This window comes from Hyphobacterium sp. (assembly GCF_965229905.1).
Lineage (GTDB): Bacteria > Pseudomonadota > Alphaproteobacteria > Caulobacterales > Maricaulaceae > Hyphobacterium.
Map to the genome: position 1 here is coordinate 1788815 of NZ_OZ245930.1, position 229318 is coordinate 2018132.

The window sequence follows — 229318 nt, forward strand, 5'->3', positions numbered from 1 at the left end:
GACGCCTTCAGTGAAGAGCTCACCTCGCCACTACAATCGCTTGATCTCAGCGCCTTTGCGGACGCAAACCCGGTTGAATGGATTTCGAACAACCCCGGACTCATTCAACTTCGAGCCATAACACGAGCTCGTGGCCTAGAAATTCGACGCGAACGCGCAGAAGCCATTCCTGATGTGACTGTGGGTGCAGGGGTGCGCCGGTTTGGCGCCACCGACGAGACGGCTTTCGTCGCAACGCTTGAAATTCCAATTCCTATCATAAACAGAAACCAGGGCGGTGTCGCTGCGGCAGCCTCGCGAGAGACTGCAGCCCGATTAAACGAAGAAGTCATGCGCCGGTCATTGATCGCGCAATATGCTGCATCAGCTGGTCGCTTTGCACGCGCTCAGTCGACCTACACACAACTCAATCAAAATATCCTCCCGGCGTCTGAAAACGCATTATCAGCAGCTCAAGAGGCCTACCGCGAAGGCGCCATGGATATCCTCAATTTCCTGGATATCCAGCGTTCCTATTTCAATGTTCGAGTTGATCTGATCGCCGCCCGTGCCGAGTTGGCGCGTGCGGCTATCGAACTCGATGCAATAGCTGGTGCGCCTCAACTTACTCGACTGGTCCAAACGACCTCAGAGGAGGCAGCACAATGACCAAACATAAAATCAATCTATTGCTGATTACGGCCAGCGCACTGGCGCTCGCAGCGTGTTCTGCCGAAAGTCCGGGTGAACAAGACCAAAATAGCGAACCATCTGCCGTTGCAAGCAACATCGAAACTGAAACTAGCCACGACGACAATAGCGACGATGATGGGCATACTGATTCAGAAGATGGCGACCATGATGAGGCGGTCGAAGTTCACCTCGACGCAAGCCAGATATCTGAACTTGGTATCGTCGTCTCGGCTGTAACAAGTGGGCCAGTCGATGGGATTTTGGAATTGCCTGCAGAAGTGGGTTTTGATCAAAACCATCTGGCTCATGTTTCGCCACGCGTGTCCGGCATCGTTAGCAGTGTGAACGTAACCGAAGGTGATCGCGTCAATGCTGGCGATATTCTCGCGGTTTTGAATAGTCGGTCACTTGCAGATGCCAAGGCGGCCTATCTTTCGGCGCGGGCAAGATTGGATCTTGCAGAAAGCTCCTTTGAACGCGAAGAGCGCCTTTGGGAACGTCAGATTTCAGCCGAGCAAGATTATCTCAACGCGAGACGGGCGCTCGAGGAAGCACGAATTGAGGTTCGCAGTGCCGGTCAGCAGCTGGACGCTCTTGGTGTTGATGTTGCCACTCTGCCTCGGATGGTTGCGTCGTCAGATATTTCGCTAACCCGATATGAGCTGACTGCACCGATCGCCGGAACAATTATTGAGCGCCATGCTGTTCTTGGTGAGGTTCTTACCGAAGGCGCACAGCCGCCAGCCTTTATTGTCGCTGACACTGATTCTGTTTGGGTCGATGCTGCGATTTACGGCGCCGACCTGGGTCGACTTCGTGCTGGAGCTGCAGTTTCTATTGATCCGGGCGACGGAGGCCGACCAATCGAGTCGACGATTGATTTCGTGAGTCCTCAAATCGGCGAACGAACACGAACGGGTAGAGCTCGAATTGTCATCGACAATCCCGGCGACCGTCTGCGTCCAGGCATGTTTGTAACCGTGATTGCGGCTGCGTCTGACGCGCAGCCTACGTTACGCGTACCGGTGTCGGCGCTTCAAACCGTTGAAGGTGAATCCGTTGTGTTCGTTCGAACCAGTGATGGATTTGAGGTTCGCCATGTTCAGATCGGACGGCGTTCGGATCGGTATGCAGAAATCCTGTCTGGCGTTGCGATTGGCGAAATGATCGCCACGACCGGAACATTTTCTTTGAAAGCCGAATTGCAGAAAGAGGAGTTTGATGATGGACACGCACACTAACTCTTCACAGCAAGTTTCTGGTTTAACCGGCCTGCTACATCGAATAGCGGGGGGAAGACTGCTCGCTGCACTCGCATTTGCATTCGTACTCATTGGAGGGATCGTCACATTCAGGTCGATGCCTGTCGATGCGTTCCCGGATGTCACACCAACACTTGTGCAGGTGTTTACAGAGACGGAAGGCCTCGCCCCGGAAGAAGTCGAACGATACGTCACGTTTCCGGTTGAAACCTCCATGAATGGATTGCCTCGGCTTCGAGAAGTGAGATCGACATCGAACTTTGGTTTGTCCGTCGTCAACATCTATTTTGAAGATGGCGTCGACATATATTGGGCGCGCCAACTTGTCGGAGAACGCCTTCAGCAAGCCCGAGAAGAAATACCCGAAGGGTTTGGCGATCCAGGTATGGGGCCGATCACGACCGGCCTAGGCCAAATTCTCTTCTACTTCCTCGAAACGTCGGATGAAAATCTTGATGGCGTTCAGTTGCGGACGTTGCAGGATTGGCAGGTCAAATTTGACCTTCAAACCGTCCGAGGTGTCACCGAAGTTCTATCGCTTGGAGGTTTCGAACAGCAGTATCAGATCAATGTTCGACCCGAGGCATTGTTGAGATACGAGCTGTCCATCGAAGATATCGTAACGGCTGTTGAGTCCAACAATGCCAATGCCGGAGCTCAGTTTTTGATCGAAAACAGCGAGCAATATACGGTTCGTGCGGTCGGTCTGGCTCGGGGCATTCATGACCTTTCAGATATTATCGTGAAAGTCGAAGATGGTGTGCCGGTGCGTGTTCGCGATATCGCGAGCATTGAGATCGGCGGCGCGCCTCGGCAAGGCATGGCGACCATGGATGGTCAAGGCGAAGTGGTGGCCGGCCTGGTTCTCAAACTCCTTGGTGCAAATACCAACGAAGTGATCGCCCGCGTTCATGACCGCCTTGATCGGATCAACGAAACATTGCCGCCAGGCGTGAGGGCTGTTCCCTACTATGATCAGTCAGAACTGGTCGGGGCTGCCGTGGGCACCATGACCACGGCCTTGTGGCAGGGCGCGCTACTCGTTGCCATCATATTGTTCCTCTTCCTGCGAGGATGGCGACCTAGCCTTATTGTCGTGGCTTCAATCCCGTTTTCAGTGGGTTTTGCCTTGCTCGCAATGCAGCTCTTTGGCGTATCCGCCAACCTGATGTCACTAGGTGGAATCGCTATCGCTATCGGGATGATGGTCGATGGTGCGGTTGTGATCGTTGAAAACGCAAACCGTATCCTGACCGCTTCGAAAGAGGGCGAAGACAAACGCGCTCTTATCGCTGGCGCATGTGCGGAAGTCTTACAGCCGCTCATCTTTGCAATCCTGATTGTGGTGATTGTGTTCGTCCCAATTTTGACGTTGGAAGGCGTCGAAGGAAAAACGTTCCGACCACTGGCGTTCGCTGTTGTTTTTGCGATGGCAGGATCATTGGTGTTCGCCGTGCTTCTAGCACCGGCTGCATCTATGCTCGGCTTGAAAATTGGCAAAAAGTCATCGGGTGAGGATGAACCTGATTTCTACGAACGCCGGTTTGCACCTTTGGTACGCCTCTTCGTTCACAAGAGATGGGCAGCACTCACGCTAGCAGCAGCAATGCTGCTTGTTGGCGGTGCGATATTCCCGCGATTGGGCTCTGAGTTTACGCCTCGCATGAACGAGGGTGATTTTCTGGTCCGGTTGACCATGGCGCCATCTATCTCGTTGCCGGAAGCCCGAGAAACGGTAACGCGCTTTGAGCAACAGCTACAATCCAACTTCCCTGAGGTTGAGCGCATCGTCACGCGTATTGGCCGCGGCGAGGTTGGTGCCCACGCAGACCCGGTAAACAGTGCGGAGGCCTTCGTGGCGCTTGCGCCGCGCGGTGAGTGGGAATCTGCCCGGACACAAGATGCGTTGCTTGCGATGATGAGCGAAAGCTTTGAATCTTTTCCGGGGGCTCGCTTTAACTTCACGCAACCGATTGCAGCAGCAACCGACGAACTGCTGACAGGTACTAAAGCGGACTTGGCGATCAAGTTGTTCGGAGAGGACATGTCGGTCCTTGAGGAATACGCGGCGCAAATCGCAAATGTCATCCGCGATATTGCCGGTTCGGCTGATGTCCAGACAGATCAGGTGACCGGTGCTCCGCAGCTTAGGATTACCGTCAACAGGGAAGCGATCAGCCGTTATGGCCTGAACGTAGAAGATGTTTTGTCAGTGGTTCGAACAGCGATTGGTGGCTCGCAAGCTGGGCAGGTATTCGAAGGTGTCCGACGCTTTGACATCATCGTCCGTTACCGCGAACAAGATCGGGTGAATGCCGAACGCATCAGTCGTATCGTATTGAATGGCCCAGAAGGAGAAATCATACCCCTCGGCCAGGTCGCAGCCATTGAACGTATCGAGGGGCCTCGGCAGATCACGCGTGAGAATGGCCAACGGTACATTGCCATTCAAACCAATGTCCGCGAACGCGACATAGGCTCGTTCGTCCGAGAAGGGCAAAATGCCGTTGCCGAAAATGTCGCGTTACCGCTAGGGTATTTTATCGAATGGGGCGGTCAGTTCGAACTTCAGCAACAAGCAAATGCGCGTTTCGCTGTCGTCATCCCAGTCACACTGGGTGTCGTGTTCCTCTTGCTACTTTTCAGCTTTGGACGGCTCAAAAGCGCACTCTTGATCATCGCCAACATCCCGTTGGCGCTGGTCGGTGGTATCGCGGCGCTGTGGCTAACGGGTCAGAACCTATCGGTTCCAGCTTCCGTTGGCTTTATTGCTCTCTTCGGCATTGCCCTAGGTAATGGCATGGTTTTGGTCTCATTCCTCGACCGCTTCGCAAAGGAACGCTCGGACGTTGACGTGTTCAGCGTTGAGGCCGCGGTTCGTCGTGCTCAGCCCGTCTTGATGACCGCGACGACTACGGGCCTAGGCTTGATGCCGTTGCTTTTTGCGTCCGGCATCGGCTCGGAGGTTCAACGACCTCTCGCAGCCGTTGTTATTGGCGGGTTGGTAACGTCGACCATTTTGACGTTGCTGGTTCTGCCAGCCGTCTACAAATGGTTTGCGCCACACCCACAAGGTCTTGGTCCCGACAACGTGAAAGCTAGCTGAAGGCATTTCTGGAAATGGCAGGATTGTCCGCCTGCCATTTCCACTGCCGAAGACGATACCCAATAACTGACGGCGTGTTTCACACCAAGTAGGCTGTTTCCATGTCAATTCTTAAGCAAAAATATTCCGATCTCACCGCGACCAGCCTGGGGAGAATTCGCGGCGGCCAGCTGCTAATGTTGCCAACTCTAATCGCTCTCGACCTTTTTCTGAAATATAAGATTGAGCGTACTCTCGCCGAAATCGGCGCGTCGATCCCGATATTCCCTGGTTTCAACATCACTTTGGGCCACAACCGAGGCGTTAGTTTTGGTATTCTGGATAGTGCGCATTGGGTTGCGCCCTATCTGCTTTCAAGTTTTGCCATCGTCTTGGTTGTTTTTGCTTTGAGCTGGACTGCCAGGCAAAACTCCAAACTTGTTCAGGCTGCCGGCGGTCTTTTTGCGGCTGGTGGTCTTGCCAACGCGATTGATAGGCTCGGCGATGGGGCCGTCACGGACTATCTGGACTTTGGATGGCAAGCAACGCGTTGGCCAACGTTTAATCTGGCTGACGTTTTCATATTCGCCGGCGTCGCGCTTTTATTTCTTGCTTGGAGATGGAGCACAAAAACATCAGAGCGTGACCGCTAGCTATTTACAGCACAGTATATGGCTTTGATCTGTGATCGGACTGGCATTTGGAATGGTCGAACAGGCTTGTGACGATCTCGCATGTTCCGACTTCACCGCCGGAGCAGCTATCGATCATGCGTTTTAATTCACGTTCTAGCACCCGTAGCTGCTCGATGCGCGATTGCGTATCAACGAGGTGACGCCGGGCAAGTTCGTCTGCTTTCGCGCAATCGGTTCCCGGGTTTTCTTGCAAATCAATCAGGTCGCGGATGGCCTTCACCGAGAATCCAAGATCGCGTGCGTGTCGTATGAAGCCCAGCAGATCCACCGCAACTTGCCCGTAAATGCGCCGGCCGCTCTCAACGCGGCGCGGTTCGGGCATCAATCCAACGCTCTCATAATACCGAATGGTCGTCACTTTGACGCCAGATAGTTTGGCTGCCTGGCCGATTGAGAATTCTTCTGTCATTTCTCTCTTGCTTCTACAGTCGCTGTAGAAATTAGACTCCATATCAAATATGGGAGTCAAGGAATTGAGTTGTTGCGAAAACGATAAAAAATTTGACGGCACCTCAAGCGCTTATCGCCGCGCGCTGTGGGCCGTGATCTTCATCAATCTTGTCATGTTCGTGGTCGAGATAACCGCCGGCTTTGCCTCGGGTTCCCAAGCCCTGAAAGCCGATGCGCTGGATTTCGCTGGCGACACGATGACGTACTCAATCAGCCTTCTGGTCATCGGCTCTGCCATTGCTGTTCGCGCGAGAGCCGCATTGTTCAAAGGCGGCCTTTTGTTCGCTATCGCAATTTCCGTTCTGGTGATGACGCTCATGCGTGCCTTGTCAGGAGAACCACCTGCTGCAGAAACCATGGGTGTTGTCGGCTTAATCGCACTTCTCGCGAACGCCGCCAGTGTACTCATCCTTCTTAAATGGAGAGACGGTGATGCGAATGTTCGCTCCGTCTGGCTGTGCTCGCGAAATGACGCCATTGGCAATGTTGGTGTGATGATTGCCGGCGGTCTTGTTGCTGTCACCGGGTCAGCATGGCCGGACCTGATATTGGCATTTGCGCTGGCCGGCATCTTCAGTCGGTCGGCATGGTCCATCTGCAAGCAGGCTCTTGAAGAGCTTCGTGAACACTCAGCCATTGCCCACACAGGAGACGCGTAATGTCACCCCTGCTCATCGGCGTTGTCGCGTATGTGATCTTAACAGCGGCGGCCTCGCTTCCGTTCATGCTTAAGGCCAAGGCCGAGTTTGAACACCAGGGCAAGTGGTCACCTCCAACCGCCGTCATGTCCGGCGTCATAATGCATGGTCATTTCATCGCGACGCTCGCGCTATCTTGGTTGGATCGCGGCAGCCTGTTTGCGCCATCCCCCATCATGGTCGCCATCGGAACAGTTTTGTTCTTCGGCGGCGCCGCTGTCATCCATCTGGGACGATACGCCTACGGATCGCAACAACGCGTCTATGGCTTACTTGAAGACGAGCTGATCCAGCACGGGATATACCGTCACACACGCAATCCACAGTATGTCGGCTATGCAGGCATGTTCCTCGGTGCGGCCATCGTTGCGGGCTCCGGACTGGCTTTGGTTTCCACACTCTTCTTTATGGCGATCATCCATGTGTTCATCATATGGGTTGAAGAGCCGCATATGCGCAGAACCTTCGGTGAGACCTTTGATGGGTATGCGCAAAAGGTGAGGCGCTATATCTGATCTCATGAAGTAGCTACACGATCTTGCAAGAAGAAGCTCCGCAATATCAGGCGCAGTTAGATTAACCAAACTGTTCGCTAGGCCCCGGTCCGGCAATGTTTCCGGTTGATCCAAGGGCTCTTATTGTCAGGACAAGTGCGTATTGATTGGGTGCAGCAATAGCGGCCGTAGCGGATCAAAGAAGTGCGATTTCGAACTAAGTTTCCTTTCCACCGCCACTATTTTCCCGAAAACAGAGAATATCAGAACAGCGTTTTGAAAAGCCCCGCAATTGCGGGAGTTAGCGCATGCGCGTGTCCACAGAGACGCTGATCAGGGCCGCCATTTCGCCGAAAATCGCCCTTTGTCTCAAACCGCCGGTTTTGGCGAAGCGGTTGTGGCGGTTTACAGGGAAAATACAGGGAAATTTCCCGACTACGGGGCCAGGCAATCCGACGATCCATGCCGCCCAGCCGGTGTTGTCAGAGGGGACGCGCTGTTAGCCGGTTCGCTGCCAGAGTGGTGGCATGAACAAGAACCCCTTTCGGTATTTCAAGACGTCCCCTGAGGTCATCCGCCTTGCGGTCATGATGTATGTCTGGTTTCCGCTTTCGTTGCGGAATGTTGAAGACCTGCGTCATGAGCGCGGCATCGATATTTGTATGAGACGGTGCGGTTTTGGTGGAACCGGTTTGGGCCAATGTTCGCTGCCGAGATCAGACGGAAGCGAGCTGACCGCCTTCGTGCATGGGCCCAATTGCGATGGCACCTGGACGAGATGTTCGTGAAGATAAACGGCGAGACGCCCTACCTATGGCGTGACGTCGATCACGAAGGTGAGGTGCTTGGAGCCTTTGTCACTAAACGCCGGAATCGCCAAGCAGCGTTGAAGTTTCTGCGCAACGCGATGAAGCGTTACGGGCGGCCGAAGGCCGTCGTCACGGACCGGTTGAAATCCTATCGCGCAGCGATGTAACAGCTCGGCAATGAAAGCGACAAGGAAGCCGGGAGGTGGTTCAACATCCGGGCCGAGGACAGCCACTGGCCCCTTCGAAGACGGGAACGAACCATGCGCCGGTTTCGGCGAATGCGAAGTCTCCAAGAATTCGCCGCCGTCCATTCCCCAATCCGCGATTACGTGAATTTCGACCAGCATTTGAACTACCGCGAGCGGTTCAAGGAGAGCCGCGCCGCCGCGCTGCGCGAGTGTAAGCAACTCGCCGCCCCGTCTCAAAGCACCCCGAAAAACTGAGACCGCTTCGCCTTAGTCTGACGGCATAATCCGACATGTGGTTGACAGACGATACTCAACGAAGGCGCGCAAACACATCCTGCAAGCGCGCCTCGACCTCCTCATGATGACCCAGCAGAAGATGCCCGCCGGTCTCGAATCCGATGAATTCACTGTTGCCAATCCCTGATGACAGCCGCTCGGAAACCGCGATCGGATTGAGCCGGTCATCGCGAGTATGGATGATCAGGACACGCGATTGAATGGCGCCAAGATCGTAAGTCATTTCGGGATCAACAGCCGCGCTTTCATTGTTCACGCCGCTTAGCCGCCGGGATGCGGGAAGAAAGCCGTCAATCAGCCGCTCGACGAAATCCCTCTCTGCAGGCGACGCGTGCGCTATGAGGTCAGATCTCGCGTCAAATGCTTCGCGCAACCAGCCCCGCGCGATTTTTGCCAGGATCCAGTAAGCCACATCGTTTCCCATAAGCGCGGAATACGCCCATGTCGGGAGCGGCCTGTTTTCCACATCAGGACTGAAGGGTGTGAAGGGAGCCGACGATAGCAGAACCATGCCGCCGGCACGCTCGGGATAAAGCTCCGCAAACTTGAGCGATGGAGGCACGCCACCCGACATGGCGAGCACGTGAACCTGATCGAGTTCGAGCCGGTCTAGCAGGTCGACGAAAGCTTCCGCCTGGGAGCGCGTTGACGCGTCTTCCGGCAAGTCGCTTCCGAGATAACCGAATCTCGAAACGGAAATGAAAGTGAACCCGTCGCCCGCGATGGCTTCGGCCAGGAGGCGGCCCTGATCAAATCCCCCGCCAGCGCCATGCACGACCAAGACCGGCGGACCGTCACCCCATACGGAATATTCGAGCATGCCGTGGCGGGTTTCGACCAGCGAGCGTTCGGCACGCAGCTGCGCGATCCGCTCTTCTGTCATACGTGAGGCGAGCGCCCACAGTCCCAAAATGCCAACCGCCAGCGTCGCGGCGGTCATCAGGGCGATTCGACTCAATGTCATGATCCGGGATCCAAATTCCAGCCATGGAGAATGAAATCCAGGATCGCGGGGTTGTCGCCGTGATTGGAATGGGCGCCGACCGGGTTGGCGAGCAGGCCAGGAATCCAGAACGAAGGATTGCGGACTTGAACGTTCACAACGTGCTCAATCATCGGACTATCGGTCAAATAATCCGGCACGCGATAGCCCATAATGTCGTTCGGGTCATTGAACGCGACAATCTGAAGCTGCGTCGTCTCACGGCAGGCGTTGCGCAGATCGCTTATTTGTCCGCGATCACGGGGGTCGGTCAGAAGAATCTGACGCCCTCCAAATTCGCCATAGAGATCGCAAGAGCCGTCTGGATCACACCCGAAGTGCGGGTGCGCCGACAAAAGCAGCGAAACCTGATTGGAGAACATGTAGACGGGCGTGTCATCAAGCAGCGGCGGCATCAGACGACAGGTCAGCTCAAACGGGCCGAGATCGCCCGGCCATAACCGGAATTCATCCAGCGCGTCGAGCAGCACGAAGCTGCCGAGCGAATAGGTCAGGAACGCAAATGTGTGCCGGTCGAGATGGGCGGCGACGCCATCGGCTCCACCGAAACGGTTCAAGGTTTCTTGAGTCAGTTGGCATCTCGGCAAGTCTTCTCGACGCGGCGGAACCTCAAGTGCCTCGGAAGCCATGATGCAGATGCTCTGTCGGACGGCATCCCGGGCCGCCGCGCCGAGGGGACCGACCGACAGGACGGCATCTGTCAGCCCGGCCACCATGACATCATCTTTCATGAGAGCATTGAGAAGCGCGCGCGGCGGCCGGTCGCGTCCTTCAACCCGGCGCTCACTGGCTGGTGGACGCCTCGGCTCTCCTCCGCAGGTGGTCCATTCCGGATTCGCCCGAAAGCCCAGATCGGTCTCGAAGGGCGCCAAGAACTCGTCAGTAAAGGCGTCTGCATAAGGCGTCCAGAGAACCTCATAAAAAACCAGTCTCGGAGATGCGCCGTCAGGATCTGCCCATTGCGTCACCCGCAATGTCGAAGGTGGAAAGTCGTGCCTGCGCCCTTCAGACGAGCCGGTCACGAACGCCGGCGCGTCGAGCCTGACGAGCCGGTCATCGCTGCATCGGCTTTGGCCAAGGCGCAATGCAATCTGTTGTTGGACCTCGAAGGAATAGCCGTGCGCATCGGTGCCCATGCCGTTCACCACGAGGATTCGCATGACCGCATCGGGACCCTCCATCCGGTCGAACCGAGGTTTCAGACCTTCGATCCGGACCCGGTCTTCAGTGCTCGTACTGGTCGCCCAAGAGACCGCATCGCGGCTGATTGAAGTCTGCGCGCACGCCGCCAGCAGGGCCGCGAACAATACGGGGCTTATCAGGCGCAAGAGCGCTGCGCCCTTCGACTGGAGATCGCGGCTAATTGGACGCATCGGAATTTGCACGCAATCGAAGCGTCGCCTCCAGATCGTCAAGCGCAGCCCGGTCAAACACGCGGCCATTGGCGATGACCGCTTCGAGCTCGCGAACGGCTGAAATGTTCTCCAATGGATTGGCGCGCAGGAGGACGAGGTCCGCCCGCTGGCCTTGCCGCACCCGGCCCGTTTCGCTCTCCTCGCCGAACAGCCGCGCCGGATTGAGCGTCGCGGTGGCCAAGGCTTCCCGGGGGGTCAGGCCGACAAGGACGTAGCGTTCCAGTTCGTCGATCAATGTCGCGCCATGGAAGAGGAATGGGTTAAGAAACGCGGCGTCCGAGGAGGCGAGCATGATTACGCCGGCGTCATGGGCGCGCTTGAACGTATCGCGATCCTGCTGGACGGCGTCCGGCGCAATGGCCAACAGATCCTCGGTCATTGCTGTGCGGCGGAAGTCAGGCTCGCCCCAAGCCGCTCTTACAGATTGTGGTACCGTCTGCAGGCGTGGGTCATCGGGCTCCGGGTCGTCGCCGAGATAGAAGTCGGCGACCATTAAAGTCGGGGCGATCGCCACCCCTGATTCTACCAGAGCGGCGATGGCGCCGTCGCAGATTTCCGCATCCCAGGTCTCCAATGTGGTGAAGGCATGGGTCGCCATCTCCGCCATAAGCGCCGGAAATGGATCGTCTGACGCAAGCGCGGCGCGCGCGCCTTCGATCATGGCCTGTTCTTCGGTGGAACATGCCTTGGTAACGCGGCCGAAATGCTCAATCACATCGTGTCCCGCCGCAATGGCGCCGGTGAGGAGCACACTTTCCGGCACGTGGCCATACAGCGGCAACTCAAGCGCGTCGGCCTCCTCGGCAATTGCGCGATAGGTTTCAGGATCGAGCAGCGAGTAGGCCTTGATCGACGTCCAGCCGAGTGCCGCAGCTTCGCGCACCCGGGCGCGGCCTTCTTCGGGTGTTGAAGCCACCATCTGTCCTGGCCAGGATCCCGGCGGTCCATCGATCATCGCGCCCGCGTTTATGATCCGAGGTCCGATCCGCGCACCCGTCTCGATTTGCTCGTTTACCTCGCGCTGATCATCTAACGAAATGAGCGCGCCCATGTCCCGAATGCTGGTGACACCATGAAGTATGTAAAGCGGCAGCGCAAAGTCCGGCTCGCCTTCCGTGGAAAAGACGTGGACATGGGAATCCCAAAGGCCGGGAATAATGAACAAGTCATCGCCTGCGAAGCTGCGGCCCGGCTCCGGCAATTCCGAGGTGCCCGCGCGGCCCACCCATGCGATCCGTCCGTCGCGGAGAAACACATCCTGACCCGGCGCAACGGCCCCCGCCTCAACATCCACGACCGACACATTGCTGACCAGAAGCAATGAAGGATCGACGGCAGGCTGAGGCTGGCAAGCGGTGATCAGCGTGAGGGATATCAGTGCGAGGCATGCGCAAAGCGGTTTGACCATTTCACCCTCATGCAATGATGACATCGTCGATCGGGCGGCGTATCGACATGGGCAAAAGTGGCGCCTTGCCAAAACGGATGACCAGGTCTGGACGCCTCCCGGGAATACCAAGCCAGCTGGCGAATTCCGGCCGGAGGTCAACGACTTCGATCGGCATGTTCACATGGCCGTGACGGATACCCATCGTTGTTGCCTGCAGCGCAAAACGATTAAAGCAGCGGCCGACATCGACCCAACCGCGCGGACTTTCCTCCTCGGCGATAAAGACCGCGATTCCCGAGGACGACCGGATTTGCCTGGCGTATTTGTCGTTTTCGGTATTCTTCTTGAACACGCGGTCGAACATGAAACCGCTGATCCAATCCGGCATCGTCGGATTGCCGGAACACTTCGAGAATAAACCGTCTCTTGTCTGCAAGGCGGCCCGAGCATTGAACCGGAGCCAGTCTTTGAGCTCTTGTACCCAAGCCGGATCATCCATCTGTGCGCTATTTCCAGCGATTACGAATTCGATCGCATCTTCCATTCGGGGACGCTCGGTGATGAACAAGACCTCTACACCAGGCTGGGTGGCTGCGGTTTCGAGCAATCGCAATTCGTCAGAGGACAACGCTTGCCCGTCATACTCCGACCGGGTCGATTGGCGCGTCAAAATGGCGTTGGCGAGTTCGACCTCACTTACCGCTCCATCCCCGAGAAACACCCTGACCACAGTCTCGTCTGGGCTTTGACCTTCAATGGCGACCTCGCCGGAGCGACCGGCAGACCGTGCCGCGAGCAGCAGGCTTTCGGCTGCGCAACCGAGCGTGACGACCACATGATGATCATCTGGATCGGCGGCTGGCGTGCGGCGGCTGAGGTCCGGCCGAATTTCGACATGATTGTTGCCCAACCCGAACGTCCAAGGCTGCGTATTGTGGGAGTTCGGCGCCAGGGTCGCAAACCGAACGAAATCCCGAAGCGAGGGTTCGGTTGGCAAAGGTGCGCGCAAGGTTTGTACGGCTTCATCATAGGTGTTCATTTCACCGCCTCCGCAGCTGCTGAGCATCAAAGTCGCGGTCGCGCCGCCGCCCGTCATAAGCATTTCTCTTCTTGTCCATTTCATGAGTCATCACCTCTCCCCGCGAGCAGCACCCGTGCCAGTCTCCGCTCAATCTCCAGTATTACCGGCCGCTCAACATCGGCAATGCCGATATCGGTATTAATCTGGAATGCGATCGCGACATCATAGACCGGATAGTATTGGAGGCTCGACACGTAGCCTGGGATCCATCCGCGATGGCCATAGACCGGTCCGAACTCGCTGTCGGCGCGGATCGCTATTCCCAGTCCATACAACGAAAGCGGATCGGTTTCCGATGCAGGAAGGCCGCTGGTCGCCGCTGAATAAAGCGTACCCGAAACGAGATCGCCCGAAAGAAACGCCCGCCCCCAGATTGCAAGGTCACGAGAGGTCGAGAAGAGGCCGCCGCCGGTCCATTCGATGGCCGGGTTCCAGACCATCGCGCCGTCTTCATCGGTTGTAACCTCAGGCAGTCCGAGCGCGGATTCGCTCGAGACATAGCCGCGCGCGAGGCGGGGCAGGCGCCGCCTGTCCGACGGCCCCGTGTCGATGAGGCCCAACGGCGCGATGAAGCGCTCGTCCACGCTTTCCTCGTAGGGTCTCCCGCTTGCCTTTTCGATGATGAGGCCGAGCAGCAGATATCCGGTATCGGTGTAGGCCCAGCTTTCGCCCGGCGCGAACAGCGCCTCGGTGTCGAAGGCTAACGCAATCAGGACCTCCGGCGATATCGTATCCGCCTGATTCAGCCAGAGCGCGGCAAATGACTCCAGATGGATATGGTCCGGCAGCCCGGATCGATGTTGCAGCAAATGGCGGATGGTCGTCCGCTCGCCGTTCGGCAAGCGCTGGAACCAGTCGCGATCGCCAAGCCAGGCTTGGATCGGGTCATCGAGCCCAACCCGCCCCTCATCGGCCAGCTGGAGCAGGGTTGCGGCGACGAAGGTCTTGCCGATGCTCGCGGCGAGCATCGTGGTGTTCGGCGACATCGGCTCATTTGTCTCGCGATTGGCAAGGCCCGAGGCTACCGTCGCGACGCCGTCGGGACTTGCGATGGCGACCGTCATGCCCGGCAGGGCGTAGTCCTCCAAGATCGCTGCCGCTTCGTGAGACAAACGGGCATCAGGCGTCTCGATGGACGTGGAACTTTGACACGCGCCAATGCTGGCGGCCAACAAAGACGCCTGCAGCGTCAGCATCGCGTGTCGGCTGAACGTCATGACGCCGCCTGAACACGTTCAGGCGCGGACGGAATCACCTCGGTGACGGCCGATGCCCTGTTGAACAGCGCGCGCTTATTGATCCAGACGATGAATGCGGCGGCCGCCACGTAGAGATACATGTCAAAAGGCTGGGCGTCGGGCCAAAGCGGGTTGTTCATCTGGAAATGGAACAGCATGGCCAGAAGAATGCTGCCGCGCGCATTGTTGAAGAATGCGGTCAGGATGACGCTGCAAGCGACCGAACCTGCAAAAAAGGGCAGAAATCCCCAGGCGGCCTGCGGCGTGCCGCTGAGCACGAAGGCCGGCAAATGCCAGACCGCCCAAATCACTCCAAGCACAAGCCCCGCCCAGAACGGCGCCAAACGCCTCTGTAAGACCGGCAAGGCGAAGCCGCGCCAACCGATCTCCTCCATTGGGCCCAGAATCAGCATGAAGCCCATCGCCGGAAGCAAAGCGCCTATTGGCTCGGTTAGCAGCGGCGCTGACGCGGCGTTTCCCTTGATCAAAGCGCCGGCAAAGGAAATGGCCGGAAACCCGAGCAGCAGAAACGCGTACCACCAAGCCGACGCCCGCCACAATAACAGGCGCGAGAGATAGCGTCGTATTCCCGACAGCCCTGCCCTGAGTCCAACCAGCAAGAGCGCCGCGATCGCCGGCGCATACACTGCCAATATGAAAAACGGATGCGAGCCGCTCAGCTGCCCAAAAGCCTCCCCGGCCCAACCAGGCGCAAAAATGAAGATTGCGAAGATGCCCCAGGCCAGGCTGAACGCGATTGCGATGAAGGGTATGAGTTGACCGGAGCCGATCTCAGCTGTGCCCCAATGAACCGCCCGTTGAGCCATTTCCACCACCTTCCGACCAACATCCTCCAACAGCCTACTGCTTTTCTAGGAAGCGGCCATTCAAATCGAAACCTAACGGTCGATTGAGTTTGATGGAGCCGGTTTTGCTGGATACGCGCGCATGTTAAGACCAATGCCAGCCCAAAACGCGGGAGTGCAGGCAACATGGTGTGGGTTTGGCCGCTTCTAATCCTTGCGGGACTCGCGCTCATGTCCCTCCTTTTATGGCGGGGGAGCGATGCCAAGGCGGACACGCGGGCTAGAAAAAGGCTCGTCGCATTGGGCGCTCCCGATGCGGCATCCTATGACCCAAAGCTGGTCGCGGCGCTGCCCGAACCCGCGCAGCGCTTCTTCAACTTCACCATTGAAGAAGGGACAAGGCTGCGCCGCGTTGTCGAAATCGAAATGGAGGGCGAGCTCAGTCTCGGGTCCAAGGCAAAGCCGAACTATCGGCCGATGCGCGCACGCCAGCTTATCGCCGCGCCCTATGGATTTGTTTGGTCGCTGAAGTGGAACGGGGTGAGCGGTTCGGACGGCGCACTGCCCGACACCTCATGGACCCGCTTCTGGCTCTTCAACCTCGTTCCACTCGTTCACGCCGGAGGCGACGATCACCGCCGGTCGTCTTTTGGCCGTTTGATTGCGGATGGCCTTTTCTGGTCACCGGCCAGCATGCTTCCAAGCGGGCATGTCTCATGGGAGAAGCTTGGACGCGACAGCGCCCGCGTGGTCGCAGCTTATGGCGACTTCCGGCAGGCCGTTGACCTTCACCTGGACCGCGACGGCAGACCTTTACGCGTTATCTTCCAGCGATGGAGCAATGAGAACCCGGAACGCATCCATCGCTTGCAACCCTTCGGCGGCGACCTGTCTGATTTCAAATCGTTTGAAGGATACCACCTGCCAACCACCGTTATTGCGGGGAACCAATTTGGCACTGAAGACTACTTCCCCTTTTTCAAAGCCAAGGTGATCGGGGTCCGATTTCCCGAGCCATGAGACCGATGGCCATGCTGGATGCCACCGCAATCGCCGTGGACCAGCCAGATTTGTATCGTCTGGCAGTACCGGCGACGACATTACGTTCAGCTACACCTGGAATCCGGCCGGACAGATCGTGACGCGTCAGCTGGATAACAGCCTTTATCGCTATTCACAGCGTTCCGCCGGAACCATCAATTACGACATTAACGGGCTCAATCAGATCGATTACATCCTCAGCGGCGACAATTTCACCTACGATACGGACGGCAATCTGACCGATATCGGCACGACGGATGACTATGCCTATGACGACCGGCACCGTCTGACGGAAACGCCCGCAGGAACGGACCTCACCTATGGCGCCGACGGCAATCTCGACACCCTGACTACGGCGCGGCAGTTCACCTATGACGGCACCAACATCACGATCGAACGCAATGCCAGCGATGCGATCGCCTATCGCTACGTGCATGCCGGCGGCCTGGGCGCACCCGCGCTGCGTTTGTCGGGCACTGGCAATACCACGCAAGAATTCTATCTCACGGACGAACGCGGCTCGGTGATTGCGGCGACCAACACGTCCGGGGCGCGGGCCTATATCAACACTTATGACGAATACGGCGTCGAAGGCACAGGCAATTCGGGTCTCTATGGCTATACGGGGCAGGTCCGTCTGGGCGATAACAGCCTGACGCACAATCGCAACCGGGCTTATGGCGCCGCGCTCGGGCGATTCTTGCAGACCGATCCGATTGGTCAGGCGGGCGGAATAAACCTCTACGCCTATGTCGGCGGGGATCCGATCAATTTCGTGGATCCTTGGGGGCTGAGAAGAACACGCCGTTGCGATGAAGTTCCAGACCAATCGCATTGTCGGGAACCCGGCACAGTTACAACAGGTAATCGTGTTGTATGTTTCATTTGCGGGTACTTCGGCGGTCAGGGAATATTTGGTTCGGGCTGGCTCGGCAGTCGGGAGCGGCCAAATGACCCTAATGAAGATGTGCCGGGAGACGGAGAGGGAAGTCCCCATAGATATGAAATCAACGTCGTGACCGAATGTAGCGCGTCAACGACGTTTAGTATTATCAGAGCACCGGGCAACTCGGCACCGGGAGCACCTCGCGCTGAAGCGGGGACGCATTATCTCGTGCTGACAGGGGGTAATCCGGTTGAACAAACAGTGGATGTTAGCAATCGAACAATTACGAACGTTACCCTGCCCGGTCACACGTTTCACCCCGGAGATGTTAACATATCGGTACAAGACCTCGGGGGAAGGTATTCTAACATTAATATCACCGGTACCGGCACAGGTAGGATGCCCCTAGTCAATAGTTTGGTTGGAACGGCCTATTTTGGTGGAATGGCGTTTTCCGTAGCCGAATACTGTAGAGTGAGAAATGGTGGCACACCGTAATGGTTGATCGATCAGTGCTTAGTAGAATTAGGCTAGATTTTCGCAAACGCTCGGGCACTTCGGCGATATTTTTTTTCTTCGCTTTTTTAACAGGCTGTGGCGTGGCACCGCAGCCTGATCAAGAAACTTATTTTGTATGCGCCGACAGTGCAGATAAAGTTCAAGGTGTTGCATTGATTGTCTCAGAGGCCGCCGCGCGATTTGGTTACAGTTACGAGGATCGGGGCGATGAGGCGAGGTCAAATCTGCTAAATATAGACGCAAATCCGGCGCTGATTCCTGATGAAGCGCCAATTCATGCAATAGTGAGAGATCATAGTCAAAGGGTTGTTTTATCCATGACTAACTTCACATTGTTCCCAGACGAGGTAAAGATCAGTTTTCTGTCTTATGAAGCGCATGACAATCAATTTCAATTTTCGCAAGAAATTCTGGTTTCATTAGCTGAATTTTCGACTGTTCGCGCTAATTCTGAATCGAGAGAGGGGCCAGATCAATGCGGAAGCTGATCTGAGACTCTTGGCTCCCTCGTTTATTGTGAGGATGCCGTCAGAGGAAACCCGGCGGTAGCGATAGCACGCCCTGGACCCCTGCAAATGACAACGGTGTGTTAACGCGAAGATCGCGGGCATACGACTGCATATCTAATGGCCCCGGCGGCGTGCCGCAGGAAGCCCATCGACAGTGGTGTCAGGATAGCGAATCCGCCTGTACTTCTTTACAGCCGCAAGCAAATGCAGATCCAAACCTTATCGGTTTAATTAGATGGCCCGATGACGGCGTCACAGAGATACAAAATGGCGTAATATACCTTCTCCTGCCGGGCCGCCAACAGGTGCCGAACGGGCCATTTGGTCCCGCGTCTAGAAATCCCTTTCGAACAGGGCAATAGAGAATTGGAGTATTTAGTTCGACGCTTTGCCCCCTGCCTATCCTGAGGCCGCTGAAATTGTGATTGTAGATGAGCGATTTCGTTCTCAATGCCGCACGCTAGCTGCGCAATCGATCGAACTCGATGAATACGTTGTCGGTGAAGAGCGAATGACGCTCAGTTCCAGTTGGGGGAAGCTATGGCGCCAAGAATTGTCGTCGAGCTCGATCGATCGATATATGGTTGTTATCTGCTGGAAGGCCGGTGAGCAGTTGATGGTTTACGTCGACATGAATCCCGGTAGCGGCGCTTTGGCCCAACCCTGAAATCGATGGCCATCGGCCCCAATCTGCTTTTAAGTTTCAGTGGCTGGGAGTGCGAAAGCAATGGCATTGTCGCTGGTGCACAAGCGGCAGAGAGGGCATGCCTGAGACGAAATGAGAGTTAAGCGGCCAGTCAGCTTTTTGTACAAGCAGAGAAAATGAAAACCTGGATAAAAGTCACATGTATAGTGATTGGATTAGTGGCCGCTGTGCTTCGCTTTGCGGACGTGATCAGCTACGAGGTTGGGTTCGGATTAATCATTGGATCAGCATGGGCGTTTGCAATCGCCATGTTTTTTAATTGGGCGCAATAAGCCCGTACCCTGAATTATGAGCCTGCTACATACTGGCGGCCTGGGCGCGCCGGCGCGGCGTTCATCATTTCATGGGATTCATACGCTTGCCGAGTGTCGGGCGCCGGTCGAATTGTGGAGATGCGCGTCAAACCGGGCCGCGACGATCCGCGCCAGCATGCGACAATCCTCGGGGATGGTGATTCTCGTCGCGTCCTTCTGGACCAGGCCTTCGGCTTCCAGGTCGGCGAGGTCCGGCACGTCAAAATGAACCCCGTAATGCTCCGAGACGGCCGCTGTATCGACGGTCAAATGGCACATCAGGCGCTCGATAATGGCGCCGCGGATGCGGTCATCGCGGGACAATTCAATACCGCGGCAGATAGCGGGATTTCCCGCCCGGATCTCGCGAGTCCAGGCTCGCACATCGGCTGAATTCTGAGCATAGCCTTGCGGCAGCCGGCTGATCGCTGAAGCGCCCAGCCCGATGAGAAAGTCGGATCTGTCGGTTGTATAGCCCTGGAAATTCCGGCGCATTCCGCCTTCGCTTGCCAGCCGCGCCAGGCTGTCTTCGGCTTTCGCATAATGGTCGATCCCGATGGCGACATAGCCGGCATGGATCAGTGCGTCGGCGATGACCATTGCCTGCCCGAGCCGGGCGCGAGCATCCGGCAGCCGGCCATCATCAATCAGCTTCTGATGGCGCCGGATATGAGGGACGTGCGCATATCCGAACACCGAGAGACGGTCGGGCCCGAGGCGCAGGGCCTGTTGCACGGTATCGGTGCAGATCTCGCGTGTTTGGCCGGGCAGGCCATAGAGCAGGTCAAAGCTGATCCGATTGAGTCCGTGGGTCCGCAGAGTCTCGACGCAGGCCGCAACCGTGTCGTATGGCTGCCGGCGGTTGATGTTGGCCTGAACGCCGGGATCGAAAGTCTGAACGCCGAGGCTGGCGCGATTGATGCCGATAGCCGCCAGCTGCCGGGCCAGCGCCTCGTCAAAGACACGCGGATCTATCTCGATGGCGATTTCGGCATCGGTCGCGATGTCGAAATGCTGTCGCAACCTGGCCATCAATTCCGACATCTGGCGGCCCGACAGGATGGTCGGCGTTCCGCCGCCGAAATGCACGTGTTGAATGCGCAGCCGGTGCGCGGCCGTGGCGGCGACCAGGTCGATTTCGCGAAGCAGGCTTTCAAGATAGGCCGCTACAGGCTCGGCGCGCCGCGTGGCGCGGGTCGAGCAACCGCAATACCAGCACATCTCCCGGCAGTAGGGGATATGGATGTAGAGTGAGCCCGCCGCGTGGCGATCCAGAAGGCCGAGCCATTGACCGAATTGGGCGGCCGAAATGCCGGCATGGAAATGCGGCGCGGTGGGATAGCTGGTGTATCGCGGCGTGTTCTGGACCGCGTATTTCAATCGGGTTTCCGGGCTCGGCATTCGGTTCCTCGGGTGCGCGCTTGTGTCGCTTGACAATTATCAAAGTAATTCGGCGTATGAAGGTGTCACAGTGCCGCAGCGTTTCCTGTGCCGAAAGGAATGGATCCATGGATTTTGATGTTCTCATTGCTGGCGCCGGTCCCGCCGGATGCACCTTCGCCAGCGGGCTTCGCGGTTCCGGGCTGAAGGTCGGCATAATCGACCTCAAAAGCCACGAGCAACTCATCTCGCCGGGCTTCGATGGGCGCGAGATCGCTTTGTCGCAGCGAACCGTGGATATCCTTTCCGAGTTTGGAATCTGGCCGCATGTGCCGGAGTGCGAGAGGTTCGCTATCAATGCCTCGAAGGTCATCGACGGCGGCACGATCGCGGAGCTCAACTTCAAGCGGCCGCCCTTCATCAACCGTCCATTGGGACGATTGGTCTCCAATCACCTGATTCAAAAAGCGGCCTATGAGACCGCCTCGGAGATCAAGGACGTCACACTGATTGAGGGGCATAAAGCGGTCTCGGTAATGCCGGGCTGCCAACATTCCATCGTAACGCTTGATAGCGGCGCGCAGCTTGCCGCTCCGCTTGTGGTCGCTGCCGACACCCGTTTTTCCGAGCTTCGCCGTCAGGCCGGCATCACCGCGTCGATGCATGATTTCGGGCAAACGATGCTGGTCTGCAGGATGACGCATGAGAAGCCGCATCACGGAACGGCCTGGGAGTGCTTCTTGTATGGCGCGACGATCGCGGTGCTACCGCTTTCACCAGGCCTGTCCTCGTTCATCCTGACATTGCCGCAGCATAAGATGTCGGAATGGCAGGAGAAATCATGCGGCGACTTCGCGGCGGACCTCGAGCGTCTGCTGGCAAGTCGCTTCGGCGCCATGGAGCTTGCAAGCGAGCGCATCACTTATCCGCTCGTGGGCGTGTATTCCCACCGCTTTGTTGCCGATGGGTTTGCGCTGGTAGGCGATGCCGCCGTCGGCATGCACCCTGTCACAGCGCACGGATACAATTTCTGTGTGACCGGGGCGCACGCCCTGTCGCGCCGCATCCGTCAGGCTGCCAGAAACGGCCGCGATTTCCGCTCGCCGGCCCTGCTCAACGCCTATCAGCTGGAGCACAGGGCCAGAACCCGGCCGCTCTACGAAGCCACGCGGCAGCTTGTTCAACTCTATACGGACGAGTCGCGGATCGCCCGTTTCGCCCGAAAGGCAATGCTGCGGGCCGGCATAGCTGCCGGGCCTGCGCGCACAGCGATTGCGGGAATGCTGACCCGTCACGCAGCATAACCATTGTCGCGGGAGGCTGAGGTGCCGCAATCCGAATACCGCCAAGAGTTCGCCTATTTTCTCGGACCGAAATCCGAAAACGCGTCCTGGGTGCGGGCCGAATTCCAGGCCATCCTGGAACAATGGTTCAACTGGCGGCGAAGCCTGTTCGCCGAAGATCCGTCGCCCTTGCCGGACGAATTGCGGATGGGGCCCTCCTTTCTGGCTGAGCGCGAGCGCCTTGCGCAGGAAGTGGCGATGCTCTGTGAGCGTTTGACGGGCGAGATCCCGAAATACACGCCGCGCTATATCGGCCACATGGTGTCGGAGCTTTCAATCCCGGCCATGCTCGGCCATTTCGCAACGCTGCTGCACAATCCCAACAACACGTCGCGGGATGTCGCGCGGGTCAGCGGCGCCATCGAGGATGAGGCGATCGCCATGCTGGCCGGGATGATCGGCTTCGACCCGGACGCGGCGCAGGGACATTTCACGTGCGGCGGCACGTTGGCGAATTTCGAAGGCGTGTGGCGCGCGCGCTATCGGCTGGATCATTTCCTGGCGCTGGGACTGGCGATCGCAGAGACGACGGGCGAGGCGATGGACGCCTTTGCCTGCGGGCACATGGGCTGGGCGCGATATCGCAGGCTGATCGACGATCATGGGCTGAGCGATGACATTTTGCGCAAGGCCAGTGCCGTTGTCGCAAACCCGTTCGACGCCGCCGCGCGCATTGCCAAGGCGACCGGCCGGCCGTGGCGCGGACCGGTCTTGCTGGTTCCCGGCAACAAGCATTTTTCCTGGCTGAAAGCGGCCAATGTGTTCGGCCTCGGGGAAGAAGCCTTCTGGCCGGTGGCGCTGGATGGGCAGGGGCGCTTGAGTGTCTCCGCTCTGAAAACGGCGATCATGCGCGCGCGCAGCGAAGGGCGTCCGGTACTGCTGGTGGTGACCGTGGCCGGCACGACAGAAGCCGGGGAAATCGATCCGGTCGACAAGGTCTGCGATCTGCTTGACGAGATGCGCGATGAGGGTGTCGATATCTGGCACCATGTTGATGCTGCGTGGGGCGGATTCCTGTGCTCCATGCTGGGCGGAAGCGCGGCCGATGTACTCGACGATCATTGCCGGCGGGCTCTGGCCGGCATTCGCCGCGCCCATTCGGTGACGCTTGACCCGCACAAGCTCGGTTATGTGCCTTATGCCTGCGGCGCATTCCTGACCCGGGATGCCGAATGTTATGCCAATTCGCTGTTTGCCGCGCCCTATATCGACCGGGCTGCCACAAATGATCGATGGATGATGACGCTCGAAGGGTCGCGCAGTGGTGCCGGAGCCGCCGCGGTTTGGTTGACCGGCAAAACGCTGGGATTCAATCCCGACCGGTTCGGCGACATGCTGGCCGGCACGATTGAGAGCTGCCGGTATTTCGCCGCGGCGCTTGCCGACGGGGTTCCGCTGGCACGCATGCTGTCGCCAACCGACAGCAACATCCTCTGCTTTTCGCTGGCGCAGGACGGGGAAAATCTCAGCGAGTCCAACGCGCGGACACTCAAAGCGTTCGAGGGATTCGCCGGTGATCCCGAATTCTCAGTATCGAAAACCGTTCTGAAGGTTGAAAACTACAGCGAACTCATTAACGCGCATCTCGCTGACTATGGCGGTAGGCCGGACACGGATTCGCTGGTTCTGCTTCGCTGCGTCTTCATGAACCCCTTCTGGCGCAACGAAACCGTCCGATCCTTCCTGATGCCGCGTTTTGTCGCCCGGCTGACAGCGCACATAAATTGATAAATGTCAAGTCATAGAGCGTGCGTCTTGGCGCCGCGCGGCAAGCTGCCGCAATGACGCGACCCGTCGGCAGTTACAACATATTGGTGTCTGAACAAACATAGACACAACATGTCGTAATGCTGGAGGGCGCAATGGACTTGGTGACGGAAGACCGGGCCGGACGAGTCCGGACGGCGGATGCCGGGCGGATCAATGTCAAATCGACGATTGAGGAATATGTCGGGCGCGAGGACTGGCGCATCAAGGCGAATGCCAATCAGGGCTATTCGCTGGGCGGGCTGATCCTCAACACGTCGGGAAAGGTGACGGCCAATTACTGGCTGGATCACGTCTATCCGGCCGAACTGGGCGAAGCCCATCGACAGGCGGACCTTCATATCCATGACCTCGACATGCTGGCCGGCTATTGCGCGGGCTGGTCGCTGCGCACTCTGCTGGTCGAAGGATTCAACGGCGTGCCGGGCAAGATCGAAGCCGCGCCGCCGCGGCACTTCACCAGCGCGCTGGGTCAGATCGTCAACTTCCTCGGCGCGCTGCAGAATGAATGGGCGGGCGCCCAGGCGCTGTCGTCGTTCGACACGTATATGGCGCCCTTCCTGCGCATCGACCGGCTCGATTACGAGACGGTTTTCCAGGCGATGCAGGAATTCGTTTTCAATCTGAATGTGCCGTCGCGCTGGGGCACGCAGACACCGTTTACCAACCTGACCTTCGACTGGGTCTGTCCCGAGGATCTGCGCGAGCAAGTGCCGGTCATTGGCGGTGAAGAGGCCGACTTCACCTATGGTGAGCTTCAGGCCGAAATGGACGTCATCAACCGCGCCTTCATCGAGGTGATGACGCGTGGCGATGCCCGCGGGCGGGTCTTCACCTTCCCGATCCCGACCTACAACATCACGGACGATTTCCCGTGGGAGTCGGAGAATGCGCGCTTGTTGTTCGACATGACCGCCAAGTACGGGCTGCCCTATTTCCAGAATTTCATCAATTCCGAGCTGAAGCCGAACCAGATCCGGTCGATGTGCTGCCGCCTGCAGCTCGACCTGCGTGAGCTGCTGAAACGCGGCAATGGCCTGTTCGGGTCAGCCGAGCAAACCGGGTCGATCGGCGTCGTGACCGTGAACTGCGCGCGCCTCGGCTACCGGTTTGCGGGTGATGAGGCCGGACTGATGGCGGAACTCGACCGGCTGCTCGAACTCGGACGCGACAGTCTCGAGATCAAGCGGTCGCTGATCCAGTCGCTGATGGATCAGGGATTGTTCCCGTATTCGAAGCGTTATCTTGGCAGTTTGCGCAATCATTTCTCGACCCTGGGGGTCAACGGCATCAACGAAATGATCCGCAATTTTACATCTGGCCGCGAGGACATCACGACGGCTTCCGGCGAAGCATTCGCGCTCCGTCTGCTGGATCATGTCCGGTCCCGGATGCTGGAATTCCAGGAAGCCACCGGGCACATGTACAATCTGGAAGCCACGCCGGCGGAGGGCACGACCTACCGGTTCGCCAAGGAGGACGCCAAGCGCTTTCCGGGCATCCTGCAGGCTGGAACGGAACAATCACCCTATTACACCAATTCCAGCCAATTGCCGGTCGGTTTTACCGATGACCCGTTCGAGGCGCTCGAACGCCAGGACGTGCTGCAGACACGCTATACCGGCGGCACCGTGCTGCATCTCTATATGAGCGAGAAGCTGTCCAGTGCAGAAGCATGTGCGGCCCTTGTCCGGCGTTCGCTCGAAAGCTTCCATCTGCCTTACATCACGATCACGCCCACTTTTTCGATCTGCCCGCACCATGGCTATCTCGCCGGCGAGCAGGCGTTCTGTCCGGTCTGCGACGAGGAAGCGAAGGCGGCCGGGCAATACGACGCAAATAATCGGCAAGCCTGCGAGGTGTGGACGCGGGTGATGGGCTATCACCGCCCGGTCGAGGCCTTCAATCCCGGCAAGAAGTCTGAGCATGAAGAGCGGCAGCACTTCCATGAACACCCTCGCCGCCGCCGCGCCGCCTGATCCGCTCACCGGCTTCCGGGTCGGGGGATTCCAGCCCTTCACCACGCTGGATTTCCCCGGCCGGATGGCGGCGGTCGTGTTTCTGCAGGGCTGCCCGCTGCGCTGTGTCTACTGCCACAATCGCGACCTGATCCCGGCCAGGGGCCAGAACCCGATGGCCTGGTCCGACATTGCAAAGCGTCTCGCTTGCCGCCAAAGCCTGCTGCAGGGCGTCGTGTTTTCTGGGGGCGAACCGCTGGTTCAGTCGCGGCTCGCCGAGGCGCTGCAGCAGGTTGGCGCCATGGGGTTTGACACCGGGCTGCACACGTCCGGAGTCCTGCCGGACCGTCTTGCCCGCCTTGAAGGCCTGGTCGACTGGGTGGGGTTTGACGTGAAAGCGCCGTTTGACCGCTATCGCGCCGTGACGGGGGTGAACGGCAGCGGCGACCGGGCGCGGGCGAGCCTGGATCTGCTCGCCGGATGGGGCATCCCGTTCGAGGTGCGGGTCACGGTGTGGCCGCAACTCATCGATCCATGTGCCGTGCGCGATATTGCGGAGGCGGCGGCCATCCGTGGCTGCCGCGATTTCGTGCTGCAGGAATGCCGCGATCCGCAATCAGGGCAGGGATTGGGTGGCGCCGTCTTCGTGGATGACCGGCTTCTCGAAGATTTGAGGGATATGTTCGATCGCTTTGAAACCCGGACCGTGCATTAGCCAAGACGAGGGCGATCAGTCCTGCGCTCCGGTTATCAATCTGGGCCGCCCTCCGGCGACGGGTCCGGAACCGGCGGATGAAAGGCAAAGCCGATCTGCGCCATGAAGGTGGCAACATCATAGTAATCGACCGCCCGGCTGATCCGGTCGTCCTCGAATGAGAACACCGTCACGCCTTCGAATTGCCATGGCCGGTTCGACGCCCACGGCATGCGGTCGCCGATCGCCCGGGCCTGGATCCCGGAAACCGTCCATTCGACAATTGCGCCACAGGGTGTTGCGGATGCGGCCTGGATGGTGATCCGCGTGTCATCGGACCAGCCATGGACGTGATTGAAATAGCTGGCAATGTCTGCGCCGACATAGTCGTGCAGATTGGGCGTGTCGCGATACACGGCGCCGCTTGTCGTGATGGTGTCGAGGAGGTCGGTCTGACGGCTTTCCCAGATCGATATGAATTCGACGGCCCGTGCGACGCGTGTTTCAGGTGCCGAATCGCAGGCCGAGGCCATGCCGCCGAAAGCGGCTGGTGACAGGGCCAGAAAAAGCAGGCTGCTGCGCATCAAGGCTGGCATGCCTCGCCTCCCGCCGGTCGGCGGCATCCGTCATCTCGGGTCGACCATTTCGCCCTGGGTGGGCCGAGAGGCCGCGCGCTCGCAAAAAGCGCGCCCGTGACAATAAATCGCAATTGCATCTAAGCGCCCGGCTATGATAATTGATAATTATCAATAATAGAGGCTGGCCGTGAGCTTGGCAATTGATCGCGGAGCGCGTCGCCGCGCCGCCCCGCCCTTCCTCCAGAATGCGTTCCGCCCCTTCTTTCTGGGCGGGGCGATCTGGGTAGCCCTGCAAGTGCCGCTCTGGATTGCTGAGTACATGGGCTGGATCGGTCCAGGGGCCGGCGAGCTCGGCCATGCACACGAGATGCTGTTCGGCTTTCTGGCGGCGATCATCTGCGGGTTTGCCCTGACGGCCATCCCCAACTGGACCGGCCGGGCGCCGGTCGCAGGTGGTGGGCTCTCGTGGCTGTTTGCGCTTTGGCTGGCCGGAAGGCTGGCCATGTTGGCCGCCGCAGACAGTTGGGGGCTGTGGATCGATGTGGCCTTCCTGCCCGTGCTCACACTCGTTGTGGTCCGGGAGATTGTTGCAGGCCGGAACTGGTGGAACCTGCCCGTGGCCGGGTTGATCGGACTGTTCACCCTGTCCCATATCGCCTTCCATCAGCCGGCATTTACACAACACGGCATCCGCGGGAGTTTTGCCGTTACCGTGCTCCTGATCGCGCTGATCGGCGGGCGCATCGTCCCCAGCTTCACGCGCAATTGGCTGGCGGCCCGGGGCGATGCGGCGGCAAAGGCGGTGGCGCCGCCGATGCAATCCCTCGACAAGCTGGTCATTGCTATGACAGCGATCGCTTTGGCGGCATGGGTGGTCTTGCCGGAGTACCCCCTGCCTGGCGGACTGATGCTGCTGGTGGCCGCCGCCCATGCGGTCCGTTTCCACCGCTGGCAGTGGTCGCGGACGTTTGCGGAACCGCTGATGTGGTCGCTGCACGCCGGCTATGTCTGGATCGTGCCCGCCCTGGCAATCACCGGTGCCGGAATCCTGTGGCCGGAAACCGTCTCCTACGAGGCCGGTTTCCACGCCCTGGGAACCGGATTGATCGGCGCCATGACCCTCGCCGTCATGACGCGGGCCAGTCTCGGCCATACGGGCCGCGAACGCGTGGCCGACGGTGCGACAACGGCCATTTTTCTTCTCGTCCATCTCGGCGCGCTCCTGCGTGTTGCGGCTGCTCTGATGTTCGACCCGCCTGCCTTGCTCGGCCTGTCAGCCATTGTGTGGAGCAGCGCCTTTGGGCTGTTCGCCATGGCCTATGCGCCGATTCTGTTCGGCGGAAGGAAAGCTGAACCGGCCTAGTTTCCGGCGGCGACCGCAAGAGGCGAGGGGACGCCAAGAAACCGTGAGACAATGTCGACTGAAAGCGGCCGGCGGTCGACCGCTTGCCGCTTCCGCTCACTTAGCAATCGTCTGACAGCGCCCGGGCACGGGTGGATTTCAATCTCCGGAATTTGGCTCCGGGTCGCGCATTTCGGAAATCAAGAGACCGATCATCAACCGCCGGAGAAGGGCGAGAGAATCGCGACGCGGTCACCATCCTTGAGCTGAACCGGCGCCCCGCGGTCCACCAGCCGATCATTGATCGCCAGCCGCAAATGCGGATCGCGCAAGGCTTCGCCGCCGGAAAGTTTGCCCGCCAGCCTGTCCAACAAATCGCCGGCAGTGGCCGGGTCACTTGCGAGCTCGATCGACCCGCCCGCTTCGCAAAGGCGATCGCCGATGGGCCCAAAGAATTCGAGTTCGATCTGCACGCGCTAACCTCCCGTTCGCGCCATGTCGCGGTCTACCGCCGCGGCGGCGCCCGGCGAAACATCAAAATCGTGTCCCCAGGGCTTCTCCGCCACAGCCTCGTCAAGTGCACGGTCGAGCGCCTCAGGGCCCCCGGCGCGCAATGCATGGCGCAGGTCAATGCGACCGTTTTTGCCGAGACAGGCATAAAGCTGGCCTGTGCAGGTCACCCGAACCCGATTGCAGCTGTCACAGAAATTGCCGGTCAGTGGCGAGATAAAGCCAAGACGGCCGCCGGTTTCCTCCACTTTGACGTAACGGGCAGGGCCGCCAGTATTATCTGGCAGGTCCGTCAGGGTCCAGCGATCGGAAAGCGATGACCTTACGTCTTTCAGCGAGAGAAATTGGGTGGAGCGGTCGGCACCGATTTCACCGACGGGCATGACCTCGATGAGCGACACGTCGTGGCCTTCGCCATGGGCCCAGCCAATCAAGTCCGGCAGATGCGTTTCATTGACCCCGGCCATGGCGACGGCGTTGATCTTGACCTGCAAACCGGCTGCTTTCGCGGCGGCGATGCCGGCCAGAGCCTTGTCGATGCCGCCGCCGCGGGTCAGCTGCCGGTACACGTCCGCTTCGAGCGTATCGAGCGAGATATTCAGGCGACGGATGCCAGCAGCGGCCATGCGTTCTGCAAAACGCGGCAGCTGCGTCGCATTGGTTGTCAGGCAGAGCTCTTTCAACCCTGCCGGGCCGATCCGGGCTCCGAGGGATTCGATCAGGGTCAGCACATCCTTGCGGACCAGCGGTTCGCCCCCAGTCAACCGGATCTTGGTGACGCCGCGTGCGATGAAGGCGTCGCACAGCATGGTCAGCTCTTCCAGAGAAAGGAGGTCGGCTTTCGGAAGGAATTCCGGACGCGCCTTCATGCAGTATACGCAGCGCATGTCGCAGCGATCCGTAACCGACAGGCGCAAATAGGTGATCTGGCGCCCGTAACGGTCGATCAGCGGCGTCGCGGGGCTGATAATCGGGCGGCGGTCCATCGCGGACTCCTCGAACGCTTCGTTCCTTGACAAACATCAATTTCCAACGCTTGCCAAGCGACGCGAGGTCGCAGGTTAACGCAGATTCCGGGCAGCCGTGACATCTGCCTGGGTGTTGAGATTGGCAAACCGTCCGGATTGCGTCGACTCCAATGGCAACCAGCGGATGGGCAGGGCGGCCAAAAGCGACTTCACGGAGTGAATGTGCTCACGCCCCGGTACTGGCAGCCCGCGCGGGATGAAAACCGGAAGCGGATGGCCGGCCCACGCACAGCCGGTCCCGGGCTCCGCGTTTAGCAGAGACGACAGGTCTGCAGCCCGCAGCAAAGGCATGTCGACCGGCAGAAAAAGCACGCCCTCGAAACGGTCTTCGAGCGCATTGAGGCAATCCAGTATGGCATGAGCCGGGCCGCGGCGGTTCTTGCTGTCGGGAATGGCGTTGGGCAGGCCGTCGCGCCCGCTGATGAATACGGCGCCACACCCGGCGTCGTGCAGCAAATCCGTCGCGATATCCAAGAGGCGGCGTCCGTCAAAAGTGAGCTGCGCCTTGTCGGATCCCATCCGGCGGGACTGCCCTCCTGCGAGCACGACGCCGGCCACGGGCCGCGTATCAGCTACGCGGGTCATCGATCAGGCGGTTGGGTTTGCTGATGGCGTTGAGGGCGGCGCGGTCGGTGATCTCGATCCGAGCACCGTCCATCAAAATGCCGTGCGATTGCAACGCACCAAACGCTCGAGACAGATTTTCGGGCGTCATGCCAAGGATCGAAGCGAGGTTCTTCTTGCCATAGGGCAATTCGACGATCTCGGCGCCGCCGGACTTTTCCTGCAAGCGAATGATGTAATTCCCGACCCGCTCGATCGACGTCCGCAGCTTCAAATTCTTCATCGATTTCACGACGCCCCGATAACAGTGCGCCAATTCGGTGACGATGGCCCGCGCGAAATGCGCATCACGCGCGAATGCGTCGCGGACATTCTGGGATGGGATGAGAATCAGTTTCGAGGATTCAATGGTGCGCGCCGACATAAGGAAAGGCGCGTCGTTGACGGTTGCGGCCAGAATGAAGGTCGAAACGGGTGAAACAATGGCCATCGACGATTCGCGGCCATGTCCGCTTGAGAACAGCTCGACGCAACCATCGAGGACGATGTGGAGAAAGTCAGCGGGATCGCCTTCGCGGATGAGTTCAACGTGGGGCGGAATTCGTTGCGCGTAAGATGCCGTCATCAACGCATCGAACACGTCGGCGTCGACATCCTTGAAGAGTTTGAGCTCCCGAACGATCTCGCGATCTGTTGGTCTCATTGAAGGGCTCCGGCCGTTCTCCCTGAAAAGTGCCTTACAGGTTGGCTTGACATCGATCAAGTGCATGAATGACGAAATTCTTCTTTGTTCTTGCGGCATGTAAAGAGAGAAATTGAGATAGATGGATTCGATAATTTAGGCCGCGCTGTATTGACGCGCGACAAGTATAGACATCCCCAACTGTCATCTCTGCCCTTATGAAGGGTCTGTCTGCCCGGCCTCGCCGGGTGCTCGCAGACAGACAGGGGACAGACATGCACACACTCGATGGTGTTACCAAAGGCCAGCAGCGCCAGGCGCTCGGGATGAGCCTTCTTGCCTTCACGGTCTGCTTTGCCGTGTGGACGATCTTTTCGATCATCGGCGTCCGCATCAAGCAGGAGCTCGGCCTGTCCGAGACGCAATTCGGCCTGCTGGTCGCGACACCGGTGCTGACCGGATCCATCAGCCGGATCTTCCTCGGCATTCTGACCGAACAGTATGGCGGCCGGATCATGTTTCCGATCCAGATGGCGACCACTGCGGTTGCCGCTTTCCTGTTGTCGATGGCCGACAGCTATCCGCTGTTTTTGCTGGCGGCGCTGGGCGTCGGCTTGGCGGGCGGCTCTTTCATCATCGGCATCGCCTATGTGTCCCGCTGGTATGAAGCCAAAGCGCAAGGCACGGCGCTTGGCATTTTCGGCGTCGGCAATATGGGCGCAGCAGTTACCAATTTCGGCGCGCCTTTTTTGGTCGTCGCGTTTGGTTGGCAGCAGACAGCACAGATCTATGCCGGCGTTTTGCTGTTGATGGCCGTGATCTTCTGGGTGTTCACTAAGGACGACCCGGTGCTCGCCGAGCAACGCCGGACGGGCCGCAAGCGGCCGTCCGCGCTGATGCAGCTGGAACCGCTGAAGAATCCGCAAGTCTGGCGTTTCGCCACCTATTACTTCTTTGTGTTCGGCGCCTTCGTGGCGCTCGCCTCCTGGCTGCCGCGCTATTATGTCGGGGCCTACGATCTCGATCTCCAAACCGCCGGCATGCTGGCCGCAGCCTATTCGCTGCCGGCGTCGATCTTCCGCGCGCTGGGCGGCTGGATGTCGGACAAGTGGGGCGCACGCTTCGTGATGTACCTCACCTTCATCGTTTCGCTGATCTGCCTGTTCATCCTGAGCTATCCGGAAACCCGCTATATCGTCAGCGGCATTGACGGGCCGATCGCATTCAGCTTCGGCATCGGCGTGACCGCCTTCGCGGTGCTGACCATCGGGCTCGGCTTCGTGATGTCGCTCGGCAAGGCCGCTGTCTACAAGCACATCCCGGTCTACTACCCGCACCATGTCGGCTCAGTGGGTGGCCTAGTCGGCATGATCGGCGGTCTCGGCGGGTTCGTGCTGCCGATCAGCTTCGGGATCATGAACGACCTGACCGGCGTCTGGACCAGCTGTTTCATGCTGATGTTCGTGATCGTCCTGGTTTCGACGATCTGGATGCACGTTGCCATCCGCCGCATGGAGCACCGCAAATATCCGGCTTTGGCCGACGAGAAACACCTCAGCGACGTGCCCGACGAGCCACTCCCCGCTCCGCAGGCAAGCTGAGGCCGTGCCGTGGTGACGGGTGCCACACCGCGCGTCATCACGGCCACACCACAACAAGGACACTGACATGGCCAAGGACCTCTATAACTGGAACCCCGAAGATCCCGAGCAGTGGGAAAAGACCGGCAGGGGTATTGCCAACCGCAATCTGTGGATCTCGATCCCGGCCCTTCTGTGCGGCTTCGCGGTCTGGCTCTACTGGGGGATCATCACCGTCCAGATGATCAATCTGAACTTCGGTTTCAGCCAGGCGGAGTTGTTCACGCTCACGGCGATCGCCGGGCTGTCCGGCGCCACGCTGCGCATTCCCTCGACCTTCTTCATCCGGCTCGCAGGCGGGCGCAACACGATCTTCTTCACCACGGCGCTCTTGCTGCTGCCCTCGGCCGGCACGGCGATCATTCTGCAAAACCCCGATACGCCGCTCTGGCAATTCCAGCTGATGGCTCTCTTGTCCGGCTTTGGCGGTGGCAATTTCGCCAGCTCGATGTCGAATATCAGCTTCTTCTTTCCCAAGAAGGTGCAGGGCTATTCGCTGGGCATGAATGCCGGGCTTGGGAATTTCGGCGTCACCACGATGCAGATATTGATCCCGCTGGTCATGACGGTCGGCGTCTTCGGCGGCACATCGATGGTGCTGCAGAACACGTCGGGCACGCTGATCGGGCGCATCCCGGCCGGAACCGAGACCTATTTGCACAATGCCGGCTTCATCTGGGTGGCAATCCTGATCCCCATCGTTTTCGCGACCTGGTTCGGCATGAACAATATCCGCGACGAGCATGTCTCACCGGACATCGGGTCGCCGCCGGCGGCCTTCGCCAAGATTGCGGGCATGCTGGCGATCGGTCTGACCACAGCAGCGGCCGGTCTGTGGCTGATGCTGCCCGCCGATTTCAACGGGTCGGGCTGGGGGATCTCGAAATGGCTGGTGCTGCCGGCCGTCATCGCGGCGACGGTGTTTGCGCTGAAGGCGATCCCGGGCGCGATCCGCAAGAGCCTTGACCGCCAGTACAAGATTTTCCGCAACAAGCACACCTGGGCGATGACCGTCATCTATACGATGACGTTCGGCTCCTTCATCGGCTACGCCGCCGCGTTCGGGCTCGCCATCAAAGTCATCTTCGGCTTCCAGCACATCGAGATCGACGGCGTGATGACGCATGACACCGTCAATGCAAACGGGCCGAGCGCCCTGATGTTCGCCTGGACCGGACCTTTCATCGGCGCGCTGATCCGGCCGATCGGCGGCAAGCTGGCGGACCGGTTCGGCGGTGCGCTGGTGACCCAGGTGATCTCGGTGATCATGGTGATCTGCGCACTCGGCGTCGCCTGGTTCATGCGCGAGGCCTACGGGTCGGCGACGCCGGAAACGTATTTCACGCCCTTCCTCGTCCTGTTCCTGATCCTGTTTGCGGCGACCGGCATCGGCAACGGTTCGACCTTCCGGACCATCGCCATGGTGTTCGACCGCGAGCAGGCCGGTCCTGTCCTGGGCTGGACGTCGGCCGTAGCGGCCTATGGCGCTTTCATCATTCCGCAGGTCTTCGGCGAGCAGATCCGCGCCACCACGCCGGAATACGCGCTGATCGGATTTGCCGTCTTCTACGCCGTCTGCATCGCCATCAACTGGTGGTTCTACCTTCGCCCCGGCGCTTACGTGAAGAACCCGTAAAGGATTGAAACCATGAGCCATCTACTCGATCGACTGACCTTCTTCACGCGCAAGACCGAGACCTTTTCCGACGGGCACGGCATCACCACGACCGAGGACCGCAAGTGGGAGGAGGCTTACCGGAAGCGCTGGCAGCACGACAAGGTCGTGCGTTCGACCCATGGCGTGAACTGCACCGGATCGTGCAGCTGGAAAATCTATGTGAAGGGCGGACTGGTGACCTGGGAGACCCAGCAGACCGACTATCCGCGGACCCGGCCCGACCTGCCCAATCACGAGCCGCGCGGCTGTTCGCGGGGTGCCAGCTATTCCTGGTACATGTATTCAGGCAACCGGCTGAAATATCCGCTGATCCGCTCGCGCCTGCTGAAGGCCTGGCGGTCGGTGCGGCAGTCCTTGGCCCCGATGGCCGCCTGGCGTGCGATCCAGGCCGATCCCGAAATGCGGGCCTCCTATGTCAGCAAGCGCGGGTCGGGCGGTTTCGTGCGCGCCGACTGGGACGAGGTCAACGAGATCATCGCTGCGGCGAACGCTTACACAGCCAAGGAATACGGGCCCGACCGGGTGTTCGGCTTTTCGCCGATCCCGGCCATGTCGATGGTGTCCTATGCGGCGGGATCGCGCTATCTGTCGCTGCTCGGCGGCGTCTGCATGTCTTTCTATGACTGGTATTGCGATCTGCCGCCGGCGAGCCCGCAGACCTGGGGCGAGCAGACGGATGTGCCGGAATCGGCGGACTGGTACAATGCCGGCTTCCTGCTGATCTGGGGCTCCAACGTGCCGCAGACGCGCACTCCGGACGCCCACTTCTATACCGAGGCGCGCTATCGCGGCACCAAGAGTGCCGTGATCTGCCCGGATTATTCAGAGGCGGCGAAGTTCGGCGATATCTGGCTCAATCCCAAGCAGGGCACGGATGCTGCGCTGGCGATGGCGATGGGTCATGTCATCCTGCGCGAATACCATCTCGATCGGCAGGCTCCGTATTTCGAGCGTTATGCACGCGAAAACACCGACATGCCGAACCTTGTCCGGCTGGAAGAAAAGGACGGGCGGCTGGTACCGGGCCGTTTGCTGCGCGCGTCGGATTTCGACGACAGTCTGGGCGAGGACAACAATCCGGAATGGAAGACGATTGCCTATGACCGCAAAAGCGGTCGCTATGTGGCGCCGCGCGGTTCGGTCGGCTTCCGCTGGGGCGAGAAGGGCAAGTGGAATCTCGAAGCCAAGGACGGCAAGGGCGAGGAGACCGAGCTCGAACTGTCCTTCATCCTTGATGACCGGCATGACGAGGCGGTCGATGTTGGTTTCCCGTATTTCGGCAACAAGCACCATGATCATTTCGCCGGCACCGATCACCCCGATGTGCTGATGCGCAAACTGCCGGCGCGCCGCGTGAAACTGGCTGGCGGGGAAGCGCTGGTGGTCACCGTGTTCGACCTGCTTTGCGCGAATTACGGGCTGGATCGCGGCCTTGGCGGCGAGCATTTGGCGGACAGCTATGACGATGTCGCGCCCTACACGCCGGCCTGGGCCGAGCAGATCACCGGGGTCGACCGGCAGAAGATCATCGCCACGGCGCGGGCTTTTGCCACCAATGCCGAGAAGACCGAGGGCAAGTCCATGGTCATTCTCGGGGCCGGTCTGAACCACTGGTACCACATGGACATGAATTATCGCGGCATCATCAATTTGCTGGTGATGTGCGGCTGTGTTGGCCAGTCGGGTGGCGGCTGGGCGCACTATGTGGGGCAGGAGAAGCTGCGGCCGCAAACCGGCTGGCAACCCTTGGCCTTCGCGCTCGACTGGAATCGTCCGCCGCGGCAGCAAAACTCCACCTCCTGCTGGTATGCGCATACCGACCAGTGGCGTTATGAGACGCTGGACGTCGCGGAGATCGTGTCGCCGACCGCGCCGGAGGGTGATTGGTCAGGGGCGATGATCGATTGGAATGTGCGGGCCGAGCGGATGGGCTGGCTGCCGTCCGCGCCACAGTTGCAGACCAATCCGTTCGAGGTTTCCAAGGCCGCCGAAGCGGCCGGCCAGGACCCGAAGGCGTTCGTGGTCAACAGCCTGACCTCGGGCGATCTGCGGATGTCCTGCGAAGATCCGGACAATCCGGCGAACTGGCCGCGGAACCTGTTCGTCTGGCGCTCCAATCTGCTCGGCTCGTCGGGCAAGGGGCACGAGTACTTCCTGAAGCATCTCGTCGGCGCCGAGCACGGCGTGATGAGCGAGGAAGCCGGGCCGGATCATCGCCCGTCGGAAGTCGAATGGCATGACGAGGCACCGCAAGGAAAGCTCGATCTCCTGGTAACGATCGATTTCCGGATGTCGACGACCTGCGTCTACTCGGACATCGTGCTGCCGACCGCGACCTGGTACGAGAAGAACGACCTCAACACTTCGGACATGCATCCCTTCATCCACCCGCTGACGGCGGCCGTGGACCCGGCCTGGGAAGCCCGCAGCGACTGGGACATCTTCAAGGGCCTCGCCCGTAAGCTATCGGATATCGCGCCGGAAGAACTGGGCGAGGAAACCGATATCGTCCTGATCCCGATCCTGCACGACACGCCAGGCGAGATCGCCCAGCCCTTCGATGTGAAGGATTGGCGCAAGGGCGAGATCGATCCGCTTCCGGGCAAGACGATGCCGCAGATCGCGGTGGTGAAGCGCAATTATGCCGACCTTTATCGCAAGTTCACCTCGCTCGGTCCGCTCATGGACACGCTGGGCAATGGCGGCAAAGGCATTGGCTGGAATACAGAGCACGAGGTGGAAAATCTCGCCGCGCTGAACGGTGTGGTTCTGGAGGACGGCGTCTCGAAGGGGCGGCCGAAAATCGAGACAGCGATACATGCGGCCGAGACCATTCTGATGCTGGCGCCGGAAACCAATGGCGAGGTGGCGGTCAAGGCCTGGGCCGCATTGTCGGAGAATACGGGCCGCGATCACACGCATCTGGCCCTGTCCAAGGAAGACGAGAAGATCCGCTTCCACGATGTCGTGGCGCAGCCGCGCAAGATCATCTCCTCGCCGACATGGTCCGGGCTGGAGAGCGAGAAGGTCTGCTACAATGCCGGTTACACGAATGTGCACGAGCGCATTCCCTGGCGGACGCTGACGGGGCGGCAACAGCTCTACCAGGATCACAAATGGATGCTGGCCTTCGGCGAGGCGCTTTGCGTCTACCGGCCGCCGATCGATACGGCGACGATTGCGCCGGTGATCGACTCCAAGCCGAACGGCAACAAGCAGGTGGTGCTGAACTTCATCACGCCGCACCAGAAATGGGGCATCCACTCCACCTATACCGACAATCTCCTGATGCTGACCCTGTCACGCGGCGGGCCGATCGTTTGGTTGTCGGAGGACGACGCCCAGGCTGCCGGTATCGTCGATAATGACTGGGTCGAAGCCTACAATTCGAACGGGGCGCTGGTCGCCCGGGCCGTGGTCTCGCAACGGATCAAGCCGGGCACGCTGTTCATGTACCACGCCCAGGAGAAGATTGTGAACGTGCCGGGCTCGGAACTGACCGGGCAGCGCGGCGGGATCCACAATTCGGTAACAAGGGCGACGCTCAAGCCGACGCACATGATCGGCGGCTACGCGCAGCAATCCTACGGGTTCAACTATTACGGCACGGTCGGCTCGAACCGCGACGAGTTCGTCATCGTCCGCAAGATGGACAAGGTCGACTGGCTCGAAGGGCCGGCCGCCGATGCAATGGAGGCGGCAGAATGAAGATCCGCGCGCAAATCGGAAAAGTCCTGAATCTCGACAAGTGCATCGGCTGTCACACCTGTTCGGTGACCTGCAAGAATGTCTGGACCAGCCGCGAAGGCGTTGAATACGCCTGGTTCAACAATGTCGAGACCAAGCCCGGTGTCGGCTATCCCAAGGACTGGGAAAACCAGGGCCGCTGGAATGGCGGCTGGCAGCGGGCGAAGAATGGCAGCCTGCATCCGAAGATGGGTTCCAAATGGCGGATCCTGGCGAAGATCTTTGCCAATCCGGACCTGCCGCAGATCGACGATTACTACGAGCCCTTCACCTTCGATTACGGTCATCTGCAGACCGCCGGCGAATCCAAGGCCTTCCCGACGGCCCGGCCGCGCTCGCTGATCTCCGGCGAACGCATGGAGAAAATCGAATGGGGGCCGAACTGGGAGGAAATTCTCGGCGGCGAGTTCGCGAAGCGAGCCGAGGACTACAATTTCGAAGGGGTCCAGAAGGAGATTTACGGCCAGTTCGAAAACACCTTCATGATGTATCTGCCGCGGCTGTGCGAGCACTGCCTCAACCCGACCTGCGCGGCGGCGTGTCCCTCCGGCGCGATCTACAAGCGGGACGAGGACGGTATCGTCCTAATCGACCAGGAGAAGTGCCGCGGCTGGCGGATGTGCGTGTCCGGCTGCCCGTACAAGAAGATCTATTTCAACTGGGCGAGCGGGAAGTCTGAAAAGTGCACCTTCTGCTATCCGCGGATCGAGGCCGGCCAGCCGACGGTGTGCTCGGAAACCTGTGTCGGGCGGATCCGCTATCTCGGCGTGCTGCTCTACGATGCCGACCGCATCGAGGAAGCCGCCTCTGCCGAGAACGAGCAGGATCTCTACCAGGCGCAGCTCGACATCTTCCTCGATCCGAACGATCCGGAGGTCCAGGAACAGGCCCGCAAGGACGGCGTTCCTGACGCCTGGATTGAGGCGGCCAAGCAATCGCCGGTCTACAAGATGGCAATCGACTGGAAGGTCGCCTTCCCGCTGCACCCGGAGTACCGGACACTGCCCATGGTCTGGTATGTGCCGCCGCTCTCGCCGATCAAGAACGCGGCCGAGACCGGCGCGATCGAAAGCGACAATGGCATGCCGGACGTCCGCTCGCTGCGCATCCCGCTGCGTTATCTCGCCAATCTCCTGACGGCGGGTGACGAGGCACCGGTCGCGCTGGCGCTGGAGCGCATGCTGGCGATGCGCGCCTATATGCGCGCCAAGACGGTGGACGGTGTGATCGATCCCTCGATTGCCGAGGCCGTCGGTCTCGATCAGGCGCTGATCGAGGACATGTACCAGATCATGGCGATCGCGAATTACGAAGATCGTTTCGTCATCCCGACCACGCATCGCGAGGAGGCCGAAGACGCTTTCGATATCCGCGGTGAATGCGGCTTCAGCTTCGGCAATGGCTGCTCCGATGGCTCGAGCAAGGCATCCCTGTTCGGCGGTCCGCGCCGCCGCGCGCAGGTCACCCCGATGGAGAAAAGCTGATGACCCGGACCTTCAAAGTGTTGGCGGCGATGCTGAGCTATCCGGCGCCGGAGATAAAAGCCGCTGCTTCTGATTTCCGGCCGGTGCTGGAAGCGGACGGCTTGATCGGCAAGCGGGAGCTGGACGGTCTCGCCAAGCTGGCGGATCAGCTCGCCGACCGCGATCTCTACGATTTGCAGGAACGCTATGTGCAGCTGTTCGACCGTTCACGCTCGCTCTCGCTGCACCTGTTCGAGCACGTCCATGGCGAGAGCCGGGACCGCGGCCAGGCGATGGTTGATCTCAAGGCGCTCTATGAAAGCCACGGGCTGGAACCGGCGGCCAATGAGCTTCCGGACTTTCTGCCGCTCTTCCTTGAATTCCTGTCGACCCAGCCGCTCGGCGAGGCGCGCGCCCTGCTTGGCGAGACGGCGCATGTCATCGACGCGCTGACCGAACGCTTGCGCAAGCGCGACAGTATCTATGCCGGCGTTTTCCGGGCGCTCGGACAGATCGCCGACCGTGGCGCTGCACTCAATGGTGCCGAGGTGGAAACACCTGCGGCGGAAGACGAGTCGCTGGAGGCGATCGACAGAGCCTGGGAAGAGGAACAAGTCACTTTCGGCCCCGATCCGAATGCCGGCTGCCCGGTGGCGAAGGACATGCTGGCCAACATGGCACCGCCCCCGAAAACCCCTGATCATGGAGACCGGAGATGAGCGATTTTCTTCACACCGCGCTGTTTGGAATCTATCCCTATATCTGCCTGTCCGTACTCGCGGTCGGCTCGATCATTCGCTATGACCGCGAGCCCTACGGCTGGCGCGCCGGTTCGAGCCAATTGCTGCGCCGGCGCCAACTGGTCCTGGGTTCCGTCCTGTTCCATGTCGGCGTTCTGGTGATCTTCTTCGGCCATCTGGTCGGCTTGCTGACACCGATCGCCGTGTTTGACGCGCTGGGCATCAGCCATGGCGCCAAGCAGATGCTGGCGATCGTCGCCGGCGGCGTTGCGGGTGTGCTCGCCCTAATCGGGGCCAGCCTTCTGCTGCACCGGCGTCTATTCGATGCGCGGATCCGCGCGACCACCAGCTTCCCCGACATGGCTATCCTGCTGTTGCTTTATGCGCAGCTGGTGCTCGGCCTGGGGACGATCGCGGTCTCCCTGCAGCATCTGGACGGGCATGAAATGGTGACCTTCATGAGCTGGGCTCAGGGCATCTTCACCTTCCAGGCCGATGCCGCGCAGCACATCGTTGATGCGCACTGGGTGTTCAAGCTGCACATCTTTCTCGGACTGACGATTTTCCTCGTCTTTCCGTTTACGCGGCTGGTGCACATGTTCAGCGCCCCGGTGCGCTATGTGTTCCGAAGCGGCTATCAGGTGGTGCGCCGCCGCGCGCGGAAGGAGGCGGCGAAATGAGCACCGCTACGCTGATCTCCGACATGCCGCTGCCGCCCGAACCGGTCACCGTGAACGGTGTTGCCATTGCACCCGAGGACATTGCCGCGGAAGCCCAGAACCATGCGTCGGACCGGCCGGAAAAGGCATGGGCTGCGGCCGCCGAGGCGCTGGTGATCCGCGAAGCGCTGTTGCAGAAGGCGCGCGCGCTGGGCCTGGTGGTTCGGCCGGTCGCTGATGGCACCGGGCGAACCGAGGCGGCGGACGATGCCTTGATCCGGCAATTACTGGAGATGGAAGTCTCGGTTCCGGAGCCGGACACTGAATCGAGCCGCCGGTATTTCGAGAACAATCGGGCCCGTTTCCGGTCGCCCGACCTGCACGAGGTCTCGCACATCCTGATCCAGGCCGACCGGCGCGATGCGCTCACCTATTCGCGCGCCAAGAAAGAGGCCGAGGCGCTGATCGACGCAGTGCAGGACCGGCCCGGCCAGTTCGAGCGGGTGGCCACGGACCGGTCCGATTGTCCATCGGCCAGCGAGGGCGGCCGGCTCGGCCAGATATCTGCCGGCCAGACCACGCCAGCGTTCGAAGCCGCCTTGCAGGAGATGCAGCCAGGCGAGATCAGCTCTCGGCCGGTTGAGACGCCCTATGGCTTCCACATCATCCGGCTCGACGAGAAAGCCGCCGGATCGATACCGGACTTTGAAATCGCCCGGCCGCTGGTCGAGGAATTCCTCCGCGATGCCAGTTGGCGGCGCGCGGTCTCGCAATTCATTTCAGTGGTGATCGGCGAGGCCCGTATCACCGGCGTCGCCCTGACCGGGGCGTCAACGCCTTTCGTCCAGTAGGGGCCAGGAGACAGACCATGACCCAGCCGACCAAAATTCGCTTTCGGACCAGCGCGGCGCTGGCCCTGGTGACGGGTATCAGTGCGCCGGCGTTCGCCGACCCGGAATTCCTGATCGATGCGCGACTGCGCTATGAGAGCGTCGATCAGGACGGATTTGCGGACACAGCCCAAGCGCTGACCTTGCGCACCCGACTTGGAATCGATAGCGGGGATATGAACGGGTTCCGCTTTCTGATCGAGGGCGAGAACATCCTCCACCTTGTCGACGATTTCAATTCGACGACCAATGGCCAAACGGGCTTTCCGGTTGTGGCCGATCCCGAGGAGACCGAACTCAACCGCCTGCAGATCAGCTATTCGGGATGGGATGACACGACATTTACGCTGGGCCGCCAGCGCGTGATCCTGGGCGATGCGCGTTATGTCGGCAATGTCGGCTTCCGGCAGAACGAACAGACTTTCGACGCTGTGCGGTTCAGCTTCAGCGGGATCGAGGAGCTGGCGCTCGACTATCTCTATCTCGATCGCGTGAACCGGATTTTCGGGGACGATCATCCGGCCGGAGAATGGGATCTCGACGGTCATGTCCTAACGGCCGCCTTTGATACGCCCCTCGGCCAGTTGTCCGGTTTTGCCTATCTGATCGACAATCAGGACGTCGCCGCGCTGTCGTCGGCGACCTACGGCGTACGTTGGCAAGGCGAGATCACCGGCGGCGGCGCGCCGGTTTTTGCCTATTTCGCCGAATATGCTCACCAGACCGATCACGCCGACAATCCTGGCAGATTCGATCTCGGCCTGTTCCGCGCGCAGGCGAGCCTGTCGCAAAACGGTGTCTCCGGCGCGCTCGGTATCGAGGTATTGGAAGGCGACGGAAATCGTGGTTTCGCGACGCCGCTGGCCACACTGCACGCTTTCCAGGGCTGGGCGGACGTGTTCCTGGTCACACCGGCCAATGGTGTACGTGACATCTATGTCCGCGGCAGCTGGACCGTCGCCCCGCCGCCTTTCGGACAGGGCTTGTCCTTGGCCGCCATCTATCACGATTTCGAAGCCGAAAATGGCGGCGGATCGCTGGGATCGGAACTCGATCTCGTCGCGACATCCAGGATCAGTGAACACGTGTCGCTGCAGCTCAAGGCGGCGTTCTATGACGGCCCGAATGGCGGGCCGGCGGACCGCAACAAGCTCTGGATTGCGCTGACATTCAGCCGCTAGCGAACAGGGAGGCCGGACAACCGGACAGGCTCATGATCGACGATCTGCTGGAAAACAATCTGGCGTGGGCCAAAACGAAAACCCGGAACGATCCGGACTTTTTTCACCGGCTCGCCCGGCAGCAACATCCGGACTATCTCTGGATCGGCTGTTCCGACAGCCGCGTGCCGGCAAATGATATTGTCGGGCTAGACCCCGGCGAGTTGTTCGTGCACCGCAATGTCGCCAATCTGGCGCCGTCGCAGGACGCCAATTTTCTCTCCGTGCTTCAGTTCGCAGTCGAAGCTCTGAATGTGAAGCACATCATTGTCTGCGGTCATTACGGTTGCGGAGGCGTTGCCGCCGCGATGTCGGGCGATCGCCATGGGTTGATCGATCACTGGCTGCAGCCGATTCGCGATGTGTCCGACGAGATGGCCCCGCACCTGTTACGGATCCACGATCCTGCGAAACGCCTGGATGCGCTTTGCGAGGCCAACGTGGCTGTCCAAGTCCGGTCGATTGCCTGTAATCCGATTGTACACGATGCTTGGACTCGTGGACATGAATTGGCGATCCATGGGTGGATATACAGCATCGGCAACGGGCTGATCCGCGATCTCGGAATCACGGTGCGTAACCGGCGTCAGGTTTCCCGGCAATTTCCGGACCGATTGTCCGTATGGCTCGGTGCGGCTTCACATGAATGCGGCGGGGTATGTCATCTTCCGCCGCCGAATTGATCCGACTTCCCGGATACCGGTCTGCCGGAGTTTGCATGCGAATCTGTCCTTTTGGTTCCGGAGGACCCTGATCGCGCAGCGACGCGCCAGTTCAAGCACCGGTGTCACCGGCGAAAACTGCAGTCCACTCGACAGGTCCGGCCTTCTGTCAAAGAGTTCCGCGACGCTGAATTTGATGCCGGGTTATCGCGTTCCAAGGTGATGGGTACGGCGTTTCCCTGGAAGCGAGGTCAATTTGGGACAGGGTTCGGCACAGGACATATTTGCCCGTTTTGCAGCCCTGGATATCAAGGCACAATCGGTGCTCATCGCAATGCTGCCGGGCGTGGGGCTCGGCCTGTCTAACGATGTCCAGACGCTTGTCGCCGACCCGCCCAATATCCGGCTGATGCTGGTTTCCGGGCCTTTCCTTTTCGTTGGCTGTTTCTTGGCGTCCGCAATCGTCGTTCTGGCAGGATTCGACATTTTGCGGCGCCTGTTGGCCGCCGGTCTGTCATTGGGCCCGATCGTGGGCCTGCAGGGGCTCTCTTTTTTTGCGCTCACCAGCTTCATCGTCATGGCTGCTCTGACGCTTGCGGCGACGGTCTTCCGGTCGCCCGGACAATTCGGTACCGCCTTTCCGATGTGGTACCGGGAGATCCTTGCCTCCTGCCTGCCAATCTGGGCGGTTGTCTATGCGGCCTGCCTGCTGTTGATTCACCGGCTTCACCGGCGCCGTGTTCGGCATAGCGAAGTCGCGCGGGGCGACCCGCTGACAGTGGTTGCGGACCGCAAGGTGTACTGCCTGAATACGGATGAGATCCGGTTTCTCCAGGCGCAGGGAAACTATGTCGAGATCTCCTGCACGACGCGACGCATCACCGTGCGTCAATCCATGGGGGCGTTCCTGTCGGGAATCCGCGGTGGCCGGTTTCTGCGGAATCACCGGAGCGTCGCGGCCAATCGCCCTTCGATATCGTGGCAGATCGTGCCGGTGTGTCTGTCCGCGAACGGCTCACCGGGGTGACGCGGCGGGTATATGCCGCACAGCTTGACCAATCTGGCGGAGATGGCAATTCGCTTGTTTTCATTGGGAATGACATATCTGTCCTGACATTTACTGACATGCCATCTCGGGTTGGCGATTTCCGCCGGTTTCTCGATGACAGTTTCCGCGAATTATCGGCGCGAGGCGCCGGGACGCTTATCATTGACATCCGCGACAATGAGGGCGGTGACTGGCGCGCGGGTAGTCTGTTGCATCGTTACATAACCGACCGGGACTACCCGGCCATCGGGCGCGTCGATGTCAGGGTGACGGAGCGCATCCAGGCCTATTACCGCACCCTGCTGCCGGCCGGTTTCAGGTGGCTGCCCCTGCATCGGCTTGTGCCGATCCTGCGGCGGATCCAGACGGGGGAGCCGGGCTCGGTGTTCTCCATTCACCCCGATGGCGAAGCGCCGCGCGACTGGCGCTCCGAGACGGACAATGCGTTTCGTGGCCGGCTCATTGTGGTCACGGGGCCGGCCACTTATTCCAGCGCCGTAATCTTTGCGGCGCCGCTGCACCATTATGGGCGGGCGATACTCATTAGCGAGGAAACCGGTGAGCGGACGGTTTTCTTCGGCGAGAATTACGTCTTCGACCTGCCAAACTCCCGCTTGCAAGTCGCGGTTTCGCACAAGAGATCCGATCTCGTCGGGGACGGCGATCATCAAACCGGCTTGCGGCCGGACATCAGCGTTGATGCAAGCGAAGCCCTGGAAGCGGCAATCGAATATGCCGCAAGTCGGCATCGTGGTGTGACCGTGGAATAGAGGCGGCGCGTTTTCGCCGCATCGCGCGCCGGATGCGGCCGATATAGTCTCGCATCGTCGACTGGAGGAGACGGGCATGAACCACAAGCACCGCAAGACCCTGCATGCGCTGTTCGCGCACCCGGAACCGGCGAATCTCGCCCCGGCCGATGTCGAGCACGTGTTGGCCGATCTGGGCGCAGAGCTAAACGAGCGGAGTGGCGCGAAATACTCGGTGACGCTGAACGGCCACACCGCAATTTTCCGACATGCCCAGCACAGCCTGCCGAAGGAAGAGGTGCGCGCCGTGCGCAAATTTCTCGCAAGCGCCGGGGTTGATCCCGAGCGCGATTTCCCGCTGTAGGTTTCCAACCGCTCGAAGCGATTAATCTGATCGCCTCCATAATAGTCGCGTCGCAAATTCGCCGCAGGGCGTTTATTGTTGCGCTCATTGACCTCCGGATTGCACACTCGCCCGATAGAACAAGCGGCGGGCAGCCGCCGATTGAATGTCAGACGGTGCGCTCGCCGTCATGGGGGTCAAACATGTTCAGTCCGTCCTTGCGTTTTTCGATTATTGCCGGAGTTCTTCTGGCCGTGATGCCACCTTCTGTCGCTGTCGCTGGCGATACTGCGATAGCCGTGGCGATTGCGGCAACCGGTGCCGGGTCGACACACGGAAGAGAGCGAAGAGGCAGCGGGCGCGTTGGTGTCCCAGGTGACACCGCCGCCCTGCCAGCGGTCTTTGATGAGCTTGACGCCTTGCGGACAGAGCTTGCCGCGACGCGGAGTGAACTGGCCGATCTGCGCGCGAACGTCCGCGTGTCGCCCGCATCGCGCCGCCCGGAAAACACGCTCGAGCAATATGGCGAACCGGCGCTGCTCGCCGCACTGGCGAGCGCCGTCGTGGCCCTTGCGGCCGCAGAAGACGAGGTCAGGGATCCCGAAGCGCGCCTCGCCCTCGACGCTGCGGTGGCGCGTATCGAAACGCTGCAGGCGGAAATCGCTGCGTTGCGTCAGGCTGATCTTGTCATTGCGTTCGCGCCGAACGGCTCGGACGCTTGTGCCGATGGTTCCGGCACCGATTCGCTGCAATGCGGCGACAGTGCCGATGCCAGCGGAAATAATTCCGTCGCGCTCGGCGATTCTGCCGTTGCCAGCGGCGCGGACTCCACGGCGATTGGCGATTCCGCCAGCGCTGACTTCGACGATGCCACAGCTGTTGGTCAGGCCGCTTTGGTGACTGAAGAGGATGGCACCGCCATTGGGGCTTCCGCCTGGGCGACTCAAGACGATGCAACGGCGGTTGGCGAGAGCGCGCGGGCGACCGGTGAAAACGCGACAGCGGTCGGACAGGCGGCCGAAGCGTCCGCTTTGAATGCCAGTGCGTTCGGCGAAAGCGCAACGGCAAACGCCACCATTTCGACAGCGCTCGGCAATGACTCGGAAGCCAGCGGTATCGGATCTGTCGCCGTTGGCGCCTATGCGACGGCGTCGGCCGATGGCGCGATTGCGATCGGTGCCGATTATGATGTTGACGGGGTTGGGGCGAATGCCTCCGGAACGGACTCCCTGGCCATTGGTGGCGACGCCCTTGCCAGCGGATCCGAAGCCCAGGCCATTGGCTGGCTGGCCTCGTCCACCGGTAACCAGGCCATTGCGCAGGGCTGTGAAGCCTCGGCGACAGGCGATGGTGCGATTGCCATTGGCATGAGCGAGGACTGCGATGATACCGATGCGCTGTCCGGCGCGCAGGCGACAGCGGACGGCGCGATCGCCATTGGTGAATCCGCGGTCGCCAGCGCCAGCGGGGCGGTCGCGATCGGTGCCGGATCGGTCGCCAGCGAAGCCAATACGATCTCCGTCGGCGCGGCGGGTTCCGACCGCCGTATCGTCAATGTTGCCGACGGCATACTCGCCGCCGGGTCGAACGATGCCGTCACCGGCGGCCAGCTCTTCACGACGAACCAGAATGTGGCCCAGAACGCGGCGGACATTGCGAGCCTGACGGCGTCCTCCGGCAGCCTGCCTTACATCCAGGTCAACTCGTCCGGCGGGCTGGCATCGGCCAGCGGCACGGATGCGATCGCCATTGGTGAAGATACCGACGCATCGGCTGAGGGTTCTGTCGCCATCGGCAATGGCGCAATTGCCAGCGATGTAAACGCCGTGGCGCTGGGCGCCGGCGCGACCACAACCCGGGACAACCAGATTGTCTTGGGCACCGCGAGCGAAACGCTTACAATTGCCGGCGTCAATAGTGCGGCGTCTGTGAGCGCTCAGGGTGCGGTCACAGGTCTGCTGACCACCGATGCCGACGGCAATATCGCGTCAGATGGCGGGGCGCTGCAGTCGAGTGTCGACGACAATACCGCAGAAATTGCGGGCCTGGGCGATCGGGTCGACGCCAATGCAGCGGACATCACCGGATTGGGCGATCGGATTGACGATAATGCAGCGGACATTGTCACGCTCGAAAGCCGGATCGGCGATGGCGTTGCTTCCGGCGTGAACGCGGTCGCGCTCGCCAATAATAGTGAGGCGAGCGCCGCCGCAGCGATTGCCATCGGCGACGGTGCACGGGCGGACGCCAACTTTGCGGCCGCAATAGGTGCTGGATCAGAAGCCGGTGTCGGCGCAACGGCGGTCGGCCGGTCGAGCTCGGCGGAGGGCGTCTTCGCGGTCGCGCTTGGCGCCAATTCGCAAGCCGATGGCGCCAACGGCATTGCGATTGGCAATTTGGCAGAGGCCAATTCCGATTATGCCACGGCGATCGGCAGCGAGGCTTCGGCGGCAGCCGCCGCCCTGGCGGTCGGCCGGTTAAGCAGCGCTTCGGGGACGTTCGCCTCGGCGGTCGGGCCGTATGCCTTGGCAGCTGGCGACAACGCCACGGCGATCGGCTTTCAGTCGTCATCGGCAGGCGACAATTCAGTGGCCATCGGCCGCGACGCCAATGCTGCGTTCCGCAATTCGGTGGCCATCGGCAATGGTGCAGCGACCTCGTTCGCCAACCAGATCCTGCTGGGGCTGTCGACCAGCTTCTATACGCTGCCGGGACTCACCTCGTCGGCAAACATCGTGAATGCCGGCGATATCGACTATCTGGTCAGCGCCGATGGCAGCGGCAATCTGAAATCGGTGCCGATCGGCCAGTTCCAGACGCTGTCCGGCGATCCGGCGAGTACCGGTGCCAGCGCGGCCGAGCGCGCGCGCGTCGCCTTGCTGGAAAGCCAGATCCAGCAACAAAATGCGCAGATCGCAGTTCAGAACCAGCAATTGGCGGCGCTGGAAGCCCAGATGCAGGGCATATTGGCGGAGGTCCGGGGCGAACGCGGCACCGCTGAAATCGGGTCCGCGCGGTCGTCAGAATACCGCGATGGGCCCGACGACGGCATTCCGGGCGGCCGTCAGGACGGCAGCGGTGACGTCGGCGGGCGTGAATATGGCGGTCCGTCCGGGAACAATGCCGGACTGCCGGGCGGCGATCCGGGTGGCGGCGAGCGCTATGAGGACGGCGCCGAGCCGTTGACTGGCGTCTATGCGATCAATCCGAACTATCGCAACGCCATGCCCATTGCGCGCAATGCCGCCGCGATTGCCGAGAACACGACCGACATCGCCGCACTGCGGCTCGATTTCGCCGAGTTCCAGACGGACTTCAGCGCGCTTTCGGACGTCGTCGTTGCCAATTCCGGTGACATCAAGACCAATACGGATGGGGTCGCCCTGGCGCTCGCCATGGCAGGGGTGACGAGCCTGTCGTCGAACGAGACTTATTCGCTGTCGGCGAACTGGGGTTTCTTCGACGACAGCCATGCGATGGCGTTCTCCGGAGCCGCGCGCGTCAGCGAGCGCTTCTCGATCAATGCCGGCGTCGGATTCGGTGCCGATACGGGCGAGGTCGGGGGGCGGGCGGGCGTACGCTGGGGCTGGTAGGCTACAAAGAAAGCGGAGCCTGTCGGCAAATGCCGGCTTCATTGCGGGTCTCGCATGGCGCCCGGCCGGTTGCGCGGCGGAAAGCCATCGAGAAGCTGGCATAGCCGGGATAGCCGGAGCGCTCGGCGACCTCGCGGCGGTAGCGCACCTGTCCGGATCCAGGCGCCCGCGCCCGCGCCAGTTCGTGAAACGGCCGTTCAGGGGCGTTGCGGAGTGCTGCGGACGTTGATCCTGCCACCCGGACCGCATCCAGACGTATCCGATGGGGTTGCGGGCCGATTATTCTGACGCGATCAGAGTCAGTTCGGTCTGGCGCCCATCCAGGAAGCGGATCGACTCGCCGTCGAAAAAAGCGTTCTCCTCGGACCTGAAATCGACGACCTGACCACCCCATTCGGGCACACTGCTGTAGCTCGTGAGTTCGATCGACCAAGCCGTATCCGGATAGATCGGGTACTCGCCTCGCGGATCGCCATTCTGATTGTCCCAGAATCCGATGGGTGCGCCCGCGCCATGCCCGTGCAGACCGATCGGATGGGTATAGATGGACGGGTTGAGCCCTTCGGCGATGGCCTCTTCCCGCGCCAGACGGAGCACTTCATTGCCGCTGCGGCCGGTTTCGAAATGTGAAATCAGAATGTCCTGGACGCGGTTGGTCGCGGCCAGCCCGCGGCGCAAACCTTCCGGCGCCTCGCTTTCGCCGGGCCCGAGGACATAGGCGAGGTGCTGGGTGTCGGTATTGAGCCGCAGATAGGTAATGCCGAAATCGGTCCACAGGAGGTCGCCCGCTTGTATCACCGTATCGCCTCGCAGCATGCCGTCATGACCGGCCCGCTGGATCGCGACAGAGGGGTGGAACCAGGGCTGAAGTCCGAGGCGCGACAATTCCTGCCGATACCACCAGACCACGTCGTCAGATGTCGTTTCGCCAGGTGTGATCACTTCGTTGGAGAGGGCGCGCGCAATCAGGGCGTGGGCTGTGCGTACCACGGCAGGATAGATCGCTGTTTCGGCCTGAATCCGGGTTTCGAGCCAGCGGACCGCAAGCGTTTCGCCGGATACGATCCTCGCTTCATAAACGTCGGGAAGCGCGTCGGTCAGCGACTGGTACTGGCTCAATGTCATTCCATCGCCAAATGCCGTTCTGTCAGATGTGTTGATGGCGATGCTCGCTGGTTCGCGTTGAGCGATTATATCGGCGACCGCCTGCCATTGATCGGATTCCTCGTCCGGGTTCCAGGCCGGCTCGAAGAGCCCGGCCAAGCCGTAACGGCTGACTGTGAGCCGCTCGACCGGCTGGCCCTCTCCCGGGTCAAAGAAAATCAGGATTGTGCGTCTTCGCGCCGCCATGCTGCGGGCGTCGAGCATGGACGCAACAACCGGCTCCTCAAAGTATTCCCGCGCCATCAGCAGCCATAGGTCGATGTCCTGCTCGCGCATGATGCGGGGGATAACCGTGTCGAGGCGTTCAGCTAGAATCCGGTCGATGAGCAGGGCCTGGTCGCGCAAAGGCAGCACGGGCGGCATCTCGGGCGCGGCGAGTTCTGTGTCGCGCATTTCGAGGATGGGCGGCGACGGGATCTGCGCAACGGCGAGCGGGCTTACCGGCAGACAACAAAAGAGCCCTGCAGTCATGGCCAGTAATTGCCCGCCGCGCACTGATCGCCTCACCATGACATCCCCCGCTCTGCATCCGAGCGCTCCCCGGATCCCATCAGATTCCTAACAAGGCGGTGGATCGAGACAAGTCCGGCTCGACGTCCTTCCGCATTTAGGCCCATTTACCGCTCTTGGTGGGCGGCTTACCGCAAATACCTGTTTCCACTTTGCTTTCCTGCCCAAGGTGATGGGCTCGTACGTCTTTTCGGCGTTCGGAGGGGAAATTATGGAGACTCAGATGAAAGTTCTTGAACGGCGCTCACGCGTCTCGTTGAAGACGCTGGCCCTGTCGTCCTGCGCGGCGGTGGCTTTCGCTTCGACCTTCGGGGGGGCAGCCATCGCCCAGGAAGATGGTGCAGCCGATGATCGTATCATCGTCACCGGCTCGCGCATCGGCCGGAGCGAGTTGACTTCGGTCAGTCCGATCACCGTGATTGGACAAGACGATCTCAACGTCCAGGCGGTCCGCACTCTGGAAGACTTTGCCGACCAGATCACCTTCGCGCCGGGTGGTGAAACCAATTCGCGCGTCAATAATGGTTCAGGCGGTCAGGCGACAATCTCGCTGCGTGGCCTTGGACCGCAACGCACGCTTCTGTTGATCAATGGCCGCCGCGCTACGCCAACCACGGTGAGCGGATTCACCGATCTCAATATGATCCCGGTTTCGCTGATCGGCCGCGTTGAGGTGCTGCGTGACGGCGCGTCGACGATTTATGGCTCGGATGCGATCGCTGGTGTGGTCAACATCATCACCCGTGACGATGTCGAAGGGATCGAGCTGTTCGCCCAATACGACGTGACGTCGGAAGGCGACGGTCAGATCTACCGTTACGGCGCGACTTTCGGCCGGTCCTTCGATGGTGGCCGGTTTACCGCCAATGTCGAGTATTTCGACCGTGGCACGATCCGCCAGGGCGACCGTCCGTTCTCGGCCTGTCCGTGGGCGGAAGTTGGCGGCCAGCTGATTTGCGGCGGCTCGGGCGCGTCCTATCCGGGTCAAATCTTCCCGGCAGGGCCCGGCGCTGTCTTCAATATCAACAATGGCGGTGGCGTCATCCTGGATTCAGGAACCAACACGCTGCGTCCGTTCACGCCGGCTGACGGATTCAACTTCGCCGAACGTTCCTACATGGTGACCCCGCAAGAGGTCTATTCCGGCTTCTTCGATGCCGAGTATGACGTCCTGTCGTCAGACCGCTTCGGTGATGTGACGGCCTTTGCCGAATTCATGTCGGCGCAGCGCGTTTCGCAGCAGCAACTGGCACCGGTTGCAACTTTCTGGTTCCCGCTGGTCCCGGCCTTCCACCCGGACAATCCGACGGGCGAAGACGTGTTTATCGCGCGGCGTCTCGCCGAGTTGTCATCAGGCCGCTTCTTTACTCAAGATGCCTGGTCCTGGCGCGGCATTTTCGGCTTTGAAGGCATGCTGCCCGCCGGTATTTTCTGGGATGCATCGCTGGCTTATGGCCGTTATACGGATGCGCAAGTCGTCGATGGACAGGTCAATCCGATCCGTGCAGCTGAAGTCGTCTGTAATGACCCGGCCTCTCTGGCTGCCGGTGCGTGCCAGACCGATCCGTCGCTGATTTGGGACCCGTTCCGGGTCAATACGCTGACCGACACGATCGCGAACTACATGCTGGTCCGTCACTCGCCGGTCGCGCAATCGAGCCGGTTGTCCTTCCAAGCCAATATGTCCGGCGATCTCGGCGGTCTGCAATTGCCAGGTGGTCCGATCGGTTGGGCTGCCGGTTATGAACGGCGGCGAGACACTGGCTCCTTCATCCCTGATGGGGCGGCCCAGATCGGCCAGATCTATTTCGTTTCGGGCAACACCACGGCAGGCGAAACGACGTCTTCGGAATTCTACGGCGAGGTTCGTCTTCCGATCTTGTCCGGTGTCGAATTTGCGGAAATTCTGGCCTTCGAACTGTCGGCGCGGTCCTCGTCATTCGACGTTACCGGCACCGGTGTGAGTTCGTCGTTTGATGCCAATACTTACTCGATCAAGGGTGAATGGGCGCCGAGCGACCAGGTGCGTGTCCGGGCAACTTTCTCGACCGGCTTCCGGGCTCCGTCCATCGGCGAGCTGTTCGGACCGCAAGCTCAGACCGCCGTCCAGTACACCGATCCGTGCGTCAACTACGGCACGTCTGGTGCAAACTCGACGGTTGTCGCCAATTGTCAGGCTGATGGACTGCCGCCGAACTTCACGCTGACCTCGACGCAAGCGTCCGGGGTCTCAGGCGGCAATCCGAATCTGGATCCGGAGGAGTCGGAAGGCCTGACGGTCGGCATTGTGTTCACACCGTCGGGCACGCCGATCCTTGAGGATTTCACCTTTTCGGCCGACTACTTCTCGTTTGAAGTGACGGACGCGGTCGGTTCTGCGGACGTGAACACGATCGTAAGCTCGTGCTACAATTCGCCGAACTTCTCCGATCCGCTGTGCTCGCTGATCGCGGGTCCCGGCTATTCGGGTGTCGGCGGTCGTCCGCTGGCTGCGCCTTTCCCTGGGCCGGGCGGTGCTCGCCGTTCGGCGGTCGGCGTGGTCGCCGGCGTGCTCCTGACGAATGCGAATTTGTCGACATACGAGACGTCGGGTGTCGATTTCACGGTGGATTATGCCGGTCCGACATTCGACATCTTCAACTCGACGGCACAGTTCGTGGCCGGTCTGGATGTGACCTATCTGGAGAGCTTCGCCTACCAGGTGTTGCCGGGTGGAGCGACCTTCGAGTATGCGGGCTCGTTCGCCCAGGATCCGTTCACCACGGTTCCGGCGGCCTTCCCGGAAATCTCCGCCCTGCTCCGTCTGGGCGTGGTTTCCGACACCTGGCAGTTCAACTATGTCGGCCGGTTCATCGACGAAGTTGATGACTTCTCGTCCAACCCGGCGAACATCTCGAACACGGCCGAGCGAGTGTTCTATCATGACGTCCAAGCCGCCTACGACTTTGTCGACAGCGGCGTCGGCTTGACATTCGGGGTGCGCAATCTCGCGAATGAGACGCCGCCTTACGTGTCGAACAATGACGACATGAACACGCTGAACCAGACCTACGATACGGCGGGCCGTTACTTCTACGGCCGGATCACCGTGCGCCGGTAAGGCCATGAAGAGGTAATACGCAGCGCTTAGAAACCGGTCCCGGGGCTTTACTGAGTTCTCGGTTTCGCGGGCCGGTTTCGCCCTCCGAGTCAAGGTTAGGCGATTTGCGTATGCTGGGCGGGCCTTCGGGCCCGCCTTTTTTTGCGGAAGGATGTTGCCGAATGAGACAACACAGCGGGATATTGGCCCAGATCTGCAGGCAAGCGGAATTGAACTAGACCATGCTCGACGGACCGATCATCTATCTCCTCCAGTCAATTGCGGCCGCCTCGCTGACGGTTCAAGGGATGATCTTCATCGCCTTCATTGCGCTCACGCGTTTAAGGACATCGCCGCAATTCATCGCGGCTGCGGTTTTCTTCACCGCGGTCGTTCTGGCGGCGGGTGATACGCTTTTTGCCCATCTGGGAGGGTTTCTTCGGTGGCCTGAAACGGCTTTCGTGCTTTCGCCTGTCGGCATTCTCTGTGCGCCGGCGCTTTTTCTGTTCGTACAGGCGCGTATAGATGCTGCCTTCCGCTTGCGCCCCATTCACCTGCTTCACCTTTCGGTCGTGGCGCCGATCTATGCCGGCTTTGCGTCGGAATACTACTTCCTCTCAGCCGAAGACAAGCTGGCATATTTGCGGGGCGGGATCGCCGGCAGCTTTTTCTATCAGTACTTCTTTTCCCTGTTCGGCCAGGCTGTCATGGTCGGTTATCTGGCGGCCTCATTGGTTCAGCTTCACCGTTACGGGATGCGCCTCAAGAACTGGTTTTCCAGCCTCGATGACCGGTCGCTGAACTGGCTGCGCTATCTTGTCCTGATCAAGGCGCTCGTGATCGCGCTCGACTTTGTCTGGCATATTTCCGGGCAGACCCTGACAGATTCGAGCATTACGCAGTGGTCATTCGCGGCCGTGCTGGCCACGCAGCTCGGGCTGATCAACCTGATCATGTTGCGGGGCGTCGCGGATCATGCCGTGCATCGCGACTTCTTTGTGCCGGCACTCGATGATGCGATCCCGCCAGAGACCTCCAAGCAATTGGAGGCGGTTTACCGCCAAGCCGAACAGGCGATGATGTCGCACCGGCTCTACCTGCAGCCGGGCCTCACGCTTCAGGATCTGGCCGATGCCCTGAAGCAGAAGCCGCGTCTCGTTTCAGAAGCGATCAAGCAATCGGGCGAATGCAATTTCCTGGAGTTCGTCAATCGCCATCGCGTTGAAGCCGCTAAAGCGGCGTTATCCGTGAAACCCGGCAACCGGATTATCGATGTCGCCTATGATGCTGGCTTCAATTCGAAGTCGGCCTTCAATCAAGCCTTCCGGAAGTTTGTCGGCCAGACTCCGTCGAGTTTCCGGCAGGCCATTCGTTGAAGATATCAGGCCGACTTACCGATATTTAATTGCAGTTAAGCTGCTGAATTCATACCGATAAAAAGTGCTGATTTTTTCTGATCATCTTTTGAGACGACAGCTTCGGTGAAGCTTGAACTCTGGGCGGGCGCTCGCTGACTCGGAGCTTGTCCAAATGAGATTCCTGTTTGCAATTACCAACTTGATCTTGGTGGCCATTGGCGCTCCTAGTGAGTCACTCGCGCGGCAAACCGATGCAGATTCTGCTACCGAGAGACGCGACAGGGGAGCAAGCTGGGCACCCGATAGCCGCCGCGTCGTTGTTTACTCGTTTCGCGGCGGATTGCCGGACCTCTTTATCCTGTCGCTAGATGGTGGCGAACGCAGGCTGACGGACACAGCCGAGCGTTGGGAATTGGAGCCCGATTGGGCGCCCGATGGCTTACGAATTGTGTTTGCGGCCGGTTCGGACATGCGTTCTCTCGGAATCTTCGACATGGCGGCGGACGGCGAAGATGAACGCGTGCTGTTTATGGAGCCCGGTACCGTCAATGCTCCTCGTTATTCACGAGACGGCGAGCGGATCATTTTCAGCTATGCAGCGCCGGGGCGGCACTTCGCCATTTTTTCAATGGATCGCAATGGCGGGGACCTGAGAGAGATCACCCAGGAGCCGCAAGTCAGCATCTTGCGCCCGCGTTATTCGCCTGACGGGAGCGCCATTCTCGTTGCCGCCCGGATTCCCGTTCCCGCAAATAATCCTGCTTCCGACACTGAGCCATCACGGCAGTCTTGGGGCGATCTGTTTTTGTTGACGCCCGACGGTGAAATGTTCGCGCGGCTGACGGACACGCCGCATGCGCGGGAAACATTCATGAGCTGGTCTGCCGACGGCGGCCTGATTTTCTTCTCGCGTGGCCAAGAAGGGGAAGCCAACGATCTATATGCAATGAACGCGGACGGCTCGGACCTGCGTCGGATTACGCACACACCACAACAGTCCGAGTATTTCAGCCGCGTCTCGCCCGACGGTCTTCGTCTCGCATTCGATACTGGCGATCGCGTCTACTGGATCCCGGTGAACGATCTGAACGCGACTCCGGTTCGGTTTCCTGATTAGGCGGGCCGATGACCTTTGATCTCATTCACCTGCCATCCAATCCGTCGACAGACAGGGTTGTTTCGGTCTGATATGTCGCTTCAAACCGCCATAAGTCCAGACACGGAAGCGCTCGCTGGGCGATCCATCCTGTTGGCAGCGAGTGGCGATATACAATTACGCCCGGCGGAAATGTTCGGCGCTGGCCTGCGCCCTGTATCGTTGGCCCCGAAAGACGCGCTTCATCTGGTTCTGTCCTCAAGAAGCCGAGATGAAAACCTTGCGTTCATTCTTGTAGGGCGCGCCAGCGATGATCGAATGCTTCAATTGGCGGAAGTGCTGAACTCACGGGACATCCCGTTCATGATGGTGTTTGCGCAGATGCCGCCAACGGCCGAGGCCGTGTTCCGGTTTTCGGCGCGAGAGTACGCAATTCTCCAAGTGCCGGGCGAAGAGATCCGTGAAAGTGTCGCGCGTTTCATACGATCGCTTGGGCGGACGCCGACGGTTGCAGCCCAACGCCAAAAGCGACGTCAGCTTCGTGTCAAATACCGGAATATCGAACGCATCATCGGCTATGATGATATCGTCGCAATCTCGGTGAGTGGGGATTATGTCGAGATCCTTCAGAGATCTTCGGTGTTTGTGCTTCGCGACACGATATCGCGGATAGAAGCGCGGCTCGATCCGCTGGAATTCATTCGGATACACCGATCTTATCTCGTGCCTTGCGACCGAATTGTGCAAATTGAGGTCGCGGGTCCGAAAATGCGAAACGTTCGGCTGAATTCAGGTAATTGCTTGCCGATCGGCCGGACATATTGGCCGCGCGTAAAGGCCCGGTTTCTCGGGTCCCACCACGGTGCGATCGTGATTTAGAACGCGCGCTGGGCCATCGGCATGGTTGCCGGATGGCGCTCGGTCAGGCGGGCTGCTTCTCGAGTTCCGCGAGCTTGGCCGCCAGTGCGGCCGGGCTTGCGTCACATTGGCGGGCGTTTGCTTTCCGTTCCAATACTGCCGAAAGCGTCGCTGGTGATTCAATGGCTTTACCGACAATCGGTTCAATGATCTCGGCGAACTTGAACGGGTGGGCTGTCGCCGCGATCAGCCAGTCATGTTCAGCCCGTTTCGCCGGGGACAGGCGCGCGTAGGCCTCGGCGGCACAGGCGGAGTGGGGGCACCAGATGTAGCCGAGCCGGCCATAGTCGGTCTTGATGCGGGCGCGGATGGCATCATCCGGCACCCGTTCGACCTTCAGATCGCCGACACTTAGCGATGGCGCATCGAGCCGCTCAAAATTACTTGGAGCACCGACGTCCATCGCATTGGCGATCGTACTGATCGACGGTCGAGGCTGAAACGTGCCAGTCTTCGCCCAATCGTGGAGTGCGGCATTGGCGTTCGTGGCGAGGATTACCGGCCCCAATGGCGCACCGCATGCACGCGCGATGAGGGCGCCAACGCCGTGACCGAGATTACCCGTGGGAATGATGATCCCCGGTTTGCGGCCGGCGTTTGCTACATGCCGCGCGGCCGCGAAGGCGATGTAGGCCGCCTGTGGCAGAAGGCGGCCGATGTTGATCGAGTTGGCGCTGGTCAGCGGGTAGCGCCGTGTCAAATCCGGGTCGGCGAAGGCCGCCTTGACCAATGCCTGGCAGGCATCGAAATCGCCGGCGATTTTCAGGGTCGTCACCGGCGCGTTCCAGCACGACAGTTGGTGCGCCTGGAAAGGCGAAACCCTGCCATCCGGATAGAGGATCACGGCGCGGGCGGCCAATCGGCCCTCGGCCGCACATCCGACCGCGCCGCCGGTATCGCCAGACGTCGCCGCCAGAACGGTGAACGGGTGAGCTGCATCTCCCAGCCGGTCCAAACATGCCATGAGGAAACGCGCGCCGAAATCCTTGAAGGCGCCGGTTGGGCCGTGGAACAGCTCCAAGACCGACATGTCCTCCGCTAACGCGATCTCGGGAACGGCGATGTCGAAGGCTTCGGCGCAGATTTCCGGCAGGGAATCCGCCAATGGGTCGCTGTCGAAGAATGGTGTCAGAAAGTGTGTGGCAAAGGCTGCGAGGCCGCCGCTTGTATCGGCTTTTCCGTAATCTGAAACTGGCAGTTGTTCGGGCATGAAGAGACCGCCATCGGCCGCCTGACCGGCGCGGATAGCCTCGCTCAAGGACACAGAACCGGTTTTTCCGCGCGTGGATTTGAATTTCATCGGACCGGCTCCGCGACCGTTTCGAGGCGGGCGCCGGGGCTCGCCAGCGGGGCGGTGTAGGCGCGGGCCTTGCGGCCGGCCTCTGCAAAAGCCGCTGCCATGGCAGTCTCGACCGCAGCAGCGCAATGATCGTCCGCCCAAGCGAAAACCGATGGGCCGGAGCCCGAGAACGAGCAGCCGAGCGCGCCGGCCTCATGTGCGGCAGCTTTGATTTCGGGCAATTCCGGCAACAGAAAAGCGCGCTGCGGTTCGACGAGAACGTCCTCGAGGCCTGCCCGGATAAGTTCGTGGTTCCCGGTCGCGCAACCGAGCGTGAAGGCGCTGATACGCCGTGCATGTTCCACCGCTGTTTGCATTGGTACCTGGTTGGAGAGGACTTCGCGCGCTGCCGCCGTGTTCGTTCTGGCTTCCGGATGAAACAGGATAGCCGTGATGCCGTCCGGTACGGGCAGAGGCGCGATCAGAACCGGGTCGAGGCGCGCGGCAATTACCAGGCCGCCGTGAAGCGAGGCCATGACATTGTCCCAGGGCGGGGGATCCGCGGAGACGGTTTCGCCAGCGAGCGCGAACGGCAGGAGTTCCGCGGTTTGCAGCGGCGTTTCCAGAAGCGCATTGACCGCCACCGCAGCGGCCACTGCGGATGCGGCCGATCCGCCTATGCCCGCGCTGACCGGTATTTGCTTGTCGATGTCGAGCCGGACCGAAAAGTCTGCTCCGGCTGAATCAAGCAATGCAGCGGCGGCGGCAAGTGCGGTGTTGGACCGGGCCGAGGCTGGAAGGCTGTCGACGATGCCGGTCACACGTCCGAGGCGCGCGCCAGTCCCAGCTTCACGCCATGCATGGACCGTGTCGCGAGCCACATCAAAAGCCTGGCCAAGCACGTCGAAGCCGACGCCGATATTGCCGATGCTGGCCGGCGCGCTGGCTCTCGCGGACTGATTCACGGCGAAATATTCCCCTTGTCGTCAGGCGCTTTGCAGACGGATGGCCTTCGAGGCAATAACTTTGCGGCCAAGGCCGTCGGCTACGGGACTAACACAGGCCGTCGCCCGCTGTATGTCCATTATGTCGGCGAAGACCGCGGCGGCTGTCGGCCATCGTCCCGCGCCCTTTCCATAGATTGCGTGAATTTGGCCGCGGCTGTCGGTTAGAAGTGCACGGTTTTCCTCATTCCGGGCACCGGCGAAAGGATGTGACATGGCGACCGGCTCGATGACGATTTCGGCGTCCACCGCTCCGGCCGCCACCCGCCTCGCGCGCGCCATCTGTTTGTAGACTTTACCTTCCTGAGCGGCCTGCGCGCACATTTCTGGCGTGATTTCAGCCAGCGATTGTTTGGGAATGAGATCGGGCGCCAGCGCAATGCCGAACGCTTCCCGGATCAGGATGGACAGCTTGTCGGCCGCGTCGTGACCTTCGACATCGGCGCTAGGGTCAGCTTCGGCAAAACCCAGCCGCTGAGCATCGGCCAAGGCGTCTTCAAACGCTTCCCCTGCCCCCAGCTTTGACAGAATGAAATTCGCGGTACCGTTCATAACGCCGCTCACCGCCGACACCCCAATCGGTTTCAATCTCCGCACCGATTCGATCATCGGTGCGCCGCCGCCTACGGCGGCGGAATAGGCGAGGTGTGCACCGCCACGGCGGGCGGCGTCATGAAGCGCGTCATAGTGCCGGGCGACCGCGGCCTTGTTGGCGGTCACGACGTTCACCCCGGCATCCAGCGCTTGGATCATGAGTTCGGCAGGACCATCGGCGCCGCCCATCATCTCAACAAGAATGTCAGGGTTCGCTGACAGAGAATCGGCTTGCTCGCCGGTAAACTCGGCCCGCCGGTCCGCCGCGCGGATCTCGGGATGGCGCACCAGAACCGGGTTCAACGCAAACAAGTCACGGCGGCGCTCGACATGGTCGAGCACGCCGGATCCGACGGCCCCGCAGCCCAACAGTGCGATCCTTTGCCGGCGCGCTTTTCCCGCGGCCCCGACGACAGCAGGGCCGGGCAGGACGCGGCTGGCTGCCCCCGCACCCATGGCCGCGATTTCGAGCTCGACGCCCGCCTTTTCGGCGGCATGGATCGCCTTGTCCTGAATCAATCCCTGGCTGGCTTTGCGGGCGGCGCAGTAGTCCAGCCGGTCAAAACGCGCCGCGGCCGGATCGTGCGCCGGATTTCCGCTGTAAACACCGTCCACATTCTTGATCAGCCGGGCCCGTCCCGCCCCGATCTTGGCGGCAAAGAGCACGGCGCTCAGATCGGTACCGCCACGGCCGAGAACCGCGGCCCCCGCGGTGTCGTGACATGCCGTGAAACCCGGCACGACCAGCGCGTCCGCCTCGGCGATCCTGTCGCGGACACGTTCGACATCCAGCCCGCAAAGGTCGGCATCCAGCGGATCGCCCTCGGCCAGCAATCCGATTTCGTGCGGATCAACAACAGCCGCGCGAAGCCCGATTCGCTCAAGGGCCAAGCCCATCAGGGCCGCTGAGCGGAATTCACCCAGCCGAACCAACCGGGCTGTCGCCGCCGACGAAGCACCGCCGCCGACCAGTTCGTTCTCGGCGTAGAGTGAATCGGTTTCACCCTGTAGCGCACTGACAATCACGATGGCTTTCTCGCCTGCTCTGACATGCCGGTAGGTCTCTGCGGCCGCATCGGCATAAGCCTTCAAGTCTGTCAGAACAGATCCCCCAAACTTAATGACGCAAAGCGGTTCATCATTGCAATGCGGGACGGCGTGATCTGGATCGGATTTCATCAGTTGGGTCCTTGGTTCGTGTCCGGCGGTGATTTCGCGCAAGAAAAAACCCGCTTCCGGGGCCGGGAGCGGGTCGGTTCGGGTTGTTTTTCGAGATTTGCCTCAGCCCGCGCCTGCCCGTCCCCCTGTATCGGAGGTCGTGGTGGTCGTGGTGGTGGTGGTACCGAGCGCGCGCGCTATCAGGCCATCGGGAGTGGCCGGATCAATCACTGCGATAAAGGCCGGGACCTTGCCCATGACCTGCGCTCCATTCGCGGCTCGGCACACGCCTGATGACGCGTGCGCAATAAAGGGTGGTCGGACTTTGTGCGCTGCGTCAACCTGACCCCTGTGACCGGAATGCACCATTCTGACGTCCGTTCTTCCCAGGGCGAAATTTAATTATCTGAAAAATATAGGGAAATTATTCTGCCGTGTTTTGGCATTTTTTGCGCGTCAGGCCTGCGCTGCGGCATAAGCACTGGCCCAAGCCCACTGGAAATTATAGCCGCCGAGCCACCCCGTTACGTCCACGCATTCACCGATGAAGTAGAGCCCCGGCACCATCCGGCTTTCCATCGTCTTCGACGACAGGTCTTTCGTGTCGATACCGCCAGCGGTGACTTCCGCGGTGCGCCAACCTTCAGTTCCTGCCGGCTTGATGGACCAGTGAGACAAAGCCGTTACGGCCTCTTGGATCTTTGCGTGAGACATGTCCGCCAGCCGCGGCACATCGGCGACATCGCCTCGTGCGGTTAACAGATTCACGAGCCTGTTAGGCAGGATGGTTTCGAGCGCGCTGGCGAACGACTTCTTCGGATGTTCTGCCTTGAAGGCGGTCAATTTGTCGAGCGCATCCGTGCCTGCCAGCAGGTCAATCCTGATCGGTTCGCCAGCGAGCCAGTAGGACGAGATCTGCAGGATGGCCGGGCCCGACAGGCCCCGGTGTGTGAACAACAGCGCATCTTCGAACGCAGCGCGATCATTGCTTGCGCTGACCGGGCAAGCGATTCCGGAAATCGATGCAAAATCCGTCTTGTCACGACCCTCGAAAACGAAGGGAACCAGTGCGGGGCGCGGATTGATCACGGTATGGCCGAATTGCCGTGCGACATCATAGGCAAAGCCGGTGGCACCCATTTTCGGGATCGACAGCCCACCCGTGGCAATGACCAGCCGCCGGCACCCGATCGTCCCCTTCGACGTGATGACCTCGAAACCATCGGCGGTGCGAGTAATGTCGCCGATTGCCGTGTCTAGCCGCAACTCGCCCCCAGCAGCTTGCAACTCGCGAACCAGCATGTCGATGATGGCGCCGGACCTGCCGTCGCAGAAAAGCTGGCCCAGCGATTTTTCGTGCCAGGTGATATTATGGCGGGCCAGCCGGCCGATGAAGTCCTCAGGCGTATAGCGCGCCAGTGCCGATCGGGCGAAATGCGGATTGTCCGACAGGAAATTTTCCGGCGCCGTGTGGATGTTGGTGAAATTGCAGCGGCCGCCACCGGAAATGCGGACTTTCTCGGCCGGCTTGGTTGCGTGATCGAGGACAAGAACACGAAGACCTGCCTCGCCAGCGCGGGCCCCATAAAACAGCCCTGCCGCGCCCGCCCCGATGACCAGCGCGTCGACGGGCTCGTGCTGCGTTCCGGCGACTGACATGGGCCTGCTCTCCGGCGCAACAGGCCGCGCGTCAAGGGAGTTGGGCGGTGGAGACCGCTCGCCGTTTTTTGCGATACCCGGATCTGCCGCTAGTTTGCCCGCTTCAGGCAGACGAGCGTCTGCCTGGGCGAGGGGAACATCATGAAGAAAATGGTTTGGAGTGCGTTGGCCGCTGTATTGCTGGCGGGCTCCGCATTGGCGCAAGACAGTCAGCCAGACGCGGGCAGCACCGACATCGAGTCAGCCGCGGCTGACGATGAAAATGCGGCCGACCGCATCGCTTCTGTCGACTGGCCTGTTCCCGAAATCATTGATGTCGTTTGCCCGTTCGAATTCGGCTACGAGCCGGGCGATATGAGCTGAGACTTTTTCTCGGTGCCTGAGAACCGGGGCGATCCCGATACACGTTTCAGCCGTCAATTGTAGGTGAAGATCGCTTCGACAGCACAAAACGCAGACGATATTCGTCCCGATCCGGCGATTTCGCTCATGGCGTTCGCCTTCATTTGGGGCCTGGCACCCTTCTAAGGCCAAGCAAACACGGTATGGCTTGAGCCCAACAGGTTCATGCCTGCCGGCTGTGCCAGGCGATAAGCCATCCGAACTGCAAAACGCTGGTTTGCCACGCGCAAGCCGGGCGCTATCTCTACCCGCATCGATGTTCTGGGGAGATCAGGAATATGGCAACGAATATCCGGACTGTTTTGTTGAGCGGTGCAGCGGCCTGTTTAACGGGTGCTGCCGCATTCGCCCAAGACGTGCCGATCATCCAGCCGGGCGCGCCCGGCCAGGACGGCCGTTCGCTAAGCCGCGACGAGGCCGTCGAGCTCGCCGAAAACCGGTACTCCGAAGCCGATGTAACCTTCATGCAGGGGATGATCCTGCATCACCAGCAAGCCGTTGATATGGCCGCTTTGGTTGAGGACCGCACTAACCGCGAGGACATTGTGGAGCTGGCCGGCCGGATCGATGCAACGCAGGAAGATGAAATTGCCTTCATGCGCTCTTGGCTGGAAGATCGTGGCGAGGTCGCACCGGACCCGTCCGATCCGCATGCCATGCATGCGGCGGGTCTCGACCACTCTGCGATGTCCGGCATGGCGACGCCCGAACAGATGGACGCGCTGGCGGAGGCAGCAGGTGTCGCGTTCGACCAATTATTCCTCGAATTAATGATCGCGCATCACGAAGGCGCCATTGAGATGGTCGACGAACTGCTCGGCCAGCCGGGATCGGCTTTCGATCCGGCGCTTTACGATTTCGCCAATGATGTCGAGAGCGAGCAGGAGGCCGAAATCCGCCGGATGAGCCGGATCCTGCGCGAGCTGGATGCCGATCCACGGTCCAATCTGGCCGCCGGATTCCGCGATGCTGGCGAGGCGATCGAAAACCTGGTGCTGGTCGCGTCGCTGCCAAAGCCCGAAGGCTTCTACGATCCGGCCAACCCGGCGGGTTTGCGCCCAGAAATCGAGGACGAGGACGGCGAGGATGAAGCCGAGGCGGAAGCATCTGAAGACGATGAGATGGAGGAAGAGGCCGAGCCTGAGTTCGGCTCGCGATCGCCCTTCCTGAGCTTTTCGAATACCGACATGGCCTTTGCTGGCGATCTGATGGCGGTCGGCAATTATCACGGTTTCAACATGTATCAGCTGGGCGCCGGCGAGCCGGAGCTGGTGAGCTCGGTCGTCTGCCCGGGCGGTCAGGGTGATGTCTCGATCGTCGGCAATTTGCTGATCATGTCGGTTGAGCAGACCCGCGCGCGCGTCGATTGCGGCCGGCAAGGCGTAAGCGAGGACGTCAGCGCGGAACGATTCCGTGGCCTGCGGATTTTCGATATCTCAAACCCGCTGATGCCGCGCCAGGTCGGCCAAGTACAGACCTGTCGCGGCTCGCACACCCATTCGGTGGTGTCCGGGCCCGACGCGGACGGGATGATACTACTTTACAACTCCGGGATCGGCTCGATCCGCGATGATGAAGAGCTGGCGGGTTGTGTCGGCGATGTGCCGGGCGACAGCCGTACAGCCCTGTTCCGTATTGATGTGATCGAGATCCCGGCCGACGATCCGGCGCAAGCCCGCATTGTCGATAGCCCCACCGTGTTTGCCGATGAGGAAACCGGGGAGATCGCCGGGCTGTGGCAGGGCGGCGACCATGGTGATGATACGCAGACCACCAGCCGCACCGATGAATGTCACGACATCACAGTGTTTCCTTCGCTGAATCTGGCGGCAGGCGCGTGTTCCGGTAATGGCATTCTGTTCGACATTTCCGACCCGCGCGCGCCGCGGCGTCTGGATGCTGTAACCGATACCGGCTTTGCCTATTGGCATTCCGCAACGTTCAACAATGATGGAACCTCCGTCCTGTTTACCGACGAATGGGGCGGTGGCGGCCGGCCGCGCTGTCAGGCGCAAGACCCGGTGAATTGGGGCGCCAACGCCATTTACGACATTGTCGATGGCGCGCTGGTATTCCGCAGCCACTTTAAAATCCCGACCGCCCAGTCGGAATGGGAGAATTGCGTGGCGCATAACGGGTCGATCGTGCCGGTGCCGGGCCGCGATATCTTCGTGCAGTCCTGGTATCAGGGCGGGCTGACGCTGATGGATTTCACCGACAGCGCCAGCCCGATCGAGATCGGTTATTTCGATCGCGGTCCGATCGATGGCGCGCAGATGGTCGTCGGCGGCTTCTGGTCATCCTATTGGTATAATGGCCTGATCTACGCCACCGAGATCGTGCGTGGCCTGGACATTCTGGCGCTGTCGCCGAGCGAGCATCTCTCGGAGAATGAAGTGGCCGCCGCTGCCCTCGGCCAGCAAGGGTCGGTATTCAATCCGCAGACCCAGACCGAAGTGACCTGGCCGGATCATCCGGTCGTGGCGTTGGCCTATGTCGACCAGCTGCAGCGCGGAGATATTCTCGGCGAGGAGCTGGCGGCCGATCTCTACACGGCGCTGGGCAGTGCCCGGGCTGTCATGGACGCCGAGGGCACCGATGCCGACCTCGCAGAAACGCTCGCCGGATTCGGTGATCGCCTGCCAGATGCCGACGGGCGCGATGGCGACCGTGTGTCTGCATTGCGGTCGACGCTCACCGGTATTGCGGAAATGCTGGGCGGCTAATCTGGCAAACGGCGCGCCTGACCGGCGCGCCGGTTCAGGGTGTGTGCGATGGCGAACGTGGCCGGCCTCATGACGGCTGGCCCGTCTCCGGTTCGCTGCGCCTTGCCGATCTCTCCGCTCCGTTGAGCTGCGGCCGAAGTCTTATCGAAACAAGGCCGACATCGGGTGCGCCAGCCTCGAGCCGCGCGAGTGACCCGGCCTGCGCACGCAGGACGTGTTCGGATAAAACGAGCTGATCCTCGGTACCCGCCTCGACGAATACAAACTGAACCGTGAAGGCGAGATTGTTGGAGTGCGGCTCCTCATTGACGAACGCACGCAGCCAAATCGTTCCCTCCGCCGTGGCCTGCCAATTCTGCTGACCATAGTATGGTTGCAGAACCTGAAGAACGGTCGCGCGTGTGCGATCATTGCGCGTAAACTGGATCGTGAACGGCTCTCCAATCGGTTGGCTCATCCGTGTATCCATCATCACTCGCGACATGAGATCATCTGCCGGAGCGATCATGACCGTTATATCGGTCTCGAGTTGATCGGCTCCGGCCTGTTGTGCCGGGTTGAACGCCAAGGCTGCAAACATCACCGCGAGACCGATGATGAGCCCCAGCCCATAGAGCGGGGCGCGGGATATGCGAGCGGTCGCCTCGTTCGCGGGATCTAGATAGCCATCGATGAGTTCGCGGATCACGGCGCTGGCTGTTTTGCCGTCGCGCGTGGCGGCGCGCATGAGCTGGGATTTGCGGTCAGGCGAAATCCGGATCTCGACACCGTCTGTTTTCTTCTCCCGTTGCGACATGACCGTCCTCACGACTCAGACCTGAAGAGGCCGCAATTTTGGGTGGGTGGACGGAAAAACCGCAAGGAAAAGCGTGTCCAGACAAATCAGGGCGGACCCTCATTTGCCCACGATTCCTGATCGGTTTCGCTTTGGCCTATCGGGACGAGCGCTTCGCCGGAAACCGCAGAATAAACGCCGAGTTCAATATCGGGGTCATCAAGCGTCTGGATAGACAGGTGGTAATCGCCCTCCGGCAACATCAGGGTTACGGGCAAGCCGGTATCAGATTCCACGAGCAGCTGATCCATGGCAATTGCGCCGTCCGGTTCGCCCGCGATGTGGGCCATCACAACGATCGGCCGTGTTTCGGGCAGCCAGGAAGGATCGATGTTGAAAGGGTGGCGCTCGAAATACCCGGAATTGGCAATCCAGCCTGGCCGCCCGTCATTATCAGGCAGAACCGGGTGAATGACCGTGAGGTCGGCGTAGTCGATTATACGATACGGCTCGTTTTCAGCATCAAAGTAAATTGTCGGCGCGTTGATCGGGTAGTTTTCGTAGAGAAAAGTCAGAGCCGACTCGTGCGGCGGCCAGACGCCGGGCGTTGCCCGGAACTGATCAATGGTCAGCGGATCAAGGCCGGTGAGCCGCGTGAAATGCGCCCCCATCTTCATGTGCGCGAGATCTTCGAACACCAATTCAGACAAGTGGGCATAGCCGACGTGAACCAGGATGCGTGCGTCGGGATTCGCTTCGACGAAAGCGGCCAGATTTTGTGCCTGGTTGATTTCGCGGTTTGCCGAATTCTCAGCGGTTGTGCAATCGGGGCGGCAGGATTGTTCGGCGCGCTCCTCGTAGCCGACAATTGTCATGCCCAAAGCGTGGGCTGCACGCAGCATTTCGGCGTAGAACGGATCCTGAATATAGGCGCTCTGATCGTGCCTCGGATGACCGACCTCTGCCATGCGCGAACCGGTTTGCTCGTGGAAACCTTCCGCAGCAAAGGCGGTAAAACCATCTGCGTGGAGAGCGGTCAGGAGTTCAGCCGTGAACGCGCGGTGGCGCGATACATTATGCGCCTCGTTGATCATAACCACGCGATAATCACGAGCCATGTGCCGGAGTGTGTCTAAGGCGTCGGCGGCCGCTAGCGGTTCGTTCAACGAGGCGCGGTCGAATGGCTCCACGTCAACATCAAGATGCCGCGTGAAGGCTTCGATCGCGCCGGCTTCATCACCGACGAATGCCCTTATCGTACCTTCTGCCTGATCGAGACTGTATTGCATGCTTTCGGGAACGGGATCGACGACATCCAGGACCTCCAAACTGTCCAGATAGCGTCCGTCGGTCCAAAGGCTGAGAGATTCTTGCCATGCGTTTATTGCCGCGGACATCTGGCTGTCCGCCGTCCGTTCATCGGCTTCCTGAGCGTTCGCCACGATAGCCCAAAAGACGCTCGCCGTGAGCGCCGCGACGAAATTCTTGGTCATTGAACGTGACCTCCCCAAAAACTAACGAACAGCCGCGGAGCGTCACGGGCCGCCTTCGCAGCTCGCACTTGTGGCCGGAAAGGCCTCCCGTAATGCCCACGCAAAAGTCTGCGCATAGCCGATTTCGGAATGGCCCGTGATGAAGAGGTTGAAATCCACCTGTGCACCGCCGGCTTCGATCCGTTCGCGCGCGTGACGGCTAATATCGGCGGCGTCAGGCTCGTAATATCCGGCCCCCAGGAAGAAATGCTGGCCCGGATTGGCCTCACCGGCGTTTGCGGCTTCGCGCCAGAGCAGGGAGGCGCCGGCCGCATAGCGGAAATCGGCAGAATTGCGCAGGGCGGTGGTGACCGCCCATGCCGCACCGCTTGAAAAGCCAAAGAGCATCCGGTTTTCAGCCGATCCGGGTCCGCCAAGACTTTCCTCAGCCATCGGCATGACATCGTGGATCAAAAACGCTTCATGCCGCCGGAACTGCGCTTCATCCGCCCCCCACAGATAGTCGCGGGACCGGCCGTCGGGATAGGACATGACAGGTTGCCCGTCCTCGTCCAGCTCCGGCGGTTGGTTCCATAAGCCAACCAGAAGGACGGGCCGTGCTTCACATGCGGACGCCAAGGCTTCCGCAATTTGAGCGAAAAACTCCAGCGATTGACCGTCGGCAAGATAGACGACCGGCAAAATCTGGCGATCGCCGTTTGGCGGAGTGTAGATGGTGATCGTGCGTGGCTCACCGAATGCTGGGCTCGGCACATCATAATTGTCCAACGCGCCGGTCAGGGGATCGGACCTCGGGACCGGCGGTCTCGCATTTTCGCCGCGATGAATTAAGCCGGTTCGCGTTGCCTCAGAGGATCGTGGCACCGATACAATGCCAAGATCCAACATCGCCTCATCGAGACGCGAAATATTAAAAGCCGCGGCCCAGATATCGCCGTCGCCCAACCGATCAAGCGATTCCTGCAAGGCGCAACATATTTGCACGGATTGCGCTTCTCTGCGTGCAGCAATGATCAGCGTATCACCGTCCGTCCAGTAGACTTCATTGCCGTTGCCGAGGCGGTCGCGCACGCCAGCCGGACCGACTGGCAGTGCGGTCCGGCAATAAGTTTGATCATGTGGGCATACCGCAGCGTCGGGGCGTTCGTCCGTCTTGCCTTTCGCGATTGCGGGAGCGCTCACCGCCATCAGCATGACCAGAAAGGCGCCAGACTGGGTCAGAACGGGCAAATCCATTCACGAACTCTCCCTTAAGACTTAAAATTGAAGCCGTATTCTGGGTGCTGTATCCGGATTTGTCACCCGATAGTTGAAAATATCGCGCGATAAAGCATACCGACGGTGCCGGCCGGATGACGGCGTATGGAATTGGGGAAGAGTTGATGCGAAACGCTGATTGGGGCCGCATTGGCCGGACGGGAACCTCTCAACGCTGCCGACGTTCGAATTTTATGGCATTTCCTGTGATGTTCCGCGCCGGCACGATAGTGGCGGCGGCCCTCTTGTGGTCGCTGTTGCACACCGATGTTTTCGCGCAGGAGGTAAGGCGCGACGCGCCCATCCCGATAGATTCGGTGGCAGTCGATAACGCCGCCATCGCGGAACGCCTCACGGGAATCTATGGCGAGATTGCATCACTCGATTTGATTTCGGTGACGGTGCGTCAGGGCGTCGTCATCCTCGAAGGCGAAGTCGCCAGCGAAGCCGCCGCCGCACGCGCGGAGGAGATAGCCTCACGTGTCGAGGGCGTGGTGACGGTAGAAGACCGGCTGCAGCGCCGGATTGATATCGAGAGCAATGTTTCGCCCTTCGTCACCGAGACGGCCTCTGTGCTCAACCAGCTGGCCCGTTCCTGGCCCGTGTACCTGATTGCGCTGATGACCTTCCTTCTGGTCGTTCTGATGGGACATTTACTGGCATCCTGGACCCGCTTGTGGTCGCGGATAGCGCCCAATCCCTTCCTTGCCAGCATGATGGCTCAGGCCGTGCGCTTCGCGTCAATCGCGCTCGCCGCGCTGATCGCGTTCGGGCTTCTCGGCGCGACGGCGGTGCTCGGAGCGCTCGCCGGTGCCGTCGGGATTATCGGACTGGCGGTCGGTTTCGCAGTGCGTGACACGATCGAGAATTACATCGCCAGCATCCTGTTGAGCATCCGGCAACCCTTCCGGGCCGGCGAACACGTGGTGATCAACACTCATGAAGGTATCGTCGTGCGTCTCACTTCGCGGGCGACCGTGCTGATGACGCTCGATGGCAATCATTTGCGGATACCCAATGCCGAAGTGTTCAAAGGCACCATCCTCAACTATACGCGAAATCCTGAGCGCCGCTTCGAATTCGATCTTGGCGTCGATGCCAATGACGATCCCATGGCGGCCATTGGCGCGGGCCTTCGCGCGATTACGCCGCTGGAGTTCGTGCTCAAACAGCCAGCGCCCGATGCGTCGATCGTCAAGGTCGGTGATTCCTCTATTGTCCTTCGGTTCACCGCCTGGGTCGACCAAACGGATACCGATTTCCTGAAAGCCCGCAGTCTCGCAATCCGGGCGGCGAAAATGGTGATCGAAGATGAAGGCTTTACCTTGCCCGAACCGATCTACCGATTGCGATTCGATCAGCCGCTACCGGCGGATGGCATCCGGCCACCGGCGCCTGCAGCATCGCCGCCGCCACGCCAGGATGACCCGCCAGCATCGCCGACAGAGGACACAAGCGAAACCGTTGCCGACGATATCGCGCCTGACCGGCACCTTGAACGCAAGGCCGCAGAGGAGCGGGCGGAGCCGGGAAGCGAAGACCTCCTTGATTCAAAGAGCCCGGTCGAGTGACCAACTCCCACTTCGGCTTCCTCCGGTCCAACTGTCCGGGGCCGTGGCCAACATATCGCTTTGCCCGCTCCGTCATGGCATGAATGTCCCGGACTGGCGCTCAGACCGGCGCGTTGATCCGGAATTAGGCATGCGCAGATCCATCATCATTGATTGCGACCCCGGTGTAGACGATTGTATCGCTCTCATGGCGGCACTGGGTTCGCCTAAGGAACTGGACATTCGGGCGATCTGCGTGGTCGCGGGCAATGTTCCCGTCGAGACCTGCTACCGGAATGCGCGTGGCGTCCTCGCATTGGCCGGGCGGGAAGATGTACCGGTCTATGCGGGTTGCGAGCGACCGTTGTCGGTCGAGCCGGCGTTTGCTGACCACGTTCACGGCGAATCCGGACTGGGCGGGGCGGTGCTGCCGGATTCTGCGGCGCCGCTGTCAGGCCTCCATGCCGTGGACTATCTCTGCGAAACGTTCGGAAACGCCGCGCCCGGCTCGATCACGATGGTCATCACCGGCCCAATGACCAATCTCGCCACGGCGCTCGCTCGTGATCCCAAGATCGCCGCCGCAGTGGATGAATTGGTGATCATGGGGGGCGCCGGGACCGAAGGCGGCAATGTCACACCGCATGCCGAGTTCAACGTATTTGCAGATCCGCATGCGGCAGAGATTGTATTGAATTGCGGTCGGCCCATCACGCTCATCGGCCTCGATGCGACACTGCAATTCCGATGCACCGCGAATCGAATGCAAAGGATGCTGGCGTCGCCACACAGCGCGGTTGCAGCGGCCAGCGACATGATTGCGCACGTAAATGCGGTCTATGGCGAAATCTACGGTGCCGAAGGCGCGGCCCTGCATGACCCGTGCACGATCGGTTATCTCCTGGCGCCCGAGCTGTTCAAGGTCGAAATGGTGAGGGTCAGCGTAGTCTGCGACAATGCGGAACGGCGCGGACATACCGCTGTTCAAGCTCCGTCTTCAATCTCCGATGGCGCCGTTATCGGGTGGGTGACAGGCCTCGACGCCCAACCCTTGTTCAACCTGCTGATCGATCGAATGGAGCGCCTGTGATGGCGGCAAAAATACACGTCGTCGGATCGGTCAATTTGGACCTGGTCGTGCACTGCGCCCGATTGCCCGTGGCCGGCGAGACGGTGTTGGGCGATGCTTTCGCAAAGCACCCGGGCGGCAAGGGCGCGAACCAGGCGCTGGCCGCGCGGCGCCTTGGGGCGGATGTCGATCTCGTGGCCTGTGTCGGGGCGAATGCCGACGCCGAAGCCGCCCTGTCGCTGTTGCGCGCCGACGGGGTGGGCCTGGCGCACTGCCGCGCAGTGCCGGACGTTGCCACAGGGGTGGCTCTGATCGCTGTAGCGGCCAATGGAGAGAACCAGATTGTCGTGGCGCCGGGCGCCAATGGAGCGCTTTCCATAGCGGATCTGCCCGAGAGGTTTGACGGGGCGCTCATCGGACAGCTGGAAACACCGGTTTCGGTAACCGCCGCGGCGATGACGCGCTGCTCCGGATTGACATGCATCAATCTGGCGCCCGCAGCCGACGTGCCTGACGCGTTACTGTCACAGGCCGACTTGATCGTGGTCAATGAAACTGAAGGCGCATTTTACGGGCTGGACCGGTTGTTCGCGGCGGGCGGACTAACGGCTTTGACGCTGGGCGCACGCGGGGCGGTGCTCTTCAGGGACGGTGTTGAGTGCGCCCGCGCCACGCCACCGCCTGTTACGCCATACGACACCACGGGTGCCGGGGACTGTTTCGTTGCCGCGCTAACCCTTGCGCTGGTCGAGGGACAAGCGACGAATGACGCATTGGCCTTTGCCTGCGAAGCCGCCGCGGCGGCCACCCTAAAAGCCGGCGCTCAGCCTTCCTTTCCGACGCGCAGTGATCTTAGCCGGCTTTCTTCCGGAGCTTGCGAATGACCTATTCGATTCCGCATCTCGACTTGTCAGACTTCCGCAGTGACGAGGTTCAAAAACGCCACGCGTTCGGGCTGCGCCTGGTTGAGGCTTTGCGCGAATGTGGCTTCATCACGCTCGAAGGGCATTCGCTTGATGCGGACCTAATTGCGCGCAGCTATGACAGCGCCGAGGCGTTTTTCGCTTTGCCCGAGATCGAAAAGCGGCGCTATGCGGGCGCGCTGCGCGGCTATACGCCCTTCGGGCAGGAGCACGCCAAGGATCGCGCCGTTCCGGATCTGAAAGAGTTCTGGCAAATCGGCTATGAAACCGACGCTCCCGATGCGCGCAATGTCTGGCCGGAAAGGCCCGACGATTTCAGGCCGGTATTCCAGAACCTGTTCGACACGCTGGAGTCGATCGGCCGCGCCGTATTGTCGGCTATTGCATTGGGTCTGTCGCTGGACGAGGACTTTTTCGCCGGCAAGATCAAGGGGGGCACGTCGTTACTTCGACTGATACATTATCCACCGATTCCGGAAGATGCCGATCCCCAGTGTGTCAGGGCAGCCGCACATGAGGACATCAATCTGCTGACGCTGCTGGTGGCCGCGCAGGGCGCCGGGCTTGAGGTGAAAATGCGCGACGGCCGCTGGCTGCCGGTCAACAATGCCCCTGAACACTTGGTGATCGACACCGGGGACATGATGGCGCGGATCACGAATGGCGTGCTGCCGGCGACGACGCATCGCGTCGTGAACCCGGTCGGTCCAAATGTGAGCCGCTATTCCATGCCGTTCTTCGTGCAGCCTCGCGCCGACGTGATGCTCGAGAGCCTCGAAAGCTGTTTGCAGCCCGGTCAGACGGCGGCACCGCCGATATCTACTGGGGCGTTTTTGCACCAGCGGCTCGTCGAAATCGGCCTCGTGCAGGAAGACTGACATTCTGAGCGGTTTGGCAAGCCCGGAACCGGGCATTGCAGGAACTTTGCTATGAGTCTTGATTGTGGCAGCGAGCCGCCGCCGGTCAGCGGGCTGCCTAAATATCCCTAGCATTCAAAGGGTTGTTTTGGCGACCGCCGTCGGCTTGATGGTTCTGGACAATCCGAAGATTTAGGAGTTGCCGCATGGCCGACGCGCCGATTCAATCGACCCAGCCGAAACGCAATGCCTTCACCCGCTTTCTCGACGGGGTGGAATGGCTCGGCAATCTGTTGCCACATCCGGTGACACTGTTTGCCATCCTCGCCGTCGGCATTGTGCTGCTGTCCGGTTTTCTTGGCGCCATCGGTCTGGCCGTTGAGGACCCGCGACCCGTCGGTACGCCAGGGCGCGCCGATGACGGCATGATTCGCGCGATCAGCTTGCTGAGTGGCGACGGTGTGCGCCGGATTTTCACCGGTCTGACCACCAACTTCACCAGTTTCGCGCCGCTCGGCGTTGTTCTTGTGGCGATGCTGGGTGTCGGCGTAGCCGAGCGGTCTGGCTTGTTGTCGTCTGCGGTACGGGCGCTGGTGCTCGGCGTGCCAAAGCATGTCGTGACTGTGGCTATCGTGTTTGCCGGTATCGTTTCGAATACCGCTTCGGAGGTCGGATATGTCGTCCTGATCCCGCTGGCTGGCGCGATTTTCTATGCGCTGGGGCGTCACCCGCTGGCCGGCATGGCGGCAGCCTTTGCCGGCGTGTCCGGCGGTTATAGTGCGAATCTGCTGATCGGGACGATCGACCCGCTGCTTGCGGGCATCACTCAGGAAGCTGCGCGGCTGATCGACCAGGACTATGTCGTTGTCGCGACGGCGAACTGGTATTTCATGGTCGCCTCGACGTTTCTGATTACCATCGTCGGGTCACTCGTAACCATCTTCATCGTTGAGCCCAAGCTCGGCGTTTACGATTCCAGCAAGGCCGATCCGGACATTCTCGACGACAAGATGATGGAACCGCTCGCCGACAAGGAACGAAAGGGCCTTGTATGGGCGGGGATCGCGCTTCTGGGCGTGCTCGGCCTGATGGCGATCACGTTGATCCCAGAGTGGGGTATTCTCCGTAATCCGGAGACGGGAGACCGCATCAACGCTCCCTTCTTCCGCGGATTCGTCGTGTGGATCCTGATCTTCTTTGTGGCGACCGGTTTTGCTTATGGACGCGCTGCGGGGACCATGAAGAACGATCGCGACATCATCAATGCGATGGCCGCCGCGTTGTCCTCGCTCGGCCTTTACATCGTGCTCGTCTTCTTCGCAGCGCAGTTCGTGGCGTTTTTCGGCTGGACCAATCTGGGCGCCATCACGGCCGTAACGGGCGCCAATTTCCTGCAGGATACGGGCATGACGGGGCCGGCCCTTTTCATCGTGTTCATTCTGATGTGCTGTTTCGTGAACCTGATGCTGGGATCGGCCTCCGCGCAGTGGGCGGTGACGGCACCGATCTTCGTGCCGATGCTGATGCTGATCGGCTATTCGCCGGAAGTCATCCAGGCGGCGTACCGGATTGGCGATTCCACGACCAACATCATCACGCCGATGATGAGCTATTTCGGTCTGATTCTGGCCTGGGCGACGCGGTACAAGTCCGACCTTGGCGTGGGCACGCTGATTGCGATGATGTTGCCCTACACGATCTTCTTCATCCTGACCTGGGTCAGCTTCTTCTTCCTGTGGACGTTCGGACTGGACCTGCCGGTCGGGCCTGGCTCGCCAACCTATTATACGCCGTAAATGTTGGCCTATAGCTCGACGTCAGGAAGCGATGCTATGGCGATGCGGATTGCCTCGCCCCATTTCACCGATAGATCTCTGAAATAGGGATCGTCGGCGGTGATGCGCTTTTGCCGGTCGTCGGAAAAGCTGCCGTCTTCGTAGACGAGAAAATCGAGCGGCATCCCAACCGAAAGATTCGCCTTGAGTGTCGATTCGAACGACAGGAAGAGCAGCTTGACGGCATCAGGGAACGCCAGGTCAGGGGCATAACCGCGCAACAGGATCGGCCGGCCATACTTGGCCTCGCCGATCTGGAAATAAGGGTTTTCGTCCGAGGCTTCGATGAAATTGCCTTCGGGATAGATCAGGAAAAGGCGCGGCTCGGAACCGGCGATCTGACCGCCGACAATGATGGTCGCGCTAAAGGTCGAGTCTGCGGTCGGGCCTTTCGCGGTTTGCGACCGGACCACTTCGCGCAACGTGTCTCCCACGAGTTTGGCGACCTGAAACATGGTCGGGACTTCGAGAATGCTGGGATTGCGGTCCTCCGGCGCCTTCATGCGCTCGTTCAAAAGGCTGACCACGGCTTGGGTGGTCGCAAGATTGCCGGCGGTCTGAAGAACGATGAGCCTTTCGCCGGGGGTCGACCAGGTAAACAGTTTGCGGAAAGTGAAGACATTGTCGACGCCGGCATTGGTGCGCGTGTCCGACATGAAGACGAGGCCATCGTCGAGGCGCATGCCCACACAATATGTCATTGAAATTCAGGTCCTTGCGATAGGGGCTGTCGGTCTGAATTTTACTGCTGGATCTGCAGCGTGACCATCATTGATTCTTCACCACCGCCAAACACAAATCCGGAGATCGGCGCCGCCTCGGCATAATCGAGCCCGGTCGCGATCCGGACGTAGCGTGTATCGGGTGAGATGCGATTGGAGACGTCGAAGCCAACCCAGCCCAGGCCTTCGATGTGGACGTCCGACCAGGCGTGGCTGGCATCCTGGTGGCGTTGGCCGTCCATCTTCAGATAGCCGCTGACATAGCGCGCGGGGTGGCCGAGGGCGCGGGCGAGGCCGATGAATATGTGCGCGTGATCCTGGCAGACACCGCTGCCGGCCTTGGCCGCGATTTCCGCCGTGGTCTCGGCATGTGTGGTGTCGGTATCGTAGTCGACGGCTTCCGCGACATGAGTCATCAGCGCATGAAGGCTCTCGATGGCGTCTTTGTGATCGCCGGGGAAAGTCTTGAGGAGCTTGTTGAGAACCGGCCCCGGCCGGGTCCGGCCGGTCTGCCGCCGATAGTACCATAGGGGCGCGGCGCCCGTATGCGGCCCGGAGACACCGGCGGTATCGGTGGTTTCAACCTCGCCTGTGCTGACGATCTCGATCGATCGCGTGTCGGGCGGCAGGCTGACAAGGCGGACCTCGTTGCCATGCTGATCGCGGAAGGCGGATTCCTGCCGCGCGGTGCCGAGGTTGAGCGACCAGTCGATCACACGCTGGGTCGCGCCGCTCGCTGGTGTCAGTCTCAATTGCTGCAGACCGTATGGAACCGGCTGATCGTATTCATAGCGGGTGGTATGAGAAATCTTCAGCCGCATCGGATCACGCATTGAACCTGTAATCGGTTTCGATCTGACTGCCTAACGCATTGTTGGCGCGCAGGAATTCGCTCAGAAATTCGTGCAAGCCCGATTTGAAAATGGCATCGATATCCTGGCCGTCGAGATCGTCGAGAATCGCTTTGGCCCGGTCAGCACTCTCCGGCCGATGGCCATACATCGCCGCAAGGTCTTCCAGGGCTTGCAAATCATCGCGTGCGCAAAACACGAGTGAACGTGGCATCTGCGGATTGAAGATCAGGAAGTCGGCGATCTTGTAAGGTGTCGTTTCACCTCCATGCAGCCAGTTGAAAGCCCGCGCGGCAGACGCCGAGCGAAGGATGGATTCCCATTGCACATTGTCGAGCGAGGAGCCGATCGAAGCAGCAGACGGAAGCAGAACGTAGTATTTCACGTCGAGAATGCGGGCGGTGTTGTCGGCGCGTTCGATTCGCGTTCCAAGCCGTGCGAAACTGTAGATGTCGTTCCGCAGAGCGGTGCCGTGCCATGCGCCCCGCACCATGGCACTGCGTTGACGGATGGTGGCGAGTACATTTGGCAATTCGCTTTGACTGACCGGTTTGGCGAGCAGGTCCTTTAGAAGCAGCCAGCTCTCATTGGTGCTTTCCCAGACCTCCCGGGTGAGGGCGGGGCGCACCATGCGGGCGTTGTTACGCGCCTGCTGAAATACGGACAGCACGCTGACGGGATTGCCGGCGTCACGGAGCAGGAAATCGATGACCCGGCCGGCCTCATAGGTGTCATGACGTTCGCGAAAGCCGTCATCACAACTGGCGGTGCGTACAACAGAGGCCCATTCAGCCTGCCCGGAGGCTTGACGGGTGAGCGCCATGCGAAAGCCGGCCTCAAGCAGACGCGCAGTATTCTCGCTGCGTTCGAGCTGGCGGAACATCCAGTAGAGGCCACTGGCGGTTTTTCCCAACATCGCCCTAATCCTCCAAGACCCAAGTGTCCTTGGTGCCGCCACCCTGGCTGGAATTGACGACCAGCGATCCTTCCTTCATCGCCACCCGGGTCAGGCCTCCCGGCGTGATGTTGACGCCGTCCGGCGAAACCAGGACGAATGGCCGGAGATCGACATGCCGGGGGGCAAGCCCTGAACGGGCAAGTACCGGCACGGTCGACAAGGCCAGTGTCGGTTGGGCGATATAGCCAGCCGGCTTGGCCTTGAGCTTGTCGCGGAAGGCCGCGATCTCGCGCTTGTTGGCCGCTGGCCCAACCAGCATGCCATAACCGCCCGAACCATGGACTTCCTTGACAACGAGTTCCTCAAGATGGTCGAGCACATAGGCCAGCGAAACCGGCTCTGAACAGCGCCAGGTCGGCACGTTTTCGAGGATCGCGCTGGTGCCGGTGTAAAACTCGACGATGTCGGGCATGTAGGAGTAGAGCGCCTTGTCGTCGGAAATCCCGGTACCCGGGGCGTTGGCAATCGTGACATTCCCCGCCCGGTAAACATCAAAAATTCCGGGCACGCCGAGCACTGAATCCGGGTTGAAATTGAGCGGATCGAGATAGGCATCATCGACACGCCGATAAAGCACGTCGATCCGGCGATAACCCTGCGTTGTGCGCATGGCGATGCGGCCGTCGACGACGCGCAGATCGCTGCCCTCAACGAGCTCCGCGCCCATCTGCTCAGCAAGGAAGGCGTGCTCGTAATAGGCAGAATTGTGAATGCCCGGTGTGAGTACGGCGATCACCGGCCGGCCTTCGCAGCCCGGAGGCGCACATTGCAACAGCGACCGGCGAAGATTGAGCGGATAGTCGCTGACCGGGCTGACCGGAATTTTTGAGAATAATTCCGGGTACATGTGGAGCATGGTTTCCCGGTTTTCGAGCATGTAAGAGACGCCGGAGGGCGTGCGCGCATTGTCTTCCAGCACATAAAATTCGTCCTGTCCGGTGCGGACGAGATCGACGCCAACAATATGGGTGTAGACGCCGCCGGGAGGCTCGAAACCAAACATCTCCGGAAGCAGGGCTTCATTGTTGGCGATCAGGCTTTCCGGCACACGGCCGGCCTTCAGAATTTCCTGGTCATGATAGATGTCGTGGAGAAAGGCGTTGATGGCGCGTACGCGCTGTTCGATCCCCTTGGACAAGCGCGCCCATTCGCGCGCGGAAATGATCCGCGGCACTTGGTCGAACGGGATTAGCCGCTCATCGGCTTCGGCTTCACTGTAGACATTGAAGGTGATGCCGGTGCGCCGAAAGAAAGCATCTGCCTCTTTGGCCTTGCGCCTCAAGGACGAAAGATCGTGATCCTGTAACCAGTCGCAATAGGCGGTGTAGGGTTCACGCGGAACCCCGTTCTCGTCCTGCATCTCGTTGAAGAACACTATCCAACCCTGTTTTGCGGCTCCAGTCCGGTGTTGGTGCGCCCAACGGCCACCATGTGGGGTTCAAAACTATAGAGCGCTGCCGGTGATTGGCTAGGGTCGGGGTAGCGCCGCGAGGCTCCGATTGAGTCAACGCTTGGTGCGAAGCATCCGAACGAAAAACAGGCGGACTCTCCGATAAACCGCCCGGCCGGCACGGCGACTACGGGAGCCGCCGTCTTCAATCAGTTCGAGTCGACAAGGGCATTGGCGCGAAGGGCAACCCGGCAGAGGGAAGAGCGGCAAGTCCCGCAAGCTATAGACCTCGCCATCGCTGCCCAAGCTGTCGATACAAGACCTGTCCGCAGCTTGAAGCCGGACCGATAAGCGTCGCGTCTCCGCATCATTTCGGGCACCGAGCACGCGTAACAGCGTGCAGCGATAGCGAGTCTGCAGCTGCGCGAAGGATTGGCGAACAAAGTCGATCGCCGCTGAGCCGCGCAGATCGCGAACAGCGCGGGCGAAGTCGATACCGATCGAGGCTCCGTCGCCAAGACCGAGCCGCCTGTTCTCCTCCGGTCCTGCCAAGCCGCCTTCCATCACAACGCCGTCGACGGTCGGCTGAAACACGATCGATTCCGTGATCCGGCGAACGGCGCCCGGGTCGAAGATGCCGGAATGCCGGATTCGGTCTTCGACGATTTTGCGGATCTGATTGTTGGCGATTTCAAGCTCGTCTGGCGTTAGCCGGTGACGAACGTCGGACACGGCGGCTGGCTCAGTACCATCCGCCGGCGCGCTTTGTGACTTCCGCGACACCTTTCCGTCCATGGCCTCCCCCAAAAAACGGCTTGTTCCCAGTATGGGCGGTCAATTGATAAATAATTAAAATCAAAGAAATAATCGTCCAGTTTGTCGCCGTGTTCTACAATGCTTCGGGAGGTGTTGGCCGCGTTACTATGAAGAGACCGGACAAGCTAAGGACAACCCCCTGGATGGCCAGAACATAGGCCGGCGCACCGAACAACACCGACAGCAGGAATACCGCCAGAATAGATAGAACGCCGGCGAGCTTGGCTTTCCGCCCGATGGCTCCATGTCGCCGCCAGTTTTCGATTAGCGGACCAAAGACAGCGTGCTGCAGAAGCCAGTTGTGCAGACGCGGTGAGGAACGCGCAAAGGCGAATGCGGCGAGCAGCACGAATGGGGTGGTCGGGAGAAGCGGCAGAAAAACACCGACTACACCGAGGCCGAGTGACACGGTGCCGACGAGGAGCCAGATCAGGCGCTTGGTTTTCCCGATCATATCAAAACCCCGCTGCGCGTGCGAGCAGGCGCAGGGCGACAAACAAAACGAGCAGGGCCGTTAGTCGTATCAGCCAGTCATCGGATGCCTTGTCGCGTCCGATCCAGACGCCGATTTGACCGCCAACAAACACCGCCGGCAACAAGGGCCAGTAGGCGAGCAAGGCGGATAGTTCGCCATGGCTCGTCAATCGCTGGGCATGACCCGCAATGCCGGCGAGCGAATTGACGAGAATGAAGAAAGCCGCGGCCGCCGCGATCTCGCGGGCGGTTCCCCATCGCGTTAAATGGAGGATCGGTGCGAGGAAAATACCACCACCAATGCCGACCAGCCCGGCCAGAAATCCGGTAGCGCCGCCAAGCAGCGGTTCTGAGCCGCGCCGCCAGCGGATGGGGGGTCCGGCGGACACCGCCGGGCGCACCACCAATGCAATGGCGGAGGCCAGCAAGGCAAGACCTAGGAGCGTTACAAACATGCGTTCCGGTACATCGACAAGTCCCCCAAACCACGCAAGGGGTATCGAAAAGGCGCACAAGCCGGCTAGCCGCCGCCATCGGATCAGCCCGGCCCGGGCAAAGCGCACGGTCGATCCCGCTACGACCGTGATGTTACAGGCCAGCGATATCGCTGGCAGGATGCCGAAGTCCGTACCCGCGAGTACCAACAATGCCGTGTAGGTTGAGCCGCCGCCAAAACCGACCATCGAATAGGCCAAAGCCGTTGCGAAGAAGAGCCCGGCAAGCCCGACCAGCGGCATCACATCTCGTCCATGAAAAGACACGCAACCGTATCGCCCGCCTTCGCGCTTGCGGCGTTGGCCGGGCGGCGTATCAGAGCATTGGCGGTGCTCAACGCCGACAAGGCGGAGGAATCCTGATTGGAAACCGGCATGATGGAGCCGCGATTCCGGTCGCACACTGCGCGCAGCAAGGCTTCACGCGATCCGTTGGCGTCCAGTGCTTCCGTCAGCACCGCCGACTGGAATACGACGCTTTCCGTGCGGCCCAGCAAGGCGTCGAGCAGCGATCTTAGGCACAGCCGCGCCATGACCATGGCCGAGACCGGATTGCCAGGCAGGCCCAGAACCCACGTCTTTCCCAGCCGACCGAACCAGGTCGGTTTTCCAGGTTTGATCGCAATTTTCTCGAAAAATGATTGCCCGCCCATAGCCCGGAATGTTTCGCGCAGATGATCGTGATCGCCCACAGAGGCTCCCCCGATTGTCAGCAGCATGTCGAAATCGGCGGCTTTCATAAGCTGCTCGCGGACTTGCGCCGGATCGTCCCGGGCGATTCCCAGATAAGCGGGTTCTCCACCCCATTGCCGAACAAGGGCGACCAATCCGGGCGCGAGTGAGTTGATAATCTGGTCGCTGTGGGGGGCCTGTCCGGGCTCGACCAGCTCGTCACCGGTAGACAAGATGGCGGTTCGCGGCTGGCGAACGACATTGAGTTCCGTCAGGCCGGCGCTGACGACAAGCGACAGTCGGCGGGGCGTGAGCTGCACACCGCGATCCAGCAGGTGGTCACCTTCGACGAAATCAATTCCCGCTTTTCGGATATGGCGCCCGGGATCGGGGGTGGCGGATGTCGTGATCCGATCGCCGGTGCGCACGGCGTTTTCCTGGATAACGATTTGATCCGCCCCATCAGGTACGGGTGCGCCAGTTGAAATCCTTTGGCATTCTCCGGCGGCGATCGCCCGGCCGCTGGCCCGACCCGCTGCGGCTTCGCCTCTGACGGTGAGCTGAACCGGAGAAGCGGCGAGGTCTGCCGACCGCACGGCATAGCCGTCCATGGCCGAGGCCGCGAAAGGCGGCTGTGTCCGGGCGGCCATTACCGGTTCAGCGAGCACCCGGCCGATCGATGCGTCAAACGCAATGCGTTCCATGGCGAGCGGGGTGACCGTCTGTTCGATGAGCGCCAATGCGTCGTCGAGCGGGATCATGGCGACTCCGTTCCCTTATCGCTCAGTCAGCCGCGGGATGAGCTCAACCAGATTGCACGGCGAATGCGTGCGGTCGAACTCATGCCGGAGGACATGATTCCAAGCGTCGCGGCAGCCACCCGAAGACCCGGGGATCGCAAACAGATAGGTGCCGCCAGCAATTCCAGCGACCGCTCTGGACTGAATGGTAGAGACACCGACCGAATGATAGCTGATCTGATGAAACACCGCGGAAAACCCGTCCATCTCCTTGTCGAATAGCGGACGCAGGGCTTCAGGCGTGACATCGCGGCCGGTTAGTCCAGTTCCGCCGGTGGCGATAACGGCATGTATCGCCGGTTCTGCAATCCAGGCCCGGCACTGGGCCTGGATGGCCTTGATGTCGTCGGCCACAATGGCGTGATCGATGATGGCATGGCCTTCCGCGGTGATTTGTTCGCGAAGCCACGGCCCCGTCTTGTCGGTTTTGGCGTCTCGTGTGTCTGAGACCGTCATTACTGCAAATCCGACGGTATCGGGAATTGCGCTCATTTACTTTCCCCCAGCCATTTCTCCGCGTTTGAATGATCGTCCGCCGTCGGCTCGATCCAGACGGACGAGTCACCGCGCCATTCCCTTTTCCAGAAGGGCGCCTGCGTTTTCAACACATCGATGGCAAAGGCGACTCCATCGAGCGCTGCGCGCCGATGTTCGGCGCCGGCCACGATATGGACGACCGGTTCGCCGGGCGGCATGCGTCCGTAACGGTGCGCGACCAAGAGATCGCTGAGGCCGAAACGGGACATTGTCGTTTCCGCGATACGCTTCAAGGCAGGGGCGGTCAGGGTTGGATGATGGACCAATTCAAGTGCATTCAGGGCGCCGCCTCCTCGGACGTGACCGGTAAAGCTAGCGACGGCACCAAGATCGGTTCCGACATTCAGCTGTGCGTTGAGTCCGGCGAGGTCCAGAGCATCACCCGAGAGGTGAATGACGGGTCGGGGCATCGTCTGTCCGAAGCGCCCAATCGTCGGCGTCACAGGATTATTTGTCGCCCGGCGGCCCATTTGAATTCCTCGATCGCATCTGCTTCTTGACAATCATCAAATTCGATAACTTGCCAAGTGACGGGAGGTCGCAGGCCATCGCGTTTTCCTTACGCGGTCAAACGATTGATATCCTGGACCATCGCCGTCGGGCGTTACAGGAGCGGAGCGATTGCAGAATTGTATCGGCGCGTCCGATCACGGCAGGCGGATCAGCATTTCACAACGATATTCGGGCCGCTCGCGAATCTCGATCCTGCCGCTATATTTGAGTTCGACCAACTGCGAAATGAGCTGCGTTCCGAAACCGCTTCCGTTGGCGCTCTTGTCGCCGGCGGGTGAGGTATCCAACCAGACAATGGAAAGACAGCGCCCCTTGTCGTCGCGGCTTAGTTTCCAGCTCAGCTGGACTTCGCCCCTGAGCGAATTCAGCGCGCCGTACTTGGCTGAATTGGTCGCCAGCTCATGCCACATCAGACCCAGGTCGAAAGCGAGATCGCCTGGCACTTCAAAATCGCGCCCGGTTACCGATATCGGACCCCCGAACGCGCAAAGCGTATCGTTGGCTAGGGCGCGGATGCTGGTCGTTTCGAACCCGCCACGGGCAATGGATGCGCAAGATCGCGCCATCGCATCAAGACGATCGGAGAAGTCCCGCTTGGCAGTCTCGACGTCATCATTGACATTGAACGACTGGCGAAAAAGCGAGCCCGCAATCTGGAACATGTTTCCGGCCCGGTGGGCCATTTCGCGTACCAGCGTTTTCTGTTCCCGGGATGCGCATTCCTGGCGCCACCGCGCCGATATCGTGTTGGCGACAGCTTGAATGAAATCGATGTCGTATTCGTTGAACTGGCGGAGCGCATTGGTATGGACGCCCAATACGCCATAGGGCGCACTATTCTCGCCGGCGATTATGACGCTCATCCCGCTGCGCACTTTGTGCTGGCGAAGCAATTGCGGGCCGGAGAAGCGGGATTCGGTTGTCAGATCGTCGACAATAACCGGACCGTCGGACATCAGCGTATAGCCGGCCTGAGAGTCTCGTTCGGTACCGACGATGGCTTCACCGACGAGACCGTCTTGCCAACCGACACCGGCGCGCAGCAGGAGCAAGCTTCGATCTTCGGTGATTTCGAGGACTTTCGTCATCGGCAGCCCGAGCGTTTCAGCGAGCGTTTCCGTCAGGTGCTGCAGGAAAACACCGAAGTCCGCGGTTGAGAGCGCTGCAGTGCCGATCTGGGCGAGCGCGCGTTGCTGGCAAAGCAGCTGGTGGTTCTCGGTCACGTCCCGCGAAATGATAAGATAACCGGTTTGTTGGCCGTCTTCATTATATGTCGCAGTGAGCACTTCGTCCCAATAGGAGGCATGGCCGGATGGGCTCGTATAGAGTCCGGTAAAGCGCCCGGAGCCGGACCTGTCGGCTTCGGCAGCTGCAGCTCGCGCCTTCTGGCTGTCCTTTCCAGACCAGAGTCCGAAGTAAGACTGGCCCAGGACTTGTTCGGGGGCTTTGACTTCGAGACTGTCGCATCCGCATTGGTTGATGCGGCGCAGGGCCCCATCCTTGTCCACGAGCTTTACGGAATCGAGACTATGCAGAAACAGGCTATCGTAGGCAGCTTCGCGCCGCTCGACAGCGAATGCCGCTAACTCGTCGTCAAGCGACGCTTCAGCCTTGGTCTCGATTGCCATTAACGGATCTCCCGTCCGCGCCAATCTGGTGTCGATCGGCGGCTTCAATCCCGTCAAAAACCAGCGGGTTCTTGTCCAGCTGAGAATTGAAACGCCAAGTTCCGAGCGTTGCTATTCCTGCAACACCTAAATCATAGCGTGTTTTCCAATGGTTGCCATAGGAAAACAGCATGGAACCGCTGGCAGGAAAGGGCGTTTCACTCGCGACTGACGTAACAGGAGCGAATTCCATGACCGACATATTTGACCGTATCAAGCAGGACCACGACGCGGCACGCGAACTGGTCAAGCAGATCGAGAGCACGACCGATCGCGCGGCCAAGAAACGCGAAGCGCTGTTCGAGAAATTCAAACTCGAGCTATGGACGCACAATAAAATCGAAGAAGCGACCTTTTATTCGAAGCTGGAGCAAAAGGGCGACCGCAAGGAATCGCTCGAAGCGAAGAATGAGCACCATGTGCTGAATTCGATGATCGAAGAGCTGGACACCATGCCGAAGGACAATCCGGAATGGGGCCAGAAATTCCACACCATGGCCGAGATCCTCGAACATCACATGGATGAAGAGGAGGACGAGTTCTTCGAGCTTGGCCGCAAGGAGTTCAGCGAGGACGAGGCGGAGAAACTCGGTGAGCAGTTTGACTCGCGCAAGAAGGTCGTGAAGCCGGCGCTGTCTGACGTCGACTGAACATGACGAGAGCGGGGCCGTCCAATCCGGACGGCCTCCCATTTCCAGGAACCGGGCTCATGTCGAGCAAAACCGAATTCAAGGGCCGGGTTGTTCTGACCTATGGCCGGAGCCTGATGGCGCTGAGCGCAGCTCAGGTTCTGCATGACCACGACATCGAGGTGATAGGTAGCGATTCCCTCGACCTGACGGTCCTCCAATGCTCGCGGCACTGCGCCGACTACTTCATCTATCGAAACCCCAACGACGATCCGGAAGGCTTTATCGACGACCTACTGGAGGCCATTGAGGAGCATCGACCGGAAGATGATCGGCCTTATGTGTTGATGCCCCTGTTCACCGAAACAGCGGTAATCGCCCGTCACGCGGAACGCTTCGAGGGGAAGATACGACTTGCTTTGCCAAGTCTTTCCAGCATCGAGATGGTGGAGCCGAAATCAGCGCTGGCTGAGTCCGCCAAGGCGGCGGGCGTTACTGCGCCGGAAACGTATCACCCAAAATCGATTTCGGCGGTCCACGATTTGACGAGGCAGCTGTCATATCCGGTGCTGACAAAGCCGATCGTCGGCGTTGGCGGGCGCGGTATCAAGAAGCATGGCTCGGCAAACGAGCTTGAGGCCTTTTATGCCGAGCACACGCCAGAGGACGACAAGTGGCCGATCATTCAAAAGGCTGTCGACGGGAAGGATTATTGTTTCTGCGCGCTTTGCCGCGATGGCGAGATCGTCGCCCACATGGCTTACCGCAATCTGCAATCCTATCCCCGGGATACGGGTGCCGGTGTCCTGCGCGAGACCGTTGATGATGCACCGTTCCTGGAAGAGGCCAAAACCCTCCTGAAGCATCTCAACTGGAATGGGGTCTGTGAGATCGATTACCGCTGGAGCGGAGATGAGACCGACACGCCCTATCTTATTGAGGTAAATGCCCGCTATTGGGCCGGGCTGTTCCACTCGATCGCCAGCGGGGTTGAATTTCCCTGGTTACACTACCAGTCGACGGTTGGTGATGAGGTGGATCAAGTCCGCGAACCCAAGATCGGCCAAAAGAGCAAGATTCCGCTGCTCTGGCTGGTCGCGCTGGCGCAGGACATCGCTGAAAAGGATGATTATACGACTCGCCTGTCGCAAGCCCTGCACGAGAATGTGGAAGAAACCGGTCTGGCGAAGAAAATGTTCGACATTACGCGCTCGGCGCTCGACATTCCGCGTTTGGCCCGCTTCATCGGCGAAATTCTCGAAGCCCGGGAAGGGCTTGGCGAGGCATCGGCCGATGATTTCATACTCCCCGAGGATCCCAAGGCGGCGCTCGGCGTGTTATTCATTGCCACCAGTCTGATCCGGACCGGAAAACTGCCGCCCGAGCTGAAACAGGATTAGGTCGCAATGGGTCGACCCCGTATTGGCATCACCAAGCCGGCCAGAGGCGAATGGTTTGTGCATACTGCCATATCGATTGGCATCAGGATGGCGGGCGGAAACCCTATGACGCTGTCCGAGAAACATCGACGGAGCCCGTCAGACGTCGATGGGCTGGTATTCAGTGGTGGGCTCGACCTTAATCCCAGCCTCTACGATACCGATCCGGATCCGCACACGGCTTACGATGACGGCCGGGATGAATTCGAAATGGCCTGGGCGAAGAGAGGCTGGGAATCCGGTTTGCCCATGTTGGGTATTTGCCGCGGTGCGCAGCTGATGAACGTCTCGCGGGGCGGCGATCTGATCCAGGTCGTCGATGAAGAAAACGCATCGCATTATCCCAACGGACCCATTGGTTACACGCTATTCCGCAAGGACATCGAGGTGAAGCCGAAAACCCGGCTATTGTCGATCTTCCGGCGCCACCAGGTGAAGGTAAATTCCCTGCACCGGCAGGCCGTCAACCGGGCCGGCGATGGCTTGAAAGTGTCGGCTTGTGAGATTGGTGGCGGTGGAGTTCAGGCGATTGAAGCCGAAGACAATCGCTTCGTTGTTGGTGTCCAGTTTCACCCTGAATTGCTGATCTACCGGCGCGACATGATGCGCTTGTTCTCTGCCTTGGTTGATGCGAGCCGGCTGCTGCCGACCCCGGCATGAAAAGGGCGGATCGCAATGGATCCGCCCTTGTCGCCAGCATATCGCGGCCGGTCAGCAGCTGCGATACTGACCATTGCGCCAGTACGTGCAGCCGTCACCACGATTGATGTAGTAATAGCGGTCGGCGCGTTGATCGTAATACAGTTCCGAGTGCCGGTTGTTGGATTGGCTCCAGGGGCAGGTGCCGTCCTGTTCACAGCCAACGGCGGCGCCTCCGGCGGCACCGATGGCGGCACCGATCAGGGCGCCCTGCTGCGCGTCCCCGCTACCAGTGTTATTCCCGATGACGGCGCCCGCGGCCGCGCCCAGTGCGGCGCCCGCAGCGGCATTGCGTGCCGTGTTCGGGGAGTTGGCGCATGCAGTCAGCGCCAGACCGGCACCGAACACAACAGCGAGTTTAAAGACCTTCATCACGATCTCCCTAGTTAATTCGTGTATGATGACAACGTTCCGCCAATCCGCTTTGTTCCAGCCATGATGTGAAAATTCCACGGGCTTCGCGTCCACATTCGACAACCGCCGCAGCAACCGATAGGTCTAGTCCCGCGGCAATGTGAAGGACCGGTCTTGGCCAACTATTTCGACTTCGCCAATCTCACGCTGACCGAAATTCTTCTGCGGCTGCTCGCTGCCACGATTCTCGGCGGGGCGCTCGGCATTGAGCGCCAGAGGCAGGGGAAGCCGCTGGGCATCCGGCCTTTCGTCTTGGTCGCTGTCGGGAGTTGCCTCGCGGTGCTCGCGTCGATCGAGTTCGGATTTGTGGCCGATGCCGACGAAACGCTGAACATGGATCCGGCCAAGGTGATCGGCGGCATCCTGGGCGGAATCGGTTTTCTCGGTGCCGGGGCGATGTTCCGGAGCGAGGGGCATGTCCGCGGTGCGGCCACGGCCGCCATGGTTTGGATGACAGGCGCTGTTGGTATCGCTTGCGCGATCGGGTACTTGGTGCCCGCTGCCTTCGCGGTCAGTATCGCGCTCTTGACGCTGCTGTTTACCCGGCCAGCGCGTATGGACGACCCGAATAACAAAGAGGGCGGCTGAACGCCGCCCCCCCTGCAGAACTAATGCTTTACCGCCGGTTAGCGATCGGTCCCGGGATCGGCGTCTTCCAGATCATCGGTGTAGTGGTCACCTTCGATCGGGTCCTCGTCACTGAGAGGATAAGCCGACGCTTCGTCTTCATCAAAATCGGCAATAAGTTCAAATTCCGCTGCGGAGACATCGATCATCACAACCGGGCCGTCCTCGGTAAGCTCTGGCGAAAAGTTCTCACGTGTGATCAGGGTCTCGTGACCGCCAATGTCGAGAAAGCCGCCATGCTCGACCACGATAGCGTCGACATTGCCGTTCGCGTCGAGACGCACCCGTTCAACCTCACCGATGTCGATATTGTCATTGGTGCGCACGCGCGCTTCGATCCAATCGTGATCATCGGTGTATGGCGCCCGATCCAGATCGGCATTGTCCCAGATCTCGGCGAGAAATTCGCCGGTGGCTTCGATGCCTTCTTCGACCTGGTTGGCGGCGTTATCCGGTTCCGGCGTAACGTGGTCGTCCGCCATCGTGGCCGACGCCATCGCGAACGCGGTGGTCGAAATCAGAAAGACTTTCATGGGGAGGTTCCTTCCGGGTTGGAGAATTGGATGCCTGTTTAGCCCGCGAGCGCCAGATCGAGGCCGCGGGATTCCCGGGCCTGATCCATTACGTCGAACATATCAGCGAGAATTCCGCTGCGCGGCGATACGGTGTCACGGGTCGCCACGAGATCGATACGGAAGCGGTGATTCTCGTAGCGGATTTCTCGCGGCAACTGCCATTCCTGGATATCGCCAATCCCAATGGCCGAAAGCTTTTCGCGTTCACTCTGCGGCAGGCTCTCGAGGTCGGCCGCGGCCATCAGCCTTTGCAAGTGCCATTGATGGTCGGGCGTCATTTCACGCTTAATGCCGTCCTTGAGCTTAGTGAAACCGAGCGAAGCCGGCAGATTCAGCTTGCCCGGATGGCTGTCCGCCCAGTCGGCAAGCGCCGCAGCGGATTCGAATGCCAGCGGGACCACTTCCTTAACGGCAAAAGCGGCCAGCGGTTTGATTGACTCCGGCATGTGCGGCCGGCCTCCCGTGGCGACCTGCTCCCCGGGAAGGATATCGGCAATGCGCCGCAGCCATTTTTGCACCCCCGGCCAGGAATCGGCTTTGCCCGCGATATGCCGGCTATGCCGCCACAAGACTGAAGCGGGACCTTGCATCGCGATGTCGGCGCGCGTGACGCTGGAACCGAGCAGGAAAGGTCCTTTCGAGAGCCGGGCTTCCAGCAAGTCAAGCACCGTCTTTAAATGCGCCTGGACGTCAGCCTTCTGCTCCGGATCGAATCCGGACCGTGCGAGCCGACGGCAGGTTTGGCGGAAAATCCGATTGGCCAGCGTCGATCCAGCGTCTTCCACATCGTCGGAGCCAGCCATCTCGGCAATTCGTGCCGTAAAGTCCGCCGGCGATTCCGCCGCGAGATTGGCTTGTACGAGGGGGCCGAACGACTTGGCAGCGAACATCTCCAGTAAGACGCCGACGATCTGCGCCGACGGTGTGGTCAGCGGCACGATGCCGCCTCTCCGCCGTTCCAACTGGTCGACGATAGCGGTCTCATTAGACAGAGTATGGTTGTCGGGCGTGACGAGAAGCGGCAAGGCGATACGGCCCAGTCGCGCTTTGACTTCGCTGCGCAGTACGGATCTGTCCGCGAAGGTCAGGGTGTGCGGAATGTTTTTCCACTGCAGATAGCGGCGTAAATGGGCGAACGCCGTCGAATGCGGCGTTCCGATCAAGCGGTAGGCATTCATGGCCGTGCTCCAGAGCTAGCTGCCGGAATTTCCGTCTCAGCGAAGGCCAGTCCTTCGTGCTGCGACTGGAAAAAGAAAACCGATGCAGCAAAAGCCGCGAATGCGAGCGCGAGCGCCGTCATGCGATTCGTTGGGTTCGATTTCCTCGGCATAAAAATTCTCCGTTGATGACACCCAAACGCGCGGTCGATGACGTGGTTCCATTCCCGCGATCAGATTCGGGTGGCTGCTGTGGTGTTCGGGCCACGGCGTCAGTACGGCCAGGCAGGCTTGAAACGAAAATGGCGCGCCGAGGCGCGCCAGTGGGTTTCGTAACTGAGGGATGTACCCGGCTACCGGACAAGCGCAGGGGGACAGTGGGGAGGGAAATGCGCTCCGGCAGCCGGGTCGTGGAGTAGAACGCCGAGACTCTGATCCGGTTCCCGGCGTCCCGCATCTTTTTCCGCTAGACCGGAGGCCGGCCTCTCGCCGCTTCTTGTACGCCTCTGAAAATGATCAGCACGATTGCGATGAAGAAAAGGACTTTCGCGATCAGGGCAGCGGTACCCGCCAAGGCGAAGAACCCGAAATAAGCCGCGATAATCGCTGCGATGGCAAAGACGAGCATATAACCGAACATGTCGCACTCCTTTCGTTTGACATGGCAAAGAAACGGTCCGTGCCCGCGAACGTTCCATATTTGACGGTACCGTTTTGCGGAACCGAATCGGGAATGCCGCGTTGCTTTCTCCGAATTCGGAGGAATGACGATGCGCAAGACATTGATGATCGGGGTGGCAGCCATCTTTACCGGCGCGTTTGCGACAACCGGCGCTGATGCTCCCGAACACTTCCACGTTAATCCCGACTACCTCGTCGGCCTAGACGAAGTTGCGGTGGATGACTTGTTCACAGCCCGCGCTGCCAGCGCGCTTGGCGATGCCACTGGGTCGATCGAACGCTTCTATTTGGATGATAATGGTCAAATCGAAGCCCTGCGGATCCGCTGGAACACCGGCATGTTCGACGAAAGCTTCACGCTGACCCAGCCGGCCGAGCGCTTCGCTTTCGATTCCGATACCGGCCTGATCTTAGCTGATGCCGAAGTTGCCCGGCTTGCCGAATGGGCCGCGGAGGATGAGCGTCTGGAGCGCACGTCCAATGGTATCGACATTGAGCGCGTTTCGCCGGCCCGCCTTCATGGCAGCAGCGTCCAAGCCGCCAATGGCCGTACGATGGGCCGCGTCGTTGATTTCGAGTACGCGCCAAATGGCGAGCTTGACCAGATTATTCTCGTACAACGCCAAGGATTATTCCGCCGCGTTGTCCGCACCGAAATTCCAGCGGAGCAGGTTCGCTGGTCTGTACGGGAACAGGCTGTGCGCCTTGTGACCCCCACTTCCGCCTAACCCCTGGAGCTAATTAAAGGAGCCAATCATGCTTGGATGGGCACTTCTCTTTTTCCTTCTGGCCGTCGCCGCTGCCGTCTTCGGTTTCGGCGGACTGTCAGCCACGTTCGCAGGCGTCGCTCAGATCCTGTTCGTCGTCTTCATTCTCCTGTTTTTGGCGTCGCTTGTCGTACGCCTGTTCTCCGGCGGCCGACGGGTTTAGTGGCGCCCGCCAGATCAAGACAATCAGAAAGGAAAACCAAATGAAACGCTTGCTTGTTTTCGGTGTCGCACCGATTGCCGCGCTTGTCTTGGCCGCCTGTGAAGAGGACGGCCCGCTGGAAGAAGCCGGCGAAGATCTCGACGATGCAGTCGAGGAGTTGGAAGATACGGCCGAAGAAGCCGAAGGCTAAAACCGGCTCACAGCTAGTACAAAAAAACCCGCCTCAATCGAGGCGGGGTTTTCTTTATCAGGTGATCGTGACGGCCTAGTCGGCGGCGTCCTGAATGGTCTCGCCAGCTTCTTCGACGTCCTGGCCAGCGCCACGGATGGTGTTGCAGGCGGTCAGTGACATCGCAAACAGCATAGTTGCGGCGATTGTGAGAAACTTCTTCATAGGGGTCTCCAATTTGACTGCGACAGGAGCTAAACGCCGTTGGCAACGCGCCGGTTCCCGCACACCGTCTAATCGTCTTCCACTGGTTCGACCGGGAATGTGATTGACGCAAACGCGCCGCCGGATTTGTCATTGCCGCGCTCAACCTTTCCATCGAGTTGGATGGCAAAAGCATCAAATAAAGAGGTGCCGACGCCGCGATAGGTATTCGTCTCGTCGAGGCCGGGGCCATTGTCTGCGACGGTCACGCAAATGGCCGGGCTGCCGTCCTCCATTTTGTCTTTCAGCAATACCACGCTGATAACCTGACCGTCCGTGTCATCGGTAAACGCGTGTTTGTAAGCGTTGGTCATGGCTTCGGTGATGAACATTGAGAGCGGTACGGCCTGGTCGGTGGTGAGCTGTTCATCATCCAGTTCCGTATGGAATGCGAGATCCACGCGGAAGATTTCACCGGTCGATGCCTCATGTGTGAGATCTGCGAGTTCTTTAATAAAGGGCGATATCTCGATCCGGGTCAGGTTTTCGGCCTCGTAGAGATTGCGGTGGATCATCGCGAGCGCATTGATCCGTGATTGCGCTTCGCGCAATGCGCGGCCGGACTCCCCGTCGCGCAATCGACCCAGCTGCAAATTGATGAGGCTGGTGATGATCTGAAGATTGTTTTTCACGCGATGGTGGACTTCGCGGATCAGCATCTGTTTCTGATCGATCGATTCCTGTAATTCCTCGTCACGTTCCCTGATGCGCGTCGCCATCCATTTAAGCGAGTCGGCGAGCTCGCGGATTTCCGCCGGCGCTTTAGAAGCGCGTTCCGGAAAGAGATCATAGCGCCCCATTCCGTAAAGCCGTGCAAATCGCCGGATATATCGGAGCCATCTCAGGACGAGGAAATCCGAAGCAATCCAGATCACGACAAGCGATAGGAGCCACATCAGGATGGGCAGCACGATCGAGGCGGTGATGTTTATGTTTTGCCACGCGAAAAACGGGATGGCGGGTTGAGCAATCAATACGAATACGTCGTCGTCGATGACCTGGCCCAAGGCGAGTGTTTGAGTGGCTCCGGTCAAACTCTCAGTTTCAAATATGATGTGGCCTGATTCCGCCGCCTGCCTGAGATACTCGAGATCGACATTATTGACTTCTAGGTGCTGACGCTGGGTCAGTACCCGCCCGGATCGATCGACGATCCCAGCCAGATGACCCGTGTCTTCGCGCGCTTGCAACCCCAGCTGCTCAAGCAAGGAAATGCTGACGCCGGTGACGATGATGCCGTCCGGGTCCGGGCTGTCATCAACGGGGATCGCCAAAACAAGAACGCCTTGATTGCTGACAGGACCAATACGCGCCCGGCCGATGCTGAAAACGTCGCCCCGCATCACCGCACGGAACCAGTCGGTGTTTGCCACATTGAGACCGTCCGGCACCGGCATTCCCGAACACCGCGTCGTGCCGTCAGAATTCACAATTGCGATATTTGTGTAGGCGTTGTCGGTCGCATTGAGACGCGACAGAAACGCATCGCACTCGGCTGGGTTGTCCACAATAACCGGTACTTCACGCACGGCTTCCATCAGATCACGGACGCCGCCGATCAGCATCGCCTGATCGTGGGCGAACAGTCTAAGCGTGGAAATAAGTTCCGTACGGCGGGCCTGACTCTGCTCCCGCGCTTCAATGAATGTCTGCACGGCCGCAAGGGCAAATACCGGCGCCAGCGCCAATCCGATAATCGCCATGAGGCGAACCCGAAGGCCCAGAAGGCGCTTCGTCTCGCCTTCGGTCTCAGCCATGCTCGGCGGCCAGTGACTGGGCCTCGGCGATGATGTCGTCGGCTGCCGACATGGCGTCCTTGCCGGATTTCCTGTTTCCGCTTGCTGCGCCGCTTTCGATCAATTCCGCGAGGGCAATTCGAGCGCGATTTACGCGGCTTTTGATCGTGCCCAAAGCGCAACCGCATATCTCAGCGGCTTCATCGTAAGAAAATCCGCCTGCGCCGACGAGGATAAGGGCTTCGCGTTGTTCGTCCGGCAGCGATTTGAGGGCGGAGCGCAGATCCGCCAAATCCAGCGCCGCGGATTGACCTTCATTCATGGGCATCATGTTGTCGGCGATTTCTGCAGACGTCTCGGATTTACGCCAGAGTTTGCGCCGTTCCGAATAAAAGTGGTTGCGCAGGATCTGAAAGACCCAGGCTTTGAGGTTTGAGCCTTCTTGGAAGCTGTCGCGGGCTTTCCATGCTTTGACGAGGCTTTCCTGCGCCAAATCGTCGGCCTCAACCGGGTCTTTGCACAGGCTGTGCGCAAAGGCGCGCAGATGCGGGGTCAGCTCCGTGAGCTGCTTGATGAATTCCGGCGATTTCGGGGACGCCTCAGCTTTACTGTTGCTCGGCATTTTTCTCACCTTCCCCGTCGTCATCGAGCTTGCTCAACAAATCGATGAACTCATCCGGTAAAGGCTCATTCGCCACATCGTCGTAAATCTGACGCAGCCGGTTCCCGATGATCTTGGCAGAATCGGTGCCCCGGACGACGCCTTTGCCGTCCGCCGATTCCTTCAATTTCTTCTTGCTACGCGTCATGGGTTAGTTACCGGCTGTTTGCGGGCGAGTGCCATGGATTAAATCACGAATTCAATCGTAATAACAATCGCCGCGGAAATTGGTTCCAATGTGACCCCAGAAAAAGTACATAAAACGCCGCTGTTGTGGAACCGTTACGGTACTTCAACGTTTTCTTAGGAACCATTAACGGGATCGGACGGGCAATTTCCAATGAGCCAAGCTGAAAAGATTGCACCGCATCTGCCATATTTGCGGCGCTTCGGTCGCGCCCTGACCGGATCGCAAGAGTCCGGCGATGCCTGCGTCCGCAGCACCTTGCAGGCGCTTATCGAAGATCGCTCGGTGCTCGACAGTGTGCTGGAGCCCCGAACTGCGCTTTACCGAGTTTTTTGCGCCGTTTGGTCCACCAGTGTTGCGTTGGTCGAAGACCGGGGAACGGACAGTGCGGACGACGCCATGTCCGACAACATTACGCCACGTCTGACGCGTATCCCGCCCAAATCGCGTGCGGCGCTGTTGCTGACCACAATGGAAGGCTTCAGCGAACGCGATGCGGCCCAGGTGCTTTCGACGGAACCCGAAGAAATCAAAAAATCGGTCAAGGAAGCCCTCAACGACATTCAGAAAATGACGAAGACAGATGTCTTCATCATTGAAGATGAGCCGATTATCGCGGCGGATCTGAAAGCGACGGCCGAAAGCTTGGGGCACAATGTGATCGGCATGGCGCGGACCCGCGATGAAGCGGTCAAAGGCGCGCTGGATACCAATCCTGGACTGATCCTTGCCGATATTCAGCTTGCCGATGACAGCTCGGGCATCGACGCGGTCCAGGACATCATGCAGTCCCACGCTTGTCCGGTGATCTTCATCACCGCCTTCCCGGAGCGGCTGCTGACAGGCGAGCGGCCTGAGCCGACCTACCTGATTACCAAGCCTTTCCGGCCTGAAACCGTGAAGGCCGCGATCGGTCAGGCACTGTTTTTCGCCTGACCGACCCGCCACGTCTGCGATTTTAGATCAGAAGTGTCGCCAGGTGTTTGGCCGCTCGTGCAGCGAGCGCGGGCTGTCTGGCGACGATGAAGCTCAGCCCGGCGAGCGCGCTCAGGGTTCCAACCGGGTTGTTCTCGACCGCCATGCGCAGCGCTGAGACCGGGCTGTCGGGTTGGCGTTTCTGCTCGCGGCGGGCGATGATCCGCTCGGCAATGAGAGCCGCGCCCATCAATGTGAGCAGGAAAAGTGAGACAGCCGCCGCGGCGGCGATGGCACCGTATTCGGCTGCAAGCGCCATGAACAGCGCGGTCAGGCCGAAGCCAGCGGCAACAAGGCCGCTGGCCACTGCCAGTATGACCAGAAGGGTTCGCATGGCTTAGCGCCGGGCGATCGTCGCGGCGATGAAGCCCGCTCCAAGGGCGGCGGCGCACGCCACCAGCGGATTGTCGCGAATGTAGTCGCGACCTTGTTCGACCAAGCGTTCGCCTTCGCGCAGTGTGGCGTCACGCGTATCCTTGACGGTTTCGACACCCGCCTTGGTTTCCGACTTCGCGTAGGACCCGATATGGGCAATCAGCGAATCGACGTCTTCGCGCAACGCTTTCAGATCGTCGGCAATATCCTCGGCAGAGTTTTCAACCTCTTTGCGGGCGGTCTTCGCGGTCGTGCTCGACTTGGTACGTGGCATTTCGTGCCTCCTTTGCTTGGTATTGGAACGTCTGAAACCGCGTCTGGTTTCATTTATCGGGTGCAGATTTTCCCTGGGTCAGATCACGCAGATGTTTCCGGTAGGTGCCCGGATCCGTCAGCCGGAGCAGTTTCTGGCTTTGATGGGGCAGCCGGGCCGCCAGCGTTCGCAAGGAAATGTTGAGCAGGCTGTAGCGTTCGCGCAGACCCATAACGGTTCGCCGGACACGGCGATCGGCTGCGGAGAGCATGGCCACCCCGCTTGCGAAGACGGGTGCGCCGAATGGTACGGGTGTGACGGTCAGCAAGATGCCGGTGATGGCCAACAGGCCGGCGCCGATGGTCGCCCGCAGTCGCTTTATCCGGCGCTGCCGGGCGGTCCGTATTTTTTCGACGAACTTCATGACAAATAAATCGCCAGTTCGATCGATTGGTTCCAACAGTGCGCGCGGAACAGTTCGGGATGCTCACCGTTTCATCCGGCATGGACCTGAACATGGAAAACTGGATCACGCTGGGGCGCTGGTATGCGGCGATCAGCGGTATCGTCGCCGCATTCACCGTCGCGCATCGGCCGGACCGCAAATGGATGGTCGCGGCATTCGCGCTCTTTCTGTCGTCATCCGCGACTTGGGTGGTGACCGGGCTTCTCGAATCGGATCCGGCGATCGCGGCGCAGAATTTTGCGCTCAGCGCCATCAATGCATGGGGGGTCTATCGCTGGGCGAGGCGAAAAGACGACGGGCAGGGAACGAAGTCCTGAAGGCCGCGTTCCCTTTTTGAAGTCAACTACGGAGAGTGAGACGTGACCACGCACACCCCATCGAACGAGGGAACCAAGGACATCATCCGGATATTGCTGGCAATTCTGCTGCCGCCGCTAGGCGTTTTCTTGCAGGTCGGACTGGGCGTGCATTTCTGGATCAACCTGATCCTGACCCTCCTCGGCTATATTCCGGGTATTATTCACGCCGTCTGGATCATTCTGCGCCGATAGGCAGTCTCGCCGACCAAGCTGAAACGCCCCGCCGGGAGGTGGGGCGTTTTTCTTTGGGCCCGGTCGTGTCACCAGCTTAGCTGATAGGTCATGCCGAGGAAGTGGCTGTCATCAGACCATTCGCGAGCGGCTGCGAAGGCCGTGCGCTCCTGACGGACATAGCCGAGCGTGACCAGCGCCCGATCGCCGACCGGCGTCGCCATGCCGGCGTAACCGTCGGCCACGGAGACACTTCCACCCCGGTACAAGAGAGCTGCGCCCGTCGCGCCCGGGCTTATCTCGAGACGTTCGTTCTCAAACCCGACAACGAAACGCCAACCCGCGCTATCGGGCACAGCGCGGCCAGTGGGATGAAATTCGAAGCTCAAGCCCAGCTGGCTGACATCCAATGCTTCCGAGCGGGGCAGGGGCTGGGGGCGTGCCAGGCGTTGTAGTCGATTCTGTGCTGTGCGGGTGGTCGGCTCGGCCTGCCAGTATTCTGTTTCAAGACCGAATACGGATTCGGAGCGGTTGGCGTAGGACCAGTTGACGGCGAAATGGCTGAGCCCGGAGTCGAGCGCCGGCTGCGACTGCAATGCGGCGGCGAGAATGAGCGATGAAATCGTCAAGGTCGGTCTCCGGTTCGTTTATTCCCGCGGCGTATTCAACGCGTCGAAATACTCGCACTGCACGGCGCCGGGCGCTGAATGAATCCGCTGATCGTCGATCGTGTTGTCGGCCGCGATAACGACACGCAAGAAGCATCCCTGTACGGGCTCGGTCGAGAACTCCTGTGCCGGGTCGGGCAGCGGCGCGTTGCGGGCCGACTCCCAGGTCAACACGCTGCGGCCATCGGCAAGGATCTCCATGCGGGACGGTTCGCCGAGCCGCGCATAGAGATCGTCGATATCGGCGATTGCCATCACATTCGAGGCACCGGCCGTATCCATGGCGCACGCCGGCAGGGCGAATGCCATTGCAGCCACCGAGGCGGATAGGACAGTTCTCATTTCTTCCTCCCGAATGAGGCGTCGTGCATGCTTAGGAAACGCGATGACGCCGATCCGGTTCCGCAGGGATTGGTCTGGCAGGCTTCGCTGCGGCGTTGCTTGCTGCCCTGACGCGTTGCGTCTAAGCCTGTCGCCGGACCGCGGGCATTCGGCGCAGCGGCAGACAAGGGGGGGGCAGGGATGCGCTACGCAACGGTATTGGCCGGACTGGCTTTCATGGCAGGGTGCGCCGCCGCACAAGATCAGGCAGATGATGCCTTGGCCGGCGAAGTGACTGACGCGCGTCCGCGGGTGGACTTCCCGCTCATGCTTGAGACCGGCGATATCGTCACGCTGACGACATCCTCGGACGAGAATTTCGATACGATCCTGACATTGACCGGACCGGATGGTCGCGTCCTGGCAGAGAATGACGACATGTCGCCTGGCACGCTGCAGTCGCAAATCGTCGTGCAGGCGACGGCCACAGGCCGCTACACCGTGTCGGTTACCGGATATGGCGGTTCGACCGGCGCGTTCGAACTCAACATTGAGGAGGGTGTTGATTTCGGCCTGTCGTCGGCCGCGCGCACTGTGACAGAAGATATCGTGGCGCTGAGCGCTTCGGCACCGACAGAGCGTCTGACCGTTGACCTCGTATCTGACGATATCCTGGTTGCCACGACGTTCGCCCTCACCGGCGGTTTGGATACGGTGTTGTCGCTGACCGGCCCCGACGGGATGGTGGTCAGTCAGAACGATGATCGCGGCGATGGTACGCTGAACTCACAAATCGTGTTTCAGGCCGATCAGGCAGGCCGGTATATGGTCGAGATCGGGTCTTTTGCCGGAAATGAGACCGGTGATCTGGTGATATCGCTGGCTATCGATCCGAATGCCGAAGTGCCCTTCGATTTCAGTTCGATCGAGGGACAACAGTTTGCTGAGCACAGCGGCCGCATCGGCAATGACCAGCCGAGTCGGAGCTATCCGGTCCCGTTGGAGGAAGGTCAGACGCTGTATGCCTATGCGGACGCAATAAGCGGCGATCTGGACACGTTGCTGCGACTGTCGGCTCCCGATGGACACCCGGTGGCTGTCAATGATGACCGGGGCGACGGTTCGCTCAATTCCGCCATTGCCTACACTGCTTTGCAATCGGGTACCTATACGCTGGAAATGAGCCGGTATCAGGGAAGCCAGACAAGCGGCGAATTCGCGCTCATCCTGTCATTTGTCGAACCGGATATTGTCGATCTCCTGCAGGAATTGCGGGAACGCGTGATCACGCTGAGCGGCGAAGTCCAGACCCTTCAGACAAACGATTTCCTCGTGCACTACACTTTGGAAGGCGATGATGAGTCGTCGCGCGAATATGCTGAATCCGTTGGCATTGCGCTTCAAGAAATCTACGACATTCAGATCGGGCAAATGGGTTGGTCGGAACCGATCCGAGACGATGACGGGCTGTATCGCGTGTTCATCGCCGATGCCGGCGGCTCGCTGGGAGTTGCATATCCTGTGGAAGTCGTGTTCGACAATCCCAACACAGCCGATGTCCGCGAAACCGAGGCGGCGCGCGCGATCTTCCTCGTCGAGAACGATTTTCTCGGACTGGGCAAGGAAGCCTCCCCGCACAGCCTGATGCGGGCGACGGCGACGCACGAATTCAATCATATCGTCCAATACGGTTACGATGCCGAGGAAGAGCTGGGCTGGCTGTACGAGTCGACGGCGTCGTGGATCGAAACCGTGACGGTCGGTGCCGATCAGGATGCCACCGACTATGTCGAAACCGATTTTCGTTCACCCCACACGTGCTGGACGACAACGGATGGCGGCTTCAATTATTCGCAATGGACGCTGTTGCAGTCGATCGCGGATGTTCATGGCAATGACATGATTGTGCGGTTCTGGGAGAGCAGCGTCGCGAATGAAGGATTCGAGACCATGGCCGCCCCGCTGCGGCAGGCAGGCACTTCAATCCCGGATGTCATCCAGCGTTGGCGCGCCCAGAATTTCGCCCGTGATTACAATCTTGCCCCGCATTTCAACGTGACGGTGGCGCCCCGCGCCTCGATCTCCGATACCGGACCCTGGCAGTCGAAGGGCGGGCTCGAACAACTTGGTGCCAACTATATCGAGCTTGACCTCGACGGCGCATTGGAAATCTCGATTGATGGCGATGATGGGCTGGAAGTGATGGCCATGGGCGTCACTGACGAGAATGTCGATATCGTGCCGCTGGGCCGATCCGGCGGCATAGATACCGGCGCTTACAACGAGATGTGGCTGATGGTGTTCAACCGCGCCATGCCCAGCGCGCCCGGCGACTGCAGTGGAGTTGGTTACAGCCTCGACATCCGGCCAATGACGGGCACCGTTTCACCGGTGGCTTACCGTTTCGATGCCCGGCATTTCGAGGCGCCACAGGAGACATCAGAAGGTGATTTGTAGCGTAGGCTAACGGGGCGCGGCTGGCGCCTTCCGCCGGTTTGCCGGAAAAGAGAAGGACGTCCTGCGGATCCGCAGGACGTCCTTTTTGCGCCGGGGTATGGCCTATTCCGCCGGCACCGTCCTCACCGCTATCGAGGTGGCACCGATCAACCGCATGGAGTCGACCTCGGCCGGATTCAGCGACGGCACTTCGATGAAGGCGAGACCGACGCGGTTTTCGCCGGGCGAAAACCCGATGGCTTCGCCCTGGCTTTCAACGCGAATGGCGAACGTCGCTGGCCCGCTCGTCGAGAAGCTGGAAAAGGACTGCGAAGCGTCAAACGAACTATCACAGGTGCCGTCATCCGGGTCGGTATGACAAATTGAGAGATTCAACGGCAATGTGGGGAAGCCGCCGAATCCCTGAATTGCCGCCAATGCTGCATCCGAAATCGCCGTTGCCAAGTCGAAGGCGTGCACGGAATTCGTGGCAAAGGGCACCATGTATACCGGGCCGGATATGGCGCCGAGATTACTCGCCGCAACAGAGAATCGTGTGGCGCCGTCTTGCGGGACTTCAACCACATTACCGCTTGTGGCGGCTGAAACGGCGACAATGTCAGCGACGGGCTGGTCGCTCAGCGTTATCAAAACCGCGTTGAGCTGCGTGGCCTGGCTGGCCGACCCATTGGCGCAGCTCGCCAGCATCGGGACGATCACCGTGCCTTCCAGACCAACGGCTTCCTGGCCGCCGCTTATAGTGCCGCCGAACGCAAATATCTGGGACTGTCCGGCCGCAATATCGACGGAGTCTTCAGCACTGCCGGATTCCGGCGTAAGCGGCATAAATGTAAAGACGCCGCGTGCACTCAGCGGCGGGAGAACGCCGCAATCGATGGCATCGACGGTTCCGCCAACGGATGCTGCCAGCAAGGCAGACGAGAAATCGCCGAACCGGATCGAACGGACCATGGGAGCCACGGCGGTGCGAACGTTCGCCTCGGCCGGGTCGCTGCCGATTTGCCAGCGTATCAGGGCTTCACCCTGGAGGAGTGGATCGGAAGAATTCGATGCGATGGACTCAAGCCGGAGCCAAAGCCCACCCTCGGGAATGTCGAAGATCAGCGGCTCCGCTTCGTTGAACGTGTCCGCTGACTGTCTGTCACCCTCCACGAGATTGTCCAACCCGGTGCCGGTAAACGCGGTCACGAATACAGATGCGAGCAATTGTTCGAAGACCAAGCTTAACTGATCGCCCGGCTCGCCGTCCGAGAACAACCAAAGCGAGCCACTTGTTACGATCGGCGAGGCGTCAGGCTCGCCGATTTCACGCGTTGAACCAGAGAAACTGACCAAGGCCCGGCCTGACGGCGCGTCAAGCGTAAGCGCTTCGGCAAAGGCGTCATAAGCACCGGCCAGTGGGATTACGAGCAGCGAGAACGGATCGCGTTCCTGTCCGCCCATGGTGTTTTCCGGCGGCGAGTAGTCGAAAGCGAGGTATACGGTTTCGCCTTCATTGCCGGTGATGTCCAGGAACACGTCTTCATTGGTTTCCGAGTTTGACGCTATGGCTTCGAGTGCCGCAATCGAGGTGCCGCGATAGGTCGCCAACGTGTTGCGGCCCAATCGACCGGATGCGCCAAGTCTGACGGTTCCGTCGCGCTGGAACGTCATCACATACCAAACCGTTGTTTCGGCATCTTCGCCATCATGCGCGGGTTCGCCGATCTGGCTGGTGGCGCCGAAGGTTGTTGATTCAATCGACTGAAAATTGTCACGCAGCACGAGCGCATTGGCGAAATTGTCGTTGACCGGCCGCTCCGTCGGCGGCGGGCCCGCATAACCCATGATGCGGGCAACAATATCGTACTCCTGTTCGCCACTAGCCCATTCGGCTTCGATCGTTACCTGGCCCCGCTGCTCGCCCAAAGAGACGGCTGCCAGATCGACTTCGATATTAATGGGCGCGCTGTTTCCGGGATCAAGATCGACCGAGAAGGCCCTGACGCCACCGCCAAATGTGATGGCATCGATATCTTCCGCCCAGATGTCCACCGACATCGGCTCCGTGCCTTCGTTCGTGATCGTATAGGTGACGACGTCCGGCTGTTCCGGCCGGTTGAGATCGACCGACGCGAAATAATCGGTCCTCGGCGAGAGGGCGAGCGGTCCGTTGGCGGCGGCAATCTCGGACAGGTATTCATGCGCGTTGGCGACGTTGATACGCGAGCGGACGACCGAATTGTCCGGATCGGTTATCGGCCGGCCGGTTAACCGCAACGCTGTTTCAATGTCATTGACACTCGCCTGCGGATGCGCGGCTGCCAGCAGGGCAAAGGCGCCGGAAACGTGCGGCGTGGCCATGGACGTGCCCGAGAATGCTTCGACGCCGGTTGCATTAGTGCCGACCTCGACCGCGGACCGGATATCCGCCCCGGGTGCCAGAAGATCGATGGTCATCGCCGAATTCGAAAAGCCGGTGACCTCGTCATTGCGGTCCGTGGCGCCGACGGTGATCGCTTCCTGGATGCAGGCCGGATAAGCGATCGAATCGTTCAGCCCGTCATTGCCCGACGCAATAACCGTCGCAACACCTGACGAGCGGAGCAGCGAGATGATGGGTTGAAGGGCCAACCCGTCTGGCGTTTCCAGTGGGCAGAAATCGAAATGCCGGCTTCCACCGAGGCTCATGTTTGCGGCGACAACGCGCACCGTGCCGCCACCGTCGATTTCGATCTCGCGATTGAGGTAAACCCACTCCAGCGCCGCCAGCAAATCGCTGTCGAGCGCGGTCAGCTTGTTCCGCGGCAAGAAGAGGCTGAAAACGTTGATCGCGACAATGCCGGCATCCGGTGCCATGCCGCGTATCGTGCGCTCGACGGCATCATCGCCTGTGTAGGTATAATCGCGGCCCGCGACCGTGCCGGCCACGTGCGTGCCATGGCTGTCGCGGACGGTGCACCATTCGCAGGCATCGCCAGCACCCGGACCGATTTCGACGGCCTGACCGTTCGGGCAACGCGATGTGGTGTTGACCGTGTAAGATGAAAAACACGCAGAAGCGACAATTGCACCATCGAACATGGGGTGTTCGTGATCGGTGCCTGTGTCCAATACGGCAACAGCCGTGCCTTCGCCGGTCAATCCCTCACCATGCAGCAGGGTGGCGCCGACGAGGGGCAGGGACTCGTCCATGAAGGTCTCATTTTGCCGGTCCTCGACAATGGCCACAACATTCGGCAGGGCGGCCAGGCTTTCGATTTGCTCGCGGGTTGCGGACAAGGCGATTGCCGGGGTGAGATCAAATCGCCGGGTCAACATCAAGCCAGATGGCGGGCTTTCCGGCTGATCGGCCCGATCGCGCGCAATCCTGTTGGCAAGCGCATCACGTTCGCGCTGGAGGTCTTCAATGCTGGTGTTGAAGGCTTGCTGAATGACGGCTTCCTGAGCGCTGTGAATGGCTGCAGTCCGGGCTGACAGACTCGCGTCGGATTGAGACGCTTCCTCCAGGCTGATACCGGGAGGCGTGAGGTGGACAATGATGGGAATGGCACTGTCTTGAAGTTGCGCTTCGGCTTCAGCCGACAGCATAATCGGTGCTTGCGCCCAAACTGCGTTCCCGCTCAGCGCAGCGGCCGCTGCGATCAACAACACATTAAAATGTCCAAACATCATTCCCCCCTAGCGACTCCTTCCGGGCATGCCGGAAAGTTAAACAGGTTCGTAAGTTTAGGGGTTGGCCGGTCTCGCCGTTAGCCTTAACGTCTCAAATCATTAGGGAGGTTTGCGCATTTGTCTCACGGCGACCCCGAAGTCGTTAGACAAAAGCTGAGCAGAGTGAGGCGGGGGCATCGCGGCACATAAAGCGAATACGATCGAACTCTCTGTGTTCGATACGCGCAACGCAGACCGACGCGGACAATATGCGCTGTGGAAGGACAGTATTAGCGTAATTTTCGAAGTGACAGACGGGCAGCCGGTGGATCGCGACGGATACGAAGCCCGACTGGACAGTGCGCTTATCGAAAATACCATGATTTCAAGGGTGACGTCCGGACACCAGCAATTCGATCGCGACGCGCTTCGGAGTTATCGCGACGGACTCGACAGCGTGATGTTCCAGGTTTTCACGCGCGGCGGTGTTCGCAAATCTGATGAAGCCGGGTGTCTTGCGCCCCGCTACGCGTTGATCGGATTTGATCTGACGCAGCCGGTCAGCAACATCAATTCCGAGTTTGATCTCATCTCGATCATTTTTCCGCGGGCCGAACTATCCGCGCGCGGCGTACAGCCTTCGTCCATTCATCTCAAAGTGCTGGAAGGTACCAGCGGGTTGGCTGCACTAACGTCGCACATGATTCTCGACCTCCAGAAGAACCTGACATCCATGGACGTCCAGGAGGCAGCCTTCTCGACCCGGGCGGCGATAGATTTGATTGCTGAGTGCTATAGCGGTGAGGTGCGCCGAGATGGTGGGGCTCAAGCACATCGGAATGCGCTGCTGCTTCGCGCGAGGGAGATCATCCAAAGCCGCATAGCGGCTAGTGAAACGGTCGATACAGCGTCATTGCTGGATGCCCTGCCTTGTTCGCGCGCAACCCTCTACCGATCCTTCGAACCTTTCGGTGGCGTCGCCAGCTTCATTCGTTTGGTCAAGCTCCGCCGTGCACTTAGGGCGATTGCACGCCCCAGCGCAGAGGCGGGTACCCGCAAGCTCGGCGAAATCGCGGCGCAATGCGGATTTCATTCGGACGCCCATTTCAGCCGTTCGTTCCGCAAGGAATTCGGCATGAGCCCGTCCGAAGCGCGGCAGGTGTTTGAGGCGCACGGAAGCCTAGCAGACATGTCGTCGACGAACGCGCCGACCGACCGGCGATATGAGTTGTGGCTGCGGTCGATCAGTCAATAATCCGTCCTTCTATCATTTGCTACGTTACGCGGATTATACGTGGGCATGCGCAATTAAATGACGCTGGAAGCGGTTCGCGATAGCAAACCGACCCCGCAGTTTTGGCTTGGAACCCATTGATGACCGCTTCCGCCATGCACGATTTTCATTTACCGGTTCCGCCCGGCTTGGAAGCGGCATTGCTTGCCGAAGTACGTGAGCTTGGCCTTGCAAAGGCGCGTGTCGTACCTGGCGGTGTGGCGTTTTCCGCGCAGTGGACCGATGCTTGGCGGGCAAATTATCTGTTGCGCGGGGCGTCGCGCGTTCTGGTTCAAATTTCGTCCTTCCCGTGTGTGCATCTGTCCCAGCTCGACAAGACGGCGCGCAAGATCGACTGGGCGCATTGGTTGCCGAAGGGCGCGGCCTGCCGGTTTGTGGCGCACTGCCGGAAATCACGCCTCTATCACGCCAAGGCGGTCGCAGAGCGAGTCGAACGCGCGGCGCTTGATGCCATAGGTGGCCAATTGAACGGCGACACAGGTTTGCGAATTCAGATCCGGGTTCTCAATAATATCTGCACTATCAGCCTGGATACATCGGGTGAACTATTGCACCGGCGTGGCTTCAAACAGGCGGTAGTGAAGGCACCGATGCGCGAGACCATGGCGTCATTGCTTTTGCGTGCTTGCGGATTTCGCGGAGCGGAGCCGGTTTACGATCCGATGTGCGGATCCGGCACCTTTGTGATCGAAGCCGCCGAAATGGCGGCTGGACTGGCACCCGGTCGGGGGCGGTCTTTCGCCTTCGAGCAGCTTCCGTCTTTCGACGCCGATGCCTGGTCCGCGATCAAGGCCGACAGAAAAGACCGCCGCCCTGATTTCGTGTTCGCCGGATCGGATCGCGATGCTGGTGCGATCACCGCAGCACGGGCGAATGCCGATCGTGCCGGCGTGGTGGAATTTGTGCGCTTTTCACAGGCAGATGTGCGCGAGGCGCGGCCGCCCGACGGTCCTGCCGGCCTGGTGATGGTCAATCCGCCCTATGGTGCGCGAATTGGCAACCGGAAAGCGCTTTATCCGGTTTATCATGCGCTCGGCGAGACGCTTCGGACGCATTTCGCGGGCTGGCGCGTCGGATTGATCACCAGCGATGAGGCTTTAGCGCGCGCGACTCGGCTTCCCTTCCAGAAACCCGGGCCGGTGATCGATCATAGCGGGATCAAGATCCGGCTCCATCGGACGGCGGCCCTGAGCGGCTAAGTCAGTTATCGGGGCCCGCTTCGCAATCGGAGATAAGCAGCGAGCAAGCGGCTGATGTACGGACGATGCGGACATCCTCTCCCGGCGCCGCAATTGTTTCCTCGATCTCGATCTGCTTCGTGAACAGGAGAGGCGCGGCGAGAACCGCCATTGCCAGCCCTGCGGCAAGGCCGGCTGCGAAACCGGCGCCGGCCCGGTGCCGCGACAAGAGCCGACGCCAGGAATGCCAGTTCCCTGTCGGCGGAGCGAGTGTGTCGACATCGACTTCAACGGGATCGGCCTGGGCCGTGAAGACGTAGCCGATGCGTGGCAGCGTTCGGATCGCTTCATGACCGAGATGGCGGCGGAGCCGCGAGACGGCCTGGGTCAGCGCTTCATCGGAGCCCTGCTCCGGCCAGACGGCATCGAGAATGTCACCGCGGTAAAGCTCCCGGCCAGGCGCGGCGATAAACAGGTCGAGCAGGCGAGAGAGGCGAGGCTCGAGCCGGGCGGTGCCGCGTTCCGTCCGGATCAGGCCGCGTGCTGGAATGTATGTGCGGCCGGCGATGCGATAGCCGCCGGGGCGTTTCTGGGCATGGGCGCTATCCGGCATGTTTGCATTCCTTTCGACACCTTTTCGGTCAGGACCCCAAGGCTTGCGGCCGCTAATCCGAGGCACCCGAAATTGAAAACCAGCCATCTGGAGGGATCAAATGACGAATTGGACAGGGATGATGGCCATGAGTGCAAGCCTGGTCCTGAGCACACCTATGGCCGTCGCCTGGCAGGACCGCGCTGGTCCGTTGGCGGACCAACCCTTGCAAGCCGCCTTGGCGGAAGCCACAGAGCGGCTGGATGAAGCCGGATTTGATGGGCATGTCAGCGTTGCCGTGAACGGAGAGGTCGTGTTTGCCGCCTCGCTCGGACCTGCCGATCCGGTCAGCGGTGTGCCGTACAGCCTGGTCACCCAGACGGATATCGGATCCATCGCGAAGATGCTGACCGGCCTAGCCGCCTCGCGGCTGATTGCCGAAGGCCGGCTCGATCCCCAATCGACGCTTTCCGACTGGTTTAGCAATGTCCCGGCTGACAAGCGGGATATCGCCTTGCACCAGCTGATGACCCACAGCGCCGGATTTCCGCCGGCAATCGGCGATGACCATGCGCCGATTGAACGGGACGCCTTCGTCGAACAGGCGCTGGCTAGCGAATTGATGTTCGCGCCGGGCGAACAGTATGCCTACTCCAATGTCGGTTTTTCGTTGATAGCGGCAATCATAGAGCAGGTGACCGGCGAGCCGTACGAGCAATACTTGAGAGACTCGGTGCTGGCGCCGCTTGGGCTCGCCGATACCGGCTATGAGCGCGCTGTAGCGCCCGCCCGCGGTGTCCGCACGCAATCCGGAGAAAGCGTGACCGATGCGAGCTGGGGCGGGGGCCGGGCGCATTGGCATCTGATCGGCAATGGCGGAATGCTGTCGACGCCGCTCGACCTGATGATCCTTGGCAGCACCGTCCTGAATCCACCGGATGACTGGGCCGAGACCTTCAATGTTCAGGTCCAGCCTTATTTGAGGGAAGGCGAGGGCGCGCAGAGCTATTACGGCTATGGAATCGTCGTGGAAAATCACCCGCTCTATGGCGAGTTTTTCTGGCACAATGGCGGCAATCCGCATTTTTCCAATCATTGGCGCGTGCTAGCGGATGCACAGGCTGTCATTTTCGCGACGTCGAATTCGCGCGGTGTCGATCCCGACGCAGCCGTGGAAGTCCTGACGGCAGCTGTGTTCGGTCAGCAGATCGAAATCTCCGCGCCACCCGCCATTGATTTCGATTCGCCGATCGACCTGCCGGATACACCTGAAGGTCGACTGGCGCAGTCATTTCTGGCGGCTATCCGCTCGCCGCAGCCGGCGGATTGGCAGTCATTCATTACAGCCAGAACGAGTCCCGCGTTTCAGGCCTTTGCGCCGATGGAGCAGCATGTCGAAATGTTCGAGCGAATGCATGCTGACATGGCCGACGCACAGGTCTTCATGTTCGATCCGGGCCCACAGGAAATGCGACTGATCGTCGGTGGTGCGGACATGCCGCTGTTGCAACTCATGATCGGATTTGCGCCCGGCGCGGACGGCCCGGTCATGAACGGGCTCGCGATCGACGGTATCTAGCGGTTAGTCTTCGTCCTTGCCGAGCTGGGACTGCATGTAGCGCTGTTCACCGATCTTCTCGATGATCGAAAGCTGGGTTTCCAGCCAGTCCACATGATCTTCCTCGGACTTCAGGATGTCGGTGAACAGCTGGCGTGTGACGTAGTCCTGAGCTTCCTCGCAATAGGCGATGGCTTCCACGTAATACGGGTGCGCGCGGTGCTCGATCTTTAGGTCGCACTCCAGACATTCCTTGACGGTCTCGCCGATATAGATTTTTGCAATGTCCTGAACGTTCGGCAGGCCATTGAGAAACAAGATGCGCTCAATCAGCGCATCGGCATGTTTCATTTCGTCGATCGATTCCTCGTATTCTTCCTCGGCGATACGATGGAATCCCCAGTCGCGAAACATCCGCGCATGCAGGAAATACTGGTTGACCGCGGCGAGCTCCATTTTGAGTGCACCATTGAGATATTCGATGACCTTGGGATCGCCCTTCATCGCGGCCTCCTGAATCTTGTCGATCATCTATACGTATTCTGTTCGCCATGGTCTGGCCATGGCGATGTTTGCAATCGGAAATGCGTTGCAGTTACTCAGCCGCGAGCAGGGCCGGCGTCGACTGGTTGCTTGCGATCATCTCGTCGATATCGGGGACGCAGTTTCCGCATTTCGGACGCGACTGGCAGGCTTTGAACACACAAGCCGCATTGCGTACGCCGGGCTGGGCAGCCGCCTCGGCCAGTTCGCGATCACGCAGGGCGTTGCAGATGCAGATGTACATGTCGTTCTAAACCCGTCTACGAAATCTCCATGCGCTAGTTGCAAATGATTGTCAACCACTTTGCGAATGCGTCGCATGTAATTGGAGGCGGGCGAGCAGAAGGATTGTCAGGCGGCGGAATTGGCACGACACTCTCCCCGCCCGAATTGCAGCTCCGCCGAGAGGACGATGCCGACGTGGCCGGGATGGCCTTCAGGACAAATGCACTCACCAAGGTCTACGGCGAAGGCGAAACGGCCGTCCATGCATTGCGCGGTGTCGACCTTGAGATTCCCGAAGGTGAATTCGTTGTTCTGCTCGGGCCCTCGGGCTCCGGAAAGTCGACACTGCTGAACATTATCGGCGGGCTGGACCGTGCGAGTGGGGGTGATGCCTGGTTCCAGGATCGCGAATTGACGGCGATGAGCGACGGGCAGCTGACACGCTACCGGCGTGATCATGTCGGATTCGTTTTCCAGTTCTACAATCTGATGCCCAGCCTTACCGCGCGAGAGAATGTGGAACTGGTCACCGAAGTCGCCAGCGACCCGATGGACGCGGATGAGGCGTTGGCGCTGGTTGGCTTGAGCGAACGGGCGGACCATTTTCCGTCGGAGCTTTCAGGTGGCGAGCAACAGCGCGTCGCCATCGCACGCGCCGTAGCCAAAAATCCGACCGTACTATTCTGCGATGAGCCAACCGGCGCGCTTGATTCCACGACCGGCCGGACTGTGTTGAGCGTGCTCAAGGATGTGAATGAGACGCTTGGTGCGACGGTAATGATCGTCACCCACGCTGCCGCCACAGCGCAAATGGCGGATCGGGTCATTCATTTTGCGGACGGAAGGATCCGCGAAACGGTGATTAATGAATCCAAGGTATCGCCCGCGGAGATTCACTGGTGAGTCCGCTGGATACCAAGCTGTTCCGTGATCTCTGGCGCATGAAGACCCAGGCCGTGGCAATCGGGTTGGTCGTGGCGGTGGGGGTGATGCTACTGGTCATGATGTCGGGTCTGGTCAGTTCGCTGGAGGAAACACGCCGGGCCTATTACGAACGTTACCGGCTGGCCGACGTGTTTGCGCCGGTGGTGCGGGCGCCGGAAAGCGTTCTGACCGTTTTGGCAGAAATCGACGGTGTCTCTGCCGTCGAAGGACGGATCGTCGGCCGCGCATTGATTGACGTCGCCAGCTCGGACTTGCCGGTGCAAGCCCGTGCGGTTTCGCTGCCTGATTTCGGTGAACCCCGGCTCAACGACGTTTATCTGGCTTCGGGCCGATGGATTGACCGCCGGCGTTCAAACGAGGTGCTCTTGCTGAAGAGCTTTGCAGACGCCCACGGGCTGCAAGCCGGTGATCGATTCTCGGCAACCATGCACGGCAGCCGGCGCAGCTTTCGTATTGTCGGAATCGCGCAGTCGCCGGAATTTCTCTATACCTCGGCACCCGGCGAACTCGTGCCGGACGATGCGCGGTTCGGCGTCATCTGGATGAGCCGGTCCGCGATGGAAGCCGCGTACGATCTTGACGGCGCGTTCAACGAAGCCTTGCTGGCGATCGGTCAGGCGGAGGATCTGCCGCGTGTTGTGGCCGCAGCAGATCGCATTTTGGACGAATATGGGGCGATTGGAGCGTATGGTCTCGAAGACCAGTTTTCGAACCGCTTCATCATGGAGGAAATTAACGGGCTGCGGGCATCGGCGGCGGCGGTGCCACCGATTTTCCTTGCCGTGGCGGCGTTCCTTTTGAACATTGTTTTCTCACGACTGCTACAGGCCGAGCGTCAGCAGATCGGTCTCGTCAAGGCGTTCGGTTACACCGATGCCGAGGTGACGACGCATTACTTCAAGCTAATCCTAATCATTTCGGCAAGCGGTGCCGTGCTTGGCTGCCTGCTTGGGCTAGCGGCCGGCGCGAGCATGGTTGGAATTTACGTCCAGTACTACAAATTTCCTTTTCTGGTCTTTGAGATCGCGCCCGCCAGCTTCGTCATCGCGCTGTTTGCCAGCATTGGCGCGGCTTCCCTGGGCGGCCTGTTTGCCTTGCGGCAGATCTTCGCCCTGTCGCCGGCGGTAGCGATGCGACCGCCGGCCCCTGTCGACTACAGCCGCAGCCGGTCGTTCGCAGGCGGGCTGGTTCAGCTGCTCGATCAGCCGACCCGAATGGTCATCCGCCGCCTTGTCCGGCATCCGGGGCGCGCTACGGGTGCGGTCGCCGGGATCGCGGCTGGAATGGCGTTAGCCGGCGGGATGCTCACAATCATGTCGGGGTTCGATGAGACCATCGAAACCTCATTCAGCGTGATTGACCGCAGCGACATGCTCGTCAGCTTCGCTGAACCGCTGTCTGAGCGCGCGCTACATGCGATGGCGCGAATCGAAGGGGTGATCGAGGTTGAGCCCACGCGCAGCGCTGCCGTGGTCCTGCGAAATGGTGTTCATAGTCATCGCGGCGGCCTCACAGCGATAACCCCCGAGGCGGAACTCTATCGCGCATTGGACGCTGAAGGCCAAAGGCTAACCTTGCCATCCGAGGGAATTATGCTGACACCCGCGCTCGCGGACATCCTTCGGATTGATGCCGGTGAAACGCTGGTCGTCGATGTTCGCGAAGGCCGGCGGCCCATGCTGCAGATCCCTGTCGCCGGGATTGCCGACGCTTTGCTCGGGTCGCCCGCCTATATGGACTTTGATGCGCTGAATGCGGCGCTCGGCGAGCCCAACCGCGTTTCCGGTGCCTATCTGCGGATTGATCCGCGCCATGCAGCGGACATCTATGCCGCCCTGGATGCCATGCCGGTGGTCGCCGGGCTCTCGGTCAAGGCAGATGCCCGCGCGGCCTTCCAAGCGATCATGGACCGGGGTGCCGGTGCCATGCGGTTTGTGATGGCTGCGATCGCGGCGGTGATTGCTTTCGGGATCGTTTTCAATACGGCGCGGATCGCATACGCCGAGAGCGCCCATGATCTCGCCAGCTTACGCGTTCTTGGATTCACGAAGGGCGAGGCCGCCTTTGTGTTGCTCGGCGAGCTGGGCATTCTGGTTCTGATTGCATTGCCGTTGGGGGCCGCGACGGGCTTTGGACTGGCATTTGCGATTGCGGAGGGATTTAGTACCGACCTCTATCAGATTCCGGTGGCCTTCGCGCCCGATGCCCTGGGCTTGTCGGGCTTGGCCGTAATTGCCGCCGCGGTGTTTTCCGGCTGGATAGTAAAACGCGAAAGCGACGGGGCGAATCTGGTCCTTGCGCTCAAATCAAGGGAATAATCGGAGCCATGTTGAAGAAATATTCCCGGCCGCTGGTTATTGGCTTCATCCTCGTCGCTATCGCGGCGTTATTGGCGTTTGCGTTCTGGCCTCGCCCGATTCCCGTCGATATCGGTACTGTCGTGCGGACCGCGATGGAAGATTCGATCGTTGAAGAAGGCCGTACACGCGTGCACGACGCCTATGTTGTATCGACGCCGGTTTCCGGCCGCTTACGGCGGGTCGAGGTCGAACCGGGGGACGCCGTCATTCGCGGCGAAGACGTCGTCGCTTACATGGCGCCCTCAAATCCGGCCGTTCTTGATGTCCGCACGCGTGAACAAGCGCGCGCCGGTGTGTCCGCAGCGGAGGCTGCCTTGCGGCTCGCGCAGGCGGAGCGCAATCGGGCCGTCGCCGACCTTGAACTTGCCGACAGCGAGCTGGTCCGCCAGCAAACCTTGCGCGATTCAGGTGTCGCCAGCGAGGCGGCGCTCGATCGCGCCCTGCGCCAGCGCCGCTCGGCCAGCGCGGCGCTGGACACGGCGGATGCTGCCGTTTCGGTTCGTCTGGCCGAACTGGAAAACGCGCGGACGATGCTGCAGGACTTCGATCGCAGTGAAGGCACGGTTTCGCAGACAGCCGATGACATTCCTATTTACGCGCCCGCGACCGGCCACACATTGCGCGTCATTCAACAAAGCGAAACCACCTTGCCGGCCGGCACGCCGATTCTCGAGATCGGAAATGTTGAGAATGATCTCGAAGTGCTGGTCGAACTTCTCTCGACGGACGCCGTTCAAGTTCGACCTGGACAGAGGGTACGGATCGCGGATTGGGGCGGGGGCGATGCGATTGAGGGTGTGGTCGAGCGCGTCGAACCCTGGGGATTTACAAAATACTCCGCGTTGGGTGTGGAGGAACAGCGGGTAAACACGATCATCCGGTTTGCCGACCCATCCGCACGGCCCGAAGGACTTGGGCACGGTTACCGCGTCGTGACCGAGATTATCACATGGGAGCGTGATGATGCGTTGGTCGTTCCTTCCAGCGCCCTTTTTCGCGACGGCGAGAACTGGGCGGTTTATCTCGTGCACAATGGCCGGGCCGAGCCGATCAATGTTGCCGTCGACCGTAATAATGGCCGGCAAGCTCATGTAGTAGACGGTCTCGAAGAAGGCGACCGGGTCGTCTTGTATCCGTCTTCCGCAATCGTGAACGGTGTGAGGGTGACATCGCGGCAGCCGATCACGCGCTGATCACGCCGGACTCTCTTACGCTCACGGCGGATCACAAGTTTCGCAGCGGCCAAGACTTGGCGGGGCATCGTGCTATGTCTCGGTCCACAACAGCACGACACAAAGGGACGGTCATGCTTATCAGGAAGAAGCCGCCGGCGGCGCTCACCGAAAACGACGTGACGCCGCGACACCTCTATCTTAACCGCCGGAAGATCATGGCGGCCGGTGGCGCGTTCGCTCTGACCGCGGCCTGCTCCGGGCCGCAGCCGAATGCCGAGGCGCAGACCACAGCCCGGCCGGCCAGCGGCGATCCGCTCAATTTCCGGGAAACGGCTTATGCCGTCGAGGACGGCGAGTTGACGCCTTATGACGCTGTCACCGGTTACAATAATTTCTACGAGTTCGGCGTGAACAAGTCCGACCCGGCGCGCTATGCGCGCGCGATGACAACCGATCCCTGGTCGGTCGAAATCACTGGGTATGCCGAACGTACCGGCACCTTCGCGATCGAGGACATCATCGATTTCAACGCACTGGAAGAGCGCATCTACCGGCTTCGCTGCGTCGAAGCCTGGTCGATGGTCATCCCATGGATCGGCGTGCCGCTGAGCTCGGTTCTTGAGCAATTCCGGCCGACCTCGGATGCCCGATACGTAGCTTTCGAAACCTATCTCAATCGCGACGAGATGCGCGGTGTACGGTTTCCGGTGCTGGACTGGCCCTATCGCGAAGGGCTGCGCATGGACGAAGCCATGCATCCGCTCACTCTGATGGCGGTTGGGCTTTATGGCGAAGTTCTGCCCAATCAGAACGGTGCGCCGATGCGGCTCGTCGTGCCGTGGAAATATGGCTTCAAGTCGATCAAGTCGATCGTCCGGATCAGCTTCGTTTCGGAAGAGCCGGAAACCAGCTGGAAACAGTCCGCACCGCGCGAGTATGGCTTCTATTCGAACGTCAATCCGAACCGCGCGCATCCGCGGTGGAGCCAGGCGAGCGAGCGCATCATCGGTGCTGGCCCGTTCGCGCGCCGCGACACCGAAATGTTCAATGGCTATGATGAGGTGGCGCCGCTCTATGCCGGCATGGATCTGAACGAGAACTACTAGGCATGGCGCAGCGCTCGGCCTTTCTGCGCAGTTTTTCGAAACACTGGCTGAAGCCGGTGGTGCTTATCGTGTTGCTTTTGCCCTTCGCGTGGATCGCCGGACAATGGGCGCTGTTGTTTGCGGGCTTGCCGCACAGTCTCGGTTTCGAGCCGGTGGCCGCAACGCACCATTTTCTTGGGCAGACTGCGCTACGCATCCTGCTGATTTCTCTCGCCGTTTCGCCTTTCCGGGACATCACCGGCTGGGCGCCCGTCCTGCAAGTGCGTCGGCGGATCGGGCTCGCGGCCTTCTGGTATGCGTTGTTGCACTTGTTGGCCTATTTCGGCGCCGATCTGTTCTTTTCCTTGTCTGCGTTGTGGGAGGACATCGTAGAGCGCACCTACATCACCTTCGGCATGGCGGCGCTGATTTTGCTTATTCCGCTTGCAGTCACCTCATTCAATTCAATGATCAGGCGGCTTGGAGCCGTCCGCTGGCGGCGATTACACATGGCGGTCTATGCCATTGCCATCTTGGCCGTGATCCATCACTTTTTCGCCGAGAAGGGCCTGCAACCCGGCCCGCTGGTACATGCTGCCATCCTCGGCGGGCTCCTCGGCTGGCGGGTCTGGACGCGTCTGGTACCACAGACAGCGCGAACAACGGGGAGGGCAGGAAGGATGAGCCATGAGCGAGCGACTGACGCACCAGGATAGAGAGGGCCGGGTGCGCATGGTTGAGGTCGGCGACAAGCCGGTCTCGCAACGCCGTGCTCTCGCCGGGGCGCACATCTCGATGGCCGAACCCGCATTCAGGGCGGTACGCGACGGCCAGGGACCGAAAGGCAATGCGCTTTATGCCGCCGAGCTGGCCGGCATCCTGGCGGCCAAGCGGACGGCAGACCTCATCCCGCTTTGCCATCCGCTGCCACTTACCTCGGTCAAGGTGTCGATTGAGCCGGACGAAGATGGCTCAGGATTCGATATCCATGCCGAAGTCTGTTGCGACGGCAAGACAGGTGTCGAGATGGAGGCGATGATGGCGGTTTCGGTCGCGGCACTGACCCTCTACGACATGGCCAAGGCGCTCGACAAGACGATGACGATTTCCGCCGTGCGGCTGCTCGAGAAAAGCGGCGGGCGTTCGGGCGACTATGTGCGCGATCCGGACTCGTAGCGCCACCGCTCGCGGGTAGACCGTCCGGCCATTCCGTGTCCAGATATCACCATGCCGGACGCCTCGCCTATCATCATGGATTTCCTTGCCGCCGAAGCGCTTTTCGACAGGCTGGAGCCGGTGGAGACCGATTTCATGATCGGGGATTGGTGGGGACGGGAAATTTCAACCGGCCACCCGATGGATGGTTCCCTGGCGTTGGCGCGCTGGTATGGCAAGTCCTTCATTGACGAAGAGAATGTCCATCCGCTGGTTCATCTCGACGGTGCAGGACAAAAATTCTTCGCTGATCCGGGCAAAATGCCGTTCGGGCCGCGGATGAAGACGCCGTCCTGTCCGAGCTGGCTTCTGCCGGGGCTGCGTGCCGCCATGAAGGCTTACACGCAAACAACGAAATCGCGGGCGCGGCTGCGGATGACGCGGTATCGGGGCAAGTTGTCGGCGACGATGTGCTACGACCAGCTGCCGATTCATGACGTGTTCCGGAAGCTCGATGACAACAATGTTCTTGGTTTCATGGACATGAAGCGCATGACGCGGCCTTATGTGTTAACGTTGGCGCGCGAGGGTGAGGCGGGATTCGATTTTTCGTCGCTCTAACAGGCCATTTTCACGACTTGGGGAGATTATCGATGACATTTTGGAAACCGGCCGGCTTCGCGTCGGCATTACTGATCGCGCTGGCGGCGTGTTCACCGGGTGAGGATGCGGCGCGGAACAGTGATGCGATGGAGGAGGCGGGAGCCAGTGCCGTCCTGTTTGCCGCTGACGAAGCCGAGGTCTTTACCGTTCTGGTAGGCGGTACGGCGATCGGTCAGATGGAGGTTACGACCCGCGAGGATGGCTATGCGGTCGATTTTGAATTCCGCAATAATGGGCGTGGACCGACGCTCTCCGAAACCGTGTCACTGAATTCGGACGGACTTCCCACAAGTTGGGCGGTTGAAGGCAATACGACATTCGGCAACGAGGTGGACGAGCGGTTCGATTATGCCGACAGCGAGGTGAGCTGGACCGATGCTACCGGCAGCGATACGGCCGTGATCGAGGGCGGTGCCTTTTATGTGCCGCAGAACGCTTCGCCTTACTGGCTGGCGATTGCGGCGCGGGCGCTGATGGCCGACGAGGACGGCATGCTGCCGGCCATCCCCGGCGGCGAGTTGCGGATGAACGAGATCGACCGACTGGAGGTATCCAACGGAACGGAGACACTGGATGCCATCGTCTACGCGATGAGCGGCACCAGTCTCAATCCGACCTATTTCCTGATGACCGGTGATGCCTTTTTCGGGATTATCACCCCCGGCTTTGCCCTGTTGGCGGAAGGATTTGAAGGCGAGGACGAGCGCCTGCGCGCACTTGCGGCGGAATACGGCGCCAACCGTTTTGCGGAGATTCAGTCCCGGGTGATCCGTGACTATGACGCTCCGGTGCTGATCCGGAATGTGCATGTCTTCGATGCCGAGACGAAGACCCGCGGCGAGGCCGCTTCAGTGCTGGTCGACGGCAACCGGATCGCAGCGGTCGGCGCGGCCGACATGGATTCGCCTGACGGGGCGGTCATCATCGACGGTGACGGCGGGACGCTGCTGCCCGGCTTTTTTGAAATGCATGGCCACATGGGCGAAACGGCGGCCTTCCTGAACATTGCTGCGGGCGTCACCTCCTTGCGTGATATGGGCAATAATAACGAGGTGTTGAGCGCGCTGATCGAACGGGTGGAATCTGGTGAGCTGGCCGGGCCGCGCATTCACCGGTCCGGCTTCATCGAAGGCCGCAGCCCTTTCAACTCCAATAACGGCATTATCGTCGAGAGCGAGGAAGAGGCGGTCGCGGCGGTGCACACCTATGCCGATGCCGGTGTCTACCACCAGATCAAGATCTACAATTCGATCAATCCGGATTGGGTTCCGGCGATGATCGCGGCGGCCGACGAACGGGGATTGCGCGTGTCGGGCCATGTGCCGGCCTTTACCAATGCCGATGCCATGATCGCCGCGGGCTATGACGAGCTAACCCATATCAACCAGATCATGCTGGGCTGGGTGCTGGAAGAGGGTGAAGATACACGTACCTTGCTGCGGCTAACGGCGCTGCGTCGCTTGCCCACACTCGACCTTGAGAGCGAGGCTGTGCAGTCGACGATCCGCGAGATTGCAGAGCGCGGCATCGCGGTCGATCCGACCTTCGCCATCCATGAAACGCTGCTCCTGTCACGCAATGGCGAAATCTCGCCCGGCACGGTCGACTATGTCGATCATCTGCCGGTCGATGCGCAGCGCCAGGCCCGCTCCGCCTGGGCGGACATCGCAAATGAGGAAGACGACGCCAATTATCGCGGCGCCTACGAGCAGATCACAGCCGTGCTTCGCATGATGCACGAGCGCGGCATTCTGCTCGTGCCGGGCACCGATCTTGGCGGATCGTTCACCTATCACCGTGAGCTGGAGCTCTATCAGACGATCGGTATGACCCCGCCGGAAATTCTCGCTTGGGCGAGCCATGGCATGGCGGAGTATCTCGGCGTGGGTGACGAGGTCGGCCTGATCGAGGAAGGCTATCTGGCGGACTTCTTTCTGGTGCCGGGCGATCCGACACAGGATCTCTCCGATATCAAGACGATCGCGATGGTGATGGCTGACGGGCGGGTCTATTTCCCGACCGGGATCTATCCCGAGTTCGGCATCGTGCCGTTTACCGACGTGCCGAATGTGACACAGCCGGCACCTTAGGGAGGCTGCGATGAAAACACGCGCCGCTGTCGCATTTGAGGCCGGGAATCCGCTGGAGATCTGTGAGGTCGATCTCGAAAGGCCGAAGGCCGGTGAGGTGCTGGTCGAGATCAAGGCGACCGGTATTTGCCACACCGACGAATTCACGCGCTCGGGTGCGGATCCGGAAGGGCAATTCCCCGCCATTCTCGGCCATGAGGGCGCCGGCGTTGTGTTGGAGACCGGGCCGGGTGTGGCCAGTCTCGAACCCGGCGACCATGTCATTCCGCTTTACACGGCGGAATGCCGCGAGTGCGAATACTGCCTCAATCCAAAGACCAATCTCTGCCAGAAAGTGCGGGCGACCCAAGGGCGGGGCGTGATGCCGGACGGCACGTCGCGCTTTTCCTACAAGGGCAAGAAACTCCTGCACTATATGGGCTGTTCGACCTTCTCGAACCACACCGTCCTGCCGGAGATTTCGCTCGCCAAGGTCCGCAAGGACGCTCCATTTGACAAGATCTGCTATATCGGCTGCGGCGTTACAACGGGGCTCGGCGCCGTGATGTTTACGGCCAAGGTGGAGCCCAATTCGACCGCCGTCGTGTTCGGGCTGGGCGGGATCGGGCTCAATGTCATCCAGGGTTTGAAGCTGGTCGGCGCCCGGCAGATTGTCGGCGTCGATATCAATCCCAAGCGTGAAGCGATGGCGAGGCGGTTCGGGATGACGGATTTCGTCAACCCGAAGGAGATCGGCGGCGGTCATGACGGGCTCGTCGGGCATCTGGTCGAGCTGACCGGTGGCGGAGCGGACTATTCCTTCGAGTGCATCGGCAATGTGGATGTGATGCGTGCGGCGCTGGAATGCTGCCACAAGGGCTGGGGCGAAAGCGTCATTATCGGCGTGGCTCCCGCGGGAGCCGAGATTTCTACGCGGCCTTTCCAGCTGGTCACCGGACGGGTGTGGCGCGGCACCGCTTTCGGCGGGGCGAGAGGGCGGACGGACGTGCCGAAAATCGTCGACATGTATATGGACGGGCGGATCGATATCGACTCGCTGATCACCAACACGCTCGATCTGGAAGACATCAATCAGGGCTTCGATTTGATGCATGCCGGCGAGAGCATTCGCAGCGTGGTGGTTTATTAATGAGAGTTGATGCGCGAGCTGCCGCGATCGCGTCCTTCTTTCTTGGGCTGCATTCTGCGGGGTGCGCTAATCAACTGAGAAATATGGACTTGTTGCCGGCATATTGTGAGGCGCTGGATGAATGGGCCTCGGCAGGTCTGAACCAGCAGACCCGCGCCCGAATGCTGACATTTTATAATCCCGCTGCGCAGAGCGTTACCGCCAATTGGCAATCGCGATTGGGCCACACGGCTGGCTGCTTTGACAGAGATTGCCTTGATGACGCCGATCGTGCGCTGGTCCGAAGCATAATGCGGTTGCCGAATTACGAGGACACGGTCTGGTTTGCCGATGCCGCTGATTACTGCACCGTTTCCGCTACTGTTGTGGCCGAGTGGTACGAATGCTCGTCCGGCAGTTCCGGTTGTACCAGGCTGGAAGTTGGAAACGATCAATAGCGGACAGTCGCTTTCTGTTTCACTTCTTGCATTCAGGGCAAACTTCACAATGCGCTAGTCTGACTTCCTCGGAGGCAATCAGCATGTTCAATCACATCATGGTTGGGACGAATGACATCGATCAGGCGCGTTCGTTCTATAATGCGGTGATCGGATCATTGGGCTTTACCGGCGAGCCGGTCAGCAATCGTGCAGACAGCGGTCATGCGCGATTGTTCTATTTTTACAAGGGTGGGATTTTCTGCGTCAGCGAGCCAATCAATGACGAGCCGGCCTCCTTCGCGAATGGCGGCACAATCGGTTTCAAGTGCGAGTCGACCGAACAGGTCGATGCGTTTCACGATTCGGCTGTCGCCAATAGTGGCAAGTCGATCGAGGAGCCGCCCGGATACCGGCAGGGCAAGACGCTCGGCAAGATCTATCTCGCCTATGTGCGAGATCCGGACGGCAACAAGCTCTGCGCTATCTACCGGCCGAAATAGAACCATGACCCCTGTCTCCACCTTTCGCTCATTCGGCGGCACGCTGTCGGTTCATGATCATGACTCTGCTGTGACCGGCACGCCCATGCGCTTTGCGGTCTATGCGCCGCCGCAAGCGGAGACCGGCCCGGTGCCGGTGCTGTGGTATCTGTCCGGACTGACCTGCAACTGGTCGAATGTGATGGAGAAGGGAAATCTCCAGCAGGCTGCTGCGCGCCATGGTGTGATGGTCGTGGCGCCAGACACCAGCCCGCGCGGCGAGAATGTGCCAGATGACGAGGATTACGATCTGGGGCAGGGCGCGGGCTTCTACCTGACCGCCACGCAGGCGCCATGGTCAGAGCATTTCCGCATGGATCGCTACATTGTCGAAGAGCTGCCGGATGTCATCGCAGCGAATTTCCCGGCGGCCATGAAGCGGCAGGGCATTCTCGGGCACTCCATGGGCGGCCATGGCGCGCTGACCCTGCACCTGAAACATCCGGACCGGTATCGGAGCTGTTCCGCCTTCGCACCGATCGTCGCGCCGATGCAGGTGCCATGGGGGAAGAAGGCGTTCAGCGCCTATCTGGGCAAAGACCGTTCGGCTTGGGCGCAATACGATGCCTGCGCGCTTGTCCGCAAACAGGCCTCAAAGGCTCACATCCTGATAGATCAGGGCATGGCGGACAATTTCCTAGAAGACCAGCTAAGACCCGAACTCTTCGAAGCGGTTTGCGCGGAATCCGGTCAGTCGCTGAGGTTGAGGCGGCAGGCCGGATACGATCATTCCTATTATTTCATCTCGACCTTCATGGACGACCACATCGCCCACCATGCGAAGGCGCTGGCGGGCTAGTTGCGGATTCCGGCATCCGGTGGCGTTCTGATAGTCTGTTCCCGGTAGGGAGGCGGACATGCGGATATTCCTTTCAGCTTCAGCGATTCTGATGGCAGCGCCGCCGGCGCTTTCGCAACAAAGTTTCTACTGCCCGCCGCCGGAGGATGTCTGGGTTGTCGAGAAGGAGTTTCCCGAAGCGCCGGCCTGGCAATACGAGGCGCGCGTCCGCGGACATTGGGTTGCCGATGCCCGCGTGATGCGCCGGCCCGTCCCGAACGGACCGAGCCCGACCGAAGCGCGAATTCGGGGCACGCCGGCGGCGCGCAGTTCGCGCCCACGCGCCGCGCCCATGTTGACTCATGACCGCGCCGTTACGGTCGATGATGGTTCGATCGGTGCCGATGAGCTGATGCCCCTGCCGCCGGTCATGGCGGCAAGGGAGTGGCTGCGTGTCGAAGAAAGCGGCGACATTTTGCGTTGCCGCTACAGGCTCGATGATGGTCGCGGATTGGACGCCCGCTTTCCGACGGCTGTCGACGCGCTGATTCCGATCAACCGCCAATCGTGTACGCCCAACTCGGCCGGATGGGGGTTCGATGCCGCCCTGTCGGTCGAGCAGTGCAATACATCTCGCACCGGCTGTCTGTTCATTTGCGCTGAAACGCCGGTTCTCGAAAGCTGGTAGCTAGTCCGTTGTCACCCGCTCGAAGCGATTGTTGTTGAACTGACGCCAGCCTTCATCGGTTAGCACCCAGTCGGTAACCTGGATGGCGCCATCCTCCGTCAGCGCATAGCGCGAGCGGCCGAGTTGCCCCGTTGCCTCGCCCCAATAAACGAGAAGTTCGGTGTCGCTGGCCGAGCCCCGCAGATCGTGCAAATCGCCATTATTGTCGATCCAGTGGCCTTCAATGTCGCCATCGACAAAATAGTGCGTGCCCCGACCCAGAAACGTCCACGACTCCTCGGAACCCGGATTGGTCTCGATCCGATAATCGAGCTGGTGGAAGCAGCCGTCCATGATCGATGTCCATTTCATGCGGCTCTGGGCCGGTTGGCCGAAGGCCTCGCCGTCCGATTGCCAGTCGCCCAGGAATTGCGGAAGCGGGCCGTGGTCACGATCTTCGCAAGCCTGTGCCAGCGACGGTGCCGTAAATACCAGCGCGACCGCGCCATAGATAAACCGACCCAACATGGTGTCCTCCCCTGAAGGTCTTTTCCCAGCCTATACCTGAAACCCTCCGCCGGGGAGTGGGAGCCGAAAACGGCATTGCGGATTGGCGTTGACCGCTGACCTGTCCTAATCAGGGTGATTGATCGGACGCCTCATCAAAGAGACATACCCTATGACCGCATTCCGCGTCGCCGCGCTCTACAAGTTTACGCCGTTGCAAGCCGACCGGCCGCTGCAGGCGCAGCTGCGCGAGGTTTGCGCCGCGAATGATGTGATGGGGACATTGCTGATCGCGCCGGAAGGCATCAATGGAACAATTGCGGGTCCGCCAGACGGGATTTCGGCAGTTCTTGACGAAATCCGTGGCTTGCCGGGTTGCGCCGATATCGACGTCAAACTGTCAGCGTCCGATGAGCAACCCTTTCTCCGGCTCAAGGTCCGCATCAAAAAAGAGATCGTGACGCTCGGCGTTCCCGAGGCTGATCCGAACCGTGCTGCAGGAATTTATGTCGAGCCAGAAGACTGGAATGAGCTCATCTCGTCGCCGAATATCGTAACGATCGATACGCGGAATGATTATGAGGTCCGGATCGGTCAATTCCGTGGGGCCGTGAATCCGGAAACCACCAGCTTTCGCGAGTTCCCGGATTGGTTCCGCAAATTCCGCGAGACGCGCCCGGACGCCCGCATTGCCATGTATTGTACGGGCGGAATCCGCTGCGAGAAATCGACAGCGCTAGCGCGTTTTGAGGGGATGGATGAAGTGTTCCATCTCAAGGGCGGTATTCTGAAATATCTTGAGCGCATTCCGGCGGCGGAGAGCCTCTGGGACGGCGACTGTTTCGTTTTCGACCGCCGGGTTGCCGTGGGGCATGGCCTGAACGAAAGCGACGTGTCGATCTGCCATGCCTGCCGGGAACCGCTGACCGCCGCGGATCGCCGTTCGCCTCTTTTCGTTGAGGGCGAAAGCTGTGCCTATTGCCGTGCCGAGCGCACTTCCATTCAGCGGCGAGGGTATGCCGAGCGCCATCGCCAGGAAGCACTGGCGCGCCAGCGCGGGGTCCGCCATGTCGGGGCTCAATATCCCGGCCCTGGCGAACCGGCATGAGTGGGGCATTGCCGGTCCTCTATTCGTTTCGGCGGTGTCCGTATGCGATGCGCGCTCGGATGGCGCTCGACGTTGCGGAGATCGAGCTCGAACATCGCGAGATCCTCTTGAAGGACAAACCCGCAGAGATGCTGGCCGCTTCGCCGAAAGGCACCGTGCCGGTTGTGGTGCTGCCGGGCGACCAGATCATTGACGAGAGTCTCGACGTGATGCGCTGGGCGCTCGGTCGCAATGACCCCGAGGAATGGCTCGATGACGTCGCGGAGGGCGAAGGCCTGATCGCCGAGAATGACGGACCGTTCAAACACCATCTGGACCGGTACAAATATGCGACGCGCTATGAGGGCGCGGTGGCAGAGGAGCATCGCCGAGAAGCGAGCCGGTTTATCGAAAAGCTGGAAATCCGGCTACAGGCATCAGCGCAATTGACTGGCGAGAAAGTGCGCTTGGCGGATATCGCCGTTTTCCCTTTCGTCCGGCAGTTCGCAAACACGGATCGCGACTGGTTCGAGACGCAATCCTGGCCAAAGGTCCATGCCTGGCTTGGCGCGCATCTGGCGTCCGACCGTTTCCAGCGGATCATGGCGAAACACGCGCTCTTCGTTTCGCGCGCTGCCTAGCGCGCTGTCCGCCGGCGTCCGGGCTGAATCCCCAGAATACGGTGTTTGACTTATTGCCGGTTGGGGCGTCCGACCGGATCCCGCGGCACAGCATGCGACGTTCGGTTTGCCCGCTGCCGACCATGATGGCGGCTCTGCTGATAGGGTTTCACGGTCACTCCATGACTAAAGGAATCCGCTGACCGCATCGGCGTGTTCGGAATCCGATCGACACAATTGGAGTAATCCATGGCTTTCGAAGCCCACAATCAGACAGGCGATGGTGTCGTTGAGCGTTGCGAGCAGGCAGGGGCAAGCCTGAGCTTCATTCCGGCGTGTGCCCAGCCTGCTCGGGTATTCGCGGTGCGGCGCTGGCATCGCCATGTCCGGGACCGGATGGTGCTCGCGGGTGGGTGTTGGGTGTTCTTTGCATATTGGGCGGGCTTTCGGACCAAGCCGTTTACCGGATCGTCCATTTCCGCAGATGGCCGCGCAATCTTGGCCAATAGGTCTTCCCGACCGGGAATACCGTGCCATCGTCGAGCTGGACCTGATGGCGGTATCGCGTCGCATTGCGCAGTTCGCGGATCCGTTGCGCCGGTACAATATGACTTCTGTGAATGCGGATAAAATCGCGGGCGTCGAGCTTCTCTTCAAGCTCGCTCAATGTCGTGCGGACCAGCAGGGATGTGGTTGGCAACTCTATTATGGCATAGTCTTTGTCCGCCGATATCGAGCGGATCTCTTCCAGCGATACGCGGCGATGGCCATAACCCTGGCGCACCCAAATGTCGCCCGGAATGCGCGAGACCTGGCCCATATCATTGCGGTAACCGCGGTCCGGCTTGGTTAAATGACCTATGAAGCGCTCGATGGTCGATTCAACCTGTATGCGGTCCTGCGAGATCAGCACGAATTCACGCGATGCCAACTCAAACAGCACGCTGGCAGAGTGGCATTTTTCCAGTACCAGAAGATAGGGTAGGCCCTGTTTATCGACCTGCTTCGTTAGGTCGATCGTCGCCCGGTTCGCATCCTCTGCGAAGAAGACCACACCGCTAAGCGGGACCGATCCGAGCAATGTCAGCAGCAATCGGGCGGTCAGTTCCGGTGTCGTCGTGACAACTTCGGCATATCGGTCGAGAAGCGGTTTGTACGTCCGGCGCGCAGCCAATCCGGCAGAAAGTACAAGATTGAGGCGTCGCTTCAGCATGATTCAGATCAGTTAAAGGGTCGGGTCGTCACCGCATGTTCGGCGATCTCGTGCTGCCGCAAACTCACAAAACGGATAATTTCATCACGGTCTTGTCAGAAATTGCTGTGTGATTGCCGGAAAAAGCGCCGTTGAATGACAACTCACCGCCGCACGCCGCATTGCTGGCAAGCTTCATCGCTTCGCTCTTCTATCGCTGATGACGGTCTCCTAACGATGTCCAATTGAGCGTCCTGAATGGCGCTCGGAGGGGAACAATGGAGACTCAGATGAAAGTTCTTGAACGGCGCCCACGCGCCTCGTTGAAGACGCTGGCCCTGTCGTCCTGCGCGGCGATGGCTTTCGCTTCGACTTTTGGGGGGGCGACGGCTTTCGCCCAGGATGAAAGTGCGGCGGATGACCGCATCATCGTCACCGGCTCGCGGATCGGCCGGAGCGAGCTGACCTCGGTCAGCCCGATCACCGTTGTCGGCCAGGACGATCTTAACGTCCAGGCGGTCCGCACTCTGGAAGACTTCGCCGACCAGATCACCTTCGCACCGGGTGGCGAGACCAACTCGCGCGTGAACAACGGTTCGGGCGGTCAGGCGACAATCTCGCTGCGCGGCCTTGGCCCGCAACGCACGCTTCTGTTGATCAATGGCCGCCGCGCCACGCCATCAGTCACGGCCGGTTTCTCAGACCTCAACATGATCCCGGTTTCGCTGATCGGCCGCGTTGAGGTGCTGCGGGACGGCGCTTCGACCATTTATGGTTCAGACGCCATCGCCGGCGTGGTCAACATCATCACCCGCGACGATGTTGAAGGCATCGAGCTGTTCGCCCAATACGATGTGACCTCGGAAGGCGATGGCCAGATCTACCGTTACGGTGCGACCTTCGGCCGGTCCTTCGACGGCGGCCGGTTCACCGGCAACCTCGAATATTTCGACCGTGGCACCATCTTGCAGGGCGACCGTCCGTTCTCGGCCTGTCCGTGGGCGGAAGTCGGTGGTCAGCTGATCTGCGGCGGTTCGGGTACATCCTATCCGGGTCAAATATTCCCGTCTGGGCCGGGTGCTGTGAACAATATCAACAATGGCGGCGGTGTCATTCTCGACCCGGCGACCGGCGTGCTGCGCGCGTTTACGCCGGCAGACGGATATAACTTTGCGGCGCGCTCCTACATGGTGACGCCGCAAGAAGTGTATTCGGGCTTCTTCGATGCCGAGTATGACGTCCTGTCGTCGGATCGCTTCGGCGATGTGACCGCGTTCGGCGAATTCATGTTTGCCGCACGGTCTTCGCAGCAACAGCTCGCGCCGGTAGGCACGTTCTGGTTCCCGCTGGTTCCAGCCTTTCACCCGAACAATCCGACCGGCGAAGCGGTCTTCGTAGCCCGTCGTCTGGCAGAGCTGGAGTCCGGCCGATTCTTCACCCAGGACGCCACGTCCTGGCGTGGCATTTTCGGCTTCGAAGGTTCGCTGCCGGCCGGAATCTTCTGGGATACCTCTTTGGCCTATGGCCGCTACATCGACGCTCAGGTTGTCGATGGCCAAGCCAACCCGGTGCGGGCTGCGCAGGTATTGTGTAACGATCCGGCCTCGTTGGCCGCGGGGTCTTGCCAAACGCCGGCCAATTTGATCTGGGACCCGTTCCGTCGCGACACGCTGACCGATACGATTGCGAACTATTTCCTCGTTCGCCACTCGCCGGTCTCGCGTCAGACGCGTTTGTCCTTCCAGGCGAACCTATCAGGCGATCTCGGCGGGCTTCGCTTGCCGGGTGGCGAAATCGGCTGGGCCGTGGGTTATGAGCGCCGCCGGGATACCGGTGAGTTCATCCCCGATGGCGCGGCGCAGATCGGTCAGATCTACTTCGTGTCGGGGAATGCGACACAGGGTGAAACGACCTCTTCGGAGTTCTACGGCGAGGTTCGTCTTCCGATCCTGTCGGGTGTCGAGTTTGCCGAATTGCTGGCCTTCGAGCTGTCGGCACGGTCGTCGTCCTATGACGTGAACGGAACTGGCGTCAGCAACAGTTTTGATGCCAACACCTACTCGATTAAGGGTGAGTGGGCGCCGAACGACCAGGTCCGTGTCCGGGCCTCGTTCTCGACCGGCTTCCGCGCTCCGGCGATCGCGGAACTGTTTGCCCCGCAGGCGCAATCGGCCATTCAGTACACCGACCCTTGCGTGAACTACGGTACGTCCGGTGCGAGCGCGACGGTTGTTGCCAACTGTCAGGCCGACGGTCTGCCGCCGACCTTTACGTTAACCTCGACACAAGCGGCGGGCGTTCTGGGCGGTAACCCGAACCTGCAGCCGGAAGAGTCTGAAGGGTTTACAGCCGGTGTCGTCTTCACCCCGTCGGGTACACCGATCCTTGAAGACTTCACCTTCTCGGCCGACTACTTCTCGTTTGAAGTGACGGATGCCATCGGTTCGGCAGACGTGAACACGATCGTTTCCAATTGCTATGGATCGCCGAATTTCTCCGATCCGCTGTGCTCGCTGATCGCGGGTCCGGGCTATACCGGGGTAACGGGTTCTCCGCTGGCGGCACCGTTCCCGGGTCCGGGCGGTGCTCGCCGCTCGGCGGTTGGCGTGGTTGCCGGTGTCCTTTTGACGAACGCCAACCTGTCGACATACGAGACATCGGGTGTCGATTTCTCGATCGACTATTCCGGTCCGACTTTCGACATCTTCAACTCGACGGCCCAATTCGTCGCCGGCGTGGATATCACCTATCTGGAAAGCTTCGCTTACCAGGTGCTTCCGGGTGGTCCGGTGTTCGAATATGCCGGCACGTTTGCCCAGGATCCGTTCACGACAAATCCGGCGGCCTTCCCGGAAATCTCTGCCCTGCTTCGCCTGGGCGTGGTCTCCGACACATGGCAGTTCAACTATGTCGGCCGCTACATTGATGAAGTCACCGACTTCTCGTCGAACCCGGCGAACCTGTCGAACTCGGCGGAACGGGTCATGTATCATGACCTCCAGGCCGCCTACGATTTCGTGGATAGCGGTGTGGGTCTGACGCTGGGTGTGCGCAATCTCGCGAACGAGACGCCGCCTTACGTGTCGAACAATGACGACATGAATACCTTGCAGCAGACCTATGACACGGCTGGCCGTTACTTCTACGGCCGGATCACGGTCCGCCGCTAGGCGTGAAAGGGTAGTACGCAACGCTCAGAAACCGGCGCCGGAGCTTTACTGAGTTCTCGGCTCTGGCGACCGGTTTCGCCCTCCGAGTCAAGGTTAGGCGATTTGCGTATGCTGGGCGGGCTTTCGGGCCCGCCCTTTTTTTGTCAGCCAATTTCCTCAAGGATTTCCGCGCGATGCTGGTCGAGCGCAGGCGCCGGCCGGTCGAGTACGAGCTGACCGTGCGAAAAGGAAATCGGTGTCCGGACGCCCGGAATGCCGCCGGCGAGAATTTTCAGTTCGCGGGCGATCACTTGCGGATCGTTGAAGACTTCCGCGAGATTATTGATGGGCCCGGCCGGAATCGTATGTTTTTCACAAGCTTGCAGCAAATCGTCGCGGGTCCAGCGGCGGGTGGCGGCGGCGATTGAGGGCACCAATTCCCGGCGATTCTGGACGCGGCCGGCATTGGTGGCGAACTTCGGATTGCGGCCGGTCTCGAGATCGAGCAGTTCGACAAGCCGTTGGAATTGCCCATCATTTCCGACGGCGATGATGAGATAGCCATCGGATACCGGGAAGGCCTGATACGGCACGATATTCGGGTGCGCCGGCCCGATCCGCCGTGGCGGATCGCCAGTGACGAGATAATTCATCGCCTGGTTGGTGAGCACACCGGTGAGGCAATCCATGAGGGATAAGTCGATGTGCTGACCCTGTCCTGAACGTGAACTCTGGGTGAGGGCCGCCTGAACTGCAATGACAGCGTAGAGGCCGGTTAACAGGTCGGCGATGGCGATGCCGACTTTTTGCGGCGCGCCGTCGGCTTCGCCGGTCAGATCCATGAGCCCGGCCATGCCCTGAACGATGAAGTCATAGCCGGCATAATCGGCGTAGGGTCCGGTATGTCCGAAGCCGGTGATCGAGCAGTAGACGAGCTTGGGGTTAATCGCCTTCAGGGATTCGTAATCGAGCCCGTACTTGGCCAGACCGCCATGCTTGAAATTCTCGATCAGAACATCGGAACGCGCCGCGAGACGCTTAACGAGGCTGCGGCCCTCCTCGGTGCGGAAGTCGGCGACGATCGAGCGTTTGCCGCGATTGCACGCATGGTAGTAGGCCGCCGCGCGCTCGCCGGCATGATCGACCCAGGGAGGACCCCAGCGCCGCGTGTCATCTCCCGCCGGCGCTTCGACCTTGATGACGTCGGCGCCGAGATCGGCGAGCGTCTGGCCCGCGAATGGCCCCGCCAGCACGCGGGCGAGTTCCAGGACTTTGAGACCCGCCAGGGGAGCGCTGTCTGTCATGATGCCGATCCGCCGGTGAAATCCGGTGCCCGTTTGCCGAGAAAGGCGCGGTAGCCTTCGGCGAAGTCGTCTCCGTCGAACGCGGCCCTGAACCGGGCGCGCGTCTCGGCGGTGTCACTGACCGTGCCGTCGGCGATCAGGTTGAGAAAGTGCTTGAGGCCGCGCAGGCTGGCTGCCGAGCGGGATGCGATCTCGTCAACGCGTTCAGCGATGAGAGCGTCCAGTTCCGTCGATGGAAGACAGGCCGCGACGAGGCCGAGCTCGGCGGCCTCTCTCCCGTCGACATGGCGGGCCGAGAACAGCATGTCGCGCGCCGCCTGTTGTCCGACAGCGTCCACCAGCCGCCGCGTATCGTTCAGCGGATAGAGCAGGCCGAGCTTGGCCGGCGTGATGCCGAATTTCGAGAGCGGGGTGCAGAACCGGATGTCGCAGGCAAGGGCGATGCCGCAACCGGCGCCGATGCAGGCGCCATCGATCACGGCCATGACCGGCATCGGAAACGCCGCAAGGGCATCGAGAGCCTTGGCGACCTCGCGCGAAAACGCATCGGCGCTCTGCGCCGTGGCATAGACATCCTCGAACTCACCGATATCGGCGCCGGAGGCAAAGGCGCCGCCCGTGCCCCGAACGATCAGAACCCGCAACTCCGATCGCGCGGCAGCCTCGGACAGAAGGCCCGGCATGGCCTGCCACATGGCGCGGGTCAGCGCGTTGCGCTTGGCCGGACGATCGATGACCAGATGGCTGACCGCGCCGTGATGTTCGAGTTGCAGGCCGTCCGCGGTCATGGCGTTTCCTAGTATTCGCCGCTCGGCGCCGAGATCAGCCGGGCGAAGAAGATCGCGTTCAGGAACATTTTCTCCGTGCCACGGAACGTGCCGCGGAAGTTCGGATTGTCAGCGAACAGTACGACCGCGCCCCGGCCCTGACGTTGGGCGATGACGGCAGGTGTGCCGCCGATTTCCTCCTGCCGGCGATCCGAGGCATAGCCCGACAGGAGCGGTTCGTCAGCATACTGAACGACGACCGCGAACGGATTGTCTTCCGGGCGCTCCAGCGTTTCCGTCATATTGCGGTGAAGTGCGATGAAGCGGTCTGAATATCCGAATCCGATGGGATGCGACGGATCGAGATCGCCTTCAAAAATGGCGCCGCCGATAATGTGTTCGGCGTCGTCGAGGCTCAAATCGGCATAGTCGCGCCGGTCGGGCGCGTCTTCTTCATCGGCATCCTCGCCATCATCGCTGTCCTCGGCTTCCCGGCCGAGAAAGGCCTCCTGTGCCATCAGCGCGCCCTGACGGCTGGCAATCACCACACCGCCATCCTCGCGAATCCATTGCTGGACCCGTTCCGTGGCGGAGTCCGACAGCCGCGCATTGCCGCCGCCGGCGATGACCAGGTGCGTGTAGCGCGACCAGTCCAGGCCGCCGATTTCACCTTTGCGGCGCAAGGTGACCGGGATGTTCATGCGGTAATCGAGCAGATGCCAGACCTCGCCCGCATCGTTGGATGAGAGCCCGTCATCGAACAAGATCAGGACATGTGGCCGCTCGATGGAGCGGAAGCCCCGGCGGTCACCGAGATCGGGCGTATTGCCGGGCGTCGATCCCGAAACCACCGCATACGTCGCCACGCCATCGGATTCGGCGGCTTCGCGTACCAGGCGGTAAATCTCGTCATGCCCGGTATCCTGGCCGATCAGCGGAATAAAAATCGCGCCGGGGCTGAAGGTCCGCGGCCCGCCGGCGACCGGGATCGTTACCGTTTCCGTGGCGACACGGACGCGGACATCGTTATCGAGGAATCGATAAAGGCTTCGCGCGGCGTAATAATCGGTCCAGCTCAAGACATAGCCGTACTGTGAGCGAGCGGGCGGTGCGCTTCCGGTCTCGCGGGGCCGCAGGCGCTCTCCGGCGATAGTCTCAGACCAGTTCCGGCCCAAGGGCGCGTAATCGAGATCGTAAGCCAGCGGCAGGGTCCAGCCCGAGACATCGTAGAAAATGTCCTCCTCGAACTCTGTTACCCGGTCGAAAATGCTGCGGATCATGGTGTATTGCGGCTGATCGAGCCGCACGATGGCGGCGTCGCCGGCGCGGAAAGTCCGCTCACCAATCTGCACGTCCCGGCGCAGGCTGAGGACCGCGATATCGTGCCGGTCGAGCAAGTCGACGAAGAGGTTGAAGCGTTCGGGATCGCCGGGCGCCGCAAAAACATAGGCGCGGTTACTGTCCCGCTGCCCAGCGTCGAGCGCATCGGCAAAGAAGCGCCGCTGATAGGCGGCGATATCGTCTCGCCGGGACAAAGCGCCTTCAATTGTTGTCAGGCTGGTGCGGAAATGGGTGCGGACATTTTCGCCATGCCGCACCAGGCCGCGCTCGGCCTCGATCAGCCCGCCGCGCGCCGCGCCGATTTCAAACAGGATGCCGAGTGAGCCATTGACCTGCGGGTAGGTGGAGCCCTTGCCGACGTAGAAATTGTCGAACCCTTCTTCGGATGTGTAGAGCCTCGCCTCGCTGTCGAGAAAACGGATGTGATAATCGGCAATCGCCTGCGTCAGTTCGCGAGCCGTCTCGGGGATCAGCGGGTTGCGGCGCAAAGGCTCGCCGGGGTGGAAATAGAAGGTGGCCTCGGTGAACATCTCGTGGAAATCCGCGGATACTTGCGGTTTCCAGTGATGCCATTGCTCGAGCCAGGCTTGCGATTCCGGCTGGGTCTGCAAGAGCCATTGGCGGTTGAGGTCGAACCAGTAATGATTGGTGCGCGCCTCGCTCCAGATCGTGTGCTGTTCGTGCGCCGGATCGGTGACCGGCACTTCGCCGCCGAATGTCTCGACATGATTGACGCGCCTTGCATGCCCGTCTGGATTGAATATTGCGGTGATCAGGATCACCGCGTTTTCCAGCGTGTCCTCGATCTCCGGGCCTTGCGCGGCGGCGAGGTGGTAAAGGGTCGGAATGGCCGCATCCATGCCGGCGCTTTCCGCGCCATGAACCCCATAGTTCAGCCAGACAATGGCCGGTCCGCCGGACGGGGCCGCGCCGGGCGCCAGGCTGGCCAGATGCGCCTGCCGGATGTCCTCAATGCGGGACTGGTTGCCGGCCGAGGTCACCACAAAGAACTGGATCGGGCGATGCTCGTGCGAATAGCCGATGGTCTCGACCGAGATGCGATCGGAGAGCTCGGCGAGGCGAGTGAGATAGGTGACCATCTGGTCGGGCCTGACCGGCCGGTCGCCAATGCCGAATCCGATGATGTCCTCAGGTGCCGGAATGGCGTCGTCATATACGATGCCGTCGACCTGGAAATATTCAATGGGATCGGCGTGGGCGGCCGCAGCCGCGAGGCAAGCTGCAAGGCCGGCAAGCAAATTTCGAATCATGGTGTCTCCCCTCACAATCGCCTTATCACTTAGCGCCGTGGTCCGGTCCGGCCAACTTTCCATGGACGCGTTCGGTGCGGCCGCCGATGCGGGTCAGCAACTCATACGGTGACAAGCCTGACGCTGCAGCCTGCTCATCCACGGTGAGGCCGGCCCCGTAGAGGAGCGCCGGCAGGCCCAAAAGCCGCTTGGGCTCGGGATGCGCGGACACATCGATAATGGTGCTGTCCATCGACACCCGCCCGACGATCGCGGCGCGGAAACCGTCCAGCAGGATCGATGCGGTATTGGAAAAGGCGCGCGGCACGCCGTCCGCATAACCGGCCCCGACCGTCGCGGCCCAACCGTCCTGTTCGAACCGGTGGGTTCCGCCATAGCCCGCAGATTCGCCGGCCGCGACAGGGCGGACTTGCAGGACGGGCGCTTCGAACCGGTAGGGGATCGCCAGGCGCAGACCCGGTTTCTCACTGGGCTGAGCCCCATAGAGCGCAAGCCCGGGCCGCACCAGATCGAGATGAGCCGCTTTGCCCAGCAGGCAACCGGCGGAGTTGGCCATGGAGCGCTCGGCCACGTTGAAGGCGGCGCTGCGGGCTTCGAAGCGGCGGATCTGCGCGAGATTTTCGCTGCGGTCCGGCTGATCGGCACAAGCGAAATGGCTCATCAAGTGTACAAGATTCAAGTCTTCGGCCTGGAGCGCCCGGACCGCTGCATCATCACCCGCCGGCAGGCCAAGCCGGTTCATGCCGGTATCAAGATGGAGGGCGGCGGGGCGCGATCCCGCCGCGTTGAGCCAGGCCTGGCTGTCGGCGAGCGAATTGAGTACGGGTATCAGACCGTGCTCGATGAAGAGGGCGGTGTCATATCCGCCCAGCCCGTTGAGAATGAAGCACCGCCCACCCTCGGATTGGATCAGGTCTGCAAGTTCTAGAGCTTCGTGGGGATGGGCAAAGAAGAAGGTGCGGCAGCCTTCCGACAACAAGCGCTCACCGATCGCCTTGGCCCCCAACCCGTAGGCGTCAGCCTTTATGACGCCTGCGCATTCCGCCGGAGCGGCGGTCTGGCGGAGCCGGCGGTAATTGGCAGCGATCGCATCAAGATCGACGGTAAGACGGGGCCGGGCGAACATGCCGCGAGTGTTTCAGCGTGAGCCCGGGCGGGCAATCGTCAAACCCACATCAACCGGTCCATGCGTTGCGATCAGGCGAAAGCCTGGATGCCGGTCTGGGCGCGGCCGAGGATCAGCGCATGGATGTCATGCGTGCCCTCATAGGTGTTCACCGTTTCCAGGTTAATCGCATGGCGCAGGACGTGATATTCCTCGGCGATGCCATTACCGCCATGGATGTCGCGCGCCTCGCGGGCGATGGCGAGGGCCTTGCCGCAATTATTGCGCTTCAGCATCGAGATGGTCTCGGGAATCCAGGCGCCCTGATCAAGCTGGCGGCCAAGCTGGCAGGCGCCGAGAAGGCCGAGCGAGATCTCGGTCTGCATGTCGGCGAGTTTCTTCTGGACCAGTTGGGTGCCGGCGATCGGCTTGCCGAAGACGATGCGCTCCAGCGCGTATTCGCGGGACGCGTGCCAACAGAAGGTGGCGGCGCCCATCGCGCCCCAGGCAATGCCGTAGCGGGCTTTGTTGAGGCAGGAGAACGGACCGCGCAGACCCTTCACATTCGGCATCAGCGCATCTTCGCCGACCTTGCAATCGCTGAGCGTGATCGAGCCGGTCACCGAAGCGCGCAGGCTCATCTTGCCTTCGATCTTCGGGGTTTCGAAACCCGGCGCACCGCGCTCAACGATGAAGCCGCGAATGGCGCCGTCGAGCTTCGCCCAGACCACGGCGACATCGGCGATCGGCGAATTGGTGATCCACATCTTCGAACCGTTGAGGATGTAGCCGCCATCGACCTTGGTTGCGGTCGTGCGCATGGCGCCCGGATCGGACCCGCCATCCGGCTCGGTGAGGCCGAAACAGCCGACCCATTCACCGCTCGCCAGCTTGGGCAGGTATTTTTGTTTCTGCTCTTCGGAGCCGAAGGCGAAGATCGGATACATGACGAGCGAGGATTGCACCGACATGGCCGAGCGATAGCCGGAATCGACCTTTTCGACCTCGTGCGCGATCAGGCCGTAGGCGACGTGGTTGAGGCCGGAGCCGCCATATTCTTCCGGCAGGGTGGAACCCAACAGGCCGAGTTCGCCCATCTCGGTCATGATGGCACGGTCGAATGTTTCTTCGCGCGCGGCCTGGATCACACGCGGCAGGAGTTTTTCCTGCGCATAGCCGCGGGCCGTGTCCTGCACCATGCGCTCTTCTTCGGACAGGAGGCCAGCAAGATCGAGCGGATCTTCCCAGTTGAACGTCTTGGCGTCGATCGATTTGTGCGTGTTCATGGCGGACCGTCCCTCGCTGTGCGGATATGCGGGTCTGATGGCATTTTAGCGCTTCGTCGTCCATTGGCGAGGTCACTAGGCGCACGCCAAGCTGCCCGCTAGGGTCCGGGCAGCAGGGGAGTTGCCATGACCGCCGACACGCTCGTTATCCTGGCCACGCTGGTGGCCTACAAGCTGGCGCTGGTCGGCATCGGGTTCTGGGCATCGCGCCGCAACCGCTCGGAGGATGATTTCTTCCTCGGCGGGCGCGGGCTGGGCGCTTGGGTGGCGGGTCTCTCTTATGCCGCCTCGACCTCCTCCGCCTGGGTGCTGCTCGGCTTTACCGGCTTTGTCTATGCGAACGGCTTAAGCGCGCTGTGGATGGTGCCAGGCATCTGGGGCGGCTATGTCGTCGTGTGGCGGGTCTTCGGACGGCGGCTGCGCGAGGAAACCGCCGCGCGCGGCCATGTCACGATCGTCGACTTCATGGCCGCCGAAACGGGCGGGCGGATCAAAACGGTGATCGCGATCACCAGCGCGCTTTTGATCTTCTTCTGCTTCATCTTCTACATCGCCGCGCAATTCGGCGCGGCCGGATCGGCGTTCGAGACCCAGTTGGGTCTGCCCTACACCGAAAGCCTGCTGATCGGCGCGGCCGTGATCCTTGTTTACTCGCTGCTCGGCGGATTCTGGGCGGTGAGCGTCACCGACATGCTGCAGGGCACGCTGATGGCGCTGATCGCCGTGGTGTTGCCGCTGGCGGCGCTGATCGCGGCGGGCGGGCCGTCCGGCGTGTGGGCGGCGCTGTCGGCGAATGCGCCGGACGGTTACCTGTCGCTCACCGGACCGCATGCCGGCTTCATCTTCATTGGCTTCGTGATGGGCATCGCGGCGATCGGGCTCGGCCCGTTCGGCCAGCCGCACCTCATCGCGCGGCTGATGGCGGTGAAGGATGAGGCGGCGCGGCGCCAAGGCTTCCGCATCGCCATGGGTTGGGCGGTCATCGTCTATATCGGCATGGTCACGCTGGCGCTGTCGGGACGGGCGCTGACCGGCGGCGAGGCGCCGGGCGAAAGCCTGCTCTATCTGATGGCCGCCGATCTCTTTCCTGCCATGCTGGCGGGGCTGATCATCGCCGCGGTCCTGTCGGCCGTGATGTCGACGGTCGATTCGCTTTTGATCGCGACCTCGGCAGCGGTCGGGCACGACATGGGCGTGGTGCGCCGCTTTCCGGGCCGGGAAGTGCTGATCGCGCGGATTGTGATGGCGGTGCTGGTCGGACTCGCCGTGGCGCTGGCGCTGGCCCTGCCGGCGACGATATTCAGCCGCGTGCTGTTCGCCTGGTCGGCACTGGGCGCCGCCTTCGGGCCGGTCGTGCTGGTGCGGGTGATGCAGCGCGAACCGGCAGGCTGGGCGATCCTCGCGGCGATCGCATCGGGATTTTCCGTGACGGTGTTCTTCTATCTCGCCGGTCAGATCAGCGGTGACAGCTGGGCGGGGCAGCTCGCCCGCCTGCCCGGGGATCCGTTCGAACGCTTGGTGCCGTGGATCTTGCCGCTGGTCCTGCTGTTCGCGGTCTCGCGGCGGGCGGCGAAACCCAGTTCCACCCTCCCCAATCCGGGCAGAGTGTGATTGTCTCGGCACGACGCATCGGGGAGGCCTTGAAACGATGAAGATCGGCTGCATTGGCGGCGGCCCGGCCGGGCTGTATTTCGCCATCGCGATGAAGCTCAAGGATCCCGCCTGCGAGATCGACATTTATGAGCGCAACAAGCCGGGCGACACGTTCGGCTGGGGCGTCGTCTTCTCCGACCAGACAATGGAGAATCTCGCCGCGACCGATCCGAAGAGCGCGCAAGCGATCGCCGATTCGTTGGCGCACTGGGACGATATCGATGTGCATTTCCGCGGCACGGTGGAGCGCTCCGGCGGACACGGCTTCTGCGGGATCGGGCGCAAGCGGCTGTTGAACATTTTGCAAGACCGGGCGCGCGAGCTTGGCGTGCGGCTGCATTTCGAGGCCGAGATCGATCCGGAAGACTTGCCGGACGCGGACCTGATCATCGCGTCTGACGGCATCAATTCGCGGGTGCGCGAAGCGCATGCCGACGTGTTCAAGCCGGACATCGACGTGCGCGCCAACAAGTTCGTGTGGCTGGGCACACGGAAAGTCTTCGAGGCCTTTACCTTCATCTTTGTCGAGACCGAGCATGGCTGGGTGTGGGCGCATGCCTACCGGTTCGATGATGATCTCTCGACCTTCATCGTCGAGTGCTCGGAAGAAACCTGGCGCGGGCTCGGCTTTGACGAGATGGACCAGGACGAGACCTGCCGCGCGGCCGAAAAGCTGTTCGCGGACTGGCTCGACGGTCATGAATTGATGAGCAATGCCAAGCATTTGCGGGGGTCCGCCTGGCTCAATTTCCGGCGCATTCTGTGCGAGACATGGACGCACAAGAACATCATCCTGCTGGGCGATGCGGCGCACACGGCGCATTTCTCGATCGGGTCCGGGACCAAGCTCGCCTTCGAGGACGCGATCATGCTGGCCGACGTTCTGACCTCGCGCGAACAGCCGGTCGCGGAAGGGCTGAAGGATTACCAGGAGGTGCGCACGGTCGAGGTGCTGAAGCTGCAATCGGCAGCGCGCAATTCGACCGAATGGTTCGAGACGCTGGACCGCTATCTCGGCTTCGAGCCGGAGCAGTTCGCCTATTCGCTGCTGACCCGTTCACAGCGCATCAGCCATGAAAATTTGCGCGAGCGTGACCCGGACTGGATGCAGCGGATGGAAGGCTGGTTTGCGGCGAAATGGGGCGTCGAGGCGCGCCCGCCCATGTTCGTGCCGTTCCGCTTGCGCGGCATGGAGCTCAAGAACCGCGTCGTCGTTTCGCCCATGTGCATGTATTCCTGCAAGGACGGGCTGATCGATGATTTCCACTTCGTGCATTACGGTTCGCGCGCCATGGGCGGGGCGGGGCTGGTCTATACCGAGATGACGAATGTCGCGGCAGATGCGCGGATCTCGCCGGGCTGTGCCGGGATTTATACCGACGCACATGTCGCGGCGTGGAAGCGGGTGGTCGATCATGTGCATGCCAACAATGCCAAGATGGCGATCCAGCTCGGCCATGCCGGGCGCAAGGGCGCGACCAAGCTCTCCTGGGAGGGCGATAATGAGCCGTTGGAAACGGGCGGCTGGCCGCTGATCGCGCCCTCGCCGGTGCCGTGGTCGGAGAAGAACCAGACCCCGCGCGAGATGACTCGCGACGACATGGACCGGGTGAAAGCGGAGTTTGTGACCGCCACGAAGCGTGCGCTGGATGCCGGGTTCGACATGGTCGAGATGCACGCCGCGCACGGCTATCTCTTCTCCTCCTTCATTACACCGGTGTCGAACAAGCGCACCGATGAATATGGCGGCTCGCTGGAGAACCGGCTGCGCTTTCCGCTCGAAGTGTTCCGCGCCATGCGTGAGGCCTGGCCCACCGACAAGCCGATGGCAGTGCGCCTGTCGGCGACGGACTGGGTCGGCGAAGACGGCATCCAGCCGGAAGACACGGTGACGGTGGCCCAGGCTTTCGTCGACGCCGGCGCGGACCTGATCGACGTCTCGGCCGGGCAGACCACGCCGGCGGCGCAGCCCGTCTATGGCCGCATGTTCCAGACGCCGTTTTCCGACCGGGTGCGCAACACGCTGGGCTGCGCGACCATGGCGGTCGGCAATATCTACGAGACCGATCACGTCAATTCGATCCTCGCCGCGGGGCGCGCCGATCTGGTGGCGCTGGCGCGGCCGCACCTCGCCGATCCCTACTGGACGCTGCGCGCGGCGGCCGAACTCGGCTATCGCGGTGTGGATGTCCCCAACCAGTATATTGCCGGTCATGTCCAGCTGAAACGCAATCTGGAGAAGGCGGCCCTGATGCAGGAGATGAAAGTATGACTCCCGCCACCCACGAGCCCGAACATTTCCTGTGGTCGTTCGCCGACGGGATCGGCACGGTGACGTTGAACCGGCCGGAGAAGAAGAATCCGCTGACCTTTGAAAGCTATGCCGAGCTGCGCGGTTTCTTCCGCGCGCTGGTCTACTCGCCGGAGGTCAAAGCCATCGTGCTGACGGGCGCGGGCGGGAATTTCTGTTCCGGCGGCGATGTGCGCGAAATCATCGGGCCCCTGACCGAGATGGACATGCCGGAGCTTCTGGAGTTCACGCGCATGACGGGCGATCTGGTGAAGGCGATAAGGCATTGCCCGCAGCCGGTGATCGCCGCGGTCGACGGGGTGTGCGTCGGTGCCGGGGCAATCCTCGCCATGGCGTCGGACATGCGGATCGCCACGCCGGAGGCAAAGACCGCATTCCTGTTCAACCGGGTCGGCCTCGCCGGCTGCGACATGGGGGCGTGCGCGATCCTGCCGCGCATTATCGGCCAGGGGCGGGCCAGCGAGCTCCTGTTCTTCGGCCGCTCGATGAGTGCCGAGGAAGGCGAGCGCTGGGGGTTCTGGAATGCGCTGGTCTCTGCCGACGATCTGATGGCGGAAGCCGGGAAATGGGCGGCGCGCATCGCCGCGGGCCCGACCTTCGCAAACGGCATCACCAAAACGCAACTGAATGCGGAATGGGATATGGGGATCGACCAGGCGATCGAGGCCGAAGCCCAGGCGCAGGCGATCTGCATGCAGACCGAGGATTTCCGACGCGCCTACCGGGCTTTCATCGCGAAGGAAAAACCGGTGTTCGAGGGAAACTAGGCATGGCCGATACGAGCTTCCGGGAATGGCCGTTTTTCGAGGACCGGCATCGAGCGCTGGCACAGGCGGCGCGCGACTGGTGCGCCGCCGAGATCGGGACGGACGGATTTGCCGAACATGGCGATATCGATGCGGACTGCCGGTCGCTTGCGCGAAAACTCGGCGCGGCGGGCTGGCTGAAGCAGTGCGTGCCGGCGGCGTTCGGCGGTGCGAACGAAACGCTGGATGTGCGCTCGCTGTGCCTGATGCGCGAGACGCTGGGTTATCATTCCGGACTCGCCGATTTCGTCTTTGCCATGCAGGGGCTGGGTTCGGGCACGCTGTCGCTCTTCGGCTCCGACGACCAGAAGGCGGCATGGCTGCCGAAGGTGGCATCGGGGGAGGTGCTGGCCGCCTTCGCCCTGACCGAGCCGGAGGCGGGATCGGACGTCGCGGCGCTGGCGATGCGTGCCGATAGGGATGGCGAGGCCTACGTCCTCAATGGCGAGAAGACCTATATCTCCAATGGCGGGATCGCCGGTTTCTACACGGTCTTCGCGCGCACGGGCGAAGACGGCGCGCGGGGTATTTCTGCCTTCCTTGTGCCGGCCGACACGCCGGGTTTGAGTATTGCCGAGCGTATTGAAGTGATCGCGCCGCACCCGCTGGCGCGGTTGACACTCGAACATTGCCGGGTCCCCGCTTCCGCCCTGATCGGTGAAGAAAATGCCGGTTTCAAATACGCCATGGCGACGCTGGACGTGTTCCGCTCGACCGTGGCTGCGGCGGCACTGGGCTTCGCCCGCCGGGCGCTGGACGAGGCCCGCCACCGGGCGCAGTCGCGTGAATTGTTCGGCGCGACGCTTGCCGACATGCCGGTCGTGCAATCGCAATTGGCCGAGATGGCGATCGATATCGACGCCGCGGCGCTGCTCATCTACCGGGCGGCCTGGACCAAGGATACAGGTGCCGGCCGGGTGTCGCGCGAAGCCGCAATGGCGAAATTCCATGCCACCGAAACGGCGCAGGCGACGATCGACAAGGCGGTGCAGATTTTCGGCGGGCTGGGCGTGACGAAGGGCTCCGTGCCGGAAGCGCTCTATCGCGAGATCCGGGCGCTGCGTATCTATGAGGGTGCCTCGGAAGTCCAGAAGCTGATCATTGCCCGCCACATCCTCTCGGAGGACGCGTCATGAAAGTGCTGCAACCGCATAACTGGCCACGGCCGAAAGGTTATTCGAACGGGATCGAGGCCACCGGCCGGCAGATCTTCGTTGCCGGGCAGATCGGCTGGGACGAGACCGAAACCATTGTCTCGGACGATTTCGCCGACCAGTTCGAACAAGTGCTGCGCAATACGCTGATGGTGCTGCACGAGGCCGGCGCCGGGCCGGAGCATGTTGTGCGCATGACCGGCTATATCACCGACCGCCAGGCCTATCTCGACGCCGCGCCGCGGTTGGCTGCGATCTGGAAAGCGCTGATGGGGAAAAACTATCCGGCGATGGCCTTCGTCATCGTGGCGGGGCTGGTGGAAGAGCGAGCGCAGGTGGAGATCGAGACGACGGCGGTCGTGGGGCGATAAACGGCTTTGCATTTCGTCATCACCCGGCCGCGCTGGCGCGGGTCCGGGTGATCTTTTTGGGTGGAGATCCCCCGAACAAGTCGGGGGATGACGGAGTTGATTGGCGGCAATTTAGTCACCTGCGCAACGCTCGCTGTCGCTCGCACCTAAGGATGAGGTGACTATTTCCTCCGTCGCCCTCCGACTTGATCGGAGGGCCTCTTTGACATCGAGATCGTCCGGTCAAGCCGGACGAAGACGGAGGATTTTGGGCGCCTCATGGTGAGGTGCCCGCCGCAGGCGGGCCTCGAACCACGAGCGGCGCCACAACCCCTCACCCTCGAAAGCCGGCCATTGGCTGGCCGCCTTCCTCTTCCCTCTCCCCTTTGAAAGGGGAGAGGGAGGGGCGCGAAATCGCCTTGCGATGAGCGACCGGGTGAGGGGTTCTACGTCCCGCGCACTCAAATCCCCTTCCATTCCCTTGCCCGGATTGTTTTCGGCGCCGGTTTTTCAAGTCAAGGGCGCGAAAGCGCCGCTTCGCGGTTTCACCCTTGAGCTGAAACCCCGGCGCGAACGACTGGCCGGCAGGGCGTGTAAGGCGGACCTGGCTTTCTCCTCCCCCTCGTGGGGAGGGGAGACGGCGCAGTGGTCAGGGTGAAGCGATTGGTTTCGCGGTCTCAAGATAACCCCTCACCCGCGAAAGCCGCTCACTGACGTGACCGGCCTTCTTTCCCTCTCCCCTTTCAAAGGGGAGAGGGGAGAATGTGAAATCGCCTCGCGATGAACATTCGGGTGAGGGGTTCTAAGCCCTGCGGAGTACGCCAATCTTCGTCGTCACGGGGCGCGCCCCTAAATCCGCTCCAGCACCATGGCCGCGCCCTGGCCGACTCCAACGCAGAGCGTGACGAGCGCGTATTTGCCGTCCTCGGCCTGCAGGCGTTGCGCAGCGGTCAGGGCGAGGCGCGCGCCGCTCATGCCGAGCGGGTGGCCGAGCGCGATGGTCCCGCCCCAGGCGTTGAGGCGCGAATCGTCGTCGGCGAGACCCCAGCTGCGCGTGCAGGCGAGCACTTGCGCAGCGAAAGCCTCGTTCAGCTCGATCACATCCATGTCGGCGAGCGTCCGTCCGGCGATCTTGAGTGCTTTCTCCGTGGCCGGGACCGGGCCGATGCCCATGGTGCGCGGGGGAACTCCGGCAGTGGCATAGCTGGCGATGCGCACCATCGGATCGAGACCGAGCGACGTTCCGGCGGTGTCGTTGCCGATAATCAGCGCCGCAGCGCCATCATTGACGCCCGACGCATTGCCGGCGGTGACGCTGCCGCCCTTGCGGAAAGCGGCCGGGAGCTTGGCGAGCTTCTCCATCGTCACATCGGGGCGGGGGTGTTCGTCCGTGTCGACGACTATCGGATCGCCCTTGCGCTGCGGGATCGCGACCGGCGTGATCTGCCGCGCGAGATGTTCGCGTGCGGCGCCGGCCTTCTGTTGGGACCGGACCGCGAAAGCGTCCTGGTCCTCACGCGAAATGTTGTGCTCTTCGGCGAGGTTTTCGGCGGTCTCGCCCATTGTCTCGACGCCATAGATCCGTTCGATCTCCGGATTGACGAAGCGCCAGCCAATGGTGGTGTCCTGCAGTTCGGCGCGGCGCGAAAAGCCTGTTTCTGCCTTGGCCATGACGAAGGGCGCGCGCGACATGCTCTCAACGCCGCCCGCAATGGCGCAGTGGAGGCCGCCACTACGGATGCGGAAGGCCGCCTGGGCCAGGGCTTCCAGCCCGCTTGCGCAGAGCCGGTTGACGGTGACGCCCGGCACGCGCTCGCCCAGCCCTGACAGGAGGACCGCCATGCGCGCGACATTGCGATTGTCTTCGCCGGCTTGGTTGGTGCAGCCGAGCACGACTTCCTCAGTCAATCCCGCGAGACCGTCATGGCGTTCACGCAGCGCCCGGATCGGCAAGGCGGCAAGGTCATCGGACCGGACCCCCGAGAGCGCTCCGCCATAACGGCCGATCGGCGTTCGCAGCCCGGTGTAGAGAAACGCTTCCGTCATCGTGACCCTTCCTGCACAATACCCCCAAGAACTGCGCGGCGATTCACACAACAAACTAACGATCCGCGCAGCAAAAGGGGAGAGAAAGCCATGCCGATGGCGCCGTCAGGCTATGCGGATGGTTTCGCGCGCGAACAGTTGCCCGAAGAGAGCGACTGGCCGGATTTCCGGTTTGAAATTTCCGACATTCAGTATCCGGATCGTTTGAATGCCGCCGCCGAACTGCTCGACGGAGCGATCGAGAAGGGCTGGGGCGATCGGGTGGCGGTCTATTCCGCGGCGCGCACGCTGACCTATGCCGAGCTCAATGCCGAAGCGAACCGGCTGGCCCATGTGCTGACCGACGATCTCGGCCTTGTGACCGGCGAGCGGGTGCTGATCCATGGCGGAAATAGCGTCGATCTGATGATCGCCTGGTATGGCTGTCTCAAGGCCGGCGGTATTGCGGTGATGACGATGCCGCTCCTGCGCGAGCCTGAAATCACCAAGATCGTGAGAAAGGCCAACATCCGGCTGGCGCTGTGCGTGCCGGCGCTGAAAGAGGCGGTCGCGGCCTCGATGGAGGCGGCCAGCGGTCTCAAGCAAGTTGCCATGTTGGGGGCGGACGCCGAAACCGGCCAGCTGATGGCCGGCAAGCCGGCGGACTTCACCGCCTGCGATACGGCAGCGGATGATGTCGCGCTGCTCGCCTTCACATCGGGCACGACCGGCGAACCCAAGGCCTGCGCCCACTTTCACCGATCCGTGCTTGCGATGGCGGACACATTCGGCGCCATGCTCGATCCGCAGCCCGGCGATATCTATGCCGGCACGCCGCCCTTCGCCTTCACCTTCGGGCTTGGAGCTTTTGTCGTGTTTCCGGCGCGGGCCGGAATTGCTTCGGCGCTGCCGGCCAAGCCGGGCTTCGAAGCGCTGTGCGAAGCGATCCAGACCTTCGGCGTGACGCATACGTTCACCGCGCCGACCGGATATCGCGCGCTGATCGGTCTGAAAACGGCCTACGATCTGACCTCACTAAAGGGTGGCGTATCGGCGGGCGAGCACCTTCCCGAAGCGAGCTGGCGCGCCTGGAAAGAGGCCACCGGAATCGATCTGGTCGACGGGATCGGGGCGACCGAGATGATCCACATCTTCATCTCGGCGACGGGCCGCGACATCCGCCCCGGCTCGACCGGGCATGCCGTGCCGGGCTATGAAGCCCGCGTTATCGGCGAGGATGGCGAACCGGTGCCGGATGGCGAGATCGGCAAGCTGGCCGTCAAGGGGCCGACGGGCTGTCTCTATCTCTCCGACGATCGCCAGAAAACCTATGTGAAGGATGGCTGGAACATTACCGGCGATCTCTATCGCCGCGATCCGGACGGGTATTTCTGGTATGTCAGCCGGGCCGACGATCTGATCGTGGCGTCAGGCTACAACATCGCCGGGCCGGAGGTCGAACAGGCGTTGCTTCTGCACGACGCGGTCGCCGAATGCGCCGTGGTCGGTCAGCCCTGCGCGGAGCGCGGCACCATTGTCGCGGCGCATGTGGTGCTGAAACAGCCGCTGCTGGCGGGCGAGGAGATGGCCAAAGAGTTGCAGGATTTCGTCAAGCTGACGATTGCGCCCTACAAATATCCGCGCGCCATCCATTTCACCGATGCGCTGCCGAAAACCCAGACCGGAAAAATCCAGCGCTTCCGCCTGCGCGCCTAGTCGTATTCGGTCCGCCAGCGCAGGGCGATCGAGCCTTCCGTGTCGCCGGTGAGGCGCGAGAGCAGGGTGAAGTCCGGGGTCAGCGTCCATTCCAGACGCGCCGAGGATAGCGCCGCGCCGCGGCTTTCCAGCTCGAGATAGACATCGTCGGTCAGTCGCTGGCCGCCCGTGACGACGAACTGACCGTCGGTTGTCGTATCGAAATCGAGCCGGTCGAGCCCGGCAGCGCGGCGCAGATTGCCGACCAGGCCGAAGATCGACTGGCCGGAGAGTTGTGCCGCAATGGTGGCGGTCTGCAGCGCGCTGAGCTGACCGGCATTCTGGTCGAACAAGAGGCGCGCCAGGATTTCGTCTTCGGGCAGGGTGGGCTCGCTGGACAGGCTGAGCGCCGGTGCCGAGATCGGACCCTTGATGCGGGCATTGACGGTGAGATTGTCGCGCGTGTGCACGCCGGTCAGGTCGAGCGAGGCCGAGCGCACCGGCCCGGACAGCACGACGCGTCCGCGTTCCAGGCGGAAGGAGCGGTTCAGGAGATAGGCGCGGCCATTGATCAGCTCGGCGGTGCCGACGATGTTCAGATCGTTGGGCGCACCGGTTACTTCCCAATTGCCGCGCCATTCGGATGAAAACGGCTCGCCGGAAATGAAAATATTGTCGTCGGCGTGAATGCGGTAATCCAGCGTCACGGGCAGGCGGCCGCGTCCATTGCCGTTGCGGCCGTCAGGGTGGTTGATTTCGGTGACCTCGATCTCGGCGAAGGAGGGTGCGCTGGCTTCGGGTGGCCGCGCGTCAATCCGGTTGATCTCCGCCTCGCCGGCGATGGCGATGCCGCTATCCCCCAGGGTGACATCCGAATATCCCGAGACGATGACGTTCAGGTCGGGACGGCGGACCGCGTTGAAGCGCGTGAACTCGATCCGGTTCTGCGACGACCAGCCATCGTCTGTCCGGACTGCGCCGCCGGTGGCCGTGAGCGTGCCACCGGCCGGGTCCTGCGCCGAGAAGGAGTCGAGGCGGAGCCGGCCGTCGTCGAACCGCGCGACGCCCTCAATGGACTGCACATTCACGCCCAAATCCTCGGACACGTAGCGGCCGTCGGCGAGCCGTGCTTCACCGTCGATCACGGGCCGGTAAACTGTGCCGCCCACGTCCAGATCAACGCTTAGCTCTCCGGCCAGCTGGCGGGTTTCGGGAAGCAATAGCGACAAGAGCGGTTCGATGGCGCCGTTCAGTGCGATGGTGCCGGACAGGCGGGCATCCTCACGCAGCTCGCCCAAGCCGGATACCGACCCGCCGCTGCGCCGCAGATCGGCGAGACCATCCAGGCCATTGCCGGACAGTTCGATCCGGGCATCCAGCGTGTCGGCGAGCGCCGCCGTCATGGCCAGCGACAACGGTTCGGCATTCGGCAGCCGGCGGAGTTGCAGCCCTGTAGCTTGTGCCGCCGCTTCACCGCTCCAGACGCCCTGGCGCTCGCGGAAGGTGACTTCGGCGTTCAACAGGCCGGTGAAATCCGGCAGGTCGAGCGGAGTGACAAACAGGTCGGCCGGCAAATCCTCAAGATTGATCCGGAACTGGCGATCCTCCGTCCAGCGAAGGTTGGCGCGGCCGGAGCCGACGCGAAAGCGGGCGATCACACCGCGGTCGGTTTCGGCGAAACGATAGGTCACCGGTTCCCGCGTGCGGATGGGAATGTCGCCCCACTGGCCGGTCATTTCGGTCGCCAGAACCCGATCGGCGAGACTGGCCGTCGCGGACAGCGAGACGGATTGCCGGAAAGCGCCGGACAGGTCCGCGGTGAAAGCCCAGTCTCCTGCATCGCGGCGCGCCGTCAGCGCGATTGCCGCGATGTCGCCGCCGCCCACCGGCCAATCGCTGCCGTCCAGTCGCGCGTCGATATTGCCACCGCTGAAACGGGCCGTGCCGGTGAAGGGGCGCTCTCCCAGCATGCCCTCGGCAATGTCGATCTGTGTGGAGCCGGCTGCGCGCTCGGCCGTACCGCGGGCGACAAGCTCGCCAAAACGCGTATCCGCTTCGGCCTGCCAGCGCGCGCGCTGACTGTCCGGACCGGTTTCCAGGTCGAGCCCGACACGCGGCGTCTGCAGCGTCTGGCCCGCCAGGCGGAGCTGCTCGGTCGATACGACAAGATCGGCGTTGACCGTCCGGCCTTCCCCTTCGGCTTCGAGCGCCAGCGCCGCGCCGCCTTGCAGCTGCGCCCCGCCAATGCGCAGATCCGTGTTGACCGCCGCATCCAGCAAGGCGCGCCACTGGGTACCCGTCCCGCCGATCTCGCCGGTTGCCAAGGCGTTGGTTCCCTGCAGCCGCAAGTCGTTAATCTGCCAGGCGTCGAAATCGGTCGTCAGGCGGCCGCCCAGGCGGGCGCCGGCCAATACGGATTGCCATCGCGCATCCGACCAGACCAGTTCGCGGCTATCGGCGCGGAATGCCAGTGCGGCACTGTCCGGCGAGAGCATGGTGATATCGAGGCGCACCGGCAGCGGCCCGGCGGCGCGTCCGGTGAAGCGGGATATGTCGGCCACGGCCAGATTTACTTCGCCATCAGCCGACCAGTCCTCGCTCGCTACGGTCAGCTCCGCGTCGACATCCGCGACATCCGAGGTCAGCGAGAGCGCCGGTATATCGATGCGGCCGTTTGTATGCCGCGCCTCGATATTGAGGCCGGCCCAGGCGAGGGACGGCCAGCCAGGGCGGCCGGCAAAATCGATTTGGGTGGCGGTCCATTCGGCGAACAGCGTGGTCGCCCCGTCACGGCGGGAGATTGTGACACCGCCGCCCGCCGCATCGAGTGTGATACCGGGGGCCTGCAGGTCCGACAGCTCGGCAATACCGTCGAGGGTCATTCCCGCGCGAAGGTCGAGCCTGCCGTCAAATCGGGCTCTGACGATCGCGACCGTGTCCGGCAGCAGGCTGTCGAGGAAGGTGCGCGACAGGGACAGTGTGACGTCGAACTCGCGCGCAGCGGTCGGCCGCAGTCCGATTTGCCAATCGCGTCCCTCGATATCTGCGCTGGCCAACTGTATCGGCGACAGTGTGCCGGTCAGGCGCGCGGTCGAGGATGAATCGAACGGCGTCGCATACCGGTCGGGAAACTGCGCGGCATCGGTATCGGCCCGCAGTGTCCAACGCCCGTCCTGCCAAGCGAGTTCGAGGACGCTGATATCGCGGCCCGACATCTGCACAGTCGCCGTGCCGGTTCCGCTGTCGGCGTTGCCCGAAAGCGTGCCGGTCATGGCGGTTGCCGTCCCGTCCAGCCCGGCCAGATCGGCCAGCGGGCTGTCAGCCGCCAAGCGAGCTTCGAATGCACCTGAAATGTCGCCGCCCTCCTGCCAGCTGATATCGGCAAACAGGCGATCGCCTTCGACATCGGTGCGGCGGGCATCCAGCGTGAGGGTGCCGTCGCCGCGCAGGCGGGCTTCGCCCGATACCGAGAAGTTGGCGGCGGTTCCCAATACGGGCTCGGCCAATTCCAGCGTGCCGATATTCAGCCGGCCGATCCGGATCGCCGGGAGGCTGCTGCCGGCGGAGGCCGACGCCCGCAATCCCGGGCGGCGCTGCACATCGACGCGGGCGGCTTCGAGCGCACGGATGTCCACCCGGCCGAAGAGCAGGGCGAGGCCGTCCCAGGCCAGTGAGATATCCTCGACAATCAAGAATTCGCCGTCGTCATCGCTGACGACGAGGCGATCGAGCCGCGGTGCCGCCAACACATTGCCGGAGAGCCCGTCGAGATCGATCACCAGTCCACGCGCCACTTCGCGCCCGTCGGCAAATTGCATCACGGCCCACCGGCCCAGCGGTCCGGTCGCCGCCCAAAGCAAGAGCAGGACCGTGAGCGCCATGGCGGCAACCGCGAGGCCGGTTCGCATCAGCCAGCGGCGCAAGAGAGGACGCTTCGCGAGGATCAAAAGGCTTGTCCGATGCTGATATAGACATGCACCGCGTCTTCACCGGATCGGCGGTCAAGCGGCGTAGCCAGGTCCAGCCGGACCGGCGCGAAATCGAAATAATAGCGCAAGCCAATGCCGACACCGGTGCGAAGGTCGTCGAACTCAGGCGTGCGGCTCGCGCCGGCAAAGGCGGTGTCAATAAAGGCCACAGCGCCCCAGCGGCCATTGCCGCGCCAGCGGAGCTCCGCATTGAGCTCGGTCACGGAGAGACCGCCGAAGGGGGCCCCGTCCGGTCCGATCGGCGACAGGGACTGGTATTCGAAACCGCGCGCGGATCCTCCACCGCCTGCATAGAAGCGAAGGTCGGCCGGCAAGTCCGCTGCGCTCACACCGACAATGCTACCAAGTCTCACACGAGCGGCCGCGGTGAGGTGGTCGTTCAGGGCATAATAGGAGCTGGCGCGGGCTTCGGCCTGCAAGTAGGTCGCCTCGGTATCTCCGAAGCTGACACCCGGATTGAGCAGGATCGCGGCCTGAACGCCGGAGCGCGGTTCCAGCGGATCGTCGCGCTGATCCAGTGCGAGTGCCGAATTGATCCGCAATGAATAGATGTCGCGTACACCGGTGGCGTCCGTTACCCGCGACGCGTCGGCAATGGCGCCCAGTCTTAGGTCGAGATCGTCATCGAGCTCCCGGTAGAGGTCGACAGACACGCTGACTTCGTCCTGCTGGTAGGCATCGGTGTCTTCCGATTTCACGCCTGCCGCCAATTCGAGACGCTGGTCAAGGCGTTGCCAATAGGGAAAAGACAGGCCTGCCGTCAGCGCCTGGGTGAGCGAAGCGATTTCGGCGGTGAGGGTCAGCGTCTCGTCGCCGCCATAGAAATTGCGGCGCGACCATGCCGTGCTGATCCCGGCGCCGTCGGCGGTCGACAGGCTGACGGTTGCCTCAATGGCGTGTTTCGGGGCGGGTTCAAGCGAAACCTGGAGCGGCCGGATGCCGTTCTCGGCCGGACCGAAGCGGACACTCGCGGTGGCTACGCTGGCCAGCGATTCCAGGCGTTCGCGGTAGGCGTCGACCGCTTCGGCCTGCGCCGGTTCTCCCGGCTGCAATCCCGCGAGGCGGTGAATGAAGGTGTCGCGCCACCCATCTGTCTGCAAGTCCACACCGCCGAAGCGCGTGAATGGGCCGGGCAGAAAACGGAATGTGATGTCGCCCGCCGCGCGTGCATGGTCGACAATCACCTGGCGAGCGCCGGCATCGGCTTCAGGCCAACCGCCATTGCGCAGGGCGGCCAGTCCGCGGGCTTCGGCATCGAGAACCGCCTGCGCCGTTAGGAACTCGCCTTCGACCACTCCGATCGCTGTCGCTGCGATCACCGTTGCTTGCGGGTCGACGGTTTCTGTTGTGACGACACCGATGGTGAAGCGGGCACCTGTCTCAATCTGCAAGAGCGGCCGGCCGTCGTCCCCGATATCGCCTTCGATGATGGCGGCGTAATAGCCCTGGGCACGCAAATAACGCTGTGCGCGGTCACGGGCCGTCCGCAGATCGCGGCGCATGGCGATTTCGTCATCCGGCCCGGTTTCGGAGGTGCCAAGAATGTCGAGCAAGTCCGCTTCGAGTGTCCGGTTGTCGAGCCCCTGCAGGCGCGCCAAAGGCTCATCGCTCCACACCGGAGCGATGCCCGCCAACCACAAGATAAGCACCCATCTGATCATTCGATGCCTCGGCCGGACGCTGAGCAGGGCGTGTCGCGCCGTGCAGCATGCCGGAGATTAAGGGCACGGGCCAATAGTGCGTGTATGTGGCGGGATTGTGTTTGAGGCAATGGATCGGCGCCGCGTCTGTTCGCGTGGTGCGGAACGAATTAGGGGCGCATGAGACGTATGGCAGCGGCGGGCCGGTCCCGTTCCCAGGCGTTGGGGGTCTGCCAGGTCCGGCCGCCGCTACTCTGCGCTAAACGGAGTTGATCAGACTCCGCTTTCCCCGGCCGCCGGCGAAACACCGTCGACCGAGCTCGTGGCCTGCAGGTGCAGGCTTGTCAGGTTGGCATTGTCGAATTGTTCGACGACCGAGGCGAGCACTTCGGTATGGCAGGTGACAACCTGCGGTTCGTCAACAAGTTCGACGCAATATTCCAGGACGGCAGCATCGAGGCGCTCATAGAGCAGCGCGACACTGCGCGTGTCTTGCAGTTCAGACGCCTGCGCCTCGAAGCGGAACATATCGCTTGTGCCAAAAGCAGGTGCTGCGAGAAGGCCGCCGGCCGCGAGGGCGAGGATTGTTTTTTTCATCGGGGTTGCCCCTTCTTCTTCTGTGTCAGGTTTGTTATGTATGTGTCACCTAACTGTCATAAGATATACATGATCCGGATACGGAGCAAAAGCGAAATCTTCGGCCTATAGTTGGAGGCCGATTAATGTTGACAAATCAACACAATAATTCGCCAGCACCTTTCCGTTTAGCCAGGCGGGGCAGCGCTCGAATAGCGTATACCTGACTTACACCGGCTGATTTCGAACCGGAAAGCGCGCCGATAAACTGTCCGGAAATCGGCCCAGATTGCCTGTTCGGGAACTTGCTCTAAGGTGGACCGCGGAAACGCCGGCAAGGCGGACTGCGGGGAGAGCACATGACCGATCAATCGGCGGTGAGCCCGGACGAACGTTCGTCCGGCGGATACACCCAGTACGTCGTGTTGACGTTATTCGTGGTTTACACCTTCAACTTCATCGACCGTCAGATCGTTGCGGTGATGCAAGAGCCGATCAAGGCGTTCTTCGATCTTTCCGATTTCCAGCTCGGGCTTCTGACCGGCCCGGCCTTTGCCTTTCTCTATGCAACGCTGGGCATACCGATCGCCTTTCTCGCCGATCGCTGGAACCGCGTGTCGATCATCTCGATCTCGCTAGCGGTCTGGAGCGGATTTACCGCGCTGTTCGGGCTGGTGAATTCCTATCTGATGCTGTTCCTGATGCGGGTCGGTGTCGGCATTGGCGAGGCCGGCTGCTCACCGCCCGCGCATTCGCTGATCTCCGACTATGTGCCGCCGCGCAAGCGGGGCAGCGCCCTTTCGGTTTACTCGCTCGGTATTCCGATCGGGTCGGTGCTCGGGATTTTGATGACGGCGATCGTTTATCGCTGGGTCGCCGACTATTACAGCCTTCATGGCGCGCCTGACTGGCTCGCCGCAATCGGCGCAGACGATGCCTGGCGCGTCCCCTTTCTGATCGTTGGCATTCCGGGGATCATCCTGGCGGTTATCGTCAAGCTGACCGTCAAAGAGCCGCCACGCGGCCGGTTCGAGAGCGTCAAACCGGCTGACCGCAAGGCCGCGACCCTGAACGAGGTGGTCAAGGCGCTGGCGAGCAAGCCGTCCTTCTGGTTCGTGGCGTTCGCGGCTGCGATCGCCTCGCTCGTCGGATACGGCCTCTTCCCCTGGCTGCTCAGTTATTTCGTGCGGATTTCGCTTGCCGCTGGCGTCGCGCCGCAAGACGCCTTGGCAGATGCGGCCATTCCATATTCATTCGTCGTGGGCGGTGGCGGTTTCGTTGGCACCCTGCTTGGCGGCTATCTGACCGACAGGTTCTCGGCCCGGCGGTTAAGCGCTTATGTGGTGATCCCCGGGGTCGCCTTGCTGCTGGCCCTGCCGATCTATTTTGCGTCCCTGTCCATCCCGCCCAACGCCATGGCCTTCGTGCTCCTCGGAATCGCCAGCGCGCTCGGATCGATGTGGTACGGGCCGGTGTGGGCGGTCGCGCAGAACCTTGTCAAACCGGCGATGCGGGCGATGGCGCCGGCCGTCCTGTTGCTGATCATCAACATTATCGGACTGGGTTTCGGACCGCCCGCGGTCGGCGCGCTGAGCGATTTCCTCGCCGCGACTTACGGCGATGGTGCCTTGCGGATTGCCATTCTGGCGATTGCCGCGATGATCATTCCCGCGGCGATCCTGTTCCTGCTGGCCGGGCGCTCGATCGACAAGGATTGGGAGGCGGCCAAATGAGACAATGGGCGTTGAGTATCGGTCTTGCTCTCATGGCAGGCGCAGCGCACGGGCAGGATTTTCCGCCGGGCTTCTCAACCGGACCGGTGATCGAATCCTACGGACCGGTAGCAGACATGCCCGGTGCCGAAGCCTTGCCGACCGATACTGCTTTCCGCGTCGCTTTCGATACCGCCGATGCCGCCGAAGCGGGTGAGCTGAACCGGACGCTGGTTTCAGCCGCGCGCTTCATCAACATGCATGCGCGGACCGGCATGGATCTTGCGAACATTCACGCGGCGGTCGTCATTCACGGAAGGGCTGTCTCGGATGTGGCGCAAGCCGGGTCCGGCGACCACCATCCGAATGCGCCGCTGGTCGCGGAATTGCTGGCCAACAATGTGGAGATTTATGTCTGCGGTCAGTCGGCCGCATATTACGGCGTTACGGCCGCAGATCTGATGCTAGGGGTGAGGATGAGTCTGTCCGCGATGACGGCGCATGCGCAATTGCAACAAAGGGGATATACGCTTAACCCCTTCTGAAGCACTGCAAAATGTCGTACATCATGAAACGGATAGACGTATAAGCCGCGTTAAACGTGTAACAGTCGGAGCCGGGGGGCCTTCTTGCTGACAATTTCGACCAAGCTGCTGATCGACGTCCTGATTGCCCTGGGCGCGTTCGTGGGCGGCTGGTTTCTTGCCTCCTCCAATGGTTGGCCCGTCGGCGGATCGAGTGCCTGGGCGCTCAATGCTGCGGTTTTCGCGCTGCTGATCATCGCGGTTCAACTGCCGGCGCGGGTTTATCGTCATTCCTGGCGCTACGTATCGCCGCCGGATCTTCTGCGGATCGTTCAAGTCGCGCTGTTTGCGACGCTGGGTCTGGCGCTGTTCGATTACCTTTTCTTCCGTTCGGCTATGGGGCCCGGCGAGTTCTACGGATTTACCTGGATGCTGGCGACAGGCGGCATGATGCTGGTGCGCACGGCCGTGCGCGCGGTCCGCGAACAAAGGCTGGCGGAACTGCTGTTACCGCTGCCCGTAAAGGACGTAGACGACAGTCAGCCGCGCATGCTGCTGATCGGCTCGCCCAACGATGTCGAGAACACGTTGCGCGAAGTCATTGACCGGCCCGATTTCGGCTACATTCCGGTCGGCATCGTGCTCGACGATGACGGCATGCGCGGCCAGGGTATCCGCGGCGTCCGGGTGCTGGGCAGCACCAAAGTGCTGGAATCCATCGTCGATGCGCAAACCGACGGGTCGGGCACCGACCTTGCCCTGGTGTTCTCCACGCCGCCCGCTCTCATGAAAGAGCTGGATCCAGGGGCGATAGCGAGACTGCGCAAACGCGATTTCCGCATTCTGACCCTGCCGCGGACCGCCGAGCTTTCCGAAAGCGATCACCGCCGGTTCCGCCTGCGAAAGCTGCGGCTTGAAGACTTGTTGTCGCGGTCGCCGGTGAATCTGCCGCTGGAACCGCTGCGCAGCGGATTCCGCAATCGCCGCATCATGGTGACCGGTGCGGGCGGGACCATCGGGTCGGAATTATGCCGCCAGGCGGCGGCGCTGGGCTGTTCCGAACTAATCATGCTCGATCTGGCCGAAACGCCATTGTTCAACATCGATCGCGAGGTTTCGGAGCGGTTCACATCGGTGAAGCGCCGGGCGCTGTTGCGCGACATTCGCGACGGGCGGGCGATCCGCGAGGCGATCAAGGCCACACGGCCGGACGTGATTTTCCATGCGGCTGCGCTGAAGCATGTCTCGCTGATGGAGGATCATCCCAAGCAGGCCGTCGAAACCAATGTGCTCGGGACCGCCAATGTGGCGCAGGCCGCGCGCGAGTTCGGCGTTGCCCAGATGGTGCTGATTTCGACGGACAAGGCGGTCGAGCCGGTCAATGTGATGGGCGCCGCCAAACGCCTGGCCGAAGCCGTCATCCACCGGATGGCGGATGAAGCCGACGGCAATACGCGTTTCGGCGTTGTCCGCTTCGGCAATGTACTGGGTTCAAATGGTTCCGTTGTGCCGATCCTGCGCTCGCAGATCGAGTCCGGCGGGCCGGTGACGATCACCCATCCGGACATGGAACGTTTTTTCATGACGGTGCCGGAAGCGGTGCAACTCGTGCTGCATGCGACGATCGAAGCCGCGCGCAATGGCGGCGAGCCGGCGGTTTACGTTTTGGATATGGGCGAGCCGGTGAAGATCGTCGACATGGCCCAACGCCTGATCGAATTGTGCGCCCCGGCCGGGAAGGAATCCGAGGTCGAGGTGGAGATTATCGGCTTGCGGCCCGGCGAAAAACTGCGCGAGGCGCTGGTCGATGAGGGCGAGATTCTGATCTCGACGCTCGACGGGCTGCAAAAGCTCAAACCCAATCCCAACAGCCGTTATACGATCACGGACGTTAAGGCGCTGGTGCAATTCTCAAAGGACAAAAGCGCGGTCGAGCTGTCTGACCGGATTCACTCCGACGTCAGACGAATTCGTAGCGTTGAATCGGCGACGATCACCCGTATAGGTCGCAGAATGTTCAATTGATGCGTTCACGGACGTTTCATGAACCCTTGCCAAACTTCCAGAAAACCGCAAATCCTGATTCGCGTTGTTCACGGGTGCCGAGCAGCGGTCGGCGCCATTCCATCAAGGTAGAGTAAATGACTCCAGACAGTTCCATCATCGCCCGCTCGGAAGCGATCCTGAAATCCTGGAAAACGCTTGACTGGCCGAGCGTGTTTTCGGCGATTATCTATCCGGCCCTCGGCGTGCTCGCTTTGCTGACGGCCCTGATCGCCGGTTTCGCGCTGGAAAGCGTCAGCCTGCACTGGTGGTATGCGCCGCTGGCCATCGCCGCGACCGCCTTTGCCATCTTCATCTGCAATATGGGCATCGGCCCGCTTCACCGGATCTGGCAGCATCGGGCGGGTCAACTGACCGCGCCGGCACAGGTGATGGTGGTGATCAATTGCGTGATTGCCATGCAGGGGCGGGTCAAGGACTGGGTGAATTATCATACCCAGCATCATCACTGGTCGGACCGCGCCGGCGATCCGCACAATCCGCATGAAAGCAAGCTCTGGGCCTGGGTCGGATGGCTCCTGTGGCGCGACGAAGCGGATCTCGATCGTCCGATGGCGCGCTGGCTGCAACGGCACAAGGCCGTCATGTTCCACGACCGCCATTTCATCTGGCTGTATCTCGGTATCCATTTGATGCTGCCGCTGCTTGCCTACGGTATTACCTTTGCGCTGGGCGGCCCGGTCGTGCTGATCGCGATCCTACATGCCTGCCTGGTGATCGGCCGCGGCATCCAGTTTCACGCCACGACGCTGGGCGTGAATGTGTTCGGCCATCTGAAAACGCCGCGCTGGGTGGATTACCTGCTGGCACTGCTGACCGGCGGAGAGGCCCTGCACGGGCATCATCATGATTTCCCGCGCAGCGCGCTACATTTGCCGAAGCGCGGCATCTGGAACCGCATTGTCGATTACAACGGAACGGCGCTGCTGGTGCTGAACAGGCTGAAACTCGTCAAGGATCTGAAGATCGCGCCGCAATTCCTGCCGGCGCCGGTCACCGTCCGCAACTAGGCAACACTCCGCGCCGTCTCGACGCGGGGCAAGACAATCGAAAACTCCGTGCCTTCATGCGGCCGGGTCTCGACAGAGATCCGGCCGTTTTGCCGTTCGACCGCCTGCCGCACGATCGCCAGACCGATCCCGGCACCGCCGAACTCGCCGCGCGCGTGAAGGCGCCGGAAAGGCTCGAAGACCTGTTCGGCGAATTTCGGATCGAAGCCCATGCCGTTGTCGGCCACGCGTAGCAAAAATCCGTTCTCATCGCTCGACAGGCCAATGTCGATGCGCGGCGGCGCGCCGGAACGATATTTCAGTGAATTGGAGATCAGATTCTGCAGAATCTGCCCGAGCAGAAACGCGTCGGCGTGAATCTCGTCCTCGCCGCTTATCACGACCTGAGCGTTCGCTTTTGCGATGGTGTCGGACAAACGCCCCCGGACCTCGCCGATCACTGCAGACAGGGACAGTTTCGCCGAGCGTAATGGGCGCACTTCGAGCTGGGAATATTCCAGCAGGCTGTCGATCAGATCCTGCATGCGGCCGGCCGCGTCCGTGAGGAATTCAAGGCAGGCCTGACCGTCGCTGTCGACACTGTCGCTATAGCGGGTCTTCAGCATGGTCGCGAAGGCACGGATCTTTCGCAGCGGTTCCTGCAGGTCATGCGAGGCAACGGTGGCGAAGCGATCCAGTTCACGATTTGACCGTTCGAGATCCCGATAGGCCCGGCGCAGTTGGGTGACATCGGAAATCACCGCGAAAGCGTATTTGCCGCCGGTTTCCGGATTGACGGTCAGATGCGCATTGAGGAGCGCGTCAAAGACTTCGCCGCTCTTCTTCTGAAACTGATAGGCGACATTGCGAATATGCCCCGTTGCGAAAAACTCCGGCATGGCATGGTTCAAGGCGTAATGGCGGGATTCCTCGGTCAGGAATTCGACCGACGGCCGGCCGATCACCTCGTCGCGTTCATAGCCCATGAAGCGCAACCAATATTCACTGACGTCGAGCAGGATGCCGCGGTCATTTGTCTGATGCAGAAGGGCGGGCGTATTGCGCAGGATGGTCTCGAAATAGCTGCGCGAGGCTTCGAGCTGGTCGCGAAGTCGGAAATTTTCAGTCTCGTCCTTCAAAATGCCGTTTGCAATTAACGCCTTGCCGTCTGCCGTGGCTTTGGTGACTCGGCCGAATGAATGGAGCCAGCGCCAGTTCCCGTCGGTATCGCGCAGGCGGTAAATAAGATCGACCGATGCCCGCTTGCCTTGGGCCATCTCGTCGGTCTGTATGAGGATTTCCTTGAGATCGTCGCGGTGCACGAAGGAGCACCATTCGGCGTCGGTGATGTCGCGGCCCCTCTTTTCCAACGCCACATGGCGGACGAGCGGCCCGTCGAGTTGCGCAGTATTGCTCGTGAAATCCCACCGCCAGATCGCCAGGTCAGTGGCTTCGATCGCGACCTCGAAATACTCGGCCATTTCGGCAAATCGGTGCTCCAGCGCTTTCTGATCGGTGATATCGGAGTAAATGCCGGCGGCCACAGCCGGTCCGCCGTCCGTATCGCGTTCGATCACCCGGCCGCGATTGGATACGGTGACCTCGCGCCCGCATTCCATGATAAATGTGAGCTCGGTTTCGCCGCGCCCTTTCGCGCGCAGATCCGCGATGAACTGATCACAATGCGCATTGCTGGAGGGTTGCAGCCGCAACTTCCATTCGGCGAGGGGTATACGCGCAAGCTCGGCATCAATTCCGAACATCGCCTTCAGCGACCGCCCAGCAAGCTCCACCTCGCCCGTACGGAAATCAAGGCGCCAGGCTGTATCGCCACTGGAATCCAGCGCGTCCAAAAACAACTGCTGCGCCTGTGCGGCGTCGAGCCCGGATGTCGAGGACGGTTCGGTCATTTCGCAGCCCCAGCGAATCAACCTGAATCATAAGGAATACCTACAGTTTCGTAACCCTATTCGCATTGCTGTTACTCGCCTGATCTCGACGCTGGTCAAATAGGTAACGGGCAGTATCCTCCCCAGCGCTTAGCAACCGTAAGGACACTGCGCGTGGCCCAGTCTGATCGCAGCCAACCCATTCTCGCGGTTGAAGATCTCGCCGTAACGTTCTCGACGCCGGACGGCGATGTCGAGGCGGTACGCGGGATCAATCTCGCCATCCAGCCCGGCGAATGTCTCGCGGTCGTCGGCGAATCGGGTTCAGGCAAGAGCCAAACTTTCCTGTCGGCGATGGGCTTGCTGGCGTCGAATGGCCGCGCGACCGGTTCGATAAAATACCGAGGAAAAGAAATCCTGAACCTGCCGGCGGGGCGTTTGAACCGTATCCGCGGCAAGTCGATGACAATGATCTTCCAGGACCCGCTGACCTCGCTGACGCCGCACATGCGGGTCGGCAACCAGATGCGCGAAGTCCTGAAGAAGCACATGAAGCTCCAGGGTGATGCCGCCGACAAACGTGCGCTCGAATGGCTCGAGCGGGTCCGCATTCCGGAGGCCAAGCGGCGGCTACGCCAGTATCCGCACGAGCTCTCCGGCGGCATGCGCCAGCGCGTGATGATCGCGATGTCGATGCTGTGTGAGCCCGACCTCCTGATCGCCGACGAACCGACGACCGCGCTGGATGTGACAGTGCAGGCGCAGGTGCTCGACATCATGGACGATCTGAAACGCGAGACCGGAGCGGCCATCGCGTTGATCACGCACGATATGGGCGTGGTGGCCCGCATGGCTGATCGCGTCGAGGTGATGCGGTACGGCAAATATGTCGAGAGTGGCACCGTGGAAGACATCTTCCACCAGCCGAAAAACGATTACACGCGGATGCTGCTCGATGCGATGCCGCGGATCGACCAGCCGGACAAGCCGGGTCATGAGGCCTTGCCGGCCTATGCCGGTCAGCCAGACGAGGCGGCTCTGCTGGACGTTGAAGATGTCAAGGTTCACTTCCCGATAACGGTCGGTGGCGGACTGTTCCCGAAGCGCAAGCCACTGAAGGCGGTGGACGGGGTCTCCTTCGAATTGCGCAAGGGTGAAACGCTGGGTGTCGTCGGCGAGTCCGGTTGTGGAAAATCGACGCTGGCACGGGCGGTGCTGCAGCTTGTGCCGGCGACCGGGGGGGTGGTCAGTTGGCTCGGACGCGATCTGACCAGCGTCAACAAGCGCGTGCTGCGCAAATCCCGCCGCGACCTGCAGATCGTGTTTCAGGACCCGCTGGCGTCGCTCGATCCGCGGATGACGATCGGGGCGTCGATTGCGGAACCGCTTCTGACCTATGAAAACCGCATGACGCGGCAGCAACGTCAAACACGCGTACGGGAGATGATGGAGAAGGTCGGGCTCGATCCCAACATGATCAACCGCTATCCGCACGAATTGTCCGGTGGCCAGAACCAGCGCGTGGGCATCGCCCGGGCGATGATCCTCGGGCCGAAGCTGGTCATCTGCGACGAAGCGGTATCCGCCCTCGACGTGTCGATCCAGGCGCAGATCATCGACCTCTTGATTTCGCTCCAGAAGGAGATGGATCTGTCGATGATTTTCATCTCGCACGATCTGTCAGTCGTGCGCGAAGTCTCGCATCGCGTCATGGTCTTATATCTCGGCCGCGTGGTGGAACTCGCGGATCGCCAGCAAATCTACGACGATGCGCGCCATCCTTACACGCGGGCTTTGATCTCAGCAGTGCCGATCCCCGATCCGGTCATCGAGAAGTCGCGCGAGCGGCTAAAACTCGAGGGCGACCTGCCTTCGCCGATGGACCCGCGCGCGCAATTGCGTTTCCTCAAGTCGAAGGTGATTGACGATCCGGATGCCGAGCAATACCGGCCAGCGCTGATCGAGGTCGAGCCGGGGCATTTCGTGGCCGAGCACGATCCGATCGAGACCGTATTGGCCAGTGATCGCTAGCCGCGCCTAACCTGACCTATATTTCACTTCGTTCCGCTCTGCGATGCCGTTAGGTTCGCGCGCCAAGCCAGTCATGCAAGGACATTTCCCATGCTTCGTTCCCGATTTTCCATGCTTGTGAAGCCCGTGATTGCGCTGTCCGCCGCGGTCATGATGGTGGCGCTGCCGACGGCGGCCATTGCGCTTCAGGGCGATGGATTCGCGCATGACCGGAGCGATATCGCGCCGGATGCCAACGTCCGCTATGGCCAGCTCGAAAACGGCATGCGCTATGCCATCATGCCCAATGCAACCCCGCCCAATACGGCCTCGATCCGGATGGCGTTCAATGTCGGTTCGCTGGTCGAGGACGAGGACCAACGCGGACTGGCTCATTTTGTGGAGCACATGGCGTTCAACGGATCGGAGAATGTTCCCGAGGGCGAGATGGTTGCGCTGCTGGAGCGCTACGGTCTGGAATTCGGTCCGGACACGAATGCCGGCACCAATCGCGAATTTGTCGTTTATCAGCTGGACATGCCGGAAACCGACGAGGAGACGCTCGATACCGGCCTGTTCCTGATGCGCGAGACGGCGTCGAACCTGACACTTGAGATCGGCGCCATCGATCGCGAGCGCGACATCATTCTTTCCGAAGAGCGCGTGCGGAACACGCCGATCCGGCGCTGGAGCAATGCGCTGTCTGAATTCCGCTATCCGGGATCGCGCCTGGCGCAGCGCGACGCCATCGGCCTGCCGGAGGTAATCAGCACGGCGCCGCGCGAAGCATTCACGCGCTATTACGAAACATATTACACGCCGGACCGCGCTTTTATTTCGGTCGTTGGCGATGTCGATGCGGACGCCCTCGAAGCGGCCATTATCGAGGCCTTCGGGGACTGGGAATCGCGCGAGCAGGACACGCCGGACATTGTCGCCGGCGAGGTGGATCCTGACCGCGGCTTTGCGACCGGATACTTTCACGATCCGGAGTTCTTCACCGTGTTGACGGTGGAATCGATTAAGCCGGATACGATTGAGCCCGACACCGCGGCCGCACGGTTTGAGGGTCTGATCGACACGCTCGGCACTTCGATTTTGAGCCGCCGTTTCACCACCATTATCAATACCGGTACCTCGCCACTCTTGCAGGGCGGCGCCAGCTATTCGACGGATGAGTTCGGCATTGCCGCGCGCGCCAATGTGCTGGCAGTGGCGCAGCCGGACCGTTGGGAAGAAGGCCTGGCCCTTGTCGAGCAGGAGCTGCGTCGTGCCCTTCAGCATGGCTTCACGCAATCGGAGCTCGACGAACAGCTGACCAATTTGCGCACCGCGCTGGAAACCGCCGTGGAACAGGCCGATACGCGCAATTCGGCCAGCCTGGCGAATGCGCTTTGGAGCGCCTGGCGCTACGAGACGGTGTTCAGCCATCCTGCCGACGCTCTGGCGCGGTTTAATGCCGTCGAGAGTGAGATCGCGCTGGACGCCGTCAATGCGGCGTTCCGCGAGCAGTGGACCGGTAACGGGCCGCTGGTCTTCCTCGCCACCTCTCTGGAGATCGAAAACGCCGAGCAGCGGGTTGCGGAGATCTGGCAGGAGAGCCAGGACACCGATGTCGAGGCGATGGAAGAAGTCGAGTTGGCGGCTTGGGCCTACGAAGATTTCGGCACCCCGGGCGAAATTGCCGACCGTACCGAGATCGGAGACCTTGGCCTGACCCGTGTGGTGTTCGACAACAATGTCCGCGTCACGCTGAAGCCCACTGATTTCGAAGACGACACGATCCGCATCAATGCCAGTTTCGGCCGCGGCGATCTCGAGCCGCGGGCGGTGCCGGTGGTCGATACGGTCGCCAGCAGCGTGTTTGCGTCGGGCGGTCTTGAAGCGCATTCCATCGACGAGATGCAACGCATTCTGGCGGGCCGCAATGTTGGCGGCAGCTTCAGTGTCGGCACCGGCGCCTTCACACTGTCGGCGGCCACGACGCCGGCAGATTTCGAACTGCAGATGCAGCTGATGGCCGCCTACATGACGGCGCCGGGTTTCCGCGAAGAGAGCCTCGCGCAGTTCCGCGCACAGTTTCCGGAGATCCGCCGGAATCTCGGTTCGACACCCGCCGGTGTTCGCAGCCGGGATGTGACGCGGATGTTGCGGTCCGGCGATGACCGGTACGGTTTTCCGACCGAGGACGAAGCGATGTCCGTCGATCTCGATGATGTACGGGAATTCGTCGCGCCGGCGCTGGAACGCGCGCCGATCGAAATCACCGTGGTCGGGGATTTTGACGAGGCCGAAGTGCTTGATGCCATCGCCGCGACATTCGGTGCTCTTCCGGAGCGCGCCTCGGGCTGGCCGGAATACGAGGAAAATCGAGTTCTGGAATTTCCCGAGCCGGCCGAGCAACCCATCGTGTTGACGCACAATGGTGGTGAGCAACAAGCCCTGGTCAATGTGTACTGGCCGACCACCGATGACAGCGATGCGCGCCGCTCGCGCACGCTGCGCCTGTTGCGTGCGGTTCTCGACCTGAAGCTGACCGAGACGCTGCGGGAGGGCGAAGCCTTCACCTATTCGGCCCAGTCGTCGAACGTGGAGAGCTTCTATCATCCGGATTACGGTTATCTCTTTGTGGGCGCCGATATCCGCGTCGAGAATATCGACCGGGTGTATCAGTCGATCGACCTGATTGCCGCCGACATGGCGAATGGCGAGATCACCGATGACGAGCTGCTGCGGGCGCGGCGTCCGCTGGTCGAGCAGATCCAGAACGCGTTCGAGAACAATATTGCCTGGTTGTCGTGGCTCTCCAATTCCTGGACCCACCCCGAACGGCTGGACCGTATCCGGACCATCACCGAGGACTATTCCGACATTACGCTGGAGGAGATTGTCGATCTTGCGCGACTTTATCTGGCGGCTGACGCGGCCTACCGTGTCAGCATTGTTCCAAATCCGGAGCGCTGAACCGACATTCTACGGGAGTAACATCATGCGGATCGCAGCAGGACTGGCTCTTTCGCTGGCCATGACCACGACTGCCTGGGCCCAAGGGGCCGAACGGATCACCGAAGGCAATCTCGTGATGGAGAATATTCCCGACATACCGGAAGCGGTGCGCGACCGGCTGCAGCAATTCCAGAACACCCGGTCGGCCGGGTTCCAGGATTTTGTCGGTCCGGATGGCGGCATTCTGATTTCGACGCGCTTCGGTGAAACCACGCAGATCCACCATGTCGCCGAGCCGATGGGCTATCGCCGCCAGCTTACCTTCTTTGACGAGCGCGTTGGCGGCGCGAGCTACCGTCCCAGCCAGGGTGGCGGCTATATCTTCACCCGCGATACCGGCGGCGACGAAATGTTCCAGGCGTATTTTTTCGACCTGGAAAGCGGCGAGACGACCCGTCTGACCGAAGCGGCGACCCGCAATGGCGGCATTACCTGGTCGGATGATGGCGAGAGGGTCGCCTGGTACCGGGCGCTACAGGGCGAAGCCGACTGGGATATTCTGGCTGCCTCGGTCGATGATCCGGAGGGGACGCGGACCGTCGTGCTGGAAGGCGATGGCGCGATGTATCCGCTGGAGTTTTCGCCGGACGGCACGCACCTGCTGATTGGCCGGTATTATTCGATCCAGCATTCGGAAATCCACCTGCTGGATCTTGAAAGCGGCACGCTCGAACAGGTCAATCCGGATGTCGAGATCGCCTATGGTTCGGTCGAGTTCGATCCGTCAGGCGATGCGATCTGGGCGGTGAGCGATCAGTTCGGTGAATTCCGCCGGATTACGCGGATTGATCTTGCCACCGGCGAGGTGACACCGTTCGGACCGGATCATGGATGGGATATTTCGTCGATGGATCTGTCCCCGGATGGATCGCGGATCGCTTATGTGACCAATTCCGGCGGCTTGTCGGAATTGCACATGATCGATGTGGACAGCGGGACGGCCCTGGACGTGCCGGAGCTGCCGGTCGGCCTGATGGGCGGCCTGTCGTTTGACGAAGCCGGCGAACGCATCGGCGTGACCTTCGTTTCGGCAACATCTCCGGCGGACGCCTATACTTTTGAGGTGGGCTCGACGGAGCTGGTCAGGTGGACGCAGAGCGAGGTCGGCGGTCTCGACACCTCGACCTTCGTTTCGCCTGACCTGATCGAGTACGAGACTTTCGATGGCCGCATGATCCCGGCCTTCTACTTCCGGCCGGAAAGCGATGAACCGCTGCCGGTCATCGTGTCCATTCACGGCGGTCCGGAAAGCCAGTACCGTCCCGGATTTTCCTCGACCTTCCAGTACTGGACGACCGAGCTGGGCGCCGCGGTCATCGCGCCGAATGTACGCGGTTCATCCGGTTACGGTTCGGAATACGTCGCGCTCGACAATGGTTTCAAGCGGGAGGATTCGGTCCGGGATATCGGCGCGCTCCTCGACTGGATCGCCGAACAGCCCGAGCTCGATGCTTCCCGCATTGTGGTTTATGGCGGATCGTATGGCGGTTACATGGTTCTGGCGTCGCTGATGCACTACAATGACCGGCTGGCGGGCGGTGTGAATATTGTCGGCATCTCCAATTTCGTGACCTTCCTGGAAAACACGTCGGGCTATCGCCGCGATCTGCGCCGCGCGGAATATGGCGACGAGCGCGATCCGGACATGAACCAGCATTTGCAGGAAATCTCGCCCTCAAACCACGCCGACCGGATCACCAGCCCGCTTTTCATCATACAGGGCGCGAACGATCCCCGCGTTCCGGCCAGTGAAGCCGAGCAGATACTGGCGGCCGTCCGCGAGGCCGGCGGCGATCCATGGTATCTCTTGGCGCTGGATGAGGGGCATGGTTTCTCCAAGCGCTCCAACCAGGATTTCATGCGCGAAGCAGTGACGATGTTCCTGATGGATACGCTGGAACTCGAGTAACTCCGGCTGTCACGAAGAATTGCCTCGCCGTTTTGGCGCGTCTCGGCTAGCGTCTGACGGCGAGGGTTCTTGCCGGGGAATCGTTCATGATGCGTTTTGTGTTTGCACTCCTTGCGGGAGCTTGTGGGCTTGCCGCGCCCGCTGCGGCGACCGACCGGATCATCGTGGCGTCCATCGAGGTCGAAGCGAGCCCGGCGGAGGTGTGGCAGCTCTGGACCACCGAGGCGGGGCTCTCCTTTTTCGCTCCGGCGGCAGAGATCGATCTGCGCCCCGGCGGCACCTACGAGGTGTACTTCCTGCCTGATGCGCCGGAAGGCATGCGGGGTTCGGAAGGCACGACGGTTCTGGGTTATCAGGAGAACCGAATGCTGACCGTGACCTGGGCATTACCGCCCTACATGCCGGAGGTGCGCCCGCACCTGACGCCGCTCACGCTGGAGCTTGAACCTCTGGACGAGACCCGCACCCGCGTAACGCTGACGCATTCCGGCTGGGGCGAGGGCGGCGAATGGGATGATGCCTATGCCTATTTCCAGGAGAACTGGCCGGCCGTGCTGACACTAATGTCCGAGGCATTGACGCCAGAGGCCGAATAGGCTGCGATCCCGGCGAAATCAACGAAGGGAGTCGCTGATGCGCCCACTTATCCTTACTGGTCTGTTCGCGCTGGCGGCTTGCACCAGCGGGCCGTCGGGACCGCCCATTCCAGAAGATCCGGCCAGCGCGGCGTCGGTCGTCGCTGCGGCGCGGCAGTGCGATGCCGCAGATTATGGCGACGAACCCGTTGTCGATACCGGTGATTTCGAATTTGGCGGCAATCCCAGCCCGGCCGAACGCAATGCGGTGATCGGCGAGCTGTTCATGGAGCGGGCCAGCTTGCAGCGTTGCGTCTACGCGCTGCCGTCCGGCCTGCATATCCGCGTCCTGCGCGCTGCCGGCGACGAGGGTCTGACACCCGGAGGCGGCGAAATCGTGCGCGTCCACTATGTCGGGCAAAATACGTTCGGCGAGCCGTTCGACTCTTCATACGAGCGCGGCGCGCCGGCGGAATTCCCGTCCGACCGGTTGATCGCAGGCTGGATCGAGGCGTTGTCGCTGATGCGCACCGGCGAGGAGTGGGAGCTCTTCATTCCCGCTGAGCTTGGTTATGGCGAGCGCGGCACGCCGGGCGGTCCGATCGGACCGAACCAGGCGCTGTATTTCCGCATGGAGCTGATCTGCCTGCCGGGCCGTGAGGATGGCGGCTGCGAGGACGCCTAGCGCGACAGGCGCAGATTGGTCAGATCGCCGGCAATCAGTTCGAAGGCATTGCGGAGCGCCTCGTTGGACGGGCTGTCGAAATAGAGGCTCGGATGCGAGGCGCAGTCGCGCATCATGTCGCGCGTGGTCGATGAGCTGACCTGAAAGGTGATGGTGTAAACGCGGATCCCCTGTGCCCGGGCATAGGCGCAGGCGGCTTCGGTCCGGTCATTCAGGGCGTTGCGCAAGGCCCATGAGCTCGACGTGATGACGCCGAGCCGGCCCTCGCGGACATAGCCGTATCCGGAATAGTCGGAATAATTGAAATTGCCGCGGCCATTGATGACGTTCTGGCCGTCCGTGAGGATCACCATGGCCTTGATATTGTCGTCATCCTCCCACGGATTGCCTTCGGTAAAGGGTTCCTGAGGCGATAAAAGGCGCACGCCCCAGGATATGCCGATGGGAATATTGGTGGTGCCGCTGGCGATCATGTCCGAAATGGCGTCGTCGATGGTTGTCCGGCTGGCCGTCAGCGGAGTGACCGGGCGTGCCGTACAACCCCAGTTCGACGCCCAGCCATAAGGATTCACGCCGGCGTATTTCGCCGAGTTCGTCAGCCGCGCGAGCAGATCGCCGCCGCTCATCTGGTCGGACATGTAGCTGTTCGAAAAGCCTGACTCACCGCTCGGTTCGTCGGGAGCGAAATAGGGTAGAAACAGGGTTTCCGGTGCGCCCGGATCGGGTGGCACGTCCTCAACGTCCAACGGAATCGCCCGCGCCTCGACACACCCGTCCCAGCGCTCATAGAGCATCGAGTCGATGACATCCCAGCGATTGGCCGGCGGGTCGAAATTGTTCGCATGATCGGAGGACAGCCCGTCCGGATCGAGCCACCAGGCGCGCTCGTGCGCGGTGCCGACATTGACGGTTGAGGAAAACGGCACGAGGCCGATCTCCAGCAGTTCGGGCTCGGCTGCGTTGTCGTGCAGAATGTCGGTCAGCAGATGCGCCGCATCGCGCAAGGCGCTGATCTTGGAGCCCGACATGGAGCCCGTATTGTCGAGCACCATTACCAGCTCCAGGGCGGTGCGGGCGCGCTGCACCTCGCTCTCCCAGCCCACAGTGAGATAATGGATGCCGATCAGGCCGAGAAAGGCGGTCTGCACCGTCGACGTCCCAGTTACCGTGACGACATTGTTGAAGTCGTCGATGCTGATATTCACACCACCCAGATCCCCGAATTCGCGTTCCGGATAGTTGGCGGAAATAACAGCGAGGGCGAGCGCCTGGGCATCTTCAGTTGCGAGATTCGGCGAGGCCCCGACGGCGAGGGCGGCCGCATCGAGCGCTTCGGCGAGGCGGCCGCGGGCATTGACCGCCATGTTGAAATCCACAGCTCCGCCGCCCATCACGATGATGGGGACGAGCGCCAGCGCGAACAGCATGGCGACATTGCCGTCAGTTCTCTGCCAAAATCTGGACATCCATCTGCGCATCTTCGGACAAGCCCCGCGCCATTATCGGGCTGCAGGAGTGCGCAAATGCGGGCGGCACGCACGCGAAAGCGCCGTGCAGGGTTAAGGTTCGGTCGCTGTGCTGGCGCGATTTAGCGCGAAATGCGAAGGTTGGAGAGGTCGCCGGCAATCACCTCGAACGTATTGCGCAGCGCGGCATTGGACGGGCTATCGAAATACAAGCTTGGATGCGAGGCGCACTCGCGCATCATATCGCGCGTGCCGGAGTCGGAAACCTGGAAGGTGATCGTGTAGACGCGGATCCCCTGTTCGCGCGCATAGGCGCAGGCCGCCGCCGTGCGTTCGTCGAGCGCCTGCGACAGGCGACGGCTGGACGAGGTCCGCACGCCCAAACGGCCGTGGGCGATGTAGCCGTAGGCATTGTATCGGGACATCAGCGACGAGTTGTGCCCGCTAAGGACATTCTGACCGTCAGTGAGAATCACCATCGCTTTTATGGTGCTGCGATCGCCATAGGCCACGCCCTCCGTGAAGGGCTCTTGCGGCGACAATAGCCGGATGCCCCAGGCGATTCCGTTCGGGATATTAGTATTGCCGCTAGCTCCCATGGCGGAAATTGCATTCTCGACGCTGCGGCGATCGCTGGTCATCGGTGTCACCGGGGTGGTGGTGCAGCCGTCATTGGGTCCGCCATTGCGCGGACGGCCATTGTTGTATTTCGACAGGTCGGCGAGACGTTGCAGGATGCCGCCGCCGACGCCGTCCCTCAAATAGCTGTTCCGGAAATTGGAAATATCGGGCTCGTCCGGTGCGAAGAATGGCAGGAAGAGCGTCTCGGGATCATTGCGCGCCGGTGCGACATCCTCAATGTCGAGCGGAACAGCACGCGCCTCGACGCAGCCATCCCAGCGCTCATTGCGCAGGCTGTCGAACATGTCCCAGGTGTTCGGCGTGACGGTTTCGGTCGTGCAGGTACGGCGCCGGCCGCGGCCGCGGCACGTCCGGACTTCCTGGGCACCACCCGCCCATTGCGCATGAAGCGGGCTTTCGGCGTTCGGATCGAGCCACCAGACACGCTGGAATGTGCGTCCGACATTCACCGTGGCTGCGAACGGAACCAGACCGATGCGGACATCGTCGTCTTCCTGGGCCCCGGTGTAGAGAATATCGGTCAAAAGTTCGGCGGAATCGCGCAGCGAGGCGATTTTCGAACCGCGCATCGATCCGGTATTGTCGAGCACCATGACCAGTTCGAGATTTTGCTGCGCGCGCTGAACCTCGGACGTCCAATCCACATTGATGTATTCCATGCCCATAATGGCGAGCAGGGTCGTATCGATCCGCGACTGGCCGGTCACGGTGACGATGCCGTTCTCGTCGTCCAGCGAGACGGTGACCGAGTGGACATTACCGATCTCGTCGGCGGGGTAGTTGGCCGTGATGTAACTCATCGCGAGCGCTTCGGCGTCGCGGACCGACAGGTTGGTCTGGGAACCGACCGCGAGCGCGGCGGCATCAAGGGCTTCGGCGAGACGGCCGCGCGCGTTCATCGCTTGCGCGAAGTCGACAGCGCCACCGCCCATAACGGAAATGGGGACAAGCGCCAGCGCGAACACCGTAGCGACATTGCCGCCCCGGGCCGTCAGGAAGCGCATCAGATTGTCGAGAATTTTCTTCATCTCTTCAGGTCTTCATTCACCATTTCTGCGCGGAATGTGCCTGAAACCTCTTAAAAACGCGTGGAAGAGGAGGGTTTCCCGGCGGTAAATGCCGGGCTAGGGAAAAGCCAGAATCCGGAGCCCGCCGTGTGACCCATCCGCATCTGAACGACGTCAAAGCCTGTCTGGCCGATCTCATCGCGCTCGAAACCGTGTCGCGTAACAGCAATTTGCGGCTCATCGGCTATCTCGAACAGCGTTTGACGGTGCTGGGCGCGCGCTGCGTCAGGACGGCCGATGAGACCGGTACAAAGGCCAATCTGCACGCCATTCTTGGACCGGAAGCCGATGGCGGTGTGGTCCTGTCGGGTCATACCGATGTCGTGCCGGTTGACGGTCAGGACTGGTCAACCGACCCCTTCGTGATGACCGAACAGGATGGCCGCCTCTATGGCCGCGGCACGTGTGACATGAAGGGTTTCATCGCCTGTGCGCTGGTGATGGCGAAGAATTACGCGAAGCAGGATCTCAAGCGGCCGGTGCATTTTGCCTTTTCCTATGACGAGGAAGTCGGCTGCCTCGGTGCGCCGGACATGATCCGTGAAATGACCGCGTCGGGTCCGCAGCCGCGGATCGCGATCATCGGCGAGCCGACCGGGATGGGTGTGGTGACCGGCCACAAGGGGCTCTATTCGGTGCGGGTCGAGATTGAGGGGCTGGAAGCCCATTCCTCCAAGGTGGAAGACGGAGCGTGTGCCGTCACGCATGCCGTGCCGCTGATGCAACATCTTGCCGAGTGTGCGGATCGCTGGCGTGCTGCGGCGCCGGACGACAGCCCGTTCGATCCGCCCTATGGCACGATCACGATCGGTCAAATGGGCGGTGGCACGGCGGCGAACATTCTTGCCCGCCATGCCTGGTTTGAGAGTCTGATGCGGCCGGCGCCCTGGGATGATGCGCGCGCCGTTGGTGACACGCTGCGACAGCGCGCGGTCGACATCGAGGTACAAATGCGCCGCCATGCGCCGGCTGCGCGCGTCGAGGTGATCCAGCGGTCCGATGCGCCGCCGCTGCGTCCCGAGATCAACAGCCCGGCCGAGGAGCTGGCGCGGCAGTTGACCGGCGACAATGCCCGCCGTTTCGTGTCTTTCGGCACCGAGGCCGGCCAATTCCAGAGCGCCGGATTGTCAACCGTAGTCTGCGGTCCCGGCTATATCGAGCAAGCGCACAAGCCGGACGAGTTCGTCGATATTTCCCAGCTGGAAGCCTGTCTGGATTTTCTCGGCAAGCTGCCCGCCCATCTGATGGATTGATTGCCAATGTACGAGCGATCCGAACCGCTGCTCACGATCAATGCCGCTCCGGCCACGCCGGGACGCGGCATTTTCGTGTTCGGGGCGCCGCGCGGCGGCACCTCCATGGTGGCCGGGGCGCTGAGCCTGTTGGGCGTCGACATGGGAAGGCGCCAAGGTCACGGAAACAACGAGGATCTGGATATCCAGGAGGCGCGTGGCCCGGTGGGCGAACTCGCCGATGCGGAGGGCAAGGCTTTGGCGGCGGCGCTGGAGCGGATGCGACCGGTGATTGCGCAACGCGCAGAGAATTCGGAAGCTTGGGGTTGGAAGGACCCGCATGGCGCCTTTTACGCGCCGCAGGTTGAGGCGGACCTCCCGGCACCGCGCCTGATGGCTGTCTTCCGCGATCCGCAGGCGGCCGCGCAACGCGTTCACATGCTGACGGAGCGTCCGCTCTTCGATGCGCTTGAGGACACGCTGAAACTCTATGAACGCTGCCGGGCCTATCTCGCGCAAACCACGCAACCCGCGGCCATGGTCAGCTATGAAAAGGCGCTGGTGCGGCCGGCATTATTCGTCGCGCAATTGGCAGCGTTCTGCGGTCTGTCGCCCGGTCGAGAGCAGATCGAAGCCGCGACGGCTTTTTGCTATCCCGAGCGGGGCCACGGCAGCCCGACCGATCCGGGCTGGCCGAACCGGGGTGCGTTTTAGGACACCGCCTTCAGCTTGGCATCCTTCTGGGCGGCCTCGCGGTCACGGTTCCAGTAGGACACGGACACCACCTTGGTGCGGTCGCAGCGATCGGCATATTTCTTGGCGATCTCGGTGACCTCTTCCAGGAGGCCGGCTTCGAGCGTGATCGGATCCAGGCCGAGCGACAGGAAGGTCTCGTTCTCGACATGCAGATCGTTTTCGTCGGCCTCGTTGCGCGGGTTCGGCAAGTTGGCGATCTCGACGCCCGTCATCTGCGAGATGAGGTCGGCCAGCTCGCGCACCCTGTGGGTCTCGGTCATCTGGTTCATGATATGAACGCGATCACCCGGCTTGGGCCGGTTTTTCAGGGCCAGCTCAATGCAGCGCACGGTGTCCTGGATGTGGATGAAGGCGCGGGTCTGACCGCCAGTGCCGTGCACCGTCAGCGGGTGCCCGATCGCGGCCTGCATCAGGAAGCGATTAAGAACGGTGCCGTAATCGCCGTCATAATCGAAGCGGTTGATCAGCCGTTCGTCCTTGCGGGTCTCGTCGGTCTGGGTGCCCCAGACAATCCCTTGGTGGAGATCGGTGATCTTGAGCCCGTCATTCTTGTTGTAGAAATGGAAGAAGAGCGCGTCCTGCGTCTTCGTCATGTGATAGATAGAGCCGGGGTTGGCCGGGTAGAGAATGTCCTGCTGAACCGGCCCTTGCGGCGTGTCGACGGTGACGCGCAGATAGCCTTCCGGGATCTTCATGCCGGCCGTTCCATAACCGTAGACGCCCATCGTGCCGAGATGGACGAGGTGGATATCCAGGCCGGACTCGACGATGGCAGCGAGCACGTCATTGGTGGCGTTGAGATTGTTGTCCACCGTATAGCGCTTGTGACGTGCGGTTTTCATCGAATAGGGCGCGGCGCGTTGTTCGGCGAAATGCACGATGGCGTCCGGGCGTTCCTCATTGATGAGATTGAGCAGTTCCTGATAATCCTTGCCGACATTGAGATCGACGAAGCGCATGTCCTTGCCGGAGACTTCCTTCCAGGCGGCCAGGCGCACGCTCATGGGCTGAATCGGCGTCAGGCTGTCGACTTCCAGTTCGACATCGATCTTGCGCCGCGACAGATTGTCGACAATCACGACCTCATGGCCGAGATTGGACAGATGGAGGGCTGTGGGCCAACCGCAAAATCCGTCGCCGCCGAGTACGATCACCTTCATTGTTCACACCTGGATTTGTTCGGAAGTAATTTGGCAGGCCTTTTTGCAAGCCGAAAGCCTGATGACAAGGCTTTGCTGTAAATATGACGCAGGTAGGATAACGCAAACGACGCGATCTGGAGAGCGAAATTGGCCCCCGTCGAGCGCCTTGGCCCGTTTAACGATGTCTTTCTGATCCCGCCGCACCGCTTCGGTGACGATCGCGGCTGGTTCGAGGAAACCTGGAATGCGGACCGGTTTCGCGCGCAGGCGGGCATCGAGACGGTGTTTGTGCAGGATAATGCGTCGCGCTCGAAGACACCCGGGACAGTGCGCGGCCTGCATTTCCAGGCGCCGCCCTTCGCACAGGCCAAGCTGGTGCGTTGCCCGCGCGGCGCGATTTTCGATGCCATCGTCGATATCCGGCACGGTTCGCCGACCTTCGGGCATTGGGCGGGCGTGAAACTGACGGCCGAAAGCGGGCGGCAGCTCTGGGTTCCGCGCGGCTTCGCGCACGGTTTCGTCACGCTGCAGCCGGACAGCGAGATCGCCTACAAGGTCGATAATCCCTATTCGGCCGAACATGATGGCGTCATGCTCTGGAATGATCCGGCGATCGGCATTGACTGGCCGTTCGACACGAGCGCCGCGATTCTGTCGGAAAAGGACAAGGCGGCACCGAAACTCGCCGATCTGCCGGTCCTGTTCGAGTACGGCACATGAGGATCCTGGTCATCGGCGCTTCGGGTCAGGTGGCCCGCGCCCTGGCCGCACAGGCCGGCGCGCACGAGGTGATCCGCGCCGGGCGGCCGCAGGTTGACCTCTCGCACCCGACCGGGTTGGCGGATCTGATCGGTCAGGTCGCACCCGATGCGATCATCAACGCCGCGGCTTACACAGCGGTCGACAAGGCGGAGACCGAGATCGCGGCGGCGCGCGCGCTCAACGAGACCGGGCCGGCCGCCTTGGCGCGGGCGGCAGCCGCGCGCCGCCTGCCCTTCGTCCATATTTCGACGGATTACGTGTTCAACGGCCTGGGCGGTGCGCCGTATTCGGAAGCCGATGAGACCGCGCCGCTGAATGTCTACGGCCAGACCAAGGCGGATGGCGAAGCCGCCGTGCTGGCCGCGCATCCCAGCGCGCTGGTGGTGCGGACCTCCTGGGTCTATGCGCCGGAAGGACATAATTTTGTGCGGTCCATGTTGCGGCTGGCGGCGGAGAAAGATGCACTCAACGTGGTGGAAGACCAGTTCGGCCGGCCGACCGAGGCACATGCCCTGGCCGACGCGCTGATCGATCTCGCAGGGCAGTTGCAGGCTGGCGCGGAGGGCGGTCTGCTGCATGTCGCCAATAGCGGCGAAGCGAGCTGGCGCGATCTCGCCGAAGCAGCGATTTCAGGGGCGGGCCTGACCACGCCGGTCACCGGTATCCGCACAAGCGACTGGCCGACCGCGGCGCGGCGGCCTGGCGATACACGGCTCGATCTGACCCGGGCAAGAGAGGTGTATGGAATCGCATTGCCGGACTGGCGCGAGTCGCTGACCAGATGCCTTGAAATGATGGGGCTCGGTGGACGCCGCGCGTCTTAGGCGCTAAACGGCGCGCGACTCTCAATTCAGCGGGGCTCCGGTGCCCGCTTCCGTCCGGATCAACAAGGAGTTTGGCATGGCTGTTCGGGTCGCCATCACGGGATTTGGCCGCATCGGCCGCCTGGCGCTGCGCGCTGTTCTCGAGGAGAAGCGCTGGGATGAGGTCGAGGTCGTCGCGATCAATGACAGCTCCACGCCGGAAACCAATGCGCACCTTCTGACCTATGACAGCGTGCATGGCCGGTATCCGGGCACGATCAAGGTCGGCGATGACTGGATCGATGCCGGCTTCGGCAAGATACAGAAAGTCTCCAACCGCGACCCCTCGCAACTGCCCTGGGGCGATCTGGGCGTCGACCTGGTGTTGGAATGCACCGGCAAGTTCAATTCCAAGGACGCCGCGATGGCGCACATCGAATCTTCCGGCGCGAAGAAGGTGTTGTGCTCGGCACCGGCCAAGAATGCCGACAAGACGATCGTCTACGGCGTCAATCACGACACGCTGACCGCCGATGATCTGGTGGTCTCGAACGCGTCCTGCACGACCAACGGGCTCGCCCCGGTCGCCAAGGTGCTCAACGATGCGGTCGGCATCGAGCGCGGCCACATGACGACGATCCACGCCTATACGGGCGACCAGCCGACGCTCGACCGGAACCACAAGGATTTGCACCGCGCCCGCGCGGCCGCGATGTCGATGGTGCCGACCTCGACCGGCGCGGCGAAGGCCGTCGGCCTGGTGCTGCCGGAACTCGAGGGCAAGCTGGACGGCGCCGCGGTGCGCGTGCCGACGCCGAACGTGTCGCTGATCGATCTCGTCTTCACGCCCGGCAAGGCGACCTCGGCCGAAGAACTGACGGCGGCGATCAAGGCCGCAGCCGACGGCCCGATGAAGGGCATTCTCGGCTATGACGACATCCCGCTGGTGTCGATTGACTACAATCATGACAGCCGCTCCTCGATCGTGGCGGTCGACAAGATCAAGGTGATCGACGAGCGCCTGGCGCGGGTCATGACCTGGTATGACAATGAGTGGGGTTTTGCCTGCCGGATGATCGACACGGCCGCCGCGATGGGCAAGTTTCTCTAGATCAATCACGGGCAGGAGCCGAGCATGGGATTGCGCCGCATCGAAGAGGCCGATGTTCACCGCAAGCGGGTCCTGGTCCGCGTTGATTTCAACGTGCCGATGAAGGACGGGGTGATCACCGACGCGACACGCCTGATGGCCGCGCTGCCGACGATCAGCCATCTGAAATCCGCGGGTGCAATGGTGATCCTGCTGGCGCATTTCGGCCGGCCCAAGGGCCAGCGCGTAGCCGAGGCTTCGCTGGCGCCGGTGGCACCGGCGCTGGCCGATCTGCTGGCCGCACCGGTCGAATTCGCCGAAGACTGCATCGGCCCGAAAGCCGAATCTGCGGCTGAAACGCTCAAGCCGGGCGATATTCTGCTGCTGGAAAACACCCGGTTCCATGCCGGCGAAGAAGCCAATGACGATGCTTTCGCCAAAGCGCTCGCCGCGCTCGGCGATGTCTATGTCAATGACGCCTTCTCCGCCGCCCACCGGGCCCATGCCTCGACGGCCGGGGTGGCGGAATATCTTCCGGCCTATGCCGGGCTGTCGTTGCAGCGGGAGCTCGACCATCTCGGCCAAGCCCTCACCGATCCGAAGCGCCCGGTGATCGCCCTTGTCGGTGGCGCCAAGGTCTCGACCAAGATCGCGCTCCTTGAAAACCTGGTTTCTAAGGTCGACACGCTGTTTGTCGGCGGCGCGATGGCGAACACCTTCCTCCTGGCGCAGGGCCATGAGGTCGGGAAAAGCCTCGTCGAGCGGGATTTCACCGATACGGCGCACCGCATCATGGAAGCCGCCCGTACCCATGGATGCGAGCTGATCCTGCCGCAGGACCTCGTCTGTGCGGCCGAGTTCGCGCCCAATCCCGAGACCCGGACCGTGCCGGCCGATGCCATTCCGGGCGGCATGATGGCGCTGGATGCCGGACCGCAATCCGTGGACGCTCTGGCCGATGCGATTGATGCCAGCAAGACGCTGATCTGGAACGGCCCGCTTGGCGCGTTCGAGACACCGCCCTTCGAAACCTCGACAGTGGAAGCCGCGCGCTATGCGGCCGAACGCTGCCGGGAGGGCAAGCTGATTGCGGTCGCCGGCGGCGGCGATACGGTCGCGGCGCTCAATGTGGCCGGCGTGGCGAGCGATTTCACTTTCATTTCCACGGCGGGCGGGGCCTTCCTGGAATGGATGGAAGGCCAGATACTGCCCGGCGTGGCAGCGGTCACGGATTGAGGCTAGGTTTTTTCGCACATCAGATCTGCTGGGGACGACAAGATGGATCTCGAACAACTCAACGACATTGCCAATCGCATGGTGGCGCACGGGCAGGGCATTCTGGCGGCGGATGAATCCACCGGTACGATCAAGAAGCGCTTCGATTCCATCAAGCTGCAATCCACCGAGGACAAGCGCCGCGACTGGCGCGAGATGCTGTTCCGTACCCAGCCGGCGATGAATGACCATATCTCCGGCGTCATCCTGTATGATGAGACGTTGCGCCAGAATGCCGCCGACGGCACGCCGCTGGTTGAGCTGATCGCCGCGTCCGGCGCGGTTCCGGGCATCAAGGTCGATACCGGTGCGAAGGACCTCGCCGGCGCCCCGGGCGAGAAGGTCACCGAAGGCCTCGACCGGCTTCGCGATCGCCTCAACGAGTATCACGAAATCGGCGCCCGCTTTGCCAAATGGCGCGCGGTGATCGATATCGGCCGCGAAGGCGATGACTCCATTCCCTCGCCCTATTGCATCGATGTGAACATGCACGCGCTCGCCCGCTATGCGGCGCTGTGCCAGGAAGCCGGCATCGTGCCGATCGTCGAGCCGGAAGTGCTGATGGATGGCGATCACGGAATCGAGCGCTGCTATGAGGTGACGGAATACGGGCTCAAAGCGCTCTACAAGGCGCTTTACGACCAGGGTGTCGAGCTCGAAGGCACCATTCTCAAACCCAACATGATCATTGCCGGCAAGAAGTGCCCCGATCAGGCCAGCGTCGAGGAAGTTGCCGACATGACGGTGCAATGCCTCGCCAATTGCGTACCGGCCGCCGTGCCGGGCATCGCCTTCCTGTCGGGTGGCCAGTCGGACGAAGAAGCGACGGCGCACCTCAACGCGATGAATGCCGCTTATGACCTTCCCTGGCCGCTGACCTTCTCCTACGGGCGCGCCCTGCAAGCCGCCCCGCTGAAGGCGTGGGGCGGATCCGATGTCGAAGCCGGCCAGAAAGCCTTTAACCACCGTGCGCGGATGAACGGTCTCGCCGCCAAGGGCGAGTGGTCCGCTGATCTCGAGAAAGAAGGCTAGGCTGGGCCGGGACCAAACCCGTTTCAATCTCGACGGTCACCGCATGCATGCGTCGGTGACGGCCGAGAACGGTGTCGTGAACGCCGATACGGTCTTCGAATTCTCACAATCGGATGACTGGGTGACCGCCCGGTATTCTGGCGGCAAGATCGTGCATGGTTATCTGGTCGGCCGGGTGGACGGTTCGGCCTTCGCCTTTCGCTACTGCCAATGCGACACGGACGGTCATCTCGATGGCGGGCAGTCGAATTGCGAGCTGGAACGCCGCGCGGACGGCGGTATCCGTATCGTCGAACGCTTCTTCTGGGAGTCGCGCGGCGAAGAGGGCGTCAATATTATCGAGGATCTCTAGGCTTCGCTGCGCGCACAGGCTTCCGGCATGCGGCCGCCGCCTTCCAGCAGCGACTTGCCGGTCGCGTCGCAGAGCGCGTCGATCCGATAGCTCACCGCGGCTTCCCGCGGACCGCCGGCATAGCGCGCGACCAGCAGAACCGGACCGGCCTGCGGCACAATACCCGTGCAGGCATAGACCTCGTCATAATCCTCACGCACATCCGCGCCTTGTGCCGTGACCGGGCCAAAGCCGGGAATGGCTTGCCAGGCGGCCGCACAGGCATTTTCCGCAAAAGCGGCGCGTTCATGCATCGGAAGCGTGGTCGATGTGCCGGCGCCGGACGCCGAACCGATCAGAAAATAAGACGCGGCCCAGATCGCCAATCCACCCAGGATCAGCATGTTGAGAATACGCATCATTTCTGTTGTCCTCCCCACCCGGTGGCGAAATTAGGACCGCTAAAGTCCTCATTGCAAACATTTTCTCGTGACGCGCGAGCGGATTCCCACGAGGCTTTCGCGGACGCTCCGAAACGGCTATGGCGCAAACATGACTTGCCAGCTTTATCTTCTTACGCCGCCGCGCATTGAGGCCGGTTTCGCCGAGACGCTGATCGCCGCGCTCGACGCCGGTGACGTCGCCGCTTTGCAAATCCGGCTGAAAGATCACACCCCAGATGAGATCAAGCAACTCGCCCCTCCGCTGATCAAGGCGGCGCAGGACCGCGGTGTGGCGGTCATTCTGAATGACGATCCCGAACTGGCCGTCGCGCTGGGTTGCGATGGCGTGCATGTCGGGCAGGGCGATGTGCCGGCAAAGCAGGCGCGCGCCGCGATCGGGCCCAAGCGCATGCTGGGCGTGACCTGTCACAACAGCCGGCACCTGGCCATGCAGGCCGGGGAAGCCGGAGCTGACTATGTGGCCTTCGGCGCCTTTTATCCAACCCGGACCAAGACACCGCCCACGCAGGCCGATCCGGATATCCTCGACTGGTGGTCGCAACTGTTCGAAATCCCGTGCGTGGCGATTGGCGGGATCACGGTCGAAAATGCCGCGCCGCTGATCGAGGCCGGTGCGGATTTCCTGGCCGTGTCCTCGGGTGTGTGGTCGCATGTGGACGGGCCGGCAGCGGCCGTTATAGCGTTCAACGCATTGATGCGGGGCGAGTAAAACGAGGTGATGATGGCCTATCGTCTGATGGCTGTCCTGTTGTTGCTGCCCGCCATGGCCTGGGCCCAGGACGCCGATCCCGAACAAGCCGATTCTGCCGTGGACGCGGCGCCTGCGCCCATCCTGCGCGATCTCGATCTGATTGATGCCGAGGCGCAGAATGATGCGCTGGCGCTGGATGATATTCCCGACTCCGAGATTCCCACCAACGACACGGATATCGACGATCTGTTCGACCGCGCGCAGCTTGCCTATGCGACGGGCGACTTTGAAACCGCACTGACGCTGGCGCGGACCGCGGCGGCGGCCGGGCATTCACAGGCAGCAACGCTGGCCGGGCTGATGCATGAGGAGGCGCAGATCGCCGACGCCAGCGATGTGACTGCCGCGCGCTGGTATCGCCGGGCGGCCAGCCAGGGCGAACCGGTGGGTAATTACCGGCTTGGCCGTATGGCACAAGAGGATCGCGCCGGGCTGGCACGCGCCGAAGCGCGCGGGTTTTTCCTGCGCGCTGCGCAGGCCGGTCATGTGCCGGCCATGCTGGCCTATGCGCTGGTGCTGAAGGCTTCGCCCGTGCCGCAGGATGCGCCGCTGGCGATCGAATGGGCGGAACGCGCTGCCAGCCAGGGCGATGTCGAGGCGATGTTCCAGCTCGCCCAGATGTATGACAGCTGGGAGGGCGGTCCGCAGGAGCCGGCGGCGGCGCGGCAATGGTATGTCGCGGCGGCCAACGCCAATCATGCCGAAGCAGCGCTGCAGGCCGGGCTGATGCTTGCCAATGGCGAGGGCGGTGAAGCGGATCCTGAAGCGGCGTTCGACTATATCCGCCAGTCGGCCGAGGCGGGCTTTGCCCCCGCGATGGGTCAGTATGGTCTTATGCTGCTCAATGGCTGGAATGGCCGGGAACCGGACACGGTGTCGGCGGTCGAATGGTTTGCCCAGGGAGCGGTCGGCGGTGACGCGGAATCGCGCTTTCTCTACGCCGTCGCGCTGGCAGGCGGCTATGGCGTCGAGCGGGATCTGGTGCGGGCCTATTACTGGACGCTGATGGCGGAATACGAAATGGACGGCGCGTTGTCTCACAATGTCGATCGCGACCGCCTGCAGGCCGCGCTGGAGAACGATCTGACGGCGTCCGAGACCGAACAGGTCCGCGCCCAGATCGCGGCTTACCGCGCGCGCTAGAGACCGCACCGGCACGGCAACAGCGCTTGCCGCCCGCACGGCATCCTGATAGGACGCGCGCGAATTGACCGGCCCCTGCCATGCGCGGGGGCCGGCTCACATCGTGAAGACAGCCGACAGGATTGCCGTCCATGAAAATCAACGGGAATGAAGTAAAGCCGGGCATGGTGCTGCAGCACCAGGACACGCTCTGGACCGTGGTGAAAGCCGAGGCCGTGAAGCCCGGCAAGGGCGGCGCGTTCGCCCAGGTGGAAATGAAGAACATTCTCGACGGGCGCAAGCTGAACGAACGCTTCCGCGCCGCCGACAAGGTCGAGCGCGTGCGGCTTGAGCAGAAGGATTTCCAGTTCCTGTTCAAGGACGACACGATGGCGACCTTCATGAACACCGAGACTTATGATCAGATCGAGCTGCAGATGGACTTCATCGGCGAGGATACCGCCGCCTATCTGACGGACGGCATGATGGTCATGGTCGAATTCTACGAAGACAAGCCGATCGGGCTCACCCTGCCGCAATTCGTCGAGCTGGAAATCGCCGATACCGAGCCGGTGGTGAAAGGTCAGACCGCGGCGAACTCCTACAAGCCGGCGGTACTGTCGAACGGCGTTCGCACCTCGGTGCCGCCCTTTGTTGGCGTCGGCGAGCGGGTGATCATCTCGACCGAAGACGGCAGCTATCAAAAGCGGGCTGACTAGAGGATGGGACGCGTTACCGCCCTCATGGAAGTGATGCAGAACGCGGCCCGCAAGGCGGGCCGCGGGCTGGCGCGCGATTTCGGCGAAGTCGAACATCTTCAGGTCTCGCGCAAGGGTCCAGCGGACTTCGTGACCGCCGCCGACCGCAAGGCCGAGGACACGCTGTTCGAAGCCTTGAGCGCGGCGCGACCGGGCTATGGCTTCCTGATGGAGGAGCGCGGCGTTGTCGAGGGCACGGACAAGACCCATCGCTGGATCGTCGATCCGCTCGACGGGACGCTGAACTTCCTGCACAGCCAGCCGCATTTCGCGATCTCGATCGCGCTGGAGCGGATGGGCGAGATCGTCGCCGGGGTGATCTACAATCCCGTGACCGGCGACATGTTCCACGCGGAAAAGGGTTATGGCGCCTGGCTCGATGAGCGGCGCCTGCGCGTCTCCGGCCGCAAGGAGCTGATGGACTGCGTGATCGCGACCGGCACGCCCTTCTTCGGCAAGCGCGGGCATGCGCGTTTCCTGAAAGAGCTGCACCAGATCATGCCGAACGTTGCCGGCGTCCGCCGCTACGGAGCGGCGTCGCTGGATTTGGCGTGGACGGCGGCCGGCCGGTTCGACGGTTTCTGGGAACGCGATCTCAAACCCTGGGACATTGCTGCGGGAATCATCATGGTGCGCGAAGCCGGCGGCTACCATGTGGAGGCCGACGGTGCCGGCGATCCGCTGGCGACCGGCAATATTCTGGCGGGCAATGAATCGATCTGCCACCAGCTCTCCGAGAAGCTGAAGGCCGCCGCCTAGTTCTTAGCTCGGGTCGATTGAAAGTTCGCAGGAGGTGGCGTATGCGGCCGTCATGGCCGCGACCCCGCCGATCCGCTTCACATCCTTTGCATCGCGCCGTCAAATTCTCGAAGCCCTCGGCGAAGCCGGCATATTCCGGCAGCTGGCTCCATTCGATCCGCACATCGTCGGATCGGTCCCACTGGACGTCCATCACGCGGCATCCGATATCGATATTTGTTGTGGCGCGCCGGACCTGACCGCCTTTGCGAGCGCCCTGAAAGCGCTGGCGAATGTGGAGCTGGTGGAGGTGACCGAGAATGTCTATCTCGGCCGGCCTTCGGTTATCGGGCATTTCATAATTGGCGGGCATGCCGCGGATATCTTCGCGCAATCCTGTCCGGTATCGGAGCACCAAAGCTATCGTCTCTGGAAGGTTGAAGCGCGATTGCTGGCGGTTGGAGGCGATGCGTTGCGAGACCGCGTGCGTGCCCACAAGATTGCTGGAATGAAAACAGAAGCCGCATTCGCGGCATCGCTGCGGCTTGCCGGCGATCCCGTCGATGTGTTGCTCCAACTCGCAGCGAGCCCGGATAACCGCCTTGAAGCGGTAGTCGCCGCTGCCGGAATTGCCTGATCAAACGCCTTTCCGACCTTGGATTCCGAAAATACCTGCCGTGTACCGGGGGATCGGTGTGTTTCATGCCCCGTTCAGCGTGACTGTGCCTTCGTCGCAATCGGGGAGGACCGTGCCATGCTTGAAATGATCCTGCTGGCGGATGCCGAGATTGCCGACGATTGCACCTGGAACGGCATTCCGCTTTACGGCGAAGTCCAGATCGTCGACAGCTTCGCCGATATCGACGTTCAGGCCGTCGAGAGTTTTCCCGACCTTCGCGTGAAGGTCGTTGAGAGCTTCCCGGACGATTGCGGGGAATGGGAGTTTGTCGAGTCGTTTCCGGATTTCACGATCCGCTTCGTGGACAGCTTTCCCGACATCAAGATCGAATTCGTTGAGAGCTTTCCCGGGGTGGAGTAGTCAAACGGGATGGCGATCTACAACCGGTTTATCCTCCCGAACCTGATTGATACCTCGTGCAAGCTAAGCCCGATCATGAAGCAGCGGGCCAAGATTGTGCCGGACGCCGAGGGCGTGGTTGTCGAGATCGGCATGGGCGCGGCGCCGAATCTCGGCCTTTATGACCCGCAGAAAGTCCGCACCGTGATCGGCATCGAACCGAATGCCGGGCTGCGCAAGAAGGCGGCCCGCGCGATGGCGCAAAGCGCGCTCGATGTCAGGCTGCTCGACGGCCTTGCGGAGGAGCTGCCCCTCGACAGCGCCAGCGCGGATACGGTGGTGCTGACCTATACGATGTGTTCGCTTGGCGATGTTCCCGGGGCGATGAGCGAAATCCGGCGCATTCTCAAGCCCGGCGGGCGTTTGCTGATCTGCGAACACGGCGCGGCACCGGATGCCGGCGTCCTGAAATGGCAGCAGCGCCTCGAACCGGTGTGGAAGGTGTTCGCCGGCGGGTGTCACCTGTCCCGCCCGATCGACAAGCTGGTTGAACACAACGGTTTCCGGTTCGAAAAACTGACGGCCGAATACATGCCGAAGACACCAAAAATCGTGGCCTACGATTATATCGGCGCCGCCAAGGCGTCCTAGGCGCAGTCCGCGCATCGGGGCGCCGCCGGATCGGTCTCGAGGCGTTTCTCGGCGATGGCCTCACCGCATTCGACACACCAGCCGTATTCTTCGTCCTCGATGCGCTTGAGCGCGGCGTCGATGCGGCGGATTTCCATAGCCCGGCGGGCGTCTGCCGCCTTGGCCATCGCCTGGACCTGCAGACTGTCCTGGCGCGACAGGCGGCCAACCGATTGCTGGTCCAGTTCCACGGGCTTGCGATCGTCGCCGCTGCCCGAGGACAGCGCCAGCAACTCATCCTTCAGCGCCGCCAAGCGGGCGCGGGCCTTGTCCGGATCGATCACCATCCGGATAGCCTAGCAGCCGGCGTGCGCGGCGCTACTCTTCGACGAGGTGTGCCAGCGTCTCGATGCGGATGCCGACCTCAGTGCCGACAATCGCCGCGGCGGTCTCATGGCCCCATTCGGTGCGGTCAATGGTGCCTGTGACGGTAAACCCCACGGCCTGGCGCTGGGTGGCCGGATCCACGCCCTGACGATTGAGTTCGACATTGAAGGTCACCTCCCGGGTCTCGCCCCAGAGGGTCAGATTGCCGGTGACCTCTGCCGTCGTGTCGCCGGTCTGATCGACGCGGGTTGAGACGAACTCCAACTGCGGATGGGCCTCGGCGTTCAGCCAGAAGGCGCCCGCGACATGCTCGTCCCGGACGGGATGGCCGACAAAGACGGAGCCGGTTTCGACGAAGGCCGAAACCGACGAATTGGCCAGATCCCCGGCATTAATGGTGATGGTGCCGCCGGAGTCCATGAAGCTGCCAAAGATCGTGGTGAAGCCGAAGCGATCGACCGAAAACACCGCCTGGGTGTGGGCCGGATCGATCTCGTAGCGATCCTGGGCGAGGGCGGGCGTGGACGCCGTTATAAGGGCCGCGGATACAAAAAAGGTGCGAAACATGCTATTCTCCCCTTTATCCGCCTGAAGTTTGCGCGCGAGCTATCGGTCCCGCAAATGACGCTTTGGAAGGAATGAGCACGGATGCGTGAACACTTCGAGCGGATGGCCGCCTATAATGGCTGGGCCAACGACCGCTTGTATGCCGCCGCAGCCGGCCTTCCCGAAGACCGGCTGAAGGCGGATGTTGGTGCGTATTTCCAGAGCATTTTCGGTACATTGACTCATATCCTGACCGCTGACCGGATCTGGATGCGGCGCCTTACGGGCGAAGGGCCGGACCCGAAGGATCTGGCCGAGCTGCCATTCGACACGCTCGACGAACTGACGGATGCGCGGCGGGCCATGGATAAGCGGATCGGAGACCATGTTGCCGGGCTGGCAGACGCCGATTTTCCGGCGATCGTGAATTATTCCAACATGGCCGGAACGCCCCATCAATTGCCGCGCCACTCGATCCTAAGCCACGTCTTCAATCACCAGACGCATCATCGTGGCCAGGTCCACCACATGCTGTCCGCGGAGGGCGTCGATCCGCCCCCGCTGGATCTTTTGTATTTCATGCTTCCCGCGGCGTAGGGGAGATTCCGCGACAGATCATCCCTGTGGTCTTTGGCAGGTTGCCCGCCTAGTTTGAGCGCTTAGTGGGTCAGCAGGGACAGTCATGACGGAAACGATTTTATCGCTGGAAGGCGTCACCAAGCGCTATTCCGGCCAGACTGCTGTGGCCGAATTCGACATGCAGGTCGGCCGCGGCCAAATCACCGGCTTCCTCGGACCCAATGGCGCCGGCAAGTCGACGTCTTTGCGCATGGCGCTGGGAATCATCCGTCCCGATGCCGGCCGGACGCGCCTGTTCGGCAAGGCGCCCGGTGCCACTGTTCTGGAGCGGGTGGGCTTTCTTCCCGAAGAACGGGGCATCTACAAGAAGATGAAGGCCGAGGATGTCATCATTTTCTTCGGCCGCATGAAAGGCATGTCGATGGCGGCGGCCCGCAAGGCGGCGCGCGACGGGTTGGAGCGGTTCGGTCTGGGCGGCGACGCCAAGAAGAAGATCAAGGAAATGTCGAAGGGGATGGCCCAGAAAGTCCAGATCATTGCAACGCTCGCCCATGATCCGGAGTTCATCATCCTCGACGAGCCGTTTTCCGGGCTCGACCCGGTGAACCAGAAAATGCTCGAGGACATGATTCGCGACGAAGCGCGCCGCGGCAAAACGATCCTGTTCTCGACCCATGTCATGGAGCATGCTGAGCGGCTCTGCGACCAGATCGTGCTGATCTCCAAAGGCCGCAAAGTCTTTGACGGATCGGTGCCCGAGGCGCTGTCACAGGTCCCCCGGCGCGTGATCATTGAAGCGTCCAGCGACCACGATCTGGCACAGATTCTGGCAAACACCGGCGATGTATCCCGCGGGGAAGCGCCGGACGGATTGCAGGGATGGACGGTTGAGCTGGCGGCCGGCAAGGACGCCCAGGATGTCTTGAAAGCGTGTGTCGAGGCCGGCGTGCGGCTGGCCCGGTTTGAACCGATGCGCGCTCATCTGCACGACGTGTTTGTCGAGCTCGTCCAGAATTCCAGCCGGGAGACCGCGTGATGCGTGCAATCTATCTCATGGCCCGGCGCGAATACCTGTCCTATGTCGCGACCTGGGGCTTCTGGTTATCGCTGTTGTCCGTGCCACTCTTCATGGGCGTCGGTATTCTGATCCCGATCCTGGCCGAGACCTCTCAGCCAACGCGGCATTTTACCGTATTGGATAATACCGGTCAGGGCTTCGACCGGGTCATCGAGGAGAGCGTGGACCGGGATCGCTTCGTTCCGGTGGAAGCGCCGGCCGGCGATATTGACGGTTTGAGGCCGTACCTGCTGGGCGAACAGTCGATCGAGGTCGACGGTGAAACGCATCCCTTGTTCGCGGCGATCATATTCGCGGTCGATGAGAAGGCCGATACCGTCATCGAGTATTGGAGTACCAATCTGACGACGGGCACGTTGCGTGAAACGGCCGAGGACTCGCTGCAGGACTGGCTGCGCAGCGAGCGGCTGGAAGAGCTGGGCATCCCGCAGGAGGTACTCGAGGAGATCAATGCCATCGACCCGCGGGCGCGATCGTTGAACCCGGAACGGGAGGGCGATACCGCGGAAGTCGGTTTTGCCGACCGGGTGCCGATTATCGTCGGGATCGGGTTTGCGATCGGTCTGTGGATCATCATCTTCTCGGTGACCAACATGCTGCTCACCGCGATGATCGAGGAGAAGGGCAACAAGATCCTCGATACGCTGTTGGCCACTGCGCGATTTGATCAAGTCCTCATCGGCAAGCTGGCTGGCCTCGCGGCGGTCTCGGCGACGTTGCTGCTGGCCTGGGGTGTGATGGGATCCGGCGGGGCTTTCGGCGTTCAGGCGGTCCTGGCCGCGGGCAATGACACGCTGGTTCAGATCCTCAATGCGGTCTTCGATCCCGGCCTGATCTTTCCGGCGCTAGGCTATTTCGTCGTCGGCTATCTGATGTTCGGTACGGTGTATCTGGCCATCGGTTCGCTGTGCGACACGCTGCAGGAAGCACAGTCCCTGATGAGCCCTATCATGCTGATGATGATGATCCCCTTCTTCATCATCTTCGTGACCATCGAGAATCCGGATTCACTGCTCTTGCAATATGCATCCTGGGTGCCGTTCTGGACGCCTTTCCTGATGATGGCGCGCCTGCAGACCGATCCGGCCACGATCGAGATCATTGCCACGACGATTGCCATGCTTGTCACGGCAGGTGTCGTGATCCTTCTGGCCTCGATGGTCTTCCGGCAGGGGGCGCTGGGCCGTGCGAATGCGTCGTCGGTGAAAAAGCTGTTCAGCCGCAAGAAATCGGCCGCGCAATAGAAAACGCCGCGCTGATGGCAGCGCGGCGTTTGTCTTTAAACCCGTTCGGCTTGGGCTTGCGGTATCCTACCGGCGGGCACCCTTGCCACCGATGAGACCTTCGCGCTGTGCGCGCTTGCGGGCCAGCTTGCGGGCCCGGCGGATCGCCTCGGCCTTCTGGCGCGCGCGCTTCTCCGAGGGCTTCTCGAAGTGATTGCGACGCTTCATTTCGCGGAAAGTCCCTTCCCGCTGCATCTTCTTTTTCAGCGCGCGGAGCGCTTGCTCCACATTGTTCTCGCGCACGATGATCTGGACGATGGTCCACTCTCCTGTGTCTGTACCAATCTGTTGCGCAGCCGCACAGATTCGTGGCGACCGCAGGCCTCTTGCCGAGAGGCGCGGCTATTAGCAGAGCTAAAGCAGCCTGTCCACACCCCTTAACGCCTGTGACGCAATGCGCATCGACGCGGTGCAGGCTATGCTCTAGATAGGCTTCATGGCTCGAAAATCGACCCCATCCGCCTTCGATCGTCTGCTCGACGCGGCGCTTCCAATGGCGGCCTTCGACGGCTGGACAGATGCGGTGCTGGCCGACGCGGCAGTGGCGGCCGGACTGACGGATGATGCGCTGCGGCTGGCGGCTCCGCGTGGCGTGCTGGACCTGATTGCGCATTGGTCGAACCGGCTGGATCACGCCATGCTGGCACGTCTTGGGGACCGCGATCTCGGCGCGATGAAGATCCGCGAACGCGTGACCTTAGCCGTTCAAGCACGGTTGGAGGCCATTGGCCGTCATGAAGAAGCAGCCCGCCGCGCAAGGGCGAGGCTTTTGCTGCACGATGCGGGCACGCTCGGCGCCGCGCTGGTCTGGCAGACATCGGATCGGATCTGGGGCGCGCTGAACGATCCATCGACCGATTTCAACTGGTATTCGAAGCGGACGATCCTGTCGGCCGTCTATGTGTCCAGCCTGTCGGCCTGGCTGAACGATGAAAGCCGGGACAAGGCGAACGCCAAGGCGTTTCTCGACCGGCGCATCGGGAATGTCATGGAGTTCGAGAAAGCGAAGGCCGGCTGGCGAAAGCTGACGGCCGACCTGCCTGACCCGGCCCGCGTCCTGGCGCGCCTGCGCTATCCGCGGCGACGCGTCTAGGTCCAGCGCGGATTGGGAAACCAGTCGCGCTTGGCCTTTACCTGAACCAATTCCTGCTCGGGCCATCGCAAAGCGGTCAGCTTGCCGCCATAAACGCAGCCGGTGTCGAGGCTCCATACATTGTTGCGCTTGCGGACCTTTCGATCGGCAACATGCCCGTGCACGACCGTGGCTTCGCCCCGGTAATTACGGGCCCAGTCGAGGCGGATGGGAAAGCCGAGATCATCGGTCTGGCCGGTGGTTTCGCCATACATGGCCAGCGCGCGGGAGGTGCGGTTCTCGATGCCGTGATAACGTTCCGGCAGGCCGGCATGGGCGACTATCAACCGCCCGTTATCCAGCACGAGGTGACTCGGCAGGCTGTCGAGATAGTCGCGGACCAGTTCGAGGAATTTGGCCTTTTCCTTTTTGGCCTCCTGCACGCTCGTTTTGAGGCTGGGACTAATGCGCACGTCGCGGCCCTTCAGCCAGCGCAGGAATTTGTCGTCATGATTGCCGATGACGCAGCGCGCGATACCGGCCTTCTCCGCTTCCATGGCGAGGCGCACCACATCCATCGAGGCCGGACCGCGGTCGACGAGGTCACCCACAAAGACGATCTTGCGCTTGTCCGGGTGCGTGAGCGAGGTATTGCGCTTGCCGCGCGGTCCGCGGGTCTTAACCTCATAGCCCAGCTTGCCGAGGAGCTTCTCAAGCTCGCGGGCGCAGCCATGGACGTCCCCGATAATGTCGAAGGGGCCGGTTTCCGACTTCCAGACAAGGGGTTCGTCGTGGATCATGTGTTCCGCATAACGGCGGAGCCGGAGAGTGCAAGTCAGGATTGGCGTGGGAGCGGGGAAATCCGGTTGATATGGCCCATTTTCCGGCCCGGGCGGACCGTGCGTTTGCCATAAAGATGCAGGCGCGCGCTGTAATCAGCTGCCAGCGCTCGCCAGGGTACGACATCCTCGCCGATCAGATTGATCATTTCGCAGGCTGAATGCGGGCTGCAGGGGCCGAGCGGCCAGCCTGCGACGGCGCGGACATGCTGTTCGAACTGGCTGCAGGCGCAGGCATCCATCGTCCAGTGACCGGAATTGTGCACACGCGGTGCGATCTCGTTGACGACCAGCCCGCCGTCAACGTCAAACAGCTCCACTGCGAAGACGCCGACATGTTCCATGCCATTGCCGATGGCGGTCGCAATGTCCAACGCCTGCGACTGGAGTCCGGGGGAAACAAGCGCCGGCGCTTTCGACACGCGTAAAATACCGCCAGAGTGGTCGTTCTCGGCCAGCGGATAGGCGGCAACTTCGCCTGTCAGTGTGCGCGCCGCGACGATCGACAGTTCGCGCTGGAAAGGCGCAAAGGCTTCGAGAATCGCGGGGTTTTCGCCAATCTCCGCCCATGCCGCGGCGAGGTCGGTTTCATCACGGATCACGGCCTGGCCCTTGCCGTCATAGCCGAAACGGCGTGTTTTCAGGATGCAGGGCCGGCCGATTTTTTCAACGGCCGTCTCGAGTTCCGCCAGAGATCCGACCTCGGCAAATTCGACCGTCCCGCCCCCCGCGTCACGAATGAAGGTTTTTTCCGTCAGCCGGTCCTGAGTCAGTTCGAGCGATTTGCGGCCCGGCCGAACGGGGGTGCGGCTTTGTGCGGCATCGAGCGCTGCTGCTGGAACATTCTCCCATTCAAACGTGACGGCATCACAGCGGGCGGCAAAGCTCTGTACGGCCCCCATATCATCCCAAGGTGCAGCACAGATGCGGGTGGCGACACGTCCGGCCGGACAGTCCCGGTCCGGATCGTAGACGTGAATGTCAAAGCCGAGCCCGGCTCCCGCCATGGCCAGCATGCGGCCGAGCTGACCGCCGCCGAAAATGCCGATCACGGATCCGGGCGCGAGCGGTTGCGTCATGCGATGTCAGTCTTCCACGGTGTCGGGAACAGAATCGGTCTGGGCCTGGCGCCAGTCTGCCAATCTCGTGGCCAGCGCCGTATCGGACAGGGCGACGATCGACGCCGCGAGGAGCGCGGCATTCTTGGCGCCGGGCTTGCCGATCGCGAGCGTTCCGACCGGCACGCCGCCGGGCATCTGAACGATCGACAACAAGCTGTCCATGCCCTGCAATGCCTTCGATTCCACCGGGACACCCAGCACGGGCAGGGAGGTCATCGCGGCCACCATTCCGGGCAGGTGGGCGGCACCGCCGGCGCCGGCGATAATCACCTGAAAACCGTTGTCCTTTGCCGACTTCGCGAAATCGGCCATGCGGTCGGGGGTGCGGTGGGCGGAGATCACCCGGGCATCATAATCAGCGCCGAGTTGGTCGAGCAGATCGGCGGCCGCTTTCAAGGTCGGCCAGTCCGAGCGGGATCCCATGATAATGGCAATGCGGGGCGCGCTGGCGCTCACGGTAAGCCTCCTCGGCTCGCGGGAAGCGCGGGAACATACCGGGAAGCGGCCTAACGTCAAGGAAAAGCCGGTGCCGGGGAAATTAACCTTGAGACTTTCTTAACTGGACCCGGCGAAGCTCAGGGCAGGATTTATCTCGCCAGGTCCGGTGTCATGAGAATTCGTCCCTTTGATGCGCTCAACAAGCTCCGCTCGACCGGGGAGGCGAGCCAGAGTGCCGCCGGGTCTTCGGCCGGATCGGTGGCCGCTTCGGCTGCCCCCAGAGACGCGGCCCAGATCATGGGCGTTCCGGAAAATGAGCTGACGCCGAATGTGCAACGGGCGCTGCTGACCCTGATGGGCGAAGTCGACCAGCTCCGCAAGGACACGGAGCGCCTGCGCAAGCGCGTCCGGGAGCTTGAATCGCTGGCCGATCACGACGTGCTGCTGCCAGTATTGAACCGCCGCGCCTTTGTCCGCGAAGTCTCCCGCGCCCAGGCCCTTGCCGAACGCCATCATGCGCCGTCTGCGCTGGTCTATTTCGATCTGAACGGTTTCAAGGACCTGAACGATTCGCATGGACATGCGGCAGGCGATGCGGCGCTGCATCATGTGGCCACCATGTTGACCGCCAATCTGCGCGAAACCGATTCGGTCGGTCGTCTCGGCGGCGATGAATTCGGCATCGTTTTGACGCTGACCACTGTCAGCCAGGCTGAAACCAAGGCCGCCGAGCTTGCGGCCCTGATCCGGGAAACCGATTTCGATCATGACGGGGTCGCGCTTCGCATCGACTCCGCATGGGGCGTTCATCCGATCGAGGGCGGCGTGACGGTCGACGCGGCGATGGCGCAAGCCGACGCGGCGATGTATGCGCGCAAGCAGAAGCTCAAGGCGGCCGCCAACGGCTAGACCATCAAGCGATGATGTCGGGAGTCAGCCGGTCTTCAAGCGCGGCAATCCGGTCCTTGAGCCGCAGTTTTTCTTTTTTGAGGCGAGCCAGTTTCAACTGGTCGCTGACACCGGTGTCCTGAAGCGCCCGGACTTCCGAATCCAATGACCTGTGGCGGAATTTCAGCTCGTCGATCTTCGCCCGAATGGTGGATTGTTCGAGGAATTCGTCTTCGCTCATGGGCCACTTTTCGATCTTTTGACGGAATCATTATCGCGTCTGACGCGAGGCCGACTGCATACACCTATTTGCCCGTCAGGAAAACGGCTTTCACAAAGCCGGCAAAATCGACGCTTGCGCCAGCCAGGCGGGCATAGGCTTCCAGGGAGCGCAAGGCCGTTTCGGGCGTTGCCGGCGCTGCGGGCGCTTGCGACGCGATTCCGAACAGGATGTCCTGTTCTGCCTTTTCCGCTTCCAGCTCGCATGCCAGCACCGACTTATAGAGGCGGCCGCTGTCCGGAAAATCCTTCAAACGCCGGCGTATTGTGCGGATGGATTGTGTGATCTCCCGACACCAGGGTGTGAGCTTTTCCATCGCTTCGCCGAGCAATGGTTCGGCCAATCGCCCCTCGCTCGCCAGCCAGGCGCACCACAGGCAGACATTCACATTCAGCCCATACCGGTCTTGCAGACGCAGAACGGAGTCGTGCACCGCGGCCCGATCATACGCTTCGAGTGACCAATTCCAGAAAGCGTGACTCATGGTTTCGCGGCCGGGCGGCGCCCTCCCAAGAGATCTTCGCCCCACCGCCGGGTCGGCTTCCAATTCAGGCCGAAGAGATCGAGGGCGCGGCCCACGGACTGATCCACCAGATCGGCAATCGATTCCGGATTGGCGTAGAAGGCCGGCAGCGGCGGATGAATGATGGCGCCCATCTCGGTGAGCTGCGTCATGGTTCGCAGATGCCCGAGGTGGAACGGCGTTTCGCGCACCATCAGGACAAGCCGGCGCCGTTCCTTCAGAACGACATCGGCGGCGCGGCTGATCAGACCGGAGGTCACGCCGGTGGCGATTTCGGACATCGACCGGACGGAACAGGGAGCGACCAGCATGCCGAGCGTCTTGAACGAGCCCGACGCGATCGACGCACCAATGTCGGATGGCTTGTAGGCATAATCCGCCATCGCCTTGAGATCCGCCGGTTTCAGCCCGGTTTCATACCCAAGGGTCATCTCTGCTGCTTTCGAGGCCACAAGATGCGATTCAATACCGAGATCGCGTAGCGCGGCGAGCGCCCGAATGCCGTAAATAACACCGGAAGCGCCGGAAATTCCAACGATCATACGCGGGCGTTCAGCCATTCTTATCCCCGACCAGAAATGTGATGTGACTCGCTCCCGCAACAGTGTTTGAATTCAAAGTCCACGTTGTATTTAACGCAAGGAGGCGACTTATGACGATAGAAGCGCACATCCGTGAATTGGACGCCCGGCATCACGAACTTGACAACCGCATCGAAGCCGAAAGCAAGCGCCCCGGATCAGATACGCTTCAGATCGCCTCTCTCAAGAAGGAAAAGCTGCGACTTAAGGAGCAGATAGAAACGCTGCGACGAAGTCACTGACACGGCAAGTTGAAAGACATTACGGTAGGGCGGCCTTGCGAAAGGCCGCCCTGCTTGCATGATCACCGGGAATAATCCGGAGCCCTCCATGAACCGCGTTTTTATCGCGATTTGCCTTCTGACCGCATTGGCGGCCTGCAACCGGACCGACGCCGAAACCGAAATCGGCGCCGCCGAGGATTTTTGCCAACGTGGCGAAGACGCTCTGGCCGAGGGCGATTCAGAGGCGGCCATCGAAGCGTTCGAAGACTGCCTGACCACTGCCGACCTGGAGCCAGAAGAAGAAGCGGTCATCCACACCCGGCTGGGTGGCGCCTATCTCTATCTGAACCGGTACGAGGAGGCGCTGCAGGCTTTCAATCTGGCTTATGCGATCGCGGAAACGCAGGGCGTGCAGTTCGACAACCCCTATGTCAGGCGCAATCGCGGTATTGCCCGGCGCTGGGTCGGTCAGACCGACGGTGCGCTCGAGGATCTGGAGTTCGCCGCGCGGCAACTGCCGGATGATATCATGACGCAGCTCAATCTGGGCAGTCTCTATGGCGATCTTGGCCGGCAGGCTGAAGCGATCGCAGCCTTTGATACGGTCACGCGGATCGAGCCGGAATGGGCGGGCGGCTGGACCAATCTGTCGGCAGCGCTCCTGGAATTCGGCCTGAACGAAGAAGCGATCGATAATGCCCGCCGCGCCGTCGAGATTGATCCGGAGAGCGGATTTGCCCTGAACGCGCTGTGCTGGGCGCTCATCGTCGACGGCCAGCACGAGGTTGCGTTGCCGCTCTGTGATCAGGCGGTCGCGGCCGAACCCGATAATGGCGCCATTATCCATTCGCGCGCCGCAGCACTCGAAGGCGTTGGCCGCCTGGACGAAGCCCGGGAGCTTTATGCCCGGGCCTATGAGCTTTATCCCGGCTCGACCGTTATCGAAGACGATTATCTGCGTACCCGTGTCGACCCCGAGTAATCAGGAGACGGTGCATGCCCCAGTCTGATCGCGTTGCCATTGTGACCGGCGGTGCCAACGGCATCGGGCGCGCCTGCGCTCGGCGTTTTGCCGAAGACGGTTTGCGGGTCGTGATCGCCGACCGCGACAAGGAGGCGGGGCGGGCGCTGGCCAGTGATCTGGGCGAGGACCGCGAAAAAGCGCTGTTCGTCGATTGCAATGTGGCGGACAAGCTGTCGGTCGCCAATCTGCTGGCCGAGACGCGCTCGGCCTTCGGGCGGCTGGACGTGCTGGTCAACAATGCCGGCATCGTTGCGAAGGGGAATATTCTCGATCTCGAGGCCGAGGATTTCGATCGCGTCATTTCAGTGAATCTGCGCGGCGCCTTCCTGGTCGCAAGAGCTGCCGCCCGGCAGATGAGCGAGCAGATCGACGCCGATGACGAGCGGCCGGACGACAACCGGAAGCGATACGCCATCATCAACATGTCGTCGGTGAATTCGGTGGTCGCGATTCCCGACCAGCTCGCCTATTGCGCTTCGAAAGGCGCGATCAACCAGATGACCAAGTCGATGGCGCTGGCGCTTGCGCCGCGCGGTATCCGCGTCAATGCGGTCGGACCTGGCAGTATCAATACCGATGTCTTGAAAGCGGTGCTCGATGACCGCAAAGCCATGTCGCGAATCCTGTCGCGGACCCCGCTCGGAAAGATCGGCGATCCTGACGAAATCGCCGGCGTTGTCGCCTTCCTGGCGTCAAAAGACGCCAGCTATATCACCGGAGAATGCGTCTATGCCGACGGCGGACGCTTGGCGCTCAACTACCTGTCGTCGTCACCATCCTGAGACGATCCGCCGAACAGGGTCTCCAGATTGACATCGTCGAGGCTGGTGGCCGGCTCATTGTCGGTGGTTTCGGGTTCCTGCGCGATCGGCGCTTCGCCTTTTTCCGCACGTTCCTGTTCCAGTTTCTCACGCCGTGACGACGCCTTGCGGACCTGCTCGTCCAGCTCAAGCTGGGTGGTCAGGCCAAGCGTGACCGGATCGGTCGGCTTGATATTGGCCGAATTCCAGTGAGTACGCTCGCGGACGGCCTCGATCGTCGTCTTGGTCGTGCCGATCAGCTTGGAAATCTGGCCATCGGTGAGTTCCGGGTGGTTGCGCACCAGCCAGGCGATCGCGTCGGGGCGGGACTGACGCCGCGACAGCGGCGTATAGCGCGGGCCGCGTTTTTTTCGCGGCTGGTGAAGATCATCGAAGCGCGATTTGACCGCCGTCATGCGGTACTCGGAATCCTGCTCGGCTTTCGCGATTTCGTCGCGGGTCAATTGGCCGTTCGATACGGGGTCAGCGCCGCGGACACCGGCCGCGACGTCACCGTCGGCGATGCCTTTCACCTCCAGGCGGTGCAGACCGCAGAAATCGGCAATTTGTTCAAAGGTCAATGCGGTGTTATCGACCAGCCAGACAGCTGTGGCTTTCGGCATCAGGATTTCGGTCATTTCTTCGACTCCGGTCGTCATTGCATCGGCCATAGAAAAACCCGGCACGGATGCCGGGTTGCGTGGCCTTCCGACGCTGACTGGATCGTTTCAATCAGCGATTTGAGGCGTCTATAGCGCCTCTCGAACGCGCTGAAAAGGGCCAAGCTTCAGGGGATCAACAGGATTTTTCCGGCGTGATCGCCGGAGTCCATGAGCCGGTGTGCCGCGGATGCGTCGCTTAACGGGAACGTCGCCTGGACTTCAGGCTGCAATTGGCCGGTTTCGAGCCATGGCCAGACTGTGGTCTCGATGGCGGCCGCCAGCCGGGCTTTCTCGTCATCAGGGCGGGCGCGGAGCGTGGAACCTGTCAGGGTCAGACGCTTCAGCATCAAGCGCATCAGATCGACCTCGACCCGCGAGCCCTGCAGAAAGGCAATCTGCACGATGCGGCCGCCGGGCTTGGCGATGTCGATGTGCTTCTGAACATAGTCGCCGCCGACCATGTCGAGAATGACATCCGCGCCGCCTTCAGCCCTGACAGTGTCAGCAAAATCTCCGGTGCGGTAGTTAATGGCGACGTCGGCACCTAGCCGCCGGCACAACCGGCATTTTTTGTCCGAGCCGGCTGTGGCAATGACGCGGGCGCCTGCCGCCTTGGCCATCTGAATGGCTGTGGTGCCGATGCCGCCGGCGCCCCCGTGGACCAGCAGCATTTCACCGGCTGCCAAGCCCCCGGTCTCGAACACATTCGCCCAGACCGTAAAGACCGTTTCCGGCAGTCCGGCGGCCGCTACAAGGTCGATATCGTCCGGCAGGGGAAGCGTGCTGCCGGCTTTCGCGATGACGAGATCGGAATAGCCGCCACCGGTGACCAGCGCGCAAACGCGATCTCCGGGTTTGAAGCGATCGACGGCGGCTCCGGCCGCGGCAATCTCGCCAGCGCATTCAAGACCCAAGCCTTCGGGCGCGTCTGGCGGCGGTGGGTAGAAGCCCATCCGCTCGAACGTGTCCGGCCTGTTCACCCCGCAAGCCGCCGTCCGGATCAGCACCTCGTCGTCGCGCAGTAAGGCCAGCGGGCGCTCAACGATCTCGATCGCCTCGGGCCCGCCCGGTTTGTGAACGATTGCAATACGATGCGACTGCGGCAAGCTCATGGGACCGGATTCCAAGACAGGCGACAAATGCCAGTCTGGGCGTTAGTGTGCCGGGCTTCAAGGGAGGAGGCCGCGATGTTCGAGGATGATGCAGCGCCAGTCCGTGACAAAGCCGCGATTGTGCCCGGCGAGGATTTGTCGGCATTTTCAATCGAAGCTCTTGAAGAACGCAAACAGGCCATTCAGGACGAAATCGGCCGTATCGACGCCATGATCGCATCCAAGCAATCGGGACGCGAAGCGGCAGAATCGTTTTTCAAGAAGACTTAAGATCACCGCTGGCCCATGGCTTGCACGGCCGGAGAAGAGCGTACACAACACACAGAATGAGTAACAGCGTGACCGATTCCAGCTTCAAGTCCGGCCATCCGGCCGAACGCGTCGCCGAATTTGCCGGCAGTGAGCATTTTGCCCGGCTGTTCCGCGACGGGATGGATATGGTCGAGGAGACGGCTTCCTATCTGGACGGCCCGGGGCGCGACGATGCAAAGGCCATGGGCCGTGCCGGCGCGCTGGCTTATGCGGCGGAAAGCATGAAACTGACGACCCGCCTGATGCAGGCGGCGTCCTGGCTGCTGGCGCAGCGTCAGGTCTCGGAAGGCGATTTATCGGCCGAACAGCTGGTCACGGGGCAGTACCGATTGCCTGCCGATGACGAACCCGAGGAGTTGTGGCCGGCGGATGGCGATGTGGCGCCGGGTGTGCTCGCCGATCTCGCAGCGCGCTCGCGCAAGCTCTATGCGCGCCTGAAAAGGATCGACGAATCGCTGTTCGACGGCGGTGGCAGCTCGGAAGGCGCGAGGCCGGTGGAAGACCAGCTCAACCGCTTGAAGGATGCTTTCGGCCGATAGCGACGCTGGTTTGTGCGTTTGGAAATTCTCGCTATAGTTGTGATGCGGGGTTTTCATGTCGCGGAGTTTTGGCCACTTCCTGTATTGGTTCTCGCTAGGCTTGCCGTTGCTCGTCTTGACCGGCTTGGCGGCACGAATCCATCTCGATCCAAGTTCCGTTTCCGGAACCGGGCTCGTATTTCCGGCCGGGGTTGCCGTCACGACTTCCGGCCTGCTCATTTCTATCGCGATCTCCCGCGCGCATCCGGTGTTGCAGCTCGGTGTCCTATGTGCCGCTGTGGCGCTTGTGATTGATGCCTACGCGTCATTCTACTTGATCGGTTTTTTCAACGGGGAACAGGCGGGTATTCAGTTAACCACCAGCGAGGCGGTGTATTTTTCTATCGTGACGCTTACGACGCTTGGATATGGCGATTTCACGCCGCTTGGCGACAATCGCATGGCGGCCGCGAGCCAGGCGCTGACCGGCTATGTCGTTCTCGGAATGATTGTAGCCGTGCTGGGCAGTTTTCTGGCGCGAAGCTCAGCCGAGCGAGATGAGGGAAATCAGACCAAAGGCTGAGCTTGCAAGCGCGATGATCAGAGCTGCCGTTTGCGTGACATGCCCCGTTAGCCAAGTCCAGGAATTGCTGAAAAACCGCGCCAAAATGCGACTCCGTATCCGAAACCAGAGTAAGCGTGGCGCCCGAGTAATTCAAGCTAGGATAGAAAAAGCCGCGGACGCGCCGCGGCTTTCTCTGGTTTCCGATATCCGGTGAGGATCAGGCGAAGCCCTTGAACTTGTCCTTGAAGCGCGACACGCGGCCACCGCGGTCCATCAGCTTCTGGTCGCCGCCAGTCCAGGCCGGGTGCGTCGTCGGATCGATATCCAGGGTCAGCGTGTCGCCTTCCTTGCCGTAGGTCGAACGCGTCTGGAACGTCGTGCCATCATTCATCTTCACATTGATGAAGTGATAGTCCGGGTGAATGTCTTTTTGCATCATGCGCTCCGGCAATACAGGCGTCTCGCGGGCATCCCCGCCAAATGAGCCGCGGCTTATAACCGAGGGCCCCGCAAAGGGCAAGCCGCCTTTTGCCTAGCGGCTGGTGAGTTTCAGTTCGATGCGGCGGTTGCGGGCATAGGCCTCTTCGGTATTGCCTTCGGCGATCGGCTGATGCTCGCCAAAGCCCGCCGCGACAAGCCGATTGGACGGTACGCCGAGATCCTCGAACCAGTTGACGACCGAAATGGCGCGCGCCGCCGAGAGGTGCCAGTTCGACGGATAGGTCGTGCGGATCGGGCGCGGATCGGTATGGCCATCGATCCGGATCACCCATTCCAGGTCGTCCGGAATTTCCGCGGTGAGCTGGAGGATGGCGGCGGCAATGGGGCGCAAGCTTTCGCGGCCGTCATTGGACAGGGCGGCGGAGCCGGACGCGAACAGGATATCGGTCTCGAACACAAACCGGTCGCCCACCACGCGAACGCCGGACCGGTTACCGAGGATTTCCCGCAACCGGCCGAAGAAGTCGGAGCGGTAGCGCGCCAGTTCGGCCGCGCGGCTGGCCAGGGCGGCATTCAGGCGTTCGCCGAGATTGACAATCTGGCTTTCGAGATCGGCCTCGCGGGCTTCGGCGGCCTCCAAGAGGCCATTGAGCTCGGCGAGCTGGTCGCGCAGCGCCTGCATCTGCAAATTCAGCGCGGTGATCTGGTCGAGCTGGCTGGCGGAAACCTCTTCCTCGAGCATCAAGCGCGATTGCACGTCCTCCATCTGTCCCAGCACGATGACGAGCTGGTCCGACAGCTCGTCGCGTTCCGCCTGGACGTCTGAAAGGGTCGCCCGCAGCGTGCGCATCTCTTCTTCAAGACGGCTGTTCTCGCCCTCTGCGAGCGCGAGTTCGTCCGTCAGGGTGGCGAGTTGCTGGTTGAGCGCGGCGAGCTGTTCGTCGCGGCCGGTCAGCGCGCGGCTTAAGGCAAACTGGCCGGCCACGAAGATCGAGAGCAGGAAGACGATGACCAGGAGAAGCGTGGCCAGCGCATCGACAAAACCGGGCCAATGGTCACCGGAATCCTGTTCGCCGAAGCGCGCGAAGCGTGGCGCGATCGACATGGCCTAGCCGCCCCTGTTGCGGTTCTGGGCTTCGATGGCCCGGACCAGAACACGGATTTCCTCGCGCAACGCGCGGGCGGCTTCCTGTTGGCCGGACGCACCTTCTTCAGCGACCCGCCGCAGCGTCGAATCGAGATCGCGCGTGTGTTTCTCCAGCGTATGTGAGAGGCGGTCAAGCGTCTCGGCGGTCTGTTCGAGCAAGGCGCCGACATAGGCCGGCGACATGTCGCCATCGGCCGTGGTGGACGGGCCGGCGGCCGCGACGCGCGAGATCGAGGATAGCCATTCTTCGATCTCGTTGTAAAAGCGGTTCTGGGCACGGCTGGCCTGGAGGTCGAGGAAACCGATCACCAAGGATCCGGCGAGGCCGAAGAGTGAGGAGGCAAAGGCGGTGCCCATGCCTTGGATCGGGTTTTCGATGGCCGCCATCAGGCGCAGCACGTCGGCTTCACCTCCGGTCGAGGATTCGGTCACCGCGCGAACGGCCTCGCCGACTTCCGAGACGACCTGCAACAGGCCCCAGAAGGTACCCAGCAGTCCGAGAAAGATCAGCAAACGCCCGAAATAGCGTGTGAAAGCTCCGGACTCCGCCATACGGGCGCCGACCGAGTCGAGCACGGTGCGGACCGACGCGGCGGAAATCCGGGCCCGCATTCCGGCATCTCCCATCATCGACGCCATCGGCGCGATCATGCTGGGCGGGCTGGGAAGGCTGGCGGGATCGTCGGTGGTCCGGAAGCGGACCAGCCAATGCGCCGCCGGGCCGATCGAAAGTGCCTGCAAATAGGTATAGACAATGCCGACGAAAAGAACGCCGAGAATCAAGCCGTTGATGGCGACGTTTGCCATGAAGGCCGTTTCCAGCGGTCCGATCAACAAGACGGCAATCGCCGCGACTGCACCTAGAAAGACGGTCATCCAGAAGAGATACCGTCCGGGACCGGTGAACCTCACGGTCGGGATCGCGTCCTCGCCAGTGTCGTCATAGCGTGTCGGCATGCCGGTCTTCCTTCCTGTCGGTTTTGCCCCGCTGCGTTGATTGCCTGCCTATCATGACGATTTGAGGGCGGCCAGCCAGCCAGCAGACTCCCCACAAACCGGAATCGGAATCTCGTTCCAATCCGGAATTTCTGAATCGATTCAGTATTTTGAATTGACTCTCAGAATTCCAGTCAGACAGGCGTCAATTCCAGGCCGTTTGCCCCGGTTTCAACGCGCCAGCGGCTGTCCGACCCGGCCGTGTAGCCGCGCCGCTTGATGGTCGACACGGTGACGAAGTCGACCTCCATGGCATGGGATGTCAGCGAGACCCGGATAAAGCCCTTGTCGCGATCATTATGCCGGATGACGTCCGGATTGCCGTCCTCGATGATCCGCGAGAAGGACACGCCGGGTGCCGGAATGCGCTCGAACGGCGAGGGCGAGGAGATGGATGCCGTGCCGAATTCGAGACCGACCTGGACGCCGCGGTCGTCGGTCAACCGGTTGGCCCAGAAATTATGGCTGTCACCCGCGAAAGCGACGATGTTTCCGCCGGTGCCTTGCAAAGCGCCATAAAGCCTTTCGCGTTCAGCCGCATAGCCATCCCAGGCATCGAGATTCAACGGAATATCGAATTGGGACCGCTGAATGTAGCCCCATGCCAGCGGGTCGGTCCGGTGGACCAGAAATTTCAACCAGCCGGGCAGGGCCTCCATCATGTTCGGTGCCTCGACCCGGCCCATGACGACCTGGCCGGCGAGCAGTTGCCAGGGCTTTCCGGCGCTGAAGGCGTCGGCCAGGGCTTCGATCTGATCGGCGCCCAGCAGTTCGCGACCGTCACGTCCCACTTCATTGGCGCGCCATTCGGCAACGGCCTGCCGGTTGGCGGGATCTTCGGGATCGGCATCGTCCGGCACCGGAAAGCTGGAAAAGTCCAGCGGTTGGTCGCGATGCGTCAAGCGGCTTTCCGTGATGGCGAGCGTGGCCAGATCGCCGATTTCGACCACGCGCATTCCACCGATCAGATCGTCCGGTTCGCGGGTCGGATTCCAGTCGTGGAAAGCGCGCAGGGCGTCATTCACACGGTCGCGCCATGGGCCTTCGTCAGGCTGGTGGTTTTCCGCGCCGTCGCGCCAGGAATCATTGGCGGTTTCGTGATCGTCCCAGGAGATGAACCAGGGCGCGGCGGCATGCGCGGCCTGCAGATCCGGATCGGTCTTGTAGAGGGCATGCCTGCGGGCATAGTCGCCATAGGCCAGCAATTCGTGGGGCGGATCGACAACGCGGCCCAGCCGCTCGGCATCGTCGGAGGCATAGCCATCGGCCGCGTATTCATAGAGATAATCGCCAAGATGCAGCACCAGATCGAGTTCCGGCGTGTCGGCCAGTTCGCGGTAGGCGTTGAAATAGCCGGCGGGATAATTCGAACAGGAGCACACAGCGATGTTGAAGCGTTCGACCGGGCCCTCCGGCAGCGTGCGGGTGCGGCCGATCGGCGACGAAATACCGTTGTGCAACATGCGGAAAAAATAGCGGGCGCCGGGCTCCAGGCCGGTCGCTATGGTCTTGAAGGTCGAAACCGCATTGCTGGTGACGTAGTTGCGCTGTTCGCGCTCTTCAAAGACGATGGTTTCGAAGGCTTCGTCGGCCGCGACTTGAAAGACGTAATCACCGCCGGAATCGTCGGTAATCGCGGTCCACAGCACGACGCTGGTCTGATCCGGCTCGCCGGACGCAACGCCGTGCCGGAAAGGACCTGTCGGCGGTTCCGGTTCGGGCCGGCGCGGACCCGAAGAACAGGCGGCCGCCGCCAATGCCAGGCCGGAGGCGCCGAAGAGCGCGCCACGCCGCGTGATCTTCATCGTCATGGCTTGGCCTCCCTAGTCCGCCGGCGTCAGGGTCAGAATACGCGAATTTTCCGGGGCCGTTTCCGGCGTCCAGTCGGTGGGCATTTCAAAGCTTTCGCCGGCCGCCCACAATGGGGCAAGGTCGCGGTAATGGTCCGACCAGGGATGTCCGGACTGGCCGGGCGCGTGCATGTAGCGCGACGCGTCGAGATCGGCGAGGTCGTAGACGGCGCGCAGGGACGGGCCGTGGAAAACGTCGAACGTGCCGGCACGCACCGAATAGACCGCCACATTGACGGTCGATCCGTCGCCGCCGACCGGCTGGCGGACCGTAAACCAGTCGTCCAGCAGCGGCAGACCCGATCCGGTGAAAACCGGATGGTCGAAGACAGCCTGGTGCGCCTCTCCCCAGGTCCAGTTAGCGATGTCCGGTCCGTAACGGTCGACGCCGCGCGCCATCGCGGCATCCAGCGCGGCACCGAGCTGTGCGGCGCATGTCTCGGCGGTATCCGTGGTGACATCATCGCACCAATCGGCATCGGCGCCGACGAGGACATTTTCGGTGAAGACGCGCCGGTTGGAGAGGTGGCGTTCGAACTGGTCACCCAGCTCATCGCCGTAAATCGCTTCGGCGATATCGCGATACCAAAGCGAATAAATCAGCGGTTCGGCGCGCAGCGGATCCATGTCGCCATCCCAATCGGCGACAAGCTGCAGAGCCTGATTTCCCTGTACCGTTTGTGGCTCGGCCTGCCGGAGCGCCGGCAGGATGCGGGTGATCTGCGCCGAAACCCGGTCCATCTGGATGTCATGGAAGCTATCAGGCGTGTGTGCGCCGGTCTCGTTCAGGCGCTGCTCGATCCGTTCGGCGCGGTAAGCCGCATAGGTGCCGGGCGTGTCATAGGGGTAATTGTCCGGGGTGACGCGGTTATTGCCCGAGGCGACACGGCCTGACGCCGGGTTTTGCACGCGCGGCAAGTCGTCGTAGGGCACATATCCGGTCCAGTTGCCGTCCTCGTCGCGGATCGGGAGCAAGCCGGGCGTCGTATAGCCGATCGTGCCGTCGACATGGGCGTAATGCATGTTCTGCATTGGCGCGGTGAAGCCGCGCCCGGCTTCGACGAATTCGTCCCAGGTCTGCGACTGCATCAGCGCCAGCGACACGTCGGCGACGCGGTTCTCGGCGCTCAAGGCCGTGGACACTAGAACGACATCCTGTTCCCCGAATATGCCGAGATCGAAGTAATCCGGGTCGAGCACCGGACCGTCCTCGGTGTCGCGGAAGGTGAGGGTGATGTCGTCGCCACCGCGCACTGCGATCACCTCGCTGCGCTCGCGCGTGGTCAGCGATCCCGGGGCGTGCGGTTGCATGTCGATGACGTCGAAACCGGTATTGGTGAAGCCCCATGCCGAGACCTGGTTGCGGCCGAGCACGACGAGCGGCGAGCCGGCAATGGTGGCGCCGACTACGGCACCTTGAGGCAGGTGCAGCCGGGCGAAATACCAGATGCCGGGCGCGCCCAGGGCAAGGTGCGGATCATTGGCCAGCAAGGGTGCGCCGGACGCCGTGTGCTCGCCGGACAGCACCCAGGCATTGGAACCATCATCGAATTCCGGTTGGGATTCAGTCGTAGGTGGTGCGGGTTCCTCGATGGGCGGAAAGTCCTCGGCCTGCAGCATGATCGGGGCCCAGTCCGGATAACCGGGCAGGAATTCGGCGTACTGCTCCGGTGTCAGCAGTTCCGCGAGTTCGCGATTGACAATCTCGGCATATTCGCCGGCCGCGAGGCTGTCGGCCATGTAGACGACGACGGCGGCGCTGTCTTCCAGCTCCCAAGGTTCGGGCGTGGTCTGAAGTAACAAGTATTCGGGCGCGTGCCGGCCTTCGGCGAGGCGCGCATTGACGCCGTTGGCATAGGCTTGCATGGCGCGGCGCGCTTCCGGTCCGGCATTGGCGACGGCGGCTTGTGCGACAAGGTGATAGCCGCGATTACGCGAGCGGGCGTCGGCATAGGCGGTGCCGGGGTTGAGATGGCCGAGCAGCGCGGCGAGCTCGCCATGCACATAGCGGCGCATCATGTCCATCTGGAAGAAGCGATCCTGGGCGTGCGCGTACCCGATACCGAAATAGATATCCTCGTCCGTGGCGCCGAAAATGTGCGGTACGCCGTGCCGGTCGCGCACGATCTGGACATCGGCCGAGATGCCGGCCACCTCGATACGCCCTTCGGTTTGCGGCTGTGAGGATGAAAACCGGTAATAGACATAACCGGCACCGATCGCCGCGATCAGCACGATCAAGCCGAGAATGGCGGCAATTCCGCGAACCACCCAACGCATGACACTCCCCCTCATGACGCAATTCAGTGAATGATGTTCACCGCAACCCTAACAGGCTGGCCGCGGATGGGGAGTCGTTTCAGCGCATGAAACTCGCGCCATTGATGTCGATCACCGAGCCGGTCGCCGAAGCGCATTGTCCGGACAGGAGGAAGGCCGTCATGGCGGCGATTTCCTGAGGCTGGGCGACGCGCCCCAGCGGGATTTCGGCGACGGCCTGCGCCCGTGCTTCGACGCGGTGCGGGGCCATGTCGGTCTCGATCCAGCCCGGGGTCAGCGTGTAGATCAGGACCTGATCGGCCGCATGGGCGCGCGCCAGCGTCTTGGCGGCGGCAACGAGTGCACCCTTCGACGCTGCATATCCGGCATGATCGGGTCCGTCACCGCGATAGGCCGCCCGCGAGGCGATATTGACGATGGCGCCGCCGGATTTTCCCCAATCATTGATGGCATTGCGCATCAGTTCGCAGGCGGCGAGGACGTTGACCTGGAATTGTTCCGCCCACCCAGAGGTCCAGGATTGCGCGTTGCCAAGGGGGGTCGCGCGATAGACGCCGGCATTGTTGACCAATGCATGGATCCGCCCGCCGGCCATTTTCTTGGCCTGGAGCCAGAGCCGGTCAGCGGCGCCGGGCTTCGACAGGTCGGCGGCGACGCATCCGACGGCGTCGATCTCCCTGGCGAGATCGAGGGCGGCATCCTGATTGACGTTGAAGTGGAGGATGACCCGGGCGCCCGCAGCCGCACAGGCGCGGGCGGCTTCCTTGCCGACGCCGCGCGAGGCTCCGGTGATCAGGACCGTTTTTGCATTGAGCATGGTCTATTTCTTTGTCGCGAGTTCGAAGAGTTTGCCATAGGGCGGCTGGATCAGGCGCGAGGGGTGCCAGACCGGCGCCTCGAACACGCCGCGCGCATGGGTGAAGGTCTCGAATCCGGCCTCACCATGATAGGCGCCATAGCCCGACGCCCCGACACCGCCGAAGGGCAGATCCTCGACCGAATAATGCAGCATGGTGTTGTTGACGACGGCGCCGCCGGAAATGGTCCCTTCGAGCACCCGGCGTGCGGTCTTCTTGCTCTTGGAATAGACGTAAAGCGCCAGCGGGCGGTCCTTGGCGTTGACCCGTCTCATGGCGTCTTCGAGCCCGTCATGTTCGAGGACCGGCAGGATCGGGCCGAAGATTTCTTCCTGCATCAGCCTTGAATCGTCCGGCGGGTTGAGGACGACAGTCGGCGCGATCTTGCGCGCATTCCCGGGTGTCCCGCCCTTGGCCTGCAGGACTTCCGCACCCGCCGACCGGGCTTCCTCGATCATGGCGTTGAGGCGCTCGAAATGCTTGTCGGACACCACCGCCGTGTAATCCTCGTCACTGGCCCAGTCCGGATAGGCTTTTTCGACCCGCGCGATGGTGCTTTCCGCGACAGCTCGCGCCTTTCCCTTCGGCGTCAGGGCGTAGTCCGGGGCGATACAGGTCTGGCCGGCATTCATGTACTTGCCGAAGGCGAGGGTTTCGCCGGCTTTCTCCGCGGGAAAGTCGTCGGCGATGATCACCGGCGATTTTCCGCCGAGTTCCAGCGTGACCGGTGTGAGGTTTTCCGCGGCCGCCTTGGCGACCAGCCGGCCGACATGGGTGGAACCGGTATAGAGCAGGTGGTCGAACGGGATTTTGGTGAAGGCTTCGCCGACCGAAGGCCCGCCCGGGAAAACCGCGACGTGATCCTCGTTGAATTCCTCGGCCAGCATGGACGCCATCAGCGCCGACATGTTGGGTGTGAATTCGGACGGTTTCAGCATCACGCGACACCCCGCCGCGAGGGCTGCGAGGATCGGGGAAAAAGCCAGCTGGAAGGGGTAATTCCAGGGGGAAATAATGCCGGCGACGCCCTTGGGTTCGCGCCGGATATAGGCCGTGCCCGGTTTGAGATTGCCGGGAATGGCGACGCGTTTTCTCTGCATCCAGCTCCAGAGATGGCGGCGCGTGTGCTTGGCCGCGGTCGCCATGTAGGCGATTTCGGTGAGCTGGGTTTCGCAGCGCGACCGCACGCCGAAATCCGCGGCTGCCGCGTCTTTGATGGCTTCGGCATGCTTTTTGGTGAGCGCGGCGATCGCATCGATGTCGCGAAGCCGGTCGCGATAGCTGCGATGGCGTTCGGCCTCGAAAGCGGCTTTTTGCGCCGCGAATAAAGTCTGCATGCGGTTGATTTGATCGGTATCGCTCATCGTCTTCTTCCTCAAACGGTTTCGCGGATCATCTCACCGGCCTTGTCGGCCAGCATCATGGTTGGCGCATTGGTGTTGCCCCCGACAAGGCGCGGCATGGCCGAAGCATCGACCACGCGGAGGCCGGCGACACCGCGGACGCGGAATTGCGCATCCAGCACCGCCAACTCGCCGGTGCCGACCGCGCAGGTCGAGGTGGGATGATAAAGCGTTTCGGCGCGCTGGCGGATATCGGCCACCAGATCGTCGCGCGTGCCGGCGGTTTCGGGATGCACCCATTCGACGAACTCATCGCGGAAGGCGGGCGCCTTTAGAATTTCGACAATTTTCTCATAGCCATCGGTCAGGGCGGTGAGGTCGAAATCGGTTGCCAGGTAATCCGGATCGATCGCCGGATATTCGGCCGGGTTGTCGCTGCGGATACGGATTTCGCCGCGGCTTTGCGGATAGAGATGGCAGACATGGAGCGTCATGCCGTGCCCCATCTTTGTGTCCTTGCCATGATTGAAGGAGTAACCCGGGATGAAGACCAGCTGAAGGTCCGGGATGTCTCCGGAGACACTTGAAGAGATGAAGGCCCCGCCCTGGACCGGATTGACCGTGAAATCGCCATCACCGCGGATCATCCAGCGCAAGACATCGTAGAGATTCTTCGGCAGACGCTTCAGCGAGAGGCCGATGGCTTCGGACGTCTTGACGGTGGCGATGGCGGCAACGTCGAGATGGTCCTGGAGATTGCGGCCGACGCCCGGCAGGTCGATCTCCGGCGTGACCCCCGCCGCGCGCAGCCAGCCGGGATCGCCAATGCCGGAGAGCTGCAGCAATTGCGGGGAGTTGATCGCGCCACCGGAGAGAATGACTTCCTTGCGGGCGGTCAGCTCCATCACCTCATTGGCGATGGCGGCGACGATGCCGGTCGCGCGGCCATTCTCCAGCCGCACGCGATGGCCCAGTGCTTCGGTCACCACGGTGAGATTGCCGCGGTCCATGGCCGGGCGCAGGAAGGCGTCGGCAGCGCTCCAGCGGCGCGGCCCGTTCATCGTCACCTGGTAGGGCCCGAAGCCGTATTGCTGTGGACCGTTGAAGTCTTCATTTGCCGGATATTGGAGCTCGCCGCCTGCCTGCAGGAACATTTTGGTCAGCGGATTGAGCTTGGGGATGGACTGGACGTGGAGCGGGCCATCGCCGCCGTGCAGCGCTCCGTCGAAGGTGTCGTTGTTTTCGTGACGCTTGAAACGCTCGAGCGCGTCGGTCCAGCTCCAGGACGGGTCGCCGGCCAGCTCGCCCCATTCGTCGAAATTTTCCTTCGCGCCACGCATGTAATGCATGGCATTAATCGAGGAGGATCCGCCTAGCGTCTTGCCGCGCGGCCAGAACAGGCGGCGGCCGTTGAGGCGGGATTGAGGCTCGGTTTCATAAGACCAGTTGAACGGACCGCCCGACACGACCTCCTTGAGAAGCATCGGCGTGCGAATGTGGGGGTGATCGTCGCTCTTGCCCGCTTCGAGAAGGCAGACCGTGACATCGCGGTCGCGGGTGAGCTGTTCGGCCACAACGCAGCCCGCCGAACCGGCGCCGACGATGATGTAGTCGTATTCGGTTTCCAGCGAGGCCATCAGTTTTCTCCCGCGGCTTCTGCCGCGATCGCCCGGAAAGCGGCAAAGGTCTCCGCTGTCCGGGCGCTCCATTGGGGGTCGGCGGCAAAGCGCGCGATGACGATGTTTCGCGACGGATCAACCCAGATGTACTGGCCGTAAATGCCAGCCGCGAAAAACTCGCCGCGATCGGTTTCCGGGAACCAGAAATGCAGGCCATATCCCCGCAGGGGATAGGTTATATCGGCTTCCTGAAATGGGGCGTTGGCTTGGGTGGCTTGTGCGACCCAGCCGTCGGGCAGCAAGCGCTCTCCGTCCCAGACCCCGTCTTGCAGATACCATTGGCCGAAGCGCGCATAGTCGACGAGCCGGGCGTTCAGGCAGCAATAACCAAGCGCGATACCCTCATCTCCCGGGACGTTCTGGTTCCAATAGGCCGGGCCCTCCATGCCGAGCGGCGTCCAGATCTCTTGCTGCACGAGGCCGTGCAGCGGCTGGCCGTAAATGCTGCGCAGCACGGCCGACAGGACATGGGTCGACGAAGAGATGTAGTCGAGCTCGGTGCCGGCCTCGGTCTCGCGTTCGAAGTCAAGCAAGGCGGCGTCGATGTCTGAGCCGAAAACAAACGGATCACGGAACAGGACGCCAATATCCGAGTCCGGGTCGCTGTAGTCCTCGATAAAGCCGATTCCCGTCGACATCATCAGGAGATGACGTAGCGACGTCTCGCCAAAATCCGAGCCCGCGAATTGCGGCGCGAACTCTTGCGCCAGCTGGTCCAGCGAGTTGATGTGGCCGTCGCGCATGGCAATAGCGATCAGGCTGGCCATGAAGCTCTTGGCCACGGACCAGGAGGTCGGCCGGCTGCTTGCGTCCGCCCCGTTGAGATAACGCTCGTGGACAACAATGCCGTCGCGCAGAACCACAAGGCCCAGCGAGTTCGACGCGTCCAGATATTCCTCGAGAGACCGGGTTTCGCCGTCGAATTCGTACGAGACCCGAAGCGGCGCCAGCGCGCGCGGCAGCGGATCGGGATTAGTGGCTTCAATAGCGGCGTGCGGGAAATAGGACGACATGCTCAGAGAAACGTCGACGATGTTCTCCGGATTGAAGGCTTCCGCCACCCGCGACGGGGAATAGTCCGACCAGGGCCTGAAATACCAGCCCGCCGCGGCCATGGCGCAAACGACCAGCACAAGCAACACGCCACCCACTATCCTGTAAACAATGTTCACTGGATTTCCCCCCTGTTAACCCGGCTCGTGAATATCACGCGGGCGCGATTTGCGATTCATGTGCTCGCCTGTTGCGCGTTCGCTACTGACAAGCGCATCGAAGTTTGGTCTAGTAGGGGCAATAAAAGCTCACGCCGCAAGTCAATCGCGGCGATCCAGGGGGAGAAATATGCAGAAGTCGTTCCGTAAACTTGCCATGGGCTCATCTGCCGTGGCATTCGCCATGATCGCCGCAGCGCCGGTCTATTCACAAGTCGACACTATTACCGTTACCGCGCAGCGCCGTGAAACCACGCTGCAGGATACGCCGGTCGCCGTGACCGCGGTCCAGGGCGACATTCTGGAACAGTCGCAATTGCGTGATGTCCGCGACCTCCAGACACTCGTTCCTTCGCTGCGGGTGAATACGGACGCATCGTCTTCGAATACGTCCTTTGCGATCCGCTCGCTGGGATCGTCGACCTTCAACTGGGGTATCGAGCCATCGGTTGGCGTCTTTGTGGACGGCGTTTACCGCTCGCGGAACGGCGCGTCGATCAACGACTTCCTCGGCATTCAGCGCGTCGAAGTGCTGCGCGGGCCACAGTCGACCCTTTACGGCAAGAACACGTCTGCCGGTGTGATCAGCTTCATCACCGAACAGCCGGCTGACGAGTGGGGCTCTGAGATTGAGATCACGCTGGGTGAGTACAACCAGCGGACCTTGCGGGGCATGGTGACCGGCCCGCTCGGCCGGACCATTTCGGGCCGCCTCGACCTCAATTACAATGCGCGCGACGGCTTTATCACCAATGTGGTGGATGGCCGCGATGTCAATGAGCGTGACCGCTGGGGCTGGCGCGGGCAATTGCTGTTCGAACCAAGCGACCGCCTTTCGCTGCGCGTGATCGCCGACCAGAGCTTTATCGACGAAAACTGCTGTGCGGCACCGTTCACACTGGTATCGCCGCAGAATGCCGGCGCCTTCGCCATTCTCGGCGTGACGCAGCTGCCGGTGAATCCGTATTCCGGTCAGGTCGCGATCGACGGCAGCGTGCGGTCGGTTGTCGACAATGGCGGGATTTCTGCCGAACTGACCTATGAGCTCGACGGCGCAACCTTCACCTCGCTGACGTCCTATCGCGCCTATGACGAAGAGCAGGATATCGACCCGGACTGGGTGGATCAGCCGTTCAACCAGCGCCGTTTCCTCGACCAGGACTACCAGACGACGACCCAGGAATTCCGCCTGACATCGACGGGTGCGCGCACGGTCGACTACATGTTCGGTGCTTATTTCTTCCACCAGAATCTGAACACGACCAACCATACGCGCCAGGGTCCGCTGTTGCGGCCGTTCGGGGATTTGTTCTCCGACCTGGACGGCAATCCGTTCACGCCGGGCAGTGCCATTGATCTTGTCGAAGGCCTCTGCAACGGCCCGTCCGGCCCGTTCATTGGCGGCTGCGTGCCCGGTCAATATCTGGCTGCCGGTTCCGGCCAGACATCGACCTTCGACCAGAACAACGACACGTTCGCGCTGTTCGGCCAGCTCGACTGGCACGTCAATGACCGCCTGACGCTGACAGGCGGTTTGCGGTACACGAACGACGAAAAAGACGCCCGCAGCGACATCAATATCGACGATCCGTTCGCGGCGCTGGATTTCGTCCAGATCGGCTTTAATGCGATCATCTTCCCGCAGGCCTTTACCGCCAACACTGGACTTCCCTTTACGCCGGCGAATGTCGCTTTCGTGCAGCAGAACAATCCGCAAGCCTTTGCCGCGATTGTCGCGGGCGCACAGGCTGCGGCGGCGGATCCGAGTATCAACACGCTGCTCGGCCTCGGCGCGCTGCAATTCTTCCCGCCGGCGCCGAACTTCACCGACTCGCGGTCGGACTCGGCCTGGACCGGCACGTTCATCGCGGCCTACGACGTCAATGACAATGTCAACATCTACGCGTCCTACTCGCGCGGCTTCAAAGGCGGCGGTTATGCGCTCGACTCGGCGGCAGCACGCGTCGGCAGCTTCACCTTCGACCCGGAAACCGTGGATGCCTGGGAAGCCGGTCTGAAAATCCAGACCTCGGAGTTCATCCTGAACACCGCGATCTTCCGTCAGAACATCGAGGACTTCCAGACCAACGTGTTCACCGGTTCGTCCTTCGTGCCGGACAATGCAGGCGAAATCCAGATTTCGGGTATCGAGATCGAGACGCTGTTCCAGCCGACCGAGCGCCTGACGCTGACCGGTGGCGTGACCTGGCTGTGGGACGACAAGTATGTCAGCTTCCCGGACGGTCCGTGTCCGGTGTCGGATACCTCGAACTGTACCTTCCGCGCCAGCGCAACCTCGCCGGCCCTGGTTCCGGTGCAGGATCTGTCGGGTGCCGACCGTGGCAGCGCCGAGTTGACCGGCAATTTCACAGCGCTCTATGTGCAGCCGGTGTCGGACACAATGGAAGCCTATTTGCGGGGTGAGGTGTACTTCATTTCCGATCGCTTCCTGACGACCCAGCTCGATCCGCTGCAAGTCCAGGACGGCTTCAACCTTCTGAATGCCAGCATCGGACTGGCTTCACAGGACGGCGCCTGGGAGTTCCAGGTCTGGGGACGCAACCTGGCGGACGAAGAGTATCTTCAGGGTTCCTTCGACTCGACCCTGCCAGGCAATATCAATGGCTATCCGGGTGATCCGCGGACCTGGGGCGTGACGCTCCGGGCACGCCGCTAGGACTTTGCCTGCGACACTGTGAAGAGGGCGGAGGTCTTGCCTCCGCCCTTTTTTCATGGCCCATCTCGAGCTCATGATCATGCTCATCATTCTCGGCGCGTCGGCCGCCGCCATTCTGGCGCTGATCGGGCTCAATGCCTGGCTCGGGGGATGGACGCCGTCAAAAATCGAGTCTCTGGACGCCGCACTCGCGCGTCTCGAATCCGATTATTTGCGGCTGTCGCCGGGCGAGTCCTTCCTCTCCGAGGACCGGCGGGCAGCGTTTGTCGCGGACCGCAATTCCAACCGCACCGGCTTGGTGTTTGCCCAGGGCGACATTCTGGTCACGCGGCTGGTTGCTCCCGACGAGCTGGCGCAAGCCAGCACGGACGGCGCGCGCCTGTATCTCCGGTTCCGGGATTTTACATTTCCCGCGGTGCGGATAGACATGGGCGAGGCGGAGACTGCACAGCGCTGGGCGCGGCGGCTCACCGGTGAAGCCGGCGGAAAGGGCTGACATGGACCTGTTCGATCCGATCCAGATCGCAATTCCGTTCTTTGTGCTGCTGATTATCGCCGAGCTGATTTTCGCGCGGCAGACCGGCCGCGCCAGGTTCGAGCCGAAGGATTCCGGCGCCAGCCTGGCCATGGGGCTCGGCAACACCGTTGCCGGTGTCGCGTTCGCCGGCATCGCCGCCACCTGGTACGGATTTGTCGAGACGCTGGCCGTTTTTGATTTCGGCTGGGCCTGGTATGTCTGGATTGCCTGCTTTGTGCTGGACGATTTCGTCTATTACTGGTCGCACCGGTTAGCGCACACGGTGCGCTGGTTCTGGGCGGATCACGTCACGCACCATTCCTCGCAGCACTACAATCTGACGACGGCGCTGCGGCAGCCCTGGTTCAACGTTTTCACGCTCAAATTCATCTGGTTCGGATCGTGGATGATCCTGCTCGGATTTCCGCCGGCGATGGTGGCGTTCTGCGGCGCGCTGAACCTCATTTATCAGTTCTGGATCCATACCGAGGTGATCGGCAGGTTGCCCGCGCCGATCGAGGCGGTGATGAACACGCCCTCGCACCATCGTGTTCACCATGCCACGAATGCGGTTTATCTCGACCGCAACTATGCCGGCGTTTTCATCATCTGGGACCGTTTGTTCGGGACGTTTCAGGCCGAGCTGGATGAGGAGCCCTGCCGCTACGGTATCATCCGCAATCTCGGCACCTATAACCCGCTGCGCATTGCTGTGCATGAATGGTGGGGAATCGCGAAAGACATTGCCTCTGCACGTACGGTGAGAGACGCGCTTGCCTATGTTTTTGCGCCGCCCGGCTGGTCGCCCGACGGATCGCGGTTGACCACCAAGGCCATCAAGCGCGAAGCCGGGGTGGAAAAGCCCGTCCGGTCCATGGACGAAGCGCGGCCTGCGGTTTCGCCGGCCGAATAGCCGGCCCTTGCCAACGCGGTGAATTTCGCTCACTCTGCCGATTAGTGAACAGCGTTTACTTTTAAAAACGCTGACGCTGGCCGGGGAGTGAAATATGAGCCTGCGCGAGCTTTATCCGCTGCCGGACATCGATCCGAGCTGGACGGTGCCGCAAGAATTCGAAGCTGTGTTCGACTGGGAGTTCGACGAGGGGCGCCAAACCCTCATGCATCTCTACCAGAAGGGCAAGGATATGCAGTGGGATGCGGTCAACCGCATCGACTGGTCGCAGGAGCTCGATCCGGAAAATCCTATGGAATTGCCGGTCGAGGTCGGCGGGCTCTACGGGTCGCCGATCTGGGAGAAAATGAGCGAGAAAGAGCGCAGTGAGCTCGTACGCCATTCCCAGTCCTGGCAGATCTCGCAGTTCCTGCAAGGTGAGCAGGCGGCCCTCTTGTGCGCCGCAAAGATCGTTCAGCAGGTTCCCGATCTGGATGCCAAATTCTACGCAGCGACACAGGTCATGGACGAGGCCCGCCATGTCGAAGCCTACCGGTTGTTGCTGAAGAAGTTCGAAGTCGCCTATCCGATGACCACGCCGCTGCAGGAGCTGGTCGATCAGGCTCTGCGCGACAGCCGCTGGGACATGACCTATCTGGCCATGCAGGTCGTCATTGAGGGACTCGCCCTGGCGGCCTTCGGCGCGATCCGCGATATGGCCCAGAACCCGCTGGCGCGGATGGTCAATGCCTATGTCATGGAAGACGAAGCACGACACGTTGCCTTCGGACGGATTTCATTGCGTGACTATTACCCGCAACTGACGCAGGCCGAGCGAGACGAGCGCGAGGAGTTCCTGACCGAGGCGTGCTGGCTGATGCGGGGCCGGATGACGGATGCGCGCGAAGTCTACCGCGCCCTTGATCTGCCCGAAAACGAATGTGTCGAATACGCCGAGAATGCCGAGATTACACAGCATTACCGGTCGATGCTGTTCCAGCGCATTGTGCCGATCGTCAAGGATATCGGGATTTTCGGGAAGGGCATCCAGAAGACGTTCGAGGAGATGGGCGTCCTGGGGTATGCCGAACTCGACCCGGAAGAATTGCAACAGGATGACGAGGCCAAGGCCAAGGAATTCGACGCGCGCCGGGCCTATGTGGAGGCGGTAGCCAAAGCAGGCCAGGATGGCCGGGTCGCAACGGTCGGGCACGCCGAGTAGGCGCTCACAATGACGCCGGAGCAGGCCGTCTGGCTGACGGGGCCCGATGGGCTGAAATTGTTCGGACGCTACTATCCGGCCGAAACCGATGCGCCCTTATGCGTTTGCTTGCACGGGCTGACGCGCAACTCCCGTGATTTTGATGGCTTCGCGCCGCGGCTGGCGGGCGAGGGTTTTCCGGTTCTGGCGCTGGACATGCGCGGGCGGGGCGAAAGCGCTTACGCCGACGATCCGTCCCAATACCGCCTTGAAACCTACATCGCCGACTGCCTTGCCTGGCTGGATTCGTTCGATGCCGACCGGGCCGTGTGGATTGGATCCTCGATGGGCGGCGGCATTGCGATGGCGCTGGGAGCGTCGAACCCGGATCGCGTGGCGGGCCTTGTGTTGAATGATATCGCACCGGAAATCGACCGGCGCGGCGTCGAGAATATCGCGAAGATGGCCGGCAAGGGCGGTCCGATCCGGTCCTGGCAGGATGCGGCGCAACGCTGCCGCGATGTGAACGGCCATGTTCACCCCGACGAAACGGACGAAAGGTTCTGGCTGGATTTCGCGCGCCGCACCCATCGGCAGACGGGTTCCGAAACGTTCCGGTCCGACTATGACCCAGCCGTGCTCACCGGATTGAGCGCCGGTCCGGTAGCCGAGGAGCGTTGGAAAGCCTTCGACCTGTTGCGCGAAATCCCCACATTGCTGGTGCGCGGCGAATTGTCCGAACTCGTGACACGGGAAATTGCCGACCGGATGCGCGCGCGCAAAGCGAATCTCGATTATGTCGAGGTGCCGCGGACGGGTCATACGCCGCTTCTGACCGAGAATGTCGCCTTTAGCGCGATAATCGACTGGATGCGGCGTCACAAATTCGCCTGATGCGCGAAGTCGCAAAACCAAATTCGCCAGATTTGTTGAATTCGTTAATTTTGCCTTAACCTCGTGTCCATCCACGGTTACACTCAAGCTCATCGCGTTTATTCTTTGGGGGGATCTCAACTGATGCTTCGTCGTATTCTTCTTGGCGGTTCTGCCGTCCTTATCGCTGGGTCGGCCGCGGGCGCTGCTGCTGCCGACGACATGTCCTGGTTCCCATCGGAGCCGCCGACTCATGCCACGCCGGGTGAGTGCTATGCTCGGGTTCGCATCGAGCCGGTTTACGAGCCTTACACCGAAACGATTACGTCGTCGGACGCTTATGAAGCGTACGATGTCGCGCCGCCGCGCCTCGAAGAGCGTATCGAGGAATATGTGTCGCGCGATGCCGGCGTTCGTTACATCGTGCACCAGCCGGTCTATGAGACGGTCACCGAATCGGTGCTCGTCCGCCCGGCTTACACCGAATATGTCGTGCGTCCGGCTGTCCATGAGACGGTGACGGAGCAGGTTCTGGTCCGCGAGCCGCGGATGGTTTGGCAGCGTGGCCGCGTGCCGGGCGCTCAAATTACCCGCTACGATCCGGAAACCGGCGAAGTCTGGTGTCTGGTCGAAGAGCCGGGCGAATACCGCACGGTGACCCGCAATGTCGTCGTCCAGCCGGCCCGCATCGATGAGATCGACGTCGCCGCCGAGTACAGCTCGATCACCCGTGAAGTGATGGTCGAGCCAGGCCGTGTGGAAGAAATTCCGATCCCGGCCGAGTATGATAGCTATGTGACGCAAGTCCTCGTCCAGCCGGCCACCGTCGAAAGCCGCACGGTCGAAGGCCGGACCGAAACGATCACGCGTTACCGCCTGGTTCAGTCCGAGCGCTATGAGTGGCGGATGATGGACTGCGAAGAAATCGAACTGCCGCATTTCAACGCGCCGACGGTGGAGCGTTCGCGCACGCCAATGTCCTATCAGGATCATTCCGGCGGGGTCGATTTCGACACCCATGAAGACAGCTATGACGGTGCGGCGCAGAGCCGTATCCTCGGCCGTCAATAAAACCTGACCGGGCTGCGGCCCGATCTGGAATGGCGCCCCGTCCGGTTTTCCGGGCGGGGCGTTCTTTATGGGCTAGCCGTCCGGCGTGACGACGCGCACGCTTGATAGGCTCGATCGGCCGGATCGATCCACCGCGCGCACGGCATAGAAGCCCGGGCCGCCCGGGTGCCAAAGCGGCTCGCCCGCAGCATTGAGCGCCACAGGTTCGCCGTCGACAAACCAGCTCAGCGCGCTTTCACCACGTCCGGCCAGGACAAAGCCGCGGCCGTCATTCTCCATCCAGACTTCGGTTTCGTGCGGCGGAAACAGGATTTCCGGTGCCGGATTGCGCCGGAATCGCTGGAGCGCGTCCGGTGTGGTTTGTTCGAGCCGCCAGGCATCCCTGTTTTCACGCTCTGCCGCGTCGCGGGGGAGCAGATCGAATACATCAAACAGGATGGGCAGGGCGGCTTCGCGTCCCGTCTGGCCGGTCCTGGGGCGTGCATCGGCCCGTCCGACCCAGACGATCACCGTGTGGCCGGCGCCGATCCCGGCGGCCCAGGCATCGCGATATCCCCAGCTCGTACCCGTCTTGAAAGCGATGGCCGGCGCCTCACTGGTCAGGCGGGCAGGTGCCCGTCCGTCGGGTTGCGGCGCGCCACGCAGGATTGACAGGATCTCACCCGCCGACTCCGCGCTCAGGATCTGCATGCCTGGCGCCTGCGAATCGATCCCGGATTGGGTCCAAACCAGCGGACGGACTTCGCCCTCATTGGCGAGGCCGGCATACAGGGTGGCGAGATCCCGCACGGTCAGGCCCGCACCGCCGAGCGCAATGGCGAGGCCGGTTTCGGTTTCGGCCCGGTCCGCTATTGCGGGCGAGGCGCCGGCGAAGCGCAGTCCGGCTGCAAACCGGCTCGCGCCGACGGCATCGAGCGTTTCGACGGCAGGGACGTTCAGGGAATGCTGCAGCGCCTGGGCAATGGTGACCTCGCCGCGGAAAACGCGATCGAAATTCTCCGGCATGTAGCTGTCGAAACGGCGCGGAGCATCGGTGATGCGGGTGTGCGGGGCGGCCAAGCCATCGTCGAACGCCATGCCGTAGATAAAGGGTTTCAGGGTCGATCCGGGCGACCTTGGCCGGTCGGTCAGATCGATCCATCCTCCGGCTCTGTCGCGGCCGGCCGAGCCGACGGCCGCGCGGACAGCACGCGTGTCATTCTCGACCACAAGAAGCGCAATCTGTACGTCAGCACCGGCGGTCTCGGCTGCCGCCCGCACGAGCCGTTCCGCATCCGCCTGGAGGGCGAAGTCGAGCGTCGAGACAATCCACGGGGCATCGCCGTTCGCGCTGACGCGCAGCGCATCGCTGGCATGCCAGGCCATCGCCGGAAAATCGTGCCGCACCGGGATGGGATCGTTTCGCGATTCCTGAGCGATATCGGCGGCCAACTGCCCGCCGCGTGCCAGGCGGTCGAGAATGCGGGCGCGGCCCTGGCGGGCATTGTCCGGGCGAAGATCCGGCCGCCGTGCTTCCGGGGCTTGCGGCAGGGCGATCAGAAGCGCGATCTGCGCCGGCGTCAGGCGGTCCGGCGCGTGGCCGAACCAGGCCCAGCTTGCGGCTGTCACGCCTTCAAGATTCCCGCCGTAAGGCGTGAGCGTGAGATAGGTTTCGAGAATCTCGTCCTTCGAATACCGTCGTTCGAGCTGAAGCGCGCGCCAGCTCTCCATCAGCTTTGAGCCGAGATTGCGCTGCGGGCGCGGTTCCAAGAGGCGCGCCGTCTGCATGGTCAGGGTCGAGGCTCCCGATACGATCTCGCCGGCGCGAAGCGCGTTGATGGCGGCCCGGACGGCCGCCAGCGGATCCACGCCGCGATGCTGATGAAAGCGCTCGTCCTCGATCGCGATCAGAGCCGAGATGAAGGCCGGGTCGATGGCGTCCAGATCGGCGGCGAGGCGCCAGCGCCCGTCCTCGACCGGAAAGGCGCGGAACATTTGTCCCCGCGCATCGGTGACCACGACCGACCGTTCGCCGAGGGCGGGCGGCGGGAACAGCCGGTCGATCACGATGACAACCAGGCTGGCCGTCAGCGCCAGCGCGCCGCTGGCAATCCAGGCTGTCAGGACGCGGTGCATCAGCGTTCCCGGATCACCGCCTCGCCCGCTTCGGTGCGTGCAAACACGTCCGTACGGTACATGTCCTCGACGACGAGACCCGGAAGCGTAAACCGCCCCGGCGTCACGGCCCGCACCGAATAGGCATACCGCTCATTGCGGCGGCCATAGACCTCGACGGCCGCGACATAGCGATCGTCGCGCGCCTCCTGCAAGCGCGCGCTGTCGATCTGTCCGAGCCAGCTATAGACGCCCGTCTCGCCCGCCTCATTCGGCTGAATGACCGCTTCGATCTCAAACCCGGCCGGCAACAGGTCAGCCACGATCAGGGGAGCACGGCGCTGTTCCGGATTGCCGATCTCGATCGAGACGATCAGACGGTCGCCCTGGACGATTGAGGACAGGTCAGCTGGCGTGCCATCCGTGTTCCAGATCGATTTTCGCGCAAACAACAGGTTGGCGGCGGGTTCCGGCGCCTCGGCCGGCGTGCCGCGGGCCACCCCGGTCAGCCAGACCGGGTTGTCCGCTGTGTTGGTGAAGCTCGCACCCTCGGCCAGATCGCCCGGCGACAGTGCATAGCTGCGGTCCTCGGTGATCACCGAGACGGCGCCCTCCACGCCGATATCGACCTCATCACCCTCCTCCGTCAGAGCGTTTGCGGCCAGCAACAGGAACGCCATTTCCTGCGTGGTGAGATCGTCTATTACCGGCAATTCGGTGGCGACCCTATCGCCGAGGCGCTGTACGCGTTCCCGATCACCGGCTTCGGCTGCCAGCGCCAGCACGCCGGCCAGATCGCGGCGGGGTGTCTGGTAATAGTCGCCCGGATTGGCATAACCGAGCGCATCCTCGGCCAGGTTGAACGCGTTGTGGCTCCGCGAGCGGTCTCCCACCATTGCCAGCGCTGCGCCGACATGGGCCCGCGCCAGCGGGCTGTCGATCTCTTCGATCCGATTGTCGTGGAAATACCGAAGGCGGCTGACATCGACCCGGCCGGCGCGCGCCAGGACGTAGAAGGCATAAGCCTGGCTGCGATCATTCAGTCTTTGCTGAGTGTCGCGTTGCCATGGGCCGCGCCGCAGATCGGTGTCGTATCCGCCAGCGCGATAGAAATCGCCGCGCGCAATGTGTGCGAGCACCGCATAAGCGCGATCCAATGCGGCATCCGGCACGTCATAACCGGCGGCATCGGCGCGGGCGAGGAAGTCGACCGCATAGGCGCCGAGCCAACCATCGGCATAGCGGTCTCCCATGCGCCACTGGCCGATCGCGCCGTCCGAGCCCTGACGGTTCAACAGGATTTCAACGGTTTCGCGGACCCGCGCGCGGATTTCGGTATCCGGATCGAGGCCGGCGAGCGCCGCCATGTCGGCTGCATAGAGGAGCGGCAAAGCGCGGCTGGTCTGTTGTTCAGTACAGCCAAAGGGATATCGCGACAGGTTCTCGTAGATGGCCGCCGCATCCATCGGGATAGCGGAGAAGCTGACCTGAAATTCTGCGTCGCCAGAGTTGAACTCGGCAAGCGCTGCGGGGTCCGGAGACCAGCTTTCGCCCGCGCCCAGCGCGATCCGCGAATAGCGGGCTTGCGGCATGAAGGCGGAGCGGACCTGGATCGGGTAGGACGAGGACACTTCCAGATCGGGTCCTTCGACGTCCATGGTCAACCGGGCAATGCCGATATCGCCTGCCATGAGGCCAACACTGGCGTCGCGGCGTTCTCCGGGCTCCATCGCGGCGCCGTCTCGCGGTGCATCGAAACTGACGGGCCCCTCACTTGAAAAGACCGCGACATAATCCCCCGCTGCGCCTTCGACATTGTCGATTGTGAGCGTGGCCTGCGCGGTATCGCCGGGTGCGAGGAAGCGCGGCAGGATCAGTTCGGCCGGCACCGGATCGCGTACCGTCAAGGGCTGCGAGGCCGCACCAATGGCGGTTTCCGACCAGGCGACGGCCATCAGGCGCAGCTCGCCATTAAAGTCCGGGATGTCGATTGGCAGCGTGGCATTGCCATTGCGGTCAAACTCGACGGGGCCGGAGAACAGCGCGACGGTCTGTGTCGGCACAACGGTCAGACCGGCGCCGCCGATTTGGTCGCCGCCCGACCGGACCGGGGACGCCGCGCCCTGATTGGGGTCGAGCAGGCGCCCGTAATCGTCATAGAGCGATACGTCGAGCGCGCGCTGTCCGAAGAACCAGTCCATCGGATCGGGCGAAGCAAACCGGGTGAGCAGCAGGATGCCCTCATCGACCGCTGCCAGCGTGACGAAGGCATTGCGCGTGTTGCGCGAGGCTTCGAGCTCAACAGCAATGGTCTGGTTTGGCCGCACGAGGTCCGGCATGTCGAAGGCGAGATCGATTGTGCGGTCCGTCGTATCGACCGGAATATAGGCGACGCCAACGGCGCGCCGCGGGCGCGGCTGGGCGGCGGCATCGCGCGGCGTATAGACGGTCGCCATAACATAGGCGCCGGTGCCCCAATCCTCGGTGACCGGCAGGGTGAAGCCGGTGCCGCCTTCCGGCAGGCTGATCGAATAGCTGGCAATGACGCGATCGGTGGCAACGACGATCTCGGCCTCGCCGGCATAAGGGGCTTGCAGGCTGATTTGTGCCGTATCGCCGATATCCGGCGCGACCTCGGGGGTTGCGATGCGGATGCGGTCGGGCGCTTCGACACCGTCCTGTGCCACACGGCCCCAGCCGACCCAGAAACCATAGCTGGCCGCGGCGCCATCCGGGCCCGTGACCTCCAGCCGGTAATTCCCCCAGTCGAGCGGCGGCGTGTTGATCTGCGCTGTTTCGCCGCCGGTTTCGACGACGCCATTCTCGATAGGAACGGTGAAGCTTGTGCGGCGCCAGCGCCAATTGCCACCGCTTTCGCGGTACCAGTCATAGCGGTCGTCACGCCGTGTGAGCTGCCATGACAGGCGGGCATCGACGGGTGTGCCGTCGGCATCCACCGACACGACATTGAACCGGTTCTCGGACTCGCGTTCGGGCCTCCCGTCGAAGTCCGGCTGCAGGCCGACATAGAGATCGCGCTGGCGATAGGGCAGGCGAATATCGTCGCGCACCGGCCGTCCGCCGGGCTCGATCGCCGAGACCACGACCCGCGCCCGCAAGGGCTGGGTAGCCTCCTCGCCGCGCGTGCCGACATCCAGCGCCAAGACAGCACGACCGGCTCCGTCGGTGATGGCGTCCGGCAGATCGTAAGCGATTTGCTGGAAAGCCTGGTCATGCAGGCCGAATCTGTAGCCCGGATAGGCGTCGAAAGGCGACGGATCGGCCTCAATCCGAACTTCGCCCTCGACCGGCAATCCGGCCCCCGGTGCGCCGTAGAGAAAGCGGACATCCGCTTCGACGGGCCGTGTTTCATTGGTGCGGAGCGGCGTATCGCCATCGGCTTCGATCGCCAGCTCGATGCGTTGCGGGACGAAATCCTCGACCGAGAAACTGGCGCGGCCGATGACGCCGATGCCGTCGAGTTCCAGAGCGAGGCGCCAGATGCCGCGAGCCGCGGCGGCCGGAATGCCGAAGTCGCGTTGCAAACCGCCGGCCTGGGCGGCTTCATCGAATCTGTAGCGGTGCGCCTCGATTCCGTTGGGGGCGTACAGAATGAAGCTGCCGGCGCGGTCGTCGATGGCGTTGGCCTCGCGGTCGCGGATCAGCGCAGTTGCATGAACCGTTTCGCCGGGTCTGTAGATACCGCGATCGAGATAGACGAAGGCGTCCGCCCCGTCCGGCGCGTTGCGGCCGCCGATGTCGTGTTCGGAGAGGTCGACCGGCGCGCGTTCGAGATCGAGCACGGCGAAGTCACCATCCTGGCCGTAGGCCAGCAGCAATCGCGGTGCGTTGGCGCCGGTGCCATTGGTCAGCGGATCGTCAAACCGGATGCGGCCATCTTCGCCGGTCTCCGCGCTGGCGAGGATCTCATTGGAATTGGCGATCAGCTGGACGGTCACGTCCTCGACGATGCGGCCGGTCTGAAGGGAACGGACGGTCACATCCATACCGTCAAGGCCGACATAGGAGGTCAAGGCGAGGTCGGTGATCACGAACCAGCGCTCGGAACGTGCCGGGCGGCTTTCTTCCTCATCGACGGTGGCATCGCTCAGGCGGACAAAGTAGGCGCCCGGCTCCAGCACGCCGATCGTCTCGGCGAGCGGCATGACCGTGATCACCGGTGCGTTCGGTTCGCCGGATGTGTCCATCGTGCCGCGCCAGATTTCGCGGCCGACACCGGACGGGCTTTCCTCGCCGTAGAGATAGCCCCAATCGTCTTGTGCGGCCGTGAAGCCCTGGGTGATCTCCCGGAAGGCGAGCGCACGATCGGTGATGCGCAGAATCTCGATTTCGACTTCGTCGACATTGACGGTTTCGATGGGAATGCCGTCGGCATCAATGCGAGGCAGGATCACACCGTCGCCGGAGAAGCCGACATAGGATGGCCGGTCGCCAAACTCGATTTGAGAGGTTTCGCTGGTGGCGAGCGCATCGCCGTCGGCGGCTGGAAGCCCTTCGAGCAGGGTGATTTCGGGACGGTCGTCGAAGGTCAGACCGCCAAGGCAGAGCGATGCACCGTCAATGCGGAGGGCTACATTCACAGGCGGATCAAGTTCCACATAGGGCGCGTAATCAACGGTCGGGTCGAGCGCCTGGGAGAATACGAAGCAGGCTGCGGGCTGGGCGTTGGAGAGATCAATCCGGTAGCGGAGGTATTCAAAGCGGTCCGGATATTCAGGCTCCGGCCGCGGTGCGTCCGCTGAACGGTCGGCCAGTTCAATCCCTTCACGGGCGATCTCGCCTTCCGGCGTTGTGTCCTGCGAACACGCGGCCAGCGCCATTGCCAGTACGCCTGTAAGCGCACCGAACCCGATAATCCGTTGAGACATGATCCTCTCCCTGTCCTTCCCCGGTGCCCCATCTTCCCACGACTGGGCCGCAACTTCATCCCCCCGATTTGTGACATTCTTCCGGCGCAATGCGGGTCATTCCATGCCGGGCGGCTTGCTCCGCGCGCGCGACGCGCTAGTGTCCGGGCCCATTCGAGGAGGCAGTCATGGCAAGCAAGGTCATCGCGATCACCGGCGGGTTCGGCATTCTGGGAGAGGCCGTCTGCCGCGCCGCGAAAGGTGCAGGCTGGACGGTCATTGCTATCGACCGCGCGGATGGTCCGAGAGAGGGTTTTCCCGACGGTGTCGAGGCGATGGGCGGCGTCGATCTGACCCAGGCCGAGGCGGCGGCCGACCTGTTCAACGCCATCGTCAAGAAATATGGTCGGCTTGATGCGCTGTTGAATATTGCCGGGGGGTTCCGCTGGGAGACGCTGGAAGACGGAAATATCGACAGCTGGGACTTTCTTTTCTCCATCAATGTCAAGACAGCGGCGACGGCGTGCAAGATGGCACTGCCCTATCTGAAGGCCGCACCGGCGGGCCGGATCGTCAATGTCGGCGCAGCGGGCGCCGTCAAGGCGGGCATGGGTATGGGCGCGTATGCCGCGTCGAAGTCCGGGGTCATGCGGCTGACCGAGGCTCTAGCGGAGGAGCTCAAATCGACAAATGTGACGGTAAATGCCGTCCTCCCGTCGATCATCGACACGCCGCAGAACCGGTCCGACATGCCGGAGGCCGATCCGGGCGACTGGGTGGCGCCAGAGGATCTGGCCTCGGTAATGCTGTTCCTGGCGTCCGATGCGGCCAAGGCTGTCACCGGAGCCCTCGTGCCGGTAACCGGGAAAGTCTGAACGATCCCTCTTGTTGGCCGGATCGGCCGATCTTATTTTCTCAATGTGCCCATTCCGGGCGCCTTGAGTCGGGTAGGACCCTTCATGACAATCTTGGTTACGGCGGCTGACCCAGGTCAGGCCGCCCCGCGGACGCCGGTGATGAGCGTCTATGCGGTATTGACCGTGCTGGCGGTGATCGTTCTCGTCGGCAGCGAAGTAATGGCGACGAGCTGGGCGTTTATCTGGGCCGTTTCGGGGTTGATGGATATCCCCCGCGAGGCCGCTATGGCCCTGCAAGCTATCGCAATGACTGCGGCCATCGCCGCGACAGCGAAGATGGGGCAGCTCGCCTGGCGCGCTGAACGCGGGCTGATGAATACGCCGGCAATGGCGGTCTAGAACGCCGTCCTGAGATCGTATTCCGGATCGGCGGCATCCTGCGGCTTTATGGACCGGTTTTCATTGGCGAGGATCCGCCGGGCCGCCATGTGATCGGCCGGCGCGTTGATGGAATCGGCGGCCATTAGCTGACCGAGGCGAAAATAGAAAATCGAGAAGGATCGCGAGGCGGGATCGCCGCGCGTGACAGCGGTGTCCGTATTTTGCGACAGGCCCGCCATTTGCAGCTTGATGTCGAACTGGTCGGACCAAAACCAGGGCACGGCCGTGTAGGGTTCGGGCGAACCGGTGAAGGTCTTTGCCACAG

Annotated in this window: 206 protein-coding genes and 1 pseudogene (2 of these 207 cut by a window edge); 117 read left to right on the forward strand and 90 right to left on the reverse strand. The window is 61.4% G+C overall.

Annotated features, from left to right (window positions below; translation table 11 throughout):
* The 4 genes from ACO08C_RS09070 to lspA all read left to right on the forward strand — a co-directional run.
* Positions 1 to 648 carry the final stretch of a TolC family protein gene (locus tag ACO08C_RS09070; protein ID WP_109261374.1) on the forward strand. Its footprint begins 666 nt before the window's first position, so only the last 648 of its 1314 coding nucleotides appear in the window; the start codon falls outside the window, past its left edge; its stop codon occupies positions 646 to 648.
* Positions 645 to 1913: an efflux RND transporter periplasmic adaptor subunit gene (locus ACO08C_RS09075; RefSeq protein ID WP_109261373.1), complete on the forward strand. Its 1269-nt coding sequence runs from the start codon at positions 645 to 647 to the stop codon at positions 1911 to 1913. Before ACO08C_RS09070 ends, ACO08C_RS09075 begins: the two co-directional genes overlap by 4 nt.
* On the forward strand, positions 1897 to 5040 hold the full coding sequence (locus ACO08C_RS09080; RefSeq protein ID WP_421788688.1) for an efflux RND transporter permease subunit: 3144 nt from the start codon (positions 1897 to 1899) through the stop codon (positions 5038 to 5040). Before ACO08C_RS09075 ends, ACO08C_RS09080 begins: the two co-directional genes overlap by 17 nt.
* A 101-nt stretch (positions 5041 to 5141) precedes the next feature.
* Positions 5142 to 5672 carry a signal peptidase II gene (lspA, locus tag ACO08C_RS09085; RefSeq protein ID WP_421785050.1) on the forward strand — a complete coding sequence of 177 codons (531 nt, stop codon included), beginning with the start codon at positions 5142 to 5144 and terminating at the stop codon, positions 5670 to 5672.
* Between the two features lie 4 nt (positions 5673 to 5676).
* On the opposite strand, the gene ACO08C_RS09090 is transcribed toward lspA, so the two are convergent.
* Positions 5677 to 6123, reverse strand: coding sequence for a MerR family transcriptional regulator (locus tag ACO08C_RS09090; protein WP_421785052.1), 447 nt, complete (start codon positions 6121 to 6123; stop codon positions 5677 to 5679).
* Positions 6124 to 6172: 49 nt separating this feature from the next.
* Here ACO08C_RS09090 and ACO08C_RS09095 point away from each other — a divergent pair, with 49 nt between their 5' ends.
* From ACO08C_RS09095 to ACO08C_RS09105, 3 genes and pseudogenes are all read left to right on the forward strand, one after another.
* A complete protein-coding gene (locus ACO08C_RS09095) occupies positions 6173 to 6823 on the forward strand; it encodes a cation transporter (RefSeq protein WP_421785054.1) in 651 nt (216 codons plus the stop codon).
* Positions 6823 to 7377, forward strand: a complete 555-nt coding sequence (locus ACO08C_RS09100; protein WP_421785056.1) for a methyltransferase family protein — start codon at positions 6823 to 6825, stop codon at positions 7375 to 7377. The genes ACO08C_RS09095 and ACO08C_RS09100 overlap by 1 nt, the downstream gene beginning before the upstream one ends.
* Positions 7378 to 7883: 506 nt before the next feature.
* Positions 7884 to 8608, forward strand: a pseudogene (locus ACO08C_RS09105) (IS6 family transposase).
* 55 nt (positions 8609 to 8663) lie between these two features.
* Here ACO08C_RS09105 and ACO08C_RS09110 read toward each other — a convergent pair.
* The 6 genes from ACO08C_RS09110 to ACO08C_RS09135 all read right to left on the reverse strand — a co-directional run bounded on the left by ACO08C_RS09110 (position 8664) and on the right by ACO08C_RS09135 (position 15604).
* Positions 8664 to 9614, reverse strand: a complete 951-nt coding sequence (locus tag ACO08C_RS09110; protein ID WP_421785058.1) for an alpha/beta fold hydrolase — start codon at positions 9612 to 9614, stop codon at positions 8664 to 8666.
* Complete coding sequence (locus tag ACO08C_RS09115; RefSeq protein WP_421785060.1) at positions 9611 to 11026, reverse strand: hypothetical protein; 1416 nt, start codon at positions 11024 to 11026, stop codon at positions 9611 to 9613. Before ACO08C_RS09115 ends, ACO08C_RS09110 begins: the two co-directional genes overlap by 4 nt.
* On the reverse strand, positions 11013 to 12476 hold the full coding sequence (locus ACO08C_RS09120; RefSeq protein ID WP_421785062.1) for an amidohydrolase family protein: 1464 nt from the start codon (positions 12474 to 12476) through the stop codon (positions 11013 to 11015). Before ACO08C_RS09120 ends, ACO08C_RS09115 begins: the two co-directional genes overlap by 14 nt.
* A gap of 7 nt (positions 12477 to 12483) precedes the next feature.
* On the reverse strand, positions 12484 to 13497 hold the full coding sequence (locus ACO08C_RS09125) for an Acg family FMN-binding oxidoreductase (protein ID WP_421785064.1): 1014 nt from the start codon (positions 13495 to 13497) through the stop codon (positions 12484 to 12486).
* Positions 13498 to 13577: 80 nt separating this feature from the next.
* Positions 13578 to 14756 carry a serine hydrolase domain-containing protein gene (locus ACO08C_RS09130; protein ID WP_421785065.1) on the reverse strand — a complete coding sequence of 393 codons (1179 nt, stop codon included), beginning with the start codon at positions 14754 to 14756 and terminating at the stop codon, positions 13578 to 13580.
* The gene (locus ACO08C_RS09135; RefSeq protein ID WP_421785067.1) at positions 14753 to 15604 is read right to left on the reverse strand and encodes a CPBP family intramembrane glutamic endopeptidase; all 852 of its coding nucleotides are present in this window, start codon (positions 15602 to 15604) and stop codon (positions 14753 to 14755) included. The genes ACO08C_RS09130 and ACO08C_RS09135 overlap by 4 nt, the downstream gene beginning before the upstream one ends.
* 279 nt (positions 15605 to 15883) lie before the next feature.
* On the opposite strand from ACO08C_RS09135, the gene ACO08C_RS09140 reads away from it, so the two are divergent.
* From ACO08C_RS09140 to ACO08C_RS09150, 3 genes are all read left to right on the forward strand, one after another.
* The gene (locus tag ACO08C_RS09140) at positions 15884 to 16603 is read left to right on the forward strand and encodes a DUF6544 family protein (RefSeq protein WP_421785069.1); all 720 of its coding nucleotides are present in this window, start codon (positions 15884 to 15886) and stop codon (positions 16601 to 16603) included.
* Positions 16604 to 16721: 118 nt separating this feature from the next.
* Positions 16722 to 18008, forward strand: coding sequence for an RHS repeat-associated core domain-containing protein (locus ACO08C_RS09145; RefSeq protein ID WP_421785071.1), 1287 nt, complete (start codon positions 16722 to 16724; stop codon positions 18006 to 18008).
* Positions 18008 to 18517: a hypothetical protein gene (locus ACO08C_RS09150; protein WP_421785073.1), complete on the forward strand. Its 510-nt coding sequence runs from the start codon at positions 18008 to 18010 to the stop codon at positions 18515 to 18517. The genes ACO08C_RS09145 and ACO08C_RS09150 overlap by 1 nt, the downstream gene beginning before the upstream one ends.
* 1077 nt (positions 18518 to 19594) lie before the next feature.
* Here ACO08C_RS09150 and hemN read toward each other — a convergent pair.
* Positions 19595 to 20917 carry an oxygen-independent coproporphyrinogen III oxidase gene (hemN, locus tag ACO08C_RS09155; protein ID WP_421785074.1) on the reverse strand — a complete coding sequence of 441 codons (1323 nt, stop codon included), beginning with the start codon at positions 20915 to 20917 and terminating at the stop codon, positions 19595 to 19597.
* A gap of 128 nt (positions 20918 to 21045) precedes the next feature.
* Here hemN and ubiM point away from each other — a divergent pair, with 128 nt between their 5' ends.
* The 4 genes from ubiM (at position 21046) to ACO08C_RS09175 (ending at position 26700) form a co-directional block, all read left to right on the forward strand.
* Entirely contained in the window at positions 21046 to 22221 is a 1176-nt protein-coding gene (ubiM, locus tag ACO08C_RS09160; protein ID WP_421785075.1) for a 5-demethoxyubiquinol-8 5-hydroxylase UbiM, read from the forward strand.
* A 21-nt stretch (positions 22222 to 22242) separates the two neighbouring features.
* On the forward strand, positions 22243 to 23988 hold the full coding sequence (locus tag ACO08C_RS09165; protein WP_421785076.1) for a pyridoxal phosphate-dependent decarboxylase family protein: 1746 nt from the start codon (positions 22243 to 22245) through the stop codon (positions 23986 to 23988).
* A gap of 134 nt (positions 23989 to 24122) precedes the next feature.
* The gene (locus tag ACO08C_RS09170) at positions 24123 to 26006 is read left to right on the forward strand and encodes a ribonucleoside triphosphate reductase (RefSeq protein WP_421785077.1); all 1884 of its coding nucleotides are present in this window, start codon (positions 24123 to 24125) and stop codon (positions 26004 to 26006) included.
* Positions 25975 to 26700, forward strand: a complete 726-nt coding sequence (locus ACO08C_RS09175; protein ID WP_421785079.1) for an anaerobic ribonucleoside-triphosphate reductase activating protein — start codon at positions 25975 to 25977, stop codon at positions 26698 to 26700. Before ACO08C_RS09170 ends, ACO08C_RS09175 begins: the two co-directional genes overlap by 32 nt.
* Before the next feature lie 35 nt (positions 26701 to 26735).
* Here ACO08C_RS09175 and ACO08C_RS09180 read toward each other — a convergent pair whose 3' ends face one another.
* Complete coding sequence (locus ACO08C_RS09180) at positions 26736 to 27275, reverse strand: nuclear transport factor 2 family protein (RefSeq protein WP_421785081.1); 540 nt, start codon at positions 27273 to 27275, stop codon at positions 26736 to 26738.
* Positions 27276 to 27444: 169 nt separating this feature from the next.
* Between ACO08C_RS09180 and ACO08C_RS09185 the strand changes: the two genes are divergently transcribed.
* Positions 27445 to 28620: an NnrS family protein gene (locus ACO08C_RS09185; protein ID WP_421785083.1), complete on the forward strand. Its 1176-nt coding sequence runs from the start codon at positions 27445 to 27447 to the stop codon at positions 28618 to 28620.
* Between the two features lie 194 nt (positions 28621 to 28814).
* Here ACO08C_RS09185 and ACO08C_RS09190 read toward each other — a convergent pair whose 3' ends face one another.
* The 4 genes from ACO08C_RS09190 to ACO08C_RS09205 form a co-directional block, all read right to left on the reverse strand.
* Positions 28815 to 29072 (reverse strand): MoaD/ThiS family protein, encoded by a 258-nt coding sequence (locus ACO08C_RS09190; RefSeq protein WP_421785085.1) that lies wholly within the window; start codon positions 29070 to 29072, stop codon positions 28815 to 28817.
* A gap of 3 nt (positions 29073 to 29075) precedes the next feature.
* Positions 29076 to 30095, reverse strand: coding sequence for a GTP 3',8-cyclase MoaA (gene moaA / locus ACO08C_RS09195; RefSeq protein ID WP_421785087.1), 1020 nt, complete (start codon positions 30093 to 30095; stop codon positions 29076 to 29078).
* Positions 30096 to 30170: 75 nt separating this feature from the next.
* Positions 30171 to 30722 (reverse strand): molybdenum cofactor guanylyltransferase, encoded by a 552-nt coding sequence (mobA, locus tag ACO08C_RS09200; protein ID WP_421785089.1) that lies wholly within the window; start codon positions 30720 to 30722, stop codon positions 30171 to 30173.
* Positions 30706 to 31404, reverse strand: a complete 699-nt coding sequence (locus tag ACO08C_RS09205; protein ID WP_421785091.1) for a helix-turn-helix domain-containing protein — start codon at positions 31402 to 31404, stop codon at positions 30706 to 30708. Before ACO08C_RS09205 ends, mobA begins: the two co-directional genes overlap by 17 nt.
* 254 nt (positions 31405 to 31658) lie before the next feature.
* Here ACO08C_RS09205 and ACO08C_RS09210 point away from each other — a divergent pair, with 254 nt between their 5' ends.
* The 13 genes from ACO08C_RS09210 (at position 31659) to ACO08C_RS09270 (ending at position 49815) form a co-directional block, all read left to right on the forward strand.
* The gene (locus ACO08C_RS09210) at positions 31659 to 32984 is read left to right on the forward strand and encodes an MFS transporter (protein WP_421785093.1); all 1326 of its coding nucleotides are present in this window, start codon (positions 31659 to 31661) and stop codon (positions 32982 to 32984) included.
* A 67-nt stretch (positions 32985 to 33051) separates the two neighbouring features.
* Positions 33052 to 34659 carry an antiporter gene (locus ACO08C_RS09215; RefSeq protein WP_421785094.1) on the forward strand — a complete coding sequence of 536 codons (1608 nt, stop codon included), beginning with the start codon at positions 33052 to 33054 and terminating at the stop codon, positions 34657 to 34659.
* A gap of 12 nt (positions 34660 to 34671) precedes the next feature.
* Complete coding sequence (locus ACO08C_RS09220; RefSeq protein ID WP_421785096.1) at positions 34672 to 38409, forward strand: nitrate reductase subunit alpha; 3738 nt, start codon at positions 34672 to 34674, stop codon at positions 38407 to 38409.
* Positions 38406 to 39932, forward strand: coding sequence for a nitrate reductase subunit beta (narH, locus tag ACO08C_RS09225; protein ID WP_421785098.1), 1527 nt, complete (start codon positions 38406 to 38408; stop codon positions 39930 to 39932). The genes ACO08C_RS09220 and narH overlap by 4 nt, the downstream gene beginning before the upstream one ends.
* The gene (narJ, locus tag ACO08C_RS09230) at positions 39932 to 40630 is read left to right on the forward strand and encodes a nitrate reductase molybdenum cofactor assembly chaperone (protein ID WP_421785100.1); all 699 of its coding nucleotides are present in this window, start codon (positions 39932 to 39934) and stop codon (positions 40628 to 40630) included. Before narH ends, narJ begins: the two co-directional genes overlap by 1 nt.
* Positions 40627 to 41331 (forward strand): respiratory nitrate reductase subunit gamma, encoded by a 705-nt coding sequence (gene narI / locus ACO08C_RS09235; protein WP_421785101.1) that lies wholly within the window; start codon positions 40627 to 40629, stop codon positions 41329 to 41331. Before narJ ends, narI begins: the two co-directional genes overlap by 4 nt.
* Complete coding sequence (locus tag ACO08C_RS09240) at positions 41328 to 42161, forward strand: peptidylprolyl isomerase (RefSeq protein ID WP_421785103.1); 834 nt, start codon at positions 41328 to 41330, stop codon at positions 42159 to 42161. Before narI ends, ACO08C_RS09240 begins: the two co-directional genes overlap by 4 nt.
* 17 nt (positions 42162 to 42178) lie before the next feature.
* Positions 42179 to 43381, forward strand: a complete 1203-nt coding sequence (locus ACO08C_RS09245; protein ID WP_421785105.1) for a hypothetical protein — start codon at positions 42179 to 42181, stop codon at positions 43379 to 43381.
* A 32-nt stretch (positions 43382 to 43413) separates the two neighbouring features.
* Complete coding sequence (locus tag ACO08C_RS09250) at positions 43414 to 44103, forward strand: carbonic anhydrase (RefSeq protein ID WP_421785107.1); 690 nt, start codon at positions 43414 to 43416, stop codon at positions 44101 to 44103.
* Between the two features lie 235 nt (positions 44104 to 44338).
* Complete coding sequence (locus tag ACO08C_RS09255; RefSeq protein ID WP_421785109.1) at positions 44339 to 45109, forward strand: LytTR family DNA-binding domain-containing protein; 771 nt, start codon at positions 44339 to 44341, stop codon at positions 45107 to 45109.
* A gap of 98 nt (positions 45110 to 45207) precedes the next feature.
* Positions 45208 to 45900, forward strand: coding sequence for a S41 family peptidase (locus tag ACO08C_RS09260; protein ID WP_421785111.1), 693 nt, complete (start codon positions 45208 to 45210; stop codon positions 45898 to 45900).
* Between the two features lie 76 nt (positions 45901 to 45976).
* The gene (locus tag ACO08C_RS09265) at positions 45977 to 46243 is read left to right on the forward strand and encodes a hypothetical protein (RefSeq protein ID WP_421785113.1); all 267 of its coding nucleotides are present in this window, start codon (positions 45977 to 45979) and stop codon (positions 46241 to 46243) included.
* Positions 46244 to 46425: 182 nt separating this feature from the next.
* The gene (locus ACO08C_RS09270) at positions 46426 to 49815 is read left to right on the forward strand and encodes a YadA-like family protein (protein WP_421785115.1); all 3390 of its coding nucleotides are present in this window, start codon (positions 46426 to 46428) and stop codon (positions 49813 to 49815) included.
* A gap of 1 nt (position 49816) precedes the next feature.
* Here ACO08C_RS09270 and ACO08C_RS09275 read toward each other — a convergent pair whose 3' ends face one another.
* Positions 49817 to 49963: a hypothetical protein gene (locus ACO08C_RS09275; RefSeq protein WP_421785117.1), complete on the reverse strand. Its 147-nt coding sequence runs from the start codon at positions 49961 to 49963 to the stop codon at positions 49817 to 49819.
* 131 nt (positions 49964 to 50094) lie between these two features.
* Entirely contained in the window at positions 50095 to 51489 is a 1395-nt protein-coding gene (locus ACO08C_RS09280) for a M24 family metallopeptidase (protein WP_421785118.1), read from the reverse strand.
* A gap of 223 nt (positions 51490 to 51712) precedes the next feature.
* Between ACO08C_RS09280 and ACO08C_RS09285 the strand changes: the two genes are divergently transcribed.
* The 4 genes from ACO08C_RS09285 to ACO08C_RS09300 all read left to right on the forward strand — a co-directional run bounded on the left by ACO08C_RS09285 (position 51713) and on the right by ACO08C_RS09300 (position 57901).
* A complete protein-coding gene (locus ACO08C_RS09285; protein WP_421785119.1) occupies positions 51713 to 54589 on the forward strand; it encodes a TonB-dependent receptor plug domain-containing protein in 2877 nt (958 codons plus the stop codon).
* A 221-nt stretch (positions 54590 to 54810) separates the two neighbouring features.
* Entirely contained in the window at positions 54811 to 55944 is a 1134-nt protein-coding gene (locus ACO08C_RS09290) for a helix-turn-helix domain-containing protein (RefSeq protein WP_421785121.1), read from the forward strand.
* 154 nt (positions 55945 to 56098) lie between these two features.
* A complete protein-coding gene (locus tag ACO08C_RS09295) occupies positions 56099 to 57043 on the forward strand; it encodes a TolB family protein (protein WP_421785123.1) in 945 nt (314 codons plus the stop codon).
* Between the two features lie 297 nt (positions 57044 to 57340).
* A complete protein-coding gene (locus tag ACO08C_RS09300; RefSeq protein WP_421785125.1) occupies positions 57341 to 57901 on the forward strand; it encodes a LytR/AlgR family response regulator transcription factor in 561 nt (186 codons plus the stop codon).
* 43 nt (positions 57902 to 57944) lie between these two features.
* On the opposite strand, the gene thrC is transcribed toward ACO08C_RS09300, so the two are convergent.
* The 4 genes from thrC to ACO08C_RS09320 all read right to left on the reverse strand — a co-directional run bounded on the left by thrC (position 57945) and on the right by ACO08C_RS09320 (position 63634).
* On the reverse strand, positions 57945 to 59240 hold the full coding sequence (gene thrC / locus ACO08C_RS09305) for a threonine synthase (protein ID WP_421785127.1): 1296 nt from the start codon (positions 59238 to 59240) through the stop codon (positions 57945 to 57947).
* Positions 59237 to 60184, reverse strand: a complete 948-nt coding sequence (locus ACO08C_RS09310) for a homoserine kinase (RefSeq protein WP_421785129.1) — start codon at positions 60182 to 60184, stop codon at positions 59237 to 59239. Before ACO08C_RS09310 ends, thrC begins: the two co-directional genes overlap by 4 nt.
* A 21-nt stretch (positions 60185 to 60205) precedes the next feature.
* Positions 60206 to 61996 carry a homoserine dehydrogenase gene (locus tag ACO08C_RS09315; RefSeq protein WP_421785131.1) on the reverse strand — a complete coding sequence of 597 codons (1791 nt, stop codon included), beginning with the start codon at positions 61994 to 61996 and terminating at the stop codon, positions 60206 to 60208.
* Positions 61997 to 62431: 435 nt separating this feature from the next.
* A complete protein-coding gene (locus tag ACO08C_RS09320; RefSeq protein WP_421785132.1) occupies positions 62432 to 63634 on the reverse strand; it encodes an NAD(P)/FAD-dependent oxidoreductase in 1203 nt (400 codons plus the stop codon).
* Positions 63635 to 63775: 141 nt separating this feature from the next.
* On the opposite strand from ACO08C_RS09320, the gene ACO08C_RS09325 reads away from it, so the two are divergent.
* Both ACO08C_RS09325 and ACO08C_RS09330 read left to right on the forward strand, forming a co-directional pair.
* Positions 63776 to 63997, forward strand: coding sequence for a hypothetical protein (locus ACO08C_RS09325; RefSeq protein WP_421785134.1), 222 nt, complete (start codon positions 63776 to 63778; stop codon positions 63995 to 63997).
* Positions 63998 to 64314: 317 nt separating this feature from the next.
* Positions 64315 to 66762 (forward strand): DUF305 domain-containing protein, encoded by a 2448-nt coding sequence (locus ACO08C_RS09330; protein ID WP_421785136.1) that lies wholly within the window; start codon positions 64315 to 64317, stop codon positions 66760 to 66762.
* Between the two features lie 67 nt (positions 66763 to 66829).
* Here the strand turns inward: ACO08C_RS09330 and ACO08C_RS09335 are convergent, their stop codons facing one another.
* From ACO08C_RS09335 to ACO08C_RS09345, 3 genes are all read right to left on the reverse strand, one after another.
* Positions 66830 to 67558 carry a hypothetical protein gene (locus tag ACO08C_RS09335; RefSeq protein WP_421785138.1) on the reverse strand — a complete coding sequence of 243 codons (729 nt, stop codon included), beginning with the start codon at positions 67556 to 67558 and terminating at the stop codon, positions 66830 to 66832.
* A gap of 86 nt (positions 67559 to 67644) precedes the next feature.
* Positions 67645 to 69030 (reverse strand): hypothetical protein, encoded by a 1386-nt coding sequence (locus ACO08C_RS09340; protein WP_421785139.1) that lies wholly within the window; start codon positions 69028 to 69030, stop codon positions 67645 to 67647.
* 42 nt (positions 69031 to 69072) lie between these two features.
* The gene (locus ACO08C_RS09345) at positions 69073 to 70266 is read right to left on the reverse strand and encodes an alpha/beta hydrolase (protein WP_421785140.1); all 1194 of its coding nucleotides are present in this window, start codon (positions 70264 to 70266) and stop codon (positions 69073 to 69075) included.
* Between the two features lie 230 nt (positions 70267 to 70496).
* Here ACO08C_RS09345 and ACO08C_RS09350 point away from each other — a divergent pair, with 230 nt between their 5' ends.
* The 5 genes from ACO08C_RS09350 to ACO08C_RS09370 all read left to right on the forward strand — a co-directional run bounded on the left by ACO08C_RS09350 (position 70497) and on the right by ACO08C_RS09370 (position 76482).
* Positions 70497 to 71858: a mechanosensitive ion channel family protein gene (locus ACO08C_RS09350; protein WP_421785142.1), complete on the forward strand. Its 1362-nt coding sequence runs from the start codon at positions 70497 to 70499 to the stop codon at positions 71856 to 71858.
* A gap of 130 nt (positions 71859 to 71988) precedes the next feature.
* Complete coding sequence (locus ACO08C_RS09355; RefSeq protein ID WP_421785143.1) at positions 71989 to 72927, forward strand: nucleoside hydrolase; 939 nt, start codon at positions 71989 to 71991, stop codon at positions 72925 to 72927.
* Positions 72927 to 73790: a ribokinase gene (locus tag ACO08C_RS09360; protein WP_421785145.1), complete on the forward strand. Its 864-nt coding sequence runs from the start codon at positions 72927 to 72929 to the stop codon at positions 73788 to 73790. Before ACO08C_RS09355 ends, ACO08C_RS09360 begins: the two co-directional genes overlap by 1 nt.
* Positions 73787 to 74707 (forward strand): isopenicillin N synthase family dioxygenase, encoded by a 921-nt coding sequence (locus ACO08C_RS09365; RefSeq protein WP_421785146.1) that lies wholly within the window; start codon positions 73787 to 73789, stop codon positions 74705 to 74707. The genes ACO08C_RS09360 and ACO08C_RS09365 overlap by 4 nt, the downstream gene beginning before the upstream one ends.
* 185 nt (positions 74708 to 74892) lie before the next feature.
* Complete coding sequence (locus tag ACO08C_RS09370; RefSeq protein ID WP_421785148.1) at positions 74893 to 76482, forward strand: AbgT family transporter; 1590 nt, start codon at positions 74893 to 74895, stop codon at positions 76480 to 76482.
* Between the two features lie 8 nt (positions 76483 to 76490).
* On the opposite strand, the gene ACO08C_RS09375 is transcribed toward ACO08C_RS09370, so the two are convergent.
* The 12 genes from ACO08C_RS09375 to ACO08C_RS09430 all read right to left on the reverse strand — a co-directional run bounded on the left by ACO08C_RS09375 (position 76491) and on the right by ACO08C_RS09430 (position 86617).
* Positions 76491 to 77222, reverse strand: a complete 732-nt coding sequence (locus ACO08C_RS09375; protein WP_421785150.1) for a peptidase — start codon at positions 77220 to 77222, stop codon at positions 76491 to 76493.
* Positions 77223 to 77263: 41 nt separating this feature from the next.
* A complete protein-coding gene (locus ACO08C_RS09380) occupies positions 77264 to 78064 on the reverse strand; it encodes a transglutaminase family protein (protein WP_421785152.1) in 801 nt (266 codons plus the stop codon).
* Positions 78065 to 78068: 4 nt separating this feature from the next.
* Positions 78069 to 79010 (reverse strand): alpha-E domain-containing protein, encoded by a 942-nt coding sequence (locus ACO08C_RS09385; protein WP_421785154.1) that lies wholly within the window; start codon positions 79008 to 79010, stop codon positions 78069 to 78071.
* A gap of 4 nt (positions 79011 to 79014) precedes the next feature.
* Positions 79015 to 80412, reverse strand: a complete 1398-nt coding sequence (locus ACO08C_RS09390) for a circularly permuted type 2 ATP-grasp protein (RefSeq protein ID WP_421788689.1) — start codon at positions 80410 to 80412, stop codon at positions 79015 to 79017.
* A gap of 144 nt (positions 80413 to 80556) precedes the next feature.
* A complete protein-coding gene (locus ACO08C_RS09395) occupies positions 80557 to 81174 on the reverse strand; it encodes a hypothetical protein (protein WP_421785156.1) in 618 nt (205 codons plus the stop codon).
* A 157-nt stretch (positions 81175 to 81331) separates the two neighbouring features.
* The gene (locus ACO08C_RS09400; RefSeq protein ID WP_421785157.1) at positions 81332 to 81712 is read right to left on the reverse strand and encodes a YbaN family protein; all 381 of its coding nucleotides are present in this window, start codon (positions 81710 to 81712) and stop codon (positions 81332 to 81334) included.
* A gap of 1 nt (position 81713) precedes the next feature.
* Positions 81714 to 82469, reverse strand: coding sequence for a sulfite exporter TauE/SafE family protein (locus ACO08C_RS09405; protein WP_421788691.1), 756 nt, complete (start codon positions 82467 to 82469; stop codon positions 81714 to 81716).
* Positions 82469 to 83659: a gephyrin-like molybdotransferase Glp gene (gene glp / locus ACO08C_RS09410; protein ID WP_421785159.1), complete on the reverse strand. Its 1191-nt coding sequence runs from the start codon at positions 83657 to 83659 to the stop codon at positions 82469 to 82471. The genes ACO08C_RS09405 and glp overlap by 1 nt, the downstream gene beginning before the upstream one ends.
* A gap of 15 nt (positions 83660 to 83674) precedes the next feature.
* Entirely contained in the window at positions 83675 to 84190 is a 516-nt protein-coding gene (moaB, locus tag ACO08C_RS09415; RefSeq protein WP_421785160.1) for a molybdenum cofactor biosynthesis protein B, read from the reverse strand.
* Positions 84187 to 84645 carry a molybdenum cofactor biosynthesis protein MoaE gene (locus tag ACO08C_RS09420; protein WP_421785162.1) on the reverse strand — a complete coding sequence of 153 codons (459 nt, stop codon included), beginning with the start codon at positions 84643 to 84645 and terminating at the stop codon, positions 84187 to 84189. Before ACO08C_RS09420 ends, moaB begins: the two co-directional genes overlap by 4 nt.
* Positions 84646 to 84882: 237 nt before the next feature.
* The gene (locus tag ACO08C_RS09425; RefSeq protein ID WP_421785164.1) at positions 84883 to 86376 is read right to left on the reverse strand and encodes a GAF domain-containing protein; all 1494 of its coding nucleotides are present in this window, start codon (positions 86374 to 86376) and stop codon (positions 84883 to 84885) included.
* Entirely contained in the window at positions 86354 to 86617 is a 264-nt protein-coding gene (locus tag ACO08C_RS09430) for a hypothetical protein (RefSeq protein ID WP_421785166.1), read from the reverse strand. The genes ACO08C_RS09425 and ACO08C_RS09430 overlap by 23 nt, the downstream gene beginning before the upstream one ends.
* Between ACO08C_RS09430 and ACO08C_RS09435 the strand changes: the two genes are divergently transcribed.
* From ACO08C_RS09435 to ACO08C_RS09445, 3 genes are all read left to right on the forward strand, one after another.
* A complete protein-coding gene (locus tag ACO08C_RS09435) occupies positions 86607 to 87065 on the forward strand; it encodes a hemerythrin domain-containing protein (RefSeq protein ID WP_421785167.1) in 459 nt (152 codons plus the stop codon). The two genes, ACO08C_RS09430 and ACO08C_RS09435, sit on opposite strands and share 11 nt — an antisense overlap.
* 59 nt (positions 87066 to 87124) lie before the next feature.
* On the forward strand, positions 87125 to 88444 hold the full coding sequence (locus tag ACO08C_RS09440) for an ATP-grasp domain-containing protein (protein ID WP_421785169.1): 1320 nt from the start codon (positions 87125 to 87127) through the stop codon (positions 88442 to 88444).
* A 105-nt stretch (positions 88445 to 88549) separates the two neighbouring features.
* Entirely contained in the window at positions 88550 to 89143 is a 594-nt protein-coding gene (locus tag ACO08C_RS09445) for a gamma-glutamyl-gamma-aminobutyrate hydrolase family protein (RefSeq protein WP_421785171.1), read from the forward strand.
* Positions 89144 to 89194: 51 nt separating this feature from the next.
* On the opposite strand, the gene ACO08C_RS09450 is transcribed toward ACO08C_RS09445, so the two are convergent.
* Entirely contained in the window at positions 89195 to 89554 is a 360-nt protein-coding gene (locus tag ACO08C_RS09450; RefSeq protein ID WP_421785173.1) for a glycine zipper domain-containing protein, read from the reverse strand.
* A gap of 156 nt (positions 89555 to 89710) precedes the next feature.
* Between ACO08C_RS09450 and ACO08C_RS09455 the strand changes: the two genes are divergently transcribed.
* Positions 89711 to 90184 (forward strand): MgtC/SapB family protein, encoded by a 474-nt coding sequence (locus ACO08C_RS09455; RefSeq protein WP_421785175.1) that lies wholly within the window; start codon positions 89711 to 89713, stop codon positions 90182 to 90184.
* A gap of 38 nt (positions 90185 to 90222) precedes the next feature.
* Here the strand turns inward: ACO08C_RS09455 and ACO08C_RS09460 are convergent, their stop codons facing one another.
* The 3 genes from ACO08C_RS09460 to ACO08C_RS09470 form a co-directional block, all read right to left on the reverse strand.
* The gene (locus tag ACO08C_RS09460) at positions 90223 to 90756 is read right to left on the reverse strand and encodes a PRC-barrel domain-containing protein (protein ID WP_421785176.1); all 534 of its coding nucleotides are present in this window, start codon (positions 90754 to 90756) and stop codon (positions 90223 to 90225) included.
* A 38-nt stretch (positions 90757 to 90794) separates the two neighbouring features.
* Positions 90795 to 91976 carry a glutathione S-transferase family protein gene (locus ACO08C_RS09465; RefSeq protein WP_421785178.1) on the reverse strand — a complete coding sequence of 394 codons (1182 nt, stop codon included), beginning with the start codon at positions 91974 to 91976 and terminating at the stop codon, positions 90795 to 90797.
* Between the two features lie 445 nt (positions 91977 to 92421).
* Positions 92422 to 92595 (reverse strand): DUF1328 family protein, encoded by a 174-nt coding sequence (locus ACO08C_RS09470; RefSeq protein ID WP_421785180.1) that lies wholly within the window; start codon positions 92593 to 92595, stop codon positions 92422 to 92424.
* 130 nt (positions 92596 to 92725) lie between these two features.
* On the opposite strand from ACO08C_RS09470, the gene ACO08C_RS09475 reads away from it, so the two are divergent.
* The 3 genes from ACO08C_RS09475 to ACO08C_RS09485 are packed head-to-tail and all read left to right on the forward strand — an operon-like array spanning position 92726 to position 93756.
* On the forward strand, positions 92726 to 93364 hold the full coding sequence (locus ACO08C_RS09475; RefSeq protein ID WP_421785182.1) for a hypothetical protein: 639 nt from the start codon (positions 92726 to 92728) through the stop codon (positions 93362 to 93364).
* 28 nt (positions 93365 to 93392) lie between these two features.
* Positions 93393 to 93566 (forward strand): DUF1328 domain-containing protein, encoded by a 174-nt coding sequence (locus tag ACO08C_RS09480; RefSeq protein WP_421785183.1) that lies wholly within the window; start codon positions 93393 to 93395, stop codon positions 93564 to 93566.
* 40 nt (positions 93567 to 93606) lie between these two features.
* Positions 93607 to 93756, forward strand: a complete 150-nt coding sequence (locus ACO08C_RS09485) for a hypothetical protein (protein WP_421785184.1) — start codon at positions 93607 to 93609, stop codon at positions 93754 to 93756.
* Between the two features lie 75 nt (positions 93757 to 93831).
* Here the strand turns inward: ACO08C_RS09485 and ACO08C_RS09490 are convergent, their stop codons facing one another.
* The 4 genes from ACO08C_RS09490 to ACO08C_RS09505 form a co-directional block, all read right to left on the reverse strand.
* Positions 93832 to 93960 carry an entericidin A/B family lipoprotein gene (locus tag ACO08C_RS09490; protein WP_421785186.1) on the reverse strand — a complete coding sequence of 43 codons (129 nt, stop codon included), beginning with the start codon at positions 93958 to 93960 and terminating at the stop codon, positions 93832 to 93834.
* Between the two features lie 68 nt (positions 93961 to 94028).
* Positions 94029 to 95687, reverse strand: a complete 1659-nt coding sequence (locus tag ACO08C_RS09495; RefSeq protein WP_421785188.1) for a sensor histidine kinase — start codon at positions 95685 to 95687, stop codon at positions 94029 to 94031.
* Between the two features lie 61 nt (positions 95688 to 95748).
* On the reverse strand, positions 95749 to 96357 hold the full coding sequence (locus ACO08C_RS09500; protein WP_421785190.1) for a sigma-70 family RNA polymerase sigma factor: 609 nt from the start codon (positions 96355 to 96357) through the stop codon (positions 95749 to 95751).
* Entirely contained in the window at positions 96341 to 96544 is a 204-nt protein-coding gene (locus ACO08C_RS09505; protein ID WP_421785192.1) for a NepR family anti-sigma factor, read from the reverse strand. The genes ACO08C_RS09500 and ACO08C_RS09505 overlap by 17 nt, the downstream gene beginning before the upstream one ends.
* 192 nt (positions 96545 to 96736) lie before the next feature.
* Here ACO08C_RS09505 and ACO08C_RS09510 point away from each other — a divergent pair, with 192 nt between their 5' ends.
* Entirely contained in the window at positions 96737 to 97519 is a 783-nt protein-coding gene (locus tag ACO08C_RS09510) for a response regulator (RefSeq protein WP_421785193.1), read from the forward strand.
* Positions 97520 to 97541: 22 nt separating this feature from the next.
* On the opposite strand, the gene ACO08C_RS09515 is transcribed toward ACO08C_RS09510, so the two are convergent.
* From ACO08C_RS09515 to ACO08C_RS09525, 3 genes are read right to left on the reverse strand one after another with little or no spacing between them, the layout of a single operon-like run.
* Positions 97542 to 97892, reverse strand: coding sequence for a hypothetical protein (locus ACO08C_RS09515; RefSeq protein WP_421785195.1), 351 nt, complete (start codon positions 97890 to 97892; stop codon positions 97542 to 97544).
* Positions 97893 to 97895: 3 nt separating this feature from the next.
* On the reverse strand, positions 97896 to 98207 hold the full coding sequence (locus tag ACO08C_RS09520; protein ID WP_421785197.1) for a DUF883 family protein: 312 nt from the start codon (positions 98205 to 98207) through the stop codon (positions 97896 to 97898).
* A gap of 49 nt (positions 98208 to 98256) precedes the next feature.
* Positions 98257 to 98610 carry a hypothetical protein gene (locus ACO08C_RS09525; protein ID WP_421785198.1) on the reverse strand — a complete coding sequence of 118 codons (354 nt, stop codon included), beginning with the start codon at positions 98608 to 98610 and terminating at the stop codon, positions 98257 to 98259.
* Positions 98611 to 98669: 59 nt separating this feature from the next.
* On the opposite strand from ACO08C_RS09525, the gene ACO08C_RS09530 reads away from it, so the two are divergent.
* A complete protein-coding gene (locus tag ACO08C_RS09530; protein ID WP_421785200.1) occupies positions 98670 to 98969 on the forward strand; it encodes a hypothetical protein in 300 nt (99 codons plus the stop codon).
* 42 nt (positions 98970 to 99011) lie between these two features.
* The gene (locus ACO08C_RS09535; protein ID WP_421785202.1) at positions 99012 to 99203 is read left to right on the forward strand and encodes a YqaE/Pmp3 family membrane protein; all 192 of its coding nucleotides are present in this window, start codon (positions 99012 to 99014) and stop codon (positions 99201 to 99203) included.
* A 68-nt stretch (positions 99204 to 99271) separates the two neighbouring features.
* Here ACO08C_RS09535 and ACO08C_RS09540 read toward each other — a convergent pair whose 3' ends face one another.
* Together ACO08C_RS09540 and ACO08C_RS09545 are read right to left on the reverse strand one after the other, a co-directional pair.
* Positions 99272 to 99811 carry a hypothetical protein gene (locus tag ACO08C_RS09540; RefSeq protein WP_421785203.1) on the reverse strand — a complete coding sequence of 180 codons (540 nt, stop codon included), beginning with the start codon at positions 99809 to 99811 and terminating at the stop codon, positions 99272 to 99274.
* Between the two features lie 18 nt (positions 99812 to 99829).
* The gene (locus tag ACO08C_RS09545; protein WP_421785205.1) at positions 99830 to 100192 is read right to left on the reverse strand and encodes a hypothetical protein; all 363 of its coding nucleotides are present in this window, start codon (positions 100190 to 100192) and stop codon (positions 99830 to 99832) included.
* A 180-nt stretch (positions 100193 to 100372) separates the two neighbouring features.
* On the opposite strand from ACO08C_RS09545, the gene ACO08C_RS09550 reads away from it, so the two are divergent.
* Positions 100373 to 102628: a DVUA0089 family protein gene (locus ACO08C_RS09550; protein ID WP_421785207.1), complete on the forward strand. Its 2256-nt coding sequence runs from the start codon at positions 100373 to 100375 to the stop codon at positions 102626 to 102628.
* Positions 102629 to 102730: 102 nt separating this feature from the next.
* Here the strand turns inward: ACO08C_RS09550 and ACO08C_RS09555 are convergent, their stop codons facing one another.
* A complete protein-coding gene (locus ACO08C_RS09555; RefSeq protein WP_421785209.1) occupies positions 102731 to 106279 on the reverse strand; it encodes a S8 family peptidase in 3549 nt (1182 codons plus the stop codon).
* Between the two features lie 289 nt (positions 106280 to 106568).
* Between ACO08C_RS09555 and ACO08C_RS09560 the strand changes: the two genes are divergently transcribed.
* Complete coding sequence (locus ACO08C_RS09560; RefSeq protein ID WP_421785211.1) at positions 106569 to 107516, forward strand: helix-turn-helix transcriptional regulator; 948 nt, start codon at positions 106569 to 106571, stop codon at positions 107514 to 107516.
* A gap of 119 nt (positions 107517 to 107635) precedes the next feature.
* Positions 107636 to 108754, forward strand: a complete 1119-nt coding sequence (locus ACO08C_RS09565) for a THUMP domain-containing class I SAM-dependent RNA methyltransferase (RefSeq protein WP_421785213.1) — start codon at positions 107636 to 107638, stop codon at positions 108752 to 108754.
* A gap of 1 nt (position 108755) precedes the next feature.
* On the opposite strand, the gene ACO08C_RS09570 is transcribed toward ACO08C_RS09565, so the two are convergent.
* Positions 108756 to 109346: a winged helix-turn-helix domain-containing protein gene (locus ACO08C_RS09570; RefSeq protein WP_421785215.1), complete on the reverse strand. Its 591-nt coding sequence runs from the start codon at positions 109344 to 109346 to the stop codon at positions 108756 to 108758.
* 100 nt (positions 109347 to 109446) lie between these two features.
* Between ACO08C_RS09570 and ACO08C_RS09575 the strand changes: the two genes are divergently transcribed.
* Positions 109447 to 110904 (forward strand): serine hydrolase domain-containing protein, encoded by a 1458-nt coding sequence (locus tag ACO08C_RS09575; protein ID WP_421785217.1) that lies wholly within the window; start codon positions 109447 to 109449, stop codon positions 110902 to 110904.
* A 3-nt stretch (positions 110905 to 110907) separates the two neighbouring features.
* Here ACO08C_RS09575 and bfr read toward each other — a convergent pair whose 3' ends face one another.
* Together bfr and ACO08C_RS09585 are read right to left on the reverse strand one after the other, a co-directional pair.
* The gene (gene bfr / locus ACO08C_RS09580) at positions 110908 to 111387 is read right to left on the reverse strand and encodes a bacterioferritin (RefSeq protein WP_421788693.1); all 480 of its coding nucleotides are present in this window, start codon (positions 111385 to 111387) and stop codon (positions 110908 to 110910) included.
* Positions 111388 to 111478: 91 nt separating this feature from the next.
* Positions 111479 to 111670: a (2Fe-2S)-binding protein gene (locus ACO08C_RS09585; protein WP_421785219.1), complete on the reverse strand. Its 192-nt coding sequence runs from the start codon at positions 111668 to 111670 to the stop codon at positions 111479 to 111481.
* 185 nt (positions 111671 to 111855) lie between these two features.
* Between ACO08C_RS09585 and ACO08C_RS09590 the strand changes: the two genes are divergently transcribed.
* The 12 genes from ACO08C_RS09590 (at position 111856) to ACO08C_RS09645 (ending at position 124677) form a co-directional block, all read left to right on the forward strand.
* Positions 111856 to 112554: an ABC transporter ATP-binding protein gene (locus ACO08C_RS09590; protein ID WP_421788695.1), complete on the forward strand. Its 699-nt coding sequence runs from the start codon at positions 111856 to 111858 to the stop codon at positions 112552 to 112554.
* Positions 112551 to 114914 carry an ABC transporter permease gene (locus ACO08C_RS09595; protein ID WP_421785221.1) on the forward strand — a complete coding sequence of 788 codons (2364 nt, stop codon included), beginning with the start codon at positions 112551 to 112553 and terminating at the stop codon, positions 114912 to 114914. The genes ACO08C_RS09590 and ACO08C_RS09595 overlap by 4 nt, the downstream gene beginning before the upstream one ends.
* Before the next feature lie 8 nt (positions 114915 to 114922).
* Positions 114923 to 116149: an efflux RND transporter periplasmic adaptor subunit gene (locus ACO08C_RS09600; RefSeq protein WP_421785223.1), complete on the forward strand. Its 1227-nt coding sequence runs from the start codon at positions 114923 to 114925 to the stop codon at positions 116147 to 116149.
* A gap of 113 nt (positions 116150 to 116262) precedes the next feature.
* A complete protein-coding gene (msrP, locus tag ACO08C_RS09605) occupies positions 116263 to 117237 on the forward strand; it encodes a protein-methionine-sulfoxide reductase catalytic subunit MsrP (RefSeq protein ID WP_421785225.1) in 975 nt (324 codons plus the stop codon).
* 2 nt (positions 117238 to 117239) lie between these two features.
* On the forward strand, positions 117240 to 117932 hold the full coding sequence (locus tag ACO08C_RS09610) for a sulfite oxidase heme-binding subunit YedZ (protein ID WP_421785227.1): 693 nt from the start codon (positions 117240 to 117242) through the stop codon (positions 117930 to 117932).
* On the forward strand, positions 117904 to 118392 hold the full coding sequence (moaC, locus tag ACO08C_RS09615) for a cyclic pyranopterin monophosphate synthase MoaC (RefSeq protein WP_421785229.1): 489 nt from the start codon (positions 117904 to 117906) through the stop codon (positions 118390 to 118392). Before ACO08C_RS09610 ends, moaC begins: the two co-directional genes overlap by 29 nt.
* 51 nt (positions 118393 to 118443) lie before the next feature.
* The gene (locus ACO08C_RS09620; RefSeq protein WP_421785231.1) at positions 118444 to 118992 is read left to right on the forward strand and encodes a DUF4334 domain-containing protein; all 549 of its coding nucleotides are present in this window, start codon (positions 118444 to 118446) and stop codon (positions 118990 to 118992) included.
* Positions 118993 to 119024: 32 nt separating this feature from the next.
* The gene (locus ACO08C_RS09625) at positions 119025 to 121124 is read left to right on the forward strand and encodes an amidohydrolase family protein (protein ID WP_421785233.1); all 2100 of its coding nucleotides are present in this window, start codon (positions 119025 to 119027) and stop codon (positions 121122 to 121124) included.
* 10 nt (positions 121125 to 121134) lie between these two features.
* Positions 121135 to 122253, forward strand: coding sequence for an S-(hydroxymethyl)glutathione dehydrogenase/class III alcohol dehydrogenase (locus ACO08C_RS09630; protein WP_421785235.1), 1119 nt, complete (start codon positions 121135 to 121137; stop codon positions 122251 to 122253).
* 520 nt (positions 122254 to 122773) lie between these two features.
* The gene (locus ACO08C_RS09635) at positions 122774 to 123172 is read left to right on the forward strand and encodes a VOC family protein (protein WP_421785237.1); all 399 of its coding nucleotides are present in this window, start codon (positions 122774 to 122776) and stop codon (positions 123170 to 123172) included.
* Between the two features lie 4 nt (positions 123173 to 123176).
* Entirely contained in the window at positions 123177 to 124010 is an 834-nt protein-coding gene (fghA, locus tag ACO08C_RS09640) for an S-formylglutathione hydrolase (protein ID WP_421785238.1), read from the forward strand.
* A 58-nt stretch (positions 124011 to 124068) separates the two neighbouring features.
* Positions 124069 to 124677 carry a hypothetical protein gene (locus ACO08C_RS09645; protein ID WP_421785240.1) on the forward strand — a complete coding sequence of 203 codons (609 nt, stop codon included), beginning with the start codon at positions 124069 to 124071 and terminating at the stop codon, positions 124675 to 124677.
* Here ACO08C_RS09645 and ACO08C_RS09650 read toward each other — a convergent pair whose 3' ends face one another.
* Positions 124678 to 125184: a hypothetical protein gene (locus tag ACO08C_RS09650; RefSeq protein ID WP_421785242.1), complete on the reverse strand. Its 507-nt coding sequence runs from the start codon at positions 125182 to 125184 to the stop codon at positions 124678 to 124680.
* Positions 125185 to 125335: 151 nt separating this feature from the next.
* On the opposite strand from ACO08C_RS09650, the gene ACO08C_RS09655 reads away from it, so the two are divergent.
* Together ACO08C_RS09655 and ACO08C_RS09660 are read left to right on the forward strand one after the other, a co-directional pair.
* Entirely contained in the window at positions 125336 to 126271 is a 936-nt protein-coding gene (locus tag ACO08C_RS09655) for a rhodanese-related sulfurtransferase (RefSeq protein ID WP_421785244.1), read from the forward strand.
* Positions 126268 to 126891 (forward strand): glutathione S-transferase, encoded by a 624-nt coding sequence (locus ACO08C_RS09660; protein ID WP_421785245.1) that lies wholly within the window; start codon positions 126268 to 126270, stop codon positions 126889 to 126891. The genes ACO08C_RS09655 and ACO08C_RS09660 overlap by 4 nt, the downstream gene beginning before the upstream one ends.
* 439 nt (positions 126892 to 127330) lie before the next feature.
* On the opposite strand, the gene ACO08C_RS09665 is transcribed toward ACO08C_RS09660, so the two are convergent.
* A complete protein-coding gene (locus ACO08C_RS09665; protein ID WP_421785247.1) occupies positions 127331 to 128083 on the reverse strand; it encodes a LytR/AlgR family response regulator transcription factor in 753 nt (250 codons plus the stop codon).
* A 269-nt stretch (positions 128084 to 128352) separates the two neighbouring features.
* Between ACO08C_RS09665 and ACO08C_RS09670 the strand changes: the two genes are divergently transcribed.
* Positions 128353 to 131232: a TonB-dependent receptor plug domain-containing protein gene (locus ACO08C_RS09670; protein ID WP_421785249.1), complete on the forward strand. Its 2880-nt coding sequence runs from the start codon at positions 128353 to 128355 to the stop codon at positions 131230 to 131232.
* Between the two features lie 143 nt (positions 131233 to 131375).
* Here ACO08C_RS09670 and ACO08C_RS09675 read toward each other — a convergent pair whose 3' ends face one another.
* From ACO08C_RS09675 to ACO08C_RS09695, 5 genes are all read right to left on the reverse strand, one after another.
* On the reverse strand, positions 131376 to 132515 hold the full coding sequence (locus tag ACO08C_RS09675; RefSeq protein WP_421785251.1) for a CaiB/BaiF CoA transferase family protein: 1140 nt from the start codon (positions 132513 to 132515) through the stop codon (positions 131376 to 131378).
* Positions 132512 to 133303: an enoyl-CoA hydratase/isomerase family protein gene (locus ACO08C_RS09680; RefSeq protein WP_421785252.1), complete on the reverse strand. Its 792-nt coding sequence runs from the start codon at positions 133301 to 133303 to the stop codon at positions 132512 to 132514. Before ACO08C_RS09680 ends, ACO08C_RS09675 begins: the two co-directional genes overlap by 4 nt.
* Before the next feature lie 8 nt (positions 133304 to 133311).
* Positions 133312 to 135894, reverse strand: coding sequence for a M14 family zinc carboxypeptidase (locus ACO08C_RS09685; RefSeq protein ID WP_421785254.1), 2583 nt, complete (start codon positions 135892 to 135894; stop codon positions 133312 to 133314).
* A 25-nt stretch (positions 135895 to 135919) separates the two neighbouring features.
* Complete coding sequence (gene alr, locus ACO08C_RS09690) at positions 135920 to 137020, reverse strand: alanine racemase (RefSeq protein ID WP_421785255.1); 1101 nt, start codon at positions 137018 to 137020, stop codon at positions 135920 to 135922.
* Between the two features lie 71 nt (positions 137021 to 137091).
* Positions 137092 to 138285, reverse strand: a complete 1194-nt coding sequence (locus ACO08C_RS09695; RefSeq protein ID WP_421785257.1) for an acyl-CoA dehydrogenase — start codon at positions 138283 to 138285, stop codon at positions 137092 to 137094.
* Positions 138286 to 138411: 126 nt separating this feature from the next.
* Here ACO08C_RS09695 and ACO08C_RS09700 point away from each other — a divergent pair, with 126 nt between their 5' ends.
* Genes ACO08C_RS09700 through ACO08C_RS09720 form a run of 5 tightly spaced genes read left to right on the forward strand, consistent with a single transcriptional unit; the run spans position 138412 to position 144580 of the window.
* Positions 138412 to 139896 (forward strand): sodium/proline symporter, encoded by a 1485-nt coding sequence (locus ACO08C_RS09700; RefSeq protein ID WP_421785259.1) that lies wholly within the window; start codon positions 138412 to 138414, stop codon positions 139894 to 139896.
* Between the two features lie 37 nt (positions 139897 to 139933).
* Positions 139934 to 142210, forward strand: coding sequence for a bifunctional salicylyl-CoA 5-hydroxylase/oxidoreductase (locus tag ACO08C_RS09705; RefSeq protein WP_421785260.1), 2277 nt, complete (start codon positions 139934 to 139936; stop codon positions 142208 to 142210).
* The gene (locus ACO08C_RS09710) at positions 142207 to 143016 is read left to right on the forward strand and encodes an enoyl-CoA hydratase family protein (RefSeq protein ID WP_421785262.1); all 810 of its coding nucleotides are present in this window, start codon (positions 142207 to 142209) and stop codon (positions 143014 to 143016) included. Before ACO08C_RS09705 ends, ACO08C_RS09710 begins: the two co-directional genes overlap by 4 nt.
* 2 nt (positions 143017 to 143018) lie before the next feature.
* The gene (locus ACO08C_RS09715; protein ID WP_421785264.1) at positions 143019 to 144191 is read left to right on the forward strand and encodes an acyl-CoA dehydrogenase family protein; all 1173 of its coding nucleotides are present in this window, start codon (positions 143019 to 143021) and stop codon (positions 144189 to 144191) included.
* Positions 144188 to 144580 (forward strand): RidA family protein, encoded by a 393-nt coding sequence (locus ACO08C_RS09720; protein ID WP_421785266.1) that lies wholly within the window; start codon positions 144188 to 144190, stop codon positions 144578 to 144580. Before ACO08C_RS09715 ends, ACO08C_RS09720 begins: the two co-directional genes overlap by 4 nt.
* A gap of 828 nt (positions 144581 to 145408) precedes the next feature.
* On the opposite strand, the gene ACO08C_RS09725 is transcribed toward ACO08C_RS09720, so the two are convergent.
* The gene (locus tag ACO08C_RS09725; RefSeq protein ID WP_421785268.1) at positions 145409 to 146605 is read right to left on the reverse strand and encodes an acetyl-CoA C-acyltransferase; all 1197 of its coding nucleotides are present in this window, start codon (positions 146603 to 146605) and stop codon (positions 145409 to 145411) included.
* A 96-nt stretch (positions 146606 to 146701) separates the two neighbouring features.
* On the opposite strand from ACO08C_RS09725, the gene ACO08C_RS09730 reads away from it, so the two are divergent.
* On the forward strand, positions 146702 to 148300 hold the full coding sequence (locus ACO08C_RS09730; RefSeq protein WP_421788697.1) for an AMP-binding protein: 1599 nt from the start codon (positions 146702 to 146704) through the stop codon (positions 148298 to 148300).
* Here ACO08C_RS09730 and ACO08C_RS09735 read toward each other — a convergent pair.
* The 3 genes from ACO08C_RS09735 to ACO08C_RS09745 form a co-directional block, all read right to left on the reverse strand.
* Positions 148297 to 152202, reverse strand: coding sequence for a translocation/assembly module TamB domain-containing protein (locus ACO08C_RS09735; protein ID WP_421785270.1), 3906 nt, complete (start codon positions 152200 to 152202; stop codon positions 148297 to 148299). The two genes, ACO08C_RS09730 and ACO08C_RS09735, sit on opposite strands and share 4 nt — an antisense overlap.
* 20 nt (positions 152203 to 152222) lie before the next feature.
* Entirely contained in the window at positions 152223 to 153929 is a 1707-nt protein-coding gene (locus ACO08C_RS09740) for an autotransporter assembly complex protein TamA (RefSeq protein ID WP_421785271.1), read from the reverse strand.
* A 252-nt stretch (positions 153930 to 154181) separates the two neighbouring features.
* Positions 154182 to 154505 carry a UrcA family protein gene (locus ACO08C_RS09745; RefSeq protein ID WP_421785273.1) on the reverse strand — a complete coding sequence of 108 codons (324 nt, stop codon included), beginning with the start codon at positions 154503 to 154505 and terminating at the stop codon, positions 154182 to 154184.
* A gap of 338 nt (positions 154506 to 154843) precedes the next feature.
* Here ACO08C_RS09745 and ACO08C_RS09750 point away from each other — a divergent pair, with 338 nt between their 5' ends.
* The 4 genes from ACO08C_RS09750 (at position 154844) to ACO08C_RS09765 (ending at position 159794) form a co-directional block, all read left to right on the forward strand.
* Positions 154844 to 156217: a spinster family MFS transporter gene (locus ACO08C_RS09750; protein ID WP_421785274.1), complete on the forward strand. Its 1374-nt coding sequence runs from the start codon at positions 154844 to 154846 to the stop codon at positions 156215 to 156217.
* A complete protein-coding gene (locus ACO08C_RS09755) occupies positions 156214 to 156741 on the forward strand; it encodes a DsrE family protein (RefSeq protein ID WP_421785276.1) in 528 nt (175 codons plus the stop codon). Before ACO08C_RS09750 ends, ACO08C_RS09755 begins: the two co-directional genes overlap by 4 nt.
* Before the next feature lie 84 nt (positions 156742 to 156825).
* On the forward strand, positions 156826 to 158745 hold the full coding sequence (locus ACO08C_RS09760) for an SDR family NAD(P)-dependent oxidoreductase (protein WP_421785278.1): 1920 nt from the start codon (positions 156826 to 156828) through the stop codon (positions 158743 to 158745).
* Positions 158746 to 158861: 116 nt separating this feature from the next.
* Positions 158862 to 159794: an acyl-CoA desaturase gene (locus ACO08C_RS09765; protein ID WP_421785279.1), complete on the forward strand. Its 933-nt coding sequence runs from the start codon at positions 158862 to 158864 to the stop codon at positions 159792 to 159794.
* Here ACO08C_RS09765 and ACO08C_RS09770 read toward each other — a convergent pair.
* The gene (locus ACO08C_RS09770) at positions 159791 to 161683 is read right to left on the reverse strand and encodes a sensor histidine kinase (protein ID WP_421785281.1); all 1893 of its coding nucleotides are present in this window, start codon (positions 161681 to 161683) and stop codon (positions 159791 to 159793) included. The genes ACO08C_RS09765 and ACO08C_RS09770 overlap by 4 nt on opposite strands.
* 153 nt (positions 161684 to 161836) lie before the next feature.
* Between ACO08C_RS09770 and ACO08C_RS09775 the strand changes: the two genes are divergently transcribed.
* The 5 genes from ACO08C_RS09775 (at position 161837) to ACO08C_RS09795 (ending at position 169847) form a co-directional block, all read left to right on the forward strand.
* On the forward strand, positions 161837 to 163693 hold the full coding sequence (locus tag ACO08C_RS09775) for a dipeptide ABC transporter ATP-binding protein (RefSeq protein ID WP_421785283.1): 1857 nt from the start codon (positions 161837 to 161839) through the stop codon (positions 163691 to 163693).
* A 90-nt stretch (positions 163694 to 163783) separates the two neighbouring features.
* Positions 163784 to 166636, forward strand: coding sequence for a M16 family metallopeptidase (locus ACO08C_RS09780; protein ID WP_421785284.1), 2853 nt, complete (start codon positions 163784 to 163786; stop codon positions 166634 to 166636).
* Positions 166637 to 166661: 25 nt separating this feature from the next.
* Complete coding sequence (locus ACO08C_RS09785; RefSeq protein ID WP_421785285.1) at positions 166662 to 168587, forward strand: alpha/beta fold hydrolase; 1926 nt, start codon at positions 166662 to 166664, stop codon at positions 168585 to 168587.
* Positions 168588 to 168673: 86 nt separating this feature from the next.
* Positions 168674 to 169183 carry an SRPBCC family protein gene (locus ACO08C_RS09790; protein WP_421785287.1) on the forward strand — a complete coding sequence of 170 codons (510 nt, stop codon included), beginning with the start codon at positions 168674 to 168676 and terminating at the stop codon, positions 169181 to 169183.
* 37 nt (positions 169184 to 169220) lie between these two features.
* On the forward strand, positions 169221 to 169847 hold the full coding sequence (locus tag ACO08C_RS09795; RefSeq protein ID WP_421785289.1) for an FKBP-type peptidyl-prolyl cis-trans isomerase: 627 nt from the start codon (positions 169221 to 169223) through the stop codon (positions 169845 to 169847).
* Here ACO08C_RS09795 and ACO08C_RS09800 read toward each other — a convergent pair.
* Positions 169844 to 171313 carry a pilus assembly protein TadG-related protein gene (locus ACO08C_RS09800; protein ID WP_421785290.1) on the reverse strand — a complete coding sequence of 490 codons (1470 nt, stop codon included), beginning with the start codon at positions 171311 to 171313 and terminating at the stop codon, positions 169844 to 169846. The two genes, ACO08C_RS09795 and ACO08C_RS09800, sit on opposite strands and share 4 nt — an antisense overlap.
* 122 nt (positions 171314 to 171435) lie before the next feature.
* Positions 171436 to 172983, reverse strand: coding sequence for a pilus assembly protein TadG-related protein (locus tag ACO08C_RS09805; RefSeq protein ID WP_421785292.1), 1548 nt, complete (start codon positions 172981 to 172983; stop codon positions 171436 to 171438).
* Positions 172984 to 173111: 128 nt separating this feature from the next.
* Here ACO08C_RS09805 and argE point away from each other — a divergent pair, with 128 nt between their 5' ends.
* Positions 173112 to 174275 (forward strand): acetylornithine deacetylase, encoded by a 1164-nt coding sequence (gene argE / locus ACO08C_RS09810; protein ID WP_421785294.1) that lies wholly within the window; start codon positions 173112 to 173114, stop codon positions 174273 to 174275.
* 6 nt (positions 174276 to 174281) lie between these two features.
* Entirely contained in the window at positions 174282 to 174968 is a 687-nt protein-coding gene (locus ACO08C_RS09815) for a hypothetical protein (RefSeq protein WP_421785295.1), read from the forward strand.
* On the opposite strand, the gene ACO08C_RS09820 is transcribed toward ACO08C_RS09815, so the two are convergent.
* Entirely contained in the window at positions 174965 to 176170 is a 1206-nt protein-coding gene (locus tag ACO08C_RS09820) for an NAD-dependent epimerase/dehydratase family protein (RefSeq protein WP_421785297.1), read from the reverse strand. The genes ACO08C_RS09815 and ACO08C_RS09820 overlap by 4 nt on opposite strands.
* A 129-nt stretch (positions 176171 to 176299) precedes the next feature.
* On the opposite strand from ACO08C_RS09820, the gene rfbC reads away from it, so the two are divergent.
* The 6 genes from rfbC (at position 176300) to ACO08C_RS09850 (ending at position 181466) form a co-directional block, all read left to right on the forward strand.
* Entirely contained in the window at positions 176300 to 176872 is a 573-nt protein-coding gene (rfbC, locus tag ACO08C_RS09825; RefSeq protein ID WP_421785299.1) for a dTDP-4-dehydrorhamnose 3,5-epimerase, read from the forward strand.
* Positions 176869 to 177738 (forward strand): dTDP-4-dehydrorhamnose reductase, encoded by an 870-nt coding sequence (gene rfbD / locus ACO08C_RS09830; RefSeq protein WP_421785300.1) that lies wholly within the window; start codon positions 176869 to 176871, stop codon positions 177736 to 177738. The genes rfbC and rfbD overlap by 4 nt, the downstream gene beginning before the upstream one ends.
* 76 nt (positions 177739 to 177814) lie before the next feature.
* The gene (gap, locus tag ACO08C_RS09835) at positions 177815 to 178828 is read left to right on the forward strand and encodes a type I glyceraldehyde-3-phosphate dehydrogenase (RefSeq protein ID WP_421785301.1); all 1014 of its coding nucleotides are present in this window, start codon (positions 177815 to 177817) and stop codon (positions 178826 to 178828) included.
* Between the two features lie 24 nt (positions 178829 to 178852).
* Entirely contained in the window at positions 178853 to 180043 is a 1191-nt protein-coding gene (locus tag ACO08C_RS09840) for a phosphoglycerate kinase (protein WP_421785302.1), read from the forward strand.
* Between the two features lie 42 nt (positions 180044 to 180085).
* Positions 180086 to 181114 carry a class I fructose-bisphosphate aldolase gene (locus tag ACO08C_RS09845; RefSeq protein WP_421785304.1) on the forward strand — a complete coding sequence of 343 codons (1029 nt, stop codon included), beginning with the start codon at positions 180086 to 180088 and terminating at the stop codon, positions 181112 to 181114.
* A gap of 55 nt (positions 181115 to 181169) precedes the next feature.
* Entirely contained in the window at positions 181170 to 181466 is a 297-nt protein-coding gene (locus ACO08C_RS09850; protein WP_421785306.1) for a hypothetical protein, read from the forward strand.
* Here the strand turns inward: ACO08C_RS09850 and ACO08C_RS09855 are convergent.
* A complete protein-coding gene (locus tag ACO08C_RS09855) occupies positions 181463 to 181867 on the reverse strand; it encodes a hypothetical protein (protein ID WP_421785307.1) in 405 nt (134 codons plus the stop codon). The genes ACO08C_RS09850 and ACO08C_RS09855 overlap by 4 nt on opposite strands.
* Before the next feature lie 130 nt (positions 181868 to 181997).
* Between ACO08C_RS09855 and thiE the strand changes: the two genes are divergently transcribed.
* The 7 genes from thiE to ACO08C_RS09890 all read left to right on the forward strand — a co-directional run bounded on the left by thiE (position 181998) and on the right by ACO08C_RS09890 (position 186947).
* A complete protein-coding gene (gene thiE, locus ACO08C_RS09860; RefSeq protein ID WP_421785309.1) occupies positions 181998 to 182618 on the forward strand; it encodes a thiamine phosphate synthase in 621 nt (206 codons plus the stop codon).
* Positions 182619 to 182630: 12 nt separating this feature from the next.
* Positions 182631 to 183803 (forward strand): tetratricopeptide repeat protein, encoded by a 1173-nt coding sequence (locus tag ACO08C_RS09865; protein ID WP_421785310.1) that lies wholly within the window; start codon positions 182631 to 182633, stop codon positions 183801 to 183803.
* A gap of 131 nt (positions 183804 to 183934) precedes the next feature.
* Positions 183935 to 184501 (forward strand): elongation factor P, encoded by a 567-nt coding sequence (efp, locus tag ACO08C_RS09870; protein WP_421785312.1) that lies wholly within the window; start codon positions 183935 to 183937, stop codon positions 184499 to 184501.
* Positions 184502 to 184504: 3 nt separating this feature from the next.
* Entirely contained in the window at positions 184505 to 185299 is a 795-nt protein-coding gene (locus ACO08C_RS09875) for an inositol monophosphatase family protein (protein WP_421785314.1), read from the forward strand.
* A gap of 52 nt (positions 185300 to 185351) precedes the next feature.
* Positions 185352 to 185915, forward strand: coding sequence for a DUF4269 domain-containing protein (locus ACO08C_RS09880; protein WP_421785316.1), 564 nt, complete (start codon positions 185352 to 185354; stop codon positions 185913 to 185915).
* A 117-nt stretch (positions 185916 to 186032) separates the two neighbouring features.
* A complete protein-coding gene (locus tag ACO08C_RS09885; RefSeq protein WP_421785318.1) occupies positions 186033 to 186317 on the forward strand; it encodes a hypothetical protein in 285 nt (94 codons plus the stop codon).
* A 9-nt stretch (positions 186318 to 186326) separates the two neighbouring features.
* On the forward strand, positions 186327 to 186947 hold the full coding sequence (locus tag ACO08C_RS09890) for a class I SAM-dependent methyltransferase (protein ID WP_421785319.1): 621 nt from the start codon (positions 186327 to 186329) through the stop codon (positions 186945 to 186947).
* Here the strand turns inward: ACO08C_RS09890 and ACO08C_RS09895 are convergent.
* Positions 186944 to 187273, reverse strand: coding sequence for a TraR/DksA family transcriptional regulator (locus ACO08C_RS09895; RefSeq protein WP_421785321.1), 330 nt, complete (start codon positions 187271 to 187273; stop codon positions 186944 to 186946). The genes ACO08C_RS09890 and ACO08C_RS09895 overlap by 4 nt on opposite strands.
* Positions 187274 to 187304: 31 nt before the next feature.
* A complete protein-coding gene (locus ACO08C_RS09900) occupies positions 187305 to 187880 on the reverse strand; it encodes a YceI family protein (protein ID WP_421785323.1) in 576 nt (191 codons plus the stop codon).
* Positions 187881 to 187961: 81 nt separating this feature from the next.
* Between ACO08C_RS09900 and ACO08C_RS09905 the strand changes: the two genes are divergently transcribed.
* The 3 genes from ACO08C_RS09905 to ACO08C_RS09915 all read left to right on the forward strand — a co-directional run bounded on the left by ACO08C_RS09905 (position 187962) and on the right by ACO08C_RS09915 (position 190760).
* The gene (locus ACO08C_RS09905; protein ID WP_421785325.1) at positions 187962 to 188456 is read left to right on the forward strand and encodes a DinB family protein; all 495 of its coding nucleotides are present in this window, start codon (positions 187962 to 187964) and stop codon (positions 188454 to 188456) included.
* An 85-nt stretch (positions 188457 to 188541) separates the two neighbouring features.
* Positions 188542 to 189474: an ABC transporter ATP-binding protein gene (locus ACO08C_RS09910; RefSeq protein WP_421785327.1), complete on the forward strand. Its 933-nt coding sequence runs from the start codon at positions 188542 to 188544 to the stop codon at positions 189472 to 189474.
* Complete coding sequence (locus ACO08C_RS09915) at positions 189474 to 190760, forward strand: ABC transporter permease (RefSeq protein ID WP_421785329.1); 1287 nt, start codon at positions 189474 to 189476, stop codon at positions 190758 to 190760. The genes ACO08C_RS09910 and ACO08C_RS09915 overlap by 1 nt, the downstream gene beginning before the upstream one ends.
* A 66-nt stretch (positions 190761 to 190826) precedes the next feature.
* Here the strand turns inward: ACO08C_RS09915 and rpsU are convergent, their stop codons facing one another.
* Positions 190827 to 191120 (reverse strand): 30S ribosomal protein S21, encoded by a 294-nt coding sequence (gene rpsU, locus ACO08C_RS09920; protein WP_421788699.1) that lies wholly within the window; start codon positions 191118 to 191120, stop codon positions 190827 to 190829.
* Between the two features lie 115 nt (positions 191121 to 191235).
* On the opposite strand from rpsU, the gene ACO08C_RS09925 reads away from it, so the two are divergent.
* On the forward strand, positions 191236 to 191892 hold the full coding sequence (locus ACO08C_RS09925) for a COQ9 family protein (RefSeq protein ID WP_421785331.1): 657 nt from the start codon (positions 191236 to 191238) through the stop codon (positions 191890 to 191892).
* Here ACO08C_RS09925 and ACO08C_RS09930 read toward each other — a convergent pair.
* Genes ACO08C_RS09930 through purE form a run of 3 tightly spaced genes read right to left on the reverse strand, consistent with a single transcriptional unit; the run spans position 191889 to position 194254 of the window.
* Entirely contained in the window at positions 191889 to 192671 is a 783-nt protein-coding gene (locus ACO08C_RS09930) for a metallophosphoesterase (RefSeq protein WP_421785333.1), read from the reverse strand. The genes ACO08C_RS09925 and ACO08C_RS09930 overlap by 4 nt on opposite strands.
* Before the next feature lie 35 nt (positions 192672 to 192706).
* Complete coding sequence (locus ACO08C_RS09935; RefSeq protein ID WP_421785334.1) at positions 192707 to 193789, reverse strand: 5-(carboxyamino)imidazole ribonucleotide synthase; 1083 nt, start codon at positions 193787 to 193789, stop codon at positions 192707 to 192709.
* A gap of 6 nt (positions 193790 to 193795) precedes the next feature.
* Positions 193796 to 194254, reverse strand: coding sequence for a 5-(carboxyamino)imidazole ribonucleotide mutase (gene purE / locus ACO08C_RS09940; RefSeq protein ID WP_421788701.1), 459 nt, complete (start codon positions 194252 to 194254; stop codon positions 193796 to 193798).
* Between the two features lie 186 nt (positions 194255 to 194440).
* Here purE and ACO08C_RS09945 point away from each other — a divergent pair, with 186 nt between their 5' ends.
* Positions 194441 to 195178, forward strand: a complete 738-nt coding sequence (locus ACO08C_RS09945) for a GGDEF domain-containing protein (RefSeq protein ID WP_421785336.1) — start codon at positions 194441 to 194443, stop codon at positions 195176 to 195178.
* 4 nt (positions 195179 to 195182) lie between these two features.
* On the opposite strand, the gene ACO08C_RS09950 is transcribed toward ACO08C_RS09945, so the two are convergent.
* The 3 genes from ACO08C_RS09950 to ACO08C_RS09960 all read right to left on the reverse strand — a co-directional run bounded on the left by ACO08C_RS09950 (position 195183) and on the right by ACO08C_RS09960 (position 196520).
* On the reverse strand, positions 195183 to 195398 hold the full coding sequence (locus tag ACO08C_RS09950; RefSeq protein WP_421785338.1) for a YdcH family protein: 216 nt from the start codon (positions 195396 to 195398) through the stop codon (positions 195183 to 195185).
* Positions 195399 to 195462: 64 nt separating this feature from the next.
* Entirely contained in the window at positions 195463 to 195921 is a 459-nt protein-coding gene (locus tag ACO08C_RS09955) for a TIGR02444 family protein (RefSeq protein ID WP_421785339.1), read from the reverse strand.
* Positions 195918 to 196520 (reverse strand): UbiX family flavin prenyltransferase, encoded by a 603-nt coding sequence (locus ACO08C_RS09960; protein ID WP_421785341.1) that lies wholly within the window; start codon positions 196518 to 196520, stop codon positions 195918 to 195920. Before ACO08C_RS09960 ends, ACO08C_RS09955 begins: the two co-directional genes overlap by 4 nt.
* Before the next feature lie 92 nt (positions 196521 to 196612).
* On the opposite strand from ACO08C_RS09960, the gene ACO08C_RS09965 reads away from it, so the two are divergent.
* The 3 genes from ACO08C_RS09965 to ACO08C_RS09975 all read left to right on the forward strand — a co-directional run bounded on the left by ACO08C_RS09965 (position 196613) and on the right by ACO08C_RS09975 (position 198571).
* Positions 196613 to 196783 (forward strand): YdcH family protein, encoded by a 171-nt coding sequence (locus ACO08C_RS09965; RefSeq protein WP_421785342.1) that lies wholly within the window; start codon positions 196613 to 196615, stop codon positions 196781 to 196783.
* Between the two features lie 88 nt (positions 196784 to 196871).
* Complete coding sequence (locus tag ACO08C_RS09970) at positions 196872 to 197747, forward strand: tetratricopeptide repeat protein (RefSeq protein WP_421785343.1); 876 nt, start codon at positions 196872 to 196874, stop codon at positions 197745 to 197747.
* A 14-nt stretch (positions 197748 to 197761) separates the two neighbouring features.
* Positions 197762 to 198571, forward strand: a complete 810-nt coding sequence (locus ACO08C_RS09975) for an SDR family NAD(P)-dependent oxidoreductase (RefSeq protein WP_421785344.1) — start codon at positions 197762 to 197764, stop codon at positions 198569 to 198571.
* On the opposite strand, the gene ACO08C_RS09980 is transcribed toward ACO08C_RS09975, so the two are convergent.
* Together ACO08C_RS09980 and ACO08C_RS09985 are read right to left on the reverse strand one after the other, a co-directional pair.
* Entirely contained in the window at positions 198547 to 199227 is a 681-nt protein-coding gene (locus tag ACO08C_RS09980; protein ID WP_421785346.1) for a DUF1013 domain-containing protein, read from the reverse strand. The two genes, ACO08C_RS09975 and ACO08C_RS09980, sit on opposite strands and share 25 nt — an antisense overlap.
* 149 nt (positions 199228 to 199376) lie before the next feature.
* Positions 199377 to 200363: an NAD(P)H-quinone oxidoreductase gene (locus tag ACO08C_RS09985; RefSeq protein ID WP_421785347.1), complete on the reverse strand. Its 987-nt coding sequence runs from the start codon at positions 200361 to 200363 to the stop codon at positions 199377 to 199379.
* Between the two features lie 75 nt (positions 200364 to 200438).
* Between ACO08C_RS09985 and ACO08C_RS09990 the strand changes: the two genes are divergently transcribed.
* From ACO08C_RS09990 to ACO08C_RS10000, 3 genes are all read left to right on the forward strand, one after another.
* A complete protein-coding gene (locus ACO08C_RS09990) occupies positions 200439 to 200633 on the forward strand; it encodes a DUF1192 domain-containing protein (RefSeq protein WP_421785348.1) in 195 nt (64 codons plus the stop codon).
* 68 nt (positions 200634 to 200701) lie between these two features.
* Positions 200702 to 201214, forward strand: coding sequence for a DUF1465 family protein (locus ACO08C_RS09995; RefSeq protein ID WP_421785350.1), 513 nt, complete (start codon positions 200702 to 200704; stop codon positions 201212 to 201214).
* A 106-nt stretch (positions 201215 to 201320) separates the two neighbouring features.
* The gene (locus tag ACO08C_RS10000) at positions 201321 to 201776 is read left to right on the forward strand and encodes a potassium channel family protein (RefSeq protein WP_421785351.1); all 456 of its coding nucleotides are present in this window, start codon (positions 201321 to 201323) and stop codon (positions 201774 to 201776) included.
* A 199-nt stretch (positions 201777 to 201975) separates the two neighbouring features.
* On the opposite strand, the gene rpmE is transcribed toward ACO08C_RS10000, so the two are convergent.
* The 9 genes from rpmE to ACO08C_RS10045 form a co-directional block, all read right to left on the reverse strand.
* Complete coding sequence (gene rpmE, locus ACO08C_RS10005) at positions 201976 to 202194, reverse strand: 50S ribosomal protein L31 (RefSeq protein ID WP_421785353.1); 219 nt, start codon at positions 202192 to 202194, stop codon at positions 201976 to 201978.
* Between the two features lie 96 nt (positions 202195 to 202290).
* Positions 202291 to 203304, reverse strand: coding sequence for a peptidoglycan -binding protein (locus ACO08C_RS10010; RefSeq protein ID WP_421785354.1), 1014 nt, complete (start codon positions 203302 to 203304; stop codon positions 202291 to 202293).
* Positions 203305 to 203307: 3 nt separating this feature from the next.
* Positions 203308 to 204303 (reverse strand): hypothetical protein, encoded by a 996-nt coding sequence (locus ACO08C_RS10015; protein WP_421785356.1) that lies wholly within the window; start codon positions 204301 to 204303, stop codon positions 203308 to 203310.
* A gap of 173 nt (positions 204304 to 204476) precedes the next feature.
* Positions 204477 to 206153 (reverse strand): alkaline phosphatase D family protein, encoded by a 1677-nt coding sequence (locus ACO08C_RS10020; RefSeq protein ID WP_421785358.1) that lies wholly within the window; start codon positions 206151 to 206153, stop codon positions 204477 to 204479.
* Between the two features lie 12 nt (positions 206154 to 206165).
* Positions 206166 to 208472, reverse strand: a complete 2307-nt coding sequence (locus ACO08C_RS10025) for a penicillin acylase family protein (protein WP_421785359.1) — start codon at positions 208470 to 208472, stop codon at positions 206166 to 206168.
* Between the two features lie 79 nt (positions 208473 to 208551).
* The gene (locus ACO08C_RS10030) at positions 208552 to 209289 is read right to left on the reverse strand and encodes an SDR family NAD(P)-dependent oxidoreductase (RefSeq protein WP_421785361.1); all 738 of its coding nucleotides are present in this window, start codon (positions 209287 to 209289) and stop codon (positions 208552 to 208554) included.
* Positions 209290 to 209292: 3 nt separating this feature from the next.
* Positions 209293 to 210693, reverse strand: coding sequence for a coniferyl aldehyde dehydrogenase (locus tag ACO08C_RS10035; RefSeq protein WP_421785362.1), 1401 nt, complete (start codon positions 210691 to 210693; stop codon positions 209293 to 209295).
* Positions 210694 to 210704: 11 nt separating this feature from the next.
* Positions 210705 to 212309, reverse strand: coding sequence for a GMC family oxidoreductase (locus ACO08C_RS10040; protein WP_421785364.1), 1605 nt, complete (start codon positions 212307 to 212309; stop codon positions 210705 to 210707).
* Positions 212309 to 213493 (reverse strand): serine hydrolase domain-containing protein, encoded by a 1185-nt coding sequence (locus ACO08C_RS10045; RefSeq protein ID WP_421785366.1) that lies wholly within the window; start codon positions 213491 to 213493, stop codon positions 212309 to 212311. Before ACO08C_RS10045 ends, ACO08C_RS10040 begins: the two co-directional genes overlap by 1 nt.
* Before the next feature lie 199 nt (positions 213494 to 213692).
* On the opposite strand from ACO08C_RS10045, the gene ACO08C_RS10050 reads away from it, so the two are divergent.
* From ACO08C_RS10050 to ACO08C_RS10075, 6 genes are all read left to right on the forward strand, one after another.
* On the forward strand, positions 213693 to 216239 hold the full coding sequence (locus tag ACO08C_RS10050) for a TonB-dependent receptor (RefSeq protein ID WP_421785368.1): 2547 nt from the start codon (positions 213693 to 213695) through the stop codon (positions 216237 to 216239).
* 55 nt (positions 216240 to 216294) lie between these two features.
* Positions 216295 to 216735 carry a hypothetical protein gene (locus tag ACO08C_RS10055; RefSeq protein ID WP_421785370.1) on the forward strand — a complete coding sequence of 147 codons (441 nt, stop codon included), beginning with the start codon at positions 216295 to 216297 and terminating at the stop codon, positions 216733 to 216735.
* A 1-nt stretch (position 216736) separates the two neighbouring features.
* Entirely contained in the window at positions 216737 to 217669 is a 933-nt protein-coding gene (locus tag ACO08C_RS10060) for a sterol desaturase family protein (protein ID WP_421785372.1), read from the forward strand.
* A gap of 94 nt (positions 217670 to 217763) precedes the next feature.
* On the forward strand, positions 217764 to 218870 hold the full coding sequence (locus tag ACO08C_RS10065; RefSeq protein WP_421785373.1) for a ferritin-like domain-containing protein: 1107 nt from the start codon (positions 217764 to 217766) through the stop codon (positions 218868 to 218870).
* A 9-nt stretch (positions 218871 to 218879) separates the two neighbouring features.
* Complete coding sequence (locus tag ACO08C_RS10070; protein ID WP_421785375.1) at positions 218880 to 219743, forward strand: alpha/beta fold hydrolase; 864 nt, start codon at positions 218880 to 218882, stop codon at positions 219741 to 219743.
* 123 nt (positions 219744 to 219866) lie between these two features.
* Positions 219867 to 220793, forward strand: a complete 927-nt coding sequence (locus tag ACO08C_RS10075) for a hypothetical protein (RefSeq protein WP_421785377.1) — start codon at positions 219867 to 219869, stop codon at positions 220791 to 220793.
* A gap of 72 nt (positions 220794 to 220865) precedes the next feature.
* On the opposite strand, the gene pbpC is transcribed toward ACO08C_RS10075, so the two are convergent.
* Positions 220866 to 222908 carry a penicillin-binding protein 1C gene (pbpC, locus tag ACO08C_RS10080; RefSeq protein ID WP_421785379.1) on the reverse strand — a complete coding sequence of 681 codons (2043 nt, stop codon included), beginning with the start codon at positions 222906 to 222908 and terminating at the stop codon, positions 220866 to 220868.
* On the reverse strand, positions 222908 to 227776 hold the full coding sequence (locus tag ACO08C_RS10085; protein ID WP_421785380.1) for an alpha-2-macroglobulin family protein: 4869 nt from the start codon (positions 227774 to 227776) through the stop codon (positions 222908 to 222910). The genes pbpC and ACO08C_RS10085 overlap by 1 nt, the downstream gene beginning before the upstream one ends.
* 167 nt (positions 227777 to 227943) lie before the next feature.
* Here ACO08C_RS10085 and ACO08C_RS10090 point away from each other — a divergent pair, with 167 nt between their 5' ends.
* On the forward strand, positions 227944 to 228630 hold the full coding sequence (locus ACO08C_RS10090) for an SDR family NAD(P)-dependent oxidoreductase (RefSeq protein WP_421785382.1): 687 nt from the start codon (positions 227944 to 227946) through the stop codon (positions 228628 to 228630).
* 84 nt (positions 228631 to 228714) lie between these two features.
* A complete protein-coding gene (locus tag ACO08C_RS10095) occupies positions 228715 to 229011 on the forward strand; it encodes a hypothetical protein (protein ID WP_421785384.1) in 297 nt (98 codons plus the stop codon).
* Here the strand turns inward: ACO08C_RS10095 and ACO08C_RS10100 are convergent.
* Positions 229008 to 229318, reverse strand: partial view of an NAD(P)/FAD-dependent oxidoreductase gene (locus tag ACO08C_RS10100; RefSeq protein ID WP_421785386.1) — the end only. 895 nt of this gene lie beyond the right edge of the window; 311 of the gene's 1206 nt are visible here — the last part of the coding sequence; its start codon lies beyond the right edge, outside the window; it ends in the stop codon at positions 229008 to 229010. The two genes, ACO08C_RS10095 and ACO08C_RS10100, sit on opposite strands and share 4 nt — an antisense overlap.

What these genes read in the sequence shown, in the direction of transcription:
- alr (WP_421785255.1), bottom strand. Translation starts at nt 137,020, where the DNA reads ATGTTCGCCCGGCCCCGTCTTACCGTCGATCTTGATGCGATCGCTGCC.
- ACO08C_RS09095 (WP_421785054.1), top strand. Translation starts at nt 6,173, where the DNA reads ATGGGAGTCAAGGAATTGAGTTGTTGCGAAAACGATAAAAAATTTGAC.
- ACO08C_RS09450 (WP_421785173.1), bottom strand. Translation starts at nt 89,554, where the DNA reads ATGAAGGTCTTTAAACTCGCTGTTGTGTTCGGTGCCGGTCTGGCGCTG.
- ACO08C_RS10050 (WP_421785368.1), top strand. Translation starts at nt 213,693, where the DNA reads ATGCAGAAGTCGTTCCGTAAACTTGCCATGGGCTCATCTGCCGTGGCA.
- ACO08C_RS09705 (WP_421785260.1), top strand. Translation starts at nt 139,934, where the DNA reads ATGAAGATCGGCTGCATTGGCGGCGGCCCGGCCGGGCTGTATTTCGCC.
- ACO08C_RS09390 (WP_421788689.1), bottom strand. Translation starts at nt 80,412, where the DNA reads ATGCAGGACGAGAACGGGGTTCCGCGTGAACCCTACACCGCCTATTGC.
- ACO08C_RS09725 (WP_421785268.1), bottom strand. Translation starts at nt 146,605, where the DNA reads ATGACGGAAGCGTTTCTCTACACCGGGCTGCGAACGCCGATCGGCCGT.
- ACO08C_RS09570 (WP_421785215.1), bottom strand. Translation starts at nt 109,346, where the DNA reads ATGCCGGATAGCGCCCATGCCCAGAAACGCCCCGGCGGCTATCGCATC.
- mobA (WP_421785089.1), bottom strand. Translation starts at nt 30,722, where the DNA reads ATGACCCGCGTAGCTGATACGCGGCCCGTGGCCGGCGTCGTGCTCGCA.
- ACO08C_RS09740 (WP_421785271.1), bottom strand. Translation starts at nt 153,929, where the DNA reads ATGATCAGATGGGTGCTTATCTTGTGGTTGGCGGGCATCGCTCCGGTG.
- ACO08C_RS09855 (WP_421785307.1), bottom strand. Translation starts at nt 181,867, where the DNA reads ATGATGCGTATTCTCAACATGCTGATCCTGGGTGGATTGGCGATCTGG.
- ACO08C_RS09710 (WP_421785262.1), top strand. Translation starts at nt 142,207, where the DNA reads ATGACTCCCGCCACCCACGAGCCCGAACATTTCCTGTGGTCGTTCGCC.
- ACO08C_RS09265 (WP_421785113.1), top strand. Translation starts at nt 45,977, where the DNA reads ATGAACCACAAGCACCGCAAGACCCTGCATGCGCTGTTCGCGCACCCG.
- ACO08C_RS09875 (WP_421785314.1), top strand. Translation starts at nt 184,505, where the DNA reads ATGGGACGCGTTACCGCCCTCATGGAAGTGATGCAGAACGCGGCCCGC.
- narH (WP_421785098.1), top strand. Translation starts at nt 38,406, where the DNA reads ATGAAGATCCGCGCGCAAATCGGAAAAGTCCTGAATCTCGACAAGTGC.
- rfbD (WP_421785300.1), top strand. Translation starts at nt 176,869, where the DNA reads ATGAGGATCCTGGTCATCGGCGCTTCGGGTCAGGTGGCCCGCGCCCTG.
- ACO08C_RS09565 (WP_421785213.1), top strand. Translation starts at nt 107,636, where the DNA reads ATGACCGCTTCCGCCATGCACGATTTTCATTTACCGGTTCCGCCCGGC.
- gap (WP_421785301.1), top strand. Translation starts at nt 177,815, where the DNA reads ATGGCTGTTCGGGTCGCCATCACGGGATTTGGCCGCATCGGCCGCCTG.
- ACO08C_RS10010 (WP_421785354.1), bottom strand. Translation starts at nt 203,304, where the DNA reads ATGTCGATCGCGCCACGCTTCGCGCGCTTCGGCGAACAGGATTCCGGT.
- ACO08C_RS09110 (WP_421785058.1), bottom strand. Translation starts at nt 9,614, where the DNA reads ATGACATTGAGTCGAATCGCCCTGATGACCGCCGCGACGCTGGCGGTT.
- ACO08C_RS09880 (WP_421785316.1), top strand. Translation starts at nt 185,352, where the DNA reads ATGGCCGCGACCCCGCCGATCCGCTTCACATCCTTTGCATCGCGCCGT.
- ACO08C_RS09945 (WP_421785336.1), top strand. Translation starts at nt 194,441, where the DNA reads ATGAGAATTCGTCCCTTTGATGCGCTCAACAAGCTCCGCTCGACCGGG.
- ACO08C_RS09380 (WP_421785152.1), bottom strand. Translation starts at nt 78,064, where the DNA reads ATGCGGCTGAAGATTTCTCATACCACCCGCTATGAATACGATCAGCCG.
- ACO08C_RS09635 (WP_421785237.1), top strand. Translation starts at nt 122,774, where the DNA reads ATGTTCAATCACATCATGGTTGGGACGAATGACATCGATCAGGCGCGT.
- ACO08C_RS09805 (WP_421785292.1), bottom strand. Translation starts at nt 172,983, where the DNA reads ATGAAGAAAATTCTCGACAATCTGATGCGCTTCCTGACGGCCCGGGGC.
- ACO08C_RS09525 (WP_421785198.1), bottom strand. Translation starts at nt 98,610, where the DNA reads ATGAAGTTCGTCGAAAAAATACGGACCGCCCGGCAGCGCCGGATAAAG.
- ACO08C_RS09885 (WP_421785318.1), top strand. Translation starts at nt 186,033, where the DNA reads ATGCTTGAAATGATCCTGCTGGCGGATGCCGAGATTGCCGACGATTGC.
- ACO08C_RS09295 (WP_421785123.1), top strand. Translation starts at nt 56,099, where the DNA reads ATGAGATTCCTGTTTGCAATTACCAACTTGATCTTGGTGGCCATTGGC.
- ACO08C_RS09935 (WP_421785334.1), bottom strand. Translation starts at nt 193,789, where the DNA reads ATGACGCAACCGCTCGCGCCCGGATCCGTGATCGGCATTTTCGGCGGC.
- ACO08C_RS10090 (WP_421785382.1), top strand. Translation starts at nt 227,944, where the DNA reads ATGGCAAGCAAGGTCATCGCGATCACCGGCGGGTTCGGCATTCTGGGA.
- ACO08C_RS09955 (WP_421785339.1), bottom strand. Translation starts at nt 195,921, where the DNA reads ATGAGTCACGCTTTCTGGAATTGGTCACTCGAAGCGTATGATCGGGCC.
- ACO08C_RS09250 (WP_421785107.1), top strand. Translation starts at nt 43,414, where the DNA reads ATGATCGACGATCTGCTGGAAAACAATCTGGCGTGGGCCAAAACGAAA.
- bfr (WP_421788693.1), bottom strand. Translation starts at nt 111,387, where the DNA reads ATGAAGGGCGATCCCAAGGTCATCGAATATCTCAATGGTGCACTCAAA.
- ACO08C_RS09420 (WP_421785162.1), bottom strand. Translation starts at nt 84,645, where the DNA reads ATGCCCCGACCCGTCATTCACCTCTCGGGTGATGCTCTGGACCTCGCC.
- ACO08C_RS09795 (WP_421785289.1), top strand. Translation starts at nt 169,221, where the DNA reads ATGCGCCCACTTATCCTTACTGGTCTGTTCGCGCTGGCGGCTTGCACC.
- ACO08C_RS10020 (WP_421785358.1), bottom strand. Translation starts at nt 206,153, where the DNA reads ATGACGATGAAGATCACGCGGCGTGGCGCGCTCTTCGGCGCCTCCGGC.
- ACO08C_RS09555 (WP_421785209.1), bottom strand. Translation starts at nt 106,279, where the DNA reads ATGTTTGGACATTTTAATGTGTTGTTGATCGCAGCGGCCGCTGCGCTG.
- ACO08C_RS09720 (WP_421785266.1), top strand. Translation starts at nt 144,188, where the DNA reads ATGAAAGTGCTGCAACCGCATAACTGGCCACGGCCGAAAGGTTATTCG.
- ACO08C_RS09675 (WP_421785251.1), bottom strand. Translation starts at nt 132,515, where the DNA reads ATGACAGACAGCGCTCCCCTGGCGGGTCTCAAAGTCCTGGAACTCGCC.
- ACO08C_RS09170 (WP_421785077.1), top strand. Translation starts at nt 24,123, where the DNA reads ATGGACTTGGTGACGGAAGACCGGGCCGGACGAGTCCGGACGGCGGAT.
- ACO08C_RS09815 (WP_421785295.1), top strand. Translation starts at nt 174,282, where the DNA reads ATGTACGAGCGATCCGAACCGCTGCTCACGATCAATGCCGCTCCGGCC.
- ACO08C_RS09270 (WP_421785115.1), top strand. Translation starts at nt 46,426, where the DNA reads ATGTTCAGTCCGTCCTTGCGTTTTTCGATTATTGCCGGAGTTCTTCTG.
- ACO08C_RS09890 (WP_421785319.1), top strand. Translation starts at nt 186,327, where the DNA reads ATGGCGATCTACAACCGGTTTATCCTCCCGAACCTGATTGATACCTCG.
- lspA (WP_421785050.1), top strand. Translation starts at nt 5,142, where the DNA reads ATGTCAATTCTTAAGCAAAAATATTCCGATCTCACCGCGACCAGCCTG.
- ACO08C_RS09355 (WP_421785143.1), top strand. Translation starts at nt 71,989, where the DNA reads ATGCGCAGATCCATCATCATTGATTGCGACCCCGGTGTAGACGATTGT.
- ACO08C_RS09510 (WP_421785193.1), top strand. Translation starts at nt 96,737, where the DNA reads ATGAGCCAAGCTGAAAAGATTGCACCGCATCTGCCATATTTGCGGCGC.
- moaB (WP_421785160.1), bottom strand. Translation starts at nt 84,190, where the DNA reads ATGAGCGCAATTCCCGATACCGTCGGATTTGCAGTAATGACGGTCTCA.
- ACO08C_RS09150 (WP_421785073.1), top strand. Translation starts at nt 18,008, where the DNA reads ATGGTTGATCGATCAGTGCTTAGTAGAATTAGGCTAGATTTTCGCAAA.
- ACO08C_RS09505 (WP_421785192.1), bottom strand. Translation starts at nt 96,544, where the DNA reads ATGACGCGTAGCAAGAAGAAATTGAAGGAATCGGCGGACGGCAAAGGC.
- ACO08C_RS10095 (WP_421785384.1), top strand. Translation starts at nt 228,715, where the DNA reads ATGACAATCTTGGTTACGGCGGCTGACCCAGGTCAGGCCGCCCCGCGG.
- ACO08C_RS09135 (WP_421785067.1), bottom strand. Translation starts at nt 15,604, where the DNA reads ATGGCTCAACGGGCGGTTCATTGGGGCACAGCTGAGATCGGCTCCGGT.
- ACO08C_RS10055 (WP_421785370.1), top strand. Translation starts at nt 216,295, where the DNA reads ATGGCCCATCTCGAGCTCATGATCATGCTCATCATTCTCGGCGCGTCG.
- purE (WP_421788701.1), bottom strand. Translation starts at nt 194,254, where the DNA reads ATGGGATCCCGCTCGGACTGGCCGACCTTGAAAGCGGCCGCCGATCTG.
- ACO08C_RS09680 (WP_421785252.1), bottom strand. Translation starts at nt 133,303, where the DNA reads ATGACCGCGGACGGCCTGCAACTCGAACATCACGGCGCGGTCAGCCAT.
- ACO08C_RS09515 (WP_421785195.1), bottom strand. Translation starts at nt 97,892, where the DNA reads ATGCGAACCCTTCTGGTCATACTGGCAGTGGCCAGCGGCCTTGTTGCC.
- ACO08C_RS09210 (WP_421785093.1), top strand. Translation starts at nt 31,659, where the DNA reads ATGCACACACTCGATGGTGTTACCAAAGGCCAGCAGCGCCAGGCGCTC.
- ACO08C_RS09365 (WP_421785146.1), top strand. Translation starts at nt 73,787, where the DNA reads ATGACCTATTCGATTCCGCATCTCGACTTGTCAGACTTCCGCAGTGAC.
- ACO08C_RS10025 (WP_421785359.1), bottom strand. Translation starts at nt 208,472, where the DNA reads ATGCGTTGGGTGGTTCGCGGAATTGCCGCCATTCTCGGCTTGATCGTG.
- ACO08C_RS10015 (WP_421785356.1), bottom strand. Translation starts at nt 204,303, where the DNA reads ATGCCGACACGCTATGACGACACTGGCGAGGACGCGATCCCGACCGTG.
- ACO08C_RS09665 (WP_421785247.1), bottom strand. Translation starts at nt 128,083, where the DNA reads ATGCTGAAGCGACGCCTCAATCTTGTACTTTCTGCCGGATTGGCTGCG.
- ACO08C_RS09180 (WP_421785081.1), bottom strand. Translation starts at nt 27,275, where the DNA reads ATGCCAGCCTTGATGCGCAGCAGCCTGCTTTTTCTGGCCCTGTCACCA.
- ACO08C_RS09520 (WP_421785197.1), bottom strand. Translation starts at nt 98,207, where the DNA reads ATGCCACGTACCAAGTCGAGCACGACCGCGAAGACCGCCCGCAAAGAG.
- ACO08C_RS09670 (WP_421785249.1), top strand. Translation starts at nt 128,353, where the DNA reads ATGAAAGTTCTTGAACGGCGCCCACGCGCCTCGTTGAAGACGCTGGCC.
- ACO08C_RS09100 (WP_421785056.1), top strand. Translation starts at nt 6,823, where the DNA reads ATGTCACCCCTGCTCATCGGCGTTGTCGCGTATGTGATCTTAACAGCG.
- ACO08C_RS09115 (WP_421785060.1), bottom strand. Translation starts at nt 11,026, where the DNA reads ATGCGTCCAATTAGCCGCGATCTCCAGTCGAAGGGCGCAGCGCTCTTG.
- ACO08C_RS09915 (WP_421785329.1), top strand. Translation starts at nt 189,474, where the DNA reads ATGCGTGCAATCTATCTCATGGCCCGGCGCGAATACCTGTCCTATGTC.
- fghA (WP_421785238.1), top strand. Translation starts at nt 123,177, where the DNA reads ATGACCCCTGTCTCCACCTTTCGCTCATTCGGCGGCACGCTGTCGGTT.
- ACO08C_RS09925 (WP_421785331.1), top strand. Translation starts at nt 191,236, where the DNA reads ATGGCTCGAAAATCGACCCCATCCGCCTTCGATCGTCTGCTCGACGCG.
- ACO08C_RS10075 (WP_421785377.1), top strand. Translation starts at nt 219,867, where the DNA reads ATGCTTCGTCGTATTCTTCTTGGCGGTTCTGCCGTCCTTATCGCTGGG.
- thiE (WP_421785309.1), top strand. Translation starts at nt 181,998, where the DNA reads ATGACTTGCCAGCTTTATCTTCTTACGCCGCCGCGCATTGAGGCCGGT.
- ACO08C_RS09685 (WP_421785254.1), bottom strand. Translation starts at nt 135,894, where the DNA reads ATGATTCGAAATTTGCTTGCCGGCCTTGCAGCTTGCCTCGCGGCTGCG.
- ACO08C_RS09280 (WP_421785118.1), bottom strand. Translation starts at nt 51,489, where the DNA reads ATGGTGAGGCGATCAGTGCGCGGCGGGCAATTACTGGCCATGACTGCA.
- ACO08C_RS09360 (WP_421785145.1), top strand. Translation starts at nt 72,927, where the DNA reads ATGGCGGCAAAAATACACGTCGTCGGATCGGTCAATTTGGACCTGGTC.
- ACO08C_RS09220 (WP_421785096.1), top strand. Translation starts at nt 34,672, where the DNA reads ATGAGCCATCTACTCGATCGACTGACCTTCTTCACGCGCAAGACCGAG.
- ACO08C_RS09785 (WP_421785285.1), top strand. Translation starts at nt 166,662, where the DNA reads ATGCGGATCGCAGCAGGACTGGCTCTTTCGCTGGCCATGACCACGACT.
- ACO08C_RS09430 (WP_421785166.1), bottom strand. Translation starts at nt 86,617, where the DNA reads ATGTCGGTCATGGAATTCGCTCCTGTTACGTCAGTCGCGAGTGAAACG.
- ACO08C_RS09215 (WP_421785094.1), top strand. Translation starts at nt 33,052, where the DNA reads ATGGCCAAGGACCTCTATAACTGGAACCCCGAAGATCCCGAGCAGTGG.
- ACO08C_RS09975 (WP_421785344.1), top strand. Translation starts at nt 197,762, where the DNA reads ATGCCCCAGTCTGATCGCGTTGCCATTGTGACCGGCGGTGCCAACGGC.
- ACO08C_RS09980 (WP_421785346.1), bottom strand. Translation starts at nt 199,227, where the DNA reads ATGACCGAAATCCTGATGCCGAAAGCCACAGCTGTCTGGCTGGTCGAT.
- thrC (WP_421785127.1), bottom strand. Translation starts at nt 59,240, where the DNA reads ATGAAATTCAAATCCACGCGCGGAAAAACCGGTTCTGTGTCCTTGAGC.
- ACO08C_RS09385 (WP_421785154.1), bottom strand. Translation starts at nt 79,010, where the DNA reads ATGTTGGGAAAAACCGCCAGTGGCCTCTACTGGATGTTCCGCCAGCTC.
- ACO08C_RS09325 (WP_421785134.1), top strand. Translation starts at nt 63,776, where the DNA reads ATGAAGAAAATGGTTTGGAGTGCGTTGGCCGCTGTATTGCTGGCGGGC.
- rpmE (WP_421785353.1), bottom strand. Translation starts at nt 202,194, where the DNA reads ATGCAAAAAGACATTCACCCGGACTATCACTTCATCAATGTGAAGATG.
- ACO08C_RS09425 (WP_421785164.1), bottom strand. Translation starts at nt 86,376, where the DNA reads ATGGCAATCGAGACCAAGGCTGAAGCGTCGCTTGACGACGAGTTAGCG.
- ACO08C_RS09405 (WP_421788691.1), bottom strand. Translation starts at nt 82,469, where the DNA reads ATGCCGCTGGTCGGGCTTGCCGGGCTCTTCTTCGCAACGGCTTTGGCC.
- ACO08C_RS09755 (WP_421785276.1), top strand. Translation starts at nt 156,214, where the DNA reads ATGAGACAATGGGCGTTGAGTATCGGTCTTGCTCTCATGGCAGGCGCA.
- narJ (WP_421785100.1), top strand. Translation starts at nt 39,932, where the DNA reads ATGACCCGGACCTTCAAAGTGTTGGCGGCGATGCTGAGCTATCCGGCG.
- ACO08C_RS09240 (WP_421785103.1), top strand. Translation starts at nt 41,328, where the DNA reads ATGAGCACCGCTACGCTGATCTCCGACATGCCGCTGCCGCCCGAACCG.
- ACO08C_RS09300 (WP_421785125.1), top strand. Translation starts at nt 57,341, where the DNA reads ATGCTTCAATTGGCGGAAGTGCTGAACTCACGGGACATCCCGTTCATG.
- ACO08C_RS09620 (WP_421785231.1), top strand. Translation starts at nt 118,444, where the DNA reads ATGCCGGACGCCTCGCCTATCATCATGGATTTCCTTGCCGCCGAAGCG.
- ACO08C_RS09340 (WP_421785139.1), bottom strand. Translation starts at nt 69,030, where the DNA reads ATGACCAAGAATTTCGTCGCGGCGCTCACGGCGAGCGTCTTTTGGGCT.
- ACO08C_RS09475 (WP_421785182.1), top strand. Translation starts at nt 92,726, where the DNA reads ATGCGCAAGACATTGATGATCGGGGTGGCAGCCATCTTTACCGGCGCG.
- ACO08C_RS09335 (WP_421785138.1), bottom strand. Translation starts at nt 67,558, where the DNA reads ATGTCGCAACGGGAGAAGAAAACAGACGGTGTCGAGATCCGGATTTCG.
- ACO08C_RS09205 (WP_421785091.1), bottom strand. Translation starts at nt 31,404, where the DNA reads ATGAGACCAACAGATCGCGAGATCGTTCGGGAGCTCAAACTCTTCAAG.
- ACO08C_RS09350 (WP_421785142.1), top strand. Translation starts at nt 70,497, where the DNA reads ATGTTCCGCGCCGGCACGATAGTGGCGGCGGCCCTCTTGTGGTCGCTG.
- ACO08C_RS10085 (WP_421785380.1), bottom strand. Translation starts at nt 227,776, where the DNA reads ATGTCTCAACGGATTATCGGGTTCGGTGCGCTTACAGGCGTACTGGCA.
- ACO08C_RS09820 (WP_421785297.1), bottom strand. Translation starts at nt 176,170, where the DNA reads ATGAAGGTGATCGTACTCGGCGGCGACGGATTTTGCGGTTGGCCCACA.
- ACO08C_RS09990 (WP_421785348.1), top strand. Translation starts at nt 200,439, where the DNA reads ATGTTCGAGGATGATGCAGCGCCAGTCCGTGACAAAGCCGCGATTGTG.
- ACO08C_RS09175 (WP_421785079.1), top strand. Translation starts at nt 25,975, where the DNA reads ATGAACACCCTCGCCGCCGCCGCGCCGCCTGATCCGCTCACCGGCTTC.
- ACO08C_RS09695 (WP_421785257.1), bottom strand. Translation starts at nt 138,285, where the DNA reads ATGAACACGCACAAATCGATCGACGCCAAGACGTTCAACTGGGAAGAT.
- ACO08C_RS09440 (WP_421785169.1), top strand. Translation starts at nt 87,125, where the DNA reads ATGTCGAGCAAAACCGAATTCAAGGGCCGGGTTGTTCTGACCTATGGC.
- ACO08C_RS09900 (WP_421785323.1), bottom strand. Translation starts at nt 187,880, where the DNA reads ATGTTTCGCACCTTTTTTGTATCCGCGGCCCTTATAACGGCGTCCACG.
- ACO08C_RS09370 (WP_421785148.1), top strand. Translation starts at nt 74,893, where the DNA reads ATGGCCGACGCGCCGATTCAATCGACCCAGCCGAAACGCAATGCCTTC.
- ACO08C_RS10040 (WP_421785364.1), bottom strand. Translation starts at nt 212,309, where the DNA reads ATGGCCTCGCTGGAAACCGAATACGACTACATCATCGTCGGCGCCGGT.
- ACO08C_RS09345 (WP_421785140.1), bottom strand. Translation starts at nt 70,266, where the DNA reads ATGGATTTGCCCGTTCTGACCCAGTCTGGCGCCTTTCTGGTCATGCTG.
- ACO08C_RS09480 (WP_421785183.1), top strand. Translation starts at nt 93,393, where the DNA reads ATGCTTGGATGGGCACTTCTCTTTTTCCTTCTGGCCGTCGCCGCTGCC.
- ACO08C_RS09770 (WP_421785281.1), bottom strand. Translation starts at nt 161,683, where the DNA reads ATGACCGAACCGTCCTCGACATCCGGGCTCGACGCCGCACAGGCGCAG.
- ACO08C_RS09375 (WP_421785150.1), bottom strand. Translation starts at nt 77,222, where the DNA reads ATGACATATTGTGTGGGCATGCGCCTCGACGATGGCCTCGTCTTCATG.
- ACO08C_RS09290 (WP_421785121.1), top strand. Translation starts at nt 54,811, where the DNA reads ATGCTCGACGGACCGATCATCTATCTCCTCCAGTCAATTGCGGCCGCC.
- ACO08C_RS10060 (WP_421785372.1), top strand. Translation starts at nt 216,737, where the DNA reads ATGGACCTGTTCGATCCGATCCAGATCGCAATTCCGTTCTTTGTGCTG.
- pbpC (WP_421785379.1), bottom strand. Translation starts at nt 222,908, where the DNA reads ATGCACCGCGTCCTGACAGCCTGGATTGCCAGCGGCGCGCTGGCGCTG.
- ACO08C_RS09465 (WP_421785178.1), bottom strand. Translation starts at nt 91,976, where the DNA reads ATGAATGCCTACCGCTTGATCGGAACGCCGCATTCGACGGCGTTCGCC.
- ACO08C_RS09730 (WP_421788697.1), top strand. Translation starts at nt 146,702, where the DNA reads ATGGCGCCGTCAGGCTATGCGGATGGTTTCGCGCGCGAACAGTTGCCC.
- ACO08C_RS09660 (WP_421785245.1), top strand. Translation starts at nt 126,268, where the DNA reads ATGAGTGGGGCATTGCCGGTCCTCTATTCGTTTCGGCGGTGTCCGTAT.
- ACO08C_RS09905 (WP_421785325.1), top strand. Translation starts at nt 187,962, where the DNA reads ATGCGTGAACACTTCGAGCGGATGGCCGCCTATAATGGCTGGGCCAAC.
- ACO08C_RS09950 (WP_421785338.1), bottom strand. Translation starts at nt 195,398, where the DNA reads ATGAGCGAAGACGAATTCCTCGAACAATCCACCATTCGGGCGAAGATC.
- ACO08C_RS09470 (WP_421785180.1), bottom strand. Translation starts at nt 92,595, where the DNA reads ATGTTCGGTTATATGCTCGTCTTTGCCATCGCAGCGATTATCGCGGCT.
- ACO08C_RS09965 (WP_421785342.1), top strand. Translation starts at nt 196,613, where the DNA reads ATGACGATAGAAGCGCACATCCGTGAATTGGACGCCCGGCATCACGAA.
- ACO08C_RS09445 (WP_421785171.1), top strand. Translation starts at nt 88,550, where the DNA reads ATGACGCTGTCCGAGAAACATCGACGGAGCCCGTCAGACGTCGATGGG.
- ACO08C_RS09625 (WP_421785233.1), top strand. Translation starts at nt 119,025, where the DNA reads ATGACATTTTGGAAACCGGCCGGCTTCGCGTCGGCATTACTGATCGCG.
- ACO08C_RS09715 (WP_421785264.1), top strand. Translation starts at nt 143,019, where the DNA reads ATGGCCGATACGAGCTTCCGGGAATGGCCGTTTTTCGAGGACCGGCAT.
- ACO08C_RS09960 (WP_421785341.1), bottom strand. Translation starts at nt 196,520, where the DNA reads ATGGCTGAACGCCCGCGTATGATCGTTGGAATTTCCGGCGCTTCCGGT.
- narI (WP_421785101.1), top strand. Translation starts at nt 40,627, where the DNA reads ATGAGCGATTTTCTTCACACCGCGCTGTTTGGAATCTATCCCTATATC.
- ACO08C_RS09590 (WP_421788695.1), top strand. Translation starts at nt 111,856, where the DNA reads ATGGCCTTCAGGACAAATGCACTCACCAAGGTCTACGGCGAAGGCGAA.
- ACO08C_RS09245 (WP_421785105.1), top strand. Translation starts at nt 42,179, where the DNA reads ATGACCCAGCCGACCAAAATTCGCTTTCGGACCAGCGCGGCGCTGGCC.
- msrP (WP_421785225.1), top strand. Translation starts at nt 116,263, where the DNA reads ATGCTTATCAGGAAGAAGCCGCCGGCGGCGCTCACCGAAAACGACGTG.
- ACO08C_RS09970 (WP_421785343.1), top strand. Translation starts at nt 196,872, where the DNA reads ATGAACCGCGTTTTTATCGCGATTTGCCTTCTGACCGCATTGGCGGCC.
- ACO08C_RS09130 (WP_421785065.1), bottom strand. Translation starts at nt 14,756, where the DNA reads ATGACGTTCAGCCGACACGCGATGCTGACGCTGCAGGCGTCTTTGTTG.
- ACO08C_RS09500 (WP_421785190.1), bottom strand. Translation starts at nt 96,357, where the DNA reads ATGCCGAGCAACAGTAAAGCTGAGGCGTCCCCGAAATCGCCGGAATTC.
- ACO08C_RS09780 (WP_421785284.1), top strand. Translation starts at nt 163,784, where the DNA reads ATGCTTCGTTCCCGATTTTCCATGCTTGTGAAGCCCGTGATTGCGCTG.
- ACO08C_RS09630 (WP_421785235.1), top strand. Translation starts at nt 121,135, where the DNA reads ATGAAAACACGCGCCGCTGTCGCATTTGAGGCCGGGAATCCGCTGGAG.
- ACO08C_RS09840 (WP_421785302.1), top strand. Translation starts at nt 178,853, where the DNA reads ATGGGATTGCGCCGCATCGAAGAGGCCGATGTTCACCGCAAGCGGGTC.
- ACO08C_RS09545 (WP_421785205.1), bottom strand. Translation starts at nt 100,192, where the DNA reads ATGAGAACTGTCCTATCCGCCTCGGTGGCTGCAATGGCATTCGCCCTG.
- ACO08C_RS09260 (WP_421785111.1), top strand. Translation starts at nt 45,208, where the DNA reads ATGCCATCTCGGGTTGGCGATTTCCGCCGGTTTCTCGATGACAGTTTC.
- ACO08C_RS09400 (WP_421785157.1), bottom strand. Translation starts at nt 81,712, where the DNA reads ATGATCGGGAAAACCAAGCGCCTGATCTGGCTCCTCGTCGGCACCGTG.
- glp (WP_421785159.1), bottom strand. Translation starts at nt 83,659, where the DNA reads ATGATCCCGCTCGACGACGCATTGGCGCTCATCGAACAGACGGTCACC.
- ACO08C_RS09910 (WP_421785327.1), top strand. Translation starts at nt 188,542, where the DNA reads ATGACGGAAACGATTTTATCGCTGGAAGGCGTCACCAAGCGCTATTCC.
- ACO08C_RS09845 (WP_421785304.1), top strand. Translation starts at nt 180,086, where the DNA reads ATGGATCTCGAACAACTCAACGACATTGCCAATCGCATGGTGGCGCAC.
- ACO08C_RS09895 (WP_421785321.1), bottom strand. Translation starts at nt 187,273, where the DNA reads ATGGTGATCGATCCGGACAAGGCCCGCGCCCGCTTGGCGGCGCTGAAG.
- ACO08C_RS09075 (WP_109261373.1), top strand. Translation starts at nt 645, where the DNA reads ATGACCAAACATAAAATCAATCTATTGCTGATTACGGCCAGCGCACTG.
- ACO08C_RS10035 (WP_421785362.1), bottom strand. Translation starts at nt 210,693, where the DNA reads ATGAGCGATACCGATCAAATCAACCGCATGCAGACTTTATTCGCGGCG.
- ACO08C_RS09750 (WP_421785274.1), top strand. Translation starts at nt 154,844, where the DNA reads ATGACCGATCAATCGGCGGTGAGCCCGGACGAACGTTCGTCCGGCGGA.
- ACO08C_RS09745 (WP_421785273.1), bottom strand. Translation starts at nt 154,505, where the DNA reads ATGAAAAAAACAATCCTCGCCCTCGCGGCCGGCGGCCTTCTCGCAGCA.
- ACO08C_RS09125 (WP_421785064.1), bottom strand. Translation starts at nt 13,497, where the DNA reads ATGAACACCTATGATGAAGCCGTACAAACCTTGCGCGCACCTTTGCCA.
- ACO08C_RS10030 (WP_421785361.1), bottom strand. Translation starts at nt 209,289, where the DNA reads ATGCTCAATGCAAAAACGGTCCTGATCACCGGAGCCTCGCGCGGCGTC.
- ACO08C_RS09800 (WP_421785290.1), bottom strand. Translation starts at nt 171,313, where the DNA reads ATGTCCAGATTTTGGCAGAGAACTGACGGCAATGTCGCCATGCTGTTC.
- ACO08C_RS09930 (WP_421785333.1), bottom strand. Translation starts at nt 192,671, where the DNA reads ATGATCCACGACGAACCCCTTGTCTGGAAGTCGGAAACCGGCCCCTTC.
- ACO08C_RS09315 (WP_421785131.1), bottom strand. Translation starts at nt 61,996, where the DNA reads ATGAAATCCGATCCAGATCACGCCGTCCCGCATTGCAATGATGAACCG.
- ACO08C_RS09285 (WP_421785119.1), top strand. Translation starts at nt 51,713, where the DNA reads ATGAAAGTTCTTGAACGGCGCTCACGCGTCTCGTTGAAGACGCTGGCC.
- efp (WP_421785312.1), top strand. Translation starts at nt 183,935, where the DNA reads ATGAAAATCAACGGGAATGAAGTAAAGCCGGGCATGGTGCTGCAGCAC.
- ACO08C_RS09575 (WP_421785217.1), top strand. Translation starts at nt 109,447, where the DNA reads ATGACGAATTGGACAGGGATGATGGCCATGAGTGCAAGCCTGGTCCTG.
- ACO08C_RS10065 (WP_421785373.1), top strand. Translation starts at nt 217,764, where the DNA reads ATGAGCCTGCGCGAGCTTTATCCGCTGCCGGACATCGATCCGAGCTGG.
- ACO08C_RS09490 (WP_421785186.1), bottom strand. Translation starts at nt 93,960, where the DNA reads ATGAAGAAGTTTCTCACAATCGCCGCAACTATGCTGTTTGCGATGTCA.
- ACO08C_RS09700 (WP_421785259.1), top strand. Translation starts at nt 138,412, where the DNA reads ATGACCGCCGACACGCTCGTTATCCTGGCCACGCTGGTGGCCTACAAG.
- moaC (WP_421785229.1), top strand. Translation starts at nt 117,904, where the DNA reads ATGAGCGAGCGACTGACGCACCAGGATAGAGAGGGCCGGGTGCGCATG.
- ACO08C_RS09985 (WP_421785347.1), bottom strand. Translation starts at nt 200,363, where the DNA reads ATGAGCTTGCCGCAGTCGCATCGTATTGCAATCGTTCACAAACCGGGC.
- ACO08C_RS09460 (WP_421785176.1), bottom strand. Translation starts at nt 90,756, where the DNA reads ATGAAAGTCTTTCTGATTTCGACCACCGCGTTCGCGATGGCGTCGGCC.
- ACO08C_RS09655 (WP_421785244.1), top strand. Translation starts at nt 125,336, where the DNA reads ATGACCGCATTCCGCGTCGCCGCGCTCTACAAGTTTACGCCGTTGCAA.
- ACO08C_RS09090 (WP_421785052.1), bottom strand. Translation starts at nt 6,123, where the DNA reads ATGACAGAAGAATTCTCAATCGGCCAGGCAGCCAAACTATCTGGCGTC.
- ACO08C_RS09320 (WP_421785132.1), bottom strand. Translation starts at nt 63,634, where the DNA reads ATGTCAGTCGCCGGAACGCAGCACGAGCCCGTCGACGCGCTGGTCATC.
- ACO08C_RS09435 (WP_421785167.1), top strand. Translation starts at nt 86,607, where the DNA reads ATGACCGACATATTTGACCGTATCAAGCAGGACCACGACGCGGCACGC.
- ACO08C_RS09600 (WP_421785223.1), top strand. Translation starts at nt 114,923, where the DNA reads ATGTTGAAGAAATATTCCCGGCCGCTGGTTATTGGCTTCATCCTCGTC.
- ACO08C_RS09550 (WP_421785207.1), top strand. Translation starts at nt 100,373, where the DNA reads ATGCGCTACGCAACGGTATTGGCCGGACTGGCTTTCATGGCAGGGTGC.
- ubiM (WP_421785075.1), top strand. Translation starts at nt 21,046, where the DNA reads ATGGATTTTGATGTTCTCATTGCTGGCGCCGGTCCCGCCGGATGCACC.
- ACO08C_RS10070 (WP_421785375.1), top strand. Translation starts at nt 218,880, where the DNA reads ATGACGCCGGAGCAGGCCGTCTGGCTGACGGGGCCCGATGGGCTGAAA.
- ACO08C_RS09610 (WP_421785227.1), top strand. Translation starts at nt 117,240, where the DNA reads ATGGCGCAGCGCTCGGCCTTTCTGCGCAGTTTTTCGAAACACTGGCTG.
- ACO08C_RS09790 (WP_421785287.1), top strand. Translation starts at nt 168,674, where the DNA reads ATGATGCGTTTTGTGTTTGCACTCCTTGCGGGAGCTTGTGGGCTTGCC.
- ACO08C_RS09865 (WP_421785310.1), top strand. Translation starts at nt 182,631, where the DNA reads ATGGCCTATCGTCTGATGGCTGTCCTGTTGTTGCTGCCCGCCATGGCC.
- ACO08C_RS09485 (WP_421785184.1), top strand. Translation starts at nt 93,607, where the DNA reads ATGAAACGCTTGCTTGTTTTCGGTGTCGCACCGATTGCCGCGCTTGTC.
- ACO08C_RS09645 (WP_421785240.1), top strand. Translation starts at nt 124,069, where the DNA reads ATGCGGATATTCCTTTCAGCTTCAGCGATTCTGATGGCAGCGCCGCCG.
- ACO08C_RS09120 (WP_421785062.1), bottom strand. Translation starts at nt 12,476, where the DNA reads ATGGTCAAACCGCTTTGCGCATGCCTCGCACTGATATCCCTCACGCTG.
- ACO08C_RS09585 (WP_421785219.1), bottom strand. Translation starts at nt 111,670, where the DNA reads ATGTACATCTGCATCTGCAACGCCCTGCGTGATCGCGAACTGGCCGAG.
- ACO08C_RS09530 (WP_421785200.1), top strand. Translation starts at nt 98,670, where the DNA reads ATGCTCACCGTTTCATCCGGCATGGACCTGAACATGGAAAACTGGATC.
- ACO08C_RS09330 (WP_421785136.1), top strand. Translation starts at nt 64,315, where the DNA reads ATGGCAACGAATATCCGGACTGTTTTGTTGAGCGGTGCAGCGGCCTGT.
- ACO08C_RS09765 (WP_421785279.1), top strand. Translation starts at nt 158,862, where the DNA reads ATGACTCCAGACAGTTCCATCATCGCCCGCTCGGAAGCGATCCTGAAA.
- ACO08C_RS09080 (WP_421788688.1), top strand. Translation starts at nt 1,897, where the DNA reads ATGGACACGCACACTAACTCTTCACAGCAAGTTTCTGGTTTAACCGGC.
- moaA (WP_421785087.1), bottom strand. Translation starts at nt 30,095, where the DNA reads ATGGACCGCCGCCCGATTATCAGCCCCGCGACGCCGCTGATCGACCGT.
- ACO08C_RS09650 (WP_421785242.1), bottom strand. Translation starts at nt 125,184, where the DNA reads ATGTTGGGTCGGTTTATCTATGGCGCGGTCGCGCTGGTATTTACGGCA.